This window comes from Streptomyces sp. NPDC030799, from assembly GCF_055572255.1.
Genome location: NZ_JBVIDS010000007.1, coordinates 1 through 224,480, shown reverse-complemented (window position 1 = coordinate 224,480; position 224,480 = coordinate 1). Strand labels below are relative to the sequence as shown.

Genomic DNA, 224,480 nt, shown 5'->3' with positions numbered 1-224,480 from the left:
GGTGGCGAGCGGCGCGGTCGCAAGCCGCAGCAGGCTGCCGGCGCCGAGGCCCCCAAGGCCGAGGCTCCCGCTGCCGCTCCGGCTGAGAGCACCGGAACGGAGGCCTGACCGTCATGCTGATCCCCCGTAGGGTCAAGCACCGCAAGCAGCACCACCCGAAGCGCAACGGTATGTCCAAGGGTGGAACGCAGGTTGCGTTCGGCGAGTACGGCATCCAGGCGCTGACCCCGGCCTACGTGACGAACCGCCAGATCGAGGCGGCTCGTATCGCGATGACCCGCCACATCAAGCGTGGCGGCAAGGTCTGGATCAACATCTACCCGGACCGTCCGCTCACGAAGAAGCCGGCCGAGACCCGCATGGGTTCCGGTAAGGGTTCTCCGGAGTGGTGGATTGCCAACGTCAAGCCCGGACGCGTGATGTTCGAGCTGTCGTACCCCAACGAGAAGATCGCCCGTGAGGCGCTGACCCGTGCGGCCCACAAGCTGCCGATGAAGTGCCGGATCGTCAAGCGCGAGGCAGGTGAAGCGTGATGTCGGCCGGTACCAAGGCGTCCGAGCTGCGCGAGCTGGGCAACGAGGAGCTTCTGGCGAAGCTCCGCGAGGCCAAGGAAGAGCTGTTCAACCTCCGCTTCCAGGCGGCGACGGGCCAGCTCGAGAACCACGGCCGTCTCAAGGCGGTCCGCAAGGACATCGCCCGGATCTACACCCTCATGCGTGAGCGTGAGCTCGGCATCGAGACGGTGGAGAACGCCTGATGAGCGAGAAGAACGTGACTGAGAACACCGAGGCGCGCGGTTTCCGCAAGACCCGTGAGGGTCTCGTCGTCAGCGACAAGATGGACAAGACCGTCGTCGTCGCCGTCGAGGACCGCGTCAAGCACGCGCTGTACGGCAAGGTCATCCGCCGTACCAACAAGCTCAAGGCACACGACGAGCAGAACGCCGCGGGTGTCGGCGACCGCGTCCTCCTCATGGAGACCCGGCCGCTGTCCGCGACGAAGCGCTGGCGCGTCGTCGAGATCCTCGAGAAGGCCAAGTAATTCCTGCGGGGCAAACCCCGCAGGTCAGTTCCGCCAGGCTCGGCAGGGGTTCGTAGAACCCCTGCCGGGAACCGGCAGACAAACAGGAGATAGACGTGATCCAGCAGGAGTCGCGACTGCGTGTCGCCGACAACACTGGTGCGAAGGAGATCCTTTGCATCCGTGTGCTCGGTGGCTCCGGTCGCCGCTACGCGGGCATCGGTGACGTCATCGTCGCCACCGTCAAGGACGCGATCCCCGGTGGCAACGTGAAGAAGGGTGACGTCGTCAAGGCGGTCATCGTTCGCACCGTCAAGGAGCGCCGCCGTCCGGACGGCTCGTACATCCGCTTCGACGAGAACGCCGCCGTCATTCTGAAGAACGACGGCGACCCTCGCGGCACCCGCATCTTCGGCCCGGTCGGCCGTGAGCTGCGCGAGAAGAAGTTCATGAAGATCATCTCGCTCGCGCCGGAGGTGCTGTAAGCATGAAGATCAAGAAGGGCGACCTGGTCCAGGTCATCACCGGCAAGGACAAGGGCAAGCAGGGCAAGGTCATTGCCGCTTACCCGCGCGAGGAGCGTGTCCTGGTCGAGGGTGTCAACCGGGTCAAGAAGCACACCAAGGCCGGTCCGACCGCTCGCGGTTCCCAGGCCGGCGGCATCGTGACCACCGAGGCCCCCATCCACGTGTCCAACGTTCAGCTGGTCGTGGAGAAGGACGGTCAGAAGGTCGTCACGCGTGTCGGCTACCGCTTCGACGAAGAGGGCAACAAGATCCGCGTTGCCAAGCGGACGGGTGAGGACATCTGATGGCTACCACCACCACTCCGCGTCTGAAGACGAAGTACCGCGAGGAGATCGCGGGCAAGCTGCGTGACGAGTTCAAGTACGAGAACGTCATGCAGGTTCCCGGCCTCGTCAAGATCGTGGTCAACATGGGTGTCGGTGACGCCGCCCGTGACTCGAAGCTGATCGAGGGCGCGATCCGCGACCTGACCACGATCACCGGTCAGAAGCCGGCCGTCACCAAGGCCCGCAAGTCCATCGCGCAGTTCAAGCTGCGTGAGGGCCAGCCCATCGGTGCCCACGTCACGCTCCGTGGCGACCGCATGTGGGAGTTCCTGGACCGCACCCTGTCGCTCGCGCTGCCGCGCATCCGCGACTTCCGCGGCCTGTCCCCGAAGCAGTTCGACGGCCGTGGCAACTACACCTTCGGTCTCACGGAGCAGGTCATGTTCCACGAGATCGACCAGGACAAGATCGACCGCGTCCGGGGTATGGACATCACCGTGGTGACCACGGCGACCAACGACGAAGAGGGCCGTGCCCTTCTCCGTCACCTCGGCTTCCCGTTCAAGGAGGCGTGAGCGAGATGGCGAAGAAGGCTCTCATCGCGAAGGCTGCTCGCAAGCCCAAGTTCGGTGTGCGTGGCTACACCCGCTGCCAGCGCTGCGGCCGTCCGCACTCCGTGTACCGCAAGTTCGGCCTCTGCCGCGTGTGCCTTCGTGAGATGGCTCACCGTGGCGAGCTGCCGGGCGTGACCAAGAGCTCCTGGTAATCCCCACTTTCAGGGATTCCTGGACCTCTCGGTAAGCAACTGGGTCGGCGGGGGCCCGTACCTTCCATGCCTTAGGCTAGGAGGGTTGGGCCTCTGCCGCCCTGGATCGACTTACTACGCCGTAGGTCCCCGCGCCGCACCCGTCCCGTCTGCAGAAGTACGGGGAGAGGGATGGCGCATATAGGAAACCCCGGCGAGAAAGGCCACAGGCCAATTCATGACCATGACTGATCCGATCGCAGACATGCTGACTCGTCTGCGGAACGCGAACTCGGCGTACCACGACACCGTGACGATGCCGGCGTCCAAGATCAAGTCTCACATCGCGGAGATCCTCCAGCAGGAGGGCTTCATCACGGGCTGGCGCGTCGAGGACGCCGAGGTGGGCAAGAACCTCACCCTCGAGCTGAAGTTCGGCCCGAACCGTGAGCGCTCCATCGCGGGCATCAAGCGGATCTCCAAGCCCGGTCTCCGGGTGTACGCGAAGTCCACCAACCTGCCGAAGGTGCTGGGCGGCCTCGGCGTGGCGATCATCTCCACGTCGCACGGGCTCCTCACCGACAAGCAGGCCGGCAAGAAGGGCGTGGGTGGGGAAGTCCTCGCCTACGTCTGGTAGCAGAAGGGAACGGAGGAAACAGCTATGTCGCGCATCGGCAAGCTCCCCATCGCGGTTCCCGCCGGCGTGGACGTCACCATCGACGGCCGTACGGTCTCGGTCAAGGGCCCCAAGGGCGAGCTGACCCACACCGTCTCGGCGCCGATCGAGGTCGTCAAGGGCGAGGACGGCACCCTGCAGGTGACCCGCCCCAACGACGAGCGTCAGAACAAGGCCCTGCACGGCCTGTCCCGCACGCTGGTGGCGAACATGATCACCGGCGTGACCCAGGGTTACGTGAAGAAGCTCGAGATCAGCGGTGTCGGTTACCGCGTGACCGCCAAGGGTTCGAACCTGGAGTTCGCTCTCGGTTACAGCCACCCGATCCTGGTCGAGGCCCCCGAGGGCATCACCTTCAAGGTGGAGACCCCGACCCGCTTCCAGGTCGAGGGCATCGACAAGCAGAAGGTCGGCGAGGTTGCGGCCAACATCCGCAAGCTGCGCAAGCCCGACCCGTACAAGGCCAAGGGCGTCAAGTACGAGGGCGAAGTCATCCGCCGCAAGGTCGGAAAGGCGGGTAAGTAAGCCATGGCATACGGGCAGAAGATCCTCAAGGGCGACGCCTACAAGCGCGCCGCGATCAAGCGCCGTCACATCCGGATCCGCAAGCGGATCTCCGGTACGGCGGAGCGTCCCCGTCTGGTCGTGACCCGCTCCAACCGCCACATCGTGGCGCAGGTGATCGACGACCTGAAGGGCCACACCCTGGCGTCGGCGTCCACCCTGGACGCGTCGATCCGTGGCGGCGAGGCCGACAAGTCCGCGCAGGCCAAGCAGGTCGGCGCCCTCGTTGCCGAGCGTGCCAAGGCCGCCGGTGTCGAGGCCGTCGTGTTCGACCGTGGTGGCAACCAGTACGCCGGGCGCATCGCCGCCCTGGCGGACGCCGCCCGCGAGGCCGGGCTCAAGTTCTGAGCCGCTTGTAGCTAGCGGAAAGAGAGAGGTAATCCAATGGCTGGACCCCAGCGCCGCGGAAGCGGTGCCGGTGGCGGCGAGCGGCGGGACCGGAAGGGCCGTGACGGCGGCGCTGCTGCCGCCGAGAAGACCGCGTACGTTGAGCGCGTCGTCGCGATCAACCGCGTCGCCAAGGTTGTGAAGGGTGGTCGTCGCTTCAGCTTCACCGCGCTGGTCGTGGTGGGCGACGGTGACGGCACCGTGGGTGTCGGATACGGCAAGGCCAAGGAGGTGCCGGCCGCCATCGCCAAGGGCGTTGAGGAGGCCAAGAAGCACTTCTTCAAGGTCCCCCGGATCCAGGGCACCATCCCGCACCCGATCCAGGGTGAGAAGGCTGCCGGCGTGGTGCTGCTCAAGCCCGCGTCCCCGGGTACCGGTGTTATCGCCGGTGGTCCGGTGCGTGCCGTGCTCGAGTGCGCCGGTATCCACGACGTGCTGTCGAAGTCGCTCGGCTCCGACAACGCCATCAACATCGTGCACGCGACCGTGGAGGCCCTGAAGGGTCTGCAGCGTCCCGAGGAGATCGCGGCCCGCCGTGGTCTGCCGCTCGAGGACGTCGCTCCCGCGGCTCTTCTCCGTGCGCGTGCCGGGGCGGGTGCGTAATCATGGCGCAGCTCAAGATCACGCAGGTCAAGTCCTACATCGGCAGCAAGCAGAACCACCGTGACACCCTGCGGTCGCTTGGTCTCAAGGGGATCAACACCGTGGTCGTCAAGGAGGACCGCCCCGAGTTCCGCGGCATGGTGCACACCGTCCGCCACCTCGTGACGGTCGAGGAGGTCGACTGATCATGGCGGAGCAGAACCCGCTGAAGATCCACAACCTCCGTCCCGCCCCGGGCGCCAAGACCGCCAAGACCCGTGTCGGTCGTGGTGAGGCGTCGAAGGGTAAGACGGCCGGTCGTGGTACCAAGGGCACCAAGGCCCGCTACCAGGTTCCGGAGCGCTTCGAGGGTGGCCAGATGCCGCTGCACATGCGCCTCCCGAAGCTGAAGGGCTTCAAGAACCCGTTCAAGACCGAGTACCAGGTCGTGAACCTCGACAAGCTGGCCGCGCTCTACCCGGAGGGTGGCGAGGTCACCGTCGAGTCGCTGGTGGCCAAGGGTGCCGTTCGCAAGAACAGCCTCGTCAAGGTCCTCGGCCAGGGCGAGATCTCCGTGGCGCTGCAGGTGACGGTCGACGCCGTCTCCGGCTCCGCCAAGGAGAAGATCACCGCCGCCGGCGGTACGGTCACCGAGCTGGTCTGAGTCCCTCAGGTCCACTCGATGACGTGAACGATCCCGACCGGGGATACCCCACAAATGGGGTATCCCCGGTCGGTCGTTCCTAGGGCGGTGCTCTCGCCGGTAAGGTGGCCAGCACTGCCTACTTTCACCGGGTGCCTCCCATGGGGCACCCTGAGCGGCAGTTGACCGTTAGTTATTCGTCTGTATCCGTCGAACCTCAAGACCGTCACCCTTGACGCAGTTGCGCGGGGGTCGCAGGAGGCACCGTGCTCACCGCGTTCGCCCGGGCGTTCAGGACGCCCGACCTGCGCAAGAAGCTGCTCTTCACGCTGGGCATCATCGTGGTCTACCGGGTCGGTACCCACATCCCGATCCCCGGCGTCAACTACAAGGCCGTTCAGACGTGTGTCCGTGAGGCCTCCGGCAACCAGGGCCTCTTCGGGCTGGTCAACATGTTCAGCGGCGGAGCGCTGCTGCAGATCACGGTCTTCGCGCTCGGGATCATGCCGTACATCACGGCCAGCATCATCCTGCAGCTGCTGACCGTTGTCATTCCGCGCCTGGAAGCCCTGAAGAAGGAGGGCCAGGCCGGTACGGCCAAGATCACCCAGTACACCCGTTACCTGACGGTGGCGCTGGCCATCCTGCAGGGCACGGGTCTGGTCGCCACCGCCCGTAGCGGCGCGCTGTTCGGCAGCTGCTCCGTGGCCACCCAGATCGTCCCGGACCAGGCGATCTTCACGACGATCACGATGGTCGTCTGCATGACCGCCGGCACGTGCGTCGTGATGTGGCTCGGCGAGCTGATCACCGACCGCGGCATCGGCAACGGCATGTCGATCCTGATGTTCATCTCGATCGCCGCGACCTTCCCGTCCGCGCTGTGGGCGATCAAGAAGCAGGGCACCCTGGCCGGTGGCTGGATCGAGTTCGGCACCGTGATCCTGGTCGGCCTGGTCATGGTCGGTCTGGTCGTCTTCGTCGAGCAGGCCCAGCGCCGCATCCCGGTCCAGTACGCCAAGCGCATGATCGGCCGTCGTTCCTACGGTGGTACGTCCACGTACATCCCGCTCAAGGTCAACCAGGCGGGTGTGATTCCTGTCATCTTCGCCTCCTCGCTGCTCTACATCCCGGCACTCGTGGCGCAGTTCGCGGGGGGCAATTCGAACTGGAAGCAGTGGATCCAGAACAACCTGACCAAGGGCGACCACCCGATTTACATCACTCTGTACTTCTTGCTCATCGTGTTCTTCGCGTTCTTCTACGTGGCGATCTCCTTCAACCCCGAGGAAGTCGCCGACAACATGAAGAAGTATGGTGGCTTCATCCCGGGCATCCGGGCTGGCCGACCGACCGCTGAGTACCTCAGCTATGTGCTCAACCGGATCACCTGGCCGGGTTCGCTGTATCTGGGTCTGATCGCTCTCGTGCCAACAATGGCGTTGGTCGGGTTCAACGCGTCGAACAACTTCCCGTTCGGCGGGACCAGCATCCTGATCATCGTGGGTGTCGGTCTCGAGACGGTGAAGCAGATCGAGAGCCAGCTCCAGCAGCGCAATTACGAAGGGTTCCTCCGCTGATGCGTATCGTCCTCGTCGGGCCGCCGGGTGCCGGTAAGGGAACGCAAGCCGTCCGTCTCGCAGAGAAGCTGGCGATCCCGCACATCTCCACGGGTGACCTCTTCCGGGCCAACATCAGCCAGCAGACGGAGCTGGGCAAGCTCGCGAAGTCCTACATGGACGCCGGCAACCTCGTACCGGACGAGGTCACCATCGCGATGGCCAAGGACCGTATGGAGCAGCCGGACGCCGAGCGCGGCTTCCTGCTGGACGGCTTCCCGCGGAACGTCTCCCAGGCCGAGGCGCTGGACGAGCTGCTGCGCACCGAGAGCATCACGCTGGACGCGGTCCTGGACCTGGAGGTCCCGGAGGACGAGGTCGTCAAGCGCATCGCCGGCCGCCGCATCTGCCGTAACGACTCCTCGCACGTCTTCCACGTGACGTACAGCCGGCCGAAGAAGGAAGGCGTCTGCGACGTCTGCGGCGGCGAGCTGTACCAGCGTGACGACGACTCCGAGGACACGGTCCGCAAGCGGCTGGAGGTCTACCACACGCAGACCGAGCCGATCATCGACTACTACAAGGCGCAGGGCCTGGTCGTGACGATCTCCTCCCTGGGCCCGGTGGACGAGATCACGCAGCGGGCGCTGGGGGCACTCAAGCGCGAGAAGGCCGAGAACAAGTAGATCGCGGTCCTTCCGGCCGCGGTGCCCTTCCCCGGGCGCCGCGGCCGTACTGTTGTGTACGTAACCCAGTTGGTGTGAGTGAGGGAGAGCGCAGGCCCCATGGTGCAGATCAAGACGCCCGAGCAGATCGCGAAGATGCGTGCGGCGGGCCTGGTCGTAGCCGCCATCCACGCGGCCACCCGTGAGGCCGCGGTGCCCGGCGCCTCCACCAAGGACCTGGACGAGGTCGCCCGCAAGGTCCTCGCCGAGCACGGCGCCAAGTCGAACTTCCTGGGCTACGGCGGCTTCCCGGCGACCATCTGCACCTCCGTGAACGACGTCGTCGTCCACGGCATCCCCTCCGACGACGTCGTCCTCAAGGACGGCGACATCATCTCCATCGACTGCGGCGCGATCATCGACGGCTGGCACGGCGACGCCGCCTACACGGCGTTCGTGGGGTCCGGTCACGCCCCGGAGCTGGTCGAGCTGTCCCGGGTGACCGAGGAGTCGATGTGGGCCGGCATCGCGGCCATGAAGCAGGGCAACCGCCTGGTCGACATCTCGCGGGCCATCGAGACGTACATCCGCCGCCAGCCCAAGCCGGGCGGCGGCAAGTACGGGATCATCGAGGACTACGGCGGCCACGGCATCGGCACCGAGATGCACATGGACCCGCACCTGCTGAACTACGTCGACCGGCGCCGCGGCAAGGGGCCCAAGCTGGTGCCCGGCTTCTGCCTCGCGATCGAGCCGATGGTGTCGCTCGGTACTCCGCGCACGGAGGTCCTGTCGGACGACTGGACGGTCATCACGACGGACGGCACCTGGTCGTCCCACTGGGAGCACTCGGTCGCCCTGACGGCGGAGGGCCCCCTGGTGCTCACCGCTCCCGACGGGGGCAGGGCAAAGCTGGCGGAGTACGGCATCACGGCCGCTCCCGACCCTCTCGCATAGAGATCTCCCCCATGGGGCAGACTTCCTCGATTCGCCTTTCCGAGGGCGGCGACGTAGACTGACTCGTCGGCTCTCGTGCACCCGCATGTCCGCATGCACCCCGTAAGGGAAAGCGGGGGAGTCGATCAAGGTAGTCGATTCGAAGGGCGAAGCGTGGCCAAGAAGCAAGGTGCCATCGAGATCGAGGGCACTGTCGTCGAGTCTCTGCCGAACGCCATGTTCAAGGTCGAGCTCCAGAACGGCCACCAGGTCCTGGCACACATCAGCGGCAAGATGCGTATGCACTACATCCGCATCCTCCCTGACGACCGGGTCGTGGTGGAGCTGTCTCCGTACGACCTGACGCGTGGCCGGATCGTCTACCGGTACAAGTAGATCTTGCCCGCATCCCGTCTCGGCGGGGTGGTGGCACTGACCCGGAGAACCTCAATCCAATGAAGGTCAAGCCGAGCGTCAAGAAGATCTGCGACAAGTGCAGGGTGATCCGCCGTCACGGTCGGGTCATGGTCATCTGCGAGAACCCGCGCCACAAGCAGCGCCAGGGCTGACGCACGACCTTTACCCTCTGCACCTCCATCGCAGAGATTCGCGCGACGCGAGCTGAATATGTTCATACGCAGGACCCAAGCCGTCGCAAGCGGCTTGACACCCCCGGTTCGGAGGCCGGGGACCCGGTTCGTACCTGGTACGGCGGCCGGGAGCCGGTTCTGTGGAAGACCTCCGAAGATTCACCAGGAGCCATTGAATGGCACGCGTTTCCGGTGTTGACATCCCGCGCGAAAAGCGCGTGGAGGTCGCCCTCACCTACGTGTTCGGCATCGGCCGGACCCTCTCGAAGGAGACGCTGGCTGCGACCGGCGTCGACCCGAACACCCGCGTTCGTGACCTGACCGAAGAGCAGCTGGTCGCGATCCGCGAGTACGTCGACAACAACATCAAGACCGAGGGTGACCTCCGTCGCGAGATCCAGGCCGACATCCGCCGCAAGGTCGAGATCGGCTGCTACCAGGGTCTCCGTCACCGTCGCGGTCTGCCCGTCCGCGGTCAGCGCACCAGCACCAACGCCCGTACCCGCAAGGGCCCGCGTCGCGCCATCGCCGGCAAGAAGAAGCCGGGCAAGAAGTAGTCCGCAGCGGACACCTGTCCACGGTCTTCGCTGTAGGACCGACCACCTCCCGTAGGAGTTAGTAGATGCCCCCCAAGGGACGTCAGGGCGCTGCCAAGAAGGTGCGCCGCAAGGAAAAGAAGAACGTCGCTCACGGCCACGCGCACATCAAGAGCACGTTCAACAACACGATCGTCTCGATCACGGACCCGTCCGGCAACGTGATCTCCTGGGCCTCCGCCGGCCACGTCGGCTTCAAGGGCTCCCGGAAGTCCACGCCGTTCGCCGCGCAGATGGCCGCCGAGTCGGCTGCCCGCCGCGCCCAGGAGCACGGCATGCGCAAGGTCGACGTGTTCGTCAAGGGCCCGGGCTCCGGTCGTGAGACCGCGATCCGCTCCCTGCAGGCCACGGGCCTCGAGGTCGGCTCCATCCAGGACGTCACCCCGACCCCGCACAACGGCTGCCGCCCGCCGAAGCGCCGCCGCGTCTGACGCACGGCTGCTTCGAGCAGGCTTGGTTTCGGGCGGTACGGCTCTCTCGGGCCGTATCGCCCGTACCCTTGCAGTACCCGTCCCTTGTGCCGGGACGGTTCCGTCGGACGTCAAATAGCGGGCGTCCACGAATGAAGGATCTGATCCACACATGCTGATCGCTCAGCGTCCCTCGTTGACCGAAGAGGTCGTCGACGAGTTCCGCTCCCGGTTCGTGATCGAGCCGCTGGAGCCGGGCTTCGGCTACACCCTCGGTAACTCCCTGCGCCGCACCCTCCTGTCGTCGATCCCCGGCGCTGCTGTCACCAGCATCCGCATCGACGGCGTCCTGCACGAGTTCACCACCGTGCCGGGCGTCAAGGAGGACGTCACCGACCTGATCCTCAACATCAAGCAGCTGGTCGTCTCCTCGGAGCACGACGAGCCGGTCGTGATGTACCTGCGCAAGCAGGGTCCGGGTCTGGTCACCGCCGCCGACATCGCGCCCCCGGCCGGTGTCGAGGTGCACAACCCCGACCTCGTCCTCGCCACGCTCAACGGCAAGGGCAAGCTGGAGATGGAGCTGACCGTCGAGCGCGGTCGCGGCTACGTCTCCGCCGTGCAGAACAAGCAGGTGGGCCAGGAGATCGGCCGTATCCCGGTCGACTCCATCTACTCGCCGGTGCTGAAGGTCACGTACAAGGTCGAGGCCACGCGTGTCGAGCAGCGCACCGACTTCGACAAGCTGATCGTCGACGTCGAGACCAAGCAGGCGATGCGTCCGCGTGACGCCATGGCCTCGGCCGGTAAGACCCTGGTCGAGCTGTTCGGTCTCGCCCGCGAGCTGAACATCGACGCCGAGGGCATCGACATGGGCCCGTCCCCCACGGACGCCGCCCTGGCCGCCGACCTCGCGCTGCCGATCGAGGAGCTGGAGCTCACGGTCCGCTCCTACAACTGCCTCAAGCGTGAGGGCATCCACTCCGTGGGTGAGCTCGTCGCCCGTTCCGAGGCCGACCTGCTGGACATCCGCAACTTCGGTGCGAAGTCCATCGACGAGGTCAAGGCGAAGCTGGCCGGCATGGGCCTGGCCCTGAAGGACAGCCCGCCCGGATTCGACCCCACGGCCGCTGCCGACGCCTTCGGCGCCGACGACGACGCGGACGCGGGTTTCGTGGAGACCGAGCAGTACTGATCGGTCGCAGCCGGTGAGCATCCGCTCATCGGGTTCCTGACCCCGGTACCTGACACGGCCGGGGCAGACACACAGGAGAAGAACAATGCCGAAGCCCACCAAGGGTGCCCGTCTGGGCGGCAGCGCCGCGCACGAGAAGCTCCTCCTCGCCAACCTGGCGAAGAGCCTCTTCGAGCACGGCCGTATCACCACCACCGAGGCGAAGGCCCGCCGCCTGCGCCCGTACGCCGAGCGTCTGATCACCAAGGCGAAGAAGGGCGACCTTCACAACCGCCGTCAGGTGCTCCAGGTCATCACGGACAAGGGCGTCGTCCACACGCTCTTCACCGAGATCGGCCCGCGGTACGAGAACCGTCCGGGTGGCTACACCCGCATCACCAAGATCGGTAACCGCCGTGGCGACAACGCGCCCATGGCCGTCATCGAGCTGGTCGAGGCGCTGACGGTGCAGCAGAAGGCCGTGGGTGAGGCCGAGGCCGCCACCAAGCGTGCGGTCAAGGAGGCCGACGAGGCCAAGGCTGCGGAGACCACCGAGGCGCCGGCCGAGGAGGCCGCTGCCGAGGAGTCGAAGGACGCCTGAGGCTCTGCCTGACGTGAAAGCGGGTCCGCCCTTCGGGGCGGGCCCGCTTTCACGTTTTTTCACAAGGCCGTGCCCTGAGAGGATTCCCACGTGAGTGATGAAGTACAGCCCGGCCACGTCCGTGTCCGCCTCGACATCTCCTACGACGGCAGCGACTTCCACGGCTGGGCCAAGCAGGCCGGCGGCAAGCGGACGGTGCAGGGCGAGATCGAGGACGCCCTGCGCACGGTGACGCGGTCGAGGGAGACATACGAGCTGACGGTCGCCGGGCGGACCGACGCCGGGGTGCACGCGCGCGGGCAGGTGGCGCACGTGGACCTGCCGGAGGAGGTCTGGCGGGAGCACAACCAGAAGCTGCTCAAGCGGCTCGCCGGGCGGTTGCCGAAGGACGTGCGGGTATGGGCGCTCCGGCCGGCGCCGAGTGGCTTCAACGCCCGTTTCTCCGCCGTCTGGCGCCGGTACGCCTACCGCGTCACCGACAATCCCGGGGGAGTGGACCCCCTCCTGCGGGGCCACGTCCTCTGGCACGACTGGCCGCTCGACGTGGACGCCATGAACGAGGCCGCGCAGGCGCTGCTCGGCGAGCACGACTTCGCGGCGTACTGCAAGAAGAGGGAAGGGGCGACCACGATTCGCACCCTTCAGGAGCTGAGCCTCGAAAAAGGTGCCGACGGGATCATCACCGCGACCGTGCGGGCCGACGCGTTCTGCCACAACATGGTGCGCTCGCTGATCGGCGCGCTGCTGTTCGTCGGGGACGGGCACCGTGGCCCCGAGTGGCCAGGGAAGGTGCTGGCCGCGGGGGTGCGGGACTCCGCCGTGCATGTCGTACGACCGCACGGGCTGACCCTGGAGGAGGTGGGCTACCCCGCCGACGAGCTGCTGGCCGCGCGCAGCAAGGAGGCGCGGAACAAGCGCTCGCTTCCGTCGGCGGGGTGCTGCTGAGCTACCGGTTCGCCGCCGCGGACGCCTGGGCCTGACCGCGGCGGTAGATCTGGTCGAAGATGAACTGCTGCAGGTCGTTGCCGACGGAGAAGACCTTCGTGTCCGTCTTGGCGACGTTCTTGCCGTCGAGGAAGCCGACGGTCGTGAAGTAGGCGTAGCGGCCGACGGAGTTCGTGGTCGTCAGGCAGACCGCGGCGTTGCAGAAGTTCTTGACGCCCTTGCCGGGCAGGGAGCGCACCATGGCGTTCTTCTTGGCCTGCTTCTTGACCTGCTCGGCCTGGGTCTGGTCGGCGAAGACGGCGACGCCGACGGTGCCCGCGATGCCGCCCTTGCTGTAGGTCACGCGGATCAGGCGGGTGCAGCCGTTGGCTGTCAGGATCTTCGGCAGGTTGGCGCCGGCGGCGGAGGCGCAGTGGGTGGTGTCGGCCGTGGCGCCCTTCTTGTACACCGTGTCGCCCATGGTCAGCTGGGTGCCGGGGAAGAGCGTGTCGGCGCTGAGCGGGGCGGTGTCCTTCTTGGCGCTGGCGATGAAGTCCTTCGGGTCCAGCGGCGGCGGGGCGCTGGTGGGCGCGAAGGACGGCGTGGCCGAGCCGCTGGGCAGGGCGGCGCTGGCGGGCAGGCTGCTGGGACCGGCCTGCGGTCCGTCGTCGCTGTTCGCGGAGACGACGGCCATGGCGACCGCGGTGCCTATCGCGACCGTGGCGAGCGCGCCGCCGCCTATGAACAGCAGCTTGCGGCGCTTGTTGCGGGTCTCCGAGGCCTCCGCGAGCGCGGCCCAGTCGGGAGTGTCGTCGTCACCCCCACTGTTCCAGGGCTGCTGCGACTGCGGTTTCCAGGGATCCCACTGAGACTGGGGTCCCCCCTGCCCGTAACTCATGGGGCGCATCTTAGACGGGGTGCGCAAGATGCCGGGGCGGGTGCGGCGGCATGCCTTGTTTGTCCGGCGACATGAGGGGGAAGAGCCTCGTTTTGACCCGTCCGGGGCCGTGCAGGTAACCTGCTTCTTCGTTGTGTATTGGCTTGCTCATTCTCACGGGACGGGCCCTTACACCGGTCCACCGGGCCGATGACCAGCGATCAGCACGCGGTTTGCGTCACCGCGGTGCGGTCAAGGCTGTCGTGATCGTTTCGGTGACCTGTTCAGGACCATTCACTCGAAGCGAAGGCTACGAACCGTGCGTACGTACAGCCCCAAGCCCGGCGATGTGACGCGCCAGTGGCACGTCATCGACGCTCAGGACGTTGTCCTGGGCCGTCTCGCCACCACCGCAGCGACCCTTCTCCGGGGCAAGCACAAGCCGATCTACGCGCCGCACGTCGACGCTGGTGACTTCGTCATCATCATCAACGCCGACAAGGTGCACCTCTCCGGCAACAAGCGGACCCAGAAGATGGCGTACCGCCACTCCGGCTACCCGGGTGGTCTGCGCTCCGTCCGTTACGACGAGCTGCTGGACAAGAACCCGGAGAAGGCCATCGAGAAGGCCGTCAAGGGCATGCTCCCCAAGAACTCCCTGGGCCGTCAGATGCTCTCGAAGCTGAAGGTCTACAAGGGTGACCAGCACCCGCACGCTGCCCAGCAGCCGGTGCCGTTCGAGATCACCCAGGTCGCGCAGTAAGTCCGGCCACCCCCTAAGACTGAAGAGAATCTGAGGAGAATCGTGGCCGAGACCACTGCCGAGCAGCCGCTCGAAGAGCTTGACATCGACAGCTACACCACCGAGTCCGAGGTCCCCGTCGAGGGCGAGTACACCTCGGAGTCCCTGGCCTCCCGCTTCGGCGAGCCCCAGCCGGCCGCCGGCCTGGGTCGCCGCAAGAACGCCATCGCCCGCGTCCGGATCATTCCGGGCACCGGCAAGTGGAAGATCAACGGCCGCACCCTTGAGGACTACTTCCCGAACAAGGTGCACCAGCAGGAAGTCAACGAGCCCTTCAAGGTGCTCGAGCTGGACGGCCGTTACGACGTCGTCGCCCGCATCGCCGGTGGCGGTGTCTCGGGTCAGGCCGGTGCACTGCGTCTCGGTGTCGCCCGCGCCCTGAACGAGGCCGACGTCGACAACAACCGCGGCCCGCTGAAGAAGGCCGGCTTCCTGCGCCGCGACGACCGCGCGGTCGAGCGGAAGAAGGCCGGTCTGAAGAAGGCCCGCAAGGCTCCGCAGTACAGCAAGCGCTAACCAGCAGCTGCCTGCTCGTACTCCGAACGCCCCGGCGGCACGCCACATGTGCCGTCGGGGCGTTCGTTTATCCCGGCCAAGGGCGTATAACGACACAAGACGTTCAAAGGCTGGTGTGATCGGATGACCCGGCGTCTGCCACCATGCATGGCAGCAAGGACGCTTCCTCAGGAGGACAAGTGGGACGACTCTTCGGCACGGACGGCGTGCGCGGTGTCGCCAACGCGGACCTGACCGCCGAGATGGCGCTCGGCCTGTCCGTAGCGGCGGCGCACGTGCTGGCCGAGGCGGGCACCTTCGAGGGCCACCGCCCGAAGGCGGTGGTCGGACGGGACCCGCGCGCGTCCGGGGAGTTCCTGGAGGCGGCCGTGGTCGCGGGCCTGGCCAGCGCCGGCGTGGACGTCCTGCGCGTCGGCGTGCTGCCGACGCCCGCGGTGGCGTATCTGACCGGCGCGCTCGGTGCCGACCTCGGTGTGATGCTCTCCGCCAGCCACAACGCCATGCCGGACAACGGCATCAAGTTCTTCGCCCGCGGCGGCCACAAACTCGCCGACGACCTGGAGGACCGGATCGAGGCGGTCTACGAGTCGCACCGGCACGGCGAGCCGTGGGAGCGGCCGACGGGGGCCGGGGTCGGCCGGGTCCGCTCGTACGACGAGGGATTCGAGCAGTACGTCGGCCATCTGCTGTCGGTACTGCCCAACCGGCTCGACGGGCTGAGGATCGTCCTGGACGAAGCGCACGGCGCGGCCTCGGGGGTCTCGCCGGAGGCGTTCTCCCGGGCGGGCGCCGAGATCGTCACGATCGGTGCGGAGCCGGACGGGCTCAACATCAACGACGGCTGCGGCTCGACCCACCTCGACAGGCTGAAGGCCGCGGTCCTGGAGCACCGCGCGGACTTCGGTATCGCGCACGACGGCGACGCCGACCGCTGCCTGGCCGTGGACCACACCGGCGAGGAGGTCGACGGCGACCAGATCCTCGCCGTGCTGGCGCTGGCGATGCGGGAGCGCTCCGAGCTGCGGTCCGACACAGTGGTCGCCACGGTGATGTCCAACCTGGGCTTCAAGCTCGCGATGGAGAAGGCCGGGATCCGGCTCGTGCAGACGGCCGTGGGCGACCGCTATGTGCTCGAGGAGATGAAGGAGCACGGCTACGCCCTCGGGGGCGAGCAGTCCGGGCATGTGATCATCCTCGATCATGCGACGACCGGTGACGGCACGCTGACCGGGCTGCTGCTGGCCGCGCGGATCGCCGACACCGGGCGCAGCCTGCGCGAGCTGGCCGCCGTGATGGAGCGGTTGCCGCAGGTGCTGATCAATGTGCCGGACGTGGACAAGTCGCGGGTGCGCACCTCCGCGGACCTGGCCGCCGCTGTGGCCGAGGCCGAGCGGGAACTCGGTGAGACCGGCCGGGTGCTGCTGCGTCCGTCGGGTACCGAGCCGCTGGTGCGGGTGATGGTCGAGGCGGCCGACATCGACCAGGCGCGGTCGGTGGCCGGGCGGCTGGCCGACGCGGTGAAGTCGGCGCTGGGTTGATCCCCAGGGCGTAGCAAAAAGTGCACGATCCGTCACGTACTGTTTCTCTGACGTCGAGGCCGCTGAGAGCGGCGTCCCCCTCGACGAAAGAGAAGCACAGCATGAAGATCGTGAGCAGCACCCTGAAGCGAGCGGCCGGTCCGGCCCTGGTGGCGGGTCTTCTCGTCACCTCGGCCGCCGCCCCGGCCGCAGCCCAGACGCCGGGCTCCACGGCGTTCCGCATCTTCGGCGGCCTCGTCGGACTCCAGGCGCGCGCCGGTGTGGCGAACGTCGTCACGGTCACCGTCAACGCCAACAGCCATCTGATCCTCACCGATACCAAAGGCATTGCGATCGGCCCGGGCTGCACCCGGGTGCCCAACAGCACCACCAGCGCCGACTGCGGCCCGGTCAGTACGGTGACCCGGCTCGCCATCGCGCTGGGCGACGGGAACGACTCCTTCGACGGTTCCACGGTTCATGTCAACACCACCGTCGACGCCGGTACGGGCACCGACACCGTGACCACCGACGGCGGCAACGACACGATCGGCGTCCAGGACAACGCCGGTGGCGACACGGTGAACTGCGGCGACGGCGGCGACACCGACACGGTGTTCGCCGACCCCGGCGACACCGTCAACACGAACTGCGAAAGGCGGTTCTAGAAGCCGCCGGCCCTCGCCGTACGCTCGCGCTGTCTGGCCCACAGTCACTTCTGGGCCAGCAGTGTCGGGGTTCCGGCAGTCGGACATCGTCGTCGGTCCGGTCGGCCGGGGTGATCAGGCGCAGGTGCAGCATGGTGCCCATCCGGGCCCGTCCAACGGGCAGGGTTACAGCTTGCGCAGCCGCAGTCGCTGCACCTTGTGGTCCGGGCCCTTGCGGATGACGAGGGTGGCGCGGCCCCGGGTGGGGGCGATGTTCTCGATCAGGTTGGGTTTGTTGATCGTCCGCCACAGGGTGCGCGCGTAGTCCAGGGCCTCCTCCTCGGAGACCTGGGTGTACTTGCGGAAGTACGAGTTCGGGTTCTGGAAGGCGGTCTGGCGCAGCTTCTTGAAGCGGTTGAGGTACCAGCGCTCGATGTCCTCGGCGCCGGCGTCGACGTACACGCTGAAGTCGAAGTAGTCGACGAGACCGACCCGGGTGCGGCCGTCCTTGCCGGGGAGGGCGGGCTGCAGGACGTTCAGTCCCTCGACGATCAGGATGTCGGGCCGGCGGACCGTGAGCCGCTGGTCCGGGACGATGTCGTAGATGAGGTGGGAGTAGACGGGCGCCGTGACCTCGTCCTTGCCCGCCTTGATGTCGGCGACGAACCGGGTGAGGGCCCGGCGGTCGTAGGACTCGGGGAATCCTTTCCGCGACATCAGACCGCGGGCCTGAAGCTCCTTGGTGGGCAGGAGGAAGCCGTCGGTGGTGACCAGTTCGACGCGCGGGTGCTCGGGCCAGCGGGAGAGCAGGGCCTGCAGGAGCCGGGAGACGGTGGACTTGCCGCAGGCCACGGAGCCGGCGACACCTATCACGAACGGGGTGCCGGACTGGGAGCCCTGCTCTCCGAGGAAGGTGTTCAGGGCGCCTCTGAGTCCGTCGGTGGCACCCACGTACAGATTGAGGAGCCGGGACAGCGGGAGGTAGATGTCCCGCACCTCGTCCAGGTCGATCACATCTCCCAGACCGCGCAGCTTCTCCACCTCCTCGGCGGTGAGCGGCAGCGGCGTCTTGTCGCGCAGAGCGCTCCACTCGGCGCGGGTGAGGTCGACGTAGGGAGTCGCCTCCGGCCTGTGCCGGTGGGCGCTCCGGGGCATCGAGGAGACCGGTGAGATCACAGTCCATTGTTAACGGAGTTTGAACGGGACGGCGGGTGGGGTCCGTCACGCCCGCGGCCCAACGAGCGGTTCGTATGGCGGTGGGAATTTCCGAATTCGGGCACACGGAAGCGTTTTCCGGTGCCGGACGGGCCGTAGGCTGCGGCTCATGTGCGGAATCGTGGGATACGTAGGGTCACAGTCAGCGCTCGACGTCGTGATGGCCGGACTGAAGCGGCTGGAGTACCGGGGATACGACTCGGCCGGTGTCGCCGTGCTGGCGGACGGCGGGCTGGCCGCGGCGAAGAAGGCCGGGAAGCTGGTCAACCTGGAGAAGGAACTGGTCGAACGACCGCTGCCGACGGGCTCGACGGGTATCGGGCACACCCGCTGGGCCACGCACGGCGGACCGACCGACGCCAACGCCCATCCCCATCTGGACAACGCGGGCCGGGTCGCCGTCGTCCACAACGGGATCATCGAGAATTTCGCGGTGCTGCGGGCCGAACTGGCCGAGCGGGGCCACGAACTGGCCTCCGAGACGGACACCGAGGTCGTCGCGCACCTCCTCGCCGAGGAGTTCTCGGCGACCGCCGACCTGGCGGAGGCCATGCGGCTGGTGTGCCGGCGGCTGGAGGGTGCGTTCACGCTGGTCGCGGTGCACGCCGACGAGCCGGACGTGGTCGTGGGCGCGCGGCGGAACTCCCCGCTGGTGGTGGGCGTTGGAGAGGGTGAGGCGTTCCTGGCCTCCGACGTCGCCGCGTTCATCGCCCACACGCGCTCGGCGGTCGAACTGGGCCAGGACCAGGTGGTGGAGCTGCGCCGCGACGGCGTCACGGTCACGGGCTTCGACGGCCGCCCGGCCGACGTCCGCTCCTACCACGTGGACTGGGACGCCTCCGCCGCCGAAAAGGGGGGGTATGACTACTTCATGCTCAAGGAGATCGCCGAGCAGCCCAAGGCGGTCGCCGATACGCTGCTCGGCCGGATCGACCCGTCGGGTTCGCTGACGCTGGACGAGGTCCGTATCTCGCCCTCCGAGCTGCGCGAGATCGACAAGGTGGTCATCGTCGCCTGCGGTACGGCTTTCCACGCCGGCCTGATCGCCAAGTACGCCATCGAGCACTGGACGCGGATCCCGTGCGAGGTGGAGCTGGCCAGCGAGTTCCGCTACCGGGACCCGATCCTGGACAGCCGCTCCCTGGTCATCGCCATCTCGCAGTCCGGCGAGACCATGGACACCCTGATGGCCCTGCGGCACGCCCGTGAGCAGGGCTCCAAGGTGCTGGCGATCTGCAACACCAACGGTTCGACGATCCCGCGCGAGTCGGACGCGGTGCTGTACACGCACGCGGGCCCCGAGGTCGCGGTCGCCTCCACGAAGGCGTTCCTGACCCAGCTGGTGGCCTGCTACCTGGTCGCCCTGTATCTGGGCCAGGTGCGCGGCACCAAGTGGGGCGACGAGATCCTGGCGGTGATCAAGGACCTCTCCGGGATCTCGGAGGACGTCGGGCGGGTTCTGGAGACCATGGAGCCGGTGCGGGCGCTCGCACGGACACTGGCACAGAAGAGCACGGTCCTGTTCCTCGGCCGGCACGTGGGCTACCCGGTGGCCCTCGAAGGCGCCCTCAAGCTCAAGGAACTCGCCTACATGCACGCCGAGGGCTTCGCGGCGGGCGAGCTGAAGCACGGCCCGATCGCCCTGATCGAGGAGGACGTGCCGGTGGTCGTGGTCGTCCCCTCCCCGCGTGGCCGCTCGGTCCTGCACGACAAGATCGTCTCCAACATCCAGGAGATCCGGGCCCGCGGGGCGCGCACGATCGTGATCGCGGAGGAGGGCGACGAGGCGGTGGTCCCCTACGCCGACCACCTGATCCGCATCCCGGCCACCCCGACCCTGCTGCAGCCGCTGGTCGCCACGGTCCCCCTGCAGGTCTTCGCCTGCGAGCTGGCCGCCGCCCGCGGCAACGAGGTGGACCAGCCACGCAACCTGGCGAAGTCGGTGACGGTGGAGTAGGCCGTGGCGGCCACCGGTCTGCGGCCTCAGTGCACCGACAGGCCGCCGTCCACGAAGACCGACTGGCCCGTGACATAGGCGGAGGCGCGGCTCGCGAGGAAGACGGCCGCGCCTTCGAAGTCCTCCGCGAGACCGTTGCGGCCGGTCATCGTGCGCGCGGCCAGCGCCGCCACCTTCTCCGGGTCGGACGACAACCGCTGGTTGAGCGGCGTCATCACGAACCCCGGCACCAGGGTGTTGACGGTGACGCCGTACGGCGACCAGGCCTCGGCCTGCGAGCGGGCCAGCGACTCCAGCGCGCCCTTCGAGACGCCGTACGCACCGCTCTGCACGAAGGCGCGGTGGGCCTGCTGGGAGGTGATGTGGATGATCCGGCCGAAGCCCCGCTCCGCCATGCCGGGCCCGAACCGCTGCCCCAGCAGGAAGGGCGCCTGAAGGTTCACGGCCATGGTGGCGTCCCACACGTCCTCGCCCAGCTCGCTCATGGGCGGGCGCAGGTTGATCCCGGCCGAGTTGACGAGGATGTCGGGCTCCCCGAAGACACCGGCCGCCTCCTCGGCCGCGGCGCGTACGCCGTCCCGGGTGCTCAGATCGGCCGCGACCCAGCCGGCCCGGCAGCCCTCGGCCGTCAACCGGCCCACAGTCTCGGCGAGTTGCTCCTTGCCGCGGGCCACGGCGACCACACTCGCACCGGCCCGCGCCAGTGCCCCGGCGATGGCACGGCCGATGCCGGAACTGCCTCCGGTCACCACGGCGACACGGCCGTCCAGCGAGAACAGGCCGGAAAGATAGGACTGCGACGTCATGGAGCGCAGCGTAGACGGGTGATGCGCGGCTCGGCACCGGGATTCCGGCAGGTGGGCGGGTGCGGCGGGGCGCGCGATCGTAGGCTGCCCGGCATGAGCATCATCGGAGTGGGGATCGACGTCGCCGAGATCGACCGGTTCCGTGCCTCGCTGGAGCGGACCCCGGGGCTGGCCGACCGGCTGTTCGTGGAACGGGAGTTGCTGCTGCCCAGCGGGGAGCGGCGCGGGATCGCTTCGCTCGCGGTCCGGTTCGCCGCCAAGGAGGCACTGGCGAAGGCGCTCGGCGCGCCGCCCGGACTGCACTGGACCGATGCCGAGGTGTACGTCGAGGACAGCGGGCAGCCCCGGCTGCGGGTGACGGGGACCGTGGCGGCGCGGGCCGCGGAACTGGGCGTGCGGTCCTGGCATGTGTCGCTCAGCCATGACGCGGGGGTCGCCTCGGCCGTGGTGATCGCCGAGGGCTAGGGGGTGCCGACCGGCCTGATCCAAACGACACCCCCCCCAGGGCCCTCACCTGCACGGACCCGACACCGCCTCCGGGAACCGGCCCGATCCGCCGGACAGGCCCGGTGCCCCGGGTGTGGACGGCCGCGGTTCCGGGGCAGACTCGGTGCCATGCGTACTGCGTACAGCGTGGAGACGGTAAGGGCGGCCGAACGCGCACTGATGGCGCGGCTGCCGGAGGGTGCGCTGATGCAGCGGGCCGCCGCGGGGCTGGCCGCCGCCTGCGCCGAGTTGCTCGGGCGGGTGTACGGCAGCCGGGTGGTGCTGCTCGTCGGCAGCGGCGACAACGGCGGGGACGCGCTGTACGCGGGGGCCCGGCTCGCCCGGCGGGGAGCCGGGGTCACGGCCGTACTGCTCACGCCCGAACGGGCGCACGGCGGGGGGCTCACCGCTCTGCGCAGGGCCGGGGGAACCGTCGCCGCGTCCGATGCCGTCGACGAGCTGATCGAGGGTGCGGATCTGGTCGTCGACGGGATCGTGGGGATCGGCGGCAAGGGCGGGCTGCGGCCCGACGCCGAGAAGCTCGCGCGACGGGTGGAGCGGTCCCGGGCCGCCGTGGTGGCCGTGGACCTGCCCAGCGGGGTCGAGGCCGACACCGGAGAGGTGCGGGGGGCCGCGGTCCGGGCCGACCTCACCGTCACCTTCGGCACCTGCAAACCCGGACTGCTGATCGATCCGGCGCGGGAGTACGCCGGCGTCGTACGGCTCGTCGACATCGGGCTGGAGCTGCCGGGCGAGGCCGAGCTGGAGGCACTGCAGCATGCCGAGGTCGCGCGGCTGCTGCCGGTGCCCACGGCGGAGAGCGACAAGTACCGGCGGGGGGTCGTGGGCATCGCCGCCGGGTCCGCGCGGTATCCGGGGGCCGCCGTGCTCGCCGTGTCCGGGGCACTGCGGGGCGGTGCGGGCGCCGTACGGTACGTCGGACCCGCGGGTGATGCGGTCATCGCACGCTTCCCGGAGACCCTCGTGTCCGACACCGGTCCGGCCGGGGCCGGGCGGGTGCAGGCCTGGGTGGTCGGGCCGGGAGCGGGCGACGACGCGGTGACCGTGGCGGAAGTGCTGCGCGCGGACGTGCCGGTGCTGATCGACGCGGACGGGCTGCGGCTGGCCGAGCGGGACGCGGTGCGCGGGCGTACGGCGCCGACCCTGATGACCCCGCACGCGGGAGAGGCCGCCGCGCTGCTGGGGGCGCGGCGGGAGGAGGTCGAGGGGGCTCGGCTGGCCGCGGTGCGCGAGCTGGCGGCGATGTACCGGGCGACCGTGCTGCTCAAGGGCTCGACGACGCTGGTGGCCGACTCGGCGGGCGGGGCGGTGCGGGTGAACGCCACGGGGACCTCATGGCTGGCCACCGCGGGCAGTGGTGACGTGCTGTCAGGGCTTGCCGGGTCGCTGCTGGCGGCGGGGCTGCCGGCGATGGACGCGGGCAGTGCGGCGGCGTATCTGCACGGGCTGGCCGGCCGCTTCGCCGCCGACGGGGCACCGGTCGGGGCGCATGACGTGGCGGCACGGATCCCGGAGGCCTGGCGGGACGTCCGCGCCTGAGCCCGTGCGTTGCCCTGTGCCGCAGCGGGCGGGGGATGCGGCTCCGCCCGCCTGGGCGCGAGCAACCAGGACCGCCGAACCGGAGAAGCCCCACGTTTGGCTGATCGCATGATCAAGGACGCCATCGGCTCCTCTGCCGGCGGCACGAGAACCATGTGCCGCCCCTGCACAACGAGCCCATGCCGTACACCCAGTTCCCCGACGGCGGTGAGACCTTCCACGCCGTCCACGGCAGCATCCACCCCGCCGTCGGCGCCTGGGGCTGCGTCCAGGTGTGGGGGCGGCGGCCGGGTACCTGACACTGCACCCGGGGCCCGTACGGCCCTCTGAGAGACTGGGGGCGCGATGAGTGAGACTGCGACTGTGCCGACCGCCCCCCTGCGCGCCCGCGCCGAGATCGATCTGGGCGCCCTGCGGGCCAATGTGCATGCCCTGTGTGCCCGGGCGAAGGGCGCGGCCCTGATGGCCGTCGTCAAGTCCGACGGCTACGGCCACGGGGCGCTGCCGTGTGCCCGCGCGGCCCTCGCGGCGGGCGCGAGCTGGCTCGGCACGGCCACGCCCGAGGAGGCCCTCGCGCTGCGCGCGGCCGGGCTGCCGGGGCCCATCCTGTGCTGGCTGTGGGTGCCGGGCGGACCCTGGCGGCAGGCGGTCGAAGCGGACATCGACGTGTCCCTGAGCGGCATGTGGGCCCTGCGGGAGGTCGTGGCGGCGGCCCGCGAGGCCGGACGCACCGCGCGCGTGCAGCTCAAGGCCGACACCGGGCTCGGCCGCAACGGCTGCCAGCCGGCCGACTGGCCCGAACTGGTCGCCGAGGCGCTGCGCGCCGAGGCCGAGGGGCTGGTCCGCATCACCGGGCTGTGGTCGCACTTCGCCTGCGCCGACGAGCCCGGGCATCCGTCCATCGCCGCCCAACTGGACCGGTTCCGGGAGATGCTGGCGTACGCCGAGGAACAGGGCGTGCGGCCCGAGGTGCGGCACATCGCCAACTCGCCCGCCACGCTCACCCTGCCCGAGACCCACTTCGACCTGGTCCGCACGGGCATCGCCATGTACGGCATCTCGCCCAGCCCCGAGCTGGGCACCCCCGCCGACTTCGGGCTGCGCCCCGTCATGACGCTCAGCGCCTCGCTGGCCCTGGTCAAGCGCGCGCCGGGCGGGCACGGCATCAGCTACGGCCACCACTACGTCACCCCCGGCGAGACCACCCTCGGCCTGGTGCCGGTGGGCTACGCGGACGGCATCCCGCGGCACGCCTCCGGCACCGGTCCGGTGCTGGTCGACGGCAAGTGGCGCACGGTCGCCGGGCGGGTCGCCATGGACCAGTTCGTGGTGGACCTCGGCGGGGACGAGCCGGAGGCGGGCGCGGAGGCGATCCTCTTCGGACCCGGCGACCGCGGTGAGCCCACCGCCGAGGACTGGGCGCAGGCCTGCGGCACGATCGCGTACGAAATCGTCACACGCATCGGAACCCGGGTTCCCCGCGTCTATGTGAACGGGGAAGAACTCGGGTAACCCGTTCCCGAGCGGCACGGCAACAGCGGCAACAACGGCAGTCCGGCATCACACCTGCATCACAGGTTTCATTCGTTTCACCCACCCAGCGAACTGCAGTACGGCGAAGAGGAGCGGTACGTGAGCGAGAGCAGTGCGGAGGCCGTGGCGGACGTCGTCGCCTCGGCGGCCGCCGCCTCCGCCGCGGGGGCGGCCGGTAGCTGGCGCAGGGCGACCGGCATCGCCGGTGCCGCGATAGGCGTGCTCGCCGCGGGCGCGGCGGCCGGCGTCGCCGTCGAGCGGATGACGGTGGGCCGCGGCATGCGCAGAAAGGCCCGGCTGGCACTGGACTCCGCGGGCCCCTACGGCACCCTGCGCGGCACCCCCGGCAAGGCGCACGCCGACGACGGCACCGAGCTGTACTACGAGGTCGACGAGGCCGAGCCCGACCTCGGGCCGAACGTCTCCCCGCGCCGGCGCCGCCTCTTCGGCCGGAAGGCCCCCGCGCCCGTGACCGTCGTCTTCTGCCACGGCTACTGCCTCAGCCAGGACTCCTGGCACTTCCAGCGGGCGGCCCTGCGCGGGGTGGTGCGGACCGTGCACTGGGACCAGCGCAGTCACGGCCGGTCCGGGCGGGGCGTGGCCCAGACCCGGGACCGGGTGCCGGTCACCATCGACCAGCTCGGCCGCGATCTGAAGGCCGTCCTCGACGCCGCCGTACCGGAGGGGCCGATCGTGCTGGTCGGCCACTCGATGGGCGGCATGACCATGATGGCCCTCGCCGCCCAGTACCCGGAGCTGATCCGGGAACGGGTCGTCGCCACCGCCTTCGTCGGTACGTCGTCCGGGCGGCTCGGCGAGGTCAACTTCGGGCTGCCCCTCGCCGGCGTCAACGCGGTGCGCCGGATCCTGCCCGGGGTGCTGAAGGCGCTCGGACAGCAGGCGGAGCTGGTGGAGAAGGGGCGCCGGGCCACCGCCGACCTGTTCGCCGGGATCATCAAGCGGTACTCGTTCGCCGGGCGGGACGTCGACCCGGCCGTCGAGCGGTTCGCGGAGCGGATGATCGAGTCCACGCCGATCGACGTGGTCGCCGAGTTCTACCCGGCCTTCACCGACCACGACAAGACCGAGGCGCTCGCCTGCTTCCGGGAGATGCCGGTGCTCGTGCTGGCCGGCGTCCGGGACCTGGTCACGCCCAGCGAGCACAGCGAGGCCATCGCCGACCTGCTGCCCGACGCCGAGCTGGTCCTCGTCCCGGACGCCGGGCACCTGGTGATGCTGGAGCACCCGGAAGTGGTCACCGACCGCCTCGCCGACCTGCTCACCCGTGCGGGTGCGGTGCCCGCAGGGGCTACCGTTACTGGCTATGGAAGCACCAGCAGCACCGCACAACCCCGCTGAGACCCGGCTGACGATCACCGCGCCCGAACAGATGCGGGAGCTGGGCCGCCGACTGGCCAAGCTGCTGCGCGCGGGTGACCTGGTGATGCTCAGCGGCGAGCTGGGCGCGGGCAAGACCACGCTGACCCGGGGCCTGGGCGAGGGCCTCGGCGTGCGCGGCGCGGTCACCTCACCGACTTTCGTGATCGCCCGGGTGCACCCCTCCCTCGGCGACGGCCCGCCCCTCGTGCACGTCGACGCCTACCGGCTCGGCGGTGGTCTGGACGAGATGGAGGACCTGGACCTCGACGTCTCGCTGCCCGACTCGGTGGTCGTCGTGGAGTGGGGCGAGGGCAAGGTCGAGGAACTGACCGAGGATCGCCTCCAGGTCGTCATCCACCGCGCTGTCGGAGACACCACGGACGAGGTGCGGCACGTGACGCTGACCGGCCTGGGGGAGCGCTGGGCGGACGCGGGTCTGGAGACGCTCACGGCCTGACCGGCCCTGGCCCTCCGACTTTCCGACTAGCCGTCGGCAACATATTGCGCAGGACGTCCGGGCGTGGTCACATGGTATCCAGCCCGTGGTTAGGTCTGCCTAACTACGCCCGCCCCCGCACGTCAGGAGGCGCCATGCCCGAGCCCCGTCCCGCAGCAGCCGCAGGGGTGTCCATGCGCGACCTACTGGCCTCCTGCGCGGCGGCGAAGGAGGTTTCCCGGCCCCCGCGCGCCCCTGAGCGCCCCGGAGGGGCGAACGGGGCGCGGGGCCCTGTCGACCAGGCGGCTGCCGCCGCGCCTGGCGCGACCGGCCACGACGGCGCCGCAGTCGCGAGACGGCACGACGCGGCACTCCGCGGAGCGCCCGGCGCCTAACGGATCACCACGACCCGCACCCCGATGGTCGCGAAGTCCCACATCGCCCGGCCGTCCGCCCGGCTCTCCCGGATACCCCCCGTCCGTGCGCTCGGGTCGGCCACCGCCCGCGGAGCGGTCGCCGCACTGAACCCGATCGCCAGTCCCTCCACGCTGGTGAACCGCACGACGTGCTCGACGGGAACGCCGTCGGAGCCGGTGACCGCGCTCGAACGGGAGGTGACCCAGTAGGTGCCGACCGGCGGGTCGATGCTGCCCGGGTTCACCCTGAACGTGCGCTGCACCCGGTTCGTCGCGCCGACCAGCCAGACCCGGTCGTCGTCCACCGAGTACACGACCCGTTCACCCTTGCCCGAACCGCGCGGCAGGGCGGTCGGGTCGCGTCGGTCGCGGGGTGCCTTGCCGGCGGCCGCCAGCGGCGGTGCGCCCGCCGCGGGCCTGACGCCCAGGTGCGCCGGTGCGGTCGCGTGGGCCTGGTAGGCGAGGAAACCGACGGCTCCGAGGGCCGCCGCGGTGAGGGCGGCCACGATCCCCGCGCTGGTCCCTGCCACGTGCGCCCACCTCCGCATCGGGTCATATGTCGTACTTCGTACAGACAGACCGTAGCAGCCGGTGACGGTCCGACCCGGACGGCCATGCGTGAGCCGTGGGCGCCGTAGGCTGTTTGCGTGCTCTTGCTCGCTCTGGATACCGCCACCCCCGCCGTCACCGTCGCGCTGCACGACGGCACGGACGTCATCGCCTCGTCGAGTCAGGTGGACGCGCGCCGGCACGGTGAGTTGCTGCTGCCGGCCGTCGACCGTGTGCTCGCCGAGGCCGGGCTCAAGCTGGACGCCGTCACCGGCGTCGTCGTCGGCACCGGGCCCGGCCCCTACACCGGTCTGCGCGTCGGTCTGATGACCGCCGACACCTTCGGCCTGGCCCTCGGCGTCCCGGTGCACGGCGTGTGCACGCTGGACGGCCTCGCCTACGCCGCCGACATCGAAAAGGGCCCCTTCGTCGTGGCGACCGACGCCCGGCGCAAGGAGGTCTACTGGGCGACGTACGCCGACTCCCGGACCCGGCTGACCGACCCGGCCGTGGACCGGCCGGCCGACATCGCCGAGCAGGTCGCGGGTCTCCCGGCGGTCGGCGCCGGCGCGCTGCTCTACCCGGACACGTTCCCGAGCGCCCACGAGCCCGAGCACGTCTCCGCCGCCGCACTCGCCTCGCTCGCGGCCGAGAGGCTGGCCGCCGGTGAGGAGCTGCCGGACCCCCGCCCGCTGTACCTGCGCCGCCCGGACGCCCAGGTCCCCAAGAACTACAAGGTGGTCACCCCGAAGTGACCGTACGACTGCGCGAGATGCGCTGGTGGGACATCGACCCGGTCCTGGAGCTGGAGAAGGACCTGTTCCCCGAGGACGCCTGGTCCCGGGGCATGTTCTGGTCCGAGCTGGCCCACGCGCGGGGGCCGGAGGCGACCCGGCGTTACCTCGTCGCCGAGACCGGCGGCCGTATCGTCGGCTACGCCGGTCTGGTCGCCGCCGGTGAGCAGGGCGACGTCCAGACGATCGCCGTGGCCCGCGACGTGCAGGGCACCGGTCTCGGCGCCCGCCTGCTGGCCGAACTGCTGCGCGCGGCGACCGCGTTCGAGTGCCACGAGGTGATGCTCGAATGCCGGGTCGACAACGTCCGCGCCCAGAAGCTCTACGAGCGCTTCGGCTTCGAGCCGATCGGCTTCCGGCGCGGCTACTACCAGCCGGGCAACGTGGACGCCCTGGTCATGCGCCTGACCGACCCTTCCTCATCAGTACAAGGAACCGAGATCAATGGCTGACGAACCCCTCGTCCTCGGCATCGAGACCTCCTGCGACGAGACCGGCGTCGGCATCGTCCGCGGCACCACCCTGCTGGCGGACGCCGTCGCATCCAGCGTGGACGAGCACGCCCGCTTCGGCGGTGTCGTACCCGAGGTGGCGTCCCGCGCGCACCTGGAGGCGATGGTGCCGACCATCGACCGCGCCCTGAAGGAGGCGGGGGTCAGCGCCCGGGACCTGGACGGCATCGCGGTGACCGCCGGTCCCGGTCTCGCGGGTGCCCTGCTCGTCGGCGTCTCGGCGGCCAAGGCGTACGCCTACGCCCTCGGCAAGCCCCTGTACGGCGTCAACCACCTCGCCTCGCACATCTGCGTCGACCAGCTGGAGCACGGCCCGCTGCCCGAGCCGACGATGGCCCTGCTGGTCAGCGGCGGGCACTCGTCCCTGCTGCTGTCCGAGGACATCACCTCGGACGTCCGCCCCATGGGCGCGACCATCGACGACGCGGCCGGCGAGGCGTTCGACAAGATCGCCCGCGTGCTGAACCTGGGCTTCCCCGGCGGCCCGGTCATCGACCGGTACGCGCGCGAGGGCGACCCGGAGGCGATCGCCTTCCCGCGCGGCCTGACCGGCCCGCGCGACCCCGCGTACGACTTCTCCTTCTCGGGCCTGAAGACCGCCGTGGCCCGCTGGATCGAGGCCAAGCGCGCGGCCGGCGAGGAGGTCCCGGTCCGTGACGTGGCCGCGTCCTTCCAGGAGGCCGTCGTCGACGTGCTGACCCGCAAGGCCGTCCGCGCCTGCAAGGACGAGGGCGTCGACCATCTGATGATCGGCGGCGGTGTCGCGGCCAACTCCCGGCTGCGGGCGCTCGCACAGGAGCGCTGCGAGGCGGCCGGCATCCGGCTGCGCGTGCCGCGCCCCAAGCTGTGCACGGACAACGGCGCGATGGTCGCCGCGCTCGGCGCCGAGATGGTCGCCCGGAACCGGTCCGCCTCCAGCTGGGACCTGTCGGCCGACTCCTCCCTGCCGGTCACGGACCCGCACGTCCCGGGCAACCACGACCATGTGCACGAGGTCAGCAAGGAGAACCTGTACTCATGACCGTCGCCCTGATGTGGGAGGCCCGGGCGGCCGACGGGCGGGGGGCGGAACTCCTCGCCTGGGCACGGGAACAGCGCCTGGCGGAAGAGCCGCTCAGGCGCGAGACCTTCCGGGCGCCGCAGGACCGGGTGCTGGTCATCACGTGGTGGGACACGTCGTACGACGCAGAGCTGCCCGAACTGCCCGAACCCGGTCCGGAGTTGGTGACCCGGGCCGTGCACCGCTGGCGGTTCGAGTCGGTGGCGGACGGCTGAGTTTGGCGGCCCCGGCCGGACTGCGCTATGATCATCACACAGCGAACGGCCGGAACACCGGATCGGACGCAGTGCGTTGGTGGTCCAAGGAAAGACGTCCCGCTTCCTGCGGGGAGATGCAGGTGCAAGGCCTGCCCGGCGCTCCATACGAAACCCGCTCCCGGTGCTCCGGGAGCGGGTTTCGCCGTTACGGCCGGCCGGCCCGCTGCGGCTGTACCGGCTCCGCCGCGGAGTTCGTGAACTGCGCCGCCGCCCGCCGCTCCTTGAGCTGTGCGTATGCCATCAGCCCGAACAGCACCGCCAGGAGCACGACCGACGAACCGAGCGTCCCCAGGTCCAGACCGCCCTTGGCGACCGGCTTGGTGAGGAAGTCGCCGGCCGTCGCGCCCAGCGGGCGGGTCAGCACGAACGCGATCCAGAACAGCAGGACGTTCGGCACCGCCGGGACCTTCATCAGCGCCACCAGCACCAGCAGCACACCGGTCACCAGCGCCGCACCGCCCAGGTAGCCGAGCCCTGAGCTGTCGGACAGGAAGTCGCCCATGGAGGTGCCGAGGGTGTTGGAGACCAGGATCGCCGACCAGAACAGGGCCTCGCCCCTGAAGGTGACGATCTCGGTGATCTGGAAGGTCATCCCGCTCAGCTTCCAGCCGAGGAAGATCAGCAGCAGGATCGAGACCAGGATCGCGGCGCCCTCCGGATAGCCGAGGCCCAGCCCCTGCGGGCCCCAGCCCAGCCGCGTCGCGCCGTTCGAGAGGTAGCGGGCGCTGGCGTCCCGGTTCATGAAGTCGGACATCGTGGTGCCGGCCATGGAGGTGGACAGGATCACGGTCCAGTAGAAGAACGGGTTGTAGCGCGCCGAGCGCAGCTGGACCACCAGTGTCACCACGAAGACCAGGAACAGGGCGATGGTGGTGAGGAAGTAGCCGAGCTCGAGGGTCTGGGCGAACAGGTCTCCCGCGGTCTCGCCCAGGGTCGTCGCCGCGATCTTCATGATCCAGAACGCGAGGGTGACCTCGGGCAGTTTCTTCATGACGGATGTCGTCGTCGAGGGCGTCGTCAAGGCTGTTGCTCCTGTGAGGGGGGTTCAGGTGATCAACGACCCTGTCAGGGGCAACCTGAAACCATCCTGAACGCCCGTGTCAGGGGTCTTGCGGAAGCGCGGTCACTGTGCTTCCGCCGTGGCTCAATACGTTCCACCCGGCCCCCGAGGTTCAATCAGTTCGCGACGCGGCCGGCCGGCGGGACGCGCCCGGGGCGCACGGTCGAAGAAATCCGATTCTCACGGCTTCCGCTAACAAGCCCCTAATAATTCGGACTTACGTTCCTGCCGTGACGCGACACAAGGAGCAACGCGAGGAGCAGGGCGACGCGGGCGGACGGGCGGGCCGGCGGTCGAGGGCGCTGAAGATCGCCGGCCTCACCCTGACGGGCACCCTGGTGCTGGGCGCGGGCGTCGTGGGCTGGGCGTACCGGCACCTGAACCACAACATCAAAAGCGTCGACATCAACAGCGCGCTCGGCGACGACCGGCCCGCCCGGGCGGTGATCACCCCCTCCCCGGCCGCCGCCTCCCCGCTGCCGACCGGCTCCCTGAACATCCTGGTCCTCGGCTCGGACTCGCGCAGCGGCAAGGCCAACCAGGAACTCGGCGGCGGTGACAGCTCCGGCGCGCGCTCCGACACGGCGATGGTCGTGCACATCGACGCGGGCCGTACCCGGGCGACCGTCGTCAGCATCCCGCGCGACACCCTCGTCACCCGCCCGTCCTGCCCGCTCGCATCCGGCGGCTCGACGGCGGTGGCCCACGGCGCGATGTTCAACACCGCGTACGAGGTGGGCGGCCCGGTCTGCGCCGTCAAGACGGTCGAGTCGATGACGAACGTCCGCATGGACCACTACGTCGAGATCGACTTCTCCGGCTTCGCGAAGCTGGTGGACGCGGTCGGCGGGGTCGACGTCACCACCGCGCAGGACATCGACGACGACGAGAGTCATCTGCACCTGGCGGCCGGCCCCCATCACCTCGACGGCAGACAGGCCCTCGCGTTCGCCCGCACCCGGTACGGCGTGGGCGACGGCAGCGACCTCGGCCGCATAGGGCTGCAACAGCAGCTGGTGAAGGCCCTGTTGGCGCAGATGGCCGCCACGAACCTGCTCACCGACCCGGCCGGGCTGTACCGGGCCGCCGACGCGGTCACCGCCGGCCTCACCACCGACACCGGCCTTGACTCCCTGAGCGCGCTGATGCGGCTCGGCCAGAGCCTTGAGGGCCTGACCGCCGACCATGTGAGGACGGTGATGATGCCGGTCGTCCCGGCACCCTCCGACCACAACCGGGTGGTGGCGAACGAACCGACGGCGAGCGAGCTGTGGGCGTCCCTGCGCTGACGGAAAATTCCCCGAAGTTTTCTCGCGGGAGTGTCGATCCCGGGGTCGCCCGTTCGACGCATGGGTGAGCGGCGGGGAGAGGCCCCGCCGCCCTGATCCCGAGGAGTCACCATGCCCCGCTACCTGTCGCTCGTGCGCATCGACGAGTCCTCCGCCCCCGCCGAGGGTCCCAGCGAGGAGCTGATGCGGCGGATGGGCGAGCTGATCGAGGAGGTCACCAAAGCCGGCGTCATGCTCGACACGGCCGGGCTCACCCCGTCCGCCCAGGGCACCCGGGTGCGCTGGGAGGGCGGCCGGATCTCCGTCACCGACGGCCCGTTCACCGAGTCCAAGGAGGTCATCGGCGGCTACGCGCTCATGCAGTGCAAGGACAAGGCCGAGGCGCTGGAGTGGGCGAAGCGGTTCCTGCAGGTCCACGAGGACTTCTGGACCGTGACCTGTGAGGTGCGGGAGATCGCCGAGGGCTGAGCCGCTGGCGCCGCGCCGCACCGGGGGTGTTGCATGGTGGGCTGTGGAAACACAGCCCACCGAGCGACAGCCCACCGCGTCACGGCCCGCCGAGCGACAGCCCGCCGGACCCGCCGCCCAGGCCATCGAGACCGTCTTCCGCCTGGAGTCGCCCCGCGTCATCGCCGGGGTGGCCCGGATCGTCCGGGACGTCGGCATCGCCGAGGAACTGGCGCAGGACGCCCTGGTCGCCGCCCTGGAGCAGTGGCCACGCGACGGTGTGCCCGACAACCCCGGCGCCTGGCTCATGACCGCCGCCCGGCGCCGGGCCGTCGATCTCGTCCGGCGCCGCGAGACCTACGCCCGCAAGCTGCAGGAGATCGGCCGGGACCGCACGCTGTCGTCCCCGCCGCCGTACGACGAGCCCGCCGACCCGGACGAGATCGACGACGACCTGCTCCGGCTGGTCTTCACCGCCTGCCACCCGGTGCTGTCCCCGGACGCCCGCACCGCGCTCACCCTGCGCCTGCTCGGCGGCCTGAGCACGGCCGAGATCGCCCGCGCGTACCTCGTCCCGGAGCCGACGATCGCCCAGCGCGTCGTCCGTGCCAAACGCACCCTGGCGAAGAAGAACATCGCCTTCGAGGTGCCCTGCGGCCCCGAACGCGAGGCCCGCCTCGGCTCCGTCCTGGACGTCATCTACCTGATCTTCAACGAGGGGTACGCGGCGACCGCCGGCGACGACCTGCTGCGCCCCGGCCTGTGCGAGGACGCGCTGCGGCTGGCCCGTGTGCTGTCCGCGCTGATGCCCAGGGAACCGGAGGTGCACGCCCTGGCCGCGCTGCTGGAGTTCCAGGCGTCCCGCACCGCCGCCCGCACGGGTCCGGACGGAGAGCCCGTCCTGCTCAAGGACCAGAACCGCCGCCGGTGGAACCGCATGCTCATCGCCCGCGGCGTCCAGGCCCTCGACCGGGCCGGCGCCACGGCGACCGGCGCCCCGGGCCGCTACGCCCTCCAGGCGGCCATCGCCGCGTGCCACGCCCATGCGTACACCTACGAGGAGACCGACTGGCGGACCATCGCCACCCTGTACGGCCTGCTGGCCACCCGTGCCCCGTCCCCGGTGGTCGAGCTGAACCGCGCGGTCGCCGTGTCGATGGCCGACGGCCCCGCCGAGGGCCTGAGGCTGGTGGACGCCCTGGCCGCCGAACCCGCCCTGCGCGACTACCACCTGCTGCCCAGCGTCCGCGGTGACCTGCTGGCCCGGCTCGGGCGGCGGGCGGAGGCCCGCGCGGAGTTCGAGCGGGCGGCCGGCCTGGCACGCAACGACAAGGAACGGGAACTGCTGCTGCGCCGGGCAGGCGAGACGCCGTCCCAGGCCTTGTCTAGGCGGGCCGGCCCACGAGCATCGTGGGTGCCCCGGCGACCCGGGTGAGGAACACCGTTGCCGCGTTCGGTCCCTGCGGCTTGACCTTCCGGCGCAGTTCCTCCGGCTCGACCGCCGACCCGCGCTTCTTCACGGTCAGCGTCCCGACCTCGCGCTCGCGCAGCAGGGCCTTCAGCTTCTTGACGTTGAACGGCAGTTGGTCGCTGATCTCGTAGGCGGAGGCGTACGGCGTGGGCCGCAGCTCGTCGGCGGTGACGTAGGCGATCGTCGGGTCGATCAGCCCGCCGTCCAGGTGTTCGGCCACCTCGGCGACCAGATGGGCGCGGATCACGGCACCGTCCGGCTCGTACAGGTACCGCCCCACCGGGCGCATCCCGGGATCGGGCAGGCCGCGGCCGAGCAGCGTGCGCGGGCCGGGCAGCAGCGTGGCGCGGACCGCCCCCGGTGCCCCCGTCCCGAACCACAGCACCGCCTCCTTCACATCGCCGCCGTCGGAGATCCACTCCGCCTCGGCCTCGGCGGGGACCGCCTCGTGGGGGATGCCCGGGGCGATCTTCAGCGCGGCCGTCCCGGCGGCCGAGGCGGCTGCCACCGCCCAGGACAGTGGCGGCGAGTAGGCCTCCGGGTCGAAGATCCTGCCGCGGCCCCCGCGGCGCGCCGGATCCACGAAGACCGCGTCGTACCCGGCGGTGTCCACCTCCGTGACGTCCGCCTCGCGCACCTCGATCAGCTCGTCCAGCCCCAGCGCCCCGGCGTTCGCCCGGGCCACCGCGGCCGTCACCGGATCCCGGTCCACGGCGAGCACCCGGATCCCCGCCCGGGCGAACGCGATCGCGTCGCCGCCGATCCCGCAGCACAGGTCGGCCACGGAGGTCACGCCGAGCCCCTTGAGCCGCTCCGCGCGGTACGTCGCCACGCTGGTCCGGGTCGACTGCTCGACCCCGTTCGGCGTGAAGAACATCCGCCCCGCGTCCGCCGCCCCGAACTTCGCCGTCGCGCGCTGTCGCAGCCGGGCCTGGCCGAGCGCGGCCGACACCAGCTCGGCGGGATGGTCGCGGCGCAACCGGGTGGCGACGGCGAGTTCGTCCGCCGGAGCGGTGTCGCGGACCTCGTCGAGGAGGGCACGGCCTTCGGGGGTGAGGAGCAGAGCGAGGTCGTTCACCGGGTCATTGTGGGCCAGTCGGTGGATCGTGCGCCTCCGGCGGCGGTGTCGGCCCGGGATCCGGGCTCCGGCCTGGGAGTATCCGACGCCATGCGACTAATCGTACAAAACGATGAAAATCAGATTCATGCCGGACGTTCGTTCCTCGTCCGGGGATCCGCCGTGCTGGTCTGCGCCGCACTCCTCGCCGGCTGCGCGGGTCCCGACGCGAGCAGCCCCGCGCGCGGCCCGGGCGCCCCCGCGCAGGCCCTGAGTCCCCAGGCCCGCCAGGCCGCCGAACACGCCCGGCTGGTCGCCGCCGCCCGGCGCTGGGGACTGGACGAGGTCCCGCTGACGCCGCCGCCCCCGCCCGCGAAGAAGCCGCACATCACCGCCAGGGACGGCTTCGAGGTGGACCACCAGGAGGACTGGGAGCTGCCCCCTGTCTTCACCACGATCCCGACCAAGCAGAAGATCGTCTTCCTCACGATCGACGACGGTTCGGAGAAGGATCCGGACTTCCTGCGGATGATGCGGGACCTGAAGATCCCGTACACCGCCTTCCTCAGCAACTACCTGGTCGACGACGACTACGGGTACTTCCGCAGGATGCAGTCCTACGGCCACACCCTCAACAACCACACCCTGCACCACCCCTACCTGCCGGGCCTGTCCTACGAGGAGCAGCGGGACGAGATCTGCGGCATGCAGGACATCATGGAGAGACAGTTCGGCAAGCGTCCGACGGTCTTCCGCCCGCCGTACGGCGACTACAACCAGGACACCCTGCGCGCCGCCAAGTCCTGCGGCATCCGCTACGCGCCGATCTGGAACGAGGAGGTCTTCGTCGACCACTGGGAGTACCGCGAGGACGACCAGAAGATGCGCCGCGGCGACATCGTCCTCACCCACTTCCGAGGCCGCTCCGACTGGAACGGCACGATGATCGACGACATGCGCCGCTTCCTGAACAAGGTCACCCGCGAGGGCTACGCCGTGGCCCGCCTGGAGGACTACCTGTGAGCCACGGGGGGAGCGGCAAGGAGCAGGCGGAGGGGAGGGCGGGCTCCGGCGGCCCGGTGCGGGTGCGGGTGCGGGGGAGCGCGGGGCGCGGCGGCCCGCGGGCGCGGTACGTCCGGGACGCGGGACGTGTGCCGGCCGCCGGCGAGGGGGTGCCGGCCAGGGGCGGAGGGGAGCGTCTCGGCCGGGGTCTGGCCGTGCTGCTCGCGTCGGGCCTCCTCCTCACCGGCTGTGCCCAGTCCGTCGACCCGATCGAGCGCCTCGGCAAGAAGGCGGCCGAGGGCGTACACCCGACCGGCCCCGCCCCCGACCGGCCCTACCTCCGCTGGGGGCTGACCGAGCCCCTCGCCCGCCCGCCGCGCCGCGCCGCCCGCACGCTGGCCCTCGCCCCGCACACCGCCGGCCGCGTCCTGCCCCGCGTCATGGACCACGTCCCCACCCGTGACCGGGTCGTGTTCCTGACCTACGACGACGGCGCCGACAAGGACCCCCGCTTCGTCGACATGGTCCGCGAACTCCGGCTGCCCCTCAGCATGTTCCTCACCGACAGTGCCGCCGGCCCCGGCTACGGCCACTTCGCCCGCCTGCACCGGCTGGGCGCCGGCATCGAGAACCACACCCTCGACCACCGCGCGCTGTCCGGGCTGCCCTACGCCGGCCAGCGTGCCGAGATCTGTGGCCAGCAGGACCGGCTCGGCTCCCGCCTCGGCCTGCGTCCCCACCTCTTCCGCCCGCCGTACGGCTCGTACGACACCACCACCTTGCGCGCGGCCTCCGACTGCGGCATCTCCGCACTCGTCCTCTGGCGCACCGCCGTGACCCCGACCGACCTCGTCTACACCCACGGCCCGCACCATCTCCGCCCCGGCGACATCATCCTGATCGGCCCGGACGAGACAACGGGCCCGAGCCTGCGGGAGCGCACGACGAGGGTGCTCCGCAGGGTGCAGCAGAGGGGCCTGACGGTGGGGAGCCTCGAAAACTACCTGCAATGAACAGCCCGTCCGGCGGGGAGACCCCGGGAGGGCGGGGCAGCCCCGGGCCACCGAAGAACGCCGGCGCCGACGAAGAAACGGCCGACGCGCCGCACGGCATTGGCACTCCGCTTGACCGAGTGCTAACCGCAGTCATAGTCTCGGCTCTGGCACTCCCCACTGGAGAGTGCCAAAAAAGCGACGGGCAGGTCCGGCACCCGCGACGACGGATCGACCTGGTCGCCACCTCAGACAGTTAACCCCGTGAGATCTCCGAAGGGGGAGGTCGGATCGTGACGACCGCCAGCTCCAAGGTTGCCATCAAGCCGCTCGAGGACCGCATCGTGGTCCAGCCGCTGGACGCCGAGCAGACCACGGCCTCTGGCCTGGTCATCCCGGACACCGCGAAGGAGAAGCCCCAGGAGGGCGCCGTCCTCGCCGTGGGCCCGGGCCGGTTCGAGAACGGCGAGCGCCTTCCGCTCGACGTCAAGGTCGGCGACGTCGTCCTGTACAGCAAGTACGGCGGCACCGAGGTGAAGTACAACGGCGAGGAGTACCTCGTCCTCTCGGCTCGCGACGTTCTCGCGATCATCGAGAAGTAACTCCACCTCGAAGTTTCTGAGCTGCGCCCCTGGCCCCCCGCGACCGATAAGAAGCCGGGCGCCCGGGGCGCAGTTGTCTTGTCACCCATAGATTTCCGAGAGGGCTCCCGCTGTCATGGCGAAGATCCTGAAGTTCGACGAGGACGCCCGTCGCGCCCTCGAGCGCGGCGTCAACAAGCTGGCCGACACGGTGAAGGTGACGATCGGCCCCCGTGGCCGCAACGTCGTCATCGACAAGAAGTTCGGCGCCCCCACCATCACCAACGACGGTGTCACGATCGCCCGCGAGGTCGAGATCGAGGACCCGTACGAGAACCTCGGCGCGCAGCTGGTGAAGGAGGTGGCGACCAAGACCAACGACATCGCGGGTGACGGCACCACCACCGCCACCGTCCTCGCCCAGGCGCTGGTCCGTGAGGGCCTGAAGAACGTCGCCGCCGGCGCCTCCCCGGCCGCCCTGAAGAAGGGCATCGACGCCGCCGTCAAGGCCGTCTCCGACGACCTGCTGGCTTCCGCCCGCCCGATCGACGAGAAGTCCGACATCGCCGCCGTCGCCGCGCTGTCCGCCCAGGACCAGCAGGTCGGCGAGCTGATCGCCGAGGCGATGGACAAGGTCGGCAAGGACGGTGTCATCACCGTCGAGGAGTCCAACACCTTCGGTCTGGAGCTGGACTTCACCGAGGGCATGGCCTTCGACAAGGGCTACCTGTCGCCGTACTTCGTGACGGACCAGGAGCGTATGGAGGCCGTCCTCGACGACCCGTACATCCTCATCAACCAGGGCAAGATCAGCTCCATCCAGGACCTGCTGCCGCTGCTGGAGAAGGTCATCCAGGCCGGCGCCTCCAAGCCGCTGCTGATCATCGCCGAGGACGTCGAGGGCGAGGCCCTGTCGACCCTGGTCGTCAACAAGATCCGCGGCACCTTCAACGCCGTCGCGGTGAAGGCCCCCGGCTTCGGCGACCGCCGCAAGGCGATGCTGCAGGACATGGCGATCCTCACCGGCGCCACCGTCATCTCCGAGGAGGTCGGCCTCAAGCTCGACCAGGTCGGCCTGGACGTGCTCGGCTCCGCCCGCCGCGTCACCGTCACCAAGGACGACACCACCATCGTCGAGGGTGCCGGCAAGCAGGAGGACCTGACGGGCCGCGTCGCCCAGATCAAGGCCGAGATCGAGAACACCGACTCCGACTGGGACCGCGAGAAGCTCCAGGAGCGCCTCGCGAAGCTGGCCGGCGGCGTGTGCGTGATCAAGGTCGGCGCCGCCACCGAGGTGGAGCTGAAGGAGAAGAAGCACCGTCTGGAGGACGCCATCTCCGCGACCCGCGCCGCGGTCGAGGAGGGCATCGTCTCCGGTGGTGGCTCCGCGCTGGTCCACTCCTCCAAGGTCCTGGAGGGCAACCTCGACAAGACCGGCGACGAGGCCACCGGTGTCGCGGTCGTCCGCAACGCCGTGGTCGAGCCGCTGCGCTGGATCGGCGAGAACGCCGGCCAGGAGGGCTACGTCATCGTCTCCAAGGTCAAGGACCTGGAGAAGGGGCAGGGCTACAACGCCGCCACCGGCGAGTACGGCGACCTGGTCAAGGCCGGCGTCATCGACCCGGTGAAGGTCACCCGCTCCGCCCTGGAGAACGCCGCCTCCATCGCCTCCCTGCTGCTCACGACCGAGACCCTGGTCGTCGAGAAGAAGGAAGAGGAAGAGCCGGCCGCCGCGGGCCACGGCCACGGCCACGCCCACTGAGCCAAGCGCTCCTGACGAAGGCCCGGCACCCGCCACGGTGCCGGGCCTTCGCCCTGTCCGGACCGCGGCAGGAAGTCCTTCACTGCTCCAACTCGTCCAGCGCACCGAGTTGTTGCATCAGCCCGAGCTGGTCGTGCTGCCACCACATCTCGGCGATCTTTCCGTCGTCGCCGAAGCGGAACAGCGTCATCCCGGTCATGGTGACCTGACGGCCGGTGGACCCGATCCCGAGGAAGTCGCCCTTGTGCGTGGCGTTCCAGGTCCACCGCGCGCAAGCCCGGTCGCCCTGGGCGAGCACGTCCTCGACCGTGAACGTGAAGTCGAAGGCGGCGCGCCACATCCGGTATTCGGCGCGGGCGTTGTCCAGGCCGATGGTGTCCTGCGGGTTCACCGGGTCGTGGCTGTGGATGTCCTCGTTCAGCAGGTTATTGAGCGGCGCCAGCTCGCCCGCGGTCTGAAGCTCTTCGAAGAACCGCCGCACGGTGTCCTCGGCCAGCCGCTCGTCCCGCACCACGTCCAGATCGGTGAACGTCGGCATCTCGTCGCACAGCGCGACCATCTCCTGGAAGATCCTGTCGGTCTCCGGGAGGTTCGAGTTCCGCATCGCCTCCTCGTACGACGGGAACTCCACCACTTCGACGATGTGTGCCGCGTCCGAGCGGTCCTTGCCGACCAGCGCGTGCGTCGCCGTCCGCTTCCCCTTGGTCTGCTCGACCCAGTCGTCCATGAGCCGGTTCATCTCGTCCAGCCGGCTCGTCCTGCACTCGATGAGCTGTACGAAGGTCATGACGCCGCCTCCCGGCCCCCCTGACCCGGTTGTGTCACGCTCATTTTCGCACCGGGACGGCAGCGCCACCCGTCCGCTACCGGGGCCCGTACTTGCGTCCGGTCCGGGAGGAGATCCCGCCCATCAGTCCGCGCGGGGTGACCTTCACCAGGCCCATCAGCGCCTTGTAGCGCGGGTCGGGGATCGACAACGACTTCCCGCGCGCCAGGTCGGCCAGAGCCGTAGCGACCAGCTTGTCGGCGTCCAGCCACATCCACCCCGGGATGTTGTCCGTGCCCATCCCGGCCCGCTGGTGGAACTCGGTGCGCACGAAGCCGGGGCACAGGGCCATCAGGCGTACGCCGCTGCCGGCCAGGTCCTTGGCCGCGCCCTGCGTGAACTGCACGACCCATGCCTTGGAAGCGCCGTAGGTGCCCCGCGGCACGAAGGCGGCCACGGAGGCGACATTGACGATCCCGCCCCGGCCGCGCTCGCGCATCGCCTCGGCCGCCGCCGACGTCAGCCGGAGCACGGCCTCGCAGTGCACCTTGAGCATCCGCAGCTCATCGGCCATGGGCACCTCCAGATAGCGGCCCTTGTTGCCGAAGCCTGCGTTGTTGACCAGCAGGTCGACCGGGTTCTTCCGGTCGCCGAGGCGGTCGGCCACCGACTCGATGCCCTTGTCCTCGGACAGGTCGGCGGTCAGCACCTCCACCTCGATGCCGTGCCGGTCGTGCAGTTCGGTCGCCTGTTCGCGCAGCCGTTTGGTGTCCCGTGCCACCAGGACGAGGTCGTGCCCGTCAGCCGCCAGCCGCCGCGCGAACGCGGCGCCGATCCCCGCGGTCGATCCCGTAATCAGAGCCGTTGTCATGGCCCAAGGGTAGTGACCGCGAGCGCGCGCGTCCGCTGGCCGGGGCCCGGACGGCGGCCCGGCCGACGGCCGCTCAGCCCTGCTGCGCCGCCACGTACTTGCGCGCCGCGGCCAGTGTCTCCGCGTGCAGCGCCTCGCCCGCCGCGAGCAGCCGCGGCAGCAGTTCCCGCTCGGTGGTGACCGCGCGGAACTGCATCGCCGCCGTCACGCCGTGGTCCGGACGGTGCACGATCTCGATCGGATCGCCCGCCCGTATCTCGCCCGGCTCGATCACCCGGAGGTAGGCACCCGTTGAGCCCTTCTGCGTGAACCTCTTGACCCAGCCGCGCTCGCCCAGATGGCCCTGGAACGTACGGCACGGGATCCGGCCCGAGGTCACCTCCAGGACCGGTCCGGCCCCGATCCGCCAGCGCTCGCCGATCAGCGCCCCGGAGACGTCCAGTCCGTCCGTCGTCAGGTTCTCCCCGAAGCAGCCGTTGGCCAGCGACCGGCCCAGTTCGCGCTCCCAGCCGTCGAGGTCCTCGCGCGCGTAGGCGTACACCGCCTGGTCGTCCCCGCCGTGGTGGCGCAGTTCGCACACCGCGTCCCCGGCCAGCCCGCTGCCGCCGAGCCCCTTGGGGCCGGGCGCCGTCACCCGCACCGGCCCGTCGGCCGGCTTCTTGTCGATGCCCGTCACGCCCTCCCGCTGGTCCGTGTACGGCACCGGCTGCGGGCGGCCCAGATTGACCGTGAGAACCCTCATGCCCGCACGGTACGGGACGCCGCCTCAAAGCGTCGAGCGAATATCGCGCGCCGTCCCCAAGCATCCCTTATGCTCGAAGGGTGATCGAGGCTCGTCATCTCCGTGTCCTGCGCGCCGTCGCCACCACCGGTTCCTTCTCGGCGGCGGGGCGCGAACTGGGCTGCACCCAGCCCGCCGTCAGCCAGCAGATGAAGGCCCTGGAGACCTCGGTCGGCACCCCGCTGCTGGTCCGCAGCGGCCGCGAGATGCGGCTGACCCAGGCCGGGGAAGCCCTGGTCAGGCACGCCTCCGGCATCCTCGCCGGGCTCACCGCGGCCGAGGAGGAGGTCGCCGCCATCGCCGGCCTGCGCGCCGGGCGGGTCCGGCTGGTCTCCTTCCCGAGCGGCACGTCCACCCTGGTCCCCACCGCCCTCGCCGCCCTGCGCGCCGCCCACCCCGGCACCCGCGTCTCCCTGGAGGAGGCCGAGCCCCCGAAGTCCGCCGAGCTGCTGCGCGAGGGCGACTGCGATCTGGCGCTGGCCTTCCGCTACGAGGGCGCGGCGGTCGCCGAGGAGTGGGACGATTTGGTCGTACGGCCCCTGCTGACGGACCGTCTGGTCGCGCTCGTCCCGGAGCGGCACCGCCTGGCGCGCGCGCAGTCCGTCGCCATCGGCGAGCTGGCCCAGGATCCGTGGATCGCGGGCTGCCCGCGCTGCCGCGGCCAGTTGGTCGAGGTCTGCGAGGGGGCCGGTTTCACGCCGCGCATCGACTTCGCCACGGACGACTACCCGGCGGTGGCCGGCCTGGTCGGCGCCGGCCTGGGGGTCGCCGTACTGCCGCAACTGGCGGTGGAGTCGGTACGGCCCAGGGGCGTGCGGGCCGTACGGCTGGAGCCGGCGGTGCGGCGCGAGATCGTCGCCCTCACCCTGCCCGACCTGGCGCAGGTACCGGCGGTGGCGGCGACGCTGGAACAGCTGGCCCGGGCGGCCGGGCGCTCCTAGGGCCTGTCCGGCGCCATCCCCAGGAGCCCGCGGCAGAATCAAGGGCACGCGCGCGGCGTGCCCTGGTGGAGGGGGAACAGCGCACCCCGGGGGCCCTGGGTGCAGAAACGTTACTTCAGTGGTTGCGGGCCGTGTCCGCGCCGGCGGCCGAGGCCGTCACCAGGCGGTTGCGCGCGCGCCCCATCAGCTCCTCACGCTCGTCCTCGGTCAGGCCGCCCCACACGCCGTACGGCTCGCGCACCGCCAGCGCATGCGCCGCGCATTCCGCGCGCACGGGGCACCTCATGCAGACCTCCTTGGCCGAGTTCTCGCGAGCGCTCCGAGCCGCCCCGCGCTCGCCCTCAGGGTGGAAGAAGAGCGAGCTGTCCACGCCGCGGCAGGCAGCCAGCAGCTGCCAGTCCCACAGGTCCGCGTTCGGTCCGGGAAGGCGGGAGAAATCTGCCATTACGTGACCCCTTGTAGCCGTTCTGAGCGGATACGGTGCCAACGACCGTACATATCCGGTCTAAGGAGATGAAAATATGACTCATTGCGAATCTAGCCTCAGACACCACGAAACGGGAAGAAAAGAGGCCAAATGGGGCATAGTTGTGATGAAAAGTTGAGGGTCTGTCGTCCATGTCTGCTCTGTATCGAGGCCCTCACGTAGAGTGCCGAAGACGGCACGATGCCCCGTAACTCTTTCGAGTGACCGTCGTTGAGAGTGCGGAGGCGGTTGAAAACACAAGCGCTCGGGCAGGCGTCCGAGGCGGTCGACCGCACAGGTGACGATTCCGTACCAGCCTGGAGGCTCAAGGTGACGCGCATCAGCTGCGGAGGGCGGCCATGACATCCGTCCTCGTCTGCGACGACTCCCCGCTTGCCCGAGAAGCGCTCCGCCGCGCGGTGGCGACCGTGCCCGGCGTCGAGCGCGTGACGACGGCGGCCAACGGCGAGGAAGTCCTCCGCCGCTGGGGCGCCGACCGCTCCGACCTCATCCTGATGGACGTGCGCATGCCCGGCCTGGGCGGCGTGGAGACCGTGCGCCGTCTGCTGTCGGCCGACCCCGGCGCACGCATCATCATGCTCACCGTCGCCGAGGACCTCGACGGCGTGGCCCTCGCGGTCGCCGCCGGCGCCCGGGGCTACCTGCACAAGGACGCCTCGCGCGCGGAGCTGCGGGCCACGGTGACCCAGGCCCTGGCGGATCCGACCTGGCGGCTGGCCCCGCGCCGGCTCCGCTCGGCCGAGATGGGTGCCGCGCCCACGCTCACCGCGCGTGAGATCCAGGTTCTGGAAGGCATGAGCCACGGCCGCTCCAACGCGGAGATCGGGCGCGAGCTGTTCCTCTCCGAGGACACCGTCAAGACCCATGCGCGGCGCCTGTTCAAGAAGCTCGGCGCCTCCGACCGGGCCCACGCCGTGGCGCTCGGCTTCCGCTGGGGACTGGTCCGGTAGGCAGTGCCCAGCCCTGCGGGGCAGGCGGGGCCGGCCGCCACCGGTGCACCACTTCCGGAACCGTACGCATATCCACCTCCCCTGGCCGCAGCCGGGCGCCCTGCCGGCGTCGGAATCGCCCGGGGAAGGGGACACGGCACGCTGCCCGGGATGTCCGGGCGGACTGCCGGCTTCCCGGTGTCCGGGCCGTGCGGCGACTTCCGGGGCCCCGGGCCGTATGCCGCCATCGGCGCGTCCCGGCCGTGCGCCGAACCGAACCCCGCCACGACGACGCACTCGTCCTGGACGCACTCGCGGAGCCACGCCGGGCCCCGGGTCCGGAAGGCCGTGCCTCGGCCGACCGTGAGGCCGGACGAGGGCTTCCGGGGGGCGTCTCGGCCTGTCCCGGGTATGCACGGGGACGCGCGCGTGCGTGCTTCCGCGGGACTCTCGGCCGCAGGGCGTACTGCCGCGCCCCGGCCGCCTGCGGACCCGGACCCGGGTGCCCTGCGGCGGCACCCCGGGCTTCGGCGTCGTACCGTCGCCTCCTGGTCCGCCCGTCGGGGCGGTACTCGGACGTGGCGCGGTGAAACGCCTTGGCGGGTGTTCGGGTTGCCCGTGGAAGCGGCCGTGACGCGCCGCCGACGGGTGGACCCGGTCACACCCGAGGAGGCGTACGGCAGGCCGCCGGCCGGGTGGGGGTCGTACGCGGGAACGGAGATCCACTCCGTGAACACCCGTGGTCGGAACCGCTGGACGAGGATCGCGGCACACGCGGTCGGGTTGTGCGCGCCCTGGGCGTCACGACTCCTTCGGACGCCTCGGCGGGCGCTGCGCAAGGAGGCCCGCCGGACGCGCGATGCTCGTTTCGGCGCGGATGCCGCATCCTTGAGATGTGGAGTCTCTCGGGGACGAGTCGGTCGAGCGGAAGGGGAGGGCGCAGGGAATGACTGCCGGCGCGCCTGCTCATAACGCTTCGGTGCACAACCACGAGCACGATGCGACGGACCGGACGGCCGCAAGGCACCATGGACCGATGCGCGACGACGAGGCGGGCACGGCCCACGGGGCGATCGGTGCGCTCGTGCATCGCGCCGTCGACGGGGACGAGCAGGCCACGCACGATCTGCTCGCGCACGTGCACCCGTTGGCGCTGCGCTACTGCCGCACCCGGCTGTCCCGGCTGCCCGGCGACGCGCGCCACTTCGTCGAGGACCTGGCCCAGGAGGTCTGTGTCGCGGTCCTGCTCGCGCTGCCCCGCTATCGCGACACCGGCCGCCCCTTCGAGGCGTTCGTCTTCGCCATCGCCTCGCACAAGGTCGCCGACCTCCAGCGCGCCGCGATGCGCCACCCGGGCTCCACGGCCGTCCCCTCGGACGAGATGCCGGAACGCCCCGACGACTCCCTCGGCCCCGAGGAGCGCGCCCTGCTCAGCAGTGACGCCGAGTGGGCGAAGAAGCTGCTGGCCAACCTCCCCGAGAACCAGCGCGAGCTGCTCCTGCTGCGCATCGCCGTGGGCTTGACCGCGGAGGAGACGGGGCAGATGTTGGGAATGTCACCCGGCGCCGTCCGGGTCGCCCAGCACAGGGCGCTGAGCCGCCTCCGCGCGCTCGCCGAGCAGTAATCCCCTGGCGCACAGCACCCCGCGCTCCCTCGCTGAACAGGTGCGCCGCCGTTTCCGTACGAACATACGAAGCCTGAAGCGACCCCGTACCGTGGAATTTGCTAGCGATGCTTCCCGTTAGCATGGACATCCGCACCGATCAAGGCCATTTGGGGAAGGTGTCATGACTGCCAACGTCGACGGAGTGCCCGGAAAATTCGCGACACTCGGGCTGACCTACGACGACGTGCTGCTGCTGCCGGGCCCGTCGGACATGGCACCCGACGAGATCGACACCGCCTCGTACGTCTCCAAGAACGTGCGGGTCAACATCCCGCTGCTGTCCGCCGCCATGGACAAGGTGACCGAGTCCCGCATGGCGATCGCGATGGCCCGCCAGGGCGGTGTCGGCGTGCTGCACCGCAACCTCTCCATCGAGGACCAGGCCAACCAGGTCGACCTGGTGAAGCGCTCCGAGTCCGGGATGGTCACCGACCCCATCACCATCCACCCGGACGCCACTCTCGCCGAGGCCGACGCGCTGTGCGCCCGGTTCCGCATCAGTGGTGTCCCGGTGACCGACGGCGACAAGAAGCTCCTCGGCATCGTCACCAACCGTGACATGGCCTTCGAGAGCGACCGCAGCCGCCGCGTGCACGAGGTCATGACCCCGATGCCGCTGGTCACCGGCAAGGTCGGCATCTCCGGCCCGGAGGCCATGGAGCTGCTGCGCAAGCACAAGATCGAGAAGCTGCCGCTGGTCGACGACGGGGGCGTCCTCAAGGGCCTGATCACCGTCAAGGACTTCGTCAAGGCGGAGCAGTACCCGAACGCGGCCAAGGACGCCGAGGGCCGTCTGCTGGTCGGCGCGGCGGTCGGTGTGGCCGGTGACGCCTTCGAGCGTGCCCAGGCCCTGATCGAGGCCGGTGTCGACTTCATCGTCGTGGACACCGCGCACGGCCACTCCCGGCTGGTCGGCGACATGATCGCCAAGATCAAGTCGAACTCCTCCGGCGTCGACGTCATCGGCGGCAACGTCGCCACGCGCGACGGCGCCCAGGCCCTGGTCGACGCGGGCGCCGACGGCATCAAGGTCGGTGTCGGACCGGGCTCCATCTGCACCACGCGCGTGGTCGCCGGCGTCGGCGTCCCGCAGGTCACCGCTATCTACGAGGCCGCGCTCGCCGCCAAGGACGCCGGTGTCCCGGTCATCGGCGACGGCGGTCTGCAGTACTCCGGCGACATCGCCAAGGCCCTGGTCGCGGGCGCCGACACGGTGATGCTCGGCTCGCTGCTCGCGGGCTGCGAGGAGTCCCCGGGCGAGCTGCTGTTCATCAACGGCAAGCAGTTCAAGTCGTACCGCGGCATGGGTTCGCTCGGCGCCATGCAGACCCGCGGCGACCGCAGGTCGTTCTCCAAGGACCGCTACTTCCAGGAGGGCGTCGCCTCCGACGAGCAGCTGATCCCCGAGGGCATCGAGGGCCAGGTGCCCTACCGCGGCCCGCTGTCCTCCGTCGTCCACCAGCTGGTCGGGGGCCTGCGCCAGTCGATGTTCTACGTCGGCGGCAGGACCGTGCCCGACCTGCAGGCGAACGGCCGGTTCGTGCGGATCACCTCGGCGGGCCTGAAGGAGAGCCACCCGCACGACATCCAGATGACGGTCGAGGCGCCGAACTACAGCAGCAAGAAGTGACGAGCGGAAAGTGACGCCCACGCGCGCGTGAAGCTCACCGGCGGCGGCCCCGGAGCATCCGGGGCCGCCGTTGCCGCACCCGTCGGCGATACTGGAAGGCGCTGAAACGCATCAGGGAAAGGCCACAGACGTGACTGAGATCGAGATCGGGCGCGGCAAGCGCGGCCGCCGGGCGTACGCCTTCGACGACATCGCCGTCGTCCCCAGCCGCCGTACGCGGGACCCGAAGGAGGTCTCGATCGCCTGGCAGATCGACGCCTACCGCTTCGAGCTGCCCTTCCTGGCCGCTCCCATGGACTCCGTCGTCTCCCCGGCCACCGCGATCCGCATCGGCGAGCTGGGCGGCCTCGGTGTGCTCAACCTGGAGGGCCTGTGGACGCGGCACGAGGACCCGCAGCCGCTGCTTGACGAGATCGCCGGGCTGCCCGCCGAGCAGGCGACCCGCCGCCTTCAGGAGATCTACGCGGCGCCCATCAAGGAGGAGCTGATCGGCGCGCGCATCAAGGAGGTGCGCGACTCGGGCGTGGTCACCGCGGCCGCGCTCTCCCCGCAGCGCACCGCCCAGTTCTCCAAGGCGGTCGTGGACGCGGGCGTGGACATCTTCGTCATCCGCGGTACGACGGTCTCGGCGGAGCACGTCTCCCACTCGAGCGAGCCGCTGAACCTGAAGCAGTTCATCTACGAGCTGGACGTCCCGGTGATCGTCGGTGGCTGCGCCACCTACACCGCCGCCCTGCACCTGATGCGTACCGGCGCGGCCGGCGTCCTGGTCGGCTTCGGCGGCGGCGCCGCCCACACCACGCGCAACGTACTGGGCATCCAGGTCCCGATGGCCACCGCCGTCGCCGACGTGGCCGCGGCCCGCCGCGACTACATGGACGAGTCCGGCGGCCGGTACGTGCACGTGATCGCGGACGGCGGTGTCGGCTGGTCCGGCGACCTGCCCAAGGCGATCGCCTGCGGCGCCGACGCGGTGATGATGGGCTCCCCGCTGGCCCGCGGCAAGGATGCGCCCGGCAAGGGCCACCACTGGGGCATGGAGGCGGTCAACGAGGAGCTGCCCCGCGGCAAGAAGGTCGACCTGGGCACGGTCGGCACGATCGAGGAGATCCTCACCGGCCCGTCCCACACCCCCGACGGCTCGATGAACTTCTTCGGCGCCCTGCGCCGTGCGATGGCCACCACCGGCTACAGCGAGCTGAAGGAGTTCCAGCGGGTCGAGGTGACGGTCGCGGACAGCCAGCACCGCCGCTGACCCGTCGTCGTACGCGAAGGGCCCGTCCACCGCACCGGTGGACGGGCCCTTCGCGTTGCGTGCGAGCGTTACGCGGCGGCCTTCTTGGTGCCCGAGAACGCGGCGAAGCCGGCGATGGCGAAGAAGAGGAAGGTCAGCGGATCGGCCTCCTCCTTCCAGGCCTTCTGCACCACGTCGAAGTGGTCGAAGAAGATCTGGGAGAAGCTCAGGCCGGTCTGCTTGGCACCGATCATGGCCTCGCCCACCAGCTGGCCGAAGTACACGGAGGCCAGGGCCAGGACGACGGCGACGATGGGCAGGACCGGGTTACGGCCGCCCGCCTTGCCGGCCGCGAGGCCGATGACGAACCCGACGCCGACGGCCGCGTAGCCGATCTCGTGCTTGGTGGCGCCGATGACGACGCCGTAGAGCGCGGCGGCGGCCACCGCGGCGACGACCGCTGCGGCGAGACCCAGCACGAGGTTGTTCCGGCCCGGCGCGGGCGGTGCCGGCGGCGCGAAGGCACCCGGCTGCGGCGGGTACGGCGCTCCCGGGGCGGGGGCCGGGGCCTGCTCGGCGTACGGGTTGCCGGTCACCGGACCGGACTGCGGCGGCTGAGGCGGTGGTGCTGACTGGCTCATGACAGGAATCCCCCCGAGATGGAGCACGGCTGAAGAACGGGAACAGAGGACGCTCGCGCATCTGTGTGCGGCGAGTCCGGGGGAGACTAACAGCCGGGGACGACAACGCCCCCGGCTGTTTTCCGTTCGTGACCGGGCTCAGAGCCGGTGCGCCGCCCCCGTGGGTGTGGCCCCGCGCGTGTCCAGCAGCAGCTGGGCCTTCACCGACAGCCCCTGCAGGTCGTACGTCCGGTGGTGCTGCAGCAGGATGGTCAGGTCGGCCTCGGCGGCGGCCTCGTAGAGCGCATCCGCGCGCGGGACCGGGCGGTCCAGGACGTTCCAGGAGGCCACGTAGGGGTCGTGGTAGCTGACGGAGGCGCCCAGCTCCATCAGCCGGACCGCGATCTCCTGGGCCGGGGTGCCCTGCTGGTCGGCGAGGTCGGGCTTGTAGGTGACGCCGAGCAGCAGCACGCGCGCGGCGCGGGCGGACTTGCCGTGCTCGTTGAGGAGGGTGGCGGCGCGCTGGACGACGTACCGCGGCATCCGGCTGTTGACCTGCTGGGCCAGCTCCACCATGCGCAGCGTGCGGGTGGCGTGGCCGGTGAGGTCCTGTGCGACTCCGTGGCCGCCGACGCCGGGGCCGGGCCGGAAGGTGTGAAAGCCGAACGGCTTGGTCTCCGCGCAGCGGATCACGTCCCACAGGTCGACACCCAGCTCGTGGCAGAGCACGGCCATCTCGTTGACCAGTGCGATGTTGACGTGCCGGAAATTGGTCTCCAGCAGCTGCACCGTCTCGGCCTCGCGCAGCCCACGCGCGCGTACCACCTTGTCGGTGAGCCGGCCGTAGAAGGCGGCGGCCGACTCGGTGCACGCGGGGGTGAGGCCGCCGATGACCTTGGGGGTGTTGGCGGGGGTGTGCTCGCGGTTGCCGGGGTCGACCCGGCTGGGGGAGTAGGCGAGGTGGAAGTCGCGCCCGGCGCGGAGCCCGGAGCCCTTCTCCAGCAGGGGCCGCAGGAACTGCTCCGTCGTTCCGGGGAGCACGGGCGACTCCAGGATGACCGTGGTGTGCGGGCGGAGCCGTTCGGCGAGTGTGCGGGCGGCCGCCTCCACCTGGCCGAGGTCGAGCCCCCCGTCGGCGCCGCGCGGGGTCGACGCGCAGATCACCGCGGTGCGCACCCGGCCGAGCTGGGCCGGGTCGGTGCCGGGCCGGAACCCCGCCGCGTGCATCCGGCGCAGCTCGGCGGGGCTGAGCGAGCCCGCCTCGGGGCCGGTCGCGTAGCCGACGGTGGCGATGCCTGCGGCGACGGCGGCCTGGGCGAGCGGCAAACCGTAGGGGCCGAGTCCGATGACGGCGAGGTCTGAGGGCATGCGTGGGCCGTCCTTCCCAGTAGCCGAAGCGGAACAGGTACGCAACCGCTGCCGACAGGATGAGCGAGTGCTCTGTCAGACTAGGTACATATATGACCGTTATGTCTGATTGTGTCCGTGTGTCTTCCAGGGTTGTGCGCAAGTTGTCCACAGGTTGGGAGTCCGTGGTGGCTGAAGTAGGGCAACCCGGTCAGAATTTGGGCATGAGGAGGGGATGAACCGGGCTTCGCCCACCGGGTGCGGCCGACGCGAGCGAGTGTGCGACAGCGGGAGGCAGCGGTGAGGACAGCGACTCTGGGGCCGGCGCAGCGCGCCGAGGCACTGGCGGCGATGGCGGAGCGCGAGCTGGACATCCTGGTGATAGGCAGCGGAGTCGTGGGCGCGGGGACCGCGCTGGACGCCGTCACGCGCGGCCTGTCCACCGGACTGGTCGAGGCCCGCGACTGGGCGTCCGGGACCTCCAGCCGGTCCAGCAAACTGATCCACGGCGGACTGCGCTATCTGGAGATGCTCGACTTCGCGCTCGTCCGCGAGGCCCTGAAGGAGCGCGGGCTGCTCCTGGAGCGGCTCGCCCCGCACCTGGTCAAGCCGGTGCCGTTCCTGTATCCGCTGCAGCACAAGGGCTGGGAGCGGCTGTACGCGGGCTCGGGCGTGGCCTTGTACGACGCGATGTCCATGGCCCGCGGCCACGGCCGGGGCCTGCCCCTGCACCGCCATCTGTCACACCGTCACGCGCTGCGCGTCGCGCCCTGCCTGAAGAAGGACGCCCTGATCGGCGCCCTGCAGTACTACGACGCCCAGATGGACGACGCCCGCTTCGTGGCCACTTTGGTGCGCACGGCGGCGTCCTACGGCGCCAAGGCGGCCAACCGCGCGCGCGTGACCGGGTTCCTCCGCGAGGGCGAGCGGGTCGTCGGCGCCCGGGTGCAGGACGTGGAGGGCGGCGGGGAGTACGAGATCCGCGCCAAGCAGATCGTCAACGCGACCGGCGTGTGGACCGACGACACCCAGGCCATGGTGGGCGAGCGCGGCCAGTTCCACGTCCGCGCCTCCAAGGGCATCCACCTGGTCGTGCCCAAGGACCGCATCCACTCCACCACCGGGCTGATCCTGCGCACCGAGAAGTCCGTCCTCTTCGTCATCCCCTGGGGCCGGCACTGGATCATCGGCACCACCGACACCGACTGGGACCTCGACAAGGCCCACCCGGCCGCGTCCAGCGCCGACATCGACTACCTGCTGGAACACGTCAACTCGGTGCTCGCGGTGCCGCTCGGCCGCGACGACGTACAGGGCGTGTACGCCGGTCTGCGCCCGCTGCTCGCCGGGGAGTCCGACGCCACCAGCAAGCTGTCCCGCGAGCACACGGTCGCCCATCCGGTGCCGGGGCTCGTGGTCGTGGCGGGCGGCAAGTACACCACCTACCGGGTGATGGCGAAGGACGCGGTCGACGAGGCCGTGCACGGCCTGGACATGCGGGTCGCCGAGTGCGTGACCGAGGAGACCCCGCTGCTGGGTGCGGAGGGGTACCAGGCGCTGTGGAACGCCCGCGCACGCACAGCGGCCCGCACCGGACTGCACGTGGCCCGCGTGGAGCACCTGCTGAACCGGTACGGCTCACTGGCCGAGGAGGTCCTGGACCTGATCGCCGCCGACTCAACCCTGGGCGAGCCCCTGGCCGCCGCCGACGACTATCTGCGCGCCGAGGTGGTGTACGCCGCCTCGCACGAGGGCGCCCGGCACCTGGACGACGTCCTCACCCGCCGCACCCGCATCTCCATCGAGACCTTCGACCGGGGCACCCGCAGCGCCCGTGAGGCGGCCGAGCTGATGGCACCGGTCCTCGGCTGGGACAAGGGCCAGATCGAGCGCGAGGTCGAGCACTACGAGAAGCGGGTGGAGGCCGAGCGGGAGTCCCAGCTCCAGCCCGACGACCAGACGGCGGACGCGGCGAGGCTGGGAGCCCCGGACATCGTGCCGCTCGGCTGAGGAGGCGCGCCCGGCCCTTCCGTTCCCGTGCGGGCGGCACGGTGCTCCGCCCTGACGGAGGCGAACGGCGGAGCCGGAGATTCCGCGAACGCCGGGCCGCTGTGGCCGACGGCAGCCGAACGGCCGTCACCCCCGCGAGCAGAACGCGCACTTCGCCCGGCTTCCGGCGTGTTGGCCCGCCTGGGCGAAGGGGCCCCTGGGCGTGGAGCACTTGTCGAGTGAGAGACAATGGAGGCTCTGTCAGGGCGGGTTGTATGAGGGGACGCATGTCGGAGGCGGAGCGGGCGGGTGCATCTCGTCAGGAGACTCGTCAGGACAAGAGCGAGCGTCGTCTCCTCGCCGGGCGGTACCGGCTGGGAGACGTGCTGGGCCGGGGCGGTATGGGCACGGTCTGGCGCGCCGAGGACGAGACCCTGGGCCGGACGGTCGCCGTCAAGGAACTGCGGTTCCCGTCGAACATCGACGAGGAGGAGAAGCGGCGCCTGATCACGCGCACCCTGCGCGAGGCCAAGGCGATCGCCCGGATCCGCAACAACAGCGCGGTGACGGTCTACGACGTGGTCGACGAGGACGACCGGCCGTGGATCGTCATGGAGTTGGTGGAGGGCAAGTCCCTGGCCGAGGTCATCCGCGAGGACGGCCTGCTGGAGCCCAAGCGCGCCGCCGAGGTGGGCCTCGCCATCCTCGACGTGCTGCGTTCCGCGCACCGCGAGGGCATCCTGCACCGGGACGTCAAGCCGTCCAACGTACTCATCGCCGAGGACGGCCGGGTCGTCCTCACCGACTTCGGCATCGCGCAGGTCGAGGGCGACCCGTCCATCACCTCCACCGGCATGCTCGTCGGTGCCCCCTCCTACATCTCCCCGGAGCGCGCCCGCGGTCACAAGCCGGGCCCGGCGGCCGACCTCTGGTCGCTCGGCGGGCTGCTGTACGCGGCGGTCGAGGGCGTTCCCCCGTACGACAAGGGTTCGGCGATCGCCACGCTGACCGCGGTGATGACCGAGCCCCTGGAGGAGCCCAAGAACGCGGGCCCGCTCAGGGACGTCCTCTACGGCCTGCTCGCCAAGGACCCGGCCAAGCGGCTCGACGACGCCGGCGCCCGGGCGATGCTCAACAAGGTGATCCACGCGCCCGAGCCGGAACCCCTGGACGCCACCCGGGTGGTTCCGCTGCCGGCCCAGCCCGGCCCGTCCGAGGACGAGCGGGGCGGGGGCAAGCGGGGCGAGGAGGCCGCGGAGAAGCTGCGCGGCGCGCTGCGGTCGGTCCGCAAGGCGGCCGGGGCGGCGGCCGGTGCCGCGGCGTCGGCACGGACGAAGAACGGCGACTCGGCCGCTGCGGGCGCCGGTGCAACGGCGGGCCAGGGCGGTGCCACGGCCGGCGGGGCGCGTCCGGCGTCCGCCGGCGGAGCGTGGCCCGGGCCCGGTGCCGGATCCAGTGGCCGGCAGGGCGGCCCGTCCTCGGCTGCCGCCGGTGTACCGAACTCCAGCGCGAACAAGCCGAGTTCGGGCTGGCCCGTGATGCCGCCGCCGGATCTGGACCTGCCGCCGCGGCCGGTGCCGAGGGCACCGCTGACCGACGTCGTGCCCAAGCGCACGCTGGTGATCATCGCCGTAGTGGTCGTCCTCGCGGTGCTCGGCACCGTCCTGGCCTTCGCCCTGAACGACGACGACAAGGGCGGCAAGAGCAGCGGCGCCGGGGCGGCGGCGAGCGCCGGTGCCTCCACCAAGCAGGACAAGAGCGACAAGAACACGGACCGCGGGGCAGGGACGGGCGGGGCGGGCCCGTCGTCGGCCGGCACCGGTGCGTCCGGCCGCGCGGTCGACGCGAGCGCGTCCGCCGACGCCTCCGGCGCGTCCGGCGCGTCCGGTGCGAAGGGCGGCGGGAGCGCGCCGGCGGTGTCGACCCGCAAGAGCGGCCAGGGCTACTCGATCGGCCTGCCCAAGGGATGGTCGTACACGTCCACCGACCGCGCGGGTGACCGCTACACCGGTCCGGACGGCCAGAAACTGCTCATCGGATGGACAAGTGAGCCCAAGTCCGACCCGGTGGCGGACTGGAAGAACCAGGAAGGTGCCATGGTGCGGTCCCAGTACCACAGGATCCGCATCGAAAAGGCGGACTACCACGACTGGAACACGGCCGACTGGGAGTTCACCTATGTCGAGGACGGCACCGAGTACCGCAGCATCGACCGAGGGTTCGTGGTCAACGGCCGTCTCGGCTACGGGCTGATGTACACGGCGAAGGCCGCGAACTGGGACGGCGCGCTGCGCAAGGACACCTGGAAGACACTGACGGCGTCCTTCGAACCCAAGTCGTAGCCAGGCCGTGGACATCGGGCGCCGGTTTGCGGCGTGAGAATCCGTCATCCACTCCGTGCGGGTTGCCTCCGGCACGTATCGTGAATGGTTGCGGACCGTACGCACCCGGGTGTGTGCCAAACGGGTCGTGAGGCGAACGGATATGACCAGCCGGGCGGCCGGGGGAGGCGCAGTGGAGGACTACGCGGGTCGGGTGCTCGCCGACCGCTACCGCCTGCCTTTGCCGCCCTCCGACGCGTACGAACTCACCGAGACCCGCGCCTTCGACACCTACAGCGGCCAGGAAGTGCTCGTCCGGCAGGTGCCGTTGCCGGAGGTCGTCGAGGCCGAGGTGCTCGACGCGGAGGGACTGCCCGAAGGCTTCACCGCGAGGGAGCGGGGGGCCGGGGCCCGGCGGACGGCGGACGCCCGTACCGCCACCCGGCGGCCCGCCGACCCGGCCGTACGGCGCGCCGTCGAGGCCGTGCAGGCGGCGGCCCGCATCCCCGACCATCCGCGCCTCGACCAGGTCTTCGACGTGTTCGCCGAGGGCGGCTCGCTGTGGATCGTCAGCGAGTTGGTGGCCGCGCGCCCGCTGGCCGCGCTGCTCGCCGAGCAGCCGCTGTCGCCGTACCGGGCGGCCGAGGTCGCCTCCGACGTGCTCATGGCGCTGCGGGTGCTGCACGGACATGGCTGGGTGCACCGCAACATCACCGCTCGCACGGTGCTGGTCTGCGACGACGGCCGCGTGATGCTGACCGGCCTCGCCGTCGGTGCCGCGGAGGAGGCGTTGTGCGGGTACGACCCGGTGCCGGCCCAGGACGGCACGCCGGAGGGAGCCCCGGGCGCGGCGGGAGCCGGCTCCGGTGCGGGGTTCGAGGCGCCTCCGCTCGCCGGGCAGCAGGGCGCCGGCTCCGGTTTTGGCGGCGCACCCGGTGGCGGGGCTGCCGGAGCGGGACCGATTCCTTCCGCGGACGTCGATCCCGAGGCCGCACGCCGGGCCGCCATCCAGGCACGCGCGGCCGGAGGGCTGCCGGGGCCGGGGGCGAACGGGGTGCGCGGCGGTACGGGGGTGCCTGGCGGTACCAGGGGCCCCGGGGGCACCGGGGCGCCAGGCGTTCCTGGGATGCGCGGCGGTGCCGCGGTCCCCGGTGGTACGGGGGGCTCTGGCGGACTTGAGATGGCCGGCGGTACTGGGACGCCGAGCGGCACCGGGGACCCCGGGGTGCCCGGCCCTGCGGGGCAGCGGTCGCTGGAAAGCGGCGCGGACATCCGTGCCGCCCGCGCCGGTGCCATCGCCGCATACCGCGCGGGCGCGCGTGCCGCGGCCCGGGTGCAGGAGGCCCGGCAGAGCGGGCACGCCGCCCTGCCCGGGGCCCGGCCGCCCGCCGAGGGCGGCACCGGTGCCACCCGGACCGACGGCACGGAGCTGTCGCCGTACCCCGGCCGCATCGCCGACCCCTACGGGGCACAGGGCGAACCCTGGCCCGGCGCCGCACCCCGCCCCGGTGCAGCCGACGGTTCCCGGGATCCGGGCGGTGGTTCGCAGCGGCCCGGTAGCGCCGGTGGCCCCCCGGGCCCGGGCGGCGGCTCGCAGTCGGCCGGGGCCGCCTCGGCGGGGCAGCGGTCCGGGTATCCGGCCGTACCCGGACAGGTATCCGATCCGGAGTACTGGACCGGCGCCACCCCCGGCCGTCAGGTCGGGGACCCGCCGTCCCCGGGTACCGGCCCGGGGCACCAGCTGCTTCCCCAGCAGGCCCAGCCCCGCCCCCGTTGGGACGACACCGGGACGGCCGTGACCGGTGCCCGGCGCGGAGCCGGTACCGCGTTGGCGGCCGAGCGGGCGCGGCAGGTGCGGATGACCGTCGTGGGGCCGGTGACCGAGCGGTGGGCGCCGGAGCAGGCCGGTCCCGTGCACGAGAACTGGCAGCTGGCGGCGCCGATCGGGCCGGCGACCGATCTGTGGGCGCTGGGCGCGTTGTTGTTCCGGGCCGTACAGGGACACGCGCCGTACCCGGAGGAGTCGACGGCCGAGCTGGTGCAGCTGGTGTGCGCCGAGCCGCCCGCCTTCGCCGAGGAGTGCGGTCCGCTGCGGCCGGTCGTGGAGTCGCTGCTGCGCCAGGACCCCACCGAGCGGCTGGACTTCGAGGAGCTGAACGGCTGGCTGCGCTCCCTGGTGCGCTCCGCACCCGAGCCGGACGCCGGCACCCATGTCGTACCCGTGCCGTCCGCCGATCCGAGCCGGCTGCCGATCGTGCGGCGCCGCGGCGAGCTGGTGCGCATGCGACGACGCCGCGCCGGACTGCCCGAGGGCCATCCGCACGGCCGGCACAAGCGAGCCGGCGCCCGGGGGCAGGAGCGTTCCCCGCGCAGCCTCGGCCGGACGCTGCTCCTGCTCATCCTGCTCCTGCTGGCCGGCGCGATCGCCTACGCCGTGCTGTTCATGCCCGGACAGGGGAAGAACGGGGCCGCGGGCAGCGACCGCACCGGGACCGCGGGGGAGGCGAGTCCCGTGCCGTCGCACACCGGGCAGCAGCCCCCCTCCGGGCAGAGCACGCCGAAGAACACCGCGCCCGCCACCGAGACCCAGACCGGCGGCGACACGTCCGTCGCCGACGGCTTCACCCTGCGCAAGGACCCCGACGGCTTCCAGGTGGCCGTCGCCAAGGGCTGGGACCGCACCCCGAAGAACGGCAGCGGCCAGGTGGTGTACGCACACGGGAACTTCGAGCTGATCGTCGTCCCCGGACGGGACAGCGCCGCCACGTACGGCAGTGACCCGATGCGCTACCAGCGGGACAAGGAGAGCGAGCTCCAGCCGTACCGCGACTCCAGCTGGGCCACGGCGACCGGGCTGCGCACCATCGAGGTCGGCGGACGGACCATGGCCGAGGGGCAGTTCACCTGGACCGACGGGCAGGGGCGCGACCTGTTCGTGCGCAACATGGCGATCCTGCTGAACGGCCGCTATCACCTCGTCCAGGTCCGTGGTCCGGAGGCCGAGCGGGACGAGGTGACACGGCTGTACGAGCAGGCTGTGGCGACGTACCGCTACACGCGTTGAGCACGCCGTATACCGGTTGACCGATCCGGGCCGTTCGCCCCCGCGACAACCGTCACAGTGCTGTCACCTTGGCACCCCGCTGGTTCCCAGTCGGCAGGCCGGTCCTTAACCTGACCCTGTCAAGAGCATTGCGGGGCAACGTGAATCAGATGCAGGGCCTGCTCATAGCGGGCCGCTACCGGCTCGCCGATTCCATCGGCAGCGGCGGCATGGGCCGGGTGTGGCGTGCCCACGACGAGGTACTGAACCGGACGGTCGCCGTCAAGGAGTTGACCGCCGCGCTCTACGTCTCCGACAGCGACCGGGCCGTTCTGCTCGCCCGCACCCGGGCCGAGGCCCGCGCCGCCGCGCGCATCAACCACTCCGCGGTCGTCACCGTGCACGACGTCCTCGAACACGACGGCCGCCCATGGATCGTCATGGAGCTGGTCGAGGGCAACTCGCTGGCCGACGCGGTCAAGGAACAGGGGCGCGTCGAGCCGCGGGAGGCCGCGCGGATCGGCCTGTGGGTGCTGCGGGCGCTGCGCGCCGCGCACTCCGCCGGGGTACTGCACCGGGACGTCAAGCCCGGCAACGTCCTCCTCGGCCGCGAGGGCAGGGTCCTGCTCACCGACTTCGGCATCGCCCAGATCGAGGGCGACTCCACCATCACCCGCACCGGAGAGGTCGTCGGCTCCGTCGACTACCTCGCGCCCGAACGGGTGCGCGGCCACGACCCGGGCCCGGCCTCGGACCTGTGGGCGCTCGGCGCCACGCTGTACACGGCGGTCGAGGGCCGGTCCCCGTTCCGCCGAACCTCACCGCTGAGCACCATGCAGGCGGTCGTCGAGGAGGACGCCGACGAGACGCGCCACGCCGGTGCGCTCGGCCCCGTCATAGCCGCCCTGCTGCGCAAGGAGCCGGACCGGCGGCCGAGCGCGGAGGAGACGGAGCAGATGCTCGCCGAGGCGGCCGAGGGCCGCCGCCCGCACGCGGCCCAGGCGTTCGTCCCGACGCAGGGCTCGGGTGTGCACACCGGGGGGACGGGCAGCCGGGCCGCATCGGGTTACGGCCCCACCGGCCCCACCTCCGGTTACGGCCCCACCTCCGGTTATGGCCCCACGGGGCCCACCTCCGGTTACGGCCCCACCGCCCCGGTGCCCGGATACGAGTCCGCGGGGACCGCCTCCGCCTACGGCCCCGGAACGCCCGGGGCCCCGGGCCGCTCCATGACCGGTCCGACGGCCGTGGCGCCCACGTCGCAGGGCCCGGCACCGGTACGGCCCAGGCGCCGGCTGCGCACCCTCGCCCTCGTGGTCGCCGTCGCGGCCGTGCTCGGCGGCGGCGCGGCGGTCGCGTTCCAGGAGTGGGGCGCCATGGAGAGCGACACCAGGATCAGCGGCGGTGCGGACCCGGCCACGACGGCACCCTCTGCGAGTGCCGACGCCACGCCTGGCTCCGACGGCGCGGCCCCCACCAACTGGGAGCGGCGCAACGATCCGGTGGGCTTCAGCATCTCCCTGCCCAAGGGGTGGAAGCGGACCGTCTCCATCGACCAGGACGGCCTCCGGCAGGTCGACTACTCGCCCGACAAGGGCAAGCACCTCGTGCGGGTCGCCGTCGACACCGCGCCGGACTTCCGCACCGCGTACGAGCACATGACCAACCTGAACCAGCGGGTCTCCCGACGGCTGCAGCGCTACAAGCAGCTGAGCCTCAAGGAGGAGCTCTTCCGCGACCAGCCGGGCGTCCGCTGGGAGTACACGTGGGACGCGCTGGCCAAGGACCCGCCGCACTACTTCCCGGGGCCCTACCACGCGATCGACGTCGCGTACATGGAGAGCAACGGCACCGAGTACGCCATCTACGCGGCCTCGCCGGCCGACGACTGGGCCACCACCAGAAAGCAGTTCGACTGGATCCTGCGGGGCTTCCAGGAGGGCTGACCCGAGCGGAACAGAGGGTTCCGCTGTCGCTGTGGCCGCTCTCATCGCCCCGGAGCGAGTGCGGGGGAGCGGCCGGGCCGCGAGGAAGTCCTGCCTCCGCTGCTGCATGATTCAAGCCACGCCCCTGGCCGGACGGCATACTTGGCCGATCGCCGTCCCGGAAGGCGTCCGTCCGATGCGGCATGATGGGGCGCATGGGGACCGAGGGGGACGTCTTCCGTGTGATCGCGGACCGTTACCGCCTGGAGGCACGCATCGGGCGTGGCGGCATGGGCGTCGTATGGCGGGCCGTCGACCAGGTGCTGGGACGGCGTGTCGCGGTCAAGGAACTCCTCCCGGACGACTCCCTGGCCGAGGACGACGCGCGGCGCCGCCGGGACCGTACCTTCCGCGAGGCGCGGGCGGTCGCCCAGTTGCGGCATCCGCACATCATCGTCGTGCACGACGTGGTGGAGCAGGACGAACGCCCTTACCTGGTCATGGAGTTGGTCGACGGCGGTTCGCTCGCCGACCGGATCTCGCGGCAGGGCCCGGTCGACGCCGCCGAGGCCGCACGGATCGGTATCGCCCTGCTCAGCGCGGTGCACACCGCGCACGAGGCGGGGGTGCTGCACCGGGACATCAAGCCCGCGAACGTCCTGATCGAGTCCGGCACCGGACGGGTCGTGCTGACGGACTTCGGGATCGCGCAGGTGGAGGGCGCCACCACGCTCACCGAGACCGGCTCCTTCGTCGGCTCGCCCGAATACACCGCGCCGGAGCGGATGTCGGGGCTGCGCACCGGGCCGGAGTCCGACCTGTGGTCGGTGGGCGCGCTGCTGTGCACGGTGCTCAGCGGCGAGTCGCCGTTCCGGCGCGACTCGCTCGGCGGCATCCTGCACGCCGTGGTCGCCGCCGAGATCCGGCCCCCCGCCGAGGCCGAGCCGCTGCTGCCGGTCGTACGGGGACTGCTGGAACGCGACCCCGACCGGCGGCTCGGCGCCGCCGCGGCCGAGCAGATGCTGCGGACGTTCCTGGAGACCGGCCGGACACCGGAGGCCCCGGGACCGCCCGGCACCCCGGCCGCCGGGCGCGGCCACCGGATCGGCGGGAGCCGGCCCCCGCGGCCCGGCGCGACGGGAAGCCGTACGCCGAGGGCCGACGCCACGGGGAGCGGCGCGCCGAGATCAGGGGCCACGGGCGGCGGCCGTACGCCGCAGGCCGCCGGCCTCCACCCGCCCACCGAGCCTGCCGTTGCCCAGCAGGGACCGCAGCCGCCCACCGCGTCCGGGCCGGCGGCCGAACCCCCGCCCCGCACGTCCACGCGCGGGGTGCTGGTCGCGGCCCTGCTCGTCGCCGCGCTGGCCGGGGCCGGCGTGTCGGCGGCGGCGCTGCTGCTGCACCGGGACGGCGACAGGGGCGGCAACCCCGGCGGTACGGTGACGTCCCCGGCGACCGGGTCCGGTACGCGCCCGACGTCGCCGCCGGCCTCGTCCCCGGCACCCGGCACCGCCGTGCCGGCCCCCACCGCGACACGCCCGACGCCGACCGGCCCCGCCTCGACCGACTCGCGCACCGCGCCCTCCGGATACCGCACCGCCCGGGACCCGGCCGGCTTCTCCCTCGCCGTACCGCAGGACTTCACCCGCAGTCCGCAGGGCGAGCGCGTCTTCTACCTCTCGCCCGGCCAGACCTTCCGCCTCGGTGTCAAGACGACCGGTCGGCAACCGGGCGGCCCCCGGGGCGCGATGGAACGGTCGGCCGCCAAGGGCCCCGCCACCAACCCCGGTTACCGCGACGGCCGGATCACCCCCACCACGCACAACGGACACCCCGCCGCGCTGTGGGAGTTCACCTGGGACGGCTTCAGCGCGGCGGAGGGTCCGCGCCACACCTACGACCTGTGCTGGGAGGAGGCCGGGCGGATGTACGACGTGTGGGTGTCGGCGCCGGTCGGCAAGGTGCGGGAGGCGCGGGAGTACTTCGACGTGGCGGTCGACACCTTCCGGGCGGGCTCCTGACCGGCCGCTCGGTCACGGGTGTGTGACCGGTTCGCGTTCCCTGTGGCTGCGGGCGCCGGTGGCGCGATATGGATGATTCATGAGCAGTGACGGGGGAGTCGGTCACGGCACCGACGACACGACGAGTTTTGTTCTGCAACCGCCGCAGCCGCCGCAACCGCAGTCACACATGCAGCCGCACACGCCGCCGCACCCCGTCCCGCCCCCGCGGCAGGAAGCCGGGGCCGGGCGGCTGATCGCCGGTCGGTACCGGCTGCTCGGCAAGCTGGGCCACGGCGGGATGGGGACGGTGTGGCGGGCCGAGGACGAGACGGTGGACCGGGAGGTCGCCGTCAAGGAGCCCCGCCTCCCGGACGACCTTCCCGAACGGGAACGCGCCAACGCCTTCGAGCGCATGCGCCGCGAGGCCCGCGCTGCGGCCCGCCTCGACCACCCGGCGGTGGTGAACGTCCACGACGTCGCGGTCGTCGACGGCCGGCCCTGGATCGTGATGGAGCTGGTGCGCGGCCGCAGCCTCGGCGACGTGCTGCAGGAGGGGACGCTGGGTGCGCGCGAGGCGGCCCGGATCGGTCTTCAGGTGCTCGGCGCGCTGGAGGCGGCGCACGCGGCGGGCGTCCTGCACCGGGACGTCAAGCCCGACAACGTCCTGCTCGGCCGGCACGACCGGGTGGTGCTCACGGACTTCGGCATCGCGCAGATCGAGGGCGACACACGGCTCACCGACACCGGCGGATTCGTCGGCTCGCCCGAGTACATCGCGCCGGAGCGGGTGCTGGGACAGCGGCCCGGCCCGGCGAGCGACCTGTGGTCCCTGGGCGTGCTGCTCTACACGGCCACCGAGGGCGTCTCGCCGTTCCGCCGCAGCAACACCCCGGCCACCCTGCAGTCGGTCCTCAACTCCACCCCGGCCGCGCCCGCGTCCGCCTCCGGCCCGCTGGCCGAGGTCATCGACGGGCTGCTGCGCAAGGACCCCGCGCACCGGCCGCCGGCCGACCGGGTCCGGACGCTGCTGGAGCAGGCGGTACGGCCCCCGGCCCCGCCTGCCCCGCAGGCGCCCCCCGCACCTCTGGCGCCGACGCAGCCCGGCCGGGCCGTGCCGCCCGCCGGCCGTTCCCGGCGCCTTCGCCGTACGGCGTGGCTGGGCGCGGGCGCGGTGCTGGTCGCGGCGGCGGTGGCGGCGTACCTGGTCCTCGCCGACCCCTTCGCGGGCCCGCTGCCCGACGGCTGGGCGAAGAAGCCGGAGGCGAAGCTCGGCGCCACCGTCGCGGTGCCCGCCGGGTACCAGCCGATCCGGCCCGCCAAGGACGCCACCGACAGGAACTGGGTGACGTACGAGGACGCGAGCGGCAGTGTGTGGGTCGAGCTGCATCTGGCGCGGAGGGCGGACGACTCCCTGCACGAGATCAAGAACAGCGCGCGGTCCCAGATGTACGCCGACGACGAGAAGTTCCGGACCGAGGGCGACTACACCCTGAACATGCCCAAGGGCGCGCGCACCCAGCCGGACGACACGGCCACCTATCACGGCGGACAGGCCGCGAAGAACACCGTCGGCTACAAGACCGACGACAGCGACGGTCCGCGCCCGCGCGAGATCCAGATCTTCTACTACCGCACGGGCGCCGGAGACATGTACACGCTCACCGTCGGCTACCCCGGCCAGGGCGACTTCACGGCGCGCGGCCGGGAGGTGGCCAGGGCGGCGATCGCCAACCTGGACATCACGAAGTCCTGATCCCCGAGGCCTCGCGGTACCGGCCCGGTGTGATCCCGAACGCCCGGCTGAAGGCGTGCGAGAGGGCGTACGGGCTGCCGTACCCGGTCTCCCGTGCCACCGTCGCGAGCGGCGCGTCGGTGGCGCGCAGCCGGGTCGCCGCGAGGGTCAGCCGCCACCAGGTCAGATAGGCCATCGGCGGGCGGCCGACCAGGGTGGTGAAGCGGCGGGCGAGGGTGGCGCGGGAGACACCGGCCTCGGCGGCGAGGCGGTCGGTCGTCCAGGGGGCCGCCGGATCGGAGTGCAGGGCGCGCAGCGCGGCCGTCGTCACCGGGTCGCCCAGCACCGCTGGCCACGCGCCCGTCTCCGCCCGGGCCATCCAGGCGCGGATCATGTAGATCAGCAGGAGGTCCAGCAGGCTCGGCAGGGCGAGGCAGCCGCCCGGCCGGCGTTCGTCCAGCTCACGGGCGAGCAGGTCGACGGCCGTGCGCAGTTCGGGGTGGTCGCCGACCCGGTGGGGCAGATGCACCACCTGCGGCAGCTCCGCCAGCAGCGGATGCGTACGGCTGCGGTCGAGCCGGTACTTGCCGCACAGCAGCTCGACGTCGGGCCCCGGCCCGGGGCGTCGTACGTCCGTGTCCCGCACCGTCTCGAACGGCACTGCCCGCCGCGCTTGGGCCTCCGTCGCCGTACGGTCCGCCAGTACATGGCCGGCGCCGTGCGGCAGCAGCACCACGTCCCCCGGGCCCAGGTCCACCGGATCGCCGCCCCCGTCCGGAAACAGCCGGCACGCGCCGCTCAGCACGACATGGAAGCCGGCCCCCTCGTACGGGGACAGACGCACGCACCAGGAGCCGCTCACCCGCAGCCGGTTCGACGAGGGCTCGCCCACCCGGACCGTGGAGATCGCATCACTCACCACATCCATGAGACGACAGCGTATCCGAGCGCGCCGAACAAGCATTGGAATGCTCACACCGTGGCTCCTAGGGTGATCACCATGGCTGATGACCAAGTTCAGAGTTTCCTGATCGGCGATGTCGAGGTGCTCCGCATCATCGAGTGGCGGGGGCCGCACCTGCCCGGCGGCACCCTCGTACCGGACTGCCCTCCCGAGGTGTGGAGCGCGCACGAGGAGGACCTGGTCCCCGATCACCGGGAGGCCGGCGGTGACCGGGCCGTGGTGGCGGTCCAGACGTGGGTGGTGCGCGGCGGCGGCCGCACCGTGGTGGTCGACACCGGCGTCGGCAACGGCCGGGAACGGCCCGGCAATCCGCTCTTCCACCGGCGGCAGGGACGGTTCCTGGACCGCCTGGAGGAGGCCGGCGTCCGCCCGCAGGACGTCGATGTCGTCGTCAACACCCACCTGCACAGCGACCACGTCGGCTGGAACACCCGCGACGCCGACGGCGAGTGGATTCCCACCTTCCCGCACGCCCGTTACCTCCTCCCGGCCGCCGACGACGCCCACTTCGGCCCGGCGGGCGGGTACGCGGGCGGGGCGCGCCCGCTCGACCGGCTCGTCTACGAGGACAGCGTGGCGCCCGTGCACCGGGCCGGGCAGGCCGTGCTGTGGGAGGACGAGTACCGGATCGACGCACATCTCGTCCTTGAGGCCGCTCCCGGTCACACCCCGGGCTCCTCCGTCCTGCGCGTCGAGTCCCGGGGTGAGCGGGCCGTGTTCGTCGGGGATCTGCTGCACAGCCCGGTGCAGATCCTGCACCCCGAGTGCAGCAGCTGCTTCTGCCTCGACCCGCGAAGGGCGGCCGAGACCCGGCTGCGGGTCCTGGAACGCGCGGCGGCCGAACGGGAGTTGGTCGTCCCCGCCCACTTCGGCGGTGCCGGCGCGGTGGAGGTGAGGAAGGCGGGGGCCGGTTTCACCCTGCACCGGTGGGCCGTCTGAGCGCACCGCTTCGACAAGGGGGTGGTGCTCACGGTACTCATGTGACATGAGTGGAGACGGCGAACACCCGCCCGACGCACGTCTGATCGGTGGCCGCTACCGGCTGGCCGGACGCCTCGGATCCGGGCCCACCGGAACCGTCTGGCGGGCCCGGGACGAACAGGGGCAGGGGCGCCGGGTCGCCGTCAAGGAGCCGCTGCTGCCCGGCGATCCGGCCGATGACGAGGAAAGCAGCCGTATCGCCCGCCGGCTCTACCGGGAGGCCCGCGCCGCCGCCCGGGTGCGCCATCCCTCCGCCGTCACCGTGTACGACGTCGTCATCGAGGGCCATGTCCCCTGGATCGTCATGGAGTTGGTGGAGGGCGAGTCCCTGCAGGAGGCCCTGCGCCGAGGGTCCCTCCCGCCCGCCGAGACCGCCCGGATCGGGCTCGCCGTCCTCGGTGCACTGCGCGCCGCGCACGCCGTCGGCATCGTGCACCGGGACGTCAAACCGGCCAACGTCCTGCTGGAGTCCGGCACCGGGCGGGTCGTCGTCACCGACTTCGGCACCGGCGACGGCCACCCGGCGGACGCGCCCGCCGGTTTCGTGGCCCCCGAGCGCGCCGCGGGCCCCGGCGCCGGCCCGGCCTCCGACCTGTGGTCGCTGGGCGCCCTGCTCCGCGCCGCCCTGGGGGACGCGGACCCCGGCCCGCTGGGCCCGCTGCTGGACCGGCTGCATGCCGACGAGCCCGCGGCGCGCCCGGGTTCCGAGGAGGTCATGACGGCACTGCGCGACTACCTCGGACCCACACCGGAACCCGACACTCCACGGGAACCCGACACCGCACCGGAACCGTCGCCCTCGCCGGACCCCTCGCCGGCTCCGCCGTCGGCACCCTCACCGGAAGCCTCATCGGCGCCCGAGCCGGCGCCCCCGCCGCCCCCCGGCCCCCGCCGCCGCACCCCGCGCACCGCGCTGGGACTGCTCCTGGCGAAAAAAGCCGGACTCCAGTGATCGTTCTGCTCGTCGCCCCCTCAACGCCCTGATCAGCACATTCCCTGCCAGTGATCACTGGCAGTATGTGAGCACTCGGTGAATCCCCGTTACCGACGGGTACACAAAGACCCCGCTCCGGCATACCCTGCGCGTCATGACGGACACGCAGGCCCCGGACAGCACCGGCACCAACCCCCTCGCGCCCGCACCCGAAGGCGTCCGCACCGCCGCCGACGTGGTCACGCCGGAGCTGGTGGCCCAGCTCACCAAGGGCGTCGTCGGTTCCGGCCGTACCGCCAACCACACCCCGTTCACCGGTGAGAAGCTGGCCGACCTGCCCGAGTCCACCCCCGAGGACGTACAGAAGGCCTTCGAGGCGGCGCGTACCGCACAGGCCGTGTGGGAGAAGACCCCGGTACGGCAACGGGCCGCCGTCCTGCTCCGCTTCCACGACCTGGTGCTGCAGCGGCAGGCCGAGGTGCTCGACCTCATCCAGCTGGAGACCGGCAAGGCCCGCCTGCACGCGCACGAGGAGGTGCAGGCCGTCGCGGTCGCGGCCCGCCACTACGGCCGCAAGGCCCCCGCCTACCTGCGGCCCAAGCGGCACACCGGCGCCGTGCCCACGCTCACGAAGGTCACCGAACTCCGCCATCCGCGCGGTGTCGTGGGCCAGATCGCCCCGTGGAACTACCCGCTGGAACTGTCGGTCGGCGACGCGCTGCCGGCCTTCGTCGCGGGCAACGCGGTCGTGATGAAGCCGGACACCGAGACCTGCCTCACCGCCCTGTGGGCCCGCGACCTGCTCATCGAGGCGGGTCTGCCCGAGGGCGTCTTCCAGGTCGTCCTCGGCGAGGGTCCGGTCGTCGGCCCGGAGGTCGTCAGGCACGCCGACTACGTCTCCTTCACCGGTTCCACCCGCACCGGCCGCGAGGTCGCCCAGGGCGCCGCAGCCCGTCTGGTCGGCGTCTCCCTCGAACTCGGCGGCAAGAACGCCATGCTGGTCCTGGACGACGCCGACATCGAGAAGGCCGCCGCCGGCGCCGTACGCGCCTGCTTCTCCTCCGCCGGACAGCTCTGCATCTCCATCGAGCGGCTGTACGTCCACGAGTCGGTCGCCGACACCTTCCTGGAGCGTTTCGCCGCCCGCACCAGGGCCATGCGGCTCGGCAACTCCCTCGCCTACGGCGCCGACATGGGCTCGCTGGTCGGCGAGCGCCAGCTGAAGACCGTCGAACGGCATGTGGAAGAAGCCGTCGCCAAGGGGGCGAAGGTGATCGCGGGCGGGGTCGCCCGCCCGGACATCGGCCCGTACTTCTTCGAGCCGACCATCCTCGACGGCGTCGAGAGTTCCATGTCCGTGTGCGAGGAGGAGACCTTCGGCCCGGTCGTCTCGATCTACCGCTTCAAGACCGACGACGAGGTGATCGAGCGGGCCAACGCCACGCCGTACGGCCTGAACTCCTCCGTCTGGACGAAGAGCGCCGCGCGCGGCCGGGCCGTCGCCGCCCGCCTGCGCACCGGCACGGTCAACGTCAACGAGGGCTACGCACCCGCCTACGGCAGCGTCCAGTCCCCGATGGGCGGCATGAAGGACTCCGGCCTCGGCCGCCGCCACGGATCCGAGGGCATCCTCAAGTACACGGAGGCCCAGACGGTGGCCCAGCAGCGACTGCTTCCCATGGCGCCGTCGCTGGGCATGACGGACGAGGGCTACGCCCGCTTCATGAGCACGAGTCTCCGCCTGATGAAGGCATTCCGGTTCAGGTGATTCCCCAGGGGCGCGGGGCTGCATTTGATGTGCGGCTCCGCCGCAGGGGCGCAACCAACCACAAACGGCCCGCACGCGAAACTCAACGAGGAGACCCCGTGCCCCAGGACGCTTACGACTACGACGTCCTCGTCATCGGCTCCGGCTTCGGCGGATCGGTGTCCGCCCTGCGCCTGACAGAAAAGGGTTACAAGGTCGGCGTGCTGGAGGCGGGACGCCGCTTCACCCGCGACACCCTCCCCAAGAACTCGTGGGACCTGAAGAACTACCTCTGGGCCCCCAGGCTCGGCATGTTCGGCATCCAGCGCATCCACCTGCTGGGCAACGTCATGGTGCTGGCCGGCGCGGGCGTGGGCGGCGGCTCTCTCAACTACGCCAACACCCTCTACGTACCGCCGAAGGCCTTCTTCGACGACCCCCAGTGGCGGGACATCACCGACTGGCAGGAGGAGCTGAAGCCGTACTACGACCAGGCCCAGCGCATGCTCGGCGTACGGCTCAACCCGACGATGACCCCCTCCGACGTGCATCTGAAGGCGGCGGCCCAGCGGATGGGCGTCGGCGACACCTTCCACCTCGCCCCGGTCGGCGTGTTCTTCGGCGACGGCAAGGACGCCGACGGCAAGGCGAAGGCCCTACCCGGCGGGCAGGTGAACGACCCGTACTTCGGCGGCGCAGGACCCGCCCGCAACGCCTGTACCGAGTGCGGCGAGTGCATGACCGGCTGCCGGCACGGCGCGAAGAACACCCTGAACGAGAACTACCTGTACCTCGCCGAGAAGGCGGGCGCGGTGGTCCACCCCCTGACGACGGTCGTGTCCGTCACGGACGACTCACGCGGCGGGTATGCGGTGGCGACCCTGCCGACGGACCGGAAGAAGAAGGGCGAGGGCCGGCTCTTCACCGCCCGCAGGGTCGTCCTCGCGGCCGGCACGTACGGCACGCAGACCCTGCTGCACCGGATGAAGGCCGGCGGCCAGCTGCCGTACCTGTCCCAGCGGCTGGGCGACCTGACCCGGACCAACTCCGAGGCGCTGGTGGGCGCACAGACCGACAACCGCCGCTACCGCAGGGCGACCGGCGAGCCGAAGGCCGACTTCACGCGGGGCGTCGCGATCACGTCCTCGGTCCACCCGGACGAGAACACGCACATCGAGCCGGTCCGCTACGGCAAGGGCTCCAACTCCATGGGCGGCCTGTCGATCCTCCAGGTGCCGTACGCCGAGGGCTCCTCCCGGGCGCTGGCCTGGCTGACGAACGCGGCCAGGCACCCGCTGCTGGTCCTGCGCTCCCTCTCCAACCGGCGCTGGTCCGAGCGGACCATCATCGGCCTGGTGATGCAGTCGCTGGACAACTCCCTGACGACGTACCTGAAACCGGACGGAATCGGCAAGGGCCTGCTCACCGCCCGCCAGGGGCACGGCGCTCCCAACCCCAAGCAGATCAAGGCCGCCACGGAGGCCGCCTCCGCGCTCGCCGCAGAGATCAACGGCTTCGCGGGCAGCAACGTCGGCGAGCTGATGGGCACCCCGCTCACCGCGCACTTCCTCGGCGGCTGCCCCATCGGCGACTCCCCGGAGACGGGTGTGATCGACCCGTACCACCGCCTCTACGGCCACCCCGGCATCTCGGTCGTGGACGGCGCCGCGGTCTCGGCGAACCTCGGTGTGAACCCGTCGCTGACGATCACCGCGCAGGCCGAGCGGGCGATGTCCTTCTGGCCGAACAAGGGCGAGGAGGACCCGCGGCCGGCGCCAGGAGCGGCGTACGAGCGGCTGAAGCCGGTGGAACCGCAGGCCCCGGTGGTCCCGGCGGAGGCCTTCGGCGCGCTGCGCCTGCCGTTCCTGGGGATGCCGGCCGTACCGCCGAAGCACTAGCCGGGCGGGACACGCCAAGAGGGACCTGCATCCCCCTCCGAAGGCAGGTCCCTCTCAGTGTTCTTCTGTTTTTTCGATTCGGCAGGTTTGATCGGCGAAAGAAGAGAAGGGTTGCTTCGGGCACACCGAATATTCATGTGGTGTGGGTCACAGACATGCCGAAAGGCCCCGCGGGACGGAGAGGCCGCGGGGCCTTTCTTCGGTCAGCACCGACGTCAGGGCAGCGCCGGTGCCTGAAGGGCGGCGCCGGGGGGTTGCGCCGCTGGTACTTGGGTGGGTGTGCAGTTCTTCCGCCGGCCGGCCCCGGGCGTCCCCGGAGCCGGCCGTTCTCTGGGGTGACCGGGCTGCTGTCCCCTGCCGTCCGGTCACTTCCCTGGAGCGAGGTCCCACGGCGCACGGCACGACCCGTACGCCTCACCGCTCCAGCGAGCCACGCGTGGTTCTGTCGGGCCCGCCCCTGGCTGGCACGGACACCCCGCTCAACGAAGCGGTGCGGGGGCCGGTCACGCGCCGTACGGGTGAGAGGGCTCGAACTCGGATACGGCCCCGGCACAGAACTCGGACACGGCCCCGGCACAGAACTCGGACACGGCCCCGGCACAGAACTCGGACACGGCACAGGACTCAGATACGGCCCCGGCACAGTTCGAGCAGGGTCATGGCGAGGTTGGTGCCGGGCTTGCCGAGGGCCTCGCGGTAGCGGCCGAGGATCTCCATCTCGCGGGAGAGGTGCACCCGGCGTCCACCGGAGGCGATGCGGGTCTGCTGGACGACGGCGGAGACGGCCATCCGTTCCTGGATGAGACCGATGATCCGGTCGTCGAGCGCGTCGATGCGCTCACGGGCGTCCGTGATGGTCTCTTCCGGGGTGACGGTACTGGTCATGTCGGGGCTCCTCGATCGGAAGGGGAGTCCCCGGGACGACACGACCCGGAAAACGACAGGCGCCCCGGGCCTTGTCGGCCCGGGGCGCCTGGGAAGTCGCTTGGCGTTGCGCTCAAGCAGCACGACCATGGCAGCCGGCGGGCCGGGTGCCATAGGTAAAGACGAAGGTCGTGTGCTGAAGCATGAGGTCAGTATGCCATGGCGAAGTCCAGGGGAAGCCTTCCCGCCCACACCGTTAGACTCGTTAGCACAGACCCCCGCCCGACCACCAGAAGGCACCCCGTGTCATCAGCGACTTCCACTGCCGCCAACCCCGACACCGTCCTGGTCGTCGACTTCGGCGCGCAGTACGCCCAGCTCATCGCCCGTCGCGTCCGCGAGGCGCGGGTCTACAGCGAGATCGTGCCGAGCACCATGCCGGTGAAGGAGATGCTCGCCAAGAACCCCGCGGCGATCATCCTCTCCGGCGGCCCCTCCTCGGTGTACGAGGCGGGTGCTCCCACGCTCGACCGCGAGATCTTCGAGGCCGGCGTCCCCGTCTTCGGCATGTGCTACGGCTTCCAGCTGATGGCGCAGAGCCTTGGCGGCACCGTCGACAACACCGGCGCCCGCGAGTACGGCCGTACCGACCTGCACGTCTCGAAGAACTCCTCCACCCTGTTCGAGGGCACCCCGGACGAGCAGCACGTGTGGATGTCGCACGGCGACGCCTGCTCCGCCGCCCCCGAGGGCTTCTCGGTCACCGCGTCCACGGACGTCGTCCCGGTCGCCGCGTTCGAGAACGACGAGAAGAAGCTCTACGGCGTCCAGTACCACCCCGAGGTCATGCACTCCACGCACGGCCAGCAGGTGCTGGAGCACTTCCTGTACCGGGGTGCGGGTCTGAAGCCGGACTGGACGACCGGCAACGTGATCGAGGAGCAGGTCGCCGCGATCCGTGAGCAGGTCGGCGACAAGCGCGCGATCTGCGGTCTGTCCGGCGGCGTGGACTCCGCCGTCGCCGCCGCCCTCGTCGCCCGTGCCATCGGCGACCAGCTGACCTGCGTGTACGTCGACCACGGCCTGATGCGCAAGGGTGAGACCGAGCAGGTCGAGAAGGACTTCGTGGCCGCGACCGGCGTCAAGCTGGTCGTCGTGGACGCCGAGGAGCGCTTCCTGACCGCGCTCAAGGGTGTCTCGGACCCCGAGGAGAAGCGCAAGATCATCGGCCGTGAGTTCATCCGCGTCTTCGAGCAGGCGCAGGCGGACATCATCGCCGACGAGGGCCCGGCCGTGGAGTTCCTGGTCCAGGGCACCCTGTACCCGGACGTGGTCGAGTCCGGCGGCGGCACCGGCACCGCGAACATCAAGTCGCACCACAACGTCGGCGGCCTGCCCGAGGACCTCGAGTTCAAGCTGATCGAGCCGCTGCGCAAGCTGTTCAAGGACGAGGTCCGCATGGTCGGCCAGGAGCTGGGCCTGCCGGAGGAGATCGTCCAGCGCCAGCCGTTCCCCGGTCCCGGGCTCGGCATCCGTATCGTCGGCGAGGTCACCAAGGAGCGCCTGGACCTGCTCCGCGACGCGGATGCCATCGCCCGCGAGGAGCTGACCGCGGCCGGCCTCGACCGGGACATCTGGCAGTGCCCGGTGGTCCTCCTCGCGGACGTCCGTTCCGTCGGCGTCCAGGGCGACGGCCGCACCTACGGCCACCCGATCGTGCTGCGCCCGGTGTCCTCCGAGGACGCCATGACGGCCGACTGGTCCCGGCTGCCGTACGACGTCCTGGCCCGTATCTCGACCCGGATCACCAACGAGGTCCGGGACGTCAACCGGGTCGTCCTCGACGTCACCTCGAAGCCGCCGGGCACCATCGAGTGGGAGTAGGCCCTACGCGCGCCTGAGCGTGCGCAGGGACGCACCGGGCGTCCAGACCTGGACGACCAGATACCGGTCGTCCTCGACGTAGGTTCGCACGACCTCCGTCAGCTCGGTGCGGAAGAGGTGGAACGGCTCCGGCGGTTCCACCTCTTTCGCGTACCCGGACTTCCGCTCGCCCTCCACCTTGTACGCCCGCCCCGCGATCCGTACGTCCCCGCCGCCCATCCCCGTGCCGTCGCCCGGGTTCGCCTGGAGCGCGAAACGCGGGTCGCGTCGCAGGTCGAGGGCTTTCCGCGAGCCCGCCATCATGCCGAGCCACAGCTCACCGCCGCGGAAGTCGGCCTCCAGTCCGGACGTGCGCGGCGAGCCGTCCCTGCGGAGGGTGGCGAGGACGTGATGGCGGAAGGCACCGAACCGCTCCTCGGTGATCGCTGCCAGTTCGGGTTCTGCGGTGCTGAAGGATGCCCAGTTCATGCGCGCCAGTCTCACCGGCAAACCGGACAACCTCTGTCGTGTATTCACCGCGTACGTCATCTTTACAAAACAGCTCTGCCCTTTTGCGCTGACCGGCGGTAACTTCCGGCGCGTACCGCAATCCGCCCGCTGGAGGACCTATGCACGGGCCCACCCCGCCCCTGCCGCTGCCCACCGACCAGCTGCAGTTCGCCATGCCGCCGATGCACGAGTCGGTGGAGGCCGAGCGCAGGCACCGCAAGGAGCGGCTCGCGGGAGCCCTGCGGATCTTCGGCCGGGCCGGGTTCGAGGACGGGGTCTCCGGGCACATCACCGCCCGCGACCCGGAGTTCACCGACTGCTTCTGGGTCAACCCGTTCGGGATGCCGTTCAAGCACGTCACCGTCAGCGATCTCGTCCTCGCCAACCAGGACGGACAGGTCGTCGAGGGCCGCTACCACGTCAACCAGGCCGCGTTCACCGTGCACGCCCAGGTCCACGCCGCCCGCCCCGATGTCGTCGCCGTCGCCCACTGCCACTCCGTGCACGGCCGCGCCCTGGCCGCGCTCGGCGAGCTGATCGACCCCATCACCCAGGAGAGCTGCGCCTTCTACGAGGACGTCGCGCTCTACGACGCCTACACCGGCGTCACCGTGGACACCGAGGAAGGCCGCCGGATCGCCGGTGCCCTCGGCTCCCGCAAGGCGCTCGTGCTGCGCAACCACGGACTGCTCACCGTCGGCGACTCGGTGGACGCGGCGGCCTGGTGGTTCATGTCGATGGAGCGGTCCAGCCAGGTGCAGCTGATGGCGAAGGCGGCCGGCCGCCCGGTCCTCATCGACCACAAACTCGCCGTCGCCACCCGCGAACAGCTCGGCGGCGACCTGGTGGCCTGGATCAACTACCAGCCCCTGTGGCAGGACATCAGCCGCAGCGAACCGGACCTGCTCAGCTGAACCCCCTGAGCACCGCCGCCTTGGTCATCGCGAACTCCTCGTCCGTGAGCACCCCGTCCCGGTGCAGCTCGCCCAGCTCCCGCAGCCGGCGCAGCAGGGCGTCATGGTGGTCGGCCTGCCCGGGTACGACCGTCCGCCGCCGGTCCCGGCCGTCGTAGGCGGCACCCGTGCGGGTGGAGGGATGCGGCAGCCGGGCGGTGACGGCCGTCGCGACCAGCGCGGTCAGCAGATCGCGCCGCACGCTGCCCCACAGGTCCAGGGTGTAGGGGTCCCGCTCGGGCGGCAGCTTGGAGAACACCGTCTCCGGGGTCACGAACCGCAGAAAGCCGTCCTCGTACCCGGAGTTCGGCAGCCACTCCACCTGCACCAGGTCTCCGAGCGCGATGATCCGCGGGCCGGTGGCGCGTTTGACCCGGTCGGAGGTGTCGGCCCAGTCGATGCGCACCTGTGCGCCGTCGAAGGAGACCGTGCCGTCGGAGCACCGCACCGACACCGGCACCGGCGGGCCCGGCAGCAGATAGGCGGTCGTGGGCTCCTTGGGGATCCGGTCGAGGAGCAGGGCGTGCCGGATCTCCTCGGCGACGTACTCCGCGACCCCGCCGCGGTCCGCGTCCACCGCCAGCCGGTAGGGGTCGGCCGGGTCCGGCAGCCGCCCGCCCGTCGCCTGGAGCAGCGGATCGGCGCCCTCGCGCAGCCGCATCCGCAGCCGGCCACGCTTGCGCTCGGGTTCGTAGACGACGTCCGAGACCGCCTCCAGGGGAACGGAGATCTCCCCGTACGTCTGCCGGAACAGCGGCACGCAGCGGTGCAGTCCGGGCGTGATCCGGATCGTGCTGCCGTCGAAGGCCCAGGTCCCGTCCCGCTGGATGATCTCGGCCATACGGAAATTCTCGCAGCCGGGTCAACACAGCGGCCCGTACTTCACCCGCCGTGACCCGGACCGACGGCCCCGGGCGGCCCGTCTTAGGGCACAATTCGCTCTCGACGCAAGGCAGTTGCGCGGCAGCGAGGTCCTCCGACGGAGGGCCGCCGGCCGTGCCGAAGGTCGTGGGGAAGGCGGGCGCCGGGCGTGGCGGTGCAGGAGGCGAGGCAGGGCACGGGTGCCGAGGCGATCCATGAGGGCGGCTGCGCCTGCGGGGACTGCCCGCACGGCGCCCGGGAGGGGCACCGGCGGGCCGTCGCCGCGTTCCTGCGCCTGCGGGACGACTACGCGGCCGGGCAGGGCCTGCCGGCGGCCGTGGCGCACTCCGCCTCGGCGTCCCGCCGGTGGGTCTCCGAGGAACTGACCCAGCGGGCGGAGGCCGTCGCCGAACGCGGCCGCGCCGAGGGCGAGGCCTGGCTCGCCCGGCTCTGGCTGCGGACGGTCTGCACGGTGTGGGGCGCGGTCCTCGCGCTGCTGCTCGGCGAGGCGCTCACCGCGGTCGGCGCGGGCTGGAGCGGCGCCCGCACCGCGGCCCTCGCCGCCGCGCTCGTCGTCGCCATCACGCTCAGCGCCGCCTCCTGGCTGCACCGGGCGCGCGGCGGGGCACTGGCCCCGGTGATCGGCGAGGACAACCGGATGTCCACCTCCCGTACGGTCGCCGCCTGTTGGGTGCTGTTCGTCGGTTACGCCGTCCTGCTGCTGGCGGCGCGGCTGGCCGCCGCCTCCGACCACGCCGAACGCGACGCGCTGATCTCCGGCCTCGCCCTCGCGCGCGGCGCCGGCGTGGTGACCGTCCTGGCCGTGGTGTGCGGCATCGCGATACTGGTCCGCCGGGTGGTGGGCCTGCGCGTTCTCGCCCAGCGGCTGCAGAAGGTACCGGCGCACCGGCCGCGCGCCGCCGATCTGCTCACCGACGACTCCGGCCGGGGCGCCTTCGCCGACATCCAGTACGTCGCCATCAGCGCCGTCGCCCTGCTGTTCGCCGCCGTACGGCTGGCCCGCCGCCCCGACCAGCTGCCCGACCTGCCCTGGGGGCTGGGCGTGGTGGTGCTGGTCTCGGCCGCCACCTACCTGGCCGGCAAGTACGCCGAGGGCGGCCGCCCGGTCGTCCTGTCCGTGGTCCGGGTCCGCGAGCCCGGGGACCTGGACGGGCCGATCCGCACCGGCGACGACATCGAGATCCGCGGTGCCGGCTTCGTGCCGCCCGGTGCCCGCGGTGCCGACCGGCTCTCCCGCATGGTGGTCCGGATCGGCGCCGTCGATGTGCACGTCCCGCTGGTCCCCGTCACCGGCGGCTTCCGCAACCCCACGGACAATGTCCTGACCGTGCCCGTACCGGCCGATGTCGAGCCCGGGGCGGTGGAGGTGCAGGTGGTCACCGCGGCCGGGATCGCGACCAACCGGTGCATCGTCCAGGTGACCGAATGAACGACGTGCACCACCCCCGCTCTTCTGGACCGGCCGGACCACGACCGGCCGTGCGGCGGATCAGGGCCCGCACCTGACGGCCCCCTTCGGCGTCCTCGCACGGGGCGCCGAAATCCGGAAAAAGACCCGGGATCGGATTGAACTGCCTCCCCTTGTCGTACGTATGGTCAGTGAGGGGCTCAACGGCGGGCGAGAGGCGGCTGGCGACGATGACGCACGGCATCCGGACGGACACGCACACCACCGGCTTGAACGGTTTCCGCGGCTGGCGGGACACCGCCACCCACTACGCCCTTCTGCCCCTCCGTGTCTTCCTCGGCGTCACTTTCCTCTACGCCGGCCTCGACAAGCTCACCGACAGCGCCTTCCTGAAGTCCGGCGGCGCCGGATCCGTCGGCGACACCATGCGCGCGGCCCGCGACTCCGCCGCCGTCCCGGCCCTGGTCGACCTGGCCCTGAAGGCCCCGGCCGGCTTCGGCTACGCCATGGCCCTCGGTGAACTGGCCGTCGGCATCGGCACCCTCCTCGGTCTGCTCGGCCGGCTCGCCGCGCTCGGCGGCGCGCTGATCTCGCTCAGCCTGTGGCTCACGGTGAGCTGGGCGACGAGCCCCTACTACTACGGCAACGACCTCGCCTACCTGATGGCCTGGCTGCCCCTGATCCTCGCCGGCGCCCCCTACCTCTCCCTCGATGCGGCCTGGCGAGCCCGGCGCCGCCGGACGCTGGGCGGCTACCGCTAGCCCGGCCGCGCCCCGAAGGGCCGCGGAGCCCTGTCCGGTCCCCGGCCATCGCCGCGATGGTGGACCCCGGGTTCGGGCGAAGCCGAGAACGCGGGGAGCGACCAGCCACCACGGCGCTGCAGGCGCCGGACGGCACATCGCGGCACGTCCAGCGGAGCGCTCAGCTCTCGGCGCCGCCCCGTCTGCGTATCCCCCGGGCCACGGCTGCCGTGAGACCGGCCAGACAGAGGCCGCCCACGATCAGCGGCACGACCGCGAACCAGGGTGTCTCCCACAGCCCGCCCGCGTCTCCCGCGAAGGCCGCACCCGCGGCGGTGAGGAAGAGCCCGGCGACCAGCCTCCCGGGCTGGAACTCATGACGCAGCACGACTGACCTCCACCTGTCCCACACCGACCCCGAGCGTGAGGTTCAGCGTGCCCGTGTCCTTGGCGTCCCTGGCCGGAGCCAGCGTCACGTCTGCATGCCTGCCGGGCTGCACGTCCACGTCCTTCCCGCTGTCCTCGGGCGACCGGATGTCGCCCACTCCTACGTCGATCGTCATCCGCACGGTCACGTCCGCCGGCACGATCACCTTCAGCTGCCCCGCGCCCACATGGGCGTCGGTCGTGACCGTCCGCCCCTTGCCCGGATGCACCCGGCTCAGGTCCAGCGTGCCGCGCCCGGTGCCGAGGTCGTACTCCGGCTGTACCTGTGCCGTCGCGGCGGGCTTCCAGGAAGCGTCCCTCCAGTGGGTGGTGATGTCCTTGGGCAGGGCCGCCGCCCCGGCGAGCAGCGCCGCCGTGACGATCGCCAGGAACACCGTCCCGGCTCCCGTGCGGCCCAGGAACGAGCTGACCGCGACGCCCAGGCCGAAGACTCCCAGCGCGCACGCCAGACCGGTCTGCAGACTGGTGCCGAGCGGATGCGTGTCCCACGTCAGCGCGGTGCCGAGGCCGCCCGTCACCAGAGCCAGCAGGAACACCCAGCCGCCGATCCAGCGCGGCTCGCGCGGTCTCGGGGGCGCAGCGGGCCGCGGCTGTATGGAGCCGTGGTGGGTCCAGGGGAGGGCGACGCCGACGTCGACCACCGAGGTGAGGTCCCGCCGGCGGGCGTCGCCGGGCCCCCACAGATAGCCGGTGCCGCCGTCATGCGTGCCGTCCTTGACGATCGGGTCACGCCACCAGGACGGATAGGTGGTGACGACCGGCGGGGCCTGTGCCTCCGGCGGGGCGTCGGCGGCGGCCTGCGCGGCGAGCGGGTCGGGGTCGGGGGCACCACGGCGCCGCGACCAGTACCCGGCGCCCGCCAGTAGCAGGGAGAGCACCACGGCGAAGGTCAGCACCCCGCCGTTTCTTAGCATGGTCAGGAAGATCCCGCAGCCGACCAGGGCGAACAGCACGGCGGCGAGCGCCTGGCCGTCGACCCGGCCCGTCAGCAGCTTGCGGACCTCGTTCTCCTCCTCGTCCTCGTACGGCACGAGGAGCCAGGCGAACCCGTAGAAGATCAGGCCGATGCCGCCGGTCGCGGACAGCACGGCCAGCGTGATCCGGAAGATGACCGGGTCCATGTCGGTCTGCCGGCCCAGGCCCGCGCACACGCCCGCGATCATCTTGTGCCGGCGGTCGCGCCGGAACCGCTCGGGGGCTCCGGCGGCCGGCTGCTCCTGCTGCAGTGCGTCGGCATCGGCGTGGGCGTGTGCGTCGGTGTGGGTGCCGGTGCCGGCCGCTCCCGTCCTGTCCGTCGCGGCGGGCGCGGCATCCGTCGGTCCGGTGCCCGGGGCCGGGCGCGGGCCGGGGCCGGGTCCCGGACCCGTCGCGGCGTGCTCGTGATCCGTCATGCGTCCATGGTGACGGCCCGGCCGCCGCCGCGGCAGCCGGGACGACCCTGGGCGAACCCTGAAATCGGCCCTGAGACCGGGCGGGGAACCGTTCGAACGGCGCGGAAGCGCCACCGCCCGGTGCTCCCCGACCCGGCCCCGCCGAAGATCAGGGGCGTCTCGGGGGCCGACCCTGATGCCTGGCCCCGCCGGCCGTGTGACCATCGTTGGCATGCCGGAAGCCGCAAGCCTGCCAGTCGACGACCCGCGGCCGCCGCGCAAGCTCTACCGCAGCAGCGACGGACGCTGGCTCGGCGGAGTGGCGCGGGGCCTCGCCGGGCATCTCGGGCTGCCCGTCATCTGGGTGCGGCTCGCCTTCGTCGGCCTGTTCATGGCTCACGGATTCGGAGCGCTGCTGTATGCGGCGTTCTGGTTCTGGGTCCCGCTCGGCGTCGGCGGCGTCGTGGAGCAGAAGCAGTCGCTCTTCGGCAGCGAGACCGCGCCGGACGGCCGCCGCAGACTCGTGGCCCGCAAGCCGGACAAGGGCCAGATCGTCGCGCTGCTCCTCATGGTCATCGTGTCCGTGGTCTTCGTCAGCAGCGTCAATCTGGGCAACGGCGCCAAGGTGTATCTGGTTCCCGCCGTCCTCGTCGCGGCCGGTGTCGCCCTCGTCTGGCGCCAGGCGGACAACGCCCGCAGGGCCCGCTGGGTCGAGGTCGGCCGCCGGCGCCGCACCCTCACCCTGCTGCGCGCGGCCGGCGGTGTCCTGCTCGTCACGGCCGGTGTCTCCGCCGTCTTCGTGCTGCAGGGCTCGGCCGCCCACCTCGGCGCGGTCCTCCAGGCGGCCCTCGCCGTCCTCGTCGGCATCACGCTCCTCGCCGGCCCGTACCTGGTCCGTATGACCCAGGACCTGTCCGAGGAGCGCCTGATGCGCATCCGCGCCCAGGAGCGCGCCGAGGTCGCCGCCCATGTCCATGACTCGGTGCTGCACACCCTCACCCTGATCCAGCGCAACGCCGACAACGCGAACGAGGTCCGCCGCCTCGCCCGCGCCCAGGAGCGCGACCTGCGCACCTGGCTGTACAAGCCGGAGGGCACCGGCAAGGACGAGGCCGACGAGCCGGACACGGTCGCCGAGGCGGTGCGGCGCAACGCCGCCGAGGTGGAGGACAAGCACGGGGTGCCCATCGAGGTCGTCATCGTCGGCGACTGCCCGCTGGACGAGAGAACCGGCGCGCAGATGCAGGCCGCGCGCGAGGCGATGGTGAACGCCGCCAAGTACGGTGGCGAGGGCGGCGCCGTACAGGTCTATGCCGAGGTCGAGGGAAGCACGGTCTTCGTGTCCGTGCGCGACCGCGGCCCGGGCTTCGACCCCGACTCGATACCCGCCGACCGCATGGGTGTCAGAGAATCGATCATCGGCCGCATGGAGCGCTACGGCGGCACGGCCCGGCTGCGGTCGGTGCCGGGCGGCGGCACGGAGGTCGAGCTGGAGATGGAGAGGGCGGAGAAAACGGCATGAGCGACGCGACCGAGGCGAACGGCACGGCGGGAGGCGCCGGGGCGACCGGGTCCGGGGCCGCCGACGGTGGTGCGGGCGGACGGCACGTACGGGTGGTGCTCGTGGACGACCACCGTATGTTCCGCGCCGGTGTCCAGGCCGAGATCGGGCAGACCGCCGAGACCGGCGTCGAGGTGGTCGGCGAGGCCGCGGACGTCGACCAGGCGGTCACGGTCATCACCGCGACCCGGCCCGAGGTGGTCCTCCTCGACGTCCACCTGCCGGGCGGCGGCGGTGTCGAAGTGCTGCGCCGGTGCGCGGCGTTGGCGGCGGACACCGAGCGGCCGGTCCGCTTCCTCGCGCTGTCCGTGTCGGACGCGGCGGAGGACGTGATCGGTGTGATCCGCGGCGGCGCCCGCGGTTATGTCACCAAGACCATCACCGGCACCGACCTGGTCGACTCCATCTTCCGCGTCCAGGAGGGTGACGCCGTCTTCTCCCCGCGGCTGGCCGGGTTCGTCCTCGACGCCTTCGCCTCCACCGACGCCCCGCCCGTGGACGAGGACCTGGACCGGCTCACCCAGCGCGAGCGCGAGGTGCTGCGCCTGATCGCCCGTGGCTACGCCTACAAGGAGATCGCCAAGCAGCTGTTCATCTCGGTGAAGACGGTCGAGTCCCATGTCTCGGCGGTGCTCCGCAAGCTCCAGCTGTCCAACCGTCATGAACTGACCCGCTGGGCGACGGCCCGCCGACTGGTCTGACCCCTGCGGCGCCGCCCCTGGGCCCTGGCGGGGCTAGGCCACCCGGGTGGCCCCCGCGAACGGCATCAGGTCGACCGGGGCCAGCCGGACCGGGGCCGAGGGGTTCGGGGCGTGGATCATCTGCCCGTTGCCCACATAGATGCCGACGTGGCTGATGCCGGAGTAGAAGAACACCAGGTCCCCCGGCAGGAGTTCGGAGCGTGACACGCGCCGTCCCGCGTTGATCTGGGCGTAGGTGGTGCGGGGCAGGGAGACACCGGCGGAGCGATAGGCGGCCTGGGCCAGACCCGAGCAGTCGAAGGCGTTCGGGCCGGTCGCGCCCCACACATAGGGGCTGCCCAGCTTGGCGTAGGCGTAGGAGACGGCCGCCGCGGCGCGGGCGTTCGGGGCCGTGGCCGACCCGGCCTGCTCCAGTGCGTCACGGGCGTCGGAGGCCGAGCGGGAGGCACGTCCCGGCGCGACGCCGCCACCGGTGACCTCGCCGCGCTGCTGCGGAGTGAGCCGCGCCAGCAGCCGCCGGGCCTCTTCCAGCTTGCCGGTGATGATCTTCTTGTGCCGTTTCAGCTGCGCCTGCCGTGACCGCAGTGACGCCAGCTCGACACGTGCGGCGCCGCGCAACTGCTCGATCTGCCGCAGCTCTTCGCGCACCCGTGACAGGGCGGCGGCCTGCCGGTCGCCGGCCCGCTCGGCGAACGCGGCGTTCTCCAGGTACTGGTCGGGGTTGCCGGACAGGGCCAGCTGCCAGGACGGGGCGAACCCGCCGTCGCGGTACTGCGCCGCCGCGAACGAACCGAGCGCCTCCCGGGTGCCGTTGAGCCTCTCCTGTTTGCGGGCGGTCTCGTCCCGCAGCGTGTTCAGGTGCCGCTGCGCCGTGTCCGCTTCCACCTTCGCGCCGTTGTACTTCTCGGTGGCGGCCTCGGCCTCCTGGTAGAGCTTGTCGACCTTGGCCTTCACCTCGGCCGGCGTCAGCTGCGGCTCGGCATGGCCCGTCCCGTCGAACCCCGCCGCGGTGGCCACGCCCGCCAGGGCGAGTGTGGCGGCCGTCCGGGCCGTAGGGCCGCCGATCGAGCGTTGCCGGGGCTTGCGGTGCGCTGCCACCTGGGCCGTCACGTCCTTCCGTACGACTCGTACGACCGAGGGGTCCGGCCGGTCGGCCCGACCGAGCGGTCCGTACGACGTCCGGCGGCAGCCCGCACAGGGGAAGCGGACCACCGCCGGACCTTCTCGGCGGTGGTGGCCGACGGCCGCCCCTGGCCCGGGCGGCGGTGGGGAGCCGGTCACCTGGGGGAGGACGCTAGGCCCGACTGTGACAGGCAGGTAACGCGGTGTACGGAACTGGCCCCAACGGGTTGGTACGTGACCGTATGTGACTGTGTCGTCGGTCGGTCGTCGTCGCCTTCACGCAGCGTGATGACCGAAGTGCGGGAACCGGGACGGATGGGAGGCGGGGGGTGCTATGGGGCGAGACCGTGTGGTGCCGGCCCGGCTCCCGCAAGGCGTGTCGGCCCTCACCGCTCGGACGTCCCCGGAACGGCACCCTGCCGTCCTTGGGGCTGTTACCGGCAATTAGGCTCCGGCTCCATGGACGTACTCATCCATCTCTTCGTCGGCCTGCACATCATCGGTATCGCCGCGCTGCTCGGCGGTTTCCTCACCCAGATGAAGGCGATGGGCCAGGGCACGGCCCGGTTCGTCCCCGGAATGCTGCACGGTGCGCTGACCATGCTGGTCACCGGCGTGGCCCTGGTCGGCCTCAACCAGGCCGACGACCACCACGTCAACACCATCAAGATCGGTGTCAAGCTGGCGCTGCTGATCGTGATCCTCGGGCTGGTCTATGTGAAGCGCGACGAGGAGAAGACCGACAAGGGCCTGTTCGGGCTGGTCGGCCTGCTGACCATGGCGAACATCTTCATTGCCGTGCTGTGGACCTGACGGTCAGCCGTCCCTGCCGCCGGCGCGGGCCGCGAGCACCGCACCGGCGGCGGCAGCGAGCCACCCCGCCACCGCCACCCACAGCAGCACCCGTCCCGGCCATCTGAGCCATGGGACGGCGAGGACGGTCGCGACGGTCAGCGTCGCCGCCGCCGTCATCCCCATCGGGAACACCGTCGCCCACCGCCGCACGTCGTAGCCGCGTCGGGGCCGCACCGCTTCGGCGGTCAGCAGCACGAGATACCAGGCCAGGTCCAGGACGAGCAGCGCGACCGTCACGGTGCGCAGCACACCGCGGTCGTCCTCGTCCCACAGATACAGGCCCGCATCCCCGGCGACGAGCAGTTTCGCCCCCGCCAGCGCGGAGATCGCCAGCGCTCCGCCGGCGATCCAGTGATCACCGGCCCCCTCCAGCACCTGCCGTGCGTCGAAGCGGGCCAGCGCGAGGCCGTAGAGCACCAGCCCCAGCCAGAACAGGCCCAGCGCAGCGTGCGCGAGCCATGCCGTGCGCTGGGCCGCGGCCAGCGTCGCGGCCAGTACGACGAGCCCCTGTGTGGCCACACAACACAGGAACACCGCTCCCGGCATGCGCCGCCTCCAGTGCCGGACGACCAGGACCAGCAGCACCGGCCACAGCAGGGCCGCGAGCGCCAGCAGCGCCTCGGCCGCGGCCTGCCGGCCCAGCTCCGACACCCGGGTACCGAGCACGGTGGTCGCGGCGACGGAGGTGAGCGCGCCGGGGCTCTCCGCCTCGGCCACCCAGCGCTGCCGCTCGCAGAGCAGCCGCAGGACGAAGTCGGCGGCCAGCGCCACCCAGGCGACGCCGGTCATCGCGAGCGTCACCCGGGAGAGCGCCTCGTGTCCGGTCACATGCAGCCCGACCGACAGGATGCCGGTCGCCATCACGGCGGCCCCGGCCGCGGGGGGCCGCTCCGCCCACCATGGACGCAGACCTGGGATGCCGGGCATGCGCCCGATGCTAGGGAGCCGCACGGTCCCTGCCCGGGAAGGGCACGCGCGCGTGGAGGGCGAAAACGCCGGTACGCGCGCGTGGGGCGAAGTCGGCCGGTTCGGTCAGCCCGGTCGGACCACGCTGTGGATGATCGACTCTCCGCCGTAGTAGATCGACTCCTCGCGGACGTACGCGCCCGGCTTCGGGGCGTGGATCATCATGCCGTTGCCCATGTAGAGGCCGACGTGGCTGATGTCGTCGTAGAAGAAGACCAGGTCGCCCGGCCGGGCGTCGGCCAGTGACACCGTGGTGCCCGCATGGACCTGGTCGTACGTGGTGCGCGGAAGGGTGACGCCGGCCGCCTTCCAGGCGGCCTGGGTAAGGCCCGAGCAGTCGTAGGAGTCCGGCCCGGTGGCGCCCCACACATACGGCTTGCCGATCTGTGCGCGGGCGAAGGCGATCGCCTTCTCGGCCTTCGTGCCGTCCGAACTGGGGGCCGTGGACCCGGTCGAGCCGGAGCCCGTCGAACCGGATCCGGACGACGAGGAGGAGGATGACGACGACGAGGACGGCGACGAAGCGGCTTGCTGCTGGGCTGCCTGCCGCTTCGCCAGCTCGGCCGCCTTGCGTGCCGCCTCCTGCTGCTTCTCCCGCTCGATGGCGGCCAGCCGCGCCTTCTCCTGGGCCGTCAGCTGTGACAGCAGCTTGCGCGCGGAGGCGAGTTTCTTCTGGACGGTCGCCTTGGCGGTCTGCAGGTCGTGCTGCGAGTCGGTCAGCGTCCGCAGGCTCTCCGCTGCCTCCCGCCGTTTCCTCATGGTCGCGGCCTGCTCGCCGATGTAGCCGTCGACCGCGCTCTTCTCCCGCGAGGTCAGCCGGTTCATCAGCTGGCTCTGGTCGAAGTAGTCCTGCGGGCTGTCCGCGAGCAGGAAGGTGGCCGTGTCGGGTGCGGCGGCGCCGGTGCGGTACTGGGCCGCGGCGAAGGAACCCAGCTCCTCCCGGGCCTTGTTGAGGCGTTCGGTACGCCGGGCGACGTCGTCGCGCAGGGCGTCGACGCGGCCCCGCTGCTTTCCTGTCCGCTCCTTGGCCGCGTTGTACTTCTCGGTCGCCGACTCCGCCTGGCGGTAGAGGTCGTCGACCTTCTTCTCGACCTCCTCCAGGCTCGGCTTGGCGTGATCGGTACCCGGGGTGGCCTCTGCGGTCTGCGAGAGCACGGCCATGGAGGTGAGGGCGGCGGTGGCGAGGGCGGGGGTGCGCAGGCCCGTCCCGATGGCCCCGCCGGGGCGCGTCTTGCGGTGCGACGCCAAGGGAGGCGACTCCTTCCAGTGAGCCGCCTACCGGGTTAGCTGTCGGGTTCGGGCGGCGGTTCGGAAGGGTTGCCCTACGGCCTCGTCCCGGGCGGGAGTCGGCCGATTCACCCCAGGATTCGGTGGGTCCCCGGCTCCGGGCGCCGTGCGGGCGCGCCGGACTCGGCGGAGGCCGCGCACGCGGCCTGACGGCAACCTAGCCAACCGGTGTGACTAGTGTGAAGGTTGGTGCGTGATATGTCCGATACATTTTCGTGATCCGGCGTCGGGATCACGTCCACGTCATCGGGTGATTCCGCAGCGTCAGGGCCGTGCCTCAGGATGTCCGCCGCTTCGCCGGTCGGCCATCTTGCCGGGACGGCGACCGGTTGTCGGTGGGGCGCCCTAGACTCGTAGAGCGATGAGCAGCCTCTTTGACGACAGCTTCCTGGCGGACCTCCAGCCCCCTCGCGGGCGCGAGGAGGAGCCCCCGCCGCCGCCCGAGGACGATCACGCTCCGGAGTCGATTCCGGACGATCTGTTCGGCGGGAAGTTCGACGTGCCGCCGGACCGGGACGCCTACTACCGCGACGGCGCCCCCCGCCCCGCGCTCGACGCGGCGGCCCTCCTGGAAGGGCTGAACGACAACCAGCGTGCCGCGGTCGTGCACGCCGGCTCGCCGCTGCTCATCGTCGCCGGCGCCGGCTCCGGCAAGACGCGTGTGCTCACCCACCGCATTGCCCACCTCCTCGCCGAGCGGCACGTGCACCCGGGCCAGATCCTCGCGATCACCTTCACCAACAAGGCCGCGGGCGAGATGAAGGAGCGCGTCGAGCAGCTCGTCGGCCCGCGCGCGCACGCGATGTGGGTGATGACCTTCCACAGCGCGTGCGTGCGCATCCTGCGCCGCGAGAGCAAGAAGCTCGGCTTCACGTCGTCGTTCTCGATCTACGACGCCGCGGACTCGAAGCGCCTGATGGCCCTGGTCTGCCGCGACCTGGACCTCGACCCCAAGCGCTTCCCGCCGAAGTCCTTCAGCGCCAAGATCAGCAACCTGAAGAACGAGCTGATCGACGAGGAGGACTTCGCCGCCCAGGCCACCGACGGCTTCGAGAAGACCCTCGCCCAGGCCTACGCCCTGTACCAGTCGCGGCTGCGCGAGGCGAACGCCCTCGACTTCGACGACCTGATCATGACGACGGTCAACCTGCTGCGTGCCTTCCCGGACGTGGCCGAGCACTACCGCCGCCGCTTCCGGCACGTCCTGGTCGACGAGTACCAGGACACCAACCACGCCCAGTACGCGCTCGTACGGGAGCTCGTCGGCACCGGGGAACACGATGAGGACACCCCGCCCGGCGAGTACGACCTCCCGCCCGCCGAACTGTGCGTGGTGGGTGACGCGGACCAGTCGATCTACGCCTTCCGGGGTGCGACGATCCGCAACATCCTCCAGTTCGAGGAGGACTATCCGGACGCGACGACGATCCTGCTGGAGCAGAACTACCGCTCCACCCAGACCATCCTGTCCGCCGCCAACGCGGTCATCGAGCGGAACGAGTCCCGCCGCCCGAAGAACCTGTGGACCAACGCCGGCCAGGGCGCGCGGATCACCGGATACGTCGCCGACACCGAGCACGACGAGGCGCAGTTCGTCGCCGAAGAGATAGACCGCCTGGTGGACGCGGGCGAGGCCAAGGCCGGCGACGTCGCCGTCTTCTACCGCACCAACGCCCAGTCCCGTGTCTTCGAAGAGATCTTCATCCGCGTCGGCCTGCCCTACAAGGTCGTCGGCGGGGTCCGCTTCTACGAGCGCAAGGAGGTCCGGGACGTCCTCGCCTATCTGCGGGTCCTCGCCAACCCCGAGGACTCGGTGCCGCTGCGCCGCATCCTCAACGTGCCCAAGCGGGGCATCGGCGATCGCGCGGAGGCGATGGTCGACGCCCTCGCCCAGCGCGAGAAGATCAGCTTCCCGCAGGCGCTGAAGCGTGTGGACGAGGCGTACGGCATGGCCGCGCGCTCCACCAACGCGGTCAAGCGGTTCAACACGCTGATGGAGGACCTGCGCACGATCGCCGAGTCCGGCGCCGGACCGGCCACCGTCCTGGAGGCGGTCCTGGAACGCACCGGCTACCTCGCCGAGTTGCAGGCCTCCACCGATCCGCAGGACGAGACCCGCATCGAGAACCTCCAGGAACTCGCGGCCGTGGCGCTGGAGTTCGAGCAGGAGCGCGGCGAGGGCGAGCCGGTGGGGCTGGCCGACTTCCTGGAGCAGGTCGCCCTGGTCGCCGACTCGGACCAGATCCCCGACGAGGAGGACGGCGACGGCGTCATCACCCTGATGACCCTGCACACCGCCAAGGGCCTGGAGTTCCCTGTCGTCTTCCTGACCGGCATGGAGGACGGCGTCTTCCCGCACATGCGCGCCCTCGGCCAGACCAAGGAGCTGGAGGAGGAGCGGCGCCTGGCGTACGTCGGCATCACGCGCGCGCGGGAGCGGCTCTACCTCACGCGCTCCGCGATGCGCAGCGCCTGGGGCCAGCCGTCGTACAACCCGCCCTCCCGTTTCCTGGAGGAGATCCCGCCCGCCCATGTCGAGTGGAAGCGGACCGGCGCGACGGCACCGGCTTCCTCCGGCCCGGTCTCCGGGATCGCGGCCTCGCTGTCCTCGACCCGCTCGCGTTCCTCGGCGTCGGGCGCGTCCGGCTTCGCCACGCGGCGCACGGCGGAGAAGCCGGTGGTGGCACTGGCCGTCGGGGACCGGGTCACCCACGACCAGTTCGGGCTCGGCACGGTCGTCGCCGTGAAGGGCACGGGCTCGAACGCGGAGGCGACGATCGACTTCGGCGACGCCAAGCCGAAGCGGCTGCTGCTGCGGTACGCACCGGTGGAGAAGCTGTAAGACCACGAGGGCCCTCGCCGAACGGCGAGGGCCCACTGGATGCTCAGGTCGGATCGAGTCCGTGGCTCCTCAGCCACGGCAGCGGGTCTATGGCCGCCCCGCCCGCGGGCCGCACCTCGAAGTGCAGGTGCGGGCCGGTGGAGTTGCCGGAGTTGCCGGAGTAGGCGATCGGCTGACCGGCCTTGACGGCCGTACCGGAAGCGACGCGGTAGCCGGAGAGGTGGCAGTACCAGGTCTCCGTGCCGTCCTTCGCCGTCACGATCAGCATGTTCCCGTAGGCGCTGTTCCACTTCGTGGAGACGACGCCGTCGGTGGCCGCCATCACCGTGGTGCCGTAGGAGACGGGGAAATCGATGCCCGTGTGCACCGACATCCAGTTCACGCCCGCCTGGCCGAAGTAGGCGCTGAGCCCCCGCTGCGTGACCGGCAGCACGAACTTCGGGCGCAGCCGCTCCTTGAGCGCGGCCTGAGCCGCTGCCTTCTTCTTCTCCAGCTCCTGCTGGTTCTTGAGGTCGATCCGCTCCTGCGTCCGGCTCGCCCGGTCGGCGAAGTCGTCGGCACCGGCGGACAGGGTCCGGAGCTGGCTGTCCAGCTTGCTGTTGGCGACCGACGGCTTGACCGCGTGCGCATCCGACGCGGAGGCCGTGGTGTCCTTGCCACGGCCGTCGGTCAGGGCGCCGACCGAGGCGGCGGCAATCCCGGCGACGCCCATCACACAGGCCGAGGGCACGGCAACGGTCAGCAGCGCGGAGCGCTTGGCCGGGGTACGACGGCGGGAGCGCGCGGCGCTGCGCGAGCCGGCGCGGGTCGCGGACGCCGGAGTGATCTCCTCCTGGTCGTCCAGCAGATCGGTCACGGCGGGCAGCTCACCCGTGCCGCCCGGCTCGTCGTCCGCGGAGTCCGCAGAACGCTGTCCGGCAAAGGCGGTGTCCCCGTACGGCACCTCGTGCTCGTACAGCACGTGCCCGAAGGCCCCGGTCGGCTCGCCGACCTGCTCGAAGAGGGCGGTGGACTGCTGGTCGAACGGTTCGCCGGCCTGCTCCGGCTCCGCCGTCATGCCCTGGCCGCCGGAGTTCCACTGGGTGGCGTCGTACGTGCCCGACTCGAAGGTCTGGGTGCCCCACTCCCAATGCTGGGTCGGGTCGGACCCGCCCGACTGGTCGGGCTCCAGCCAGGCGCTCTCGTCCCTCCCCCAGTGGGGAGACCCCCAGCCGCTTATGTCATGACCGGTCGCCTGGGCGGGGACCGTCCACGCGGTCGTGTCATGGACGCCGGAGTCGTAGGCGGTGTGGTGCTGGGCCGCGTACGGGTCGTAGTTCAGGGTCTGGCCGGCCTGCCACTGCCCGGTCTCGTACGCGCTGCTGGTCTGCTGGCCGGGCAGGCTGCCGAAGAGCGGGTCGGTGGAGAAGGAGCCGGTGCCGTCCGGAAAACCGGTGGCGCCGTAGCCGCCGTACGTGGTGAGGTCGCCGTAGGGGGCTTCGTGCGTCCCGTACGCCGCGTGATGCGCGGCGGAGGCGTCGGAAGCCGGAGCCGGGGTGGTCATGGTCCCCGACGGGTGACGGTCGTTCACCAACTTCTCTTTCGCCTCGACAACAGGGGCTGCCAGAGCAGTGCGGCGACTGTACCCGCCGGTACCTGGGCGCGACAATCTTCAGCTGGTTTCGCGTTGGCGGTAAACGGGCATTCGGCGGTGTTTCGGGGGGTGCCGGACACGAGTTTGGCCGAGGGTTCGATTGATGTTCGACGTGGGGTGACCGTTTGTCACCTGTGCGTCGGTGTCACGCCACCGTCAGACCGCCCGCGGCCCGGTCCCCGGGGTGCGGGGTGTCGAGAGCCGTGCGTATTCCGGCCGCGACGGCCGGGTGCACGGGCAGGGCGAGATGCCCGATGCCGGTCACCCGGATGTTCTGCGCGTCGAGGTCGGGGTGCTCCAGACAGGCCGTCTCCAGCGGGACCATCACGGAGTCCAGGTCGCTCCAGAAGCTGACGAACCGCGTACGGCAGCCGGGCGCGGGCCGGGCCAGCTCTTCGATGATCCCGGAACCGGGACGCATCTGGCGCACGATCGGATGGGCGTTGGCCAGCGGCGCCGCGCTGGTCCCCGAGTGCGGCGTACCCAGCGTGACCAGCGTGCGCACCCGCAGGTCGCCGCCGAGGCACTGTGCGTAATAGCGCGCGATCAGCCCGCCGAGGCTGTGCCCCACGATGTCGACCCGGTCGCTGCCGGTGCGCTCGCAGATCTCCTCGACGTGCCGGCCGAGCAGCTCGGCGGCCGCGCGAATGTCGCAGGTCAGCGGGGAGTAGTTGAGTGATATGACGCGCTGCCTGCCATGCTGGGCGAGGTTGCGGCGCAGCAGCACGAACACCGAACGGTTGTCGATGAAACCGTGCAGCAGCACCACCGGCGGGCCGGACCGGACCGGAAGCTGGGCGGTGCCGTCCTGGGCGGGCAGGGCGGGGGAGCGGCGTTCCTGGGCGAGGCCGGTCGGATACAGCAGGAGGTGGCCGGTCAGGATCGCGGCCTCCAGAGCCGTCGCCTTCAGCAATGCCACGGAGAGTCCGGCCAGTCTGCCGGGCCACAGGCGGCGGCAGAGCGGGAGGAAGAGCGGCAGTATCCCGGTGACCTTCATGGCCGACCTCCTGTCGGCACGCCGGAGGACGGCTCTGTCCCCCGTGTGCCCTGATGTCCCTCCATTGTGATTTCCCCCTCGCTGCGCACCGTAAAACTGCCGGTTGCGGGATGCTGGAGATAACGTTCGTTCACTTCGCGACGGGTGGCGGAACGCGCCAAAAGTGCGGTACTTGTCGTTACGGACGGAAGCGATCGCTTCCGTGGTCGTTTGATGGAGGCAGTGATGGGTGTGGCAGCCGGTCCGATCCGCGTGGTGGTCGCCAAGCCGGGGCTCGACGGCCACGATCGCGGGGCCAAGGTCATCGCGCGTGCCCTGCGCGACGCCGGTATGGAGGTCATCTACACCGGCCTGCACCAGACGCCGGAACAAATCGTGGACACCGCCATCCAGGAGGACGCCGACGCGATCGGTCTGTCCATCCTCTCCGGCGCACACAACACGCTGTTCGCCGCGGTGATCGGCCTGCTGAAGGAGCGCGACGCCGAGGACATCCTCGTCTTCGGCGGCGGCATCATCCCGGACGAGGACATCCCGCCGCTGAAGGAGAAGGGCGTCGCGGAGATCTTCACGCCGGGGGCCACGACCGCGTCGATCGTGGAGTGGGTGCGGGAGAACGTCCGTCAGCCGGCCGCCTCCGGCGGCTGAGCCGACGCTGCGAGCAGGGGCGGCGGCCGCTCGCCGGGTGCGAGTTCCGCCGCCATCTCCGCCCGCAACCGCAACGTGGTCACCAGCCGCTGGAACGCCTCCGCCCAATACCCTCCGGCGCCCGGCGCCGCGTCCTCCCGTTCGTCGGGTATCGCCAGCAGCCCCTCCAGCCGGGTGGCCTCCGCGGGGTCCAGGCAGCGTTCCGTCAGGCCCATCACCCCGCTGAAGCTCCATGGGTAACTGCCCGCGTCCCGCGCGATGTTCAGCGCGTCCACGACCGCCCGGCCCAGCGGTGCGGCCCAGGGCACCGCGCACACCCCGAGCAGCTGGAACGCCTCCGACAGGCCGTGTGTCGCGATGAATCCCGCCACCCACGCGGCCCGCTGCGCCGGCTCCAGGGCGGCCAGCAGCTTCGCGCGCTCGGCCAGTGACACCGCGCCCGGCCCGCCGGCCTCCGGCGCCGACGGTGAGCCGAGCAGCGCCCTCGACCACTCGGCATCCCGCTGCCGCACCGCCGCCCGGCACCAGGCCGCGTGCAGTTCGCCCTGCCAGCCGTCCGTCACCGGCAGCGCCACGATCTCCTGCGCCGTCCGCCCGCCGAGCCGCTCCCGCCAGGCGCCGAGCGGTGCCGCCTCCACCAACTGCCCCAGCCACCATGAGCGTTCCCCTCTGCCTGCGGGAGGTGTGGCCACCACACCGTCACGCTCCATGCCGGAGTCGCACTCGAGCGGCGCCTCCACCGCGATCGCCGGAGAGTTCCCTGTGCGGTCGAGGGCCACACACGCCACGGCCCGTACGGCCATGCGTGCGGCGAGCGCCGAAGCGGGCAGCGTCGACAGCAGCTCCGCCGCCGTTGCCCGCACATTGCGGCTGCGGTCGGCCAACGCCTGCTCCAGGAACGGCTCGTCCGCGCCCGACAGGCCCGTGCGCAGCGAGTCGAGGAACATCAGCCGGTCCTCCGCCCGCTCCGTCGGCCAGGTCGATGCCAGCAGCTCAAGCGCGAACGCGGGCGCAGTGGCGCGCAGCGCACCCAGCAGGGCCACCCGCTCGGCGAACAGGCCCTCCTGCCACAGCCGCCGCACCTCCTCGTCGTCCCCGGGGTCGGGCAGTGCGGTGCCGCCGCCGGGGGCCGCGCGCAGGGCGAAGCGCCAGTCCGCGTTCAGCCGGGCCAGCCACAGCGCCCGCGGGCCCGCGAACGCCAGCGCCGCCGGGCGCAGGTCCGTACGGCCCCGGGCCGCGTCCAGCAGGGCGGGCAGCGCCTGTGCGGGTGCCGCGTACCCGTGTGCGTTGGCCGCCGCCAGCCACTGGGGGAGCAGCTCCGTGAGGTCAGGGGAGCTGCCACGGCGGCCACCGGTCCCGCCGCCGGAGCGGTCGGCCAGCAGCGTGGCGAGCCTGCGGGCCGCCGCTGCGGGCAGGGCCGGGCGTGGATCCTCGGGCGCCGGATCCGGCCGGCGGGCTGCCCGGGCGGGGCGCAGCCCGGCCCGCCGCCGTACGGTCGCCACGGCCGCCTCGTCGAGCAGTGCGAGGGGGGCTTCCCGGCCGGAGCCGGCGTGCGCCGGTGGGCGCCGGTCGGTGCCGAGGAGAGCGGTGGTGACCAGGTCTTCCCAGGAGCTTGCGGCAGCCGCGGTGACGTCGCCGGCCGAGGTGGTCCCGTTCATCGCCTTCCCTTCCCTATGTGTGTGCGAGGGGCCCTATGCGTGGCTGAGGGGTCCCCATGTGTCCGCGGGTCCCTGCGCGTGTCCGAGGGGTGCCTGCACGTCCCTGTGCATGTCTGAGTCCCGAGTGTCTGCGGGGCGCTGGTGCCTGCGCGCCGGAGCGGTGGCGGCGCCCTCCGCACCCGGGCGGCGCCGCTGCCTTCCCGGCAGGCCGGTCAGCACAGTGGCACCGCCTCGCCCGTGCCCTCCGGCCACGCCGTGAGCGGGGTGAAGCCGCGGTGGCCGCACTCGCCGAAGACCGTGACCGGGCCGCCACCGGACAGGGCGACCAGCCGCCACAGCCCGGGGCGGACGCGGGCGGCCCGGGTCAGCGGCAGGGCGGAGTCCGTGTCGGCGTCGGCCAACTGCCACAGGTCGCCGTCCGTGGCCGGTATCACCCGGTCCAGCGTCACCGGGACCGACTCCAGCCAGGGGTCGTCCCGCAGCGCCTCGCCGTACCGGGCCGCCGCCTCGGCCGTGGTCGTGCCCGGTGGGCGGAACGCGGCCGGTGCGGGCGCGGCGTACCGCTCGCCCAGCGCGGACCGGGCCTGACCGGCGCCCGGATAGGCGGACAGCTCCGCGTCCATGGCCAGGCCGACCGGCAGCGACAGCTCGGGGGCCCGGCCGGCCGCTCCGTAGGACAACAGCAGCCGGGTACCGCCCGAAGCGGCGCCGTGCAGCCATATCCGGCGGGTCGTCAGTTTCGGATCCACCGTGTCGTACTGGGCGAGGACCAGCCAGCGGTCGCGGACCGGCGGGCCCTCCGCCGTGGCGGGCAGTCCCAGCCGGGAGCGGACCGTGGCCGCGAGGGCGTCCGGCAGCCGGTCGCGGTGCAGCCAGCCCTGGTCGAGCAGGTGCAGCAGCGCGCACTCTTCCAGCAGCCGGGCAGGCCAGCCCGCACCCGACCCCGGTATGGCCCCCAACTCCCGTACTCGCGCGGCGAGACCGGGCGCCTGCGCGTCGACCATGCGGGCCGCCGTCTCGTCCCACAGGCCGTACCCCGCCTGCTCGGCCGCGGCCAGCCCGCCGCGCAGCAGATCCGCGAGGCGCTGCTCCAGCTCCGTCGCACCCGCGGTGACCCGCTCGGCCCGGCGCTCGGCCCGCCGCCGTGCCGCCTCGGGATCGGCGGACCCGCTCGGGGAACTCCCCTCCTCCCGAGCCTGCTTGCTCCCGGCGCGCTTGCGTCTGGCCGCGAGCCACTGCTCGGCCCAGTCCGGCGGCTCGGCGGACGCCGGCACCGAGCCGTCGTCGCCCGCCCACAGCAGGAGCAGCCCGAGCGCGTGCTTGCACGGGAACTTACGACTCGGGCAACTGCACCTGTACGCCGGGCCCGCTGCGTCGGCGAGATCGACCACCGTCTGATACGGCCTGCTGCCGCTGCCCTTGCACAGCCCCCACACCGTCCCCTCTCCGCTTCCCGCCTCGGACCACGGACCGGCCGTGCCGAGCTTGCCTCCCGCCTTGCGTGACGCGGCGTCAGGCGCCAGTGCCAGCACCTGTTCCGCGGTCCAGCGCACCCCCTGCTCAGTCATGTCTCCGACGGTAGGTCCCGCCACTGACAATCGGTCCGGAGCTTGCGTTTGTGCAGGTCAGAGCGATTGTCAGTGGCGTGGTGCACGGTAGATGCCAGATCCGAACCGGCCGAGCTGGAGGGGACCTCAGCCATGTCTGTCACGTCTGCGTCCGTGCGACCGACCACCGCGGAACCGAGCCACGGTGAGAGCGCCGAGGCGCTGCGGCCGCACGCCGAGCACGCCTTCGCCGCCGAACTCGCCGCGCTCGCCGCGCAGGACGACCGCCCGCGCCCGGCCCGCTGGAAGCTGTCGCCGTGGGCGGTGGCGACGTATCTGCTCGGCGGCACCCTGCCGGACGGCACGGTGATCACACCCAAGTACGTGGGTCCGCGCCGGATCGTCGAGGTCGCCGTCACCACGCTCGCCACCGACCGCGCCCTGCTCCTGCTCGGCGTGCCCGGTACCGCCAAGACCTGGGTCTCGGAGCACCTGGCCGCCGCGGTCAGCGGCGACTCCACCCTGCTCGTGCAGGGCACGGCCGGCACCCCGGAGGAGGCGATCCGCTACGGCTGGAACTACGCGCAGCTGCTCGCGCACGGCCCCAGCCGTGACGCCCTCGTACCCAGCCCCGTCATGCGGGCCATGGCCGAGGGCATGACGGCCCGTGTCGAGGAGCTGACCCGTATCCCGGCCGATGTGCAGGACACGCTGATCACGATCCTGTCCGAGAAGACGCTGCCCGTTCCGGAGCTGGGCCAGGAAGTCCAGGCGGTCCGCGGCTTCAACCTCATCGCCACCGCCAACGACCGGGACAGAGGCGTCAACGACCTCTCCAGCGCGCTGCGCCGCCGCTTCAACACCGTGGTGCTGCCCCTGCCGGAGAGCGCCGACGCCGAGGTCGACATCGTCACCCGCCGGGTCGAGCAGATCGGCCGTTCCCTCGACCTGCCGGCGGGGCCCGACGGCATCGAGGAGATCCGCCGGGTGGTGACCGTCTTCCGGGAGCTGCGCGACGGCATCACCGCCGACGGCCGCACCAGGCTCAAGTCGCCCAGCGGCACGCTGTCCACGGCCGAGGCCATCTCCGTGGTGACCAACGGCCTTGCCCTGTCCGCGCACTTCGGCGACGGCGTACTGCGCCCGGGCGATGTCGCCGCCGGCATCCTCGGTGCCGTGGTCCGCGACCCCACGGCCGACAAGGTCATCTGGCAGGAGTATCTGGAGACCGTCGTCCGCGAGCGCGAGGGATGGACGGACTTCTACCGCGCATGCCGGGAGGTGAGCGCGTGAACGACACCGGCCGGCCCCAGCCCTGCGGCTCCGGGCCGCTCCTGCTGGGCGTGCGGCACCACGGCCCCGGCTCCGCCCGCGCGGTGCGCGCCGCCCTGGACGCCGCCCGGCCCGCCGCCGTCCTGATCGAGGGCCCGCCCGAGGCCGATGCGCTGATCCCGCTGGCCGCCGACCCGGAACTGCGGCCGCCCGTCGCCCTGCTCGCCCATGCCGTGGACGAGCCAGGCCGCTCGGCGTTCTGGCCGTTCGCCGAGTTCAGCCCGGAATGGGTGGCGATCCGCTGGGCCCTCGAACAGGACGTCCCGGCCCACTTCATCGACCTGCCGGCCGCGCACACGCTCGCGTGGGAGGAGGAACGGGGAGAGCGGGGGGAAGAGGGCGGGCAGGACGATCCTGCCGTGTCCGGACCGCACGCCGCGCCCGGCGCCGCGGAAACCGCTGCGGGCCCTGAGAACGCCGAAAGCAGCAGGGACGGCGAGGGCAGTCGGGACGGCGGCGAGCAGGTCCGTGTCGACCCGCTCGCCGCGCTCGCCGAAGCCGCCGGATACGACGACCCCGAACGCTGGTGGGAGGACGTCGTCGAGCACCGGGGCCCGGGAGGGCGGGACCCCTTCGCCCCGTTCGCCGCGCTGGAGGAGGCCATGGGCGCACTCCGGGAGCGGTACGGCGCCGGCGGGCACTCCCGGGACCTGGTCCGCGAGGCGTACATGCGGCTCCGGCTGCGGGCGGCGCGCAAGGAGTTCGGGGACGGGCTGGCCGTGGTCTGCGGGGCCTGGCACGTGCCCGCGTTGCGCGTGAAGACGACCGTCGCCGCCGACCGGGCCCTGCTGAAGGGGCTGCCCAAGGTGAAGGCCGACCTGACCTGGGTGCCCTGGACCCACCGCAGACTCGCCCGGTCCAGCGGATACGGCGCGGGCATCGACTCGCCCGGCTGGTACGGCCATCTGTTCCACCACGCCGCCGACCGGCCGGTCGAGCGCTGGCTGACCAGGGTGGCTCGGCTGCTGCGTGAGGAGGACCGGATCGTCTCCTCCGCCCATGTCATCGAGGCCGTCCGGCTCGCCGAGACCCTGGCGGCGCTGCGCGGCCGCCCGCTGCCCGGGCTGAGCGAGACCACGGACGCCGTGCGCGCGGTGATGGGCGACGGCTCGGACGTGCCGCTGGCGCTGGTGCACGACCGGCTGGTCGTCGGGGACGTCCTCGGCGAGGTCCCGGAGTCGGCACCGGCGGTGCCGCTGCAGCGCGACCTGGCCCGGCAGCAGCGTTCCCTGCGGCTCAAACCGGAGGCGCTGGAGCGCGGACTGGAACTGGACCTGCGGGGTGACACCGACGCCAACCGCAGCAGGCTGCTGCACCGGCTGCGGCTGCTCGGCGTCGGCTGGGGCGAACCCGCGCGCTCACGGGGAAGCACGGGCACCTTCCGGGAGACCTGGCGGCTGCGCTGGGAGCCGGAGCTGTCGGTGCGGGTCGCCGAGGCGGGCGTGTGGGGGACGACGGTACTGGCGGCGGCACAGGCCAAGGCCGAGGCGGACGCGACGGCCGCGCGCACCCTGGCCGACGTCACCGCGCTGGCCGAGCAGTGCCTGCTCGCCGGTCTGCCGGACGCCCTGCCCGTGGTCATGCGGGTGCTCGCCGACCGGGCGGCGCTCGACACGGACGTCGGCCATCTCGCCCAGGCCCTGCCCGCCCTGGTCCGCTCCCTGCGCTACGGCGACGTGCGCGGCACCGACACCGGTGCGCTGGCCGGCGTCGCCGCGGGCCTCGCCGAACGGATCTTCGTCGGCCTTCCCCCGGCGTGCGCCGCCCTCGACGGCGACGCCGCGGAGGAGATGCGCGGCCATGTGGACGCCGTGCATGCGGCGGTGGGGTTGCTGTCGGAGACGCCGGCTGGTGCTGATGCGGGGGCAACGGATCAGGTTGCCGTCTCCGGAGCCGGGTTGGGCGGTCTGCGGGACCGGTGGCGGGGCGTGCTGCGGACGTTGTCGTTGCGAGACAGCGTGCCCGGTGTGTTGCGGGGGCGGGCCGTGCGGTTGTTGTTGGACGACGGGGAGTTGCGGCCCGGGGAGGCGGCGCGGCTGATGGGACTCGCGCTGTCGCCGGGGACGCCGCCGGCAGACGCGGCAGCCTGGATCGAGGGCTTCGTCGGCGGCGGGGGCGGGCTGCTGCTGGTGCACGACGAGCGGCTGCTCGGGCTGGTGGACAGTTGGCTGGCGGGGGTGTCGGCGGAGGCGTTCACGGACGTACTGCCGCTGCTGCGGCGCACGTTCGCCGCATATGAGCCGGGAGTGCGCAGAACGCTCGGCGAACTGGTCCGGCGCGGCCCCGCAGACCCGTCGGCCGGCCGGGCGGCCTACGGAGCCGTCACGCCCGGCTTCGCCGCCGAACCGGACACCGGACGTGCCGACGCCGTGCTGCCGGTACTGCGGCTGCTGCTCGGCCTGGACGACGCGGCCGGGTATGGCGAGGACACCAGGCTTGCGGGGGTGGGCGCATGACGACCGATGTGAGGCCGACCGATGTGAGGCCGACCGGTGTGAGGCCGGCGGATGTCGGCGATCCGGCGGGGGAGAGGCTGCGGCGGTGGCGGCTGGTGCTCGGCGGCGATCAGGCCGACGGCACCGGATGTGCCCTGTCGGGACGGGACGCGGCGATGGACGGCACGCTCGCCGCGCTGTACGGCAAGGGGGACAGGCCGCAGGCGGGACACGACCGTTCGGCGGGGCTCGGTGCCTCGGCGCCGTCCGTGGCGCGCTGGCTCGGGGACATCCGCACGTACTTCCCGTCGTCCGTCGTCCAGGTCATGCAGCGCGACGCCATCGACCGGCTCGGCCTCGCCTCGCTGCTGCTGGAGCCGGAGATGCTGGAGGCGGTGGAGGCGGACGTGCACCTGGTCGGCACGCTGCTGTCGCTGAACAAGGCGATGCCGGAGACGACGAAGGAGACAGCACGCGCGGTCGTGCGCAAGGTCGTCGAGGACGTGGAGAAACGGCTCGCGAACCGTACCCGGGCCACCCTCACCGGCGCCCTCGACCGCAGCGCACGGATCAGCCGCCCACGCCACCACGACATCGACTGGAACCGCACCATCGCGGCCAACCTCAAGCACTACCTGCCGGAGTACCGCACGGTGGTGCCGGAACGGCTCGTCGGATACGGGCGCGCCGCGCGGTCGGTGAAGAAGGAGGTCGTGCTCTGCATCGACCAGTCCGGGTCGATGGCCGCGTCCGTGGTCTACGCCTCGGTGTTCGGCGCGGTCCTCGCCTCCATGCGGTCGATCAGTACCCGGCTGGTCGTCTTCGACACGGCGGTGGTCGACCTCACCGACCAGCTGGACGACCCGGTCGACGTCCTCTTCGGCACCCAGCTCGGCGGTGGAACGGACATCAACCGGGCGCTCGCCTACTGCCAGTCACAGATCAGCCGGCCCGCCGAGACCGTGGTCGTGCTGATCAGCGACCTCTATGAGGGCGGCATCCGCGACGAGATGCTCAAGCGGGTGGCGGCAATGAAGGCGTCCGGGGTGCAGTTCGTGGCGCTGCTCGCGCTTTCGGACGAGGGCGCGCCCGCGTACGACCGGGAGCACGCGGCGGCGCTGGCCGCGCTCGGCGCACCGGCCTTCGCCTGCACGCCCGACCTGTTCCCCGAGGTCATGGCCGCAGCGCTAGAAAAACGGCCGCTGCCGATACCGGACACCGCGTGACGCCGGGCGGTAAAGGGCGGAGAAGACGGGGAGAGAGGAAGGGCAGGCAGAACGGGGAGGGAGGAAGGAGAGAGAGCGAGGGCAGAGAGCGAGGGCAGAGAGCGAGGGCAGAGAAAGGGGGGAGCGAAAAGGGGGAGCGAAAAGGGACATGGCTACCCATCGGTAACACCGGGCTTGCGCTGCCTCGGGCGGGTCGTGCAAGGATCGGCGGAGCCCGTGTCGTACCGAGCCGAGGATGTTCACCTCCTTGACCTTCCCAGCAGCCTTCCTTGGTACCACCGTGCGCGTGCTGCGTACGGCGGGCGGGCGGCGTGTGCTCCAACTGGTGCTGCTGGTGGGCGGGCTGTTCACACTGGGTTTCCTCTGCGGCGAACAGGCGCATGCGGCCGATGGAGTCCCGGTGCCGGCGAAGGTGACGTCGGCGCCGTCCGGGGTGACCGGACAGAAGGGCCCGGCAGGTGCGGTACGGACGGTCGGCGACGTGGTGACCACCGTTTCCCGGTCCCTCGAAGCCACGGTCGGCGCCCAAGCCGTTGAGAAGCCACGGTCTTCGACGCCCTCCCTGCCCTCGACGCCCTCCCTGCCCCTGCCGGACCTCACCCGGGCGCCGGATGACCTCCCCCAAGTCCCGGACAGGCCCGTACAGCTGACGCCCGAGCCGGAGTCCACGGCGCGCCGCGCACAGGGGCACGGTGGTGCGGCGGTGCCCGGTTCGACGGAGCAGGTGCGGCGGCACGCCCGCGCGTGGGCCCGTACCGCCGGCGGCGCACCGGCGCCGGTCGCCTCGTACGGCCCGGCGGTCACCCGTGCGTCCCAGCAGGCGGCGTACATCCCCGCGCACCACGGCACCGCCGCCGCGGGAGCCCCCGGCTGCCCCTCGCCGGGTGGAGACCCGGACGGTGTGCTCGGCAAGCAGGCGGCCGACGGCACCGCGTCCCGTCACGGTGACGCGCATGCCGTCACCCTCGACCACCGGGCGCCACTGCGGCTCGCGCCGGGCGCCGCGGCGTGTGCCGACGCGCCCTGCACCCGGGAACGGCACCGAGACATTCCCGTCTTCCCCGGCTAGCCGGCACGGCCGACCTCTCCGCCACGGACCTGACGAGCAGGGGCGGAACGGGTCTGCCCGTCCGTCCGGACACCCAGCGGCGAGCCTGATCCGCGTTCGCTCGTTCTCGTGCTCGCGTGGTCGTGTGTTCCGCGTTCAGCGGTCTGCGGACGGAATCCCCAGCTGACTCCAGCCGACTTCAGCCGGTTCCGGCTGTTCCTGAAGGACTTGACGCACGCAATGAACAAGAACATCCGTCGTTCGATCGTGATAGCCGCCGGTGTCACCGGTGCATGGGCGCTCGGTTCGGCCGTCGCCAGCGCGGACGAGCTGTCCGGCACCTCCGTCTCCGTTCCGGACGCGGGTACCGACACTGTCACCGGCACGGTCGACGGCGTCCTCACCGGCGTCCACGGCACCGTCTCCGGTCCGACCGGCACGGCCACCTCGGCCACCCGGCCCGCGCGGACGACTCAGACGACTCAGACGACTCAGACGCAGACGGCGCAGACGGCGCAGACGGCGCAGACGACGCGGACGACGCGGACTGCAGCCACGACCAGCGGTACCGTCACAAAGATCCGGGGCGCTCAGGAGGCCGGTGCGGAGCGGCAGCGGGCGCACGGGCACGTCCGGACCGGCGTCCAGCCCGACGGGGCGCACCTCACCGGCCACGCCGCCCGTGCGGGCGCGCACGCCGCGCCGGTCGCGTCCCGCGAAGGCGTTCCGAACGGCACTGCGCAGGACGGGATCGACTACCTGTTCGGTCCGCTGTCCTCCTTCGCCCCCGAGGTGGAGGAGGCTCTGGCCGCCGCGCAGACCAGGCTTCAGGCCACGCAGGAGATTGCCCGGCCGAAGACGCAGGGGGTCGAGGGCGCTGTCCGGACGGCCGTACGGCAGACCGTCGCCGGCGCGCAGGGCCGGACCGCCGGTGCCGCGGCCGTCGCACGCGGCACGGTGGCCGAGGCGGCGGGCGCGGCCGACGCCTCCGTCGCCGGCGTGCCCGCACACATCACCGGTACGGCCACGGGTGCCGGGCAGCGGGTCGCCGGCACGGTCCGGGCCGTGCCCGGCGCGGTCACGCCGGTGGCGGACGGAGCGACCGCCGCGGCGGTCCCGCCGGTGGCCTCCGCGGCGGTACACGGCGCTGCGCCGCTCGCCGGCCAGTCGGTGGCGGGCGCGGAGGGCGCTGCCGGGCACGCGGTGGCGGGCGTGCAGGGCGTCGCCGGGCACGCGGTGACGGGTGTGTACGGGACCGCCCGGGACACCCTCGTCCAGGTGGACGGGGTCGCCGGTGGCACCGTCGCCGGTGCACAGGGCATTGCCGGGGGCGTCGTGTCGGGTGTGCACGGGACTGCCGGCGCTGCGGTGTCGGGTGCATACGGGGCCGCCGATGCCGCCGTGCGGGACGCGTACGGAACCGCCGCGGACTCCGCCTCCAGCTCATACGGGACCGCCGGTGACAGCGCCTCTGGCGCATACGGCACCGTCTCCGGTGCATACGGGACTGCTGATGCCGCCGGTGCCGGGGCGTTCGGAACCGCCGGGGGCGCCGTTCACGAGCTCCACCGGGTTCACGGGATCGCCACGGGCGCCGCCGGTGAGGCGGGGTCCCTCGGCGCGGGTGTGGGGTCGTACGCCGGTGGGCTGGTCGGGCAGGTCGGGCGGGACACCGCGGAGGCGGTGCTGCCGCCGGTGGTCTCCGGCGTCGTGCGCGGAGTCGTGCCGGTCGCAGGGCAGGCCGTCGTGGACGCGGGCGCCCTCGGCCACGGTGTGGCCGGTGACGTCCAGCCCTTCGCGGGCGGTGTCGTCGGAGCCGTACCGCCGCTCGTGCACGGTGCGACCGCGCGGACCGGGACCTTCGCCGAGGGCGTGGCCGCCCAGGCGCCGCCCTTCACAGCCGGAATCACGGCGGCGACCGCGCCGCTCGCGGACACCGCCACCCGCGCGGTCGGGCAGACCGCGGATGCCGCCACCCACGCGGTCGCGCAGACCGCGGACACCGCGGCCGGGGCTGTGCACCGGGCGACCGGCACCGTCGAGGGGACCCTGCGGCCCGTGACCGGCCAGGTCGGCAAGGTCGGTCAGGTCGTGGGGCCGGTGCCCGGCCGGGTCGGCGGGGCCATGGGACCGGTGGTCGGCGGGGTCGGGGGGAGCGCGGCCGGGATGGTGCACGGTGTCGCGGGTGAGGCCGGGACCTACGCGGACGGAGTCGCCGGTGCCGGTGTGCCGCTCGCCGGGCAGGCCGAGGCCTTCGCTCACGGGCTCGACGGCACGGTCCGGGACAGCGGGGGTCCGCTCGCCGGGCATGCCGTCGACGGAGCCGCGGGGGTCACCCGTACGGCCGTACCGGCGTACTCCCAGAACCTCCGGTACCGGGGCTGAGCGCCCTCCACCGCTCCGCGGGGTGTCCGTGCCCGGGCGGCCGAATGCCGTCGGCGCGTCCGGTCGGGACCCCGCGGTCCGGGCGGGTGGTCCCCATTGGGGTGGGGATCAACCGCCCCGGCCCCGGACCCACCGGGGCCGCCCCGGAGGCCTCACCGGGTCAACCCCAGCCCGGTGAGGCCTCGCACACCACTCCGAAGTCCCCCAACCGTCGGCACGGCGTGTCAGGAATCGCGGCATCATGTGACAGGTATCACCGCTCGTGTGTGACCCTCGATTTAGGGAGCCCCCGCAAGCGGCGATAACCTGCGAGACGGACATGCCGCGCGCTCGGACACCGTGTGCGCCTCCCCTGTGACAAGCGGACGTCACGTTGCCCTTCGCGGCACGCCCACGCATCCAACGAACCGCGAGATCACTGATAGGGACGGAAGCGCGTGGACCTGTTCGAGTACCAGGCGAGGGACCTCTTCGCCAAGCACGATGTACCGGTGCTGGCCGGTGAAGTCATCGACACGCCTGAGGCGGCGCGCGAGATCACCGAGCGGCTGGGCGGCAAGTCGGTCGTCAAGGCGCAGGTGAAGGTCGGTGGTCGTGGCAAGGCCGGTGGCGTGAAGCTGGCCGCCTCCGCGGACGAGGCCGTCGCCCGTGCGACGGACATCCTCGGCATGGACATCAAGGGCCACACGGTCCACAAGGTCATGATCGCCGAGACCGCTCCGGAGATCCTCGAGGAGTACTACGTCTCCTTCCTCCTCGACCGTGCCAACCGCACCTTCCTCTCCATCGCCTCCGTCGAGGGCGGCATGGAGATCGAGGAGGTGGCGGCCACCCGTCCGGAGGCTGTCGCCAAGACCCCGATCGACCCGATCGACGGTGTGGACGAGGCCAAGGCCCGCGAGATCGTCGCGGCTGCCAAGTTCCCGGCCGAGGTCGCGGACAAGGTCGCGAACGTCCTCGTCAAGCTGTGGGACACCTTCATCAAGGAGGACGCCCTCCTCGTCGAGGTGAACCCGCTGGCCAAGGTCGCCTCCGGTGAGGTCATCGCCCTCGACGGCAAGGTGTCGCTCGACGACAACGCCGAGTTCCGTCACCCCGACTTCGAGGAGCTCCACGACAAGGCCGCGGCCAACCCGCTCGAGGCCGCCGCCAAGGAGAAGAACCTCAACTACGTCAAGCTCGACGGCGAGGTCGGCATCATCGGCAACGGCGCCGGTCTCGTGATGAGCACCCTGGACGTCGTCGCGTACGCCGGTGAGAAGCACGGCGGCGTCAAGCCCGCCAACTTCCTCGACATCGGCGGTGGCGCCTCCGCCCAGGTCATGGCGAACGGCCTGGAGATCATCCTGGGCGACCCGGACGTCAAGTCCGTCTTCGTGAACGTCTTCGGTGGCATCACCGCCTGCGACGAGGTCGCCAACGGCATCGTGCAGGCCCTGAAGCTTCTGGAGGACCGCGGCGAGAAGGTCGAGAAGCCGCTCGTCGTCCGCCTCGACGGCAACAACGCCGAGCTGGGCCGGCAGATCCTCACCGACGCCAACCACCCGCTGGTGCAGCGCGTCGACACCATGGACGGCGCGGCCGACAAGGCCGCCGAGCTGGCCGCCGCCAAGTAAGCACTCAGGACGAGGACACCAACACACCATGGCTATCTGGCTCAACAAGGACAGCAAGGTCATCGTCCAGGGCATGACCGGCTCCACCGGCATGAAGCACACCAAGCTCATGCTCGGCGACGGCACGAACGTCGTGGGCGGCGTGAACCCGCGCAAGGCGGGTCAGACCGTGGACTTCGACGGCACCGAGGTACCCGTCTTCGGCACCGTCAAGGAGGCCATCGAGAAGACCGGCGCCAACGTCTCCGTCATCTTCGTGCCGGAGAAGTTCACCAAGGACGCCGTCGTCGAGGCCATCGACGCCGAGATCCCGCTGGCCGTCGTCATCACCGAGGGCATCGCCGTGCACGACTCGGCGTCCTTCTGGGCGTACGCCGGCAAGAAGGGCAACAAGACCCGCATCATCGGCCCGAACTGCCCCGGCATCATCACCCCGGGCCAGTCGAACGTCGGCATCATCCCGGGCGACATCACCAAGCCGGGCCGCATCGGCCTGGTGTCGAAGTCCGGCACGCTGACGTACCAGATGATGTACGAGCTGCGGGACATCGGCTTCTCGACGGCCGTCGGCATCGGTGGCGACCCGATCATCGGCTCCACCCACATCGACGCCCTGGCCGCGTTCCAGGACGACCCGGAGACCGAGCTCATCGTGATGATCGGTGAGATCGGTGGCGACGCCGAGGAGCGTGCCGCGGCGTTCATCAAGGAGAACGTGACCAAGCCGGTCGTCGGTTACGTCGCGGGCTTCACCGCGCCCGAGGGCAAGACCATGGGCCACGCCGGCGCCATCGTGTCCGGCTCCTCCGGCACCGCGCAGGCCAAGAAGGAGGCCCTGGAGGCCGCGGGCGTCAAGGTCGGCAAGACGCCGACCGAGACGGCGAAGCTGGCCCGCGAGATCCTGGCCGGCTGAGGCACGTCGGCCGAGCGCCGGTAGGCCCGTTCCCCGGGGTGGGGGCGGGCCTACCGGCGTTTGCGCTTCCCGCACCGTTCACCCGGGTTCCGGTAGCAGCCTCTCCGGCCCCTTGGCGGCAGCCCCCAGCTTTGCCCGCAAGGCCTGTTCCTCCCGGGACAGCGGCCCCATGACCCCCACCGCCGGCACCCCCTCCACCGCCTGAGCCGGGGCGATCGGGGCCTCGTAGTGCGTCGGTGCCGTCCGCAGCGTGAGTGTCGTCGCGCCGACGATCGTCACGGTGAACGCGATCGCCGCCCGGGTCCAGAGCACGTTCTGCCGCTCGCAGCCGGCCCGGATCACCGTCGGCCTGCCCGCGCGCAACTGCTCCTTCGAGGCCAGTTCGAGCAGCCGGCGGTGCAGTTCCGCGGGGTCGGCCAGTTCCGGCAGCCGCGCGGCCACCGCCTCCCGTGCGTGGGTCAGCCGCATCGCCGCCGCCGGCGTGCTGGCCTCCGTCTCCGCCGCCGTCTCCGGGAGGTCGAGGCCCACACCGTCGTAGAGCACGAGCGTGCGCCGGTACGACGGCGGAAGCGTCAGCAGGACGTGCAGCAGCGCGTGGTCGGCCGGATCGGCGGGCGGCGGTTCCGGGTGCCGGTAGCGGGGCCGGAAGCGGTGCCAGGGCGAGAGCGCGCAGTCGTACGCCACCGCCCGCACCCAGCCGCCCGGATCCCGGTCCCGGGCCAGCTCGGGCCAGCGCTGCCAGGCCAGCTGGAAGGCCCGCTCCACGGATTCGCGGGCCAGTTCCCGGCGCCCGGTGAGCAGATACGTCTGGCGTACGAGGGCGGGGGCGCAGAACGCGTACAGCGCATCGAAGGCCTGATCCGGCGTCAGGGGCTCGGTGGTGACGGGCGCCGTGCGTGCGGCAGCGACAGCAGCAGAAGCAGAAGCAGCAGCAGGGGCAGCAGCAGGGGTAGGGGCAGCGGTGGGGGAGGGGGCAGGGGCTGTGGCCGCCCCGGGCGGTGTCTCCGGGGCCGCCTCGGCCGTCGTCGTCTCCTCGGCCGCCGTTGTTTCCTCGGCTGCCGCCGGTGCGGCGAGCGCCCGCAGCAGCCTGGCGTAGGCCGCGCCCTCACGTCCGTGCGGAACGCGGCGGCCGGACTCCCACGCGCGGATCGTCGAGCGGCTGACGCCGACCCGCGCGGCGACCTGAGCCTTCGTCAGCGACCGGGACTCGCGAAGCCGCCGGCGTTCCGTCGGCGGTGGCAGCGGGCCGTCGGTGTTCTGAGTCGTCGTCACCATGCGCCCTTCCGTGCGAAAAAGAACATAAACATATATTGGGCGACACATCGGAAGTTCGCCTGTTGCGTGGGGAAAGCGGGTGGCATTGGCAGCATGGCGGGGTGACTCTGCTGACCGCTCGCCGACCGTCGCTGTCGCCCCTGCTGGCCCGGATGCGGGACCGTGAGCCCGGGCTGGCCGCGAGCCTGCTGGCCGGCGCGGTAGCGGCCGGACTCGGATTCGCTTCGTTCGCCGCCCTGCTGATGCTGCTGTGGGTCAGCTCGCCCTATCCCGACAGTGGTCCGGGCGGTGCGCTGCATGTCGCCGCGGCGCTGTGGCTGCTGGCGCACGGCGTCGAACTGGTCCGCACCGACACGCTCTCGGGTGTGCCCATGCCGGTGGGCGTGACCCCGTTGCTGCTGCTGGCGCTGCCCGTGTGGCGGGTGTACCGGGCCGCCCGGGACGCGGTGGACGCGCCCGAGGACGCCGACGGCCCGCCGCCCGTACCGGCGCGCACGGTGTGGACCGGGGTCGTCCTCGGCTATCTGGGTGTCGGCGGCGCGATCGCGCTGTACTGCTCGGGAGGCGAACTGCAGGCCTCCTGGCCCTGGGTGACGGTATGTCTGCCGCTGGTGGCGGCGGGCTCGGCGGCGGCCGGGGTGTGGTCGGCGTACGGCTGTCCCCGCGAGCCGGTGCTGAACATGCTGACGGTGTTGCCGGGGCCGGTGCGGCGGGTGGTGTTCGGCGCGGACGCGCGCGCCCGGGTGGGTACGGCCGTACGGGCCACCGGTGCCGCCACGGCAGTGCTCTTCGGCGGTGGGGCGTTGGTGCTCGGGGTGTCGCTGGTGTGGCACGGCCGGGCGGCGCAGGCGTCCTTCCTCCAGCTGACCGAGGGCTGGACGGGACGGTTCGCGGTGCTGGTGCTCGGTATCGCGCTGATTCCCAACGCGGCGGTGTGGGCCGCGTCCTACGCCCTCGGCCCCGGGTTCCTGCTCGGTGCCGGACACGGGGTGAACCCGTTCGCCTCCGATCCGGCGCCGCTGCTGCCGCCCTTCCCGCTGCTGGCGGCGGTGCCGGACGCGGGTGCCGGGTCGCTGCCGAACTGGCTGGCGGGGCTGGTGCCGGTGGCGGCCGGGGGGATGGCGGGGTGGTTCGTGGCGCGCGGGGCCATGGAGCGGCCGGAGCCGGGCGAGGCGGTTGCGGCCCGGTGGTCGGCCGCCCGTACCGGCGGGGTCATGCTGCTGACCGCGACGGTGTGCGCGGCGGCCTTCGCCCTGCTCGCCGAGCTGGCGGGCGGTCCGCTGGGCGTGGCCGCGCTGGCCCGCTTCGGGCCGGTGTGGTGGCAGACCGGGGGAGCGGTGGGGGCCTGGACGGCGGTGTGCGGGGTGCCGGTGGCACTGGTCGTACGGGGCTGGCTCGTGTGGCGCGGGCGCACGCGGGGCGGGGGGATCCCGGCACAGGGGACAGGGACGGGGCAGGACGGCAAGGCGTCCGCGTCGAACTTCGGGGCGGCGGCCGACGGAACCGGAAACGGGCCGGGGAAGGCGGAGGAGCCGACGACGGGCGAGGGCACGGCCACGGCCGGCGCAGAGCACCAAGGCGCGGAGGGAGGCCGGAGCGGGGAGGAGGAGGGCCAGGAGGGCCACGACGAGGGGGCCGGCAGAGCCAGGGGCGAGGAACCGGGCACCGGCAAGAACGTGGGCCGACCGGAGACCGCGCCCGGCACGGCCGGTGCGGCGGAGGAGGACCCGTACGAGATCCTCCCGGCCGACGACCCGTTCGGCCCCGACTGGTCCGACGACCTCACGCACGCCGCACGCTGGACGGCCGTACGCGAGCCCGCGGCCCCGCGCGACACCTCGGACGACTGCCGTCCGGGCTCCTCGCCGACCGCGCCCGCCTGGCCGCTCCTCCCGGAACGCCCCCGGCCGGCCTCCACCGAACCCGCCCCGGGCTCCGCCGAGCCGGTCGCGGACACCACGGAACAGCCGCCGGAATCCCACTGACCCGACGGCCCGGGCCGCCCGCCACCGCGTCGGCCCGCACCCCGTCACCGAGCCCGCCGGGCCGCCCGTGCCAGGACCGGCCCGCACCGGGTCACCTGACCAGCGGCACCGCAGGCTCAGTCGTTGCCGACTCCGAGAACCCCTCGCAGCTCCCGCGGCAGCAGGCTGTCGCAGGACTGTTTGGCCTCGTGGGTGAGGGCGTCGCCGACGCAGGTGTAGTAGTCGCGGTAGACCAGCTGGACCGTGAAGGTCGAGGCGACCAGGACCAGGGCCAGGGAGGCCGTGATCAGACCCCCGACGGCCGCTGTCGTCTGGGGGCGGCCGGGGACGGGCGGCGGGGTCGGGGAGTCCGGGTCCGGCCTGCGCGGCTTGGCGCGCAGCGCGCTGACACCCCAGTACAGGGCGAGTGCGCCCAGGAGCAGGGCCACGTACGGCCAGCTGAACAGGGCGAAGAAGACGGCCCACATGCCGGACAGCAGGGCGTAGCGCGCGCGGCGCTGGGCGGGGTCGGTCGGGTCCCAGCGCATGCCGGATCCGGCCGGTCCGCCGGGACCCTGGGGGCCGCCGCCGGGCCGCTCGCCGAAGCCGCCGGGCGAGCGTCCGGGCTGACGGTCGCTCCACTGGCTGCCCCACGGGGAGCCGCCCCCCGAGCCCGGACCGGCTCCCTGATGACCCTCGGGATGACGGGGCTGCCAGGGCCGGTCCGGGGTGCCCTCGGGCGGCGGTGCGAACGGGTTGTCGTCCTGCCGTCCGCCGCGCCGCCCGTCGCCGTCGCGGCCGTCCTGACCGGCCCCCTGACCGCCCGGACCGTCCTGCGGGGCCTCGGGAGGCGAGACCGGCCGCTCCCGCAGCAGCATGGCGTCACGCTCGCCTCCCTGGGCCGGGCGCGGAGGGAACGTGAGGAGTCGCGGGCTGCGATCGGGCATCAAAAGAGCGTCTTCCCCTGGGTGACTACGGCTGTCCCACATGAGCTTCCACCCCGACAACGCACCGCACGACGACCGCGTTCCCGAGGCTTCCCCTCCGTGATTCCTTGCGAACGCTACCTTCCGGCCACTCCCCCGTCCCGTGGGGGCCTTCCCGAGTGCCGGTATCGTTGCTGACGGTCGGCCGCTTCGTAGACTTCCCTGTATCGCGGGGTGCGAAGCATTCGTGCGAACGTACAACCGCATGGGCAACCGCCGACCGGACACATCGCCACCCCGAGAAAGGGCCCCATCGTGGCCGCCACCACCGCTGGCCCCGCGGTCAAGCGCCTCGTCGTGCTGGTCTCCGGATCCGGCACCAATCTGCAGGCGCTCCTGGACGAGATCGAGCGCACCGGAGCGGAGCGGTACGGCGCCCGGATCGTCGCCGTGGGGGCCGACCGCGCCGGCATCGAGGGGCTCGCCCGCGCCGAGCGGGCCGGGTTGCCGACCTTCGTGTGCAAGGTCAAGGACTACGCGAGCCGCGAGGAGTGGGACGCCGCCCTCGCCGAGGCCGTCGCCGCGTACGAGCCGGACCTCGTGGTCTCCGCCGGGTTCATGAAGATCGTGGGGAAGGAGTTCCTCGCGCGCTTCGGCGGGCGGTTCGTCAACACCCACCCGGCCCTGCTGCCCAGTTTTCCGGGGGCCCACGGCGTCCGTGACGCGCTCGCGTACGGCGCCAAGGTCACCGGCTGCACCGTCCACTTCGTCGACGACGGCGTCGACACCGGCCCGATCATCGCCCAGGGCGTGGTCGAGGTCCGGGACGAGGACGACGAGAGCGCGCTGCACGAGCGCATCAAGGAAGTCGAGCGAAGGCTGCTCGTCGAGGTCGTGGGGCGGATCGCCCGCAACGGCTATCGCATTGAGGGACGAAAGGTAGTTATCCAGTGACCGCCGAGAGCATCGAGAGCGGCAAGCGGGGCATCCGTCGCGCGCTCGTCAGCGTCTACGACAAGACCGGGCTGGAAGAGCTCGCGCGCGGGCTGCACGAGGCCGGTGTCGCGCTCGTCTCCACCGGGTCCACGGCCTCCCGCATCGCCGCCGCCGGCGTCCCCGTCACCAAGGTCGAGGAGCTGACCGGCTTCCCCGAGTGCCTGGACGGCCGGGTCAAGACCCTGCACCCGAAGGTGCACGCGGGCATCCTCGCCGACCTGCGGCTGGACAGCCACCGGGAGCAGCTCGCCGAGCTGGGCGTGGAGCCGTTCGACCTCGTCGTCGTCAACCTCTACCCGTTCCGCGAGACCGTCGCCTCGGGCGCGAGCGAGGACGAGTGCGTGGAGCAGATCGACATCGGCGGTCCGTCCATGGTCCGTGCCGCCGCCAAGAACCACCCCTCGGTCGCCGTGGTCACCAGCCCCGAGCGTTATGCCGACGTCCTCGCGGCCGTCAAGGACGGCGGCTTCGACCTCGCCGCCCGCAAGCGGCTGGCCGCCGAGGCCTTCCAGCACACCGCCGCCTACGACGTGGCCGTCGCCTCCTGGTTCGCCTCCTCCTACGCGCCGGTCGACGAGTCGGGCTTCCCGGACTTCCTCGGCGCCACCTACGAGCGCAAGAACACCCTCCGCTACGGCGAGAACCCGCACCAGGACGCCGCCCTCTACGTCGACGGCACCGGCGGCCTCGCCGAGGCGGAGCAGCTGCACGGCAAGGAGATGTCGTACAACAACTACACGGACACGGACGCCGCCCGCCGTGCCGCGTACGACCACGACGAGCCCTGCGTCGCGATCATCAAGCACGCCAACCCCTGCGGCATCGCGGTCGGCGAGGACGTCGCCGAGGCGCACCGCAAGGCACACGCCTGCGACCCGGTCTCCGCGTACGGCGGTGTCATCGCCGTCAACCGGCCGGTGAGCCGGGAGATGGCCGAGCAGGTCGCGGAGATCTTCACCGAGGTCATCGTCGCCCCGGACTACGAGGAAGGGGCCCTGGAGGCCCTCACCAAGAAGAAGAACATCCGCGTGCTGAAGGCCCCGAGCGCGCCCTGCAACCGGGTGGAGGCCAAGCAGGTCGACGGCGGTGTGCTGCTCCAGGTCACCGACCGGCTCCAGGCCGACGGCGACGACCCCGCCAACTGGACGCTGGCCAGCGGTGAGGCGCTCGGCGACGAGGAGCTGAAGGAGCTGGCGTTCGCCTGGAAGGCCTGCCGTGCCGTCAAGTCCAACGCGATCCTCCTCGCCAAGGACGGCGCCTCGGTCGGCGTCGGCATGGGCCAGGTCAACCGCGTCGACTCCTGCAAGCTGGCCGTCGAGCGGGCGGGCGAGGAGCGGGCCCGGGGCGCCTACGCGGCCTCCGACGCCTTCTTCCCCTTCCCGGACGGCCCGCAGATCCTCATCGACGCCGGTGTCCGGGCGATCGTCCAGCCGGGCGGCTCGATCCGTGACGAGCAGGTCGTCGAGGCCGCCAAGAAGGCGGGCGTGACCATGTACTTCACGGGCACGCGCCACTTCTTCCACTGAGCGGTGAGTACGGGGCACTGCGCCATGCCGGCGCAGTGCCCAGTAGTTCCTGATCAGTAGTCCCTGATGACCGGTTCCGGGCCCTGGTCCGGCTCGGGTTCTCCGGCCTGGGCGGCCATCGCGTCGAACATCTCCTGGGTCGGCCGGGTGAACAGATACTGGCTGCCGTGGACGCCAATGGCCTGGTTGTGCTCGACGTACGGGCGCAGGATCCGCTCATAGGAGGCGAACGCCGTGCCGTGGTCACCGCCGGCCGCAGCGAGCTCTCCGGCCAGGACGTAGGCACCGAGCAGAGCCTGGGAGGTGCCGCGTCCCGAGGTGGGGGCGGCGCAGTGGGCGGCGTCGCCGACGAGCGCGATACGGCCGGCGGACCAGGTGTCCATCCGGATCTGCGTCATGGCGTCGAAGTACAGGTCGTCGGCGGAGTCCAGGTCGGCCAGCAGGCGGGGAGTCTCCCAACCGAGGTGCGCAGCACGGTCCTTGAGGATCCGGATCTGCGCCTGCCGGTCGCGCCGGTCGACGGACAGCGGCTGGTCGGCCTTGAACAGCAGGCCCGCCCGGGCCCGTTCGTTGTGCCGGACGGTGAACAGGCTCAGCGCGGCCGTCTCGCCGTCGCCGGTGGCCATCCCCTCGTGGTCGAGACCGAGGTGGTTGCCGGTTCCCCAGTAGGCGTAGTAGCAGCCCAGATAGTGCGCGAACCCCTCCTCGGGGCCGAACGCCAGCCGGCGGACCGCCGAGTGCGCCCCGTCGGCGCCGATCACCAGGTCGAACCGCTCCGGCGGAGCATTTTCGAAGGCAACCTCCACTCCCTCGCCGTCGGGCACGAGAGCGGTGACCGAGTCGCCGAACCGGTAGGCGACGCCGGCCTCGACGGCGTGGTCGTGGAGGATCCCCATCAGCTCGTCGATGAGCACCTCCAGCTCACCGGCGTACAGCGCGGCGGGCATGACGGCGAAGGGTTCGCCGGCGGCGTCCACGATGGTGCAGTCGCCGATGCCGGTGTCGCGTTCCTTCACCTGTTCCAGCAGGCCCATCCGGTCCAGCACGGTCAGCGCCCGGCCGCGGAAGTCGACCGCCTGACCGCCCTGCCGCAGCGCGGGGGCACGTTCGACGACCGTCGGTGTGAACCCGTGCCGTGCGAGCCAGTAGGCCACCGTCGAGCCGGCCACTCCTGCCCCGGAGACCAGTACTTTTCTCCCCGGTGACGGCTGTTCCCGGGTGACGCGCAGGTTCACGCGGATCTCCTCTCGGTCCGCTCCGCCGGGCGGCGGAGAAACGTGGTGCACACCCTCCTGGACATCCAGTTCGGTCACGGTGGTTCCGGTCGCGGTGGCGACCGCGGACGGCCGCCCGGCACACCGTGCTTCCTGCTTCGTCGACGGCCTCCGGCCCTCCCCCGAGGGAGCCGGAGGCCGTCCGCCCTGTCACGGCATCAGCAGGGGCGCAGGGACCAGATCGGGTCCCAGGTCGCCGTGCCGGCCTCGTACGCCGTGGAGGTCCAGCGGACGCTGCCGTCCTGGTTGTAGAACCTGGCGACCGTGCCCGGCGTCTGGTTGTTCGTGAACGGGCCGTCGCCGGTCCAGTTGGAGACGGTCCAGGTCCGGCACTTGTAGAAGTCGAACTTGGTGCCCCTGACGATCATGCACAGGTGGCCGTAGGCGCAGTCCAGGTCCTTTTTGGCGGCCGCGCCCTGCGGAGCCCTGGTGAGGGTCAGGCCGTCGTACCGGACCTGGCCGGCGGAGGCCGAAAGCGGCTTCGGGTGGCCGGCGAGGACCTGGCCGGCGACCTGCTGGACGCTGGTGACCCGGGTGCCGTCCGGTGTGGCGGCGGTCGCCGCGACCGTGGAGCCGGCGAGGAGGGCGGTGGCCGCGACGAGCAGTGCGGCGGGCTTAACGATGTTCACGAGTTCCCCCATGTGAACGAACGGTGTCGGTCGCTCCGCCGTGACGCCGTGGCGGAGTGGTTCCACCGTGCCGCCGCAACCCGTACGCCGGTACCTCGGAAGTCTCAGGGTCACTTCCTTCCCGCGGGCGTGTACTCCTTGAGGTAGTGGGCGACGCGGGCGCAGTAGTCGCGGTACTTCGGGGGAACTCCGCCCGCGGCGTTCACCTTCTTGTACGAGGTCCGGTAGCCGGCCGCGGTGAGCACCCGCTTGTCGCCGGGCAGGCCGTCTTTCAGATGGGAGTCGATGAAGCACAGGTAGCGGCCCATGGCCGGAATGGAGACGGAGGGCGACAGGGGCGGCGTGGGTGTCGCCGACGCGGGGACGCCGTCGTCGCGCATCCACCAGCGCAGCACGGCGGGGGTCCAGCGGGCGATGCCGAACTCCTGCTTGCCGGGGTCGGAGAGGTCCGGGTCGAAGTTGCTCTCGGCCTTCAGCATCGCCGCGATGAGCGCGGGCGTGACGTCGGGCTCGGAGCAGGCGTGGGCGGAGTCCACGACGAGGCGGCGGTAGGCGACCGGAACGCCCTGATCGGTGCGTAGTTCCGAGGCGCCGTAGGAGGCCGATGCGGCATCGCGGGCGTCGTTGCCCCCGTCGTGCGCAGCCCAGTTGCTGATGCCGTAGCCGAGGGCCGCGACGGCGGCGGTGGCGGCAGCGGCCGAGGCGATCACCGCCTGCCGGCGCCTGCGGCGCGGGAACAGCCGGGGCAGGCGCGGCGAGCGGCCCGTGCCGGCCGCCGCCTCGACGCGGCGCAGCAGCGCCTCGGTGGTGATGCGTGCGCCATGGGTACGGGCCAGACAGTCACGGATGATCTCCCGCCAGCTGTCCGGGAGTTCGGGTGACAGGCGCAGTTCGTCGGTGCCGCGGGCGTAGGCGGCGGCCGCGTCGCGGCGGGCCGTCGGGGTGGCGCCGGACAGCGGGAAGGAGTCGGTGAGGACGAGGTGGGCGAGCACACCGAAGGCCCAGACGTCGGCGGAGGGACGGATGCGGCGGCCCCGTTCGCCGATCTCCGCCCACAGCAGCTCGGGCGGGGTGTAGTCGGGGGTGGAGAAGGCCGGGGTGTAGGCGTGGGTGCCCTCCAGTTCGGCAGCCATGTTGAAGTCGGCGAGCCGTGCCGAACCGTCCGCCATCAGCAGCACATTGGCCGGTTTCAGATCCCCGTGCACCCAGCCGGCCCGGTGCAGCTGGGCCAGCCCCTCGCAGATCTGGGCGAGCAGGGCGGGCCCGGAGTCCGGGCGGGGCGAGGCGGCGAGCAGAGCGGACAGGGACCCCTCGGCGCGCTCCAGCACGAGCACGGTGGCGCCGTCGAGTGCGGGCCGGGCCGCGTCGTCCACCACGAGGGTCTCGTACATCCGGATCAGCCGCGGCCGTCTGAGCCGGCGGTGCACATCGACCTCACGCTCGATGAGTTCCCGCAGATGGGCCAGCTGGCGCGGGGTGCCGGTGCCGGTGGGCAGGAACTTCAGGGCGGCGGTGCGCGGCAGTTCGGGCGTGTCGCCGTCCCCGGTGCGCCGGCCCGCGTACACGCTGCCGAAGGCACCCGTCGCGATCGGCTCGCGCACCTCCCAGACGCCGACCCGGTAGCCCCTGGGCACCGGCACGGCGTACGGCTCGGTCACCGGGCCGTCCGGCTCACGGGCCCGGACAGGACGACCAGGTCGTCCTCGCGCACCAGGTCGAAGCGGAGCGCCAGGGACACCAGCGACTCCTTCTTGCCATTGAGGCGGGGACCGGTGTCCGCGGTCTCGGGGCCGGGCTTGAGCCGCAGTTTGACCGCCAGGTAGTCGATGTTCCACTGCACCGAGGTGCGGGAGGCGGCCGGCCAGGCGGGGCGCAGCCGGTCGACGACCTGGTCGACGGTGGGCAGCGGGGCATGCGGGTCGCCGCGCAGCCGCGGCTCGCACAGGGCGGCCAGGACGGCGAAGTAGCGCTTGGTGCGGTCGACGGAGAAGGCCGGGGCGGTGGTGTCGCCGTCCGGACCGGCGCCGTCGCGCAGATAGTCGTGGCGCGGCGCCCACACCTCGATGGTCAGCAGCTCCCCGGCGGCGGGCAGCACGATCCGCGAGAACTCGAACGGGACGGGCGCGTCGAGCCGGCCCGGGCCGACCTTGATGTGCTCACCGGCGCCCTCCGGGTTCTCCACGACGTACGTGTGCCGCGCGGACAGGTTGCTCAGTATCCAGAACGCACCCTGGGCGCCGAGTTCGCCGGCCCGCCGGGAGACCCCGTCGTGCGGGATCCTCAGGTCGTTGCCCGGTGCCCGCCCGAAGCGGAGACGCTCACCGGGGGCGAGCCGGATCTGGGTGCGGTCCTGCCGGTCCTCCGGGGTCGGCGGAGGTACGACGACGATGCTGTACAAGGTGCGGCTCCCCGTGCCTTGCGGCCACCCCGGCCGGGTACGGCTACCCGAGTCAGACTAGGGGGAGACACCAGGGCCGTGCCTCCCCCTGGACGGGTGAGACACGGCCCTCGGTGTTGAATTGGCGCGAACTGTTCCGTCGCGCGGGCGGGTTCAGTACCGGGCGCGGTTGAACCAGGCCTTGCCGTTGGCTCCGCCCACGAAGCAGGCGATCAGAATCGCCAGCACCGTGTGGACGAGGCCCACGATGACGAACGGGTACAGGCCGAGGATCGCGGTGATGATGCCGAAGACCAGGGTCGTGATGCGGACGCCGTTGGCGCCGGTGTTGAACTTCGACGCGAGCACGGCCGCGAACACGCCCCAGGCGAGCGCGAACACCACGAGCCCCCACAGCATGCCGGACGAGTAGTCGGCGAACCGCTGGAAGCTGCTGTCGTCCTGCAGGGCGCTGTCGTGCTTCAGGGAGTTCACGCGCACCGCAGTGATGGCGAACCCGATCACACCGAGGGCCTGGAGGCCGACGATCACCCAGAGCATCACCCGCGCCGCGCTGACGTTGCCCGGCATCGCGGTCATCGGGGCGCCGGCGCCGTACTGCTGCTGGACGGGCGGCGCCGACGGGTAGCCGTAACCGGCACCCTGGGGCTGCTGCGGGTGGCCGTAGCCGGGCTGCTGGCCCTGCGGGGCGCCGTAGGGACTGTTCTGGTCGCCGAAGCTCATGGCGGTGTTTCCTCCGTTGAATCGAGTGCTGGGGACGAGGCGCGGCACTGCACGGAGGAGAGTTTCTACAGATGCGGTCCGTCCCCCCGTCGAGCTGCCCGCTGCACTGTGCTGCTCATCGTTCTTGACCGGTTACTGACTTGTCCAGCCGGAAGCCCCAGGTGTTGTGCAAGTGCAACATCGTCGATCATCTGCCGACAAGGCGGTACGGCGCCCCGCCACCCCGGATTGGAACCGGGGCCGGGTCATCCGCGAGGATGGGTGCATGACCGCCCAGATTCTCGATGGCAAGGCCACCGCAGCCGCGATCAAGTCCGATCTGACCGCCCGCGTGGCGGCGCTGAAGGAGAAGGGCACAACGCCCGGCCTCGGCACGATCCTGGTCGGGGACGACCCCGGCAGTCAGAAGTACGTCGCCGGCAAGCACCGCGACTGCGCGCAGGTCGGCATCGCCTCCATCCAGCGCGAGCTGCCGGCCACGGCGACCCAGGAGGAGATCGAGGCGGTCGTACGGGAGCTGAACGAGGACCCGGCCTGCACCGGATACATCGTCCAGCTGCCGCTGCCCAAGGGCATCGACGAGAACCGCATCCTGGAGCTGATGGATCCGGCCAAGGACGCCGACGGGCTGCACCCCATGAACCTCGGCCGGCTGGTGCTGAACGAGCCCGCGCCGCTGCCCTGCACCCCGAACGGCATCCTCTCCCTGCTGCGGGCCCACGGCGTGGAGATCAAGGGCGCCGAGGTCGTGGTCGTCGGCCGCGGTGTCACCATCGGCCGGCCGATGCCGCTGCTGCTCACCCGGCGCAGCGAGAACGCCACCGTGACCCAGTGCCACACCGGCACCCGCGATCTGTCCGCCCACCTGAAGCGGGCCGACATCATCGTCGCGGCTGCCGGCTCCCCGCATCTGATCCGCGCCGAGGACGTCAAGCCGGGCGCCGCCGTGCTGGACGTCGGTGTCTCCCGCAACGCCGAGGGCAAGATCGTCGGCGATGTCCACCCGGACGTCGTCGAGGTGGCCGGCTGGATCTCTCCGAACCCCGGCGGCGTGGGCCCGATGACCCGGGCGCAGCTGCTGGTCAACGTGGTCGAGGCGGCGGAGCGCAGTGCCGGCTGAGCAGGCGCACGGCGGCGAGCCGACCGTGCGCGACGCGATCAGCGCCCCGGACGAGCAGGGGCGGGCGCGGCGTGTCACGCGCCGCTTCCCGCGGATCACCCGGGACACCGCGCGGCCCGAGGGCGGCGGCCGGGCCGCGCCCGGCGACGCCCCGGCCCCGGCGCGGCAGTGGCCCCTGCTCGTGGTGCTCGGCACGGTCGCGCTCGGTCTGCTGCTGACCGCGCTCGACATGTTCCGCTTCGGCACCCTGCTGATCGGTGCCGCTCTGCTGGCCGGCGCGGTCATGCGCTGGATACTGCCCGGCGTCGGCATGCTCGCCGTACGCTCCCGCTTCACGGACATCGCCACGTACGGCGTTCTCGGCCTCGCGATCGCCCTGCTGGCGATGATGGCCCAGCCCGACCCGTGGCTGCGGATCCCGTTCCTGAAGGACACCCTGCACTTCACCATCAGCCAGTAGCGGCGCTCGCAGGGACGGCGGCTCGTCCCCTCCCCCGAGGAGGGACGAGCCGCCGCCTCTTTCAGCCTTCCGCCCAGGAAGCGCCTGTTCAACGCCTGTCCGCGCGCTGTGGCACGGAAGTGACCATTCCGCTACGGTGTCCGCGCGCCGTCCGTGCTCCCGCGCGCCCCCATCCCGGGAACTGGGATCCTCGGGCAGGGCATCCTTGTGGGTAGCCAGGACGGGGAAGCCGGGGGAGAGCAAGGGGGGAATCGATGCCTCGCTGGAAAGACCTGCCCGAGGATCTGGACCCGCAGATCAAGGAGTTCACCAGCCAGGTGCGACGGCTCGTGGACCGCAGTGGCATGAGCGTCGCGGCACTCGCCGACCGCACGGGTTACAGCAAGACGTCCTGGGAGCGTTACCTGGGCGGCCGGCTTCTCGCGCCCAAGGGCGCGGTCGTCGCGCTCGCCGAGGTCACCGGCACCAATCCCGTGCATCTGACCACGATGTGGGAGCTGGCCGAACGCGCCTGGAGCCGGGCGGAGATGCGGCACGACCGCACCATGGAGGCGATTCGCATCTCCCAGGCGCGCGCCGCACTCGGGGACTTCGGCGCGGCGGAGGCGTCCGGCGGCCCGTCCGGCCGCACGGGGGAGGGTCTCGGTCCGGCCATGGGCATCGCCGGTCCGGCGGGCGTCTTTCCGACGATTCCCCCACAGCCGACGGCTCCTGACGCCGACGCCCGGGACGGCGTCGCCCGGGACGGTGCGGGACGTGGTCCGGCCGATCGCAACGGTGCGGGGCGTGGCCCGGCCGACCGTGACGGTGCGGGAGGTCCGGCCGACGGGGAGGGGGCCGAGCGTGGTCCGGCCGAGCGGGACTCGACCGGACGTGGGGGGACATCCGGTGCCAACTCGTGGAACCTCGCCGGGTATCAGGGGCCGTCCCCGGCGAGCGCCCGACCCGGAACCGGGGGACGCGCGGGTGCCGGTGCCGCCGTGAACGGTTCCGGTCCCGCCGTCTCGTCCGACGCTGCCGGCCGGATCCCGGACACGCCGACCCCGTACGGCGGGCAGCAGCCGCACGCACCGGCTCCCCGGCCGGGCGGCGGCGCCCCGGCTCCGGGGAACGCCGGGCGGCAGCGGGTGATCATGTTCGTCTCCGGGCTCGTCGGCGTGCTCGTCGTCATCGCCGCTGTCTACTTCTTCACCCACCGGGGCGGCGCCCAGCACGAGAACACCGCCAAGCCGCCGTCCCCGAGCGCCACCCCGAACGCGAGCGCACCACCCGGGGTCAAGTGCACCGGCTCCGCCTGCAACGGCAAGGACGCCGAGGCCATGGGCTGCAGCGGCGACCTGGTCACCACCGCCCGGACCGTCACCGTCGGCACCACCACCCTGGAGGTCCGCTACAGCAAGGCCTGCGGGACCGCCTGGGGCCGGATCACCGGCGCCGCCCAGGGCGACAAGGTCCAGATCACCGCCGGCAAGGTCCGGCAGACCGGCGAGACCACCACCGTCGGCGACACCATCGCCTACACCCCGATGGTCGCCGTGAAGAACGCGGCGGAGGCCAAGGCCTGCGCGACCCTCGCCTCCGGGCGGACGGCGTGCACGAAGTAACGGCCTGTGCGAAGCAACGGGGTGCGAGAAGCAGGCGGGTGAAATTCCGGGAGCGGGCGCATGGCGGGGCGGATCCTGGGCACGCGAGGAGTACCCCCACGGGAGTCCGGCACTCGGTACCCCCACCTGGCGGTCGCTCCGTCCAACCCTCTCCCGGACGGGCGGCCGCCACTTCGTTCGGCATGTGTGCGGCTTGTGGGCTGATCCACACCGCCCCGGACGTCTCGCATGCCGGATGCGCGATAGCCTGACCGCTGGATCTCTCTTGACGCCAAGAGATCGATCATCCGCCCGGGGCAGGGACGCCCCACCGCCAGCTGTCATACGGAGAACGCCATGACCCGCACTCCCGTGAACGTCACCGTCACCGGCGCGGCCGGCCAGATCGGTTACGCCCTGCTCTTCCGCATCGCCTCCGGCCAGCTGCTCGGCGCGGACGTGCCGGTCAAGCTGCGCCTGCTGGAGATCACCCCGGCGCTGAAGGCCGCCGAGGGCACGGCCATGGAGCTGGACGACTGTGCCTTCCCGCTGCTGCAGGGCATCGAGATCACCGACGACCCGAACGTCGCCTTCGACGGCGCCAACGTAGCCCTCCTGGTGGGCGCCCGCCCGCGCACCAAGGGCATGGAGCGCGGCGACCTGCTGGAGGCCAACGGCGGCATCTTCAAGCCGCAGGGCAAGGCCATCAACGACCACGCCGCGGACGACATCAAGGTCCTCGTCGTCGGCAACCCGGCCAACACCAACGCCCTCATCGCCCAGGCCGCCGCGCCGGACGTCCCGGCCGAGCGCTTCACCGCGATGACCCGCCTGGACCACAACCGCGCGCTCACCCAGCTCGCGAAGAAGACGGGTTCGACGGTCGCCGACATCAAGCGGCTGACCATCTGGGGCAACCACTCCGCCACCCAGTACCCGGACATCTTCCACGCCACCGTCGCCGGCAAGAACGCCGCCGAGGTCGTGAACGACGAGAAGTGGCTGGCCGAGGACTTCATCCCGACCGTCGCCAAGCGCGGTGCCGCGATCATCGAGGCCCGCGGTGCCTCGTCGGCCGCCTCCGCCGCCAACGCCGCGATCGACCACGTGTACACCTGGGTCAACGGCACCGCCGAGGGCGACTGGGCGTCCATGGGCATTCCGTCGGACGGTTCCTACGGCGTCCCGGAGGGCCTGATCTCCTCGTTCCCGGTCACCACCAAGGACGGCAAGTACGAGATCGTCCAGGGCCTGGACATCAATGAGTTCTCCCGTGCTCGCATCGATGCGTCGGTGAAGGAGCTGGAGGAGGAGCGCGAGGCCGTTCGCTCCCTGGGCCTCATCTGAGAGTTCCCTGGACCTGGCAGACGCTCGGCATCCCTCCGCAGGGGTGCCGAGCGTTGCCGTGTGCGGGTGCGTATCGGCTACCCGACGTGGGTGCGCGGGGCCGTTGCCGAGTGCGGGTTCCCTGTGGTTGCTCGCGCCGTTCCCCGCGCCCCTTGGAGGCGCTTTCCGTACCCGGCGACCACCAGTGCCGTGGCCACCAGTACCACCACGCCCACGGTCCGCAGCGCCGGCCCCATGCCGTGCAGCAGGTCGGTGTGGGAGGACAGGACCGTACCGGTGACGGCCACGCCCAGTGCCGCGCCGGTCTCCCGGGCCGTCGTGCCGAGGCCCGAGCCGAGGCCCGCCTGGTGGGACGGGAGTGAGGTGACCACGCCGAGGGTCAGGGCCGGCATGGAGAGGCCGGCGCCGGCGGAGATGACCAGGAGCCAGCAGACGAACACCACGTAGGGCGTGCCCGCGTCGGCCGTTGAGGCGCCGAGCAGACCGAGGCCGATCAGGGCGAGACCGGTGCCGATGACCGCGCGGGGGCGGCCGGCCCAGCGGGTCGCCAGTTTCTGGGTGGCGGCCATCCCGAACACCAGCGGCAGGATCGCCACCCCGGTGACGGCGGCCCCGAAGCCCTTCACGCCCTGCAGATACTGCGAGTTGACGAAGAACAGCGAGAACAGGCCGAAGAAGCCGGTGGCGGTGCCGAGGGAGGCCGCGCGCAGACGGGGAGAGCCGAAGACACGCGGGTCGAACAGCGGGGCGGGGGAGCGCAGGGCGTGCCGGGTGAAGGCGGCGATCAGGAGCGTGCCCGCCGCGAACGCGCCGAGGATGCGGGCGGAGGTCCAGCCGTAGGCCGGGCCCTCGATGATGCCGAACAGGACCGCCACCAGGCCGGCCGTCAGGAGCAGCGTGCCGAGCGGGTCCGTGTTGCTGCGGGCGGAGCGTTCGGTGTGCGGGACGGTGGCTGAGACCGCCGCGGCGAGTACGGCGGCGAGCGGGACCATGACGGCGAACAGGGCACGCCAGGTGAGGAACTGTCCGGCCAGGCCGCCGCCCAGGTTGCCCGCCGCGCCGCCCAGGCCGATCGACAGCGTCCAGGCACCCATGGAGCGGGCCCGGTGCTCGGGCGCGGACAGGTGCATCAGGATCGAGAGGGTGGCGGGTGTGATCAGCGCGGCTCCGGCACCGGACAGGCCGCGGCCCGCTATCAGGACGGCCGGGCCGGTCGCGAGCGCGCTGGTGGCGGCGCCCGCCGCGAACAGCGCGAGCCCGGTGAGCAGGGCACCCTTGCGGCCGTACCGGTCGCCGAGCGCGCCGGCCGGGATGAGCAGGCCCGCGAAGACGATGACGTAGGCGTCGACGGTCCACAGGATCTCGGTGTGCGACGGGTGCAGGGACGAGGAACCCAGCTGGGGGATGAGGAGGTTGATGGCGGCGACCATGCTCTGGGCGACCAGGACGCAGGCGCACAGCGCGAGGAGGGTGGGGCGTTTCAGGGCGTGCGCGGGCACGGCTCCTCCCGGGAGCTTCGGTGGGTGGTGTGGGGTGCGCTCTCACCGTAGGCTCGCCCGTGACCTGCTTTCCAGTGCAACCTTCGCAAGGAATACCTGCACATGACGCAATCCACCGGGCTGGACCTGAATCTGCTGGTCGCGCTGGACGTGCTGCTGGAGGAGCAGAGCGTGCAGGGTGCCGCCCACCGGCTGCATCTGTCGGAGCCCGCCATGAGCCGCACGCTCGGCCGGATCCGCAAGGCGCTCGGCGATCCGGTCCTGGTGCGTGCCGGGCGCCGGATGGTGCCCACTCCGCACGCGCTGGCCGTGCGGGCCGAGGTGAGCGCGGTGGTGGAGCGGGCCCGTGCCCTGTTCGCGCCGGGCCGGGACACCGATCTGCGCACGGTGACCCGCACGTTCACGATCCTCGGTCACGACTCGATCGCGGCCACCCATGGCGCCGCCCTCTTCGCCCGCGCCGCCCGCGAGGCCCCCGGCATCCGGCTGCGCTTCCTCTCCGAGAGCCATGTGGACGTCCCGGTCCTGCGCCAGGGCACCGCCGACCTGGAGGTCGGGGTGATCGACACGACCGCGCCCGAGGTGCATGTGGAGACGGTGTACGAGGAACGCATGCTGGGCGTCGTACGGGCCGGACACCCGTTGCTCACCGGGGAGTTGACGCCCGAGCGGTTCGCCGGGGAGGCGGGACACCTCATCGTCTCCCGGCGCGGCAGGCAGCACGGGCCCATCGACGACGCACTGGAGGAACTCGGTCTGAAGCGGCGTGTGGTGGGCAGCGTCGGCACCTATCCCGCCTCGCTGTTCGTGCTGCGGGAGACCGACCTGATCGGACTGATCAGCCACTGGGGCCGCTCGCTGGCCGACACCCTCGGCCTGGTCACCTTCGAGATCCCGCTCCCGCTCCCCGCGATCGGCGTCGGCTTCGCCTGGCACCCCCGCCACGATGCCGACCCCGCCCATGCCTGGCTGCGCGGCTGCATCAGGGAGCTGATGACCCAGCAGGCGGCCGTCCGCTAGGGGGTGTCGTTTGGATCACCCCGGCGTCGCGGGCCGCGGGGCGGCGGAAGACGAGGGGGCCGCTGCTTCGATGCGGGCTGCCAGGCCGTCGAGGAGGGCGCTCAGGCCGAACTCGTACAGCGAGGCGGGCGTGAGGTCGGCCTCGGCGGCGACCGAGGCGAAGTGCGGCAGACGGCCCTGGGACAACAGGGCGGTCATCCGGCCGTGCTGGGCGTCCATCCACTGCTCCCCGGTGATCCCGCTGGTCTGCGCGGCGCGGGCTTCGGGTTCTGTGTCGATCGCCTGCCCCCGGACATGTCCGAAGAGGGTGACGGCCGCGTGCATGCGGGTGCCGGCGTCCAGTCCGAGGCCGTCCAGGGCGGCCAGGGCCCATTCGATGTGCCGCATGCCGTGGGGCGCGAGCAGGGGCCGGCGGAGGTTGAGAGCCGCGGCCAGCCACGGGTGGTCCTGGTACAGCCGCCACTGGATCGCCGCGGACAGCTCCAGCCGGGCGCGCCAGCCTTCCGGCGGCCGGGCCGGCAGCGGCTCGCTCGCGAAGGCGGCGTCCACCATCAGCGCGATCAGCTGTTCCTTGTTGGCGACGTGCCGGTAGAGCGACATGGTCGGCATGCCGAGTTCCGCGGCGATCCGCCGCATGGTCAGCCCCGCCGTTCCCTCGGCGTCGGCAAGGGCGACGGCCGCACGGACGATGCGGGCCCGGACGGCCGGGTCGTCGGTGGAGGACCGGGCCGAGCGCGGCTGCGGCACGGTATCGGCGACCACGGTCCCGACCCCGGGCACGGCCCGTACCAGGCCCTCGTGCCGCAGCGTCGCCAGCGCCTTGCCGGCGGTGGCCATGGCCACCCCCCACCGCCGGGTGATCGCCCGGGTGGACGGCACGCGGTCACCGGGGGCGAGTTCGCCCGTCCGGATGCGGCGGCGCAGTTCTCCCGCGATCTGTGCGTACGGCGGCTGAGCCATGGCGGCGACCTCCTGCCGACCGAAGCGGTCTCGGACCCTGGTGCACTAGTACACCCTAACCCTCCCGCACTAGAGCACTTTCATCAACTGCCCACTGGGAGAGGGGTATTCGTGCTCGTACGTTGTACTCATGACGACAGAAAAGAAGGTTCTGATCTCCGGCGCCGGTGTGGCCGGCCTGGCACTCGCCCACTGGCTGGAGCGCCATGGCCTGCGGCCCACGGTGATCGAACGCGCCCCGCACGTCCGGCACGGCGGTTACGCCGTCGACTTCCGCGGCGAGGCCCTCGACGTCCTGGACCGGATGGGCCTGCTGGAGTCGATCCGGTCGCTGGACACCGCCATGGGCGACGCGGCGATGGTGGACGCCGACGGCAGGCGGTACGCCACCCTGCCGGCCGCGGTCTTCGCGGGCGACCTGGAAGCCCCCAAGGGGGAACTGACCCGGCTGCTGTACGAGGCTGCCCGGGACAGGGCGGAGTTCCTCTTCGGCGACTCCGTCCGCGCGGTGCGGCAGGACGCCGGCGGCGTGGACGTCACGTTCGAGAACGGGCCGCCGCGCAGGTTCGACCTGCTGGTCGGTGCCGACGGGCTGCACTCGCGGACCCGAGCGCTGGTCTTCGGCCCCGAGGAGCACTTCGTACGCTCCCTGGGCATTTACACCGCGATCTTCAGCCTGCCGAACCACCTGGGGCTGAACCACACCGGGCAGGTGTACGTCTCCCCGGGCAAGGCGGCCAACATATTCGCCGGTGACGTGACCGGCCGGGCCAGGGCCGCCCTGCACTTCGCCGCCGGGCCACTGGAGTACGACCGTCGCGACACCGGCGCACAGCAGCGCATCGTCGCCGAACGGTTCGCCGGTGAGGGCTGGGAGATCCCGCGGCTGCTGACGGAGATGCGGACGGCCGAGGACTTCTGGTTCGACGCCAACGCCCAGGTGGTGATGGACACCTGGAGCAGCGGACGGGTCGTTCTGCTCGGTGACGCCGGCCACTGCGCGGCCCCCACCTCGGGCCGCGGCACGTCCCAGGCGCTGATCGGCGCGTATCTGCTGGCCGGCGAGCTGGCACACGCCCGCGGCGACCACACGGCGGCGTTCGCGGCCTACGAGGACGCGATGCGCCCCTTCGTCACCGAGCACCAGGCCGTGGGGCGCGAGGGAGCGGAGCGGTTCTTCCTGCCCGCCCCCACCCAGGAGGCGCTGGACATGCTCGCCGCCGGCGCCCCGGAAGGCACCCGCGCCGAAGCGGTCCGCCTGCCGGACTACGCGGTGCGCTGACTTCCGAACGGACGTCGATCATGTGAAGGAGTCAATCCCGAGCCCGCTTTTGTCCGTTTTCGACCGCGTTTTCAGTGACGCCGCGCACTTTCGGCCACCGATTGCGCATGCCGTTCGCGGCCCTGGGGCAGGCGTCCGCGGTCCCCGACCGTGACGCACGTGTGACACAGGGGAGCGGAACAGGAACGGAAGGCAATACCGATCATGGCGGACAGAACGGCACGACAGGCCGAGGCGACCATCCACGCGGGCGGCCAGTGGCTGGAAGCGATCTCCGGTGCGACGCGCGAGATCCTCGACCCCGCGGACGCCCGGCCGTTCGCCGTGGTCGCCGAGGGTGACGAGAAGGATGCCGAGCGTGCGGTGGCCGCCGCGCGGCAGGCCTTCGACGACGGACCCTGGCCCGGCACCCCCGTCGCCGAGCGCGCCGCGCTGCTGCGCCGCGTCGCCGATCTCCTCGTGCGCGACCGCGAGGAACTGGGCCTGCTGGAGAGCCGGGACGCGGGCAAGACCGTGGAGGAGGGCCGGGTCGACATCGACTGTGTCGCCGACGCCTTCCGCTACTTCGCCGACCTGGTCGCCGCCGAGGCCCCGGGCCGGGTGGTCGACGCCGGCTCGCCCGACATCCACAGCGTCGTCGTCCATGAGCCGGTCGGCGTGTGCGCGCTGATCACCCCCTGGAACTACCCCCTCCTCCAGGCCAGCTGGAAGATCGCCCCGGCGCTCGCCGCCGGCAACACCTTCGTGATCAAGCCCAGCGAGATCACCCCGATGACCACCGTGGCGCTGATCGAGCTGCTCGCCGAGGCGGGCCTGCCCGCCGGCGTGGCCAACATCGTCACCGGACCCGGCCACACCGTCGGCGCCCGGCTCGCCGAGCACCCCGGCGTCGACCTGGTCTCCTTCACCGGCGGCCTGGTCAGCGGCACCAAGGTGGCCCAGGCCGCCGCCCCGACGGTGAAGAAGGTCGCCCTCGAACTCGGCGGCAAGAACCCCAACGTCGTCTTCGCCGACGCCTGCGCCACCGAGGAGGACTTCGACACCGCCGTCGACCAGGCCCTCAACGCCGCCTTCATCCACAGCGGCCAGGTCTGCTCGGCCGGCGCCCGCCTCATCGTCGAGGAGTCGGTCCGCGAGCGCTTCGTCGCCGAACTCGCCCGCCGGGCACAGCGGATCAGGCTCGGCCGGGGCACCGAGGCCGGCGTCGAGTGCGGCCCGCTGGTCTCCGAGCAGCAGCGCGCCAAGGTCGAGGCGTACGTCGCCGCCGCGCTCGCCGAGGGCGCCGTACTGCGCTGCGGCGGCAAGCGGCCCGAGCCGTCGGCGCAGCGGCCCGCGTCCGGCTACTTCTACGAGCCGACCGTCCTCGACGCCTGCCACCGCGACATGACCGTCGTACGCGAGGAGGTGTTCGGCCCGGTCCTCACCGTCGAGACCTTCCGCACGGAGGAAGAGGCGGTGTTCCTCGCCAACGACACCGAGTACGGCCTCGCCGGCGCCGTGTGGACCACCGACCCCGGCAGGGCCCGCCGCGTCGCCGGGCGGCTGCGCCACGGCACCGTCTGGATCAACGACTTCCACCCCTACCTGCCGCAGGCGGAGTGGGGCGGCTTCGGCAAGAGCGGCACCGGCCGCGAGCTGGGGCCCGCAGGACTCGCCGAGTACCGCGAGACCAAGCACGTCTACCAGAACCTCGCGCCGAAGCCGGTGCGCTGGTTCGCCGGCTGAGCCCCGCCTCTCCCCCCGGAAACACCCCCTGGAGTAGTACCCCCATGTCCCACACCCCCCACGTCTACGACTACGTCGTCATCGGCGGCGGCACCGCGGGCTCCGTCATCGCCTCCCGCCTCACCGAGAACCCCGACGTCACCGTCGCCGTCATCGAGGGCGGCCCGAGCGACGTCGGCCGCGACGACGTCCTCACCCTGCGCCGCTGGATGGGCCTGCTCGGCGGCGAACTCGACTACGACTACCCGACGGTCGAGCAGCCGCGCGGCAACTCCCACATCCGGCACAGCCGCGCCCGCGTCCTCGGCGGCTGCTCCTCGCACAACACCCTCATCTCCTTCAAGCCGCTGCCCTCCGACTGGGACGAGTGGGAGGAGGCCGGCGCCAAGGGCTGGGGCGCCGTCCCCATGGAGGCCTACTTCGCCCGTCTGAAGAACAACATCGTCTCCGTCGACGAGAAGGACCGGAACGCCATCGCCCGCGACTTCGTCGACGCCGCCCGGACGGCGCTCGGGGTTCCCCGCGTCGAGGGCTTCAACCGCAAGCCGTTCACCGAGGGCGTCGGCTTCTTCGACCTCGCCTACCACCCCGAGAACAACAAGCGGTCCTCGGCGTCGGTGGCGTACCTGCACCCGGTGATGGACGAGCGGCCCAACCTGACCATCCTGCTGGAGACCTGGGCGTACCGGCTGGAGTTGAACGGCACCCGCGCCGAGGGCGTCCATGTGCGCACCAAGGACGGCGAGGAGCTGCTGATCCGGGCCCGCAACGAGGTCGTGCTGTGCGCGGGCGCCGTCGACTCCCCGCGCCTGCTGCTGCACTCGGGCATCGGACCGCGGGCGGACCTGGAGGCCCTCGGCATTCCCGTCGTGCACGACCTGCCGGGCGTCGGCGAGAACCTGCTCGACCACCCCGAGTCGGTCATCGTCTGGGAGACCCACGGCCCGATCCCGGAGAACTCCGCGATGGACTCCGACGCCGGCCTGTTCGTGCGCCGCGACCCCGGAAGCGCGGGCCCGGACCTGATGTTCCACTTCTACCAGATCCCGTTCACGGACAACCCCGAGCGACTGGGCTATGAGCGGCCGGAGTTCGGGGTGTCCATGACCCCGAACATCCCCAAGCCGAAGAGCCGCGGCCGGCTGTACCTGACCAGCGCCGACCCGTCCGTGAAGCCCGCCCTGGACTTCCGGTACTTCACCGACGAGGACGACTACGACGGCCGGACCCTCGTCGACGGCATCCGCATCGCCCGTGAGATCGCCAGGACCGAGCCGCTCGCCGGCTGGCTCAAGCGCGAGGTCTGCCCCGGCCCCGAGGTCCTCGGCGACGCCGAGCTGAGCGAGTACGCCCGCAAGGTCGCGCACACCGTCTACCACCCTGCCGGCACCTGCAAGATGGGCGCCACGGACGACGAACTCGCCGTGGTCGACCCCGAGTTGAAGATCCGCGGTCTCGACGGCATCCGCATCGCCGACGCGTCCGTGTTCCCGACCATGCCCGCCGTGAACCCGATGATCGGGGTGCTCATGGTCGGGGAGAAGGCCGTTGAACTGATCGGAGGTGACGCCTGATGGCGCTCACGGTTCCCACCCGCAAGCCGCCCACCACGACCGAGCCGGTGTTCTCGGTGTCCGGCCTGTGGAAGGTCTTCGGCCCCAAGCCGGAGCGGATTCCCGCCGACCCGGAGCTCAGCACGCTGGACCCCGCCGACCTCCGCGCCCGCACGGGTTGCACGGCGGCCGTCCGCGACGTCTCCTTCGACGTCCGCAAGGGTGAGGTCTTCGTGGTCATGGGCCTGTCCGGCTCCGGCAAGTCCACCCTCGTCCGCTGTCTCACCCGCCTCATCGAACCCACCGCCGGCACCATCGCCATCGACGGCGAGGACGTCCGCGCGATGGACAAGGCCCGCCTGCGCGAACTGCGCCGCCACCGGGCCGCCATGGTCTTCCAGCACTTCGGCCTGCTCCCGCACCGCACGGTCCTCGACAACGTCGCCTACGGCCTGGAGATCCAGGGCGTCGGCAAGGCCGAACGGCGCGAACGGGCCGCCGAGGTCGTCACCAAGGTCGGCCTGGAGGGCATGGAGCACCGCCGCCCCGGCCAGCTGTCGGGCGGCCAGCGCCAGCGCGTGGGCCTGGCCCGCGCCCTGGCCGTCGACCCCGAGGTCCTCCTCTTCGACGAGCCGTTCAGTGCGCTGGACCCGCTCATCCGGCGCGACATGCAGGACGAGGTGGCCCGCCTGCACCGCGAGGAGGGCCGCACGATGGTCTTCATCACCCACGACCTCACCGAGGCCCTGAAACTCGGCGACCGTATCGCCCTGATGCGCGACGGCCGAGTGGTCCAGCTCGGCACCCCGGAGGAGATCGTCGGCTCCCCGGCCGACGACTACGTCCGCGAGTTCGTCCGGGACGTGCCGCGCGAGCAGGTGATGACCTGCCGTACGGCCATGCGCCCCGCCGTCGCGCAGGAGACGGGAACCGGCCCGGCGATCCGCCCGGAGGCCACGGTCGCCGAGGCCATCGAGGCGGTGGCACGGGCAGGCGAGCCCGCCCGGGTGATGGACGAGGGCAGGTGCCTGGGCATCGTGGACCACGAACACCTCCTGGACGTGGTGGCCGGCGTCACCACCTCACCCCCCGCCGACGCCGCAGCTGCGGACAGTCGTGCCGCTGGGGCGGCAGGGGCGGGCGCAGCGGCACCCCGCAAGCGCGGGCAAGCGGCACCCCCCGCCCCCCGCACCAGCCCGGAGGGGCCCCGCACCAGCCCGGAGGCCGTCTGATGGCCACGCTCAGTCTCCCGACCTCCCGTACCGGCACACCCCGCGTCCTCAAGAGCCGCGCCGCAGGCAAACTCCTGCTGCTCGCCCTCTTCGCCGCGGTCCTGGCCCCCTGGGCCGCCACCCACTGGCCCGGCACCAGCTGGCCCCACGAGCTGACCGTCAGCGTCGACAAACCCCTCGCCACGGCCAGCAACTGGGTCATCGACAACCGGGACAGCCACCCCCTGTTCCTCTACTTCTTCGGCTACATCAGCAACGCGGTCGTACTCTCCGTACGAGTCGTCTACGTCACCCTGCTCGCCGCAGGCTGGACCGGCGTCACGGCGTTCGGCGCCCTGGTCGCCTGGCGCGTCGCCGGCCCCCGCCTGGCCGCCGGCACCGCCGTCGCCCTTCTGGCCTGCGGAGCGCTGGGCATGTGGGTCCCGACCATGCAGACCCTCGCGCTGATGGTCGTGGCGGTCCTCGCCTCCGTGGTCGTCGGCGCGCTGCTCGGCCTCGCCGCCGGCCTCTCCGACCGCCTGGACCGCGGCCTGCGCCCGGTCCTGGACACCATGCAGGTGCTCCCGGCCTTCGCCTACCTCCTCCCCGTCGTCCTGGTCTTCGGCATCGGCGTCCCCGCGGCCGTGCTCGCCACCGTCGTGTACGCCGCCCCGCCGATGGCCCGTCTCACCGCGCTCGGACTGCGCGGCGCCGACCCCGAAGTCCTGGAGGCCGTGGAGTCGCTCGGCGCGACCCGCCGCCAGCGGCTGCTGACCGCCCGTATCCCCCTGGCCCGGGGAGAACTCCTGCTCGGCCTCAACCAGACGATCATGATGGCGCTGTCCATGGCCGTCATCGCCTCGGTCATCGGCGCCGGCGGCCTCGGCGACCGCGTCTACCAGGCGCTCTCCTCGGTCGACGTGGGCCAGGCCCTCGCCGCCGGCATCCCGATCGTGCTGCTGGCGATCGTGCTGGACCGGGTGACCGCGGCCGCCGGGGCCGGCGGGGCCGCCGGCGCCGGGGACACGCGCACCCGCGCCATCGGCTGGCCCTACGCCCTCGCCGTCACCGTGGCCGTCGCGCTGGCCGCCCGTCTGCTCGGCCGCCTCGACTGGCCCTCCGGCTGGACCCTGGACATCGCCGAACCGGTCGACCGCGCCGTCGACTGGATGACCAACCACCTCTACTCCGGTGTCCCGGTCATCGGCGGTACGGCCGACTGGGCGGGCCACTTCACCACCTGGATCCTGGACCCCGTCCGCGGCGGCCTGCAGTGGCTGCCCTGGTGGGCGGTGCTGCTGATCGTCGCCGCCCTGGCCTGGTCGATCGGCACCTGGCGCACCGCCCTGACCGCCGTGCTCGCCATGGCCGCGATCGGTGTGCTCGGCGTGTGGGGGCCGGCCCTCGACACGCTCTCCCAGGTGCTGGCCGCGGTCGCCGTCACCCTGGTCCTCGGCTTCGCGACCGGCATCGCCGCGGCCCGCAGCGACCGCGTCGAACGCGCCCTGCGCCCGGTGATGGACGTGTTCCAGACCATGCCGCAGTTCGTGTACCTGATCCCGGTCGTCGCCCTGTTCGGCGTGGGCCGTGCCCCCGCCGTCGCCGCGGCCGTCGTCTACGCCCTCCCGGCCGTCGTCCGGATCACCGCGCAGGGTCTGCGCCAGGTCGACCCGGCCGCGCTGGAGTCGGCGCGCTCGCTCGGCGCGACCGGCCGGCAGCAGCTGTGGCAGGTCCAGCTCCCGCTCGCCAGGCGCTCATTGCTGCTCGCGGTCAACCAGGGTGTGGTCCTGGTCCTCGCCGTCGTCATCATCGGCGGCCTGGTCGGCGGCGGCGCCCTCGGCTACAACGTCGCCTTCGGCCTCGCCCAGGGCGACCTGGCGACCGGTCTGGTGGCCGGAGCCGCGATCGTCTGCCTGGGTCTGATGCTCGACCGGGTGACCCAGCCGACGGAACGACGCCCGAGGAAGGGAGCCTGACATGCGACGTCGTACGACTGTCCTGACCGCGATCGCCGTGACGGGCTCGCTGGCGCTGCTCACCGGCTGCGGCGCCGCCGACATGACCAGGCAGGCCAGCCCGTTCGCCAACGCCCGGGGCTCGAAGACGGTCACGCTGTCCGTGCAGTCCTGGGTGGGCGCCCAGTCCAATGTGGCCGTCGCCCAGTACCTGCTGGAACACAAGCTGGGCTACCGCGTGGACACCGTCCAGGTCGACGAGGTGCCCGCCTGGGACGCGCTCAGCCAGGGCCGGGTCGACGCCATCCTGGAGGACTGGGGCCACCCGGACCAGGAGAAGCGGTACGTCGAGGACAAGAAGACCATCGCCCACGGCGGCGACCTCGGGGTGACCGGACACATCGGCTGGTTCGTCCCGACGTACCTCGCCAAGGAGCACCCGGACATCACCGACTGGCGGAACCTGAACAAGTACGCCTCGCTCTTCCGCACCGCGGAGAGCGGCGGCAAGGGCCAGCTGATGGACGGCTCCCCGTCGTACGTCACCAACGACAAGGCCCTGGTGAAGAACCTGAAGCTGGACTACCAGGTCGTCTTCGCCGGTTCCGAGGCGGCCCAGATCACCCAGATGAAACAGTTCGCGAAGGAGAAGAAGCCCTTCCTGACGTACTGGTACTCACCCCAGTGGCTGTTCAAGAAGGTCCCCATGACGGAGGTGAAGCTGCCGCCGTACAAGGAGGGCTGCGACGCCGACGCGGCCAAGATCGCCTGCGCCTACCCGCACACGCCGCTGCAGAAGTACCTCAACGCCGACTTCGCGAAGTCCGGCGGCGAGGCGTCGGCCTTCCTGAAGAAGTTCCGGTGGACGACCGAGGACCAGAACGAGGTCTCCCTGATGATCGCCGACCAGAAGCTGTCGCCCGAGGAGGCGGCGAAGAAGTGGGTGGACGGCCACCCCTCCGAGTGGAAGAAGTGGCTGCCCTGAACCGCCCTACTTCGTCAGGCCGTCGGCGATCTCCCGCAGCGCGGCCACGGCCCGCCGCTGGAGCCCCGGCCCGAACGTGACGCGGGTGGCCCCGAGTTCGCCGAGCACGGCGGGCGAGGGGCCCTCGCCGTCCAGCCGGGCCACCATGTTCAGCGGGCCCTGGATGCCGGCCCGCAGCAGGGGCAGTACGTCCACCGGGGCGAGGATCGGATACACGCAGTCCGCGCCCGCGGCCACGTACAACGCGGCCCGCTCGATGGCCCGTTCGGGCTCGCCGTCGCCATGCAGGAACGTGTCCACCCGGGCGTTGACGAAGAGCCGGTCGGCGGCGGCCGAGCGGACCTCGGCGAGGAACTCGGCGTGCTCGTGCGGGTCCTTGAGGACACCCCCGTTGGAGTCCTCAAGGTTGCACCCCACGGCACCCGCCTCCAGCAGCCGCTCCACCAGCTCCTTCGGTGCGAGCCCGTACCCGCCCTCGACATCCGCCGAGACCGGCACCTCCACCGCCCGCACGATCCGGGCCACCGCCGCGAACATCTCGTCGGCCGGGGTCGCCCCGTCCTCGTACCCGAGCGAGGCGGCCACCCCCGCACTCGGTGTGGCCAGCGCCGGAAACCCGGCCTCGGCACACACCCGGGCGCTCGCCGCGTCCCAGGGGCCGGGCAGGACCAGCGGATCACCCTGGGCGCGCTTGCGGTGCAGGGTGCGGAACACATCCACCTTGCTCACGTCCACCTTGCTCATGGCTGGTAACCCCCTGGCGGGACTCGGCGGCTGACCATCAGGCGGTTCCAGCCGTTGATGGCGGTGATCAGGCCGATGAGATGGGCGAGTTCGGCCTCACTGAAGTGCTTGGCGGCGGTGTCGTACACCTCGTCCGGCACGAAGCCGTCCGTCAGCACGGTGACCGCCTCGGTCAGCGCCAGCGCGGCCCGCTCCCGCTCGCTGTAGAGGTCCTCGGCCTCCTCCCAGGCGTTGAGCAGCTGGACGCGGTCCTCGGACTCCCCGTTCTTCCGGGCCACTTGGAGGTGCATGTCGAGGCAGAAGGCACAGTGGTTGATCTGCGAGGCGCGGATCATGACCAGCTCGGCGAGGACCGGATCACCGAGCCCCTTCTTCGCGGCCGCGCTGAGCGCGGACATCGCCCGGCCGACCGCCGGGTCCAGCAGCTGGGTACGGCTCACGTGTGCTGCCCCGCCTGGTAGTGGCCGGGCACCGCGCGAGTGGTCACCCCGAACCGGTTCCAGGCGTTGATCACCGCGATCCCGGCGATCAGCTGCGCCAGCTCGGCCTCCTCGAAGTGCTTGGCGGCCTTCTCGTACACCTCGTCCGGCACGAAGCCGTCCGTGAGCACGGTGACCGCCTCGGTCAGCTCGATCGCCGCCAGCTCCTTCTCGGTGTAGAAGTGCTTCGACTCCTCCCACGCGCTGAGCTGCACGATCCGCTGGACGCTCTCGCCGGCCGCCAGCGCGTCCTTGGTGTGCATGTCGAGGCAGAGCGCGCAGTGGTTGAGCTGCGAGGCGCGGATCTTCACCAGCTCGTACAGCTTGGGGTCCAGGCCCTGCCTGGCCGCCGCGTCGAGCCGGATCATCGCCTTGTAGACCTCGGGGGCGTGCTGGGCCCAGCGCATACGGGGGGTGTGCTCGGGGGCGTATTCGACGGTTTCCTCAGTGCTCATGCCCTCGACCCTAGAAGCCAGGCAGCCCAGGAGTATGGTCCAGTTCCATGGCGAAACCTTGGGCCACTCTGGGCGTCGACCTGCACCTCGAACCGACCGGCGCGGGCGGTCTGCGCCGGGGCCTGACCGACGCCCTGCGCGACGCCGTCCGCAGCGGCCGGCTCGCCGCCGGCACCCGGCTGCCCTCCTCCCGCTCCCTCGCCGCCGACCTCGGCATCGCCCGCAACACCGTCGCCGAGGCCTACGCGGACCTGGTGGCGGAGGGCTGGCTCACCGCCCGGCAGGGTTCCGGCACCCGGGTCGCGGAGCTGGCGGCGGCCCCGCCCGCCGGCAGGGGCACGGCACCCGGTCACCCGGCGCCCGCCCGCCCGACGTACAGCCTGCTCCCCGGCGCCCCCGACCTCGCGGCCTTCCCGCGCACCGAGTGGCTCAAGGCCGCCCGCCGCGCCCTCACCGCCGCCCCCTACCAGGCTCTCGGCTACGGCGACCCGTGCGGCCGGCCCGAACTGCGCGCCGCCCTCGCCGGCTACCTCGCACGGGTGCGCGGCGTCCGCGCCGATCCGGAGACCGTGCTGATCACCTCCGGCTTCGCACACGCCCTGCGCATCGTCGGCACGGTCCTCGCGGCGCGCGGGGTGCGCACGGTGGCGGTCGAGTCGTACGGCCTCGACGTCTACTGGAACCTGCTCCAGCAGGCCGGCCTCGCCACATCCGTCCTCCCGTACGGCGAACTCGGCACCGACACCAGGGCGTTGGGCGATCAGGGGGCGGTCCTGCTGACCCCCGCCCACCAGTTCCCCATGGGCACGCCCCTGCACCCGGAACGGCGGGCCACGGTGATCGACTGGGCCCGGCGCACCGGCGGTCTGATCCTGGAGGACGACTACGACGGCGAGTTCCGCTACGACCGCCAGCCCGTCGGTGCCCTCCAGGGCCTCGACCCCGACCGCGTGATCTACTTCGGCACCGCCAGCAAGTCCCTGGCCCCCGGACTGCGGCTGGGCTGGATGGTGCTGCCCCCGGCCCTCGTGGAGGAGGCGGCCTCGGCCAAGGGCCGCATCGACACCGTGGGCGCGCTGGACCAGCTCACCCTCGCCGAGTTCATCACCTCCGGCGCGTACGACCGCCACGTCCGCTCCTCCCGGCTGCGCTACCGGCGCCGCCGCGACGCCCTCGCCGCATCCGTGAGCGCCCGCGCGCCCGAGGTGACGGTCACCGGCATCGCCGCGGGCCTCCACGCGCTGCTGCGGCTGCCCGCCGGCATGGAACAGTCGGTGGTCCAGGCCGCGGCCTGGCAGGGCCTCGCCCTCCACGGCCTGTCCCTGCACCGCCACCCACAGGCCGTCGCCGAACCGCTGGACGCACTGGTCGTGGGCTACGCGACACCGCCGGACAGCGCGTGGGCGGGAGCCTTGGACGCGTTGTGCAGGGTGTTGCCGTAGGGCGGCGATGCGCGCCGCATCCGGTTCACGTGTCCGACGGCATCCAGGGTGCGAGGTCGTCGCGCCATCCCTCGAAGTGCTCCAGGGCGACGCTCAGACGGGAGTCCTTCGCCCGGTGGAGGGCGCCGACGATCCGGTGCGGGTCGACGGTCGGGAGGAGGGACTCGCCCTCCTCCTCCGACGCCGCGACGGCTTCGGCTTCCCGCTCGGTGAGCCGGTCGTACGGGTAGGTCAGCGCAGGGCACGACCGCTCCCGGCCGGGACAGGGAGTGCCGGGCGGCCACACCCAGACCGCATCGTGGTGCCGTACCAGGACCTCGCCCAGGTACCAGGCGACCGCCCGCAGAAACGGGCCTCGCCGGTCGTCGTACTGCTCTTCCCAGGTGGTGTAGCGCTCCAGGACGAGGCGTTCGAGTCGGGACAGGGAGGCGGGGGAGAAGTCCCACCGTCCGCCGGCCTGCTCGGCGAGGGCCGTGAAGTCGGCGCGGGCGGTGTCCAGCCAGGCGTTCAACTGCGGGTTGTTCCGGTAGGAGGGGTCGTCGACGGGGCGCATGCCGGTGACTCTACGACCGGCGGGGTGCGGCGAGTTGACGGCGGCTCGTCGATCGGCGCGCAGGTTCGACGCCGTCGACCGAGGATTTCCCCGGGCGGAGGCCTCACGCATCCCGCCGCGGCGGGCAATCAAGAGCCCGAACAGGCGGCCTCAGCCTTCCTCGGCCCCCACCGGCGCCTCTCCGAACCGCGCCAGCGCCAGCGCCCCCACCACGGCCACCAAGAACCCCAGCACCGCCAGCCAGGCCAGCCCCTCCCGCGTACGGTCCCCCAGCCACACCACCCCGACCGCCGCCGGACCGATGGTCTCGCCGATCACTATGCCGGCGGTGGCGGTCGTCACGGACCCCCGCTGAAGAGCCGACGTCAGCAACATGAACGCGGCGCCGCCCCCCATCACCAGTGCGTAGGCCGCCGGGTTGGTCAGCAGATCCGTCGGCGCCAGACTGTCGATCAGCCGGACCGACACCTCCACCACCCCGAAGCCGAAACCGGCCCCCAGCCCGAGCACCAGCGCCCGCGCCGGTCCGGACAGCCGCCCGGCCGTGAACGAGAGCAGCAGCATCCCGACCGCCACGGCGAGCATCACGTACCGCAAGACGTCCGAGCCGGCCTCCTTGCCCTCCGGTCCGGACGCCAGCCCCAGCATCGCGAGCCCGGCGCACACCACGGCCACCGCGGTCCACTCGGTGCCGCTCAGCCGCACCCGCAGCAGGCGCGCCGCCACCACCGCGGTCACCGCCAGACTCGACGCCAGGGCCGCGCCGACCGCGTAGATCGGAAGGGACCGCAGCGCGGCGATCTGGAACAGGAAGCCGAGCCCGTCCAGTGCCAGTCCGGCGATGTACCGCCACTGCCGCAGCGCCCGCAGCAGCAGGGCCGCCTCGCCGCCCCCGCCCGTACCGGCCTCGCGCGTGGCCACCGCCTGCAACACCGTCGCGGTGCCGAAGCAGACCGCCGCGCCAAGGGCGCACACCATTCCAAAGAACACAAAGGGACTCTAGGAGAGGGCCGATCCGGACACCCGCCCGGGTCGGCGCTCTTACCGTTCTCTAGTCTGAACCGATCGTCGGTCTGAACCGATCGTCCGAAGAGCGCGAAGAGCACACGGGGGAGACACCACGATGCAGAACACACGCCGCCGGCTGCGCTCCGGCACGGTCGTCCTCGGCGGAATGGGTCTGCTGGCCGCCGCCCTGACCGCCTGCTCGTCCGAACCGGACAAGCGCTGCGTCGACCGCGACAGCTACAACCTCGCCAAGGGGTACAAGGTCGTCTCCGACAAGAACTGCACGTCGACCAAGGCGTCCGTGGACGGCGCCTGGTACTACGGCGGCCGGAAGAAGGGCTCCTGGGTGGACGGCGGCTCCTTCACCAAGCCCCACAAGGGCTCCGGCTCCTCCAGCGGCGGCACCGGAGTCCACCGCGGCGGCTTCGGCGGCGGCTACCACGGCTCCGGCGGCTGATCCGGACAACGGACCGGAGACCGCCGTATGGAACGCCGTACCACCACCCCCCGCCCCGGCTGGCAGCAGACCGTCGAGGAACAGGGGCTCGTCTACCCCCTCACCCGCCACCCCGACGGGTCCCTGCGCCCCTACTGGGACGAGAGCGCCTACTACGTCTTCACCCTGGACGAGATCGAGGCGCTGGAGGAGACCGTCGAGGAACTGCACCGCATGTGCCTGGCGGCCGCCGAGCACATCGTGGCGGGGGACCGGTTCGCCGACCTCGGCATCACCGATCCGCGCGTGGCCGCCGCCGTCACCGAGGCCTGGCGGCGCCGCGCCGAACTCCCCTCCGTCTACGGCCGGTTCGACCTCCGCTACGACGGCACCGGCCCGGCCAAGCTGCTGGAGTACAACGCCGACACCCCGACCTCGCTGGTGGAGGCCGCCTCACCCCAGTGGTTCTGGATGGAGGACCGCTTCCCCGGCGCCGACCAGTGGAACTCCCTGCACGAACGCCTCGTCGAGGCCTGGCGGACCCAGGCCGCGCTGCTGCCTCCCGGCAGCCCCCTGCACTTCGCGCACTCCTCGGCCGACGAACTCGGCGAGGACCTGATGACGGTCGCCTACCTCAAGGAGACCGCCGAACAGGCCGGCCTCGACACCGACTGGCTGTCCATGGAGGAGATCGGCTGGGACACCCTCTCCGGCCGTTTCGTCGACAACCAGCTCCGGTTCATCCGCAGCATCTTCAAGCTCTACCCCTGGGAGTGGCTGACCACCGACGCCTTCGGCGGGCACGTCCTGGACACCCTCGACAACGGCGGCGGCACCGGCAGCACCCTGTGGATCGAACCCGCCTGGAAGATGCTGCTCAGCAACAAGGCCCTGCTGGCCGTCCTCTGGGAGCTGTACCCCGGTCACCCCAACCTGCTCCCCGCCTACCTCGACGGCCCTCGCGAGCTGGCCGTCGAGAAGGGCTATGTCGCCAAGCCCCTCCTCGGCCGCGAGGGCGAGGGCGTCACCGTGCACCAGCCGGGCGCACCGGCCGTACTGCGCGACGAGCCCGCCTGCTACCAGCAGCTCGCCCCGCTGCCCGCCTTCGACGGCAACCATGTCGTCCTCGGCGCCTGGGTCGTCCAGAACGAGCCGGCCGGTCTCGGCATCCGCGAGTCCTCCGGGCTGATCACCGACGCGTACGCGCGTTTCCTGCCGCACGTGATCCGCCAGAGCCCAGAACCGCCCGCAGCTGGGCGAGACCCCAGTCCAGGTCCTCCTCGGAGATGACCAGCGGCGGCGCGATCCGGATGGTGACGCCGTGGGTCTCCTTCACCAGCACGCCCTGGTCCATCAGCCGCTGCGACACCTCGCGCCCGGTGCCGACCGCCCGGGCGATGTCCAGGCCCGCCCACAGTCCGCGTCCCCGCACCGCCGTCACCGCGCCCGTGCCGAGCAGCCCCGCCAGCTCGCTGTGCAGCCGCGCGCCCAGCTCGGCCGCCCGCGCCTGGAACTCGCCCGTGCGCAGCATCGCGATCACCTCCAGCGCCACCGCGCAGGCCAGCGGATTCCCCCCGAACGTCGACCCGTGCTCGCCCGGGCGGAACACCCCGAGCACCTCCGCGCTCGACACCACCGCCGACACCGGCACGATCCCGCCGCCCAGCGCCTTGCCCAGCACATACATGTCCGGGACCACCCCCTCGTGTTCGCACGCGAAGGTCCGCCCCGTGCGGCCGAGACCCGACTGCACCTCGTCGGCGACGAAGAGCACGTTCCGTTCGCGGGTCAGCTCCCGGACCGCGGGCAGATAGCCGGCCGGCGGCACGATCACCCCGTTCTCGCCCTGGACCGGCTCCAGCAGCACCGCCACGGTGTTCTCCGTCAGTGCCTGCCGCATCGCCGTCGGATCGCCGTACGGCACGATCTCGAACCCCGGCGTGTACGGCCCGAAGTCCGCCCGGGCCTCCGGGTCGGTGGAGAAGCTGATGATCGTCGTCGTACGCCCGTGGAAGTTGCCGCCCGCAACCACGATCTTCGCCATCTCCGCGGGCACCCCCTTCACCCGGTACCCCCACTTCCGGGCCGTCTTCACCGCGCTCTCCACCGCCTCCGCGCCGGTGTTCACGGGCAGCACCATCTCCATCCCGCACAGCTCGGCCAGCTCCGTGCAGAACGCCGCGAACCGGTCGTGCAGGAAGGCGCGGGACGTCAGCGTCACCCGCTCCAGCTGCGCCTTCGCCGCCTCGATCAGCCGCCGGTTGCGGTGTCCGAAGTTGAGCGCCGAGTAACCGGCCAGCAGATCGAGATACCGCCGCCCCTCCACATCCGTCATCCAGGCGCCGTCCGCCGTGGCCACGACGACCGGCAGCGGATGGTAGGTGGGCGCACAGTGCGCCTCGGCGGCGCTGATGAGGTCTTCTGCAGCGGTCATGGCCTCTCCCGGATCCGACGAGAACACTTCGGGAACACGACGGTGAACTCCTTCCTACCGTCGCTCGCATGGTGGACGCGGGACCTGCGCCGTCCGGCTCGCCCGGTAGGCTGATCAGCGGGCCGTGACTGGCGCGCTGGGATGGGACGGACCATCGGGGAGCGGCCCGACGGGAAACAGTGCCGTGCGCCTGGGCCGAACGTGAACGCTGTACGCACACCGTCCGGAGGTCCTCATGCCAGAGCAGCAGCCCCTCTCCACCGAGTCCACCGCCTTCCGTGCCGCCCTCGACGTCATCCGCGCCGTCGAGCCCCGGGTCGCCGACGCCATCGGCCAGGAGGTGACCGACCAGCGCGCGATGCTCAAGCTGATCGCCTCCGAGAACTACGCCTCCCCGGCCACCCTGCTGGCGATGGGCAACTGGTTCAGCGACAAGTACGCCGAGGGCACCGTCGGCCGCCGCTTCTACGCCGGCTGCCGCAACGTCGACACCGTCGAGGCCCTGGCCGCCGAGCACGCCCGCGAACTGTTCGGCGCCCGCCACGCCTACGTCCAGCCGCACTCCGGTATCGACGCCAACCTCGTCGCCTTCTGGGCCGTACTCGCCGACCGGGTCGAGGCCCCCTTCCTGGAGAAGACCGGCGCCCGCCAGGTCAACGACCTCACCGAGGCCGACTGGGCCGAGCTGCGCCAGGCCTTCGGCAACCAGCGCATGCTCGGCATGTCCCTGGACGCCGGCGGCCACCTCACCCACGGCTTCCGCCCGAACATCTCCGGCAAGATGTTCGACCAGCGGTCCTACGGCACCGACCCGGCGACGGGCCTCATCGACTACGAGGCCCTGCGCACCCAGGCCCGCGAGTTCAAGCCGCTGATCATCGTCGCCGGCTACTCGGCGTACCCCCGCCTGGTGAACTTCCGGATCATGCGCGAGATCGCCGACGAGGTCGGCGCGACCTTGATGGTCGACATGGCCCACTTCGCGGGCCTCGTCGCCGGCAAGGTGCTCACCGGCGACTTCGACCCGGTCCCGCACGCCCAGATCGTCACCACCACCACCCACAAGTCGCTGCGCGGCCCGCGCGGCGGCATGGTCCTGTGCGACGACTCCCTCAAGGACCAGGTCGACCGCGGCTGCCCGATGGTCCTCGGCGGCCCGCTGCCGCACGTCATGGCCGCCAAGGCCGTCGCCCTCGCCGAGGCCCGGCAGCCCGCGTTCCAGGACTACGCCCAGCGCATCGTCGACAACTCCCGCGCCCTGGCGGAGGGCCTGATGCGCCGGGGCGCCACCCTGGTGACCGGCGGCACGGACAACCACCTCAACCTGATCGACGTCGCCACCTCCTACGGCCTCACCGGCCGCCAGGCGGAGTCGGCCCTCCTCGACTCGGGCATCGTCACCAACCGCAACGCCATCCCGGCCGACCCCAACGGCGCCTGGTACACCTCCGGCATCCGCATCGGCACCCCCGCGCTCACCACCCGTGGCCTCGGCACGGCCGAGATGGACGAGGTCGCCGGCCTCATCGACCGCGTCCTCACCACCACCGAGCCGGGCACCACGAAGTCGGGCGCCCCGTCCAAGGCGGCCCACGTCCTGGACGAGAAGGTGTCCCAGGAGATCGCCCAGAGGGCGACGGACCTGGTGGCCGGCTTCCCCCTGTACCCGGAAGTCGACCTGGGCTGACAACTCCGCAAGGGGCAGCCAACCCGACGGGGCGCGGGGCCGCATCGCCATGCGGCTCCGCCGCGGGGCGCGACCCGCCACAACCGGTCCGTGGTCCCCACGCACCGGCCCACCCCCACCTCTCGGGCCGATGACACCCCAGCCGATGAGAGAATGGGCGACATGGCCACTGCTGATCGCCCCCGCGTGCTCTCCGGCATCCAGCCCACCGCCGGCTCGTTCCACCTCGGCAACTACCTCGGCGCCGTCCGCCAGTGGGTGGCCCTGCAGGAGTCCCACGACGCGTTCTACATGGTCGTCGACCTGCACGCGATCACGGTCCCGCAGGACCCGAAGGAGCTGCGCGCCAACACCCGCCTGGCCGCCGCCCAGCTGCTCGCGGCCGGTCTGGACCCGGACCGCTGCACCCTCTTCGTCCAGAGCCACGTCCCCGAGCACGCCCAGCTCGCCTGGATCATGAACTGCCTCACCGGCTTCGGCGAGGCCAGCCGCATGACCCAGTTCAAGGACAAGTCCGCCAAGCAGGGCGCCGACCGCGCCTCCGTCGGCCTGTTCACGTACCCGGTCCTGCAGGTCGCCGACATCCTGCTGTACCAGGCGAACGAGGTGCCGGTCGGTGAGGACCAGCGTCAGCACATCGAGCTGACCCGTGACCTGGCCGAGCGCTTCAACGGCCGCTTCGGCGAGACCTTCGTGATCCCGTCGCCGTACATCCTCAAGGAGACGGCGAAGATCTACGACCTGCAGGACCCGTCGATCAAGATGAGCAAGTCGGCGTCCACGCCGAAGGGCCTGATCAACCTGCTCGACGAGCCGAAGACCACGGCCAAGAAGGTCAAGAGCGCCGTCACCGACACCGACACCGTGATCCGCTACGACGCGGAGAACAAGCCGGGCGTCAGCAACCTGCTCACCATCTACTCGACCCTCACCGGCACGTCCGTCGCCGAGCTGGAGCGCGACTACGAGGGCAAGATGTACGGCGCTCTCAAGACCGACCTCGCCGAGATCATGGTCGAGTTCGTCACGCCGTTCCGCGAGCGCACCCAGCAGTACCTGGACGACTCCGAGACCCTCGACTCGATCCTGGCCAAGGGCGCGGAGAAGGCCCGCGCGGTCGCCGCGGAGACGCTCGCGCAGGCCTACGAGCGGGTGGGTTTCCTGCCGGCGAAGCACTGACGAGCGCCGGGCGCACCCAGGCGTACGACCGCACACCCGTCCGGCCGGGCAGAGCGCTGCACATCACTTCCGCTGCGCCTGCCCACAGGACAGTCATGGCCGTACAGTCGATAGCCAACAGCCGGAGGAATCCGGCGGCTGAGCAGAAAACAGACACAGGAACACGGGCACGACGACAGGAGACGACGTGGGGACCGTAACGATCGGCGTGTCGATCGCGGTCCCGGAGCCCTACGGCAGCCTGCTCCAGGAGCGGCGCGCGGGCTTCGGCGACGCCGCGGCTCACGGCATCCCCACGCACGTCACCCTGCTGCCGCCGACGGAGGTCGACGAGGCCGAGCTGCCGGCCGTCGAGGCGCACCTCACCGAAGTGGCCGCTGCGGGCCGGCCGTTCCCGATGCGCCTGTCCGGCACCGGCACCTTCCGTCCCCTGTCCCCGGTGGTCTACGTCCGTGTCGTCCAGGGCGCCGAGGACTGCACCCTGCTGCAGCAGCGGGTGCGGGACGCGTCCGGGCCGGTGGCGCGCGAGCTGCAGTTCCCGTACCACCCGCATGTCACCGTCGCACACGGGATCGACGAGACGGCGATGGACCGGGCCTTCGAGGAACTGGCCGGGTTCGACGCCCAGTGGCCGTGCACGGGGTTCGCCCTGTACGAGCAGGGCGCGGACGGCGTGTGGCGCAAGCTGCGGGAGTTCACGTTCGGCGGGTCGGTGGTTCCGCCCCAGGCCGGTGCGCTCCGCAGCAGCGCGGTGTCGTAGAGGTCTTGAGGCGCGCAGCCGGCTAGAGCCCGAGCCGGCGGGCGAGGTCGGAGACGAACACTCCGCGCGGGTCCAGCCGGGTGCGCAGCGCGCGGAAGTCGGCCACGCGCGGATACATGGCGGCGAGCAGGCCGGGGCGGAGCCGCGCGTCCCCGGCGAGGCGGATACGGCCGCCGGCCGCGGTGATCTCCTCGTCGAGGTCGTCGAGGAAGGCGGCGAGTCCGGGCAGCCCGGCCGGCACGTCCAGGGCGAGGGTCCAGCCGGGCAGCGGGAAGGAGAGCCAGCCGGCGTCCGCGTCCCCGAGGGGCCGCAGGACGGCCTGGAAGGACGGGCAGCGGTGTGCGGCCAGGCGCCGCACGATCCGGTGCAGGGTCTCCTCCTGGCCGTGGCCGACGGCGAACTCGTAGCGCACCCGGCCGGCGCGGCCGTGCGGGCGGTTCCCGAGCGGGACGTGGGGGAGGGTGTCCGCGGGGCCGAAGACGGCGGACAGCGGCCGGAGTTGGCCGGTACGCGCGCGTGGCGCCGCCGTGTGGTACCGGATCCCGCCCAGCAGGCCGGCGGCGGTACGGCCGAGGAGACCGCCGGGGAGGCCGCCGAAGAAACCACTCGGGACGAGGGCGGGGACGAGGGCGGGAATGCGGGAGTGGACGAGGGCGGGGGCGGTCGGGATGCGGCGCGCGCGGTGGGACAGCGGGTGCCGCCACGCGCGCGTGCCCGCGCGGAGGCCGTCGAGCGGGGTGTGGTCGGCGCGGGTGAGGACGGCGCGTCCGGTGGCCGCGCCCCGGGCCGTCAGGTCGATCCGGGCGGCGCAGTAGCGCGCGCGGTGGCCGTCGGCGGTCAGCCGGGCCAGCAGGTCGTCGAGGTCGGTGGCGCGTTCGGTGGCGACCGTCAGATACGCCGTCTGCACCGGCAGCAGCCGGATCGTGGCCGTCAGGATCACCCCGGTCAGGCCCATGCCGCCGGCGGTCGCCTCGAACAGCTCGGTGCCCGGCTTGACCGCGTGGACCTCGCCGTCGGCGGTCAGCAGCTCCACGGACAGCACATGGCGGGAGAAGGACCCGCAGACGTGATGGCTGTCGCCGTGGAGGTCGGCGCCGATCGCCCCGCCGACGGTCACGGGGCCGGTGGCGGCGGCGACCGGCACGAACCAGCCGAGCGGCAGCAGGAGTTCGGTCAGCCGGTGCAGCAGGACACCGGCGCCGCACAGCACGATGCCCTCGTCGGCGTCGACGACATGGACGCGGTCGAGGCCGGTCGTGTCGAGGACGGTGCCGCCGGCGTTCCGGGCCGCGTCCCCGTGCGTCCGTCCCGGGCCGCCCCGGGCGACGACACCGCCCGCCCCGCAGGCGCGGACGGCTGCCGCGGCCTCCTCGTACGTCCGCGGGCGGATGACGGAAACCGTGTCTCCAGGCATGTCGGTGACCGTATCGCCCCGGTACGGGTGGTTAGTTACGGAACATTCGCCCGCTCCACACAATGGGGGATTAGTGGGATGTCATACGAGCGCGCCGGCAGGGGCAGGGACGGATCATGGACTGGCTGAAGAGACTCCCCGGCATCGGGCCGATCGTCACCCGCCTGATGGCCACGCACGCGTGGCGCTGCTACGAACGGCTGGACCGGGTGAAGTGGACGCGACTGGCCGCCGCCATGACGTTCGTCAGCTTCGTGGCGCTCTTCCCGCTGCTGACCGTGGCCGCCGCGATCAGTGCCGCCACGCTCAGCCCGGCCCGGCAGAAGACCGTCGAGCACAAGATCGCCGAACAGTTCCCGGGCGTCGTCTCCAGCCGGCTGGACCTCACCTCGCTGGTCGACAACGCCGGCACGGTCGGCGTCATCGCGGGCGCCGCGCTGCTGTTCACCGGTGTCGGCTGGGTCGGGCAGATGCGGGACTGCCTGCGGGCGGTGTGGGAGCTGCCGGACCAGCAGCAGAACCCGCTGGTGGCCAAGGCCAAGGACGCCGGCATCCTCCTCGGCCTCGGCGGCGCCCTGCTCGTCACCCTCGCCGCGTCCACGCTCGCGTCGGCCGCCGTCGGCCTGGTCTCGCGCGCGCTGGGCCTCGCCGAGCAGGGCTGGGGCAGTGTGCTGCTGCGGATCGCGGCGTTCGCCGTCGCCGTGCTCGCCGACTTCCTGGTCCTGCTCTACGTCCTGACCCTGCTGCCGGGGGTCGAGCCGCCGCGCCGCCGCCTGCTGGTGGCCGCGCTGCTCGGCGCGGTCGGCTTCGAACTGCTGAAGCTGCTGCTCAGCGGCTATATCCAGGGGGTGGCCGCGAAGAGCATGTACGGCGCGTTCGGCGTGCCCGTGGCGCTGCTGCTGTGGATCGACTTCACCGCGAGACTCGTCCTGTTCTGCGCCTCCTGGACGGCGACGCCGAGCACCGAGGCCGAACCCGCCGAGGTCAGGGACGGGTCCGGCGGCGCATCAGGTCCGGCAGCGGCCACCGGCGGTTGATCAGGAACGCCGCGCCCGCGAGCAGCACCAGCACCCCGCCCGTGATGGCTGCGGCGATGCCCACGCCGCGGGAGCCCGAGCGGGTGGTGGTTCCGGCCACCGGCCTGGAGCCGGAGCCGCCGGTCCCCGTGGACGGTCCGGCGGAGGCGCCGGCCCCGGACTGCGCGGGGCTCGGCGCGGTCGGCTTCGAACTGCTGAAGCTGCTGCTCAGCGGCTATATCCAGGGGGTGGCCGCGAAGAGCATGTACGGCGCGTTCGGCGTGCCCGTGGCGCTGCTGCTGTGGATCGACTTCACCGCGAGACTCGTCCTGTTCTGCGCCTCCTGGACGGCGACGCCGAGCACCGAGGCCGAACCCGCCGAGGTCAGGAACGGGTCCGGCGGCGCATCAGGTCCGGCAGCGGCCACCGGCGGTTGATCAGGAACGCCGCGCCCGCGAGCAGCACCAGCACCCCGCCCGTGATGGCTGCGGCGATGCCCACGCCGCGGGAGCCCGAGCGGGTGGTGGTTCCGGCCACCGGCCTGGAGCCGGAGCCGCCGGTCCCCGCGGACGGTCCGGCGGAGGCGCCGGCCCCGGACTGCGCGGGGCTCGGCGCGGCGCTCTTCGGCGGCACCAGCTCGCCCACCGGGTTGACCTTGCCGACCGCCTGGAAGCCCCAGTCGAACAGCTTCGCGGTCTCCTTGTAGACCTCGTTGTGCTCGTGCTTCTGCGGATTCATCACCGTGACCAGCAGCACCTTGCCGTTCCGCTCGGCGACGCCGGTGAAGGTGGCACCCGCATTGGTGGTGTTGCCGTTCTTCACCCCGGCGATGCCCTGGTAGACGGGCACGTCGGTGTCGCCGCTCAGCAGCCGGTTGGTATTGCGGATCTCACCGGACTCGAACTTCGCGCTGACGGTCGAGCAGTAGTCGCGGAAGTCCTTCTTCTGCAGCCCGGACCGGGCGAACAGCGTCAGGTCGTACGCCGACGACACCTGTCCCGGCTCGTCGTAGCCGTCCGGGGAGACGACATGGGTGTCCAGGGCCTGGAGCTCGTCGGCGTGGTTCTGCATGTCCTTGACGGTCTGCGCGACGCCCTGGTTCATCGCGGACAGCACATGCACGGCGTCGTTGCCCGAGCGCAGGAAGACACCGAGCCACAGGTCGTGGACGGTGTAGGTGTGGCCCTCCGTTATACCGACCACGCTGGAGCCGGCGCCCACGCCCGCGAGGTCGGCCGGCGCGACCTTGTGCTCCATGGTCCTGGGGAACCTGGGCAGCAGGGTGTCCGCGAACAGCATCTTCAGTGTGCTGGCCGGGGGCAGCCGCCAGTGCGCGTTGTGCGCGGCGAGCACCTGCCCCGACTCCGCGTCGGAGACGATCCAGGAGCGGGCGGTGAGGTCCTTCGGCAGCACGGGCACACCCGGGGCCAGGTTCACCTGTGTGCCGGGCTGCCCGAGCCGCTCCCCGCCCACGGTGGACATGCGGGCCGGGGGCGTCGCCGACGGACTCGCCGGCGGACTCGCCGGCGGACTCGTCGGCGGGGCCGGGGCGGCGAGGGCGGCGGGCGCGGTGACGGACAGGGACAGCAGGGCGGCGGAGGTGACCAGCAGCGAGCGCCGGCCGGTCTTCTTCGGTGCGGGCACGGTCGAGAACGTACCTTTTGTCGGCCATGGAGTCCCATGACCCAGGTCACCCCCGACACGGAACCGGACAGCCGACGGTGATACTGGTGCCATGAAGCTCAGCCGCCCGGTCTCCTGGTTCCTGCTCGTTTTCGGGGTGTGGTCCTGGGTCATCTGGGTCACTTTCGTCAAGAACCTGGTCAAGGACAGCAGCGGACTCGCCTTCGACCACGGCCACCCGACCGCGTACTTCTGGGTGCACCTGCTGCTGGCGGTCGTTTCCTTCGTATGGGGGACGGTCATCGGAGTCATCGGGTTGCGCGGCCTGCGCGCACTGCGCCGGACGTCATAGCGCCCGTCGGCGGCAACCGCTCCCACGCCTGTGAAGGCCCTGTGAAACCCGGCGGAAACAAACGCCTCGGTAAGTTCTTGCTCATCTGGTCAGAAAGCCCTTCCCCCATCTGAAACAGGTGTGATTAGGTGAGCCGCGCCACTAGGGGAGTGGCGCAAACAGTGCTGGCCAGGGGTAGGGCTTTTGCAGGCCTGGGGAGGGCACCACCATGCGATCTGTTCGCATGCGCGTTCTCATGACACTGCTCGTGCTCGCGGTCGTGGGAATCGGCGGCTGGCAGCTGCTGCCGTCGCAACAGGACAAGAACAGGGCCATCAGGGTCGGTACGACGGACGCCGTTACGAACCTCGACCCGGCCGGTGCCTACGACGCCGGTTCCTGGGCCCTGTTCAGCAATGTCTTCCAGTCGCTGCTGACGTTCGAGCCGGGCGGCGTCGAGCCGGTCCCGGACGCGGCGAAGAGCTGTGCCTTCCAGGGCGCCGGCCTGCGGACGTACCGGTGCACGCTGCGGTCCGGGATCACCTTCCCGAGCGGGCGCGCGATGACGGCCGAGGACGTGAAGTACTCCTTCGACCGCGTCAAGAGGATCAACTCCGATGTCGGCCCGTCGTCGCTGTTCGCCACGCTCGCCTCGGTGAGCGCCGACAACGCGACGACCGTCACCTTCCACCTGTCGTCCCCCGACGCCACCTTCCCGCTGAAGGTCGCCACGGGCGCCGGGGCGATCGTGGACAAGGACGCCTACCCGGCCGACTCCCTGCGCACCGGTACCGCGGTCGACGGCACGGGCCCGTACACCCTGGCCTCGTACACCAGGGGCCGGCAGGCCGAACTGAGGCCGAACGGGCGGTACAAGGGCTACCTCAGCGGCACGGGCCGTCCCATCGAGCTGCGTTACTATGCCGACTCGGCGAAACTCGACAGCGCCTGGAAGGCGGGCCAGGTGGACGTCGCCACCCGGGACCTGCCGCCGCACGTGCTCTCCCACCTCAACCCCAGCGACCCCAAGCAGCGCATCACCGAGTCCGACAGCGCCGAGACCCGCAACCTGTACCTCAACACCCGCGCGACCTCTCCGCTGCACGATGTGCGGGTGCGCCGCGCGATGGCCTGGCTGGTCAACCGCGAGGAGCTGGCGGCGACGGTCTACGAGGGCACGGTCGACCCGCTGTACTCGCTGATCCCGACCGGCATCACCGGCCACACCACCTCCTTCTTCGACGACTACCCGACGCAGAGCGTGCAGAAGGCGCGTGCGCTGCTCACCCAGGCCGGGGTGAGCCTGCCGGTGCGCTTCACCTTCGGCTACGGCAGGAACCGGGGCGCCGGTGAGGAGGAGGCCGCGGCGCTGAAGAAGCAGCTGGAGGCGGGCGGTCTGTTCAAGGTGGACGTCCAGGGGTACGAGTGGACCGACTTCCAGAAGCGCTGGGCCACCGGGAAGATCGACGCGTGGGCGGTCGGCTGGGTGGCCGACTATCCCGACCCGGACACCTTCGGCGCCGCGCTCGTCGGCACCGGCTCCACGATGAGCACCGGGTACAGCAACAAACTGGTCGACCATCTCATCCTGGACAGCCAGCAGTACCCCGACCGCAGCCGGGCCGCGGGCGACTTCAAGGACATCCAGGCGGACGTCGCCCGGGACGTTCCGCTGATCCCGCTGTGGCAGCGCAAGGAGTACGTGGTCGGCACCGAGGACGTGGGCGGCAGCCAGTACCTGGACGACGGCACGGGCGTGTTCCGCCTGTGGCGTCTGAACTGGATCTGACCGGGATCACTCCTCGTCCTCGGGCCCCTTGCGCTCCTTGGGCCCCTTGGCCCGCGGGTCCGGCAGCGCCTTCGTCATGCCGGGCAGGAAGTCCGTGAACAGTTCATGGACCTCCAGGACCAGGGGGCGCAGCACACGGAAGCGGGCGAGCGCCACTCCGCGGGCGGTCAGCCGGGCGCCGCGCCGGGCGAGCCGGTAGCTGCGCTCGCGGTCCTCGGTGCGGTCGAAGATCCAGTACAGGACCAGCCCCATCTGGGAGAGCCACAGCAACTCCGGAAGGACGTCCCGCAGTTCGGGGGCGACCTTGGACTTCGAGCCGGCCAGCACCTCCCGGTGGACGCTGATGGCCTGCTCGCGGGCGTGTTCGCTCTCCGGTGAGAAGGGGCTGAGCGGGCTGTCGGGGTCGGCGGCGTTCTTGAAGAACTGCACGGCGAACTCGTGGTAGGGCCGGGCGATGTCGAGCCAGCGGGTCAGTACGCCGGCCAGCCGCGCCTCCAGGTCGGTCTCCCGGTCCAGGATCTCGCGGACCGCCACCTGGTGCTCGGCGGCGATCCGGTCGTAGAAGCCCTGGATCAGGTGTTCCTTGCCCTCGAAGTAGTAGTAGGCGTTGCCGACGGAGACCCCGGCCTCCTTGGCGATGGCCCGCATGGTGGTCTTGTCGTACCCGCGCTCCTGGAACAACCGCATCGCGGTCTCCAGGATCAGCGCGCGGGTCTGCTCGGACTTGCTGCTGGGGGAGCCGGCCGTCTCGGGACCGTCGTTCTTCGCGGGCACGGTACAAGAGCCTAACGAGTGCGGCAAAGGACCCTAACGGGTGGCGCAGGAGCCGTCGGGGCAGGACGGCGGGTTGTAGCTCCAGCCGGTGCTCGGGTGGTACGACCACCCGTCCTGCCGCCGGTACGTCTGGTGCCCGCCCCACTGCGCGCCGCGCCACTTCGCCGCCGCCAGCACCGCCCCGCGGGCGAGCCGGGCGCCGGACGGGGTGCTCAGCCGGTGGGCGAGGGGCCGGTGCTCGCGCAGGGCCCACAGGACGACGATCCAGGCGCGGGCGCCCCGGTAGACCTGGCCGGAGTCGCCGACGACGGTGACCTCGTCGAGGGTGGCCGGGTGGTCGAGCCCGGGGAAGCGGGCCCGGGCCCGGTCGGAGCCCGCCGGCAGCAGCTCCAGCGGGACCAGCTGCGGCTGCCGCACCAGCCAGTCCCGCAGATGCGTGCACAGGCCGCACTCGGCGTCGTACAGCACGGTCAGCCCGCGGAGGGCCGGGATGCCCCCCGTGGCGCCCCGGTCCTCCGCGGTGGTCATGCCGGTCACGGTGGTCACGCCCCGGCCGCCGGGGTGATCCACTCCTGCGGGGTGACCGGGGGCTGCTGCTCGCGCTCCATGATCCCGCGCCGGCGGATGCGGTTGAGGACGTACACATTGCCCAGGTGCATCACGCCGAGCACCAGCAGGACCACGCCCAGCTTGGTCGACAGCGCCTCGAAGATGCCGCGGGTGTCCTCGATCGTCTCGTCCCCGCTCAGGTACAGCGCCACGAAGCCGAGGTTGACCAGGTAGAAGCCGACGACCAGGAGGTGGTTGACGGCGTCCGCGAGCTTCTCGTTGCCGTGCAGCACGTCGGCGAGGAAGATCCGGCCGTTGCGGCTGAGCGTGCGGGCCACCCAGATGGTCAGCGCGATGCTGACGACCAGGTAGATGACGTAGGCGATGACGGTGCGGTCCATGCCCCACCCCTTCTTGAACGCGTTCAAAACGCTGACAGGGGTGACTCTAGCCCCATTTTTGAACGTGTTCAACTCAAGAGTGGAGTCCTCCGGCTCACCAACGGCGGCCCAGTTCCGGGCGCTTGGTGTAGTCCGTGAAGCCGAGGACGTTGCCCCAGGGGTCGGCGATCTCCACGGTCCAGCCGGTGGCCGCGCGGAACACCTCGTCCAGCGGGGTGATGCCGGCCGCGGCCAGCTCCCGGGCCGCCGCCCGTGCGTCCGGCACCTCCAGCCAGATGCGCGACGAGGGCCAGGGCGGCGTCCGGTGCCCCAGTGCCTCCTCGGCGCGCAGCAGGATCCCGGGGGTCTCCGCGCCGACCCTCAGCAGCGCGATCCCGGCCTCGTCGAACCGGAACCCCACGGTGAACCCGGCCCGCTCGTAGAAGTCGACGGCCTCGCCGAGGTCACCGACGGGCAGCAGCACGTTGTCGAAACCGAGCAGTTCGTACGACTCTTTGTCTGACATGTCGTCAGATTAGAACCGCGGGTCGGCGAAATGCGACAAAAACGCCCGAGGGCCCCGCTTCCGGAGGATCGGAAGCAGGGCCCTCGGGCCGGATGCGGATGACCGGGAAGATCAGTAGCGGCGCGTGATGAGCGCGCGCTTCACTTCCTGGATCGCCTTGGTGACCTCGATACCGCGCGGGCAGGCGTCCGTGCAGTTGAAGGTCGTACGGCAACGCCACACACCGTCACGGTCGTTGAGGATCTCCAGGCGCTGCTCGCCCGCCTCGTCACGGCTGTCGAAGATGAAGCGGTGGGCGTTCACGATCGCGGCCGGACCGAAGTACTGGCCGTCGTTCCAGAACACCGGGCAGGACGACGTGCACGCGGCGCACAGGATGCACTTGGTGGTGTCGTCGAAGCGCTCGCGGTCCTCGGCGGACTGCAGCCGCTCACGGGTCGGCTCGTTCGTGTCCTTGGTGACCAGGAACGGCATGACGTCCCGGTACGCCTGGAAGAACGGCTCCATGTCCACGACCAGGTCCTTCAGGACCGTCAGGCCCTTGATGGGCTCGATCGTGATCGGCTTCTCGGGGTTGATGTCCTTGATCAGCGTCTTGCAGGCAAGGCGGTTCTTGCCGTTGATCCGCATCGCGTCCGAGCCGCAGATGCCGTGCGCGCACGAGCGGCGGAAGGTGAGGGTGCCGTCGACGTCCCACTTGATCTTGTGGAGGCCGTCGAGGACACGCTCCTTCGGGTCGATCTCCAGCTGGAAGTCTTCCCAGGCCGCCTCCGCCGAGACCTCCGGGTTGAACCGGCGGATCCGGAAGGTGACCGTGATGTAGGGGGAGTCGGCGAAACCGGGCTCGGGCCGGCCGGCCGCGTCCGCCTTGTCCAGAACAGGGGTAGCCATCAGTACTTACGCTCCATCGGCTGGTAGCGGGTCTGGACGACCGGCTTGTAGTCGAGACGGACGGTTTCCGAGCCGTCGGCGCCGACCTCGCGGTACGCCATGGTGTGGCGCATGAAGTTGACGTCGTCGCGGTTCGGGTAGTCCTCGCGGTAGTGACCGCCGCGGGACTCCTTGCGGGCCAGCGCCGAGACGGCCATGACCTCGGCCAGGTCCAGCAGGTTGCCCAGCTCGATGGCCTCCAGCAGGTCGGTGTTGAACCGCTTGCCCTTGTCCTGGATCGCCACGTTCTTGTAGCGCTCGCGCAGCTCGGCGATCTTCTCGACGGCCGTCTTGATCGTCTGCTCGGTGCGGAACACCATGACGTTGGCGTCCATGGTCTCCTGCAGCTCACGGCGCAGGGTGGCCACCCGCTCGTTGCCGGTGGAGTTGCGCAGCTGCTCGATCTGCTCGACGACGAACGTCTCCGGGCCCTCCGGCAGCTCGACGAAGTCGGCCTTCGCCGAGTACTCGGCGGCGGCGATGCCCGCACGGCGGCCGAAGACGTTGATGTCCAGCAGCGAGTTGGTGCCGAGGCGGTTGGCGCCGTGCACGGAGACGCAGGCGACCTCGCCGGCCGCGTACAGACCCGGCACGACGGTGGTGTTGTCCGCCAGGACCTCACCCTCGACGTTCGTCGGGATGCCGCCCATCGCGTAGTGCGCGGTCGGCTGGATCGGGATCGGGTCCGTGTACGGCTCGATACCGAGGTAGGTGCGCGCGAACTCGGTGATGTCCGGGAGCTTGGCGTCCAGCTGCTCCGGCGGCAGGTGCGTGAGGTCCAGGTAGACGTGGTCGCCCTCGGGACCGCAGCCGCGGCCCTCGCGGATCTCCGTGTAGATGGAGCGGGACACGACGTCACGGGACGCCAGGTCCTTCATGACGGGAGCGTACTTCTCCATGAAGCGCTCGCCGTCCTTGTTGCGCAGGATGCCGCCCTCGCCGCGGGCACCCTCGGTGAGCAGGATGCCCATGCGCCAGATGCCGGTCGGGTGGAACTGGAAGAACTCCATGTCCTCCAGCGGCAGGCCCCGGCGGTAGACGGCGGCCTGGCCGTCACCGGTGAGGGTGTGCGCGTTGGAGGTCACCTTGAAGAACTTGCCGCAGCCGCCGGAGGCGTAGATGACGGCCTTCGCCTGGAAGATGTGGATCTCACCGGTCGCCAGCTCGTAGGCGACGACACCGGCCGAGTGCTTGACGCCGTCGACCTCGGTGATCAGCTGGTCCAGGACGTAGAACTCGTTGAAGAACTCCACGCCCTCCTTGACGCAGTTCTGGTACAGCGTCTGGAGGATCATGTGGCCGGTGCGGTCCGCGGCGTAGCAGGACCGGCGGACCGGGGCCTCGCCGTGGTTGCGGCTGTGACCGCCGAAGCGGCGCTGGTCGATGGTGCCGTCCTTGGTGCGGTTGAACGGCAGGCCCATCTTCTCCAGGTCGAGGACGGCGTCGATGGCCTCCTTCGCCAGGATCTCGGCGGCGTCCTGGTCGACCAGGTAGTCACCGCCCTTGACCGTGTCGAAGGTGTGCCACTCCCAGTTGTCCTCCTCCACGTTGGCCAGCGCTGCGGCCATACCGCCCTGCGCGGCGCCCGTGTGGGAGCGGGTGGGGTAGAGCTTGGTCAGCACGGCGGTGCGGCTGCGCTTCGTCGCCTCGATGGCGGCGCGCATGCCCGCGCCACCGGCGCCGACGATGACGGTGTCGTACTTGTGGATCTTCATGATTCTCGCAGCCCCGTGCCTAGCGGATGTTCGGGTCGAAGGTGAAGATCACCAGCGTGCCCAGCAGGATGGTCCACACCGTGGCGGTGTACAGCAGGGCCTTCAGCCACATGCGGGAGCTCGCGCGCTCCGCGTAGTCGTTGATGACCGTGCGCAGGCCGTTGGCGCCGTGCAGCATCGCGAGCCACAGCATCAGCAGGTCCCAGACCTGCCACCACGGGGAGGCCCAGCGGCCGGCCACGAAGGCGAAGCCGATCTTGGAGACACCGCCGTCCAGCACGAGCTGGATCAGCAGGTGGCCGAGGACCAGGACGACCAGCACGATGCCGGACAGGCGCATGAACAGCCAGGCGGCCAGCTCGAAGTTGCCCCGGGTCGACTTCGGGGTCTTCTTGGTGCGCTTGCGCGGCGCCTCGATCAGCGGGGCCGGGTTGTCGACGTCGTAGGCGGCTCCCTCGACGGGGCCGACGCCGGACGCGGTGGTTTCAGTGGTCGACATCGGCGTCAGCTCCCAAAGAGAACGCGGGCGGCGTGGCCGAGGACCGGGTAGACCGCGCCGGCCATCAGGACGACCCAGACACCCATCACGGTCCAGAACATCTGCTTCTGGTAGCGCGGGCCCTTCGACCAGAAGTCGACGGCGATGACGCGCAGGCCGTTGAGCGCGTGGAAGAGGATGGCGGCGACGAGGCCGTACTCCAGCAGCGCGACGATCGGCGTCTTGTACGTGGCTACGACCTTGTCGTAGTCCTCGGGGGAGACACGCACGAGAGCGGTGTCCAGCACGTGAACGAACAGGAAGAAGAAGATGAGGACGCCGGTGACTCGGTGAGCCACCCAGGACCACATTCCTTCCCGGCCGCGGTACAGCGTTCCAGCCGGCACGGAAGAACCCTCCGGGAGCGGGGACTAGGGCCGCGCCGGCTTCACTGTCGGTCGGGCCCGGCCGGGTACGGTCCACCGGCCCCCAGCATCGTAGCGAGACGCTGCGCTGTGCCTTACGGGGGGCCTCCCGGTGTGATCAAACTGGCACCGGATGGGTTAGGGGCCGTGCGGCTGCCGGGGTGGTATGAGCGGTTATGTGCCGTGTGCGGGTGCGTTGTAGCTGGTCGCACAGTTCCCCGCGCCCCCGAGGCAGGTGTCCAGCCTGCCTCGGGCGAGGCGCCGTAGCTCCTCTGCCGCGATCACCCGCTCCTCCTCCGGATCGTTCGCCAATCGTGATCGGATCGCCTCCAGGATGCGGTCGATGGCCTCGTCCGGGTGAGTGTCGCCCAGATAGATGACGAACGCGTGTCCGAATCGGGCCTCATAAGCCGCGTGGGCCGCGCTCAGAGCCATGTGGGCCGCCGAGTAGGTGCCCTCGGGCAGGTCGGGAAGTGACTCGCCCGCCAGGGCCTCCGCCAGATCCGCAGGCGACAGGTCGTATGCCGCCTCGTCCGCCGCCGCCAGGAGGGAGTCCAGGTCGGGGTAGGGGCGGTGGTCCGCGAGGCGGTGCGACCAGCGCAGGCTGCCCAGGCAGCGCAGCAGGAGGGCGCGGGCCTCGTCGCCGGGGGCGCTGTTGAAGGCGTCGAGGGGCGTGGGGAGATACGGAAGGCGGTGGGCGGGCAGCGTGGGTCCTCGCGTCACATGTGGCGTGGCAGGGGATGCTGTGAAAGGTGTGTCGTCAGGTTATCGAGAGTGGTCACTGTGTGTCCGTGCGATGCCTGAAATTCACTCGGACGGGAGAGTTTCAGAGCGACTCGGTGACGAAGGAAGCGCCGATCGGTCGTACGTTGGCAGGGTGACCCAGCACAAGCGCCGTGGTTCGGCGCAGCAGGTGATACGGAAACGGACGGTGGTGGCCGCCGCCTTCGTCGGGACCGTCGCGCTCGGTACGGGCGTCGGCGTATGGGCCTCGGCGGGCGGGGGCGGCGGGCAGCCGGAAGGGGGTGCGCGACAGCAGTCGTCGTCCGGCCGGGTGGCCGGAAGCGCCTCCAGCGGTGCGGCCACGCCCTCGGCGAGTCCGCGGCCCAGCCGGTCCTATGCGCTGTCGCAGGCGCCGCGCACGATACCCGCGGTGCGCTCGCACGCTCCCTCGCGCGGGCCCGGCTGGAAGCCGCAGAAGGCGGACCGGGTGGTGATCAGCGACGCGGAGCTGGCCGACGAGGGACGGCTGATAGCCGGGGAGCTGGGGATCGGCTACGCGGGCCAGAAGGACGACGTGCGGGCGGGGGACGTCCGGCTCGCGCTCGGCGGCGGGGGCGGCAACCAGGAGTCGTACACGATGACCGTCCGTGACGGGCGGGTGGACATCAGCGGCCCCGGCGAGGCCGGTGTCTTCTACGGCACCCGCACGCTGAAGCAGGAGGTCCACGGCGGCGGTACGGCGCCCGAGGGCGTCGTGCGGGACGCGCCCGCCAAGCCGGTGCGCGGGTTCATGCTGGACATCGCCCGCAAACCGTTCAGCGAATCCTGGATCGAGGACCGAATACGGGAGCTGGGGGACCTGAAGTTCAACGAGCTGGGACTGCACTTCTCCGACGACCAGGCGTTCCGCATCGAGTCCAGCACCCATCCCGAGATCGTCTCCCCGGACCACCTGACCAAGGCGCAGGTCAAGAGGATCGTGGGGCTGGCGAACAGCCGGCACATCACCGTCGTCCCCGAGATCGACTCGCCCGGACACCTGGGCGCCGTCCTCGCCGCCCACCCGGACCTCCAGCTGCGCAACGCGAGCGGGATCGCGACCAAGGGGGCCATCGACATCTCCAAGCCCGCCTCCGCGAAGATCGTCGACGACCTGCTGAACGAGTACGCGGGGCTGTTCACCGGCAACCAGTGGCACCTCGGCGGCGACGAGTACCAGGCGCTGACCGTGAAGAACGCGCAGGCGTCCTATCCGCAGCTCGCCGCGGCGGCCCGGCAGAAGTACGGCTCCGGCGGCACCGTCGCCGACCTCGCCACCGGCTGGCTGAACGACCGGGCCGGCACCGTCCGCGCCCACGACAAGACCGTGCGGGCCTGGAACGACGGCTTCTACCGCGGGACCTCCGTGCAGGCCGCGAAGGACCTGCAGGCCGCCTACTGGACCGGCAAGGAGCTCGGTGCCCGGCAGCCCGTGGAGTACCTGAGCGCGGGGCGGAAGGTGCTCAACTACAACGACGAGTTCCTCTACTACGTGCTCGGTCAGCCGCAGACCTTCGTGTACCCGACCGGACAGCGGATCTACGAGCAGTGGAACCCCCGGGTGCTGCGCGGCACGAGCGCCGTACCGGCGGGCTACGACGGGCAGATCCTCGGCGGCTCCTTCGCGGTGTGGTGCGACTTCCCGAACGCGCAGACGGAGGCGCAGGTGGCGGCCGGGATCCGGATGCCGCTGCGGGCCACCGTGCAGAAGCTGTGGGACCCGGGCAGGCCCGCGCTGTCCTGGACCGACTTCCGGAATCTCGCGAACCGGCTTGGCTGAAAACATCCGCTGTGACACTCCCGCGCCGTTGCACGCAGTAAGGGGAAGTGCGGGCTCCGTATGGGGCGGCGCCCTGGCAAGGGAGACATTTCATGAGCCTGGTGGAACTGATCGCACAGGCCGACGAACGCGGACTGGCGGCCAGCGGGTTGGCTTGTCTGGATCGGTGCCTGCCTCTGCTCGGCGCCGACGACGAGCTGCTGCGCCCCCTGTGGGCGAGCCTCGCCGACGGCTCCGGCTGGGGTGCGAGCCTGGAGAAGGCCCGCGGGGCGCTCGGTGCCGAGGAGTCCGACGACGACGAGGTCGCGCGGCTGGTCCGCCGCATGCTGCAGGCGGTCCCGGCCGAGCGCACCGCCGACGCGGTGCGGCCCTGGGCCGACGCCTGCTCGGTTGCCGCGCTGCGGATACACCGGCTGCTGGATCCGGCGGCGGACGGCACGGAGGCGGGGGACGGACTGGACGCCGGGCGCGCGGGAGACACGGCCGACCTGCCTCCGCTGGTCGCGGCGGAGCTGCGGCGGCAGACGGCGGTGCTGGAACTGCTGGCCGAGCACGGCCCGCACGGCCTTCGCCGCGCGCTGGATCTGTCGATCGAGGGGCGGCGGGTGCTGCGGGCCGTGGTGTCACGGCGGGCGCGCAACGAGTCCGGTGCCTGAGAGGCGCACCGGCGGGCGGTAAGGGGCGGGCGACGGACCCGCACCGGCTCTGCGGCGTTCAAACCCCCTGGCTGCGCGAGTCCTGTGACCGTCGTGCGGTCGGCGTGGGGTGGTTCTGCGGTGGTTGCCGCAACCGTACTGAACGGCGTGACAGTCGGCCGGAGACGGCCGCTTTCCCCTATGTGACAACCCAGTACCTGACAGCACAGCAGGAGACCAGGCCGCCCGCCGCGGCGAAGCCCGTGCGGTGGGCCGCGGACACCGTGGCGACGATGCGCGAAGGCGCCCGGGTACGGCTCGACTACTCGGCGCAGAGCCTGTGGCGGGTCGACCGGATGATCGAGGAGATAAGCCGTGAGGGACCGCCGTACGCCGCTGTCGAGAGCGTGCTGCGCGGCTTCGGCGCCTACGCCGGTGAGGTGATCGTCCGCCAGACCGGCGCCGAGTGGTGGGCGACCGGCGGCGACCACTGGGTGCGCACCCCCGACGGCAAACTCTGGGACCCCATCGACGAGGCCCGGCGCGTCTACCGCGGCAGCGGCTCGCTGCGCCTGCTGTGCCGCGACGCGACGAGCTCCCGCTGACCGCGAGGACCCCGGCTCCCACTCCTGTGACACTTCTGCGCGGCGCGGCGCAGATCATCGTGGAGGCGGGGACACGGCCTGAGCGTGTCGGACCGTGAGGGACGCGCCACGCAGTGGCCATGAACTCGGCACGAACGAGGACGTCTTGGGCCAGGGAGGGGAACCCCGGCGCCCGCAGCCGCGGGACCGGGAGCTGGGCGAGGCCGTCGCGCGCGCCCAGCAGGGCGACGAGGCCGCCTTCGCGGTGGCCTACCGGATCGTGCAGCCCGGCCTGCTGGGCTTTCTCCGCGGCCTCGTCGGCGAGGACGCGGAGGACGTGGCCGCCGACGCCTGGCTGCAGATCGCCCGCGACCTCGGCAGGTTCCAGGGCGACGGCGCCGGCTTCCGCGGCTGGACCGCGACCATCGCCCGGCACCGGGCCCTGGACCTGCTGCGCCGCCGGCGGATACGGCCCCGGGCCGCGCCGCTGGAACAGGACGTGCTGGAGCTGCCCGGCCGGCACAGCACCCACGACGAGGCCCTGGAGTCGCTGTCCACGCAGCGGGCGCTGGAACTGGTGCGCGGGCTGCCGCGCGACCAGGCCGAGGCGGTGCTGCTGCGGGTGGTCGTCGGCCTCGACGGCCCGGCCGCCGCACGCGTCCTCGGCAAGCGCCCCGGCGCCGTCCGCACGGCCGCGCACCGCGGGCTGAAGCGCCTCGCCCGGCACCTGGGCGCCGGGAGCGCGGCGGACGAGGGTGCGGCGGACGAGGACAGGAACGGGCATGCGTGAACGGGGTCGCGGAACCTCGCCCCTGCCGGTGGACGCCGTCCGGGATCGGCGACGCTGCGGTGCGTCAGCGGCCGGCCCTCCCGCGGCCGCAGGGGACCAGCCGCTGCGCTCGCCCCGCTGACGCGACCCGCCCTACTGCGGATCCGCGGCGTCCCGCACATCGAAGCGCACGGCCGTGTGGGCCGCTTCGGCCCGGGTGACCGCCTCCTGCCGGGTCGCGCCGACCGCCAGCACGTAGCCCTGGCGGCTGCCGGAACCGGTGAGCGGGCCGAGCCGCTGGCCGGGGCGCACGGTGGCCCTCACCTCGACCACACCGGGCAGCTTCCGGGCCTCCTCGACCCCTTCGACGCCCTCCAGCACGACGTTCTCGTGCGCGAAGAACCGGATGGCGGCGCCCCCGGCCGAGGCCGGGAGGACGGGGGTCTCGACGCCGAGCAGCCCGGCCGCGGTGGCGGCGGCCAGCCGTACGCCGGTGACGAGTTCGACCATCTCCCAGATCTGGTCCCCGCCGAAGCGCGTCTGGGTCTCGATGACGGCGAGTGAGCCGTCGGCCCGGAGCATGACCTCCGTGTGGGCCGGTCCCCAGCGGTGTCCCAGGGCGGTGAGCAGCGCGCCGGCCGTGTCCGCGACCGACTGTGCCACGGCCGGTTCGAGGGCGGCCGGCATCTGGTGGCCGGTCTCCACGAACGAGGGGGCGCCCGAGGTCAGCTTCTCGGTGACCGCGACCACTTGATGGGCGCCGTCCAGGGTGAGTGTCTCGACGCTCAGCTCCCGACCGGTGACGTACTCCTCCGCGATCACTGCGGCCCCCGTGTTCCCGGCCCGGTGCCAGCCCTCGGCGGCCTCCGCCGGAGTACGGGCGAGGGTCACACCGCGGCTGCCGGAGCCGTCGGCCGGTTTGACCACCACGGGGGTGCCGAGCTCGCGCTGGAAGGCGGCCGCTTCACCGGCGTCCGCGCACACCCGGTGGCGTACCGTCGGCAGCCCGTGGGCGGCCAGCAGGTCGCGCATCAGGCCCTTGTCCCGGCTGTGCCGTACGGCCCGTACCGGGTTGTGCGCGATGCCGAGGTCCTCACCGATCAGCGACGCGGTGAGCAGATGCTGTTCGGCGAAGGAGAGCACGGCGTCGAAGGGGGCCTCCCCGCGGTGCAGGGACCCGGCCATGGTCCGTGCCCACGCGGGGTCCAGCTGCTCGACGAGGAACAGGCCGTCGGCGCGCCGCTCCTGCAGCTCGCTGAGGTTGGCGCGTTCCTGGAGGAGCGTGATGCGCACGTCGAGGCCGGCGATCGAACGGAACCCGGAGTCCTTGCCGCCGACGATCAGAAGGTGCGGCCGGCCCGCCGACGGGACCTTCCGTGCCTCGGACGGGCGGGTCTGCACCAGGTCGGACATCTGCCACACCGCCGTGATGTCGCGCAGGAGATCGGCGGGTCCGTCGGCCGACAGCTCGGCCGACAGGATCTGCCAGTGCCCGTGTGCCGCGGTCCCGGCGGTCGCACCCGGTGCGTGGTAGAGGCTGTGCCCGGCGTACGTGGGCAGGGAGGTCACGCGGTCGAAGCCACGCAGGCCGGTGAAGACGCCGGTGTCGCGGGCGAACGGTGTGACGATGCCGAAGGGCCGGTCGTACCGGGGCGTCAGGTCCGGTTTCTCGCCGCGCAGCACCGCGGCGTAGGCGTCCATGAAGGAGATGCCGTGGGCCTGGTGGAGGACTCGGGCGCGGTGGCCGCCCGGCCGGATGCCCACCTCCAGCAGCCGGGGGCCCTGCGGGGTGAGGACGAACTCGACGTGTGCGGCGCACAGCCGCAGGCCCATGGCCCGGACGGCATCGACCGCGAGCCCGGTCATCCGGTGCTGGTCCTCTGCGTCGGCGCGGCTCGGAGCGAACCGGGCGAAGTGGTGGAAGTCATCACCGCCGAGGTCGGCGCCGGTCAGGACGTCGACGACGGGACTCGGCCACGGTGTGCCGTCGCGGTCGACGACCAGGTCCACCGAGTGGTTGCTCCCCGACAGGAACTCCTCGACCTGAAGGGCGGTGAACCGCTCCGGCATCCCCTTGGCCCGGACGTGCTCGGCGACGCCCTGCCGGACCTGCTCGAAGACCTCGGCCGCGGCCTCGGGTCCCGGCACGGTGAGCACGAACAGGCTGGAGTAGAGCGCCGCCGGTTTCACCACCACGGGCCAGCCGTTCCGCTCGCCGAAGTCCACGACGTCGGCCGCCGATCCGGCCCGGCCGTAGCGGCCGGTACTGGACGGCCCGATCCGCTCGGTGAAGAGCCGCCGCATCAGTTCCTTCGAGCGCAGCGCGGCGACCTCGTCCACCGGCAGCGCGGGCAGGCCGAGTACGGCGAGGAGCCTCGCATACGGCTCGACGTACGCCTCCCGCAGGTTGAGCACGCAGGCCGCGGACTCCTCACGGAGCCGTCCGGCGAGGGCCGTCAGGCCCTCGGCACCCTCTTCGGGGTCCCATGGCACGACCGTGTCGAAGGCCTCGTCGTCGGCGCACCAGCCCCGGGAGCGGACATCGCGGATCAGACCGACCCGCAGGCCGGACGCCCGCAGCGGCTCGAACTCGCCGTACCGGGCGTTGCCGAGGAAGAACACCGTGTCGGGTGTGGTCATCTCGTCCTCTCCGTCGTGTCCGTGTCGTCGAATCCGTAGGCGACGGAGGAGAACGATCCGGCGAGCGCGGCCACCTGCGCAGCGACCCCGCCGGGCGGGCCGTCGGCCGTCCCGTCCGCCGGGCCGGCGTGCGCAGCCCGCGCCATGAGTTCGGCCAGGCGGGCCATCTCCGCTTCCCGCATACCGCGGCGGGTGACCTCCTGGACACCCACCCGGAGCATCACCCGTCCTTCGACGGGGCGTGCGTTCAGGGCCAGTCCGGCCCGTACGAGCCGGCCGGCGACCGCGTAGCCGCCGAGACGGCCCGGCCGGTCCGGGGCTTCGAGCAGCAGTACGTGGCTCTGACTCTCCCGGGCGGCATGCGGCGGGCGGAACACGGTGAAGCCCTCCTCCCGCAGTGCCGTGGCGAGCGCCGCCCGGTTCGACAGCATCTGCCGGGCGTACGCGGCGGCGTGGACGCCCATCTCCAGAGTGGTGATGTAGTTGGCCAGGGTCGGGCCGGTCTGCTGGGAGGAGATCAGCGCCTGGCCCATGCGGTCGGAGAAGTCCCGGCCGGCGTCGGCGTCGGCGAAGGCGACAAGGCCCTTGTGCGCGCCGGGGAAACTCTTGTGCGTGTTGCCCTGGACGATGTCGCAGCCCTCGCCGAGCGGGTCCTGGAAGGCTCCGCCCGCGACCAGGCCCAGCGTGTGCGAGGCGTCGTAGACCAGCAGCGCGCGGGTGCCGACGGCGGCGCGGAGGCTCGGGACCGGCAGCGGTACGAGCGGCACGCCGTGGTCGAGGAAGACCATCGCGCCCGGGTCCCGCCGCCACAGGTCGGTGAAGCCGGCCATGTCGACGGTTCCGGCTTCGGCGGACCAGGGCAGGTACGCCGAGCGGCGGCCCATCGACTCCAGCAGGGGCCGGGTGGCGAAGTGGCCGCCGTTCTCGGGCGCGATGGAGTACACCAGGGCGCCCGGGGCGGTCAGGAGCGCGAACACCGACATCGTGGCGTGCAGTCCCGACAGCGGCCGGAAGTCCACCCAGGCGGCGCCCAGCAGTGCGCGGGCGGTCCCGACCGCTTCCCGCTCCAGCCGGTCGACGCCGGGATACGCGGCCGTGAGCAGCCCGGAGCGCAGCACCGGGTCCAGCCCGCGGCGCTCCTCTTCGTATCCGATGAGGTACCGGTTGGCCAGCGGTCCGTGCAGGGCCGCCGTGGCCGTACGGGAGAGCACGTTCTCGAAGGCGGCCAGGTTGACCGTGGTCGCGACCCGTTCCTCGTCCGCCCGTACGCCGCCCAGCAGCTCGGCCACGTGCTCGCGGGGACCGGGCCGCGGCAGGCGCAGGTCCGGATCGGCGACGGCCGGCGATGTGGTCATCCCTCGCCCCGCAGGCGGGCGCCCTCGGCGTCCCAGCGGCGGCGGAAGTCAAGGGCGGCCTCCAGGTACTGCTCCGGTCGGTAACCCTTGGCGAACTCCTCGACGACGGCGGCGCCGTCGAAGCCGTAGGTGCCGAGCTTCTCCAGCGACCCCCACAGGTCGAAGTCGCCCTCGCCGATGGGGATGTGGGTGTGGTCGGCGCCCTTGATGTCGGCGATGTGGGCCGTGCGGACGTACGGGGCGACCATGGCCAGCGCCTCGTCGTAGTCGCCGCGCGGCAGGTGGACGGTGGCGAGGTGGGGGACGTCCAGGGTCATCCAGGTGCCGGTGCTCCGGCACAGCTCGACGTGCTCCTCCGGGGAGAACACCACGTAGCGGGGGCGGTTGGCGCCCATGTTCTCGATGCACAGCTGCACACCGGTGCGGGAGAGCAGCGGCTGGACGCGGTCCAGCGAGGAGCGCAGCACGTCGAGGAGCACGTCGTTGGGCCGGCGGGACATGTAGCCGGGGTGGTATGTCACGCGCTGCACGTCCAGGTCCGCAGCGAGGTGGACGGCCCGGCGCAGATAGTTGATGGACTCCGCGCGCTCCCGCTCGTCGGGGGAGACCAGGTCGGTGTGCGGGCCGTACCACGCGGCGTGCACCGACACGTCCAGTCCGTGCTTGTCGATGACGCCGCGCATCCCCTCGACGATCCGCTCGTACTCGGGTCCGTCGGCTCCGAAGAGGACCTCCTGGGCCTCCTCGGCGATCTCGAACTCGATGTCGGTGAAATGCCCGGCGAGGAATTCGAGGTGCTCCACGATCTCGGCGGGGTTGTCCCAGATGTTGGTGGAGAAACCCATGCGCGGGCGGGTGGGAGCGGTCACGGGAGCGGTATCAGTCACGGGAGGTCCCTTTCGTCGGTTCAGTACGGGAGAAGAAGTCGATGAGGAGCATGTCGCGGACGCCGGTGCCCGCTCCGGGAGAGGCGGTGACCGGTGACACGTCGTGGAACACCCGGCGGTCGTCCAGCAGGATCGACTCGAAGGGTTCGGTGAGCCGGGCCTGGTGGATCTGCCGGCGGTCGAGGTCGTACAGGCGGGACTCGGCACCGAGCACGCCCTCGCGGCGGATGAGTACCTGTCCGACGTAGTGGTGGCCGTCCTGGTGGATGCCCTCCGGGGCGGGGTCGCCGGCCGCGTCGGTGCGGGCGACCACGCGGATCTGGTGGACGCCGCAGGTGTCGACGGCCTCCCGGTCACCGGCCGGGAGGAGGCCCCTGAAGGCTCGTACGACGGCTCTCAGGGCGGCGCCCTCGGCCACGTCCGGGTGGAGCGGGGCGAACGTCCGGGGTACTCCGCCGACGAGCCCGTTCACCGCGCGGTCCTGGATGAAGGGGCGCTGCGGCAGGCGTTCCAGATCCGTGCCGGTGCACCGGAATGCGTTGTAACGCCGGTACCGGTAGGGGTTGTCGGTGCCGAGGTAGGCGTCCGCCGGCAGGTCGTTCCAGGAGTCCGTGAAGCGCTGCGCGGCCTCGCGCGGCACGGCGCCGAGGGCTTCTTCGACGAAGGCCGGCGGGAGGTGCAGGAACGGGGCTTCTGGGAACCCGGCCCCGCGGTCCGGGCTGTCGGTACGGGCCGGCGCGGTGGGCGGGGTGGGTGCTCTCAGAGGTGTCGTGGTCATGGTTCCTTGCTCTCGCGGACGGGCGGTGATCGCGGCAGTCGCTGTCGTCACGGCGGTCGCCGGGTGAGAACCGCGCGCGGGTTCAGGTCTGGCTCTCCGGGACGCGTACGACGAGGCCCGCGAGGTCTTCGCCGATGGTCAGCCGGCAGCCCAGACGGCTGTTCGGGCGGCGTTCCTCGGCGGTGTAGTCGAGCATCTCGTCCTCGTCGTCGCCGAGTTCCGGCAGGGGCGCCCCGTCGACCTCCTCGACAAAGACGTGGCAGGTCGCGCAGACCAGGCGGCCACCGCACTGACCGAGGATTCCGTCGATCGCGTCGTCCACCGCCACGTCCCTGACGGTCGTGCCGGCGGGTGCGTCCACGACGGAGCGCAGGCCATCGGGATGGACGAAGGTGATCTGAGGCATGGTGTGAGGGTCCGCGCTCTCTGTTCGAAGGATCGGATGGATTCCGGAGGGTCGGATGCCGTCGGCCAAGAGGGAAGGAAGGGCGAGGGAGAAGGGCGGGGGAGAAGGGTGGGGTGCGACCGCTCGGGCGGCCCGGATCACTCCTGGCGTGCCGCCGCGTCAGCGGTGCCGGGGGCGTGTCTGGCGCTGTCCGCGCCCGAGGTGACTGCCGTGTCTTCCGTGCTCGCCCTGGCTGGGCGGCCCGACCACACCGCGACGCCGGACGCGGCCAGGAAGAGGGCCGCCACCACCCCCCACGCCCACAGGTGCAGGGGCAACAGCACACCGACCAGCAGCGCCGGGCCGACGATGCGCTGCCCCGTCATTCCCATGCTGAAGGTCGCCAGATAGCGCGCCCGGGCGGCCTGCGGCGCCAGGACGAAGGAGAGTTCCCAGCTCGCCACCGAGTGCAGGTTCTCCCCCACGGTGAGGGCGACGACCGCGGCAGCGGCCAGAGCGAGCGCCGGCCACCGTGGCACTTCCTCGGCCAGGGCGAACAGCCCGCAGCTGAGGCAGAGCGCCACCGCCGTCACCTTCAGCAGCCGCAGGGAGCCTCGGACCGTGGTGGCGAAGCGGTGCACGTAGGCCTGCAACAGGATCGTGAGAACCGTGTTGACGGCGAGCAGGACGGACAGCCAGGCGTGCGGCAGGCCGGTCCGCTGCACGATCCAGACCGGTATCAGGACCAGGAGCAACGAGTCGTACAGCGAGAGGACGCCGTTGGCCGCGGTGAACACCAGGAACCGCATGTTGCGGTACGGCGCCTGGACCGCGGCCCTGTCGGCCGCGGGAGCCGGCCCCGCGGCCACCTGCGCGACCCGCACCGCCCACCGGGCCATCCCGGCGATCACCAGGAACGACGCCCCGTTCACCAGGAACACGGCCTGGAAGGCGAACGGCACACCGAGGCCGAGTACCACACCCGCGGTGAGCAGGCCGGCCGTGAGACCGGCGTTGCGCACCGCGCGGATGGACGCCAGGGTGCGGGTCCGCTCCTCGCCGCCGGCCACGTTCGAGACGATCACCTGGAGCAGGGGGGAGCAGGCCCGGTCGGCCGCGCACAGCAGGCAGGTGAGCACGGCATAACCGGAGAATTCATGAACGAAAGCGTATGCCCCGTAACCCGCCGAGCGAATGCACATGAGTACGAGATAAATGCGTACCGCGCCATAACGATCGGCGATATGACCCAGTGGCAGCGGGCTCACAAGACCGAATAAAGCAGCTATCGAGAGCACCGCCGCGACATGGGCCGCGGGAAATCCCACGACGCCCACGAAATACAGTGTCGAAGCGGCCATGAAGAGCCCGTTGCCGAACGAGTCGACCAGCGCTCCGCCCACCATGATGCGGCTGCCGCGCTTCGCGGGTGTGACTGATGTCACGACCCGTGCAAGACTTCTCACCCGCACGAATTCCCCCGAACCGCGCCTCTTTGGTCTTGATCACCTTCACCGTAACGGACGCTCTGGTCACTGACAAGAGTGATCTGAAACAACATCCCGAACCTGTCCGTTGAGCCCACTTGGAACGGCTTTCCTGCGAGACTTGCCGCCATTGACCGCCGGAGTTTCAGAGCACAGAATTCGGCAGGTCCAGAACACTGCTGCCCCGGAGATTCCCTTGCCCCGCACCGCGCCCCCGCCCCACGCTCTTCTGGTCGGCTGGAAGCCGCTGGCGATCGATGCTCTCCGGGCGGAGGACTGCTCGGTCACATGCGTGGTGAGCGCGACCGACGCGGACCGGGCCCGGGGCGCGGCCGGCGCGGAGGTCCTCGTCGCCGGCGAGGCCGGAAGCACCGAGGACGTCCTGTTCGCGCTGGCGCGGGCCGGGCTTTCCCCCGACGGCTTCGACCTGGTGACGAGCGGCCAGGAGTACTCCCTGACGACCGCCGCGGCCGTCGGCGCGCTCGGTGGTGTCCGGGCACTGCCGCTCGATGTGGCCGTCGCCCTCCGCGACAAGTACGTGCAGAAGCGGCGGATCAGGGCGGCCGGGATCGCGACCGCCCGATGCGGGATCGCGCCGACTCCCCGGGACGTCGTTTCGACGGCACGGCACGCGGGTGGGTTTCCGGTGGTGGTCAAGCCGCAGGCCGGCGCCGGGGCGCGGAACACCGTCCGCCTGGCCTCGGCGGCGGAGGCCGATCGCTGGGCCGCCTCGGCCGGCCAGGGCCCCTGGCTGGTCGAGGAGTTCGTCCCAGGCGCCGAGCTGCACCTGGACGGTGTCGTCCGGGACGGCCGCACCCTGGTGCTGAGCGCCTCGCGGTACCTCCGCAATGTGATCGACGTGCATTCCGGGGCCCTGGTGGGGTCCGTCCGGGTCACCCCCGAGGAGGAGCCCGGGCTCTACTCCCGGGCGGGCGCCCTGACCGACCGCGCACTGGCCGCCCTCGGACACTCGGACGGGGTGTTCCACCTGGAGGTCTTCGAACAGTCCGACGGGTCCCTGGTGTTCGGCGAGTGCGGCGGCAGGGTCGGCGGCGGACGCATCGACGAGGTGACGCGCCGCGCCACCGGGGCCGACCTCCACCGGCACTGGGCCGCCGCGGCGCTCGGCACCACGCCGCCGGAGGCCGGAACGCCGAGCGGCGGGTCCCTGGGCTGGGCCTTCCTCACCGCTCCGGCGGGCCGGGTCGTGTCGATACCCGACGAACAGCAGTTGCTGCGGCAGCGGGGCGTCGTGGCCGCCGCCGTCACCAAGGGGCCGGGCGACCTCGTCGGGCCCGTGGTCAAGTCCTTCGACCGGGCCGGCGACATCGTCGTGGCCGGCCGGGACGCCGCCGAGGTCAGGGCCCGGCTGGCGGACTGTGCGCAGTGGTTCCGGGCCGGCGTGACGGTCGCCGCGTGAGCCCCCGCAGCGGGTGCGGCCGACGATCCGGCACCTGAGGCCTCCGAGGAGAAGTAATCCTCGTCACCCGGCGCACCCCGTGCAGAGCGAACGGCCGGGGCCGCCACCCCCCACAGGAGAGGCCCCGGCCGTCGCGCGGACGGGCCGCGCACGACCCGTACTTGATACAGCGCCAGGAGTGCGTTTTCTGTCACACCCCGGCCCCGTCCGCCCTCACCCTGCGCACATCCGTACCCGGTCACGAGTTAGTTGCATCTTCTACGGACATGGACGAGGAGCGGTTTGACGCCGTAACGTGCCTTTCGCGCCGACCGGCAAACAGGCGTAAAGGGAGTGCGGTGCTGGGGGACGACGCGGAGCTGACCGCCGCGGTGCGTGCGGCACAGGACGGAGACGAGACCGCATTCCGTACGGTGTACCGCTCCGTGCAGCCACGCCTGCTCGGATATGTGCGGACACTGGTCGGTGATCCGGACGCCGAGGACGTCGCGTCCGAGGCCTGGCTGCAGATCGCCCGCGACCTGGACCGGTTCAGCGGAGACGCCGACCGTTTCCGCGGCTGGGCCGCCCGGATCGCCCGCAACCGCGCCCTGGACCACATACGCATGCGCGGCCGCCGTCCTGCCATAGGCGGCGACGAGACGGAGCTGACCGGCCGGGCCGCCGAGTCCGACACGGCCGGCGAGGCCATCGAGGCGCTGGCCACCGACAGCACCCTCTCCCTCATCGCGCGGCTCCCGCAGGACCAGGCCGAGGCGGTCGTCCTGCGGGTCGTCGTCGGCCTGGACGCCAAGAGCGCCGCCGAGACCCTCGGCAAACGCGCCGGTGCCGTGCGCACCGCGGCGCACCGCGGTCTGAAGCGGCTCGCGGAGCTGCTCGGCGAGGATCCGGAATCGGCGGGCGTGCTCGACGCGCTCCCACCCCAGCGAGAACCGCGCGGCCGCGCGGTGTCGTCCGCAACTGTGACGCATACGCGTGCGCGGACGCAGAAGGACATGTGATGGCCGACGAGCAGGACAAGTGGCTGAACCGTGAGACCGCGGAACGCCTGCTGCGCGGTGAGCCGCTGGAAGCCGTCGACGCCTCCGCCCGTGACCAGGCCGAACGCCTCTCCAGGGCACTCGGCGCGCTCGCCGCGGAGGCGGCCCCCGCGAGCGGTGAACTCCCCGGCGAACAGGCCGCCTTGGCCGCGTTCCGCAAGGCCCGCGAGGCCGCCGGGACCGAACGGACCGCTGCCGCCCCCGGCCCTCGCCGCGCCGGTGGTGCCTCCCGCCGGCCCGTGCCCGGTGCCGACGCGGGCCTGATCCGCATCGGCGTCCCGGGCCGTACCGGAACCCCGGCCCGCCGCCCCCGCTGGGGCCGCCCGGTGCGGCTGGCGCTCGCCGCCGTGGTGGCCGCGGGCACCCTCGGCGGCGTCGCCATGGCCGCCGGCAGCGGGATGCTGCCTACGCCGTTCGGGCCCGAGAAGCACGGCCCCGCCTCCTCCGTCTCCCCCGACGCGACCGCCACGGCGCCGTTCGCCTCGGTCCCGCCCCGGGGCACCTCGGGCACGACGCAGGGGCCGGACGCGCCGAGCGGCGGCCCGGATGCGCACCGCGGCGGCGCCTCCGGAGAGGCCGTCGGACCGGACGGCCGCACGGGCAGGAGCCACGCCCCGGGCGCCGGCGAACCCTCCGGCACTCCCGGCCGACGCTGGAAGGACGCGGCCGCGGCCTGCCGGGACCTCCGGGACGGCAGGGAACTGGAGGCCGGCCGCCGGCGCGCGCTGGAGAACCTGGCGGGCGGCAGCGCACGCGTGAGCCGGTACTGCAAGCTCGTCCTGTCCGCCGCCGACCTGGCCGACGGCACGAAGAGCGGCGGCAAGGGCGACGAGAGCGGCGGCAGGGCCAAGGGCAACAGCGGGGGCGGCGGCAAGACCAGGGGCGGGGGCAAGGACAAGGGCACGGGCGACGACGACGGCAACCCCGGCCGGGGCCGCCCCGGTCACCCGGGCAACGGCGGCGGTCACCCCGGCAAGGGCCGGGCCGGCGCCACGGCCCTGCACGGCACCGGTTCCGTTCCAGCCCTGAAGCCGACCCCAGCAAACCGCGTCTGACCTGCGGTTTCGTACGTCGCGAAAATTTCTTCCCGCAAGGTGTGACGTTTTCGGAGCCCGGGACGCAGTACTGAGTGAGCCGACTGGTCATCGGCCGTCGCACTGAGCCGGGGTTCCCCCCGTACCCACGGCTCGTGCACCTGGCGCGGGCGGGACACGTTCCCCCGGTCCCGCCCGCGCCCCGCAACCCTCACCCCACCGGTCGTCACCAGCGGATTCACCAGTGGATGACGACCTTGTCGCCCACCCGCACCTGCGCGAACAACTGGGCGATCGCCGCCTCGTCCCGGACGTTGACACACCCGTGCGAGCCGCCCGCGTACCCCCGCGCTGCGAAGTCGTACGAGTAGTGCACGGCCTGGCCGCCGCTGAAGAACATCGCGTACGGCATCGGCGAGTGGTAGAGCGTGGACACCCAGTGCCGTGCCTTCCAGTAGACGTGGAAGACACCTTCGCGGGTCGGCGTGTACTGCGATCCGAACCGCACCGCCGTCGTCGACAGGGTCCGGCCGTCGACCATCCAGCGCAGCGTCCGCGTCGTCTTGTCGATGCACAGCACACGTCCGGTCATGCAGCGCGGGTCGGGCGCACCGGCGGGCTGGCCGCCCATCCGGTACAGCTCCCAGGTTCCGGGCGCATGGGTCATCCGCACCAGCCGCTCCCAGGTGACGGAGTCCACGCGCCCGGTCTGCGGCAGCCCGCGCTTGCCCTGGAAGCCCCTGACGGCCTGCTCGGTCAGAGCGCCGTACGTCCCCGTCGGTCCGTCGAACAGCCACTCCGCCTGGCGCAGCCGCGCCTGCAGCTGCCGCACGCCCGGCCCGCTGTCGCCACGCGACCACAGCACCCGGGGCGCGGGAGCGGGCGGTACGGCCGGTGACCGCTGGGCCGTCCGGGTGGGATTCGCCGGGAGGCTTGCCGGAGGCTGTCCGGGTACCTGTCCCGAGGTCTCTCCGGAGGTCTGCGCGGAGGTCTGTTCCGGGGGCTGGACGTGCACCGGTGCCCGGGGTTTGCCGTCGGTGTCCACGGGCTGCACGGTGCAGCCGCACAGGGCGGTGAGTGCGGTAAGGGCGGCGGCCGAGGTGACTACGGCGGCCGGTCGTCGCGAGATCCTCATGCCGGGGATGCTTCCCCGCGTGACCGCCGCCGAACGACGGGGCATGGTGAGGGTGACAGGACGTACTGCGGAGGATCCATGGCGCGTGAGTCGGAGTCGGGACTGCCGATCGAGCCGGTCTACGGGCCGGAGGCCCTCCAGGGCTGGGATCCGGCCGGGAAACTGGGCGAACCGGGCACGTACCCGTTCACCCGCGGGGTCTACCCGAGCATGTACACCGGCCGTCCCTGGACCATGCGCCAGTACGCCGGTTTCGGTACGGCCGCCGAGTCCAACGCCCGTTACCGGCAGCTGATCGCCCACGGCACCACTGGTCTCTCGGTCGCCTTCGACCTGCCCACCCAGATGGGCCATGACTCCGACGCGCCCCTCGCCCACGGTGAGGTCGGCAAGGTGGGCGTGGCCGTCGACTCGATCGAGGACATGCGGGTGCTGTTCGACGGCATCCCGCTCGGCCAGGTGTCGACGTCGATGACGATCAACGCGCCGGCGGCGCTGCTGCTCCTGCTGTACCAGCTGGTGGCGGAGGAGCAGGGAGTACGGGCCGACCAGCTGACGGGCACCATCCAGAACGACGTGCTGAAGGAGTACATCGCGCGCGGGACGTACATCTTCCCGCCGAAGCCCTCCCTGCGACTGACCGCGGACATCTTCAAGTACTGCACCGCCGAGATCCCGAAGTGGAACACGATCTCGATCTCCGGCTACCACATGGCCGAGGCGGGAGCGTCACCCGTCCAGGAGATCGCGTTCACTCTGGCGGACGGCATCGAGTACGTCCGCACGGCGGTGGCTGCGGGGATGTCCGTGGACGACTTCGCGCCCCGCCTGTCCTTCTTCTTCGTGGCCCGTACGACGCTGCTGGAGGAGGTCGCCAAGTTCCGTGCGGCGCGCAGGATCTGGGCGCGGGTGATGAAGGAGGAGTTCGGCGCGAGGAACCCCAAGTCGCTGATGCTGCGCTTCCACACCCAGACGGCCGGGGTCCAGCTGACGGCCCAGCAGCCGGAGGTGAACCTCGTCCGGGTCGCCGTCCAGGCCCTGGCCGCGGTCCTCGGCGGCACGCAGTCCCTGCACACCAACTCCTTCGACGAGGCGATCGCGCTGCCGACGGACAAGAGCGCGCGGCTGGCGCTGCGGACGCAGCAGGTGCTGGCGCACGAGACGGACGTGACGGCGACGGTGGATCCCTTCGCGGGTTCGTACGCGGTCGAGCGGATGACGGACGAGGTCGAGGAGGCGGCCGTCGACCTGATGAGGAGGGTCGAGGACCTGGGCGGGGCGGTCGCGGCGATCGAGCGGGGCTTCCAGAAGGCCGAGATCGAGAAGAACGCCTACCGGATCGCGCAGGAGACGGACTCCGGGGAGCGGGTGGTCGTCGGCGTGAACCGCTTCCAGCTGGACCAGGAGGAGCCGTACGAGCCGCTGCGTGTCGACCCGGCCATCGAGGCCCGGCAGGCGGAACGCTTGGCGAAGCTGCGGGCCGAGCGGGACCAGGGGGCGGTGGACGCGGCACTGGACGCGCTGCGGAAGGCGGCGGAGGGAGAGGACAACGTGCTGTATCCGATGAGGGAGGCGTTGCGCGGGCGGGCGACGGTGGGGGAGGTGTGCAACGCCCTTCGGGGAGTTTGGGGGGCCTACGAGCCCTCGGAGGTGTTCTGAGCGGTGTCGTACCCCTGTGCGACACTCCCTTCCATGTTCGGTGTCGTCGATCTCCCCACCTACCTCGCGGGACTGATCCTGATCGTCCTGCTGCCCGGCCCCAACTCCCTCTACGTCCTCTCCGTCGCCGCCCGCCGCGGAGTCCGGGCCGGATACACCGCCGCCGCCGGGGTCTGGTGCGGGGACACCGTGCTGATGACGCTGTCCGCCGCCGGTGTCGCGTCGCTGCTGAAGGCCAACGCCGTGCTGTTCGGGATCGTGAAGTACGCCGGTGCCGGGTATCTGACCTGGCTGGCGATCGGCATGCTGCGTGCCGCCTGGCAGATGTGGCGGACGCGGCAGGAGAAGGCCCCGGAGGACTCCGCCGCGGCCGCCGCGGTCACCGACGAGCGGCCCTTCCGGCGCGCTTTCGTCGTGAGCCTCTTCAACCCCAAGGCGATCCTGTTCTTCGTCGCCTTCTTCGTGCAGTTCGTCGACCCCCACTACGCCTACCCGGCCCTGTCCTTCGTCGTCCTCGGCGCCTTCGCCCAGCTGGCCAGCTTTCTCTATCTCAGCGCGCTGATAGTCAGCGGGACGCGGCTCGCCGCGGCGTTCCGGCGGCGCAAGAGGCTGTCGGCCACGGCCACTTCGGCAGCCGGGGCGTTGTTCCTGGGGTTTGCCGTGAAGCTGACGCTGGCCAGCGCCTGACGCTCCGCGGAAGGGTGCTCACACGCACGGCGCTTCGAAGACTCCCGCTCGTCGCGCGTACTCCGCCAGGCCCTCCGTGGTCTCTCCCGCCCAGCCCACATACCCGTCCGGGCGGACCAGGAAGACGCCCGGGCCGTAGGACTCCGGTGCCGCGGGCAGCGTCCGCACGCCGGCGTGTGAGGTCTCCGCGCCGAGCAGGGTCCAGTGCGGACCCCTGAACGCGTCGAACAGACGGACGCCGGACACCGTGCCGTCCGGGGCGCGGTCGCCCGCGCGGAGTCCGGCGGGGCCCACACGGGTCTCCACGCTCAGCGACGACTCCCGGTAGCCCAGTTCGAGCTGCAGCGTCGCCCTTCCGCGCCGGACTTCGCCGCGGTGCACGCTGGTCGACAGGTCCAGCATGGCCGCCGCGTTCGACCGGCGCTCCTCCTCGTAGGTGTCCAGGAGCGAGTCCGGTGCCCCACGCAGTACCGCGCCCAGCTTCCAGCCCAGGTTGTAGGCGTCCTGGACGCTGGTGTTCAGGCCCTGCCCGCCGGCCGGGGAGTGGATGTGCGCCGCGTCGCCCGCGAGGAAGACGCGGCCCGCCCGGAACCGGTCCGCGAGGCCGGTGCGCGGCCGGAAGTCCGAGGCCCAGCGCAGCTGGGTGACGTCCTCGGCGTCCAGGTGCGTGTACGCCGCCACCAGCTTGCGCACGCCGTCGAGGGACAGCTCGGGTTCCGTGCCCTGCGCGAGGCGCGCCTGCAACTGGAAGTCGTCCGTGCCGGCGAGGGGGCACAGGGCGACGCCGGTGCCGTCGGGGCCCGGGAAGGTGTGCCAGTGTTCGCGGTCCAGGCCCGTCAGCCGGATGTCCGCCACCAGGAACGGCGCGGGGTCGACCGGCTCGCCGGTCATGCCGACGCCCAGTGCGCGCCGGACGGCCGACCGGCCGCCGTCGGCCGCGACGACGTACCGGGCGCGGGCGGTCGTACCGTCGGCGAACCGCACGGTCACGCCGTCCGCGTCCTGCTCGACGCCGGTCACCTCGCGCCCGAAGGAGACCTCCCCGCCCAGCTCGGCCAGCCGGGTGTACAGCACCTCCTGGGTGCGCCACTGAGCGATCATGAGGGGGTCGGTGTGGGGCGTGCCCTCGTCCGGCTCGATCGCGTCGAACATCGGCTGTGCGCCGATCCGCTTTCCGTCCTTCCAGATCATCCGGGCCGGATACGGGCCGCCCGCCGCCCGGATCGCCTCCAGCACGCCCAGGTCGTCGAAGACCTCCTGGGTGCGCGGCTGGAGTCCCTTGCCGCGCGAGCCGGGGAACAGGCCCTCGGCCCGCTCCACCACCAGCGCCTCCACCCCGCGCCGCGCGAGGTCGATGCCGAGGGTCAGACCCGTCGGGCCCGCGCCCACGATCAGGACATCCATCACTATTCTCCTTAACGCCGTTAAGTGCCGTCGTCCATGAGAGTGCCCTTAACGCTGTTAAGCTGTCAAGTGTGAGTCCTGAGAAACGCGCACCCCTGGATCGCCGACGCGTCGCCGACACCGCGCTGCGCCTGCTGAACGAGGTCGGCCTGGACGGCCTGACCCTGCGGGCCATCGCCAAGGAGCTGGACGTCAAGGCGCCCGCGCTGTACTGGCACTTCAAGGACAAACAGGCGCTGCTGGACGAGATGGCGACGGAGATGTACCGGCGGATGGTCGCCGGTACCGCGCTCGACCCCGCCGACACCTGGCAGCAGCGACTGCTGAAGGCGAACCGCGGACTGCGGGCCGCGCTGCTCGGCTACCGCGACGGGGCGAAGGTGTTCAGCGGCTCACGTTTCACGGGCACGGACCACGCCGCCGAACTGGAGGCGAACCTGCGCCTGCTGACGGACGCCGGCTTCACCCTCGTCCAGGCGGTCCACGCGGGCCGCACGGCGAACGCGTACACCATCGGCTTCGTCACCGAGGAGCAGGGCGTCAGGCCCCTCCCGGGCGAGCGCCGGGAGGGGTACGACGTCGAGGAACGCGCCCGGCGGATGGCCGAGTACCCGCTCGCCGCGGAAGTCGGACAGCTGCTCTTCGACGGCTACGACGAGCAGTTCGAGGAGGGGCTGGCACTGGTGATCGCGGGCATCGGGGCCCGGTACGGAATCAGCTGAGCGGACGGCCGGTTCACCATCCGGGACCGGGAGAACGGCCCTCCGGCCTCCGCCCCTTGAGCGCCCGCTTCAGCCGCGGCCCGAACGGCTTCTCCACGAACCGGTGGATCAGCCACGCCAGCAGCAGCATGCCCACGACGGTCACGATCAGCGTCGGCCACGCGGGCAGGCCGAGACCCCGGTGCAGCACCCGGATGACGAACCAGCCCAGGTGCTCATGGACCAGGTAGAACGGGTACGTCAACGCGCCGGCCGTCACCAGCCAGCGCCAGGAGGCCCACCGCGTCCAGCCCATCGCCACCGCGGCGACGGCCGCGAAGGCGACGGTGACGATCAGGACGACGACATGGGGGTCACGGTGGGGGTGCGGGCCCCACAGGCCGCGGGTGGCCTCGCTCTGGGCGAGCAGCCAGGACATCGCGACGATGCCCCACGCCAGCAGATCGCTGCCGAAGCGGTGGATCAGGTACAGCGCCAGTCCGCCGATGAAGAAGGGGGCGTACTCGGGCATGACCACCTGGTTCAGCAGCACGTTGCCGGACGAGTGGCACAGGACGGCCGCCAGCGTCCAGACGCAGGCGAAGAGCACGACCCGGCGGTGGGTGACCCCGCGCAGGACGACGAGCAGGGCGAAGAGGGCGTAGAAGCGCACCTCGACCCAGAGCGTCCAGCACACCCCGAGGACGCGGGTCGCACCCATCGGCTGCTGCAGCATGGTGAGGTTGACGAGGAACTCGTCCAGCCGGACCGGGTGCACCACGACGGGCAGCGCGAGGGACGCGCCCGTGATCAGGACCAGTGCGACCCAGTACGCGGGATACAGACGCGCGACGCGGGAGCGGAAGAAGTCGCCGAGGGTGCGGCCCCAACTGCTCATGCAGATCACAAAGCCGCTGATCACGAAGAAGAACTGCACGCCGAAATTGCCGTAGACGGCCGCCCGGGACAGGGCCGGGAAGAGCTGGGCCGGGCTCCCGTGCCAGGACGCGGAGACCGGGCCGCCGCGACCGGTGTAGTGGTAGAGGCAGACCATCAGCGCGGCGACGAGCCGCAGACCGTCCAGGGCGAGCAGGCGGCCCCGGCCCCGGCCGGGGGCCGGCGGGACGGGGGCCGCCCGGGATATGACCCGGGATATCAGCGGCCCGGGTTCGGCGGTGAGGCCGGGGCGTGAAGCAGCCATGTGTGGTGTTCCCTCCTGGTTCGGTCGCAAGGTCCAGCTGCCGATGGCTCCCCGGCCGCGCGCGCGGCCCCGCCCCCGCCGGTCAACCGCGCGCCGACCGGCGCAGGCTGCGCGCCTTGCGGGCCACCCGGCGGACCGTCGCGTTGCGCGGGATGAACGCCAGCTGGGCGGGCACCCCGCCGGGCAGGGCCAGCGAGGACAGGCGCCGGCGCTTGAAGTAGCGCAGGGTGTGCGGGTTCAGATGCCGTGCGAGCCAGGTCTCGGCCTCGGAACGCAGCCGCGGGTAGATCTTCGGCTGCATCGCGAAGCCCACCGCGCGGATCAGCGCGCCGAGCGCCTCGACGTCCATGCCCGTGCGCTGCTCGGTGACCGCGGCACGGTCGCCGAGGTCGGGCAGGAGCGCGTCCACGAGGGTGACCGGGACGCGGTTGCTGTTCTCGTACGGCGTCAGCCGCTCCAGCAGCACCTCGGTGCCGATCCGGGCGACCGGCAGGCCGTACAGCGCCTGGGCCGTGAGCAGGGCGGTGGAGAAGCAGCCGACGACCAGCGCGGGACGCATCCGCTGGTACAGCACCTCGGCGAGGACCGGCGTGTCGAGCACGGTCAGCTCGGCCTTCAGCTCCTGCGCCGCCTGCTCCAGCGAGCGGGTGAAGCGGGCCGGTGCGGACGGGTGCGGCTTGAACACCACCTGGATGTGACCGAGCGCCACCGCGCCCTTCAGCATGCGGACATGCAGGTCCTCCTCCTGCTCGGCGGTGAGGATGTCCAGCGCCGACAGGTACTGGCCGAGCAGCAGCGCGGGCTCCTCGACCTCGGGCAACCCCTCTCCCGAGGGGGCGAGTCCGGCGAGCACCTTGGTGAAGGCGGCCGTCGGCACGATCTCGCCCGGCACGCCGAACTCCGTGAGCAGCAGCGGCTTCAGACCCGGCACGAGATCCAGGTGCAGCACCCGGTCCACGCGGGTGCCGATCAGCGGGTCGATCTTGTTACGGGTGGGGCCGTAGCTCATCAGGCCGTCGGCGTACACCGTCACCGGGGCGCCGGTGAAGATCTGCGCGAGCGCCAGGGAGGGGTTGACCTGGATGGACTCGACCGCCAACGTCACGTCGTCGTCGCCCAGTCGCCACTCGTGGCGCAGGAACCTCTCCCACAGCGGCAGATCGTCCCCGCGGGGTGCCCAGCCGCCCGGGTGGAACGGGAAGAGGGTCTCGTTGTACGAGATCACGTCGTCGAAGCGGTCGCGCAGCTTCTCGAAGCCGGGTGCCTCGTTCAGCGCGGGCGTGGTCTCGGGCGTGGCCGCGTTGTTGCAGACCAGCAGGATCCGCCGGTCGGCCGGGCGGAAACAGCCGGAGTCCAGGGCGGCGGCGAGCGTGGCCGTGCCGTACAGCGTCGACGCCTGGAAGATCTGGGTGGTCACGCGGCGGCCCCCGCGGGGGCGGGACGGCGGCGCAGCCGGCGCAGCTTGGTGGCGCGCTGGAGATCCATGGAGTCCAGCGCCTCGTCCAGCACGTCCTGCGGCATGCGCCGCAGGGCGGCGGCACTCATGGATTTCAGTTTCTTCGCCACCGCGGGCTCGAACCTTTCGATGGATCCCAGATGATGGGAAATGATGGCGCAATAGGTGCGGACGGCCTTCGGGAGCAGCCGGCCGGCATCCCGGTCCTGCGCCGTTTCCGCGATGACCTGATCGAACGCGCGAATGAAATCGAGCTGCCGGACATCACCGATCTGCGTGAGCGAGGAGGCGACTCCGCGCCGGTAGAACACACCGAGCAGACTCACCGCGGCGAAGGATTCCGCCTCCCGGTGCAACTTCCAGATCCACGGCCGGTCCTCGGCCGTGCGCAGCCCGTCGGTGAAGTGCAGCACCCCCTTGTCCACGAGCCGCCGGTGGTAGAAACCGGCCCACGCGTACGCGTAGTCCACCGAGGTCGACCGGTCGGCCGGCAGGATCGCCGCCCGCGGGTCCAGCACCACGTTCCGCCGGCCGACCGGCACCCGGAACACCTGGCGCGACCGCCCGGTGCACTGCACATGGTCGGTGCGGATGAAGTCGCAGCCCAACTCCTCCATGGCCGCAACCGCTTGCGCGAAGTAGCCCGGGGCGAGCCAGTCGTCCCCGTCCAGGAAGGTCAGATACGCGCCGCGCGCCCGGTCGATACCGGTGTTGCGAGCGGTCGCCAGCCCTCCGTTCCGTTCGTGCCGGACGTACACGGCCCCGGGCAGCTCGCGCTCCGCGCGCGCGAGAATCCCTGGTGTCTCGTCACGGGAACAGTCGTCGACGAGAATGAATTCGAAGTCCTCACGCGCGTTCGCCTTCAGGCTCCTGAGCGTGTCGGGTGCGTATTGCTGCACGTTGTAGAACGGCACGATGACGGAGAGCTTGACCACGTCAGGGACGTTAGGGCGAAGCCCGTCATTCGTCTTGACCGTCCGCTTGATGCTGGGTGAACGGCACGTGGCGAAGCTGTGAACCGGGCTTTTTCCGCGCGCCTTCACGGCCCGATTCGCCATTCGGCGATGTGCTGTTAACCGTTTGTTGCATTCCGGTTGGGCGGAACCTCTCAATGGCTTCCTAGCGTCTTCGGCGTGCCAGCAAGTGCTAAGAAGTCCCTGCGGGTCGCGGTCCTCGCCGATTCCGACACCCGGTGGAAGTGGGGCGCGCTCACCGCGCAGCGCCTCGCCCCCGCCGATGCCGAGATCCGGCTCGACGGCTACCTCCTGCGGGGACGCGCCACCCCGACAGCCCGCCAGCTGAAGGAGGTCGGCGTCCGCGCGGACTCCCTCCGCGAGGTCACCGGCGTCGAGTTCCTGCGCACCATGGGCGACTCGTCGTACGACGTCCTCGTCCTGGCGCTGGTCGGCGGCGGCGTGCAGGCGATGCTGCACGGGCTGCGCGCCGCCTGGGCGGGTGCCGCCCGGCGTCCCGTCGTCGTCACCGGCTACGTCGGTGTCGTCTACGAGAAGCTCGCCGACGGGCTGCTGCTGCGGCACGGCGCGGACCTCGTCCTCGCCAACTCCCGCCATGACGCGGACCGGTTCCGGGCCGTGTACGAGGGTGTGGGCGCCGACGCCTCCTCGGTCACCGAGGTCGCGCTGCCCTTCCTCGGGGGTGCGCCGTACACCGGCGAACACGACCCGTACACCGTGGTGTTCGCCGCCCAGCCGTCCGTCCCGGACAGCCGCAAGGACCGTACGTACCTGCTGAACCGGCTCATCCGGCACGCCCGCAAGCACCCCGAGCGCGAAGTGCTGCTGAAGCTGCGCTCCAAGCCGGGCGAACACACCACCCACATCGAGGAACTGCCGTACCAGAAGCTGGTCCAGGGCACGGACCTGCCCGCCAACCTCCGCCTGGTGTACGGCCACATGGGCGAGGTACTGGACCGTACCGACCTCCTCGTCACCGTCAGCTCCACGGCCGCCCTGGAGTCTCTGCACCGCCGTATCCCCACGGTGATCCTGACCGACCTGGGCGTGCGTGAGGTGCTCGGCAACCACCACTTCACCGGCTCGGGCTGCCTGGCCTCCTGGGACCAGCTGGACGCCGGGCACCGGCCGGTGGCCGACGAGGAATGGGTCGCCCGGCAGGGAGTTGCCGCCGACGGCACATACGGCACGGCCTTCGACACCGCACGCGCACGCATCGCCAAGCTGCTCGACCGCCCCGGCGGCCTGCCGCCCCTGACCCCCTACTACACCCCCGAGACCGCACCCGGCTATCTGCCCGGCATCCTCGCCCGGCACCACCTCGGCCCCGACGGCGTCCCGCTGCCCGGCGCGCCCGCCGCCGACAAGGAGCCCGGACCGGTCCGCCAGATCGTGCGCCGCGCCGCGCGTGGCGCCTACCGCCACGGCGTACAGCGGGTCGCCCCGGTGATCCGCCGGATGGGGGAGCTGTGACCTCATCGCAAGGAGTAGATCCCATGTCCAACCCGGAAGCGGGCCGAGGCGCGACGGTGCGCCGGGTACTCGCGGTGATCCCCGCGCGCGGCGGCTCCAAGGGCGTGCCCGCGAAGAACCTCGCGCCCGTCGGCGGCGTCCCGCTGGTGGCGCGCGCGGTGCGCGAGTGCCGGGCGGCCCGGCTGGTGACCGACGTCGTCGTCTCCACCGACGACCAGGCCATCGCTGCCGCCGCCCGGGAGGCCGGGGCCGAAGTCGTGCTGCGGCCGGCCGCCATCGCCGGGGACACGGCGACCTCCGAGGCCGCGGTCCTGCACGCCATGGACGCCCATGAGGCGCTGCACGGCGCGGCGGTCGACGTGGTCCTGCTCGTGCAGTGCACCAGCCCCTTCATCGTCCGCGAGGACATCGACGGTGTCGCGTCGGCGGTGATCGAAGACGGTGCGGACACCGCGCTGACGGTCGCGCCGTTCCATGGATTCGTCTGGCGCGAGGCGGCCGACGAACCCGCCGGGCACGGCGAGCCGCCGGTCACCGGCGCGGTGACCGGAGGCCGGGCGGCAGCGGAGGGACCCACGGGCACGGCAGGCCCGGCAGCCGGACCCGGCACGGCCCCGGTGGCCGCGGCGGCGGTTGGCAGCCACGCCGTTCCCGCGCCGACCGCCGGCGGCCACGGCGTCAACCACGACAAGGCCTACCGCCCGCGCCGCCAGGACCGCCCCCAGGACTTCCTGGAGACCGGCGCCGCCTACGCGATGGACGCGGCCGGCTTCCGCAAGCACCGGCACCGCTTCTTCGGCCGTACGGAACTCGTGCGCACCGACCCGGCCCGGGTCCTGGAGATCGACGACCCGCACGACCTGGCGCGCGCACGGGCCCTGGCACCACTGTTCGACGCGGACCGCCCGGGTGCGCTGCCCGCCCACGACGACATCGACGCCGTAGTCCTCGACTTCGACGGCACCCAGACCGACGACCGGGTGCTGATCGACTCCGAAGGACGGGAGTTCGTCTCCGTGCACCGCGGCGACGGACTGGGCATCGCGGCCCTGCGCCGCAGCGGCCTGAAGATGCTGATCCTGTCCACGGAACAGAACCCTGTGGTCGCCGCCCGCGCCCGGAAGCTGAAGCTCCCGGTGCTGCACGGCATCGACCGCAAGGACCTCGCGCTGAAGCAGTGGTGCGAGGAGCAGGGCATCGCGCCAGAGCGCGTGCTCTACGTCGGCAACGACGTCAACGACCTGCCGTGCTTCGCCCTCGTCGGCTGGCCCGTGGCGGTCGCGAACGCCCACGACGTCGTACGCGGCGCCGCACGCGCGGTCACCACCGTCCCCGGCGGTGACGGCGCGATCCGAGAGATCGCCAGCTGGATCCTCGGCCCCTCTCTCGATTCCCTCCCCAAGTAAGGACACTCCCCTGATGAGCACCAACTCCCGTCTGCGTACGTTCGGTTCCCGCGAGGTCGGCCCCGGCAAGCCCGTCTACATCTGCGGTGAGATCGGCATCAACCACAACGGTGAGCTGGAGAACGCCTTCAAGCTGATCGACGTGGCCGCCGAGGCCGGCTGCGACGCGGTCAAGTTCCAGAAGCGCACCCCGGAGATCTGCACCCCGCGCGACCAGTGGGACATCGAGCGCGACACCCCCTGGGGCCGGATGACCTACATCGACTACCGCCACCGCGTGGAGTTCGGTGAGGACGAGTACCGCCGGATCGACGAGTACTGCAAGGAGAAGGGGATCGACTGGTTCGCCTCCCCGTGGGACACCGAGGCCGTCGCCTTCCTGGAGAAGTTCGACGTGCCCGCCCACAAGGTGGCGAGCGCGTCCCTGACGGACGACGAGCTGCTCCGTGCCCTCCGCTCGACGGGCCGGCCCGTCATCCTCTCCACCGGCATGTCGACCCCGAAGCAGATCCGTCACGCGGTCGAGGTCCTCGGCTCGGACAACATCCTCATGTGCCACGCCACCTCGACCTACCCCGCGAAGGCCGATGAGCTGAACCTCCGCGTCATCAACACGCTGGAGAAGGAGTACCCGAACGTCCCGATCGGCTACTCCGGCCACGAGACCGGTCTGCAGACGACGCTGGCGGCGGTCGCGCTGGGTGCCGTGTTCGTCGAGCGCCACATCACCCTCGACCGCGCGATGTGGGGCTCCGACCAGGCCGCGTCGGTGGAACCGCAGGGCCTCACCCGCCTGGTGCGCGACATCCGCACCATCGAGGCGTCTCTCGGCGACGGCGTCAAGAAGGTCTACGACTCCGAGCTGGGCCCGATGAAGAAGCTGCGCCGCGTCGCCGGCGTCGTCGCCGAGGCGGAGATCGCCGCGGCGGCGGGCGAGCCGGTCTCGGTGTGAATCCAGGTCACTTACGACGGGACGGTCGTACGCCGATGAGCCCCCGCGCCGGTCACGCCGGCTCCCTTCCCCGCACGCTCGCCTTCGTGGAGAGCCCGGTCCAGCTGCTGAACGTGCTGGAGTGGGCGCATCTGCACGGCCTGCGCGGCGCGGAGCCGGACCCGCCGCCGGGCACGGACCCGCTGCCGTCCGTGCCCGCGCAGGTGAGGCGGACGGTGGCCGGTGACCCGCCACAGGCCGGTGCGGATCTCACGGTCGTCGTCCTGTCCCCGACCGACCCCATGACCCGGGGCCAGCTGCGCCGCATGGCGGACCTGGCCCGGGACGAGGGGTACCGGGTGCGCTGGGAGGAGGCGCGGGGCGGCCCGGCGGCCCCGTTCCAGACGATCGGCGGCCTCGCGGGGGCCCTGAGGCGGGCGGACCGCATCGTCATGGGCGACCCGTTCTCGCGGTATGTGCAGTTGCTGCTGACGATCACCCGGGCGAATGACCTCGTGGTGGTCGACGACGGCACGGCGACGATGGAGTTCGTCGCCCAGCTGGCCCGGGGCGAGCGGCTGGTCCGCTGGCACCGCAAGGGCGGCCGCCCCGGGGCGCGCGACCTGCTCTTCGCCCCGGTGTCCTCCTCGGCCCGCCGCCGTCTGAAGCCGAGCGCCCACCGCCGGGTCGAGGTCTTCTCCTCCATGCCGGTGACGGAGACACCGGAGGGAGTGCAGGTCACGGCCAATGACTTCGCGTGGACCCGCGCCCGCTTCGGGCCGCCGCGCATCACCAAGAGCGCGGACATGGTCGGCACATCCCTGGTGGAGACGGGGGTGGTGGACGGCGACCGCTACCTTGACGCCGTCCGCAACCTGGCCAAGGCCCACGGCGCGACCCGGTACTTCGCCCACCGCCGCGAGAGCGCGGACAAACTCCACCGCCTGGCCGTCGAGACGGGCCTGCAGATAGTCCGCCCGGACCTGCCCCTGGAGCTGATCGCCCGCCGGGGCCCGATCGGCCGTACGATCCTCAGCTTCCCGTCGACGGTCGTCCACACCCTGCCGCTGGCCCTGGCGGGCACGGGGGTGCGAGTGGCGGTGTGCGACATCGACCCGACCTGGCTCACGGAGAACGCGTCCCCGCGAGCACAGGGCTTCCTGTCCGGGGTGACGGGCACGGCCCGGGACGTGCACCGGCTGGCGGCGGTCACCAGCCCGGCCTGGGCCCACTGACCCGGCCGATCCCTTCCGCTACGACCGGTACCGGTAGCGGATCCGGCCGCGGGTGAGGTCGTACGGGCTGAGTTCCACGAGCACCCGGTCGTACGGCAGGATCTTGATGTAGTTCTTCCTTATCTTCCCGCTGATGTGGGCCAGCACCATGTGCCCGTTTTCGAGCTCCACCTTGAAGGTGGCGTTGCGGAGGCATTCGACGACGGTGCCTTCGACTTCCACGCCCCCTGCTGTTTTCGTCATGGTCTCTCACTTCTCTCTTTGTGCGACTGCGTATGTGACGGGGTGTCAGCGGCGGACGAGTTCCAGGGTGCCGGCGGTGCGCCGGGCACCGATGCTCTCGAACAGGGCGGTGGCCGCCGCGTTGGACTCGTCCACCTCGGCCCATGCCGCAGCGGTCCCGGAGCGGTGCAGCGAACCGAGCGTGTGCGCCAGCAGTGCCCGGGCGATGCCGCGGCGGTGCCTGTCGGCCCGGACAGCGATCAGCCCGATCCGTGGCTGCCGGGGCAGCGGTGCCACCCGGACCAGCCCCACGTACTGGTCCGCGTGCTGTGCCACCGCGTACTTCGACGGGTCGACCACGGTGGTCCCCGCCGGGCGGGGCAGCACCTCGGCCGGCATCGTCTGCCATCCGACGGCGGCCTCTACCTCGTCGCGGACGATGCGGTCCAGGGTGCGCAGCCGGCCCTCCTCCGCCGCACCGGCGGGCACGATCGTCACGCCTGACGGGGGCCGCACCGAGCCGAGTCCGGTGACCGCTGGGTCGGTGGGCACCAGATAGCCCCACTCGCGGCGTGCCGCGGTGAAACCGGCCCGCTCCCAGGCGGACGTCGAGTCCTGGTCGGCCTCGTCGACCACGGTGTACAGCGGTGTGGGCAGGTCCTCCAGCATCGTGTCGGCGATGCGGTCGAAGGTCGTGCCGTGCCATGCGTCGATGCTGATGAAGAGCCGTCCGTCGGGTCGCAGCGAAGCGTCGCCGCGGCCGACCGTACGGTCGTCCTCCACGGCGTGCCACAGCGTGTCCGACATGCGCGTGACCACGACCGCGTGGCTACTCGCGCCTGAAGTGAAGTGCACAGAGTTCATAGGTGTTGCCTCTCGGGGAGTGCCTTTGTTTGAGGCGCTCCCGGCGACACCTACGTCAACCGCCCACCGTGACCAACAGGGGGAGCACCCACACCGATACCGCCTTCATGGGTCTCACCTCCTCGCGTTCTCTCACGGCTGCCCAGACGGTATCAGCGTGGGTCGGCCGGCCCAACCCGTTTATCGGTCGCTGGGAGTAGGTCCCTCGCCCCATGCGCGCCGTCATCCCCCTGGCTAGGGTCGGCACTCATGCGGACCACGGGGATCATTCATCGCCAGGCAGGCGAACGCAGGCGAGACACTCTGGAACGGCTCGTCGACGAGCGGGACATGTGGCTTTCAACGGCTCACCCCGATCACGGACCGCACCAGGTGCCCCTGTGGTTCCTGTGGGATGGGCGAGCGGTGTGGCTGTGCACCGGTGCCACGTCCGCGACTGCACGGAACCTCCGCACGGAGCCCCGTGTGCGCCTGGCGCTGCCGGACACCCTCGACGTGGTGCTCATCCAGGGCGAGGCGGAGACTTTTCCGGACGAGAACGTGCCCGCAGACGCAGCGGAAGCGTTCACTGCCAAGTACGGGTGGGACCCGCGCGCGGAGGAGGGCTCCTTCGTGTACATCCGTGTGGTGCCGAAGACCGTGCGCGCTTGGCGCGGCGAGCCGGAACTGCGCGGCAGGGTCATCATGCGCGACGGAACCTGGCTGGAATGAGCGGCAGTCGGCGTCAGGCCAGGCGCCCAGCGGGTGCCCGGCCGGTGGCCCACTCCTCCAGCACGGCGTCGGCGGGCGTGCGCCTCAGCCCACGGCCCGCTTCACGAGGGCCGCTATCCGCTCCTCCACCTCCGCAGTCACCTCGGTCAGGGCGAAGCCGGCCGCCCACATCGTGCCCTCGTCCAGCTTCGCCTGGTCGCTGAAGCCGAGCGTCGCGTAGCGCGACTTGAACTTCTCCGCGCTCTGGAAGAAGCAGACGACCTTGCCGTCCAGCGCGTACGCGGGCATCCCGTACCAGAGCTTGGGCGCGAGCCCCGGGGCATTGGCGGTGATCACGGCGTGGACGCGCTCCGCCATGACCCGGTCCGAGTCCTGCATCTCGGCGATCTTCGCGAGCACGTCCTGCTCTGCCTGCGCCGCCTTCTCCGCACGCGAGCTGCGCCGGGCCGCTGTCTTCAGCTCCCGGGCGTGCTCCTTCATCGCGGCCCGTTCCTCGGCTGTGAAACCCTCGTATGCGGTGCGGTCGGTATCGGCCATGGCGGATTCCCCCTTGGATCTCGCTGTACGGATCTTGGAACGGGACTCTAGCGGGGGGCACCGACAACGGCACGGGGACCGGCACGACGCGTCAGGAACTCGCTCGTCGTGCCTGCCCGCGCAGCTGACCGAACTCGTACGACGCTGCCTGCCAAGGACCCGGACGCGCGCCCGTCCCTCACCGAGGTCCTGGCCCTCTGTACACCGCGTCCGGCGTCACACAGCTGCGCCGCCACGAGGACTGGCTGCCGATGCCGGTGACCGCGGCGATCACCGGGCGCCACCAGGCGCCCCATCATCTGCCGACGGCTGCCGCGGCTTCCCATCACGCCCTGCATCTGCCGACGGCCGCTGCCGCTTCCCAGCACCCCCGCATCCGCCGCCGCCCCCTCCTACTCCCCGACGGCCGCCGTACCGCAGGTGCCGGCGCCTCAGCAGTCGACCGGGGTGCACCAGGTTCCGACGCAGACCGCCCGGCCCGTACCGCCGCCGACGGGACAGCACGGGCAGCCGGCGGCCGGTGCCCGGAGCCGTAGGACCGCGGTCCTCCTCGGCTGTCTCGCCGGAGCCCTCGTGCTCGCCGTCGGAGTCATCGGCCATCTCGTCCAAAGCGGTGGCCACCCCACGGCCGCCCTCGTGACCCACCGGGGACAGTCACCGAGCACCAGCGCCGGCCGGTACGTCACCCTCTGGCGCGACGCCGCACCCCAGCCGGGCGGGCTCAGGCCCCGCCGCCGGGCCTGCGGGCCAGCACGAACCCCCGCGGCCGCTGTTCCTCCCCCGCCGGCTCCCGGCGCACCGTCGCGACCAGGTCCAGGCCCGCCTCCGTCAGCAGGCCGGTGATCTGGTCCGGGGTGCGCCAGTAATAGTCGAGGTCGATCTCGTGGCCGAAGCGTTCCGGCAGGTGCAGATGGCCGGGGTCCGCGCCGGTCTGGAAGGCGAGGAGCACGTGGCCGCCGGGCAGCAGGGTGCGGTGGAATTCCGCGAAGGCCGCCGGGAGGCGGTCGTCGGGGACGTGGATCGTCGAGTACAGGGCGAGGATGCCGCCCAGGGTGGCGTCCGGCAGGTCCAGGGACGTCATCGAGCCGACGTGGAAGCGCAGTTGCGGGTAGGTGCCGCGGGCCAGATTCACCATCGCGGGGGAGAGGTCGACACCGAAGGCCGGGACGCCCAGCTCGTCCAGGAGCGCGGTGACGTGGCCGGGGCCGCTGCCCAGGTCGGCCACGGGGGCCGGGCCGGCCTGCGTGACCAGTTCCGCGAACGCGGTGATCAGGCTGCGGTCCAGCGGGTGCCAGTCACCGGCCGGGAACCGGGCCGCGTAGTCCTTGGCGATCGCGTCGTAGGAGGTGCGGGTCGTCTGCAGGAAGGTCTCGCTCGTGTCGCTCACGTGTGCGCACGCTAGTCGGACGCGGGCCGCGCTGAGGTCCGGTTCGTGGACATGGCGAGCGTGAGTGCGCCGAGGCGTGGTATCCGTGGAAGGAGGAAACAAGGGTTTTACCCATCAGAGTCCGCCGCCATGCGTCCGCCGGTCAGATTTTCTTCCCCTAACGGGCTGAAGTTTTGTTGATCGAGGGGTAGTTGACCAGCCGGGCGTCCTACCCTTCAGAGGGTGAAGCAATTGATGTCCCTAGAGTCCGAGGCCGGCCTCGCGGGGGATGTGCTCCCCGGCGTGCTGAGCGAAGCGCTGCACGCCGAACTCGTCGCCTTCCGTCGCGACTTGCACATGCACCCTGAGCTGGGCAATCAGGAGTTCCGTACGACCGCCGCGATCAAGGAGCGGCTGGAGCAGGCGGGGCTTCGGCCCCGGGTGCTCGCCAAGGGCACCGGACTCGTGTGTGACATCGGGCTCGCGGAGGGTGAGCGGTCGGCCATACCGCTGCTCGCACTGCGCGCGGACATCGACGCCCTGCCCATCCCGGACACCAAGACCGACTGCCCGTACCGTTCGACCGTGCCCGACCGGGCGCATGCGTGCGGTCATGACGTGCATACGACGGTGGTGCTCGGCACGGGCCTGGTCCTCGCCGACCTGCACGCCAAGGGCCTGCTGCCCCGGCCGGTGCGGCTGCTCTTCCAGTCCGCCGAGGAGGTCATGCCCGGCGGCGCGCTGGACGCCATCGAGGACGGGGTGCTGAAGGGGGTCGAGCGGATCCTCGCCGTGCACTGCGACCCCCGGGTGGACGCCGGGAAGATCGGGCTGCGCCACGGCGCGATCACCAGTGCCTGCGACCGGCTGGAGATCGCCCTTGACGGACCCGGCGGACACACCGCCCGGCCGCATCTGACCACCGACCTGGTCACCGCTGCCGCGCGGGTCGCCGTCGACGTGCCAGCGCTGATCGCCCGCCGGGTGGACACCCGGGCCGGGCTGGCGCTGACCTGGGGACGGATCGAGTCCGGCCACGCGCCGAACGTCATCCCGCAGCACGCCGAGCTGTCCGGAACCGTGCGCTGCCTGGACCTGGAGGCCTGGCGGCAGGCCCCGGACATGGTGCACGCCGCCATCGACGAGGTCGCCACCCTGCACCGGGCCAAGTCCGAGATCACCTATGTGCGCGGGGTGCCGCCGGTCGTCAACGATCGCGAGTCCACCGACCTGCTGCGCCGGGCGATGGCCGCGCGGCGCGGCCGGGACGCAGTCGAGAGCACCGAGCAGAGCCTCGGCGGTGAGGACTTCTCCTGGTATCTGGAGCACGTGCCCGGCGCCATGGCCCGCCTCGGGGTGCGCCGGCCCGGCGAGCGCACGGTGCGCGATCTCCACCAGGGCGACTTCGACGCCGACGAGGACGCGATCAGGGTCGGCGTGGAGATGTTCACGGCGGCGGCCTTCCTGGAGCCGAACGGCGTGCGGGGCTGAGCATGCGGCCCCTGCGGGGGCCGTTCCCCTGGCCGGCGCAACACGCTCGCAAGCCATTCGTACACGGTGCGCAACGACGGCATGAGAGGGCCGAGAGCCCGAGTTCAGATGCTGTTTGCCTCGAATCGATAACGGCTTCGAGAGGGGGTTTTTTGCGACATCTACGCGCGTTACGATGCCGCGAAGCCGACGCCGATGGGGCGTTCCGGCCCGGGCACTGGCATGGTGCTCACATCAAGCGCCGACACGGCGCTCAGGTCAGGTGAAGGAGCCTCCCGTGCGCCGGGTAGCCAAGCTTTCCGCTGCGTGTGCCGCCACCGCAGCCCTCGCACTGACTGCCACCGCGTGTGGCAGCACGTCCTCCGACAACACCAGCCCGTCGTCCTCCTCCGGCGGCGGCAAGGGTGTCAAGATCGGCCTCGCCTATGACGTCGGCGGCCGTGGTGACCGTTCCTTCAACGACTCCGCCGCGCGCGGTGCCGACAAGGCGGTCAAGGACTTCGGCGGTTCCATCAAGGAGCTGACCGCGAAGACCTCCGACACCGAGGCCGACCGCGAGCAGCGCCTGTCGGACCTGGCCCAGGCGGGCTACAACCCGATCGTGGCGGTCGGTTTCTCCTACGCCCCCGCCGTCACCAAGATCTCCGCGAAGTACCCGAAGACCAACTTCGGCATCGTCGACTCGGTCGTGGACGCCAAGAACGTCAACAGCATCACGTTCACCGAGGAGCAGGGCTCCTACCTGGCCGGTGTCGCCGCCGCACTGAAGACCAAGAAGGACCACGTCGGCTTCATCGGCGGTGTCGACAACCCGCTGATCAAGAAGTTCGAGGCGGGCTACGTCCAGGGCGTGCACGACACCAACCCCAAGGTCAAGGTCGACGTCCAGTACCTGTCCCACGGCCAGGACTTCTCCGGCTTCTCCAGCCCCGACAAGGGCCAGCAGGCCGCGCAGGGCATGCTGGACAAGGGTGCCGACGTCATCTACACGGCCGCCGGCTCCTCCGGCAACGGCGCGATCGAGGCCGTGCACGGCGCCAAGGGCGCCTGGGCCATCGGTGTGGACTCCGACCAGTACAACATCCCGGGTCTCGCCCAGTACAAGAGCGCGATCCTGACCTCCATGGTCAAGAACGTCGACGTCGGTGTGTACGACTTCATCAAGTCCGTCAAGGACGGCAAGCCGCTGACGGGCAACAACGTCTACTCGCTGGCCAAGGGCGGCGTCTCGCTGGCCACCAGCGGCGGCTTCATCAACGACATTCAGCCGAAGCTGGACGCCGCGAAGAAGAAGATCGTCGACGGCAAGATCAAGGTCAAGACGAACCCGTGACCCAGTCGGTACGGCCGGTCCGCCGATCGGTGCACCGGCCGTACCGTGGGACGTGAGGCTCGGCGCGGGGGCGCCTTCCGGAGCCCCCCGCCGAGCCATAACAATGTGTCAACTCTACGCGTGTAGCGTGGAGTTGCCGCGCTAGCGTCGCCGACGCCTGCCACCTCCCCTACGCAGCCCCTTTCCCCGAGGAGAGTGCGCCATCAACGCGTCCAGCCCTCCCGCTGCCGTCGAACTGCGCGGCATCACCAAGCGTTTCCCCGGCGTCGTCGCCAACCGCGACATCGACATCACGGTCCGCACGGGCACCGTCCACGCCCTGTGCGGTGAGAACGGCGCCGGCAAGTCCACCCTGATGAAGATCCTCTACGGCATGCAGCAGCCGGACGAGGGCACCATCACGATCAACGGGGAGCAGGTCGTCCTGCACAACCCCGGCGACGCCATCGCCCGCGGCATCGGCATGGTGCACCAGCACTTCATGCTCGCCGACAACCTCACCGTGCTGGAGAACGTCGTCCTCGGCGCGGAGAAGCTGTACGGCATCGGCGGCAAGGCCCGCACGAAGATCAAGGAGATCTCCGACGCGTACGGCCTGAACGTCCGCCCCGACGTCCTCGTGGAGGAGCTGGGCGTCGCCGACCGCCAGCGCGTGGAGATCCTCAAGGTCCTCTACCGCGGCGCCAAGACCCTCATCCTGGACGAGCCGACGGCCGTGCTCGTACCGCAGGAGGTCGACGCCCTCTTCGACAACCTGCGCGAGCTGAAGGCCGAGGGCCTCACCGTCATCTTCATCTCCCACAAGCTGGGCGAGGTGCTCTCCGTCGCCGACGAGATCACCGTCATCCGGCGCGGTACGACGGTCGGCACGGCCGAGCCGTCCCGCACCACCCCCAAGCAGCTCGCCGAGATGATGGTCGGCAGCGAACTGCCCACCCCGGAGACCGCGGAGTCCACCGTCACGGACGTCCCGATGCTGAAGGTCGAAGGCCTGCACCTCGCGCAGACCGACCTGGAGGGCATCGAGCGGATCATCCTGGACCAGATCTCCTTCACCATCCACAAGGGCGAGGTCCTCGGCATCGCCGGTGTGGAGGGCAACGGCCAGTCGGAACTGGTCGAGGCGATCATGGGCATGCGCCACCCCGACACCGGCGTGATCACGCTCGACGACACCGACATCTCGCACGCCGCCACCCGCGACCGCCGCGAGTCCGGCATCGGCTACATCCCCGAGGACCGCCACCGCCACGGCCTGCTGCTGGAAGCGCCGCTGTGGGAGAACCGCATCCTCGGCCACGTCACCGAGAAGCCCAACTCGCGCGGCGGACTGCTCGACATCAAGGCGGCCCGCGCCGACACCGAGCGGATCGTCGAGGCGTACGACGTCCGCACGCCCGGCATCGACGTGACCGCGGCCTCGCTGTCCGGCGGCAACCAGCAGAAGCTGATCGTCGGCCGCGAGATGAGCCACAACCCCAAGCTGCTCATCGCCGCCCACCCCACCCGCGGTGTGGACGTCGGCGCGCAGGCGGCCATCTGGGACTACATCCGCGAGGCCCGCCGCGAGGGCCTGGCCGTACTGCTGATCTCCGCCGACCTGGACGAGCTGATCGGCCTCTCCGACACCCTGCGGGTGATGTACCGCGGCCGCCTGGTCGCCGACGCCGACCCCGCCACCATCACCCCCGAAGAGCTGGGCTCCGCCATGACGGGTGCGGCCACCGGCCACCTGGAGCACACAGAGGACGACGAGCGATGAACAAGCTGACCTCACGGATCGACAAGGAGCGGCTGTTCCTCGGCATCGCCGCGCCGGTGCTGGCGGTCGTCGCCGCGCTCGTCGTCACCGCCCTGGTGATCCTCGCGACCGGCAAGAACCCCGGCCCCGCCTTCAACGACATGCTGACCTACGGCTTCGCCAGCGACAGCCAGGTCTACATCCTCAACAAGGCGACCACCTACTACCTCGCGGGCGTCTCGGTGGCCATCGGCTTCCGGATGAACCTGTTCAACATCGGCGTCGACGGCCAGTACCGGCTCGCCGCGTTCTTCGCCGCCGTCCTCGGCGGTGCGCTGACCCTGCCCGGCTGGCTCTCCATCGTCCTGATCCTGCTGTGCGCCATGGCGACCGGCGCGGCGTGGGCGGCCATCGCCGGTGTGCTCAAGGTGACCCGCGGCGTCAGCGAGGTCATCTCGACGATCATGCTGAACTCGATCGCCACCGCGATCATCGCCTACCTGCTGCAGCCCGGAAAGCTGGCCCAGCTCCAGCAGGGCGGCACCGTCGTCGCCACCAAGCCGCTGCCGTCGGCCTCGCACTTCTTCAGCATCGACACCGGCCCGGCCGGTGTGCTGTGGGGCTTCATCTTCGTCGCCGTGATCGTCGGCATCGCGTACTGGTTCGTGCTCGGCCGCACCCGGTTCGGCTACGACCTGCGCACCGTCGGCCAGTCCGAGAGCGCGGCCACCGCGAGCGGTGTGTCGGTCAAGAAGATGGTCGTCACCAGCATGATCATCTCGGGCGCGGTGGCCGGCCTGATCGGCATGCCGACCCTGCTCAACGACAGCTACCAGTTCAGCAGCGACTTCCCGGCGGGCATCGGCTTCACCGGCATCGCCATCGCGCTGCTCGGCCGCAACAACCCGGTCGGCATCGCGCTCGGCGCCCTGCTCTGGGGCTTCCTGGAGCGCACCACCAACCACCTGGAATTCCAGGGCTACGACAAGGAAATCCTCGGCGTCATCCAGGGCGTCATCGTGCTGTGCGTCGTCATCGCCTACGAGGTCGTACGCCGCTACGGCCTCAAGCGCCAGCAGCAGAAGGTCGGCGCGGAACTCGCCGCCCAGGCCGCCGCCACGTCGAAGAAGCAGGAGGTGGCGTGATGACTGCCACGATGACCGACACGCCGCCGCCCGCGGCGCCCAAGGCGGCGGGCGCGCCGCAGCGCTCGGGCCGCTCCCTCGGCCAGATCCTCGTCATCGTCGCGGGTGCGCTGCTGCTCCTGGCCGCCGTCCGCATGATCACCGGCTCGCAGGACCTCGACTCGGCCGGGCAGATCAGCGCCGCCCTCGGCCTCGCCGTGCCGATCGGGCTCGCCGGTCTCGCCGGCCTGTGGTCCGAGCGCGCCGGTGTGGTCAACATCGGCCTCGAAGGCATGATGATCCTCGGTACCTTCGGCGCCGGCTGGATCGGCTGGCAGACCAGCCCCTGGCTGGGCCTGCTGTGCGGCATCGGCTTCGGTGTCCTCGGCGGCCTGCTGCACGCAGTCGCGACGGTCACCTTCGGCGTCGACCACATCGTCTCCGGTGTCGCGATCAACCTGCTCGCGCTGGGTGCCACCCAGTACCTCGCCAAGCTGTTCTTCGCGGGCGGCAGCGCGGCCGACGCGGGCGGCAACCCCAAGCAGTCCCCGCCGGTGGAGCCGCTGCCCGACGTCACCGTGCCCGGCCTCTCCGACGGCCTGCACACGATCGAGAACCACCACTGGTTCCTGGTCTCCGACCTCGCCGGCATCCTCGGCGGCCTGATCACCCACCTGTCCGTGGTCACGATCCTGGCCGCGGTGCTCTTCGTCGCCAGCTGGTGGGTCCTGTGGCGCACCTCGTTCGGTCTGCGGCTGCGCTCCTGCGGCGAGAACCCGACCGCCGCGGAGTCGCTCGGCGTCAACGTCTACACCTACAAGTACGCGGCGGTCGCCGTCTCCGGCGGCCTCGCCGGCCTCGGCGGCGCCTTCCTGGCCCTGGTCACGTCCCACACCTACCTGGAGGGCCAGACCGGCGGCCGCGGCTACATCGGCCTCGCGGCGATGATCTTCGGCAACTGGCGCCCGGGCGGCCTGGCGATGGGCGCCGGCCTGTTCGGCTACTCCGACGCGCTCCAGCTGCGCAACGGCGGTACCACCGTGCACGCGCTGCTGCTCCTGCTGGTCGTCCTGCTCGTGGCCCTGGCCGGCTGGAAGCTGTACCGCAAGGCGATGCTGCAGGGCGTGATCAGCCTGGTGATGGCCGCGCTGGTGCTGGTCTGGTACCTGCTCACCGACGAGGTCCCGAGCGACTTCGTGGGCGCCACCCCGTACGTCGTCACCCTGCTGGTGCTGTCCCTGTCGGCGCAGCGCCTGCGGATGCCGAAGGCGGACGGCATGCGCTACCGGAAGGGCCAGGGCAAGTGACGCAGCGAGCCGCCGGCTTCGACTGGGAGGCGCTGCGGGAGGTGGCGCGGGAGGCGATGACCCACGCCTATGCCCCCTACTCCGGCTTCCCGGTCGGCGTGGCGGCCCGGGTCGACGACGGTCGCACGGTCACCGGCTGCAATGTCGAGAACGCCTCCTACGGCCTCGGGCTGTGCGCCGAGTGCGGCCTGGTCTCGGACCTGCAGCGCACCGGCGGCGGTCGCCTGACCCACTTCACCTGTGTGGACGGCGAGGGCGCCCTGCTGGTGCCGTGCGGCCGCTGCCGTCAGCTGCTGTACGAGTTCGGCGGCCCGGACCTCCTCCTGGACACCCCCGCGGGCGTCCTGACGCTGTCCGAGATGCTGCCCCAGGCCTTCGGCCCGGACCATCTCACCAAGTAACGCCGTACGGCCCCCCTGCCCCGCTCGCAGGGGGGCCGTGCACTTCGCACCTCCCGGAAGGAAGCCACCAGCCATGGCCATGGACGCCATCTCCGTCATCCGCACCAAGCGGGACCGCGGCGAGCTGACCGACGAACAGATCGACTGGGTCATCGACGCGTACACCCGGGGCGAGGTCGCCGACTACCAGATGGCCGCGCTCAACATGGCGATCCTGCTCAACGGGATGAACCGGCGCGAGATCGCCCGCTGGACGGCGGCCATGATCGCCTCCGGCGAGCGCATGGACTTCTCGTCCCTGTCCCGCCCGACGGCCGACAAGCACTCGACGGGCGGCGTGGGCGACAAGATCACCCTGCCGCTGGCCCCCCTGGTGGCGGCCTGCGGTGCGGCGGTCCCGCAGCTGTCCGGCCGCGGCCTCGGCCACACCGGCGGCACGCTGGACAAGCTGGAGTCGATCCCCGGCTGGCGCGCCCTGCTGTCGAACGAGGAGATGCTGCACGTCCTGGACACGACGGGCGCGGTGATCTGTGCGGCGGGCGACGGCCTGGCCCCGGCGGACAAGAAGCTGTACGCGCTCCGCGACGTCACGGGAACGGTCGAGGCGATCCCCCTGATCGCGTCCTCGATCATGTCCAAGAAGATCGCGGAGGGCACGGGCTCCCTGGTGCTGGACGTCAAGGTCGGCACGGGCGCCTTCATGAAGACGATCGAGGACGCCCGTGAGCTTGCTTCGACGATGGTGGGCCTCGGCACGGACCACGGTGTGAAGACGGTGGCCCTCCTGACGGACATGTCGACCCCGCTCGGCCTGACGGCGGGCAACGCCCTGGAGGTCCGCGAGTCGGTCGAGGTCCTGGCGGGCGGCGGCCCGGCGGACGTGGTCGAGCTGACGATCGCGCTGGCCCGCGAGATGCTGGACGCGGCCGGGATCAAGGACGCCGACCCGGCGAAGGCCCTGGCCGACGGCTCGGCGATGGACGTCTGGCGCCGGATGATCGCGGCGCAGGGCGGCGACCCGGACGCCGTGCTGCCCACGTCGAAGGAGCAGCATGTGATCAAGGCTCCGGCCTCCGGAGTCCTGACCCGCCTCGACGCGTACGACATCGGTGTCGCGGCCTGGCGTCTGGGCGCGGGGCGGGCGCGCAAGGAGGACCCGGTGCAGGCGGGCGCGGGCGTGGAGATGCACGCCAAGCCGGGCGACACGGTTCAGGAGGGCCAGCCCCTGCTGACCCTGCACACCGACACCCCCGAGCGCTTCGAGTACGCGCTGCAGGCGGTGGAGGGCTCCTACGACATCGCGGCGCCGGGAACCGACTTCACGCCGTCGCCGGTGGTGCTGGAACGTATCGCCTGACCAGGGGATTTCTCTTTCGGGCGAAGGGGACCGGTGGACCGCCGCCGGTCCCCTTCGGCATGCTGGGACCGGTGACGCACCGCCGTGCGACCTGACGATCGACACCGGGGAGTTTCCCGTCGACCGACCGGACGTCACCCCAGCACCGCCGCCACCCCCACCAACACGGGCACCGACACCGCAGTCGACAGCAGGATCGACTCACGGGCCAGGCCCTCGGCCACGCGGTAGCGGCCGGCGTACGTGAACAGGTTCTGCGCGGCCGGGAGGGCCGAGGTCACCACCACGTCCAGCAGGGGTGCGCCGTGCAGGCCGAAGACGCCGCTCGCCAGGGCCCAGGCCGCGAGCGGCTGGCCCAGTGACTTCAACGCCACGGACAGCAGGACCAGCTGACGGTCCCGCCCCCGGCCGGGGGCCGGACTGCCGTGCAGCGACATGCCGAAGGCCAGCAACGCCGCGGGGACGGACATGTTGCCGATCAGCGTGAGGGGGTTCATCAGCGGGCCGGGGACCGTCCAGCCCGCCGCCGACACCACGACCCCCGACAGCGAGCCCACCGCTATCGGATTGCGCAGCGGTGTCAGCAGGCGCCGCCACACCGTGCCCTTCTCGCCCATGCCGGACAGGTCCAGGACGGTGAGCGCGACCGGGGTCACCAGGACGACCTGGAAGAGCAGCACCGGCGCCACCAGGGACGCGTCGCCCAGGACGTACGCCGCGATCGGGATGCCGAGGTTGCCCGAGTTGACGTAACCGGAGCACAGGGCGCCGATGGTCGTACGGCCCACACCCCAGCGCCGCAGCACGCCGGCCGCCACGAAGATCCCGGACACGGCGGCCGTACTGAGCGCCGTCACCAGCAGGCGGGCGGAGAACAGCACCGACAGGTCGGCGCGCGCGAGAGTCGTGAAGAGGAGGGCGGGGCCCGCCACCATGAAGGCCAGCCTCGTCAGCACCTCACCGCCCTGCGCCCCGAGCGTGCCGCGCCGCCCGAGCACATAGCCCACCCCGATGACGACCGCGATCACCGCGAACCCGCTCAGCACCCCCGTCACAGGGCCAACCCTCCGAGGCGAAGAGGGGGCTGGTCAATGTGATCCGTGCCGATGAGTTGCGCCCGGCCCGCCGGTCTACCGCATGTGAAGGCCATGGAACCCGCCGTGCTCGTGCTGCCCGGCTCCGCCACCCGCGACGAGGTGGCGGAGCTGTGCGCCCGGGTACAGGAGCTGCTGGCGGGGAGCGGCGCCCACGTCGTCGTCTGCGATCTGGGCGGGCTCGGGCCGCCGGGGCTGGCCGTCGTGGATCTGCTGGCGCGGCTGGAGCTGGCCGCCCGACGCGCCGGTGGGCGCATCCGGCTGCGTGACCCCGGTCCCGCGCTACCCGCCCTGCTCGACCTCGTCGGCCTCCGCTTCCAGATGGAGGGGCAGGCCGAAGAGCGGGAACCAGCGCTTGGTGTCGAGGAAGCAGTGGAAACCGGTGATCCGGCCGTCTGACAGCTCCAGCACCTGCACCGCCCAGGGGCTGAACCCGCCGTCCTCCGCGTCCGGCTTGTAGTGCGCGAAGCCCGGCAGGCCGTTCACCTGCACCGGCAGCAGACGCGAACCCGCGCAGGAGGCGCCGAGGGTGGTCATGAAGCCGGTGATGTCGGCCGGGCCGCGCAGCCACAGGTCGAACGGCGGCATCGTCATCACGGCGTCCTCGTGGAGCAACGCCGTGAGCGCCGTCATGTCGTACCCCTCGAACGCCTTCACATAGCGCTCCAGGAGCCTGTGCTGCTCCTCGTCGAGCGGGTCGGACACCGCGCCCTCCCGGCCCGCGTCCGCGCGCTCCGCGAGCGTGGCCCGCGCCCGCTGCAGCGCGCTGTTGACCGAGGCGACCGTGGTGTCCAGCAGCTCGGCGACCTCGCTCGCCTTCCAGGCCAGCACCTCGCGCAGGATCAGCACCGCCCGCTGCTTGGGGGGCAGTTGCTGGAGGGCCGCCATGAAGGCCAGCCGGACCGACTCCTTGGCGACGGCGGCCTCCGCCGGGTCCTCGACCGTCGGCAGCACCCGCGCATCCGGCATCGGCTCCAGCCACGTGTGGTCCGGCCGGGGCGACAGGGCCGCCCGGGCGAGCGGGGTCGACTCGGTGAGGTCCATCGGCCGCGCCCGCTTGTTGCCCGCCGTCAGCATGTCCAGGCACACGTTCGTCGCGATCCGGTACAGCCACGAGCGCAGCGAGGAGCGGCCCTCGAACTTGTCGTAGCTCCGCCACGCCCGGACCAGGGTGTCCTGCACCGCGTCCTCGGCCTCGAAGGAGGAGCCGAGCATCCGGTAGCAGTACCCGGTCAGCTCGGTCCGGTGCTTCTCCAGTGCGACGCCGAGGTCCGCCGTCGCCGTGCTGTCGCCCATCGTCCACCCACCCCTGTGGCCGTTCCCGCGGCACACCTATGCGCCACTTGGGAAGCTACCGCAGGGCACTGACAACGGCCCTCCGAGCGGGAAAAGGCACAGGTCGGACGGTGCCCGAGCGGGGCGCTTCAGCGGGCGTCGGCCACCGGCTCGCGTCGCGCCGCCACCCGCGCCGCCCGGGTGCCCAGCACCGTGATGGCGACGACCCCGACGACCGCCAGCAGGCCCACCGCGACCGTGCCGCCCCAGCCCTGCGCGTGGAACGCCGTCGCGCCGGCCGTGCTGCCGACGCTGGAGCCGACGTAGTACATCGACTGGTACAGGGCCGAGGCCTGTGCGCGGCCGTGGGTGGCCGTCTTGCTGACCGCCGAAGAGGCCACCGCGTGGCCCGCGAAGAAGCCCGCCGTGATCAGCACCAGTCCCAGCAGGACCAGCGGCAGCGAGGGCGCCACCGAGAGCAGCAGGCCCGCCGCCGTCGTACCGCCCGCCAGGTACAGCGCGCCCCGGCGGCCGAGCCGGCCCACCAGGCGGCCCGCCGTGGACGCGGACACCGTACCCACCAGGTAGACCAGGAAGATCGAGCCGACGATGCCCTGCGGCAGCCCGAACGGTTCCTCCGTCAGCCGGTAGCCGATGACCGTGTAGACACCGCCGAACACGGTCATGAACAGCGCGCCGATCGCGTACAGGCGCCGCAGCAGCGGATTGGCGAGGTGGTCGCGTACCGTGCCGAGCAGCACGCGGGGCCGCAGCGAGCCCGCCTTGAAGTGCTTCGGGGCCGGCAGCAGCAGCCGGAACGCCACCGCGCACGCCACCGCGACCGCGCCGATCACGCCGACCGAGACCCGCCAGCCCCACTCCTGAGCCACCCAGCCGGTGATCACCCGGCCGCTCATGCCGCCGACACTGTTGCCCGCGACGAACAGGCCGATCGCCGTGACCAGCGCCTTCGGCCGGACCTCCTCGGCCAGATAGGCCTGCGCCGAGGCCGGCAGACCGGCCAGCGCCGCGCCCTGCACCGCCCGCAGCGCCACCAGTGCGCCGATCGACGGCGCGAACGGCACCAGCATGCCGACGGTGACCGCGACGGCGAGCGAGGCCGTCATCACCGTTCGGCGCCCGAAGCGCTCCGACAGGGCGCTCATGGGCAGCACGAACAGCGCCAGTCCGCCGGTCGCGGCCGCCACGGTCCAGCTCGCCTCGCTCGCCGCGACGCCGAACTCGCCGGAGATCAGCGGCAGCAGTGCCTGCGTGGAGTACAGGAGGGCGAAGGTCGCGACTCCGGCGAGGAAGAGGGCGAGATTCATCCGGCGGTAGCTGGGACCGCCCGGGGTCATACGGGAGTCGGAAGCGGGGGAGTCGACGGCGGGGACGGGCTTTGCGGCGCCCACGGTGGTGGACGCCCCGGTACTGGCGGGAGACATGCTTCGACCGTACGAGGGCCTGTCTCATCCGTCCAATGCATGAATTCGCCATAATCGTTCCCATGCCGCATCAGCAGAGCTCACAGGCCCGCCTGTCACCGTCCGGTGACACAGAAGACATGTCTGAGATGTCGCGGGTGCTCGCGCCGCGCCTCGCGTACTTCGCGGGCGTGGCCCGCACCGAGCACGTCACCCGGGCCGCCCACGAGATGAACGTCCCGCAGTCCACGCTCTCGCGCGCGATGGCCCGCCTGGAGCAGGACCTGGGCGTCGACCTCTTCGCCCGGCACGGCCGTACGGTCTCCCTGACCCCGGCCGGCCGCACCTTCCTCACCTCCGTCGAACGCGCCCTGGCCGAGATCGAGCGTGCCGCCGAGGAGGTGCGCGCCGACGCCGATCCCGCCACCGGCAAGGTCGCCTTCGGCTTTCTGCACACCATGGGCGCCGAGACCGTACCCGGCCTCCTGCACGCCTTCCGCGCCGACCATCCGCGCGTCCGCTTCAGCCTGGTGCAGAACTACGGCGAGGCCATGCTGGAACGTCTGCGCGCCGGTGAGCTGGACCTCTGCCTCACCTCACCCGTCCCCGACGCCCCCGACCTGGTCGCCCGTCGCCTGGACGAACAGAAGCTCCGCCTGGTCGTCCCCGCCGACCACCGCCTGGCCACCCGCCGCCGCATCCGCCTCGCCGAGGCCGCCGAGGAAACATTCGTCACCCTGGAGCCCGGCTACGGCCTGCGCCGCATCTTCGACACCCTGTGCCGCGAGGCCGGCTTCCGCCCCAAGGTCGCCTTCGAGGGCGAGGAGGCGGAGACGCTGAGGGGTCTGGTGGCGGCGGGCTTGGGGGTCGCCCTGCTGCCCCCGCCCACGGTCGCCCGGCCGGGAGTGGTGGAACTGACGGTCACGGCTCCGCGAGCGGTCCGCGAGATCGGCGTGGCGTGGCCGGCCGACCGCCCGGACACCCCACCGGTGGCCGCCTTCAAGAAGTTCCTGCTGTCGAGAAGGGGCAACTTGCTGCCGACGTGAGGGACGCAACCCGCCCCGAGCTCTACCGCCGCAACGACCTGCCGAACCCCACAGCCAACGGCATCCGAAGCCCGATCGGCGGCGGCGCCGCGAGCGCATCCTCGACAGGCCGGGACACGGAGTGCCCGAACAACGCCCCCATCATGAAATCAACGGTCAGACAAGCGACCTCGTCCCGGTGCCCGTACAACCCGTGCCCCTCGGAATGCACTTCGAACCGGCACACCTCCCGGTTCGCCTTCTTCGCCCGCGCGGCGAACCGGAACGACAGCTCGGGATCGGTCCGTTCGTCGTTCGTGCCGTGCACGATCAGCACCCGCCGCCCCACCAGCTGCTTCACCGGCTCGACGGGTGCGGCGACATCCTCCTCCGGCAGCCAGGGGGCCAGCGCCACAACGGAGTTGACGGCCTCGTGTCCGCCCGCCCGCAGCGCCGCCCGGCCGCCCATGTCCACTCCGACCAGGCACACGGGAACATCCCCGTACCGCCGTACGACCTCGTCGGCGCCCCACTCGGCGTCCACCGCCAGGTGCGCCTCGCTGCCGTTCCAGCCCCGGTAGCGGTACCGCACGGTGTGCACGGCCAGCCCCTCGGCCCGGCCCGCCCGCGCGATGCGCCGGCCCAGCGAGCGCAGCGCGATCGTCGCCCGCACGGGGGACGGCCGGCGGGCGGAGACCTCCTCCCCGCCGGGGAGCAGCAGCACCGCTCCGCTCACCCCCGTCGGCACGGGGCCGATTGCCTTCCCCAGCCCGGCCGTTCGGACCGGTGTCGCTTGCTGTCCCATGACAGAACAGTGTCAGAAGGGGCGGTGTACGAAACCCGTACGTGCGGTCACCGTTGCGTATCGACGGGAAAGCGCCGGAAAAGTGCTGGGAAAGAGGCGCCGCGTTCACCGGTCCTTCTACGCGCGTAGGCGTTAGAGTGCGGAAATGACGAGCCAGACTGCGCCAAGTGGGGCCGTCCCGACGCCGGACCAGATCCGCCGGGCACCCAAGGTTCTGCTGCACGATCATCTCGACGGCGGGCTCCGCCCCGGAACCGTCGTCGAACTCGCCCACCAGACCGGCTACTCGGGGCTTCCCGAGTCCGATCCGGACAAGCTGGGCATCTGGTTCCGCGAGGCCGCCGACTCCGGTTCGCTGGAACGGTATCTGGAGACCTTCAGGCACACCGTCGGCGTGATGCAGACCCGGGAGGCGCTGATCCGGGTCGCCCGCGAGTGCGCCGAGGACCTCGCCGAGGACGGGGTCGTCTATGCCGAGGTGCGGTACGCCCCCGAGCAGCACCTGGACGCCGGGCTGACTCTGGAGGAGGTGGTCGAGGCCGTCAACGAGGGGTTCCGGCAGGGCGAGCGGATCGCCCGGGAGAGCGGCCGGCGCATCCGGGTCGGCGCCCTGCTGACCGCCATGCGGCACGCGGCCCGTTCCCTGGAGATCGCCGAGCTCGCCAACCGCTACCGGGACCTGGGCGTGGTCGGCTTCGACATCGCCGGTGCCGAGGCCGGCTATCCGCCCACCCGGCACCTCGACGCGTTCGAGTACCTCAAGCGCGAGAACAACCACTTCACCATCCACGCCGGCGAAGCCTTCGGACTGCCCTCGATCTGGCAGGCGCTGCAGTGGTGCGGCGCCGACCGGCTCGGGCACGGCGTACGGATCATCGACGACATCGAGGTCCGCGAGGACGGCTCGGTGCGACTCGGCCGGCTGGCGTCCTACGTCCGCGACAAGCGCATCCCGCTGGAGCTGTGCCCCAGCTCCAATCTGCAGACTGGGGCCGCGCCCTCCTACGCCGAGCACCCGATCGGGCTGCTGCGCCGGCTCCACTTCCGGGCCACGGTGAACACCGACAACCGGCTGATGTCGCACACGAGTATGAGCCAGGAATTCGAGCGTCTCGTCGAGGCGTTCGGTTACACGCTCGACGATCTGCAGTGGTTCTCGGTCAATGCAATGAAATCGGCGTTCATTCCTTTCGATGAACGACTTGCGATGATCAATGACGTCGTCAAGCCGGGATATGCGGAACTGAAATCCGAATGGCTGTTTCAGCAAACGGCCTCCACCAGGGGTTCTGTCGGTTCGGCGGGATAAGGGCGGCTCGCTGGGGGCGCGGCTTGTGAACGGGGGTTCACAAGCCGTCCGCATTTCGGTGTTTGCGGCGGGCGATCGGGCGTGTTTACGGTCGTGGACCGTTCATCGTTTTTGTTCCGTCCCCTCATGGCAAGGACGCATTTCCCATGAAGCACTCTGCTGTCAGGACCCTCGGTGTCGCCGCTCTCGGTGCTGCCTTCGCCGCTGTCGGTGCGGGCGCGGCCCACGCGGCCCCGGCGGTGCCGACCGCCCCGGCGCTGGACGGCGTCACCAGGACGCTGCCGGCCGAGAACGCCGGCACGGCGCAGCCCGGTGCCGCCGACGCCCTCACGCGGGGGCAGGACGCCCTGGGGGCCGGCGTGGCCGCCGCGCAGCCGGCCGTCGAGAGCGCGCTGAAGCAGGGAGCGACCGCGCCGGTGCACAGCCGCCTCGGCGGACTGCCGGTCCAGGACCTGCCCACGCGCAGCCTGCCCACGCGCGGTCTGCCGGTCGACGGGGTCTCGCTCGGCTGACACCGACTGCCGCTATGACGCCGTCGGGGCGCCCCGGTCAGCTCCGGGAGCGCCCCGACGGCGTTTCGCGTACGGCGGTCACCAGGCGGTACGCGTCTTGTCCTCCGCCGGAAGCAGGATCCACAGGGCTATGTAGAGCAGGAACTGCGGGCCGGGCAGCAGACAGGACAGCAGGAAGATCACCCGCATCGTCGTCGCGGAGGTGCCGAAGCGCCGTGCCAGCGCTGCGCACACTCCGCCGAGCATGCGGCCATGGGTGGGACGGACAAGGGTGCTCATGTCGACTCCTCGGTGGTCGTCGGTTCGCTGTCGTCAGGTGTCTTCAGCTGTCTTCGACGATACGGAGACGAAGCGGGCGAAGCGTCACTCTACGGAGCTATTCCGACCCTGGGAATCGTCGGGGTACGCCCCTGAGACAGCTCCTCCTGGACGGTGACGGCCCCGGTCCCGGCGTACTCGTGCGCCTCCCGCCGGCGCAGCCGGGCGCGGCCCGCGGGCACGACGAGCAGATGGGCCAGGATCACACCGGAGGTGTTGAGCAGCACCGAGTCGACGTCCACCACCCGGCCGGGCACGCCGGTCTGCAGCAGGGCGATGCCGAGGGAGATCAGGGCGGCCGCGGCGGCCGTACGGATCAGGGAGGCGAGAGGGGAGACGGCGAGCCTGCCGTGGGCCATCGGCAGCAGCACGCCGAGCGGGGCCAGCAGTGCCAGTCCCTCGCCGAGGGGTCTCGCGGCCCGCGGCCAGCCCAGGGCCAGATCGGCCCGGATGCCGGCGAGGGGGTGCAGGTTGGGGGGTGTCACCCAGGGCACGTCCAGCGGTCGCAGCATCAGCCAGGCGACGAGGGCGAGGTGGGCGACGAGGAGGACACCCCCTGTCACCCGGATGCGGATCGCGGCGCTGCCGCCGATGGAGCCTTGACGCTGCACGCCTCCCTAGACGCAGCACCGGGTACGAACGGTTCCGCACCGCAACCATCCGGTTGCCTTCGGCTGCGGCTCCGCGGCCCGACGGCGGGACTCCGCTATTTGTGCCCGATCTCGCTGGACGGCGGCTGGACGCTTCCCGGGCGGTCGCGGACCTCGTCCGTGCATTCGTAGCGGCGCAGCGTGTCGTTGGCCGGGCCGCCCAGGATGACCGAGCCGTCGCCCTCCGTCGCCGCCGAGTCGGACAGGGTGCACACCAGCTGGGCCAGGGCGTAGGAGGTGAGCCGCGACGGCGCCGTGCCCAGGCGCAGGGTGTCCTCGGGGTCCCTCGGAGCGGGACCGCTCACACTGAGGCCGCCCGGCACGTACGTCGCATAGCCCGCGGAGCGCTCCGCGGCGGAGGGCGCCGCGGCGAGCTGGTCCAGCAGCCCCTGCGCCACGATCACCCGGCGCCGCGCGTCCGGAGTGCCCTCGGGGACGCGTACCGTCCGGTCGACGGTCACCAGGGAGGCCCCGCACAGCAGGAAGACCTGCACGGGCACCCCCTGCGAGGACTGCGTGGCCGGGTTCGGCCCGGCCAGCGAGCACGGCACCCGGGACGGCGCCGCGCCGAAGTCGGTCGGCACCTGGGTGGCCCGGATGCCGCAGCCGGTGAGCAGCAGGCCCAGGAGGGGCAGCGCCAGCAGGCGTGGTCTCACGGCCCGGTGTCGTCTCACGGTCCGCGCGGTCATGACCCCTCCTTTCCTGAACTGTCGTTCGTTTCCTGCTCGTCCTTCTGCGTGCCCCCGTCCGGCTCCTCCGTCAGCCGGGAGGCGTCCCGCGGCAGCGTGAGGGTGAACACCGCGCCGCCCTCGGGCGAGTTGGCGGCGGTGATCTCGCCACCGTGGATGTGGGCGTTCTCCATGGCGATGGACAGGCCCAGGCCGCTGCCCTCGGAGCGGGGCCGGGAGGCGCTCGCCTTGTAGAAGCGGTCGAAGACGTGCGGCAGGACGTCCTCGGGGATGCCGGGGCCGTGGTCGCGGACCTGGATCACCATCGAGTCGTCCGACACCCGTACCGACACCCGCACCGGCGATCCGCCGTGCTTGAGCGCGTTGCCGATCAGGTTGGCGAGGATGACGTCCAGCCGCCGCGGATCGAGGCGGGCGTGGATGCCCCGCTCGGCGTCCAGCTCGACCGCGTCCAGCCACGCCCGGGCGTCGATGCAGGCGGTGATCTGGTCGGCGACGTCGACGTCGTCCAGCACCAGCCGGGCGGTGCCCGCGTCGAAGCGGGTGACCTCCATCAGGTTCTCGACCAGGTCGTTCAGCCGGCGGGTCTCGCTGACCACCAGCCGCACCGCGGGCTCGATCATCGGATCGATGCTGCCGGACTCGAACTCCAGCTCCTCCTCCAGCACCTCCGTCACGGCGGTGATGGCGGTCAGCGGCGTCCGCAGCTCATGGCTCATGTCGGCGACGAAGCGCCGCGATGCCTCGTCCCGCGCGGCCATCTCCGCGACCCGCTGCTCCAGGGCCTCGGCCGCGTTGTTGAACGTCCGGGAGAGATCCGCGAGTTCGTCCGTGCCGGACACCCGCAGCCGCGTGTCCAGCTTGCCCTCGCCGAGCCGCCGGGCGGCCACGCCGAGCCGGTGCACCGGCTTCAGTACGGTCGTGGCGGCGGCCTGCGCGAGCAGCGCCGCCCCGATCAGCGCGAGCCCGGTGGCGATGCCCAGCGACCAGGCCAGCGAGTTGAGGTCCTTGGCCTCCGGCTCCAGGGACTTCGCCATGTAGCCGGTCGGACCGCCTCCTATGACGCGCGTGCCGGCCACCAGATAGGGCGTGCCGTGGTCCACGACCCGCTGCCAGTACAGGTGGTACGGCTCCCTGTTGGTGTCGGTCACCTTCTGCCGCTTGGCCACGGCCGTGCGCAGCGACTTCGGCACGTCCTCCAGCGCGAAGCCGTTGATGCCGCCCGAGTTGCCGTACACCGTCTTGCCGTCGGCGTCCTGGGCGACCAGGAGCACGCTGAAGTGCTGGCTGCCGGCCGCCATCTGGCCCGCCGCGCGCTGCAGCTGGTCCTGCGTGGGGTGCTCGGGCAGCGCGCCCGCGCGGTTCTGCATCTCCTGCCGGAAGTCGCGCAGCACCGCGTCCTGGGCACGGGTGAGCACCGCCTCCCGGTTCAGCCAGTAGGCGATGCCGGACGCGGACACCGCCGCGGTGAGCGCGACCAGCGCGAAAACCACGACCAGGCGCAGCCTGAGGCTGGTGAACCTGAGCCGCGACAGACTTCCCTTGCGCCGCGCGGACCAGCCGCGCAGCCCCCCTTGCGTACCGGTCACTGAGGGGCGTCCAGGCGGTAGCCGACACCACGGACGGTACGGATCAGGGTCGGGGACGAGGGCACGTCCTCGACCTTGGCGCGCAGCCGCTGCACACAGGCGTCCACGAGCCGCGAGTCACCGAGGTAGTCGTGCTCCCACACCAGCCGCAGCAGCTGCTGCCGGGACAGTGCCTGACCGGGCCGCCGGCTCAGCTCCAGCAGCAGCCTGAGCTCGGTCGGGGTCAGCTGCAGGTCCTCGCCGTTCTTCGTCACGGTCATCGCCGAGCGGTCGATGACCAGGCTGCCGAAGGTCGCCGCGTCGCTGGACTCGCGTTCCCCGCGCCGCAGCACGGCCCGGATGCGGGCGTCCAGCACCCGGCCCTGGATGGGTTTGACGACGTAGTCGTCGGCTCCCGACTCCAGCCCGACCACGACGTCGATGTCGTCGCTGCGCGCGGTCAGCAGGATGATCGGCAGCTGGTCGGTGCGCCGGATGCGCCGGCACACCTCGAAGCCGTCGATGCCGGGCAGCATCACGTCCAGCACGATCAGGTCGGGCCGCTGCTCGCGCAGCAGCTTCAGACCGTCCTCACCGCTGGCAGCGGTGGCCACACGGTGTCCCTGGCGCGTCAGAGAGAGCTCCAGGGCCGTACGGATGGCGTCGTCGTCCTCGATCAGCAACAGGGAAGGCACGGGCTCATTCTGGCCCATGGACGGGGTGTCGTACGACCTGCGCGCACCAGGGCTTCTCCACCGCCACGCACTGTGCACTTCCTGTGACGGACCTGGGCCGGACCCCTGTGACAGGTCTGTGACAGTCGGCGGACACGGCCATGAAGTCACCCCGGCAGTCTTTTGGACACGGGCAGGGCGGTCGTCCGAACCGGCCCGCGCAGGACCGAACCACCGCAAGTACACGACGGGGAGCGCGAGATGAACACGCTGCACAGCATCAGCACCAGCGCCGTAGTCACGCGCCTGCACGACGTGCACCGGGGTTACGAGAAGTCCGGTGCCGTGAGCGGGCGGGGGTGCGCTCGCGGCACCGGGCGTCAGCACACCGCCTATGCGCAGCAAGGGCTTCCGCCCTACATGACGGTGGTTGACGCGCACACGGGGGAAACGCACGGGGGAACCGCGTACAGGGAGGACTCGGGGGAGCAGCGCCGTTCGCTGACGGAGGCGGAGTTCACCGCCTACGTCCAGGAGCGCCGCGCCTCCCTGTACGCCACCGCCTACCACCTGACCGGCGACCGCTTCGAGGCCGAGGACCTGCTGCAGAGCGCGCTGTTCTCGACGTACAAGGCGTGGGACCGGATCAGCGACAAGGCGGCGGTCGGCGGCTATCTCCGCCGCACCATGACCAACCTGCACATCAGCGCCTGGCGGCGCCGCAAGCTCAACGAGTACCCGACCGAGGAACTGCCGGAGACGCCCTCCGACACGGACGCGATGCGCGGCACCGAGCTGCGCGCGGTCCTGTGGCAGGCGCTGGCCCGGCTGCCCGAACTCCAGCGCACCATGCTGGTCCTGCGTTACTACGAGGGCCGCACGGACCCGGAGATCGCGGAGATCCTCGACATCAGTGTCGGCACGGTGAAGTCCAGCATCTGGCGGTCGCTCCGCCGGCTGCGCGAGGACGAGGTCCTCAGCTTCGGCCGTGACCGGGAGGACGCCTTCGGCGAACTCGTCGCCTGAAGGTGAGGGGTCACTGGGGGGTGACCTGAGGGGGAAACACGGGGGATATACGGGGGGACACGGGGGAATCACTGGGGGAGGAGCACGGGGGAGCAAGAGGAACGGGACTGGTGGGCCGGGGGGTCCAACCAGTCCCGTTTTGCGTTGCGTGCGCAGGCCGGGCCGTCCGTACGCCGGTCGGGCGGCCCGTACGCCGGTCACGCCACCGTCTGCCGGCGTACCTGCCGTCCCGCGGCCGCCGCCGCGAGCCGGCCGAGGGCCTCGTCCCGGTCGCAGGGATGGGCGCCCAGGGACACCTGGCGGGCGACGATCGACCGCTCCGCGCGCATCAGCCGCCAGCCGCGGCGCAGCAGGAACGGCACCGACTTGCGCCCCTCCTTCAGGTCGCGCAGGAAGCGGCGGCGGAAGGTGGTGACGGGCCCCCGGGTCAGACACAGCGCATCCGCCAGCACCCCCAGCTCGCGGCAGCGCTCGACGATCTCCGCGGCGAAGACGCCCTCCGCGACGAACAGCGGGGTACGGCCGATGTGCAGCGTGTCCTCGCCGGTGCGGGCGCTCAGTGCGATGTCGTACACCGGTACCGGCGTCGAGCCGGTGGCGCACAGCCGGGTGATGGCCTCGACGGCGACGTCCGCGTCCCACGACTCGGGGTGGTCCCAGTCGATGTCCGAACTCCCCTCCACCAACGGCAGGGTCGGGTCGTCGCCCTCCTTGTAGAAGTCGTCCAGACGCAGGACGGGAAGCCCGGAGCGGGCGGCGACGAGGGACTTGCCCGAGCCCGAGGGGCCGCACAGCAGGACGACTCGGGCGGGGGACGGGAGATGAAGGCTCACGGAACACCAGTTTGACGCATGGGGAGCCGCCTGCCGACCCTGCGGGTCGGCTTTTGAGCGTGACTCCCACCTCAACTACTCTTCGTGTCGAATCTGTTACTCCACGCAATCTAAGGCGGCCCCTGGATGGCACGACACGCGTTCCCCCTCAACCACACCGCGAAGCGGGTCCTGATCGTCCTCGCGACCGCCTCGGCGGCGCTGGGCGCGGGCGCGGTGACGGCGTCCGCGGGCGCGGACACCGCCCGCCTCGCGGAGGTGCCCTGGCGGCCCGCTGCCTCCTTCGGGACGACGGCCCCGCAGGCCGCCGTCCAGGGTGCGTCCAGCGGACTTGAGTACGCCACCGTCCCCGTCCAGGCCCTCCAGTACACCCCCGTCGGCAACACCACCTCCGGCCGGGCGGACGAGGGAGACGTCTCCGGATACACCGGCCCGCTCGTCGAGACCGGGACGGTCGGCGTCGTACCGACGCTGGAGCGCACGGTCGGCGGGCTGCTGGGCGGCGGCGCGGCCTGAGCCGGCCGGCGGCACACGAGAGAGCCGCGTCTTCCCCGGACGGTGGGAGGACGCGGCTCTCGGCCGTGGGGCCCGGATGCGACTCAGTACGACGAGCCGGAAGCGCCCAGCGAACCCGTCGGGTGCCAGACCGTCTTGGTCTCCAGGAACGCCGTCATCCGGTCGATGCCCGGCGTCTCGAAGTAATCCACAGGCTGTGGACGCAGTACGCGCTTCAGGTTGTCCGCCGCCGCGATCTCCAGCTCCTTCGCCAGCTCCTCGTCGGCGCCCGCGAGGTCGATCGCGTTGACGTCCTGGTGCGCGGCCAGCGGCGCCGCGATCTCCGCCGTACGGCCGGACAGGACGTTGACCACGCCGCCCGGGACGTCGGAGGTGGCCAGCACCTCGCCCAGGGAGAGGGCCGGCAGGGGAGCCTTCTCGCTCGCCACCACGACCGCCGTGTTGCCGGTGGCGATCACCGGGGCCACGACCGACACCAGGCCGAGGAAGGACGACTCCTGCGGGGCCAGGACGGCGACGACGCCGGTCGGCTCGGGCGAGGAGAGGTTGAAGAACGGGCCCGCGACCGGGTTGGCGCCGCCGATCACCTGGGCGATCTTGTCGGTCCAGCCCGCGTACCAGACCCAGCGGTCGATCGTGGCGTCCACGACCCCGGCCGCCTTCGACTTCGACAGGCCCTCCGCGTCCGCGACCTCGCGCACGAACTGCTCGCGGCGCCCCTCCAGCATCTCCGCGACGCGGTAGAGGACCTGGCCGCGGTTGTAGGCGGTCGCGCCGGACCAGCCGCCGAACGCCTTGCGCGCGGCCACGACCGCGTCCCGGGCGTCCTTGCGGGAGGACAGGGGAGCGTTGGCCAGCCAGTTGCCCTTCGAGTCCGTCACCTCGTACACCCGGCCGCTCTCGGAACGCGGGAACTTCCCGCCGACGTACAGCTTGTAGGTCTTGAAGACGCTCAAACGGTCAGACATCGAGGTACGCCTCCAGGCCGTGGCGGCCGCCCTCGCGGCCGAAGCCCGACTCCTTGTAGCCGCCGAACGGCGAGGTCGGGTCGAACTTGTTGAACGTGTTGGACCAGACGACACCGGCGCGCAGCTTGCTCGCGACGGCCAGGATCCGGGAGCCCTTCTCGGTCCAGATGCCGGCCGAGAGGCCGTACTGGGTGTTGTTGGCCTTGGCGACGGCCTCGTCCGGCGTGCGGAAGGTCAGGACCGACAGCACCGGGCCGAAGATCTCGTCGCGGGCGATGGTGTGCGCCTGGGTGACGTTCGTGAACAGCGTCGGGGCGAACCAGTACCCGGAGGCCGGCAGCTCGCAGGACGGGGACCAGCGCTCGGCGCCCTCCGCCTCGCCCCGCTCGGCCAGCGCGGTGATCCGGGCCAGCTGCTCGGCGGAGTTGATCGCGCCGATGTCGGTGTTCTTGTCCAGCGGGTCGCCGAGGCGGAGAGTGGAGAGCCTGCGCTTCAGGGACTCCAGCAGCTCGTCCTGGATCGACTCCTGGACGAGCAGGCGGCTGCCCGCGCAGCAGACCTGGCCCTGGTTGAAGAAGATCCCGTTGACGATCCCTTCCACCGCCTGGTCGATCGGGGCGTCGTCGAAGACGATGTTGGCGCCCTTGCCGCCCAGTTCGAGGGTGAGCTTCTTGCGGGTGCCCGCGACGGTCCGCGCGATCTCCTTGCCCACGGCCGTGGAGCCGGTGAAGGCCACCTTGTTCACGTCCGGGTGGGCGACGAGCGCGGCGCCCGCGTCGCCGTAGCCCGGGAGGATGTTGACGACACCCTTGGGCAGGCCCGCCTGGCGGCAGATGTCCGCGAAGAACAGGGCGGACAGGGGAGTCGTCTCGGCGGGCTTCAGGACGACCGTGTTGCCGGTCGCGAGGGCCGGGGCGATCTTCCACGCCAGCATCAGCAGCGGGAAGTTCCAGGGGATGACCTGCCCGGCCACGCCCAGCGGACGCGGGTTCGCGCCGAAGCCGGCGTGGTCGAGCTTGTCGGCCCAGCCCGCGTAGTAGAAGAAGTGGGCCGCGACCAGGGGGAGGTCGGCGTCCCTCGTCTCCTTGATCGGCTTGCCGTTGTCCAGCGTCTCCAGGACCGCCAGTTCGCGGCTGCGCTCCTGGATGATGCGGGCGATGCGGAACAGGTACTTCGCGCGCTCGGAGCCCGGCAGCGCGGACCACTTCTCGAACGCCTTGCGGGCGGCCTTCACCGCACGGTCGACGTCCGTCTCGCCGGCCTGGGCGACTTCGGAGAGGACCTCCTCGGTCGACGGGGAGACGGTCTTGAAGACCTTGCCGTCGGCCGCGTCCGTGAACTCGCCGTCGATGAACAGGCCGTAGGAGGGGGCGATGTCGACGACCGAGCGGGACTCGGGCGCGGGTGCGTACTCGAATGCGGATGCCATGGGGATCAGTCCACCGTCACGTAGTCGGGGCCGGAGTAGCGGCCGGTGGCCAGCTTCTGACGCTGCATCAGCAGGTCGTTCAGGAGCGAGGAGGCGCCGAAGCGGAACCAGTGGTTGTCCAGCCAGTCCGCGCCGGCCGTCTCGTTGACGAGGACGAGGAACTTGATGGCGTCCTTGGAGGTGCGGATGCCGCCGGCGGGCTTCACGCCCACCTGGACGCCGGTCTGGGCGCGGAAGTCCCGCACGGCCTCCAGCATGAGGAGCGTGTTCGCGGGAGTGGCGTTGACGGCCACCTTGCCGGTCGAGGTCTTGATGAAGTCGGCGCCGGCGAGCATGCCCAGCCAGGACGCCCGGCGGATGTTGTCGTACGTCGACAGCTCCCCGGTCTCGAAGATGACCTTCAGACGGGCGCTGTCGCCGCAGGCCTCCTTCACGGCGACGATCTCGTCGTACACCTTCAGGTACCGGCCCGCCAGGAACGCGCCCCGGTCGATGACCATGTCGATCTCGTCGGCGCCCGCGGCGACGGCGTCACGGACGTCGGCCAGCTTGACGTCGAGGGCGGCGCGGCCGGCCGGGAAGGCGGTGGCGACCGAGGCGACCTTCACGCCGGAGCCGGCCACGGCCTCCTTGGCGACGGCCACCATGTCGGGGTAGACGCAGACCGCGGCCGTGGTCGGGGTCGTACGGTCCGTCGGGTCGGGGTGGACCGCCTTGGCGCCGAGCGCCCGGACCTTGCCCGGGGTGTCCGCGCCTTCCAGCGTCGTCAGGTCGACCATCGAGATGGCGAGGTCGATGGCGTACGCCTTCGCGGTGGTCTTGATGGAACGGGTGCCGAGAGACGCGGCGCGCGCCTCCAGGCCGACCGCGTCGACGCCGGGCAGCCCGTGCAGGAAGCGGCGCAGCGTGCTGTCGGACGCGGTGACGTCCGAGAGAGCGTGAGCTGTGGGTGCGGTAGTGGGCATGGTCACCAGACGAGCATATCTACGCGCGTAGCGAATGTATAGCCCCGAGCCGTGATCGGTGCTCATCCTCCGCCCGAAGATCACGGATGAGCGCCGGTGCCGGGCCGCGTGGAAGTACCGGCGGCGACGTCATGCAGAATCGGGACCATGACGACTCCGGACCACCAGTCACCCGCGTCACAGCCTCCGGTGCCCACCCCCCAGGACCGGATCTACCGCTCGCCCATGGCGCTCGTGGGCGGCGTGCTGCTGCTCCTCGTCGTCGGCTGGCTCGGCTTCGACGCGCTGTTCCAGGGCCACGGCCGCACCCCGTGGCTGGCGCTCGCCGGAATGATCCTGGCGGTGCCGCTGGTGATCGCCTTCACGCTCCGCCCGGCGGTCTTCGCGGGCGAGGACCGGCTGCGGATCCGCAACCCGTTCCGGGTGATCAGCCTGCCCTGGGGCGAGGTCGCCTCGCTGCGCTCCGGCTATTCCAACGAGGTCGTCGCCAAGTCCGGCACCAGGTACCAGCTGTGGTCCGTTCCCGTCTCACTGCGGGCCCGCAAGAAGGCGGAGGCGCGCAAGGCACGGGCGGCGGCGGAGGCGGCGCGCGGTGGGCCGGCGAGCGGTGGGGGGTCGGCGAGCCGGGGGCTCGGCGGCCTCGGCGCCGTCGGGGGAGCGGGCCGCAGCGCTGCCGCGAGCGGGCCGACTCGGGCGGAGACCGACCAGGTCATGGACGAGCTGCGGGAACTGCTGGACCGGCGGGGCGAGGCGGAGTCCGCGCAGGGAGAGGTCACCGTGCGGTGGGCGTACGAGGTGATTGCACCGGCGGTGGCGGGGGCGGTCCTGTTCGGGATCCTGGTGGGCTTGGGGTGAGGTTTTCGGCGGGGGCAGGGGGAGGTACGGGGGCTGGGCGCGGCCGGCGGTGGTGCTGAGGCCGGTCGCGGTGCTCAGGCCGGTGGCGGGCGCCCTGTCGCGGTGCCTGCAGTGAGCTCGACGGCTCTCCGTGTCGCATGGCGAAATGGGGTGCCCCGGGCCGGGGCACCCCATCGGTGTCGTGCGGGTCAGATGCCGGCGGCCGCTGACAGGTCTCGCTTGATCGTGGTCAGGAGTTCCGTCGCGCGGGTCCGGGCGGCCGGGAGGCCGGCGCGGGTGGCGACCGGTACGACGACCTCCAGGTAGCACTTCAGCTTCGGCTCGGTGCCGCTCGGGCGGACGATCACGCGGGCGCCGTCGAGGGTGTAGCGCAGGCCGTCCGTGGGGGGCAGTCTGTCGGTGCCCCGGGTGAGGTCCTCGGCACGGGTGATGGACAGGCCGGCCAGCTCGGTCGGGGGCTGCTCGCGCAGGCGGCGCATCGCGTCCGCGATGACGGAGAGGTCCTCGACGCGGACCGAGAGCTGGTCGGTGGCGTGCAGGCCGTGCTCGACGGCGAGGTCGTCCAGGAGGTCGAGGAGGGTGCGGTTCTCCGACTTCAGCTGCGAGGCCAGCTCGGTGATCAGCAGGGCGGCGGTGATGCCGTCCTTGTCGCGCACGCCCTCGGGGTCCACGCAGTAGCCGAGGGCCTCCTCGTAGCCGTAGCGCAGGCCGTCCACGCGGGCGATCCACTTGAAGCCGGTCAGCGTCTCCTCGTAGGGAAGGTTCGCCTTCTCGGCGATGCGGCCGAGGAGGGAGGAGGAGACGATCGACTCGGCGAAGGTGCCCTGTGCTCCGCGGCGGACCAGGTGGGCCGCGAGGAGCGCCCCCACCTCGTCGCCGCGCAGCATGCGCCAGTCGCCGCCGTCCCGGACGGCCACGGCGCAACGGTCGGCGTCCGGGTCGTTGGCGATGACCAGGTCCGGATCGGTGGCGCGGGCCTGCGCGAAGGCGAGGTCCATCGCGCCCGGCTCCTCCGGGTTGGGGAACGCCACCGTCGGGAAGTCGGGGTCCGGGTCGGCCTGCTCGGCAACCAGCACCGGCTCGGGGAATCCGGCCCGCGCGAAGGCGGCGAGCAGGACGTCCTTGCCGACGCCGTGCATGGCCGTGTAGACCGTGCGGGCCGTGCGGGGGGAGTCCGGGGACAGTACGGCGTCCGTGCGTGCCAGGTAGGCCTCCAGGACCGTGTCGTCCAGGGTTTCCCAGCCGGCGTCCGGGCGGGGCACGTCGTGCAGGGAGGCGATCGCGTCGATCTCGGCGGCGATCTCCGCGTCGGCCGGCGGCACGATCTGGGAGCCGTCGCCGAGGTAGACCTTGTAGCCGTTGTCCCGGGGCGGGTTGTGGCTGGCGGTGACCTCGACGCCCGCGACCGCGCCGAGGTGCCTTATGGCGAAGGCCAGGACGGGAGTGGGGAGGGGGCGGGGCAGTACGGCCGCGCGCAGGCCGGCGCCCGTCATGACGGCGGCGGTGTCCCGGGCGAAGTCGGCGGACTTGTGGCGGGCGTCGTAGCCGATGACGACGAGTCCGTCGGTCTGGCCCTGGTTCTTCAGGTACGCGGCGAGGCCGGCCGCGGCGCGGATGACGACCGAGCGGTTCATGCGCATCGGGCCGGCGCCCAGCTCGCCTCGCAGGCCGGCGGTGCCGAATTGCAGCGTGCCGCTGAAGCGGGCGGACAGCTCCGCCGTGTCACCGGCCTCGATCAGCCCGGCCAGTTCGTCGCGAGTCTCCTGGTCGGGATCCTCGGCGAGCCAAGCCTTGGCCCGGGCGATGAGATCGTCGTGCACCTTGGGATCAACCTCTCCGTGTTTGCCTGGTCCACCGGGGGCTCCGCCCCCGGACCCCCGTCTCCCACCCGCCCGGCCGAAACGGCCGGCCGACAAGCGAGCGGATGGGCTTTGCGGCGCTTACAGCTTGCCCAGCACCTGGCCCAGCAGCTCGCCCATCCGGGCAGCCGAGTCGCGGCCCGCCTGGAGGACCTCCTCGTGGTTGAGGGGCTCGCCGGTCATGCCGGCCGCCAGGTTGGTGACCAGGGAGATGCCCAGCACCTCGGCGCCCGCCTCGCGCGCGGCGATGGCCTCCAGGACCGTGGACATGCCGACCAGGTCCGCGCCGATGACGCGGGCCATGCGGATCTCGGCCGGGGTCTCGTAGTGCGGGCCGGGGAACTGCGCGTAGACGCCCTCCTCCAGGGAGGGGTCGATCTCCTTGCACAGGGCGCGCAGGCGGGGCGAGTAGAGGTCCGTCAGGTCGACGAAGTTCGCGCCGACGATCGGGGAGGTCGCCGTCAGGTTGATGTGGTCGCTGATCAGGACCGGCTGGCCGGGGCGCATGCCCTCGCGCAGACCGCCGCAGCCGTTGGTCAGCACGATGGTCTTGCAGCCCGCCGCGACGGCCGTACGGACGCCGTGCGCGACCGCGGCCACGCCACGGCCCTCGTAGTAGTGCGTGCGGCCCAGGAAGACCAGCGCGCGCTTGTCACCGAAGGAGTACGAGCGGACCTTGCCGCCGTGCCCCTCGACGGCCGGCGGCGGGAAGCCGGGCAGCTCGGTGACCTGGAACTCGGCGTCGGGCGCGCCCAGGGCGTCGACGGCCGGAGCCCAGCCGGAGCCCATCACGAGGGCGACGTCGTGGGTCTCGGCGCCGGTGAGTTCGCGCAGGCGCGCGGCGGCGGCGTCGGCGGCGGCGTAGGGGTCGCCCTGGATGTCGTCCGGAAGAAGAAATGCGTTCACGCCGACGAGGGTAGCTCGTCTTCGCCTACGCGCGTAGATGACAGAGCTCACGGGATTGGAATCGTTGCCTTGTCGTTTTCCACGAACAGCAGGCAAACCCGCAGGAAGCCGCCGGAGCGGCTCAGCAGGGGCGCTTGCGGAGTTCCATCACATAGTCGTGGGGTGCCCCGGCGGACTCCGCCGCGTCGGCGATCTCGCCCAGGTAGCGCGCCGAGGGCAGACCGCCCTCGTAACCGTTGAGGACGTACGTCCACGCCGTCTCCTCGCCGTCGAGGGTGTGCACGCGCACCCGCACCCGGCGGTAGAGGTCGTCCGCCACGCCCTCCCACCGGTCGAGGGACTCCTCGTCCATGGGTGCGATGTCGTACAGGCCGACGAAGACCTGCGCGAGGGGGTCCTCGACGATCGTCGCCAGCGCGCCCTCCCAGCCCAGGTGCTCGCCGCCGAACGTCAGCCGCCAGCCGTTCAGCCAGCCCGTGGCGCGCAGCGGGGAGTGCGGGGCGCGGAAGGACATCAGGCCCGCGTCGAGGTTGCCGGCGTACGCGGCATAGAGCGACATGCACAGAGGGTACGGCAGGGGAAACGCGGGTCACTCGTGTCCCAGCCGAAGCTTCCGTGCGCCCCGGGGCAGTAGCACCTTGAAGGGTGCGGGACAATGGAGTACGTGACTCGGATCGTGATCATCGGTGGCGGACCCGGCGGATACGAAGCGGCTCTGGTGGCCGCCCAGCTCGGTGCGGAGGTGACCGTCGTCGACTGCGACGGTCTGGGCGGAGCGTCGGTGCTGACCGACTGCGTGCCGTCGAAGACGCTCATCGCTACGGCCGAGGTGATGACCACCTTCGACTCGTCGTACGAAGAGCTGGGGATCATCGTCGCCGACGACACACCTCCGCTGGAGCAGGCGGCCCGGGTCGTCGGGGTGGATCTGGGGAAGGTCAACCGCCGTGTGAAGCGGCTGGCGCTCGCCCAGTCCCACGACATCACCGCCTCCGTCACGCGTGCCGGTGCCCGGGTCATGCGCGGCCGCGGCCGGCTGGACGGCATGCAGGCCCTCGACGGGTCCCGGAAGGTCGTCGTCACCGCCGCCGACGGCACCGAGGAGACCCTCACCGCCGACGCCGTCCTCATCGCCACCGGCGGCCACCCGCGCGAGCTGCCCGACGCCCAGCCCGACGGCGAGCGCATCCTCAACTGGACCCAGGTCTACGACCTCACCGAACTGCCGGAAGAGCTGATCGTGGTCGGCTCCGGTGTGACCGGTGCCGAGTTCGCCGGCGCCTACCAGGCCCTGGGATCCAAGGTCACCCTCGTGTCCTCCCGGGATCGCGTGCTGCCGGGCGAGGACCCGGACGCCGCCGCCGTGCTGGAGGACGTCTTCCGGCGCCGCGGCATGAACGTCATGGCCCGTTCCCGCGCGCAGTCCGCCAAGCGCGTCGGCGACCGGGTCGAGGTGACGCTGGCCGACGGGCGTGTCATCAGCGGCACGCACTGTCTGATGGCCGTCGGTGCGATCCCGAACAGCGCGGGGCTCGGCCTGGAGGAGGCCGGCGTGAAGCTGCGCGAGTCGGGGCACATCTGGACCGACAAGGTGTCCAGGACGACCGCTCCCGGCGTCTATGCGGCCGGTGACGTGACCGGTGTCTTCGCCCTCGCGTCCGTCGCCGCCATGCAGGGACGTATCGCCATGTACCACTTCCTCGGCGACGCGGTGGCCCCGCTGAACCTGAAGACGGTCTCCTCCAACGTCTTCACCGACCCCGAGATCGCGACGGTCGGTTACACGCAGGCGGACGTGGACGCGGGCAAGATCGACGCCCGGGTCGTCAAGCTGCCCCTGCTGCGCAACCCCCGCGCCAAGATGCAGGGCATCCGGGACGGCTTCGTGAAGATCTTCTGCCGGCCGGGTACGGGCATCGTCGTCGGCGGTGTGGTCGTCGCGCCCCGCGCCTCGGAACTGATCCACCCCATCTCGATCGCCGTCGACAACAATCTGACGGTCGAGCAGATCGCGAACGCGTTCACGGTGTACCCCTCCCTTTCGGGGTCGATCGCCGAGGTGGCCCGGCAGCTGCACACCCGCAAGGCCGGCGCGGAGGTCTGACGGCCGGTTCCGGCTTCCCGCTGGTCACGGGGAGTCGCCGCGTGTGCGTACGGCATAGTCGGGGCGACTAGGTCCTATACCACTTCCCGACCTGTCACGCGAACAACTTCTGTTATTCGGCGCAAACTGCTGAAAGCAGACGGTCGCTGGGGTTACTGTCAGTTTCGTGTTCGCTGCTGAACGTCGCCAATTGATCCTCGAAATGGTGCGAGCGAACGGTGCCGTGTCGCTCCGTGAGCTCGCCCGCGTCGTCCAGACCTCCGAAGTGACCGTACGGCGGGACGTGCGGGCGCTGGAGGCCGAAGGACTCCTCGACCGCCGGCACGGCGGTGCGGTACTGCCGGGCGGGTTCACGCGAGAATCCGGCTTCCCGCAGAAGTCCCATCTCGCGACCGCCGAGAAGACCGCCATCGCCGACCTCGCGGCAGGCCTCGTCGAAGAGGGCGAGGCCATCGTGGTCGGCGCGGGTACCACCACGCAGGAGCTGGCCCGCCGGCTCGCGCGGGTGCCCGGCCTGACCGTCGTCACCAACTCCTTGCTGGTGGCTCAGGCCTTGGCCCACGCCAACCGGGTGGAGGTCGTGATGACCGGCGGCACCCTGCGCGGCTCCAACTACGCCCTCGTCGGCTCCGGCGCGGAGCAGTCCCTGCAGGGGCTGCGGGTGTCGAAGGCCTTCCTGTCCGGGAGCGGGCTCACCGCCGAGCGCGGGCTGTCCACCTCCAACATGCTCTCGGCGTCCGTCGACCGGGCGCTGGTGCAGGCTGCCGCGGAGGTCGTGGTCCTCGCCGACCACACCAAGCTCGGTACGGACACGATGTTCCAGACCGTGCCGACCGATGTCATCACCCGTCTGGTCACCGACGAGCCCCCCGCGAACGACGACCGCGCCGGCATGGAGTTGCAGGCTCTCGCCGACCAGGGGGTGCAGATCGCCGTGGCCGGGGCGAACGGAGTCCCTTCGGGGGGTGAGCAGGCCCCGGCGCGGCGTGCTCCGCTGCCGGGGCCGCGCAGGGGGATGGCGCTTCGGCCGGGGGCGGGGTTCGGGGAGCCGGCGTCAGCTGAGCGCGGGCGTGTCGCTGATCTGCGACGGCGCTGAGGTCGCCCGACTTGCCGTAGGGCTTCAGGTCGTCGGGCTGGTGCGGGTCCGCCCGGACCGGTCGCGCAGTTCCCCGTCCCCTTCAGGCCGGCTGCCCCTCAGGGACGTGAGGCGTCCCCCGGGTCTCGGAAAGCCGTCCCCACCCTCGGGCAAAGGACGACGCCCGGCAGACCGAAGCTGTCGGTCCACCGGGCGTCTGTGAAGCCTGCCGTCAGTCCTTGATCTCGCAGATCGGGGCGCCGGAGGTGAGGGAGGCGCCGACCTCGGCGGTCAGGCCCTTGATGGTGCCCGCCTTGTGGGCGTTGA

The 224,480-nt window shown here is 71.5% G+C and carries 211 protein-coding genes, 2 pseudogenes and 2 riboswitches (1 of these 215 running past the window's edge); of the genes and pseudogenes, 131 read left to right on the top strand and 82 right to left on the bottom strand.

The features are described from left to right. The 24 genes from rpsC to truA all read left to right on the top strand — a co-directional run. Positions 1-108, top strand: partial view of a 30S ribosomal protein S3 gene (rpsC, locus tag ACZ41I_RS19590; RefSeq protein ID WP_014674374.1) — the end only. Its footprint begins 714 nt before the window's first position; the window shows 108 of its 822 coding nt (coding positions 715-822); the start codon falls outside the window, past its left edge; its stop codon occupies positions 106-108. 5 nt (positions 109-113) lie between these two features. Further along, the gene (gene rplP / locus ACZ41I_RS19585) at positions 114-533 is read left to right on the top strand and encodes a 50S ribosomal protein L16 (RefSeq protein ID WP_009190136.1); all 420 of its coding nucleotides are present in this window, start codon (positions 114-116) and stop codon (positions 531-533) included. Then, the gene (gene rpmC / locus ACZ41I_RS19580) at positions 533-757 is read left to right on the top strand and encodes a 50S ribosomal protein L29 (protein ID WP_007494763.1); all 225 of its coding nucleotides are present in this window, start codon (positions 533-535) and stop codon (positions 755-757) included. The genes rplP and rpmC overlap by 1 nt, the downstream gene beginning before the upstream one ends. Further along, on the top strand, positions 757-1,041 hold the full coding sequence (rpsQ, locus tag ACZ41I_RS19575; protein WP_153539280.1) for a 30S ribosomal protein S17: 285 nt from the start codon (positions 757-759) through the stop codon (positions 1,039-1,041). Before rpmC ends, rpsQ begins: the two co-directional genes overlap by 1 nt. 95 nt (positions 1,042-1,136) lie before the next feature. Further along, positions 1,137-1,505 (top strand): 50S ribosomal protein L14, encoded by a 369-nt coding sequence (gene rplN, locus ACZ41I_RS19570; protein ID WP_003998823.1) that lies wholly within the window; start codon positions 1,137-1,139, stop codon positions 1,503-1,505. 2 nt (positions 1,506-1,507) lie between these two features. After that, positions 1,508-1,831, top strand: coding sequence for a 50S ribosomal protein L24 (rplX, locus tag ACZ41I_RS19565; protein ID WP_055706473.1), 324 nt, complete (start codon positions 1,508-1,510; stop codon positions 1,829-1,831). Next, positions 1,831-2,388, top strand: coding sequence for a 50S ribosomal protein L5 (gene rplE / locus ACZ41I_RS19560; protein ID WP_014674377.1), 558 nt, complete (start codon positions 1,831-1,833; stop codon positions 2,386-2,388). Before rplX ends, rplE begins: the two co-directional genes overlap by 1 nt. 5 nt (positions 2,389-2,393) lie before the next feature. Next, positions 2,394-2,579 carry a type Z 30S ribosomal protein S14 gene (locus ACZ41I_RS19555; RefSeq protein WP_003948630.1) on the top strand — a complete coding sequence of 62 codons (186 nt, stop codon included), beginning with the start codon at positions 2,394-2,396 and terminating at the stop codon, positions 2,577-2,579. 217 nt (positions 2,580-2,796) lie between these two features. Beyond that, on the top strand, positions 2,797-3,195 hold the full coding sequence (gene rpsH, locus ACZ41I_RS19550) for a 30S ribosomal protein S8 (protein ID WP_100827756.1): 399 nt from the start codon (positions 2,797-2,799) through the stop codon (positions 3,193-3,195). A gap of 24 nt (positions 3,196-3,219) precedes the next feature. Further along, positions 3,220-3,759 carry a 50S ribosomal protein L6 gene (gene rplF / locus ACZ41I_RS19545; protein ID WP_363214355.1) on the top strand — a complete coding sequence of 180 codons (540 nt, stop codon included), beginning with the start codon at positions 3,220-3,222 and terminating at the stop codon, positions 3,757-3,759. Positions 3,760-3,762: 3 nt separating this feature from the next. Beyond that, positions 3,763-4,146 carry a 50S ribosomal protein L18 gene (gene rplR / locus ACZ41I_RS19540; protein ID WP_014674380.1) on the top strand — a complete coding sequence of 128 codons (384 nt, stop codon included), beginning with the start codon at positions 3,763-3,765 and terminating at the stop codon, positions 4,144-4,146. A gap of 36 nt (positions 4,147-4,182) precedes the next feature. After that, complete coding sequence (gene rpsE, locus ACZ41I_RS19535; protein ID WP_019753099.1) at positions 4,183-4,788, top strand: 30S ribosomal protein S5; 606 nt, start codon at positions 4,183-4,185, stop codon at positions 4,786-4,788. 2 nt (positions 4,789-4,790) lie between these two features. Continuing rightward, entirely contained in the window at positions 4,791-4,973 is a 183-nt protein-coding gene (rpmD, locus tag ACZ41I_RS19530; RefSeq protein ID WP_003998814.1) for a 50S ribosomal protein L30, read from the top strand. A 2-nt stretch (positions 4,974-4,975) separates the two neighbouring features. Continuing rightward, entirely contained in the window at positions 4,976-5,431 is a 456-nt protein-coding gene (gene rplO, locus ACZ41I_RS19525; RefSeq protein WP_095748086.1) for a 50S ribosomal protein L15, read from the top strand. A gap of 245 nt (positions 5,432-5,676) precedes the next feature. Beyond that, a complete protein-coding gene (gene secY, locus ACZ41I_RS19520; protein ID WP_468324891.1) occupies positions 5,677-6,990 on the top strand; it encodes a preprotein translocase subunit SecY in 1,314 nt (437 codons plus the stop codon). Further along, positions 6,990-7,655 (top strand): adenylate kinase, encoded by a 666-nt coding sequence (locus tag ACZ41I_RS19515; RefSeq protein WP_468514661.1) that lies wholly within the window; start codon positions 6,990-6,992, stop codon positions 7,653-7,655. Before secY ends, ACZ41I_RS19515 begins: the two co-directional genes overlap by 1 nt. Before the next feature lie 99 nt (positions 7,656-7,754). Continuing rightward, positions 7,755-8,591: a type I methionyl aminopeptidase gene (gene map / locus ACZ41I_RS19510; RefSeq protein ID WP_399776745.1), complete on the top strand. Its 837-nt coding sequence runs from the start codon at positions 7,755-7,757 to the stop codon at positions 8,589-8,591. Between the two features lie 153 nt (positions 8,592-8,744). Further along, complete coding sequence (gene infA / locus ACZ41I_RS19505) at positions 8,745-8,966, top strand: translation initiation factor IF-1 (RefSeq protein ID WP_003948620.1); 222 nt, start codon at positions 8,745-8,747, stop codon at positions 8,964-8,966. A 59-nt stretch (positions 8,967-9,025) separates the two neighbouring features. After that, on the top strand, positions 9,026-9,139 hold the full coding sequence (rpmJ, locus tag ACZ41I_RS19500; protein WP_003998809.1) for a 50S ribosomal protein L36: 114 nt from the start codon (positions 9,026-9,028) through the stop codon (positions 9,137-9,139). Positions 9,140-9,336: 197 nt separating this feature from the next. Beyond that, complete coding sequence (gene rpsM / locus ACZ41I_RS19495) at positions 9,337-9,717, top strand: 30S ribosomal protein S13 (protein WP_023547369.1); 381 nt, start codon at positions 9,337-9,339, stop codon at positions 9,715-9,717. Between the two features lie 65 nt (positions 9,718-9,782). Then, complete coding sequence (gene rpsK, locus ACZ41I_RS19490; protein WP_003956432.1) at positions 9,783-10,187, top strand: 30S ribosomal protein S11; 405 nt, start codon at positions 9,783-9,785, stop codon at positions 10,185-10,187. A 151-nt stretch (positions 10,188-10,338) separates the two neighbouring features. After that, positions 10,339-11,361, top strand: a complete 1,023-nt coding sequence (locus tag ACZ41I_RS19485; RefSeq protein WP_003966937.1) for a DNA-directed RNA polymerase subunit alpha — start codon at positions 10,339-10,341, stop codon at positions 11,359-11,361. Positions 11,362-11,446: 85 nt separating this feature from the next. After that, positions 11,447-11,941 (top strand): 50S ribosomal protein L17, encoded by a 495-nt coding sequence (gene rplQ / locus ACZ41I_RS19480; protein WP_363214351.1) that lies wholly within the window; start codon positions 11,447-11,449, stop codon positions 11,939-11,941. 90 nt (positions 11,942-12,031) lie between these two features. Beyond that, entirely contained in the window at positions 12,032-12,886 is an 855-nt protein-coding gene (truA, locus tag ACZ41I_RS19475; RefSeq protein ID WP_363214350.1) for a tRNA pseudouridine(38-40) synthase TruA, read from the top strand. Position 12,887: 1 nt separating this feature from the next. Here the strand turns inward: truA and ACZ41I_RS19470 are convergent, their stop codons facing one another. Continuing rightward, positions 12,888-13,763: a hypothetical protein gene (locus tag ACZ41I_RS19470; RefSeq protein ID WP_468514660.1), complete on the bottom strand. Its 876-nt coding sequence runs from the start codon at positions 13,761-13,763 to the stop codon at positions 12,888-12,890. Positions 13,764-14,061: 298 nt separating this feature from the next. Between ACZ41I_RS19470 and rplM the strand changes: the two genes are divergently transcribed. The 4 genes from rplM to ACZ41I_RS19450 all read left to right on the top strand — a co-directional run bounded on the left by rplM (position 14,062) and on the right by ACZ41I_RS19450 (position 17,245). Next, complete coding sequence (rplM, locus tag ACZ41I_RS19465; RefSeq protein ID WP_014674395.1) at positions 14,062-14,505, top strand: 50S ribosomal protein L13; 444 nt, start codon at positions 14,062-14,064, stop codon at positions 14,503-14,505. 42 nt (positions 14,506-14,547) lie between these two features. Beyond that, positions 14,548-15,060 (top strand): 30S ribosomal protein S9, encoded by a 513-nt coding sequence (rpsI, locus tag ACZ41I_RS19460; RefSeq protein ID WP_399763614.1) that lies wholly within the window; start codon positions 14,548-14,550, stop codon positions 15,058-15,060. 179 nt (positions 15,061-15,239) lie between these two features. Next, positions 15,240-16,598, top strand: a complete 1,359-nt coding sequence (gene glmM, locus ACZ41I_RS19455; RefSeq protein ID WP_363214347.1) for a phosphoglucosamine mutase — start codon at positions 15,240-15,242, stop codon at positions 16,596-16,598. 110 nt (positions 16,599-16,708) lie between these two features. Next, positions 16,709-17,245, top strand: coding sequence for a hypothetical protein (locus ACZ41I_RS19450; protein ID WP_468514659.1), 537 nt, complete (start codon positions 16,709-16,711; stop codon positions 17,243-17,245). Between the two features lie 165 nt (positions 17,246-17,410). Here the strand turns inward: ACZ41I_RS19450 and coaA are convergent, their stop codons facing one another. Beyond that, positions 17,411-18,379, bottom strand: a complete 969-nt coding sequence (coaA, locus tag ACZ41I_RS19445) for a type I pantothenate kinase (RefSeq protein WP_399764808.1) — start codon at positions 18,377-18,379, stop codon at positions 17,411-17,413. A 169-nt stretch (positions 18,380-18,548) separates the two neighbouring features. Between coaA and glmS the strand changes: the two genes are divergently transcribed. Continuing rightward, positions 18,549-20,396 carry a glutamine--fructose-6-phosphate transaminase (isomerizing) gene (glmS, locus tag ACZ41I_RS19440; protein WP_399763623.1) on the top strand — a complete coding sequence of 616 codons (1,848 nt, stop codon included), beginning with the start codon at positions 18,549-18,551 and terminating at the stop codon, positions 20,394-20,396. 26 nt (positions 20,397-20,422) lie between these two features. Here the strand turns inward: glmS and ACZ41I_RS19435 are convergent, their stop codons facing one another. Next, positions 20,423-21,202: an SDR family NAD(P)-dependent oxidoreductase gene (locus ACZ41I_RS19435; RefSeq protein WP_468514658.1), complete on the bottom strand. Its 780-nt coding sequence runs from the start codon at positions 21,200-21,202 to the stop codon at positions 20,423-20,425. 93 nt (positions 21,203-21,295) lie between these two features. Between ACZ41I_RS19435 and ACZ41I_RS19430 the strand changes: the two genes are divergently transcribed. From ACZ41I_RS19430 to tsaE, 5 genes are all read left to right on the top strand, one after another. Further along, entirely contained in the window at positions 21,296-21,667 is a 372-nt protein-coding gene (locus ACZ41I_RS19430; RefSeq protein ID WP_351239047.1) for a holo-ACP synthase, read from the top strand. Positions 21,668-21,817: 150 nt separating this feature from the next. After that, on the top strand, positions 21,818-23,248 hold the full coding sequence (locus ACZ41I_RS19425; RefSeq protein WP_399763629.1) for an NAD(P)H-hydrate dehydratase: 1,431 nt from the start codon (positions 21,818-21,820) through the stop codon (positions 23,246-23,248). Between the two features lie 345 nt (positions 23,249-23,593). After that, positions 23,594-24,760: an alanine racemase gene (gene alr, locus ACZ41I_RS19420; protein ID WP_399763630.1), complete on the top strand. Its 1,167-nt coding sequence runs from the start codon at positions 23,594-23,596 to the stop codon at positions 24,758-24,760. Positions 24,761-24,880: 120 nt separating this feature from the next. Then, entirely contained in the window at positions 24,881-26,140 is a 1,260-nt protein-coding gene (locus ACZ41I_RS19415) for an alpha/beta fold hydrolase (RefSeq protein WP_399763633.1), read from the top strand. Continuing rightward, on the top strand, positions 26,106-26,618 hold the full coding sequence (gene tsaE, locus ACZ41I_RS19410; RefSeq protein WP_399763637.1) for a tRNA (adenosine(37)-N6)-threonylcarbamoyltransferase complex ATPase subunit type 1 TsaE: 513 nt from the start codon (positions 26,106-26,108) through the stop codon (positions 26,616-26,618). The genes ACZ41I_RS19415 and tsaE overlap by 35 nt, the downstream gene beginning before the upstream one ends. A 370-nt stretch (positions 26,619-26,988) precedes the next feature. Here tsaE and ACZ41I_RS19405 read toward each other — a convergent pair whose 3' ends face one another. Continuing rightward, positions 26,989-27,543 carry a hypothetical protein gene (locus ACZ41I_RS19405; RefSeq protein ID WP_363214338.1) on the bottom strand — a complete coding sequence of 185 codons (555 nt, stop codon included), beginning with the start codon at positions 27,541-27,543 and terminating at the stop codon, positions 26,989-26,991. A 117-nt stretch (positions 27,544-27,660) separates the two neighbouring features. On the opposite strand from ACZ41I_RS19405, the gene tsaB reads away from it, so the two are divergent. From tsaB to ACZ41I_RS19385, 4 genes are read left to right on the top strand one after another with little or no spacing between them, the layout of a single operon-like run. Next, positions 27,661-28,317 (top strand): tRNA (adenosine(37)-N6)-threonylcarbamoyltransferase complex dimerization subunit type 1 TsaB, encoded by a 657-nt coding sequence (gene tsaB, locus ACZ41I_RS19400; protein WP_363214337.1) that lies wholly within the window; start codon positions 27,661-27,663, stop codon positions 28,315-28,317. 17 nt (positions 28,318-28,334) lie between these two features. Continuing rightward, positions 28,335-28,808: a ribosomal protein S18-alanine N-acetyltransferase gene (gene rimI, locus ACZ41I_RS19395; protein WP_363214409.1), complete on the top strand. Its 474-nt coding sequence runs from the start codon at positions 28,335-28,337 to the stop codon at positions 28,806-28,808. Beyond that, positions 28,801-29,889, top strand: a complete 1,089-nt coding sequence (gene tsaD / locus ACZ41I_RS19390; RefSeq protein ID WP_363214336.1) for a tRNA (adenosine(37)-N6)-threonylcarbamoyltransferase complex transferase subunit TsaD — start codon at positions 28,801-28,803, stop codon at positions 29,887-29,889. Before rimI ends, tsaD begins: the two co-directional genes overlap by 8 nt. Beyond that, positions 29,886-30,143 carry a hypothetical protein gene (locus ACZ41I_RS19385; protein ID WP_468324834.1) on the top strand — a complete coding sequence of 86 codons (258 nt, stop codon included), beginning with the start codon at positions 29,886-29,888 and terminating at the stop codon, positions 30,141-30,143. The genes tsaD and ACZ41I_RS19385 overlap by 4 nt, the downstream gene beginning before the upstream one ends. A 187-nt stretch (positions 30,144-30,330) precedes the next feature. Here the strand turns inward: ACZ41I_RS19385 and ACZ41I_RS19380 are convergent, their stop codons facing one another. Next, positions 30,331-31,206: a COG4705 family protein gene (locus ACZ41I_RS19380; protein WP_468514657.1), complete on the bottom strand. Its 876-nt coding sequence runs from the start codon at positions 31,204-31,206 to the stop codon at positions 30,331-30,333. Positions 31,207-31,475: 269 nt separating this feature from the next. Between ACZ41I_RS19380 and ACZ41I_RS19375 the strand changes: the two genes are divergently transcribed. The 3 genes from ACZ41I_RS19375 (at position 31,476) to ACZ41I_RS19365 (ending at position 34,416) form a co-directional block, all read left to right on the top strand. After that, on the top strand, positions 31,476-32,534 hold the full coding sequence (locus ACZ41I_RS19375; protein ID WP_468514656.1) for an LCP family protein: 1,059 nt from the start codon (positions 31,476-31,478) through the stop codon (positions 32,532-32,534). 111 nt (positions 32,535-32,645) lie between these two features. After that, a complete protein-coding gene (locus ACZ41I_RS19370; protein WP_363214330.1) occupies positions 32,646-33,002 on the top strand; it encodes a YciI family protein in 357 nt (118 codons plus the stop codon). Between the two features lie 43 nt (positions 33,003-33,045). Then, a complete protein-coding gene (locus ACZ41I_RS19365; RefSeq protein WP_468514655.1) occupies positions 33,046-34,416 on the top strand; it encodes an RNA polymerase sigma factor in 1,371 nt (456 codons plus the stop codon). Here the strand turns inward: ACZ41I_RS19365 and ACZ41I_RS19360 are convergent. Continuing rightward, complete coding sequence (locus ACZ41I_RS19360) at positions 34,367-35,530, bottom strand: THUMP-like domain-containing protein (protein ID WP_468514654.1); 1,164 nt, start codon at positions 35,528-35,530, stop codon at positions 34,367-34,369. The two genes, ACZ41I_RS19365 and ACZ41I_RS19360, sit on opposite strands and share 50 nt — an antisense overlap. A gap of 90 nt (positions 35,531-35,620) precedes the next feature. Between ACZ41I_RS19360 and ACZ41I_RS19355 the strand changes: the two genes are divergently transcribed. The 4 genes from ACZ41I_RS19355 to groL all read left to right on the top strand — a co-directional run bounded on the left by ACZ41I_RS19355 (position 35,621) and on the right by groL (position 39,846). Continuing rightward, positions 35,621-36,532, top strand: coding sequence for a polysaccharide deacetylase family protein (locus ACZ41I_RS19355; protein ID WP_468514653.1), 912 nt, complete (start codon positions 35,621-35,623; stop codon positions 36,530-36,532). A 149-nt stretch (positions 36,533-36,681) separates the two neighbouring features. Next, positions 36,682-37,524, top strand: a complete 843-nt coding sequence (locus tag ACZ41I_RS19350; protein ID WP_468514749.1) for a polysaccharide deacetylase family protein — start codon at positions 36,682-36,684, stop codon at positions 37,522-37,524. A 272-nt stretch (positions 37,525-37,796) separates the two neighbouring features. Then, on the top strand, positions 37,797-38,105 hold the full coding sequence (gene groES, locus ACZ41I_RS19345) for a co-chaperone GroES (protein WP_039652762.1): 309 nt from the start codon (positions 37,797-37,799) through the stop codon (positions 38,103-38,105). A gap of 115 nt (positions 38,106-38,220) precedes the next feature. Then, entirely contained in the window at positions 38,221-39,846 is a 1,626-nt protein-coding gene (groL, locus tag ACZ41I_RS19340; protein ID WP_363214327.1) for a chaperonin GroEL, read from the top strand. A 79-nt stretch (positions 39,847-39,925) separates the two neighbouring features. Here groL and ACZ41I_RS19335 read toward each other — a convergent pair whose 3' ends face one another. From ACZ41I_RS19335 to ACZ41I_RS19325, 3 genes are all read right to left on the bottom strand, one after another. Continuing rightward, a complete protein-coding gene (locus tag ACZ41I_RS19335) occupies positions 39,926-40,633 on the bottom strand; it encodes an ester cyclase (RefSeq protein WP_399763656.1) in 708 nt (235 codons plus the stop codon). A gap of 76 nt (positions 40,634-40,709) precedes the next feature. Further along, the gene (locus ACZ41I_RS19330; protein ID WP_363214325.1) at positions 40,710-41,483 is read right to left on the bottom strand and encodes an SDR family NAD(P)-dependent oxidoreductase; all 774 of its coding nucleotides are present in this window, start codon (positions 41,481-41,483) and stop codon (positions 40,710-40,712) included. A 73-nt stretch (positions 41,484-41,556) separates the two neighbouring features. Then, the gene (locus ACZ41I_RS19325) at positions 41,557-42,225 is read right to left on the bottom strand and encodes an MOSC domain-containing protein (RefSeq protein WP_399763661.1); all 669 of its coding nucleotides are present in this window, start codon (positions 42,223-42,225) and stop codon (positions 41,557-41,559) included. Positions 42,226-42,305: 80 nt separating this feature from the next. Between ACZ41I_RS19325 and ACZ41I_RS19320 the strand changes: the two genes are divergently transcribed. After that, positions 42,306-43,205 (top strand): LysR family transcriptional regulator, encoded by a 900-nt coding sequence (locus ACZ41I_RS19320; protein ID WP_363214323.1) that lies wholly within the window; start codon positions 42,306-42,308, stop codon positions 43,203-43,205. A gap of 115 nt (positions 43,206-43,320) precedes the next feature. On the opposite strand, the gene ACZ41I_RS19315 is transcribed toward ACZ41I_RS19320, so the two are convergent. Next, complete coding sequence (locus ACZ41I_RS19315) at positions 43,321-43,650, bottom strand: WhiB family transcriptional regulator (protein WP_363214322.1); 330 nt, start codon at positions 43,648-43,650, stop codon at positions 43,321-43,323. Between the two features lie 380 nt (positions 43,651-44,030). On the opposite strand from ACZ41I_RS19315, the gene ACZ41I_RS19310 reads away from it, so the two are divergent. The 4 genes from ACZ41I_RS19310 to ACZ41I_RS19295 all read left to right on the top strand — a co-directional run bounded on the left by ACZ41I_RS19310 (position 44,031) and on the right by ACZ41I_RS19295 (position 49,172). After that, positions 44,031-44,642 carry a response regulator transcription factor gene (locus ACZ41I_RS19310; RefSeq protein WP_003948568.1) on the top strand — a complete coding sequence of 204 codons (612 nt, stop codon included), beginning with the start codon at positions 44,031-44,033 and terminating at the stop codon, positions 44,640-44,642. A 1,015-nt stretch (positions 44,643-45,657) separates the two neighbouring features. Further along, positions 45,658-46,245: a sigma-70 family RNA polymerase sigma factor gene (locus tag ACZ41I_RS19305; RefSeq protein WP_030641278.1), complete on the top strand. Its 588-nt coding sequence runs from the start codon at positions 45,658-45,660 to the stop codon at positions 46,243-46,245. A 163-nt stretch (positions 46,246-46,408) separates the two neighbouring features. Beyond that, on the top strand, positions 46,409-47,917 hold the full coding sequence (guaB, locus tag ACZ41I_RS19300; RefSeq protein WP_363214321.1) for an IMP dehydrogenase: 1,509 nt from the start codon (positions 46,409-46,411) through the stop codon (positions 47,915-47,917). A gap of 130 nt (positions 47,918-48,047) precedes the next feature. Beyond that, on the top strand, positions 48,048-49,172 hold the full coding sequence (locus ACZ41I_RS19295; RefSeq protein WP_468514652.1) for a GuaB3 family IMP dehydrogenase-related protein: 1,125 nt from the start codon (positions 48,048-48,050) through the stop codon (positions 49,170-49,172). A gap of 68 nt (positions 49,173-49,240) precedes the next feature. Here the strand turns inward: ACZ41I_RS19295 and ACZ41I_RS19290 are convergent, their stop codons facing one another. Together ACZ41I_RS19290 and ACZ41I_RS19285 are read right to left on the bottom strand one after the other, a co-directional pair. Then, a complete protein-coding gene (locus ACZ41I_RS19290) occupies positions 49,241-49,792 on the bottom strand; it encodes a hypothetical protein (protein WP_363214320.1) in 552 nt (183 codons plus the stop codon). Between the two features lie 138 nt (positions 49,793-49,930). Beyond that, the gene (locus ACZ41I_RS19285) at positions 49,931-51,139 is read right to left on the bottom strand and encodes a nucleotide sugar dehydrogenase (protein WP_468514651.1); all 1,209 of its coding nucleotides are present in this window, start codon (positions 51,137-51,139) and stop codon (positions 49,931-49,933) included. 279 nt (positions 51,140-51,418) lie between these two features. Between ACZ41I_RS19285 and ACZ41I_RS19280 the strand changes: the two genes are divergently transcribed. From ACZ41I_RS19280 to ACZ41I_RS19255, 6 genes are all read left to right on the top strand, one after another. Further along, on the top strand, positions 51,419-53,128 hold the full coding sequence (locus ACZ41I_RS19280) for a glycerol-3-phosphate dehydrogenase/oxidase (RefSeq protein WP_363214317.1): 1,710 nt from the start codon (positions 51,419-51,421) through the stop codon (positions 53,126-53,128). Between the two features lie 266 nt (positions 53,129-53,394). After that, complete coding sequence (locus tag ACZ41I_RS19275) at positions 53,395-55,449, top strand: serine/threonine-protein kinase (protein ID WP_468514650.1); 2,055 nt, start codon at positions 53,395-53,397, stop codon at positions 55,447-55,449. A gap of 172 nt (positions 55,450-55,621) precedes the next feature. Next, positions 55,622-58,492 (top strand): protein kinase, encoded by a 2,871-nt coding sequence (locus ACZ41I_RS19270; protein ID WP_468514649.1) that lies wholly within the window; start codon positions 55,622-55,624, stop codon positions 58,490-58,492. A 149-nt stretch (positions 58,493-58,641) separates the two neighbouring features. Then, positions 58,642-60,417: a serine/threonine-protein kinase gene (locus ACZ41I_RS19265; protein WP_468514648.1), complete on the top strand. Its 1,776-nt coding sequence runs from the start codon at positions 58,642-58,644 to the stop codon at positions 60,415-60,417. Positions 60,418-60,611: 194 nt separating this feature from the next. After that, on the top strand, positions 60,612-62,417 hold the full coding sequence (locus tag ACZ41I_RS19260) for a serine/threonine-protein kinase (protein WP_468514647.1): 1,806 nt from the start codon (positions 60,612-60,614) through the stop codon (positions 62,415-62,417). Positions 62,418-62,496: 79 nt separating this feature from the next. Beyond that, complete coding sequence (locus ACZ41I_RS19255; RefSeq protein WP_468324801.1) at positions 62,497-64,152, top strand: serine/threonine-protein kinase; 1,656 nt, start codon at positions 62,497-62,499, stop codon at positions 64,150-64,152. Here the strand turns inward: ACZ41I_RS19255 and ACZ41I_RS19250 are convergent. After that, positions 64,139-65,059: an AraC family transcriptional regulator gene (locus ACZ41I_RS19250; protein WP_468514646.1), complete on the bottom strand. Its 921-nt coding sequence runs from the start codon at positions 65,057-65,059 to the stop codon at positions 64,139-64,141. The two genes, ACZ41I_RS19255 and ACZ41I_RS19250, sit on opposite strands and share 14 nt — an antisense overlap. Before the next feature lie 72 nt (positions 65,060-65,131). Between ACZ41I_RS19250 and ACZ41I_RS19245 the strand changes: the two genes are divergently transcribed. The 4 genes from ACZ41I_RS19245 to ACZ41I_RS19230 all read left to right on the top strand — a co-directional run bounded on the left by ACZ41I_RS19245 (position 65,132) and on the right by ACZ41I_RS19230 (position 70,655). Beyond that, the gene (locus ACZ41I_RS19245) at positions 65,132-66,034 is read left to right on the top strand and encodes an MBL fold metallo-hydrolase (RefSeq protein WP_468514645.1); all 903 of its coding nucleotides are present in this window, start codon (positions 65,132-65,134) and stop codon (positions 66,032-66,034) included. A 46-nt stretch (positions 66,035-66,080) separates the two neighbouring features. Further along, a complete protein-coding gene (locus ACZ41I_RS19240) occupies positions 66,081-67,028 on the top strand; it encodes a serine/threonine-protein kinase (RefSeq protein WP_468514644.1) in 948 nt (315 codons plus the stop codon). Positions 67,029-67,164: 136 nt separating this feature from the next. Continuing rightward, positions 67,165-68,778 (top strand): succinic semialdehyde dehydrogenase, encoded by a 1,614-nt coding sequence (locus ACZ41I_RS19235; protein WP_399763691.1) that lies wholly within the window; start codon positions 67,165-67,167, stop codon positions 68,776-68,778. A gap of 98 nt (positions 68,779-68,876) precedes the next feature. Further along, complete coding sequence (locus ACZ41I_RS19230; RefSeq protein ID WP_399763694.1) at positions 68,877-70,655, top strand: GMC family oxidoreductase N-terminal domain-containing protein; 1,779 nt, start codon at positions 68,877-68,879, stop codon at positions 70,653-70,655. A gap of 624 nt (positions 70,656-71,279) precedes the next feature. On the opposite strand, the gene ACZ41I_RS19225 is transcribed toward ACZ41I_RS19230, so the two are convergent. Further along, a complete protein-coding gene (locus tag ACZ41I_RS19225) occupies positions 71,280-71,582 on the bottom strand; it encodes a chorismate mutase (RefSeq protein ID WP_363214744.1) in 303 nt (100 codons plus the stop codon). A 240-nt stretch (positions 71,583-71,822) separates the two neighbouring features. Here ACZ41I_RS19225 and guaA point away from each other — a divergent pair, with 240 nt between their 5' ends. Continuing rightward, positions 71,823-73,403 carry a glutamine-hydrolyzing GMP synthase gene (gene guaA, locus ACZ41I_RS19220; RefSeq protein WP_399763698.1) on the top strand — a complete coding sequence of 527 codons (1,581 nt, stop codon included), beginning with the start codon at positions 71,823-71,825 and terminating at the stop codon, positions 73,401-73,403. Between the two features lie 3 nt (positions 73,404-73,406). Here guaA and ACZ41I_RS19215 read toward each other — a convergent pair whose 3' ends face one another. Next, positions 73,407-73,871: a pyridoxamine 5'-phosphate oxidase family protein gene (locus ACZ41I_RS19215; protein WP_468514643.1), complete on the bottom strand. Its 465-nt coding sequence runs from the start codon at positions 73,869-73,871 to the stop codon at positions 73,407-73,409. Positions 73,872-74,011: 140 nt separating this feature from the next. On the opposite strand from ACZ41I_RS19215, the gene ACZ41I_RS19210 reads away from it, so the two are divergent. Continuing rightward, positions 74,012-74,806, top strand: coding sequence for a class II aldolase/adducin family protein (locus ACZ41I_RS19210; RefSeq protein WP_363214747.1), 795 nt, complete (start codon positions 74,012-74,014; stop codon positions 74,804-74,806). Here ACZ41I_RS19210 and ACZ41I_RS19205 read toward each other — a convergent pair. Beyond that, positions 74,799-75,686, bottom strand: a complete 888-nt coding sequence (locus ACZ41I_RS19205; RefSeq protein WP_468514642.1) for a DUF4429 domain-containing protein — start codon at positions 75,684-75,686, stop codon at positions 74,799-74,801. The genes ACZ41I_RS19210 and ACZ41I_RS19205 overlap by 8 nt on opposite strands. A 189-nt stretch (positions 75,687-75,875) precedes the next feature. On the opposite strand from ACZ41I_RS19205, the gene ACZ41I_RS19200 reads away from it, so the two are divergent. Both ACZ41I_RS19200 and ACZ41I_RS19195 read left to right on the top strand, forming a co-directional pair. Continuing rightward, positions 75,876-77,156 carry a hypothetical protein gene (locus tag ACZ41I_RS19200; RefSeq protein WP_399763706.1) on the top strand — a complete coding sequence of 427 codons (1,281 nt, stop codon included), beginning with the start codon at positions 75,876-75,878 and terminating at the stop codon, positions 77,154-77,156. A gap of 209 nt (positions 77,157-77,365) precedes the next feature. Further along, positions 77,366-77,896, top strand: coding sequence for a DoxX family membrane protein (locus tag ACZ41I_RS19195; RefSeq protein ID WP_363214751.1), 531 nt, complete (start codon positions 77,366-77,368; stop codon positions 77,894-77,896). A gap of 160 nt (positions 77,897-78,056) precedes the next feature. Here the strand turns inward: ACZ41I_RS19195 and ACZ41I_RS19190 are convergent, their stop codons facing one another. Further along, positions 78,057-78,263: a hypothetical protein gene (locus ACZ41I_RS19190; protein WP_399763712.1), complete on the bottom strand. Its 207-nt coding sequence runs from the start codon at positions 78,261-78,263 to the stop codon at positions 78,057-78,059. Next, positions 78,250-79,713: a PspC domain-containing protein gene (locus ACZ41I_RS19185; RefSeq protein ID WP_468514641.1), complete on the bottom strand. Its 1,464-nt coding sequence runs from the start codon at positions 79,711-79,713 to the stop codon at positions 78,250-78,252. Before ACZ41I_RS19185 ends, ACZ41I_RS19190 begins: the two co-directional genes overlap by 14 nt. A gap of 175 nt (positions 79,714-79,888) precedes the next feature. Between ACZ41I_RS19185 and ACZ41I_RS19180 the strand changes: the two genes are divergently transcribed. Both ACZ41I_RS19180 and ACZ41I_RS19175 read left to right on the top strand, forming a co-directional pair. After that, complete coding sequence (locus ACZ41I_RS19180; RefSeq protein ID WP_399763718.1) at positions 79,889-81,214, top strand: ATP-binding protein; 1,326 nt, start codon at positions 79,889-79,891, stop codon at positions 81,212-81,214. Continuing rightward, entirely contained in the window at positions 81,211-81,954 is a 744-nt protein-coding gene (locus ACZ41I_RS19175) for a response regulator transcription factor (RefSeq protein ID WP_363214755.1), read from the top strand. The genes ACZ41I_RS19180 and ACZ41I_RS19175 overlap by 4 nt, the downstream gene beginning before the upstream one ends. Before the next feature lie 33 nt (positions 81,955-81,987). On the opposite strand, the gene ACZ41I_RS19170 is transcribed toward ACZ41I_RS19175, so the two are convergent. Then, on the bottom strand, positions 81,988-83,052 hold the full coding sequence (locus tag ACZ41I_RS19170; RefSeq protein WP_468324872.1) for a C40 family peptidase: 1,065 nt from the start codon (positions 83,050-83,052) through the stop codon (positions 81,988-81,990). Positions 83,053-83,535: 483 nt separating this feature from the next. Here ACZ41I_RS19170 and ACZ41I_RS19165 point away from each other — a divergent pair, with 483 nt between their 5' ends. Next, positions 83,536-83,889 (top strand): hypothetical protein, encoded by a 354-nt coding sequence (locus ACZ41I_RS19165; protein WP_363214756.1) that lies wholly within the window; start codon positions 83,536-83,538, stop codon positions 83,887-83,889. A gap of 3 nt (positions 83,890-83,892) precedes the next feature. On the opposite strand, the gene ACZ41I_RS19160 is transcribed toward ACZ41I_RS19165, so the two are convergent. Both ACZ41I_RS19160 and ACZ41I_RS19155 read right to left on the bottom strand, forming a co-directional pair. After that, positions 83,893-84,858, bottom strand: coding sequence for a tellurite resistance/C4-dicarboxylate transporter family protein (locus tag ACZ41I_RS19160; RefSeq protein WP_468514640.1), 966 nt, complete (start codon positions 84,856-84,858; stop codon positions 83,893-83,895). Between the two features lie 105 nt (positions 84,859-84,963). Continuing rightward, positions 84,964-86,145 (bottom strand): C40 family peptidase, encoded by a 1,182-nt coding sequence (locus ACZ41I_RS19155; protein WP_468514639.1) that lies wholly within the window; start codon positions 86,143-86,145, stop codon positions 84,964-84,966. Between the two features lie 8 nt (positions 86,146-86,153). Next, positions 86,154-86,323: riboswitch (cyclic di-AMP (ydaO/yuaA leader) on the bottom strand. 222 nt (positions 86,324-86,545) lie between these two features. Between ACZ41I_RS19155 and pcrA the strand changes: the two genes are divergently transcribed. After that, positions 86,546-89,026 (top strand): DNA helicase PcrA, encoded by a 2,481-nt coding sequence (gene pcrA, locus ACZ41I_RS19150; RefSeq protein ID WP_468514638.1) that lies wholly within the window; start codon positions 86,546-86,548, stop codon positions 89,024-89,026. Positions 89,027-89,069: 43 nt separating this feature from the next. Here pcrA and ACZ41I_RS19145 read toward each other — a convergent pair whose 3' ends face one another. Together ACZ41I_RS19145 and ACZ41I_RS19140 are read right to left on the bottom strand one after the other, a co-directional pair. Then, positions 89,070-90,596: a M23 family metallopeptidase gene (locus ACZ41I_RS19145; protein ID WP_468514637.1), complete on the bottom strand. Its 1,527-nt coding sequence runs from the start codon at positions 90,594-90,596 to the stop codon at positions 89,070-89,072. A 208-nt stretch (positions 90,597-90,804) separates the two neighbouring features. Then, positions 90,805-91,656, bottom strand: coding sequence for an esterase/lipase family protein (locus tag ACZ41I_RS19140; RefSeq protein WP_363214761.1), 852 nt, complete (start codon positions 91,654-91,656; stop codon positions 90,805-90,807). Positions 91,657-91,881: 225 nt separating this feature from the next. On the opposite strand from ACZ41I_RS19140, the gene ACZ41I_RS19135 reads away from it, so the two are divergent. Beyond that, on the top strand, positions 91,882-92,304 hold the full coding sequence (locus tag ACZ41I_RS19135) for a cobalamin B12-binding domain-containing protein (RefSeq protein ID WP_363214762.1): 423 nt from the start codon (positions 91,882-91,884) through the stop codon (positions 92,302-92,304). On the opposite strand, the gene ACZ41I_RS19130 is transcribed toward ACZ41I_RS19135, so the two are convergent. Both ACZ41I_RS19130 and ACZ41I_RS19125 read right to left on the bottom strand, forming a co-directional pair. Further along, the gene (locus tag ACZ41I_RS19130; protein ID WP_468514636.1) at positions 92,280-93,962 is read right to left on the bottom strand and encodes a DUF5691 domain-containing protein; all 1,683 of its coding nucleotides are present in this window, start codon (positions 93,960-93,962) and stop codon (positions 92,280-92,282) included. The two genes, ACZ41I_RS19135 and ACZ41I_RS19130, sit on opposite strands and share 25 nt — an antisense overlap. A gap of 212 nt (positions 93,963-94,174) precedes the next feature. Beyond that, a complete protein-coding gene (locus tag ACZ41I_RS19125) occupies positions 94,175-95,530 on the bottom strand; it encodes an SWIM zinc finger family protein (RefSeq protein ID WP_468514635.1) in 1,356 nt (451 codons plus the stop codon). Positions 95,531-95,662: 132 nt separating this feature from the next. On the opposite strand from ACZ41I_RS19125, the gene ACZ41I_RS19120 reads away from it, so the two are divergent. The 7 genes from ACZ41I_RS19120 (at position 95,663) to sucD (ending at position 106,464) form a co-directional block, all read left to right on the top strand. Then, on the top strand, positions 95,663-96,802 hold the full coding sequence (locus tag ACZ41I_RS19120; RefSeq protein ID WP_468514634.1) for an ATP-binding protein: 1,140 nt from the start codon (positions 95,663-95,665) through the stop codon (positions 96,800-96,802). Further along, entirely contained in the window at positions 96,781-99,297 is a 2,517-nt protein-coding gene (locus ACZ41I_RS19115) for a DUF5682 family protein (RefSeq protein WP_468514633.1), read from the top strand. Before ACZ41I_RS19120 ends, ACZ41I_RS19115 begins: the two co-directional genes overlap by 22 nt. Beyond that, a complete protein-coding gene (locus tag ACZ41I_RS19110; RefSeq protein WP_468514632.1) occupies positions 99,294-100,502 on the top strand; it encodes a VWA domain-containing protein in 1,209 nt (402 codons plus the stop codon). Before ACZ41I_RS19115 ends, ACZ41I_RS19110 begins: the two co-directional genes overlap by 4 nt. A gap of 247 nt (positions 100,503-100,749) precedes the next feature. After that, complete coding sequence (locus ACZ41I_RS19105) at positions 100,750-101,571, top strand: hypothetical protein (RefSeq protein ID WP_468514631.1); 822 nt, start codon at positions 100,750-100,752, stop codon at positions 101,569-101,571. 219 nt (positions 101,572-101,790) lie between these two features. Further along, complete coding sequence (locus ACZ41I_RS19100) at positions 101,791-103,935, top strand: hypothetical protein (protein WP_468514630.1); 2,145 nt, start codon at positions 101,791-101,793, stop codon at positions 103,933-103,935. A gap of 437 nt (positions 103,936-104,372) precedes the next feature. Further along, complete coding sequence (sucC, locus tag ACZ41I_RS19095; RefSeq protein ID WP_228621143.1) at positions 104,373-105,551, top strand: ADP-forming succinate--CoA ligase subunit beta; 1,179 nt, start codon at positions 104,373-104,375, stop codon at positions 105,549-105,551. Between the two features lie 28 nt (positions 105,552-105,579). Beyond that, positions 105,580-106,464: a succinate--CoA ligase subunit alpha gene (gene sucD / locus ACZ41I_RS19090; RefSeq protein WP_363214770.1), complete on the top strand. Its 885-nt coding sequence runs from the start codon at positions 105,580-105,582 to the stop codon at positions 106,462-106,464. 78 nt (positions 106,465-106,542) lie between these two features. Here sucD and ACZ41I_RS19085 read toward each other — a convergent pair whose 3' ends face one another. Beyond that, a complete protein-coding gene (locus tag ACZ41I_RS19085; RefSeq protein WP_468514629.1) occupies positions 106,543-107,739 on the bottom strand; it encodes a helix-turn-helix domain-containing protein in 1,197 nt (398 codons plus the stop codon). Positions 107,740-107,891: 152 nt separating this feature from the next. Here ACZ41I_RS19085 and ACZ41I_RS19080 point away from each other — a divergent pair, with 152 nt between their 5' ends. Continuing rightward, the gene (locus tag ACZ41I_RS19080) at positions 107,892-109,724 is read left to right on the top strand and encodes a cell division protein PerM (RefSeq protein ID WP_468514748.1); all 1,833 of its coding nucleotides are present in this window, start codon (positions 107,892-107,894) and stop codon (positions 109,722-109,724) included. Between the two features lie 116 nt (positions 109,725-109,840). Here ACZ41I_RS19080 and ACZ41I_RS19075 read toward each other — a convergent pair whose 3' ends face one another. Then, positions 109,841-110,650 carry a hypothetical protein gene (locus tag ACZ41I_RS19075; RefSeq protein WP_363214773.1) on the bottom strand — a complete coding sequence of 270 codons (810 nt, stop codon included), beginning with the start codon at positions 110,648-110,650 and terminating at the stop codon, positions 109,841-109,843. A 294-nt stretch (positions 110,651-110,944) separates the two neighbouring features. Between ACZ41I_RS19075 and purN the strand changes: the two genes are divergently transcribed. After that, on the top strand, positions 110,945-111,583 hold the full coding sequence (gene purN, locus ACZ41I_RS19070; RefSeq protein WP_399763752.1) for a phosphoribosylglycinamide formyltransferase: 639 nt from the start codon (positions 110,945-110,947) through the stop codon (positions 111,581-111,583). After that, complete coding sequence (gene purH, locus ACZ41I_RS19065) at positions 111,580-113,151, top strand: bifunctional phosphoribosylaminoimidazolecarboxamide formyltransferase/IMP cyclohydrolase (RefSeq protein ID WP_399763755.1); 1,572 nt, start codon at positions 111,580-111,582, stop codon at positions 113,149-113,151. The genes purN and purH overlap by 4 nt, the downstream gene beginning before the upstream one ends. A 53-nt stretch (positions 113,152-113,204) precedes the next feature. On the opposite strand, the gene ACZ41I_RS19060 is transcribed toward purH, so the two are convergent. The 5 genes from ACZ41I_RS19060 to ACZ41I_RS19040 all read right to left on the bottom strand — a co-directional run bounded on the left by ACZ41I_RS19060 (position 113,205) and on the right by ACZ41I_RS19040 (position 118,175). Further along, positions 113,205-114,464: an FAD-dependent monooxygenase gene (locus ACZ41I_RS19060; protein WP_468514628.1), complete on the bottom strand. Its 1,260-nt coding sequence runs from the start codon at positions 114,462-114,464 to the stop codon at positions 113,205-113,207. Positions 114,465-114,583: 119 nt separating this feature from the next. Further along, complete coding sequence (locus ACZ41I_RS19055) at positions 114,584-115,054, bottom strand: hypothetical protein (protein ID WP_468514747.1); 471 nt, start codon at positions 115,052-115,054, stop codon at positions 114,584-114,586. A gap of 110 nt (positions 115,055-115,164) precedes the next feature. Continuing rightward, positions 115,165-116,712, bottom strand: coding sequence for a serine/threonine protein kinase (locus ACZ41I_RS19050; protein WP_399763759.1), 1,548 nt, complete (start codon positions 116,710-116,712; stop codon positions 115,165-115,167). After that, positions 116,709-117,452 carry an FHA domain-containing protein gene (locus tag ACZ41I_RS19045; RefSeq protein ID WP_399763762.1) on the bottom strand — a complete coding sequence of 248 codons (744 nt, stop codon included), beginning with the start codon at positions 117,450-117,452 and terminating at the stop codon, positions 116,709-116,711. The genes ACZ41I_RS19050 and ACZ41I_RS19045 overlap by 4 nt, the downstream gene beginning before the upstream one ends. A 153-nt stretch (positions 117,453-117,605) precedes the next feature. Next, positions 117,606-118,175, bottom strand: a complete 570-nt coding sequence (locus ACZ41I_RS19040; RefSeq protein ID WP_363214781.1) for a single stranded DNA-binding domain-containing protein — start codon at positions 118,173-118,175, stop codon at positions 117,606-117,608. A 265-nt stretch (positions 118,176-118,440) separates the two neighbouring features. Here ACZ41I_RS19040 and ACZ41I_RS19035 point away from each other — a divergent pair, with 265 nt between their 5' ends. The 4 genes from ACZ41I_RS19035 (at position 118,441) to ACZ41I_RS19020 (ending at position 122,685) form a co-directional block, all read left to right on the top strand. Further along, on the top strand, positions 118,441-119,295 hold the full coding sequence (locus tag ACZ41I_RS19035) for a bifunctional methylenetetrahydrofolate dehydrogenase/methenyltetrahydrofolate cyclohydrolase (RefSeq protein WP_363214782.1): 855 nt from the start codon (positions 118,441-118,443) through the stop codon (positions 119,293-119,295). Next, complete coding sequence (locus ACZ41I_RS19030; protein ID WP_399763765.1) at positions 119,285-119,755, top strand: DUF3017 domain-containing protein; 471 nt, start codon at positions 119,285-119,287, stop codon at positions 119,753-119,755. Before ACZ41I_RS19035 ends, ACZ41I_RS19030 begins: the two co-directional genes overlap by 11 nt. 254 nt (positions 119,756-120,009) lie before the next feature. Beyond that, a complete protein-coding gene (locus ACZ41I_RS19025; protein ID WP_468514627.1) occupies positions 120,010-121,359 on the top strand; it encodes a helix-turn-helix domain-containing protein in 1,350 nt (449 codons plus the stop codon). 336 nt (positions 121,360-121,695) lie between these two features. Beyond that, complete coding sequence (locus ACZ41I_RS19020; protein ID WP_363214785.1) at positions 121,696-122,685, top strand: malate dehydrogenase; 990 nt, start codon at positions 121,696-121,698, stop codon at positions 122,683-122,685. Between the two features lie 77 nt (positions 122,686-122,762). On the opposite strand, the gene ACZ41I_RS19015 is transcribed toward ACZ41I_RS19020, so the two are convergent. After that, positions 122,763-124,184: an MFS transporter gene (locus ACZ41I_RS19015; RefSeq protein ID WP_468514626.1), complete on the bottom strand. Its 1,422-nt coding sequence runs from the start codon at positions 124,182-124,184 to the stop codon at positions 122,763-122,765. Between the two features lie 102 nt (positions 124,185-124,286). Between ACZ41I_RS19015 and ACZ41I_RS19010 the strand changes: the two genes are divergently transcribed. Continuing rightward, entirely contained in the window at positions 124,287-125,204 is a 918-nt protein-coding gene (locus ACZ41I_RS19010; protein ID WP_363214787.1) for a LysR family transcriptional regulator, read from the top strand. Positions 125,205-125,219: 15 nt separating this feature from the next. On the opposite strand, the gene ACZ41I_RS19005 is transcribed toward ACZ41I_RS19010, so the two are convergent. Next, positions 125,220-126,164: a TetR/AcrR family transcriptional regulator C-terminal domain-containing protein gene (locus ACZ41I_RS19005; RefSeq protein ID WP_468514625.1), complete on the bottom strand. Its 945-nt coding sequence runs from the start codon at positions 126,162-126,164 to the stop codon at positions 125,220-125,222. A 130-nt stretch (positions 126,165-126,294) separates the two neighbouring features. Here ACZ41I_RS19005 and ACZ41I_RS19000 point away from each other — a divergent pair, with 130 nt between their 5' ends. From ACZ41I_RS19000 to ACZ41I_RS18975, 6 genes are all read left to right on the top strand, one after another. Further along, the gene (locus ACZ41I_RS19000) at positions 126,295-127,446 is read left to right on the top strand and encodes an FAD-dependent monooxygenase (RefSeq protein ID WP_468514624.1); all 1,152 of its coding nucleotides are present in this window, start codon (positions 126,295-126,297) and stop codon (positions 127,444-127,446) included. A gap of 204 nt (positions 127,447-127,650) precedes the next feature. Then, positions 127,651-129,171 carry an aldehyde dehydrogenase family protein gene (locus ACZ41I_RS18995; RefSeq protein ID WP_468514623.1) on the top strand — a complete coding sequence of 507 codons (1,521 nt, stop codon included), beginning with the start codon at positions 127,651-127,653 and terminating at the stop codon, positions 129,169-129,171. Between the two features lie 44 nt (positions 129,172-129,215). Beyond that, the gene (locus ACZ41I_RS18990; RefSeq protein ID WP_363214791.1) at positions 129,216-130,745 is read left to right on the top strand and encodes a GMC family oxidoreductase; all 1,530 of its coding nucleotides are present in this window, start codon (positions 129,216-129,218) and stop codon (positions 130,743-130,745) included. Further along, positions 130,745-131,956, top strand: a complete 1,212-nt coding sequence (locus ACZ41I_RS18985) for a quaternary amine ABC transporter ATP-binding protein (protein WP_363214792.1) — start codon at positions 130,745-130,747, stop codon at positions 131,954-131,956. Before ACZ41I_RS18990 ends, ACZ41I_RS18985 begins: the two co-directional genes overlap by 1 nt. Then, the gene (locus ACZ41I_RS18980; protein ID WP_399763789.1) at positions 131,956-133,911 is read left to right on the top strand and encodes an ABC transporter permease; all 1,956 of its coding nucleotides are present in this window, start codon (positions 131,956-131,958) and stop codon (positions 133,909-133,911) included. The genes ACZ41I_RS18985 and ACZ41I_RS18980 overlap by 1 nt, the downstream gene beginning before the upstream one ends. Position 133,912: 1 nt before the next feature. Then, positions 133,913-134,875, top strand: a complete 963-nt coding sequence (locus tag ACZ41I_RS18975) for an ABC transporter substrate-binding protein (RefSeq protein ID WP_468324720.1) — start codon at positions 133,913-133,915, stop codon at positions 134,873-134,875. A 6-nt stretch (positions 134,876-134,881) separates the two neighbouring features. On the opposite strand, the gene ACZ41I_RS18970 is transcribed toward ACZ41I_RS18975, so the two are convergent. Genes ACZ41I_RS18970 through ACZ41I_RS18960 form a run of 3 tightly spaced genes read right to left on the bottom strand, consistent with a single transcriptional unit; the run spans position 134,882 to position 136,553 of the window. Continuing rightward, positions 134,882-135,619, bottom strand: coding sequence for an isocitrate lyase/phosphoenolpyruvate mutase family protein (locus ACZ41I_RS18970; RefSeq protein ID WP_399763794.1), 738 nt, complete (start codon positions 135,617-135,619; stop codon positions 134,882-134,884). Next, positions 135,616-136,059: a carboxymuconolactone decarboxylase family protein gene (locus ACZ41I_RS18965; RefSeq protein WP_399763796.1), complete on the bottom strand. Its 444-nt coding sequence runs from the start codon at positions 136,057-136,059 to the stop codon at positions 135,616-135,618. Before ACZ41I_RS18965 ends, ACZ41I_RS18970 begins: the two co-directional genes overlap by 4 nt. Beyond that, positions 136,056-136,553: a carboxymuconolactone decarboxylase family protein gene (locus tag ACZ41I_RS18960; RefSeq protein WP_363214798.1), complete on the bottom strand. Its 498-nt coding sequence runs from the start codon at positions 136,551-136,553 to the stop codon at positions 136,056-136,058. Before ACZ41I_RS18960 ends, ACZ41I_RS18965 begins: the two co-directional genes overlap by 4 nt. A 47-nt stretch (positions 136,554-136,600) precedes the next feature. On the opposite strand from ACZ41I_RS18960, the gene pdxR reads away from it, so the two are divergent. Then, positions 136,601-137,995: a MocR-like pyridoxine biosynthesis transcription factor PdxR gene (gene pdxR, locus ACZ41I_RS18955; protein WP_468514622.1), complete on the top strand. Its 1,395-nt coding sequence runs from the start codon at positions 136,601-136,603 to the stop codon at positions 137,993-137,995. 25 nt (positions 137,996-138,020) lie between these two features. On the opposite strand, the gene ACZ41I_RS18950 is transcribed toward pdxR, so the two are convergent. Both ACZ41I_RS18950 and ACZ41I_RS18945 read right to left on the bottom strand, forming a co-directional pair. Continuing rightward, positions 138,021-138,548 (bottom strand): hypothetical protein, encoded by a 528-nt coding sequence (locus tag ACZ41I_RS18950; RefSeq protein ID WP_468514621.1) that lies wholly within the window; start codon positions 138,546-138,548, stop codon positions 138,021-138,023. A 150-nt stretch (positions 138,549-138,698) separates the two neighbouring features. Beyond that, on the bottom strand, positions 138,699-139,526 hold the full coding sequence (locus tag ACZ41I_RS18945; protein WP_363214817.1) for a DMT family transporter: 828 nt from the start codon (positions 139,524-139,526) through the stop codon (positions 138,699-138,701). A gap of 145 nt (positions 139,527-139,671) precedes the next feature. On the opposite strand from ACZ41I_RS18945, the gene ACZ41I_RS18940 reads away from it, so the two are divergent. Continuing rightward, the gene (locus ACZ41I_RS18940; protein WP_399763805.1) at positions 139,672-140,013 is read left to right on the top strand and encodes a hypothetical protein; all 342 of its coding nucleotides are present in this window, start codon (positions 139,672-139,674) and stop codon (positions 140,011-140,013) included. Positions 140,014-140,040: 27 nt separating this feature from the next. Then, positions 140,041-141,219: pseudogene (locus ACZ41I_RS18935) on the top strand (glutathionylspermidine synthase family protein); the annotation flags it as partial. Here the strand turns inward: ACZ41I_RS18935 and rocD are convergent. Further along, positions 141,182-142,426: an ornithine--oxo-acid transaminase gene (rocD, locus tag ACZ41I_RS18930; protein WP_468514620.1), complete on the bottom strand. Its 1,245-nt coding sequence runs from the start codon at positions 142,424-142,426 to the stop codon at positions 141,182-141,184. The pseudogene ACZ41I_RS18935 and the gene rocD overlap by 38 nt on opposite strands. Before the next feature lie 114 nt (positions 142,427-142,540). After that, positions 142,541-142,629: riboswitch (ZMP/ZTP riboswitch) on the top strand. A gap of 32 nt (positions 142,630-142,661) precedes the next feature. Here rocD and ACZ41I_RS18925 point away from each other — a divergent pair. The 3 genes from ACZ41I_RS18925 to ACZ41I_RS18915 all read left to right on the top strand — a co-directional run bounded on the left by ACZ41I_RS18925 (position 142,662) and on the right by ACZ41I_RS18915 (position 146,052). Next, on the top strand, positions 142,662-144,113 hold the full coding sequence (locus ACZ41I_RS18925; protein WP_363214803.1) for a glycine hydroxymethyltransferase: 1,452 nt from the start codon (positions 142,662-142,664) through the stop codon (positions 144,111-144,113). A 162-nt stretch (positions 144,114-144,275) separates the two neighbouring features. Continuing rightward, the gene (gene trpS, locus ACZ41I_RS18920; protein WP_363214804.1) at positions 144,276-145,292 is read left to right on the top strand and encodes a tryptophan--tRNA ligase; all 1,017 of its coding nucleotides are present in this window, start codon (positions 144,276-144,278) and stop codon (positions 145,290-145,292) included. Positions 145,293-145,479: 187 nt separating this feature from the next. Continuing rightward, positions 145,480-146,052 carry a 2'-5' RNA ligase family protein gene (locus ACZ41I_RS18915; protein ID WP_363214805.1) on the top strand — a complete coding sequence of 191 codons (573 nt, stop codon included), beginning with the start codon at positions 145,480-145,482 and terminating at the stop codon, positions 146,050-146,052. A 22-nt stretch (positions 146,053-146,074) separates the two neighbouring features. Here ACZ41I_RS18915 and ACZ41I_RS18910 read toward each other — a convergent pair whose 3' ends face one another. Next, on the bottom strand, positions 146,075-147,466 hold the full coding sequence (locus ACZ41I_RS18910) for an FAD-binding protein (RefSeq protein ID WP_468514619.1): 1,392 nt from the start codon (positions 147,464-147,466) through the stop codon (positions 146,075-146,077). 116 nt (positions 147,467-147,582) lie between these two features. Between ACZ41I_RS18910 and ACZ41I_RS18905 the strand changes: the two genes are divergently transcribed. After that, positions 147,583-148,503 (top strand): YihY/virulence factor BrkB family protein, encoded by a 921-nt coding sequence (locus tag ACZ41I_RS18905; RefSeq protein WP_399763820.1) that lies wholly within the window; start codon positions 147,583-147,585, stop codon positions 148,501-148,503. A gap of 170 nt (positions 148,504-148,673) precedes the next feature. Then, positions 148,674-148,919 (top strand): annotated as a pseudogene (locus ACZ41I_RS18900) (YhjD/YihY/BrkB family envelope integrity protein); the annotation flags it as partial. On the opposite strand, the gene ACZ41I_RS18895 reads toward ACZ41I_RS18900, so the two are convergent. After that, positions 148,867-150,126 (bottom strand): D-alanyl-D-alanine carboxypeptidase family protein, encoded by a 1,260-nt coding sequence (locus tag ACZ41I_RS18895; protein ID WP_468514618.1) that lies wholly within the window; start codon positions 150,124-150,126, stop codon positions 148,867-148,869. The pseudogene ACZ41I_RS18900 and the gene ACZ41I_RS18895 overlap by 53 nt on opposite strands. Before the next feature lie 91 nt (positions 150,127-150,217). Between ACZ41I_RS18895 and ACZ41I_RS18890 the strand changes: the two genes are divergently transcribed. Further along, positions 150,218-150,457 carry an SCO4848 family membrane protein gene (locus ACZ41I_RS18890; protein ID WP_351238855.1) on the top strand — a complete coding sequence of 80 codons (240 nt, stop codon included), beginning with the start codon at positions 150,218-150,220 and terminating at the stop codon, positions 150,455-150,457. Positions 150,458-150,665: 208 nt separating this feature from the next. Then, positions 150,666-152,225: an ABC transporter substrate-binding protein gene (locus tag ACZ41I_RS18885; protein ID WP_468514617.1), complete on the top strand. Its 1,560-nt coding sequence runs from the start codon at positions 150,666-150,668 to the stop codon at positions 152,223-152,225. A 6-nt stretch (positions 152,226-152,231) separates the two neighbouring features. Here the strand turns inward: ACZ41I_RS18885 and ACZ41I_RS18880 are convergent, their stop codons facing one another. The 9 genes from ACZ41I_RS18880 to ACZ41I_RS18840 form a co-directional block, all read right to left on the bottom strand. After that, positions 152,232-152,999, bottom strand: a complete 768-nt coding sequence (locus ACZ41I_RS18880) for a TetR/AcrR family transcriptional regulator (protein WP_468514616.1) — start codon at positions 152,997-152,999, stop codon at positions 152,232-152,234. A 33-nt stretch (positions 153,000-153,032) separates the two neighbouring features. Further along, positions 153,033-153,527 (bottom strand): thiol-disulfide oxidoreductase DCC family protein, encoded by a 495-nt coding sequence (locus tag ACZ41I_RS18875; protein WP_468514615.1) that lies wholly within the window; start codon positions 153,525-153,527, stop codon positions 153,033-153,035. Between the two features lie 14 nt (positions 153,528-153,541). Further along, positions 153,542-153,949 (bottom strand): hypothetical protein, encoded by a 408-nt coding sequence (locus ACZ41I_RS18870; RefSeq protein ID WP_363214812.1) that lies wholly within the window; start codon positions 153,947-153,949, stop codon positions 153,542-153,544. A gap of 94 nt (positions 153,950-154,043) precedes the next feature. After that, the gene (locus ACZ41I_RS18865) at positions 154,044-154,454 is read right to left on the bottom strand and encodes a VOC family protein (RefSeq protein WP_363214813.1); all 411 of its coding nucleotides are present in this window, start codon (positions 154,452-154,454) and stop codon (positions 154,044-154,046) included. A gap of 111 nt (positions 154,455-154,565) precedes the next feature. After that, complete coding sequence (locus ACZ41I_RS18860; protein WP_363214814.1) at positions 154,566-155,345, bottom strand: succinate dehydrogenase iron-sulfur subunit; 780 nt, start codon at positions 155,343-155,345, stop codon at positions 154,566-154,568. Beyond that, the gene (gene sdhA / locus ACZ41I_RS18855) at positions 155,345-157,099 is read right to left on the bottom strand and encodes a succinate dehydrogenase flavoprotein subunit (protein WP_363214815.1); all 1,755 of its coding nucleotides are present in this window, start codon (positions 157,097-157,099) and stop codon (positions 155,345-155,347) included. Before sdhA ends, ACZ41I_RS18860 begins: the two co-directional genes overlap by 1 nt. Positions 157,100-157,118: 19 nt before the next feature. Continuing rightward, the gene (locus ACZ41I_RS18850; RefSeq protein WP_360081382.1) at positions 157,119-157,598 is read right to left on the bottom strand and encodes a succinate dehydrogenase hydrophobic membrane anchor subunit; all 480 of its coding nucleotides are present in this window, start codon (positions 157,596-157,598) and stop codon (positions 157,119-157,121) included. A 5-nt stretch (positions 157,599-157,603) separates the two neighbouring features. Beyond that, positions 157,604-157,984 carry a succinate dehydrogenase, cytochrome b556 subunit gene (gene sdhC / locus ACZ41I_RS18845; RefSeq protein ID WP_079161351.1) on the bottom strand — a complete coding sequence of 127 codons (381 nt, stop codon included), beginning with the start codon at positions 157,982-157,984 and terminating at the stop codon, positions 157,604-157,606. Between the two features lie 192 nt (positions 157,985-158,176). Continuing rightward, positions 158,177-158,725, bottom strand: a complete 549-nt coding sequence (locus ACZ41I_RS18840) for a 2-oxo-4-hydroxy-4-carboxy-5-ureidoimidazoline decarboxylase (protein WP_399763841.1) — start codon at positions 158,723-158,725, stop codon at positions 158,177-158,179. A 154-nt stretch (positions 158,726-158,879) separates the two neighbouring features. Between ACZ41I_RS18840 and ACZ41I_RS18835 the strand changes: the two genes are divergently transcribed. From ACZ41I_RS18835 to ACZ41I_RS18820, 4 genes are all read left to right on the top strand, one after another. Beyond that, positions 158,880-160,544 (top strand): beta-N-acetylhexosaminidase, encoded by a 1,665-nt coding sequence (locus tag ACZ41I_RS18835; protein ID WP_468514614.1) that lies wholly within the window; start codon positions 158,880-158,882, stop codon positions 160,542-160,544. Positions 160,545-160,636: 92 nt separating this feature from the next. Beyond that, complete coding sequence (locus ACZ41I_RS18830; RefSeq protein WP_363218666.1) at positions 160,637-161,200, top strand: hypothetical protein; 564 nt, start codon at positions 160,637-160,639, stop codon at positions 161,198-161,200. A 197-nt stretch (positions 161,201-161,397) separates the two neighbouring features. Then, a complete protein-coding gene (locus ACZ41I_RS18825) occupies positions 161,398-161,784 on the top strand; it encodes a hypothetical protein (RefSeq protein WP_468324865.1) in 387 nt (128 codons plus the stop codon). 145 nt (positions 161,785-161,929) lie between these two features. After that, entirely contained in the window at positions 161,930-162,553 is a 624-nt protein-coding gene (locus tag ACZ41I_RS18820) for an RNA polymerase sigma factor (protein ID WP_468514746.1), read from the top strand. Between the two features lie 132 nt (positions 162,554-162,685). Here the strand turns inward: ACZ41I_RS18820 and ACZ41I_RS18815 are convergent, their stop codons facing one another. The 6 genes from ACZ41I_RS18815 to ACZ41I_RS18790 form a co-directional block, all read right to left on the bottom strand. Then, positions 162,686-165,172 carry an ATP-grasp domain-containing protein gene (locus ACZ41I_RS18815; RefSeq protein ID WP_468514613.1) on the bottom strand — a complete coding sequence of 829 codons (2,487 nt, stop codon included), beginning with the start codon at positions 165,170-165,172 and terminating at the stop codon, positions 162,686-162,688. After that, positions 165,169-166,527 carry a PLP-dependent aminotransferase family protein gene (locus ACZ41I_RS18810; RefSeq protein WP_363220154.1) on the bottom strand — a complete coding sequence of 453 codons (1,359 nt, stop codon included), beginning with the start codon at positions 166,525-166,527 and terminating at the stop codon, positions 165,169-165,171. Before ACZ41I_RS18810 ends, ACZ41I_RS18815 begins: the two co-directional genes overlap by 4 nt. Beyond that, the gene (locus ACZ41I_RS18805) at positions 166,524-167,414 is read right to left on the bottom strand and encodes a sugar phosphate isomerase/epimerase family protein (RefSeq protein ID WP_468514612.1); all 891 of its coding nucleotides are present in this window, start codon (positions 167,412-167,414) and stop codon (positions 166,524-166,526) included. The genes ACZ41I_RS18810 and ACZ41I_RS18805 overlap by 4 nt, the downstream gene beginning before the upstream one ends. Continuing rightward, positions 167,407-168,192 (bottom strand): 2OG-Fe dioxygenase family protein, encoded by a 786-nt coding sequence (locus ACZ41I_RS18800; RefSeq protein ID WP_363220151.1) that lies wholly within the window; start codon positions 168,190-168,192, stop codon positions 167,407-167,409. Before ACZ41I_RS18800 ends, ACZ41I_RS18805 begins: the two co-directional genes overlap by 8 nt. An 82-nt stretch (positions 168,193-168,274) precedes the next feature. Then, positions 168,275-168,598, bottom strand: coding sequence for a 2Fe-2S iron-sulfur cluster-binding protein (locus ACZ41I_RS18795; protein WP_363220150.1), 324 nt, complete (start codon positions 168,596-168,598; stop codon positions 168,275-168,277). Between the two features lie 137 nt (positions 168,599-168,735). Further along, positions 168,736-170,022: an MFS transporter gene (locus ACZ41I_RS18790; RefSeq protein WP_468514611.1), complete on the bottom strand. Its 1,287-nt coding sequence runs from the start codon at positions 170,020-170,022 to the stop codon at positions 168,736-168,738. A 238-nt stretch (positions 170,023-170,260) separates the two neighbouring features. Here ACZ41I_RS18790 and ACZ41I_RS18785 point away from each other — a divergent pair, with 238 nt between their 5' ends. From ACZ41I_RS18785 to ACZ41I_RS18775, 3 genes are all read left to right on the top strand, one after another. Next, positions 170,261-171,484 (top strand): ATP-grasp domain-containing protein, encoded by a 1,224-nt coding sequence (locus tag ACZ41I_RS18785; protein ID WP_468514610.1) that lies wholly within the window; start codon positions 170,261-170,263, stop codon positions 171,482-171,484. A 338-nt stretch (positions 171,485-171,822) separates the two neighbouring features. Next, entirely contained in the window at positions 171,823-172,485 is a 663-nt protein-coding gene (locus ACZ41I_RS18780) for an RNA polymerase sigma factor (RefSeq protein WP_351238824.1), read from the top strand. After that, the gene (locus tag ACZ41I_RS18775; RefSeq protein ID WP_468514609.1) at positions 172,485-173,579 is read left to right on the top strand and encodes a hypothetical protein; all 1,095 of its coding nucleotides are present in this window, start codon (positions 172,485-172,487) and stop codon (positions 173,577-173,579) included. The genes ACZ41I_RS18780 and ACZ41I_RS18775 overlap by 1 nt, the downstream gene beginning before the upstream one ends. Before the next feature lie 217 nt (positions 173,580-173,796). Here ACZ41I_RS18775 and ACZ41I_RS18770 read toward each other — a convergent pair whose 3' ends face one another. Next, on the bottom strand, positions 173,797-174,693 hold the full coding sequence (locus ACZ41I_RS18770; RefSeq protein ID WP_468324675.1) for a L,D-transpeptidase family protein: 897 nt from the start codon (positions 174,691-174,693) through the stop codon (positions 173,797-173,799). 78 nt (positions 174,694-174,771) lie between these two features. Between ACZ41I_RS18770 and ACZ41I_RS18765 the strand changes: the two genes are divergently transcribed. Both ACZ41I_RS18765 and leuE read left to right on the top strand, forming a co-directional pair. Then, positions 174,772-176,352 carry an acyl-CoA mutase large subunit family protein gene (locus tag ACZ41I_RS18765; protein ID WP_363216933.1) on the top strand — a complete coding sequence of 527 codons (1,581 nt, stop codon included), beginning with the start codon at positions 174,772-174,774 and terminating at the stop codon, positions 176,350-176,352. Between the two features lie 33 nt (positions 176,353-176,385). Further along, entirely contained in the window at positions 176,386-177,039 is a 654-nt protein-coding gene (leuE, locus tag ACZ41I_RS18760; RefSeq protein WP_468324671.1) for a leucine efflux protein LeuE, read from the top strand. An 18-nt stretch (positions 177,040-177,057) separates the two neighbouring features. On the opposite strand, the gene ACZ41I_RS18755 is transcribed toward leuE, so the two are convergent. Continuing rightward, positions 177,058-178,443, bottom strand: coding sequence for an FAD-dependent monooxygenase (locus ACZ41I_RS18755; RefSeq protein ID WP_468514608.1), 1,386 nt, complete (start codon positions 178,441-178,443; stop codon positions 177,058-177,060). A gap of 71 nt (positions 178,444-178,514) precedes the next feature. On the opposite strand from ACZ41I_RS18755, the gene ACZ41I_RS18750 reads away from it, so the two are divergent. Beyond that, a complete protein-coding gene (locus ACZ41I_RS18750) occupies positions 178,515-179,165 on the top strand; it encodes a TetR/AcrR family transcriptional regulator C-terminal domain-containing protein (protein ID WP_468324665.1) in 651 nt (216 codons plus the stop codon). 13 nt (positions 179,166-179,178) lie between these two features. Here ACZ41I_RS18750 and ACZ41I_RS18745 read toward each other — a convergent pair whose 3' ends face one another. The 3 genes from ACZ41I_RS18745 to ACZ41I_RS18735 all read right to left on the bottom strand — a co-directional run bounded on the left by ACZ41I_RS18745 (position 179,179) and on the right by ACZ41I_RS18735 (position 182,736). Further along, positions 179,179-180,345, bottom strand: coding sequence for an acyltransferase family protein (locus ACZ41I_RS18745; protein WP_468514607.1), 1,167 nt, complete (start codon positions 180,343-180,345; stop codon positions 179,179-179,181). Positions 180,346-180,427: 82 nt separating this feature from the next. After that, complete coding sequence (locus tag ACZ41I_RS18740; RefSeq protein WP_468514606.1) at positions 180,428-181,762, bottom strand: alpha-2,8-polysialyltransferase family protein; 1,335 nt, start codon at positions 181,760-181,762, stop codon at positions 180,428-180,430. Then, a complete protein-coding gene (locus tag ACZ41I_RS18735) occupies positions 181,759-182,736 on the bottom strand; it encodes a glycosyltransferase family 2 protein (protein WP_468514745.1) in 978 nt (325 codons plus the stop codon). Before ACZ41I_RS18735 ends, ACZ41I_RS18740 begins: the two co-directional genes overlap by 4 nt. A gap of 198 nt (positions 182,737-182,934) precedes the next feature. On the opposite strand from ACZ41I_RS18735, the gene ACZ41I_RS18730 reads away from it, so the two are divergent. From ACZ41I_RS18730 to ACZ41I_RS18715, 4 genes are read left to right on the top strand one after another with little or no spacing between them, the layout of a single operon-like run. Continuing rightward, positions 182,935-184,248, top strand: a complete 1,314-nt coding sequence (locus ACZ41I_RS18730) for a DUF6716 putative glycosyltransferase (protein WP_399763881.1) — start codon at positions 182,935-182,937, stop codon at positions 184,246-184,248. Between the two features lie 23 nt (positions 184,249-184,271). Next, positions 184,272-185,654 (top strand): cytidylyltransferase domain-containing protein, encoded by a 1,383-nt coding sequence (locus ACZ41I_RS18725; RefSeq protein ID WP_468514605.1) that lies wholly within the window; start codon positions 184,272-184,274, stop codon positions 185,652-185,654. 13 nt (positions 185,655-185,667) lie between these two features. Beyond that, complete coding sequence (locus ACZ41I_RS18720; protein ID WP_363216926.1) at positions 185,668-186,606, top strand: N-acetylneuraminate synthase family protein; 939 nt, start codon at positions 185,668-185,670, stop codon at positions 186,604-186,606. Positions 186,607-186,641: 35 nt separating this feature from the next. Next, positions 186,642-187,820: a hypothetical protein gene (locus ACZ41I_RS18715; protein ID WP_363216925.1), complete on the top strand. Its 1,179-nt coding sequence runs from the start codon at positions 186,642-186,644 to the stop codon at positions 187,818-187,820. A gap of 18 nt (positions 187,821-187,838) precedes the next feature. On the opposite strand, the gene infA (ACZ41I_RS18710) is transcribed toward ACZ41I_RS18715, so the two are convergent. Continuing rightward, the gene (gene infA / locus ACZ41I_RS18710) at positions 187,839-188,063 is read right to left on the bottom strand and encodes a translation initiation factor IF-1 (protein ID WP_363216924.1); all 225 of its coding nucleotides are present in this window, start codon (positions 188,061-188,063) and stop codon (positions 187,839-187,841) included. Between the two features lie 45 nt (positions 188,064-188,108). Further along, complete coding sequence (locus ACZ41I_RS18705; protein ID WP_468514604.1) at positions 188,109-188,906, bottom strand: GNAT family N-acetyltransferase; 798 nt, start codon at positions 188,904-188,906, stop codon at positions 188,109-188,111. 249 nt (positions 188,907-189,155) lie between these two features. Between ACZ41I_RS18705 and ACZ41I_RS18700 the strand changes: the two genes are divergently transcribed. Further along, positions 189,156-189,617 carry a pyridoxamine 5'-phosphate oxidase family protein gene (locus ACZ41I_RS18700; RefSeq protein WP_363216922.1) on the top strand — a complete coding sequence of 154 codons (462 nt, stop codon included), beginning with the start codon at positions 189,156-189,158 and terminating at the stop codon, positions 189,615-189,617. Positions 189,618-189,701: 84 nt separating this feature from the next. Here the strand turns inward: ACZ41I_RS18700 and ACZ41I_RS18695 are convergent, their stop codons facing one another. Then, positions 189,702-190,154, bottom strand: a complete 453-nt coding sequence (locus ACZ41I_RS18695; protein ID WP_363216921.1) for an iron chaperone — start codon at positions 190,152-190,154, stop codon at positions 189,702-189,704. A 721-nt stretch (positions 190,155-190,875) separates the two neighbouring features. Beyond that, positions 190,876-191,541: a class I SAM-dependent DNA methyltransferase gene (locus tag ACZ41I_RS18690; protein ID WP_468324644.1), complete on the bottom strand. Its 666-nt coding sequence runs from the start codon at positions 191,539-191,541 to the stop codon at positions 190,876-190,878. A gap of 234 nt (positions 191,542-191,775) precedes the next feature. Between ACZ41I_RS18690 and ACZ41I_RS18685 the strand changes: the two genes are divergently transcribed. The 7 genes from ACZ41I_RS18685 to ACZ41I_RS18655 all read left to right on the top strand — a co-directional run bounded on the left by ACZ41I_RS18685 (position 191,776) and on the right by ACZ41I_RS18655 (position 200,274). Beyond that, complete coding sequence (locus ACZ41I_RS18685; RefSeq protein WP_399763897.1) at positions 191,776-193,011, top strand: amidohydrolase; 1,236 nt, start codon at positions 191,776-191,778, stop codon at positions 193,009-193,011. A 277-nt stretch (positions 193,012-193,288) separates the two neighbouring features. Beyond that, positions 193,289-194,344, top strand: coding sequence for a BMP family protein (locus tag ACZ41I_RS18680; protein ID WP_399763899.1), 1,056 nt, complete (start codon positions 193,289-193,291; stop codon positions 194,342-194,344). A 235-nt stretch (positions 194,345-194,579) separates the two neighbouring features. Further along, complete coding sequence (locus ACZ41I_RS18675; protein ID WP_399764830.1) at positions 194,580-196,106, top strand: ABC transporter ATP-binding protein; 1,527 nt, start codon at positions 194,580-194,582, stop codon at positions 196,104-196,106. Continuing rightward, positions 196,103-197,230 carry an ABC transporter permease gene (locus tag ACZ41I_RS18670; protein ID WP_363216916.1) on the top strand — a complete coding sequence of 376 codons (1,128 nt, stop codon included), beginning with the start codon at positions 196,103-196,105 and terminating at the stop codon, positions 197,228-197,230. Before ACZ41I_RS18675 ends, ACZ41I_RS18670 begins: the two co-directional genes overlap by 4 nt. Next, positions 197,230-198,516 carry an ABC transporter permease gene (locus ACZ41I_RS18665; RefSeq protein WP_399763903.1) on the top strand — a complete coding sequence of 429 codons (1,287 nt, stop codon included), beginning with the start codon at positions 197,230-197,232 and terminating at the stop codon, positions 198,514-198,516. Before ACZ41I_RS18670 ends, ACZ41I_RS18665 begins: the two co-directional genes overlap by 1 nt. Next, complete coding sequence (locus ACZ41I_RS18660) at positions 198,513-198,917, top strand: cytidine deaminase (protein WP_363216914.1); 405 nt, start codon at positions 198,513-198,515, stop codon at positions 198,915-198,917. The genes ACZ41I_RS18665 and ACZ41I_RS18660 overlap by 4 nt, the downstream gene beginning before the upstream one ends. Positions 198,918-198,990: 73 nt before the next feature. Further along, positions 198,991-200,274 (top strand): thymidine phosphorylase, encoded by a 1,284-nt coding sequence (locus ACZ41I_RS18655; protein WP_468514603.1) that lies wholly within the window; start codon positions 198,991-198,993, stop codon positions 200,272-200,274. Positions 200,275-200,408: 134 nt separating this feature from the next. Here ACZ41I_RS18655 and ACZ41I_RS18650 read toward each other — a convergent pair whose 3' ends face one another. After that, positions 200,409-201,329, bottom strand: a complete 921-nt coding sequence (locus tag ACZ41I_RS18650; protein ID WP_363216912.1) for an AEC family transporter — start codon at positions 201,327-201,329, stop codon at positions 200,409-200,411. Positions 201,330-201,422: 93 nt separating this feature from the next. On the opposite strand from ACZ41I_RS18650, the gene ACZ41I_RS18645 reads away from it, so the two are divergent. Further along, positions 201,423-201,767, top strand: a complete 345-nt coding sequence (locus ACZ41I_RS18645; protein WP_399763912.1) for an STAS domain-containing protein — start codon at positions 201,423-201,425, stop codon at positions 201,765-201,767. Here the strand turns inward: ACZ41I_RS18645 and ACZ41I_RS18640 are convergent. Beyond that, the gene (locus ACZ41I_RS18640) at positions 201,651-202,664 is read right to left on the bottom strand and encodes a sigma-70 family RNA polymerase sigma factor (protein WP_468324633.1); all 1,014 of its coding nucleotides are present in this window, start codon (positions 202,662-202,664) and stop codon (positions 201,651-201,653) included. The two genes, ACZ41I_RS18645 and ACZ41I_RS18640, sit on opposite strands and share 117 nt — an antisense overlap. Positions 202,665-202,792: 128 nt before the next feature. Continuing rightward, the gene (locus ACZ41I_RS18635; RefSeq protein ID WP_468514602.1) at positions 202,793-204,088 is read right to left on the bottom strand and encodes an MFS transporter; all 1,296 of its coding nucleotides are present in this window, start codon (positions 204,086-204,088) and stop codon (positions 202,793-202,795) included. A 62-nt stretch (positions 204,089-204,150) separates the two neighbouring features. Here ACZ41I_RS18635 and ACZ41I_RS18630 point away from each other — a divergent pair, with 62 nt between their 5' ends. Then, positions 204,151-205,113 carry a LysR family transcriptional regulator gene (locus tag ACZ41I_RS18630; protein ID WP_363216907.1) on the top strand — a complete coding sequence of 321 codons (963 nt, stop codon included), beginning with the start codon at positions 204,151-204,153 and terminating at the stop codon, positions 205,111-205,113. 22 nt (positions 205,114-205,135) lie between these two features. Here the strand turns inward: ACZ41I_RS18630 and ACZ41I_RS18625 are convergent, their stop codons facing one another. Then, positions 205,136-205,897, bottom strand: coding sequence for an alpha/beta hydrolase family protein (locus ACZ41I_RS18625; protein WP_363216906.1), 762 nt, complete (start codon positions 205,895-205,897; stop codon positions 205,136-205,138). A 145-nt stretch (positions 205,898-206,042) separates the two neighbouring features. Here ACZ41I_RS18625 and ACZ41I_RS18620 point away from each other — a divergent pair, with 145 nt between their 5' ends. Further along, complete coding sequence (locus ACZ41I_RS18620; protein ID WP_363216905.1) at positions 206,043-207,206, top strand: adenosine deaminase; 1,164 nt, start codon at positions 206,043-206,045, stop codon at positions 207,204-207,206. 146 nt (positions 207,207-207,352) lie between these two features. Continuing rightward, positions 207,353-207,718 carry an ATP-binding protein gene (locus ACZ41I_RS18615; protein WP_468324627.1) on the top strand — a complete coding sequence of 122 codons (366 nt, stop codon included), beginning with the start codon at positions 207,353-207,355 and terminating at the stop codon, positions 207,716-207,718. Between the two features lie 78 nt (positions 207,719-207,796). On the opposite strand, the gene ACZ41I_RS18610 is transcribed toward ACZ41I_RS18615, so the two are convergent. From ACZ41I_RS18610 to afsQ1, 5 genes are all read right to left on the bottom strand, one after another. Further along, positions 207,797-207,997 carry a PspC domain-containing protein gene (locus ACZ41I_RS18610; RefSeq protein WP_468514601.1) on the bottom strand — a complete coding sequence of 67 codons (201 nt, stop codon included), beginning with the start codon at positions 207,995-207,997 and terminating at the stop codon, positions 207,797-207,799. Between the two features lie 89 nt (positions 207,998-208,086). Further along, positions 208,087-208,647, bottom strand: coding sequence for a VanZ family protein (locus ACZ41I_RS18605; protein WP_399763925.1), 561 nt, complete (start codon positions 208,645-208,647; stop codon positions 208,087-208,089). A gap of 95 nt (positions 208,648-208,742) precedes the next feature. After that, positions 208,743-209,375: a hypothetical protein gene (locus ACZ41I_RS18600; RefSeq protein WP_468514600.1), complete on the bottom strand. Its 633-nt coding sequence runs from the start codon at positions 209,373-209,375 to the stop codon at positions 208,743-208,745. Continuing rightward, entirely contained in the window at positions 209,372-210,964 is a 1,593-nt protein-coding gene (locus tag ACZ41I_RS18595; protein WP_399763930.1) for an ATP-binding protein, read from the bottom strand. Before ACZ41I_RS18595 ends, ACZ41I_RS18600 begins: the two co-directional genes overlap by 4 nt. Next, positions 210,961-211,638, bottom strand: a complete 678-nt coding sequence (gene afsQ1 / locus ACZ41I_RS18590; RefSeq protein WP_363216899.1) for a two-component system response regulator AfsQ1 — start codon at positions 211,636-211,638, stop codon at positions 210,961-210,963. Before afsQ1 ends, ACZ41I_RS18595 begins: the two co-directional genes overlap by 4 nt. Positions 211,639-211,878: 240 nt before the next feature. On the opposite strand from afsQ1, the gene ACZ41I_RS18585 reads away from it, so the two are divergent. Next, complete coding sequence (locus ACZ41I_RS18585) at positions 211,879-212,643, top strand: SigE family RNA polymerase sigma factor (RefSeq protein ID WP_363216898.1); 765 nt, start codon at positions 211,879-211,881, stop codon at positions 212,641-212,643. A gap of 197 nt (positions 212,644-212,840) precedes the next feature. Here ACZ41I_RS18585 and ACZ41I_RS18580 read toward each other — a convergent pair whose 3' ends face one another. Next, complete coding sequence (locus tag ACZ41I_RS18580; protein ID WP_363216897.1) at positions 212,841-213,476, bottom strand: uridine kinase family protein; 636 nt, start codon at positions 213,474-213,476, stop codon at positions 212,841-212,843. A 126-nt stretch (positions 213,477-213,602) separates the two neighbouring features. On the opposite strand from ACZ41I_RS18580, the gene ACZ41I_RS18575 reads away from it, so the two are divergent. Then, positions 213,603-213,992 (top strand): hypothetical protein, encoded by a 390-nt coding sequence (locus ACZ41I_RS18575; RefSeq protein WP_468514599.1) that lies wholly within the window; start codon positions 213,603-213,605, stop codon positions 213,990-213,992. A gap of 83 nt (positions 213,993-214,075) precedes the next feature. On the opposite strand, the gene ACZ41I_RS18570 is transcribed toward ACZ41I_RS18575, so the two are convergent. From ACZ41I_RS18570 to deoC, 3 genes are read right to left on the bottom strand one after another with little or no spacing between them, the layout of a single operon-like run. Continuing rightward, positions 214,076-214,960, bottom strand: coding sequence for an aldehyde dehydrogenase family protein (locus tag ACZ41I_RS18570; RefSeq protein ID WP_363216895.1), 885 nt, complete (start codon positions 214,958-214,960; stop codon positions 214,076-214,078). Next, positions 214,953-216,389, bottom strand: coding sequence for an aldehyde dehydrogenase family protein (locus tag ACZ41I_RS18565; protein WP_363216894.1), 1,437 nt, complete (start codon positions 216,387-216,389; stop codon positions 214,953-214,955). The genes ACZ41I_RS18570 and ACZ41I_RS18565 overlap by 8 nt, the downstream gene beginning before the upstream one ends. 5 nt (positions 216,390-216,394) lie before the next feature. Further along, positions 216,395-217,354, bottom strand: coding sequence for a deoxyribose-phosphate aldolase (gene deoC, locus ACZ41I_RS18560; protein ID WP_399764833.1), 960 nt, complete (start codon positions 217,352-217,354; stop codon positions 216,395-216,397). 147 nt (positions 217,355-217,501) lie between these two features. On the opposite strand from deoC, the gene ACZ41I_RS18555 reads away from it, so the two are divergent. After that, positions 217,502-218,209 carry a PH domain-containing protein gene (locus tag ACZ41I_RS18555; RefSeq protein WP_399763943.1) on the top strand — a complete coding sequence of 236 codons (708 nt, stop codon included), beginning with the start codon at positions 217,502-217,504 and terminating at the stop codon, positions 218,207-218,209. 188 nt (positions 218,210-218,397) lie between these two features. Here the strand turns inward: ACZ41I_RS18555 and ACZ41I_RS18550 are convergent, their stop codons facing one another. From ACZ41I_RS18550 to ACZ41I_RS18540, 3 genes are all read right to left on the bottom strand, one after another. Beyond that, positions 218,398-220,029, bottom strand: coding sequence for a phospho-sugar mutase (locus ACZ41I_RS18550; RefSeq protein ID WP_468324613.1), 1,632 nt, complete (start codon positions 220,027-220,029; stop codon positions 218,398-218,400). Between the two features lie 120 nt (positions 220,030-220,149). Next, positions 220,150-220,974: a purine-nucleoside phosphorylase gene (locus ACZ41I_RS18545; protein WP_399763948.1), complete on the bottom strand. Its 825-nt coding sequence runs from the start codon at positions 220,972-220,974 to the stop codon at positions 220,150-220,152. A gap of 121 nt (positions 220,975-221,095) precedes the next feature. Continuing rightward, positions 221,096-221,533 carry a gamma-glutamylcyclotransferase gene (locus ACZ41I_RS18540; RefSeq protein ID WP_399763951.1) on the bottom strand — a complete coding sequence of 146 codons (438 nt, stop codon included), beginning with the start codon at positions 221,531-221,533 and terminating at the stop codon, positions 221,096-221,098. Positions 221,534-221,629: 96 nt separating this feature from the next. Between ACZ41I_RS18540 and ACZ41I_RS18535 the strand changes: the two genes are divergently transcribed. Both ACZ41I_RS18535 and ACZ41I_RS18530 read left to right on the top strand, forming a co-directional pair. Beyond that, positions 221,630-223,078, top strand: a complete 1,449-nt coding sequence (locus tag ACZ41I_RS18535) for an NAD(P)H-quinone dehydrogenase (protein WP_363216889.1) — start codon at positions 221,630-221,632, stop codon at positions 223,076-223,078. Between the two features lie 166 nt (positions 223,079-223,244). After that, positions 223,245-224,174, top strand: a complete 930-nt coding sequence (locus tag ACZ41I_RS18530; RefSeq protein ID WP_399763954.1) for a DeoR/GlpR family DNA-binding transcription regulator — start codon at positions 223,245-223,247, stop codon at positions 224,172-224,174. Positions 224,175-224,480 lie beyond the last annotated feature (306 nt).

Excerpts from the sequence above, each read along its gene's own strand:
- rplP (WP_009190136.1), top strand. The coding sequence starts at position 114 with ATGCTGATCCCCCGTAGGGTCAAGCACCGCAAGCAGCACCACCCGAAG.
- rpmC (WP_007494763.1), top strand. The coding sequence starts at position 533 with ATGTCGGCCGGTACCAAGGCGTCCGAGCTGCGCGAGCTGGGCAACGAG.
- rpsQ (WP_153539280.1), top strand. The coding sequence starts at position 757 with ATGAGCGAGAAGAACGTGACTGAGAACACCGAGGCGCGCGGTTTCCGC.
- rplX (WP_055706473.1), top strand. The coding sequence starts at position 1,508 with ATGAAGATCAAGAAGGGCGACCTGGTCCAGGTCATCACCGGCAAGGAC.
- rplE (WP_014674377.1), top strand. The coding sequence starts at position 1,831 with ATGGCTACCACCACCACTCCGCGTCTGAAGACGAAGTACCGCGAGGAG.
- ACZ41I_RS19555 (WP_003948630.1), top strand. The coding sequence starts at position 2,394 with ATGGCGAAGAAGGCTCTCATCGCGAAGGCTGCTCGCAAGCCCAAGTTC.
- rpsH (WP_100827756.1), top strand. The coding sequence starts at position 2,797 with ATGACCATGACTGATCCGATCGCAGACATGCTGACTCGTCTGCGGAAC.
- rplF (WP_363214355.1), top strand. The coding sequence starts at position 3,220 with ATGTCGCGCATCGGCAAGCTCCCCATCGCGGTTCCCGCCGGCGTGGAC.
- rplR (WP_014674380.1), top strand. The coding sequence starts at position 3,763 with ATGGCATACGGGCAGAAGATCCTCAAGGGCGACGCCTACAAGCGCGCC.
- rpsE (WP_019753099.1), top strand. The coding sequence starts at position 4,183 with ATGGCTGGACCCCAGCGCCGCGGAAGCGGTGCCGGTGGCGGCGAGCGG.
- rpmD (WP_003998814.1), top strand. The coding sequence starts at position 4,791 with ATGGCGCAGCTCAAGATCACGCAGGTCAAGTCCTACATCGGCAGCAAG.
- rplO (WP_095748086.1), top strand. The coding sequence starts at position 4,976 with ATGGCGGAGCAGAACCCGCTGAAGATCCACAACCTCCGTCCCGCCCCG.
- ACZ41I_RS19515 (WP_468514661.1), top strand. The coding sequence starts at position 6,990 with ATGCGTATCGTCCTCGTCGGGCCGCCGGGTGCCGGTAAGGGAACGCAA.
- map (WP_399776745.1), top strand. The coding sequence starts at position 7,755 with ATGGTGCAGATCAAGACGCCCGAGCAGATCGCGAAGATGCGTGCGGCG.
- rpmJ (WP_003998809.1), top strand. The coding sequence starts at position 9,026 with ATGAAGGTCAAGCCGAGCGTCAAGAAGATCTGCGACAAGTGCAGGGTG.
- rpsM (WP_023547369.1), top strand. The coding sequence starts at position 9,337 with ATGGCACGCGTTTCCGGTGTTGACATCCCGCGCGAAAAGCGCGTGGAG.
- rpsK (WP_003956432.1), top strand. The coding sequence starts at position 9,783 with ATGCCCCCCAAGGGACGTCAGGGCGCTGCCAAGAAGGTGCGCCGCAAG.
- ACZ41I_RS19485 (WP_003966937.1), top strand. The coding sequence starts at position 10,339 with ATGCTGATCGCTCAGCGTCCCTCGTTGACCGAAGAGGTCGTCGACGAG.
- rplQ (WP_363214351.1), top strand. The coding sequence starts at position 11,447 with ATGCCGAAGCCCACCAAGGGTGCCCGTCTGGGCGGCAGCGCCGCGCAC.
- ACZ41I_RS19470 (WP_468514660.1), bottom strand. The coding sequence starts at position 13,763 with ATGAGTTACGGGCAGGGGGGACCCCAGTCTCAGTGGGATCCCTGGAAA.
- coaA (WP_399764808.1), bottom strand. The coding sequence starts at position 18,379 with ATGCCCCGGAGCGCCCACCGGCACAGGCCGGAGGCGACTCCCTACGTC.
- glmS (WP_399763623.1), top strand. The coding sequence starts at position 18,549 with ATGTGCGGAATCGTGGGATACGTAGGGTCACAGTCAGCGCTCGACGTC.
- ACZ41I_RS19435 (WP_468514658.1), bottom strand. The coding sequence starts at position 21,202 with ATGACGTCGCAGTCCTATCTTTCCGGCCTGTTCTCGCTGGACGGCCGT.
- ACZ41I_RS19430 (WP_351239047.1), top strand. The coding sequence starts at position 21,296 with ATGAGCATCATCGGAGTGGGGATCGACGTCGCCGAGATCGACCGGTTC.
- ACZ41I_RS19425 (WP_399763629.1), top strand. The coding sequence starts at position 21,818 with ATGCGTACTGCGTACAGCGTGGAGACGGTAAGGGCGGCCGAACGCGCA.
- alr (WP_399763630.1), top strand. The coding sequence starts at position 23,594 with ATGAGTGAGACTGCGACTGTGCCGACCGCCCCCCTGCGCGCCCGCGCC.
- tsaE (WP_399763637.1), top strand. The coding sequence starts at position 26,106 with ATGGAAGCACCAGCAGCACCGCACAACCCCGCTGAGACCCGGCTGACG.
- rimI (WP_363214409.1), top strand. The coding sequence starts at position 28,335 with ATGCGCTGGTGGGACATCGACCCGGTCCTGGAGCTGGAGAAGGACCTG.
- tsaD (WP_363214336.1), top strand. The coding sequence starts at position 28,801 with ATGGCTGACGAACCCCTCGTCCTCGGCATCGAGACCTCCTGCGACGAG.
- ACZ41I_RS19385 (WP_468324834.1), top strand. The coding sequence starts at position 29,886 with ATGACCGTCGCCCTGATGTGGGAGGCCCGGGCGGCCGACGGGCGGGGG.
- ACZ41I_RS19370 (WP_363214330.1), top strand. The coding sequence starts at position 32,646 with ATGCCCCGCTACCTGTCGCTCGTGCGCATCGACGAGTCCTCCGCCCCC.
- ACZ41I_RS19355 (WP_468514653.1), top strand. The coding sequence starts at position 35,621 with ATGCGACTAATCGTACAAAACGATGAAAATCAGATTCATGCCGGACGT.
- groL (WP_363214327.1), top strand. The coding sequence starts at position 38,221 with ATGGCGAAGATCCTGAAGTTCGACGAGGACGCCCGTCGCGCCCTCGAG.
- ACZ41I_RS19335 (WP_399763656.1), bottom strand. The coding sequence starts at position 40,633 with ATGACCTTCGTACAGCTCATCGAGTGCAGGACGAGCCGGCTGGACGAG.
- ACZ41I_RS19330 (WP_363214325.1), bottom strand. The coding sequence starts at position 41,483 with ATGACAACGGCTCTGATTACGGGATCGACCGCGGGGATCGGCGCCGCG.
- ACZ41I_RS19325 (WP_399763661.1), bottom strand. The coding sequence starts at position 42,225 with ATGAGGGTTCTCACGGTCAATCTGGGCCGCCCGCAGCCGGTGCCGTAC.
- ACZ41I_RS19315 (WP_363214322.1), bottom strand. The coding sequence starts at position 43,650 with ATGGCAGATTTCTCCCGCCTTCCCGGACCGAACGCGGACCTGTGGGAC.
- ACZ41I_RS19310 (WP_003948568.1), top strand. The coding sequence starts at position 44,031 with ATGACATCCGTCCTCGTCTGCGACGACTCCCCGCTTGCCCGAGAAGCG.
- ACZ41I_RS19305 (WP_030641278.1), top strand. The coding sequence starts at position 45,658 with ATGCGCGACGACGAGGCGGGCACGGCCCACGGGGCGATCGGTGCGCTC.
- guaB (WP_363214321.1), top strand. The coding sequence starts at position 46,409 with ATGACTGCCAACGTCGACGGAGTGCCCGGAAAATTCGCGACACTCGGG.
- ACZ41I_RS19290 (WP_363214320.1), bottom strand. The coding sequence starts at position 49,792 with ATGAGCCAGTCAGCACCACCGCCTCAGCCGCCGCAGTCCGGTCCGGTG.
- ACZ41I_RS19285 (WP_468514651.1), bottom strand. The coding sequence starts at position 51,139 with ATGCCCTCAGACCTCGCCGTCATCGGACTCGGCCCCTACGGTTTGCCG.
- ACZ41I_RS19275 (WP_468514650.1), top strand. The coding sequence starts at position 53,395 with ATGTCGGAGGCGGAGCGGGCGGGTGCATCTCGTCAGGAGACTCGTCAG.
- ACZ41I_RS19265 (WP_468514648.1), top strand. The coding sequence starts at position 58,642 with ATGCAGGGCCTGCTCATAGCGGGCCGCTACCGGCTCGCCGATTCCATC.
- ACZ41I_RS19260 (WP_468514647.1), top strand. The coding sequence starts at position 60,612 with ATGGGGACCGAGGGGGACGTCTTCCGTGTGATCGCGGACCGTTACCGC.
- ACZ41I_RS19255 (WP_468324801.1), top strand. The coding sequence starts at position 62,497 with ATGAGCAGTGACGGGGGAGTCGGTCACGGCACCGACGACACGACGAGT.
- ACZ41I_RS19250 (WP_468514646.1), bottom strand. The coding sequence starts at position 65,059 with ATGGATGTGGTGAGTGATGCGATCTCCACGGTCCGGGTGGGCGAGCCC.
- ACZ41I_RS19245 (WP_468514645.1), top strand. The coding sequence starts at position 65,132 with ATGGCTGATGACCAAGTTCAGAGTTTCCTGATCGGCGATGTCGAGGTG.
- ACZ41I_RS19240 (WP_468514644.1), top strand. The coding sequence starts at position 66,081 with ATGAGTGGAGACGGCGAACACCCGCCCGACGCACGTCTGATCGGTGGC.
- ACZ41I_RS19235 (WP_399763691.1), top strand. The coding sequence starts at position 67,165 with ATGACGGACACGCAGGCCCCGGACAGCACCGGCACCAACCCCCTCGCG.
- ACZ41I_RS19215 (WP_468514643.1), bottom strand. The coding sequence starts at position 73,871 with ATGAACTGGGCATCCTTCAGCACCGCAGAACCCGAACTGGCAGCGATC.
- ACZ41I_RS19210 (WP_363214747.1), top strand. The coding sequence starts at position 74,012 with ATGCACGGGCCCACCCCGCCCCTGCCGCTGCCCACCGACCAGCTGCAG.
- ACZ41I_RS19205 (WP_468514642.1), bottom strand. The coding sequence starts at position 75,686 with ATGGCCGAGATCATCCAGCGGGACGGGACCTGGGCCTTCGACGGCAGC.
- ACZ41I_RS19195 (WP_363214751.1), top strand. The coding sequence starts at position 77,366 with ATGACGCACGGCATCCGGACGGACACGCACACCACCGGCTTGAACGGT.
- ACZ41I_RS19185 (WP_468514641.1), bottom strand. The coding sequence starts at position 79,713 with ATGACGGATCACGAGCACGCCGCGACGGGTCCGGGACCCGGCCCCGGC.
- ACZ41I_RS19180 (WP_399763718.1), top strand. The coding sequence starts at position 79,889 with ATGCCTGGCCCCGCCGGCCGTGTGACCATCGTTGGCATGCCGGAAGCC.
- ACZ41I_RS19175 (WP_363214755.1), top strand. The coding sequence starts at position 81,211 with ATGAGCGACGCGACCGAGGCGAACGGCACGGCGGGAGGCGCCGGGGCG.
- ACZ41I_RS19165 (WP_363214756.1), top strand. The coding sequence starts at position 83,536 with ATGGACGTACTCATCCATCTCTTCGTCGGCCTGCACATCATCGGTATC.
- ACZ41I_RS19160 (WP_468514640.1), bottom strand. The coding sequence starts at position 84,858 with ATGCCCGGCATCCCAGGTCTGCGTCCATGGTGGGCGGAGCGGCCCCCC.
- pcrA (WP_468514638.1), top strand. The coding sequence starts at position 86,546 with ATGAGCAGCCTCTTTGACGACAGCTTCCTGGCGGACCTCCAGCCCCCT.
- ACZ41I_RS19140 (WP_363214761.1), bottom strand. The coding sequence starts at position 91,656 with ATGAAGGTCACCGGGATACTGCCGCTCTTCCTCCCGCTCTGCCGCCGC.
- ACZ41I_RS19135 (WP_363214762.1), top strand. The coding sequence starts at position 91,882 with ATGGGTGTGGCAGCCGGTCCGATCCGCGTGGTGGTCGCCAAGCCGGGG.
- ACZ41I_RS19130 (WP_468514636.1), bottom strand. The coding sequence starts at position 93,962 with ATGAACGGGACCACCTCGGCCGGCGACGTCACCGCGGCTGCCGCAAGC.
- ACZ41I_RS19125 (WP_468514635.1), bottom strand. The coding sequence starts at position 95,530 with ATGACTGAGCAGGGGGTGCGCTGGACCGCGGAACAGGTGCTGGCACTG.
- ACZ41I_RS19120 (WP_468514634.1), top strand. The coding sequence starts at position 95,663 with ATGTCTGTCACGTCTGCGTCCGTGCGACCGACCACCGCGGAACCGAGC.
- ACZ41I_RS19115 (WP_468514633.1), top strand. The coding sequence starts at position 96,781 with ATGCCGGGAGGTGAGCGCGTGAACGACACCGGCCGGCCCCAGCCCTGC.
- ACZ41I_RS19110 (WP_468514632.1), top strand. The coding sequence starts at position 99,294 with ATGACGACCGATGTGAGGCCGACCGATGTGAGGCCGACCGGTGTGAGG.
- ACZ41I_RS19100 (WP_468514630.1), top strand. The coding sequence starts at position 101,791 with ATGAACAAGAACATCCGTCGTTCGATCGTGATAGCCGCCGGTGTCACC.
- sucD (WP_363214770.1), top strand. The coding sequence starts at position 105,580 with ATGGCTATCTGGCTCAACAAGGACAGCAAGGTCATCGTCCAGGGCATG.
- ACZ41I_RS19085 (WP_468514629.1), bottom strand. The coding sequence starts at position 107,739 with ATGGTGACGACGACTCAGAACACCGACGGCCCGCTGCCACCGCCGACG.
- ACZ41I_RS19080 (WP_468514748.1), top strand. The coding sequence starts at position 107,892 with ATGCGGGACCGTGAGCCCGGGCTGGCCGCGAGCCTGCTGGCCGGCGCG.
- ACZ41I_RS19075 (WP_363214773.1), bottom strand. The coding sequence starts at position 110,650 with ATGCCCGATCGCAGCCCGCGACTCCTCACGTTCCCTCCGCGCCCGGCC.
- ACZ41I_RS19040 (WP_363214781.1), bottom strand. The coding sequence starts at position 118,175 with ATGAGCTTCGGCGACCAGAACAGTCCCTACGGCGCCCCGCAGGGCCAG.
- ACZ41I_RS19035 (WP_363214782.1), top strand. The coding sequence starts at position 118,441 with ATGACCGCCCAGATTCTCGATGGCAAGGCCACCGCAGCCGCGATCAAG.
- ACZ41I_RS19025 (WP_468514627.1), top strand. The coding sequence starts at position 120,010 with ATGCCTCGCTGGAAAGACCTGCCCGAGGATCTGGACCCGCAGATCAAG.
- ACZ41I_RS19020 (WP_363214785.1), top strand. The coding sequence starts at position 121,696 with ATGACCCGCACTCCCGTGAACGTCACCGTCACCGGCGCGGCCGGCCAG.
- ACZ41I_RS19010 (WP_363214787.1), top strand. The coding sequence starts at position 124,287 with ATGACGCAATCCACCGGGCTGGACCTGAATCTGCTGGTCGCGCTGGAC.
- ACZ41I_RS19005 (WP_468514625.1), bottom strand. The coding sequence starts at position 126,164 with ATGGCTCAGCCGCCGTACGCACAGATCGCGGGAGAACTGCGCCGCCGC.
- ACZ41I_RS19000 (WP_468514624.1), top strand. The coding sequence starts at position 126,295 with ATGACGACAGAAAAGAAGGTTCTGATCTCCGGCGCCGGTGTGGCCGGC.
- ACZ41I_RS18995 (WP_468514623.1), top strand. The coding sequence starts at position 127,651 with ATGGCGGACAGAACGGCACGACAGGCCGAGGCGACCATCCACGCGGGC.
- ACZ41I_RS18990 (WP_363214791.1), top strand. The coding sequence starts at position 129,216 with ATGTCCCACACCCCCCACGTCTACGACTACGTCGTCATCGGCGGCGGC.
- ACZ41I_RS18985 (WP_363214792.1), top strand. The coding sequence starts at position 130,745 with ATGGCGCTCACGGTTCCCACCCGCAAGCCGCCCACCACGACCGAGCCG.
- ACZ41I_RS18980 (WP_399763789.1), top strand. The coding sequence starts at position 131,956 with ATGGCCACGCTCAGTCTCCCGACCTCCCGTACCGGCACACCCCGCGTC.
- ACZ41I_RS18975 (WP_468324720.1), top strand. The coding sequence starts at position 133,913 with ATGCGACGTCGTACGACTGTCCTGACCGCGATCGCCGTGACGGGCTCG.
- ACZ41I_RS18970 (WP_399763794.1), bottom strand. The coding sequence starts at position 135,619 with ATGAGCAAGGTGGACGTGAGCAAGGTGGATGTGTTCCGCACCCTGCAC.
- ACZ41I_RS18960 (WP_363214798.1), bottom strand. The coding sequence starts at position 136,553 with ATGAGCACTGAGGAAACCGTCGAATACGCCCCCGAGCACACCCCCCGT.
- pdxR (WP_468514622.1), top strand. The coding sequence starts at position 136,601 with ATGGCGAAACCTTGGGCCACTCTGGGCGTCGACCTGCACCTCGAACCG.
- ACZ41I_RS18950 (WP_468514621.1), bottom strand. The coding sequence starts at position 138,548 with ATGCGCCCCGTCGACGACCCCTCCTACCGGAACAACCCGCAGTTGAAC.
- ACZ41I_RS18945 (WP_363214817.1), bottom strand. The coding sequence starts at position 139,526 with ATGGTGTGCGCCCTTGGCGCGGCGGTCTGCTTCGGCACCGCGACGGTG.
- ACZ41I_RS18940 (WP_399763805.1), top strand. The coding sequence starts at position 139,672 with ATGCAGAACACACGCCGCCGGCTGCGCTCCGGCACGGTCGTCCTCGGC.
- rocD (WP_468514620.1), bottom strand. The coding sequence starts at position 142,426 with ATGACCGCTGCAGAAGACCTCATCAGCGCCGCCGAGGCGCACTGTGCG.
- ACZ41I_RS18925 (WP_363214803.1), top strand. The coding sequence starts at position 142,662 with ATGCCAGAGCAGCAGCCCCTCTCCACCGAGTCCACCGCCTTCCGTGCC.
- trpS (WP_363214804.1), top strand. The coding sequence starts at position 144,276 with ATGGCCACTGCTGATCGCCCCCGCGTGCTCTCCGGCATCCAGCCCACC.
- ACZ41I_RS18910 (WP_468514619.1), bottom strand. The coding sequence starts at position 147,466 with ATGCCTGGAGACACGGTTTCCGTCATCCGCCCGCGGACGTACGAGGAG.
- ACZ41I_RS18905 (WP_399763820.1), top strand. The coding sequence starts at position 147,583 with ATGGACTGGCTGAAGAGACTCCCCGGCATCGGGCCGATCGTCACCCGC.
- ACZ41I_RS18890 (WP_351238855.1), top strand. The coding sequence starts at position 150,218 with ATGAAGCTCAGCCGCCCGGTCTCCTGGTTCCTGCTCGTTTTCGGGGTG.
- ACZ41I_RS18885 (WP_468514617.1), top strand. The coding sequence starts at position 150,666 with ATGCGATCTGTTCGCATGCGCGTTCTCATGACACTGCTCGTGCTCGCG.
- ACZ41I_RS18875 (WP_468514615.1), bottom strand. The coding sequence starts at position 153,527 with ATGACCACCGCGGAGGACCGGGGCGCCACGGGGGGCATCCCGGCCCTC.
- ACZ41I_RS18870 (WP_363214812.1), bottom strand. The coding sequence starts at position 153,949 with ATGGACCGCACCGTCATCGCCTACGTCATCTACCTGGTCGTCAGCATC.
- ACZ41I_RS18865 (WP_363214813.1), bottom strand. The coding sequence starts at position 154,454 with ATGTCAGACAAAGAGTCGTACGAACTGCTCGGTTTCGACAACGTGCTG.
- ACZ41I_RS18860 (WP_363214814.1), bottom strand. The coding sequence starts at position 155,345 with ATGGCTACCCCTGTTCTGGACAAGGCGGACGCGGCCGGCCGGCCCGAG.
- sdhA (WP_363214815.1), bottom strand. The coding sequence starts at position 157,099 with ATGAAGATCCACAAGTACGACACCGTCATCGTCGGCGCCGGTGGCGCG.
- ACZ41I_RS18850 (WP_360081382.1), bottom strand. The coding sequence starts at position 157,598 with ATGTCGACCACTGAAACCACCGCGTCCGGCGTCGGCCCCGTCGAGGGA.
- ACZ41I_RS18830 (WP_363218666.1), top strand. The coding sequence starts at position 160,637 with ATGAGCCTGGTGGAACTGATCGCACAGGCCGACGAACGCGGACTGGCG.
- ACZ41I_RS18815 (WP_468514613.1), bottom strand. The coding sequence starts at position 165,172 with ATGACCACACCCGACACGGTGTTCTTCCTCGGCAACGCCCGGTACGGC.
- ACZ41I_RS18810 (WP_363220154.1), bottom strand. The coding sequence starts at position 166,527 with ATGACCACATCGCCGGCCGTCGCCGATCCGGACCTGCGCCTGCCGCGG.
- ACZ41I_RS18800 (WP_363220151.1), bottom strand. The coding sequence starts at position 168,192 with ATGACCACGACACCTCTGAGAGCACCCACCCCGCCCACCGCGCCGGCC.
- ACZ41I_RS18795 (WP_363220150.1), bottom strand. The coding sequence starts at position 168,598 with ATGCCTCAGATCACCTTCGTCCATCCCGATGGCCTGCGCTCCGTCGTG.
- ACZ41I_RS18775 (WP_468514609.1), top strand. The coding sequence starts at position 172,485 with ATGGCCGACGAGCAGGACAAGTGGCTGAACCGTGAGACCGCGGAACGC.
- ACZ41I_RS18770 (WP_468324675.1), bottom strand. The coding sequence starts at position 174,693 with ATGAGGATCTCGCGACGACCGGCCGCCGTAGTCACCTCGGCCGCCGCC.
- ACZ41I_RS18765 (WP_363216933.1), top strand. The coding sequence starts at position 174,772 with ATGGCGCGTGAGTCGGAGTCGGGACTGCCGATCGAGCCGGTCTACGGG.
- leuE (WP_468324671.1), top strand. The coding sequence starts at position 176,386 with ATGTTCGGTGTCGTCGATCTCCCCACCTACCTCGCGGGACTGATCCTG.
- ACZ41I_RS18755 (WP_468514608.1), bottom strand. The coding sequence starts at position 178,443 with ATGGATGTCCTGATCGTGGGCGCGGGCCCGACGGGTCTGACCCTCGGC.
- ACZ41I_RS18745 (WP_468514607.1), bottom strand. The coding sequence starts at position 180,345 with ATGGCTGCTTCACGCCCCGGCCTCACCGCCGAACCCGGGCCGCTGATA.
- ACZ41I_RS18725 (WP_468514605.1), top strand. The coding sequence starts at position 184,272 with ATGTCCAACCCGGAAGCGGGCCGAGGCGCGACGGTGCGCCGGGTACTC.
- ACZ41I_RS18720 (WP_363216926.1), top strand. The coding sequence starts at position 185,668 with ATGAGCACCAACTCCCGTCTGCGTACGTTCGGTTCCCGCGAGGTCGGC.
- ACZ41I_RS18715 (WP_363216925.1), top strand. The coding sequence starts at position 186,642 with ATGAGCCCCCGCGCCGGTCACGCCGGCTCCCTTCCCCGCACGCTCGCC.
- infA (WP_363216924.1), bottom strand. The coding sequence starts at position 188,063 with ATGACGAAAACAGCAGGGGGCGTGGAAGTCGAAGGCACCGTCGTCGAA.
- ACZ41I_RS18705 (WP_468514604.1), bottom strand. The coding sequence starts at position 188,906 with ATGAACTCTGTGCACTTCACTTCAGGCGCGAGTAGCCACGCGGTCGTG.
- ACZ41I_RS18700 (WP_363216922.1), top strand. The coding sequence starts at position 189,156 with ATGCGGACCACGGGGATCATTCATCGCCAGGCAGGCGAACGCAGGCGA.
- ACZ41I_RS18695 (WP_363216921.1), bottom strand. The coding sequence starts at position 190,154 with ATGGCCGATACCGACCGCACCGCATACGAGGGTTTCACAGCCGAGGAA.
- ACZ41I_RS18685 (WP_399763897.1), top strand. The coding sequence starts at position 191,776 with ATGTCCCTAGAGTCCGAGGCCGGCCTCGCGGGGGATGTGCTCCCCGGC.
- ACZ41I_RS18670 (WP_363216916.1), top strand. The coding sequence starts at position 196,103 with ATGAACAAGCTGACCTCACGGATCGACAAGGAGCGGCTGTTCCTCGGC.
- ACZ41I_RS18665 (WP_399763903.1), top strand. The coding sequence starts at position 197,230 with ATGACTGCCACGATGACCGACACGCCGCCGCCCGCGGCGCCCAAGGCG.
- ACZ41I_RS18655 (WP_468514603.1), top strand. The coding sequence starts at position 198,991 with ATGGCCATGGACGCCATCTCCGTCATCCGCACCAAGCGGGACCGCGGC.
- ACZ41I_RS18645 (WP_399763912.1), top strand. The coding sequence starts at position 201,423 with ATGGAACCCGCCGTGCTCGTGCTGCCCGGCTCCGCCACCCGCGACGAG.
- ACZ41I_RS18640 (WP_468324633.1), bottom strand. The coding sequence starts at position 202,664 with ATGGGCGACAGCACGGCGACGGCGGACCTCGGCGTCGCACTGGAGAAG.
- ACZ41I_RS18635 (WP_468514602.1), bottom strand. The coding sequence starts at position 204,088 with ATGTCTCCCGCCAGTACCGGGGCGTCCACCACCGTGGGCGCCGCAAAG.
- ACZ41I_RS18630 (WP_363216907.1), top strand. The coding sequence starts at position 204,151 with ATGCCGCATCAGCAGAGCTCACAGGCCCGCCTGTCACCGTCCGGTGAC.
- ACZ41I_RS18625 (WP_363216906.1), bottom strand. The coding sequence starts at position 205,897 with ATGGGACAGCAAGCGACACCGGTCCGAACGGCCGGGCTGGGGAAGGCA.
- ACZ41I_RS18620 (WP_363216905.1), top strand. The coding sequence starts at position 206,043 with ATGACGAGCCAGACTGCGCCAAGTGGGGCCGTCCCGACGCCGGACCAG.
- ACZ41I_RS18615 (WP_468324627.1), top strand. The coding sequence starts at position 207,353 with ATGAAGCACTCTGCTGTCAGGACCCTCGGTGTCGCCGCTCTCGGTGCT.
- ACZ41I_RS18610 (WP_468514601.1), bottom strand. The coding sequence starts at position 207,997 with ATGAGCACCCTTGTCCGTCCCACCCATGGCCGCATGCTCGGCGGAGTG.
- ACZ41I_RS18600 (WP_468514600.1), bottom strand. The coding sequence starts at position 209,375 with ATGACCGCGCGGACCGTGAGACGACACCGGGCCGTGAGACCACGCCTG.
- ACZ41I_RS18585 (WP_363216898.1), top strand. The coding sequence starts at position 211,879 with ATGAACACGCTGCACAGCATCAGCACCAGCGCCGTAGTCACGCGCCTG.
- ACZ41I_RS18575 (WP_468514599.1), top strand. The coding sequence starts at position 213,603 with ATGGCACGACACGCGTTCCCCCTCAACCACACCGCGAAGCGGGTCCTG.
- ACZ41I_RS18570 (WP_363216895.1), bottom strand. The coding sequence starts at position 214,960 with ATGTCTGACCGTTTGAGCGTCTTCAAGACCTACAAGCTGTACGTCGGC.
- ACZ41I_RS18565 (WP_363216894.1), bottom strand. The coding sequence starts at position 216,389 with ATGGCATCCGCATTCGAGTACGCACCCGCGCCCGAGTCCCGCTCGGTC.
- deoC (WP_399764833.1), bottom strand. The coding sequence starts at position 217,354 with ATGCCCACTACCGCACCCACAGCTCACGCTCTCTCGGACGTCACCGCG.
- ACZ41I_RS18555 (WP_399763943.1), top strand. The coding sequence starts at position 217,502 with ATGACGACTCCGGACCACCAGTCACCCGCGTCACAGCCTCCGGTGCCC.
- ACZ41I_RS18540 (WP_399763951.1), bottom strand. The coding sequence starts at position 221,533 with ATGTCGCTCTATGCCGCGTACGCCGGCAACCTCGACGCGGGCCTGATG.
- ACZ41I_RS18535 (WP_363216889.1), top strand. The coding sequence starts at position 221,630 with ATGGAGTACGTGACTCGGATCGTGATCATCGGTGGCGGACCCGGCGGA.